Annotated in this window: 179 protein-coding genes and 5 pseudogenes (1 of these 184 cut by a window edge); 154 read left to right on the top strand and 30 right to left on the bottom strand. The window is 44.7% G+C overall.

The annotated features are described in order from the left end of the window. The first annotated feature begins 21 nt into the window (after positions 1-21). The 3 genes from RQP52_RS13935 to RQP52_RS13925 all read left to right on the top strand — a co-directional run bounded on the left by RQP52_RS13935 (position 22) and on the right by RQP52_RS13925 (position 3038). The gene (locus RQP52_RS13935) at positions 22-1308 is read left to right on the top strand and encodes an IS110 family RNA-guided transposase (protein WP_315952226.1); all 1287 of its coding nucleotides are present in this window, start codon (positions 22-24) and stop codon (positions 1306-1308) included. 448 nt (positions 1309-1756) lie between these two features. Further along, positions 1757-2293 carry an RNA polymerase sporulation sigma factor SigK gene (gene sigK, locus RQP52_RS13930; protein ID WP_315952224.1) on the top strand — a complete coding sequence of 179 codons (537 nt, stop codon included), beginning with the start codon at positions 1757-1759 and terminating at the stop codon, positions 2291-2293. A gap of 70 nt (positions 2294-2363) precedes the next feature. After that, entirely contained in the window at positions 2364-3038 is a 675-nt protein-coding gene (locus tag RQP52_RS13925) for an ABC transporter ATP-binding protein (RefSeq protein ID WP_315952223.1), read from the top strand. Between the two features lie 332 nt (positions 3039-3370). Here RQP52_RS13925 and RQP52_RS36480 read toward each other — a convergent pair whose 3' ends face one another. Beyond that, positions 3371-3598, bottom strand: a complete 228-nt coding sequence (locus tag RQP52_RS36480) for a tryptophan-rich sensory protein (protein WP_379174849.1) — start codon at positions 3596-3598, stop codon at positions 3371-3373. Positions 3599-3735: 137 nt separating this feature from the next. Here RQP52_RS36480 and RQP52_RS13920 point away from each other — a divergent pair, with 137 nt between their 5' ends. From RQP52_RS13920 to RQP52_RS13835, 17 genes are all read left to right on the top strand, one after another. Continuing rightward, positions 3736-5535: a sensor histidine kinase gene (locus RQP52_RS13920; RefSeq protein WP_315952221.1), complete on the top strand. Its 1800-nt coding sequence runs from the start codon at positions 3736-3738 to the stop codon at positions 5533-5535. 3 nt (positions 5536-5538) lie between these two features. Beyond that, entirely contained in the window at positions 5539-7128 is a 1590-nt protein-coding gene (locus RQP52_RS13915; protein WP_315952220.1) for a response regulator, read from the top strand. A 124-nt stretch (positions 7129-7252) separates the two neighbouring features. Continuing rightward, positions 7253-8587: an ABC transporter substrate-binding protein gene (locus RQP52_RS13910; protein WP_315952219.1), complete on the top strand. Its 1335-nt coding sequence runs from the start codon at positions 7253-7255 to the stop codon at positions 8585-8587. A gap of 81 nt (positions 8588-8668) precedes the next feature. Continuing rightward, positions 8669-9547 (top strand): carbohydrate ABC transporter permease, encoded by an 879-nt coding sequence (locus tag RQP52_RS13905; protein WP_315952217.1) that lies wholly within the window; start codon positions 8669-8671, stop codon positions 9545-9547. Between the two features lie 14 nt (positions 9548-9561). Further along, positions 9562-10404 (top strand): carbohydrate ABC transporter permease, encoded by an 843-nt coding sequence (locus tag RQP52_RS13900; protein ID WP_315952216.1) that lies wholly within the window; start codon positions 9562-9564, stop codon positions 10402-10404. Positions 10405-10823: 419 nt separating this feature from the next. Further along, positions 10824-11801, top strand: coding sequence for an ABC transporter permease (locus RQP52_RS13895; RefSeq protein ID WP_315952215.1), 978 nt, complete (start codon positions 10824-10826; stop codon positions 11799-11801). After that, positions 11801-12703 (top strand): carbohydrate ABC transporter permease, encoded by a 903-nt coding sequence (locus tag RQP52_RS13890; protein ID WP_315952214.1) that lies wholly within the window; start codon positions 11801-11803, stop codon positions 12701-12703. Before RQP52_RS13895 ends, RQP52_RS13890 begins: the two co-directional genes overlap by 1 nt. Before the next feature lie 33 nt (positions 12704-12736). Beyond that, on the top strand, positions 12737-14290 hold the full coding sequence (locus RQP52_RS13885; RefSeq protein WP_315952213.1) for a type 2 periplasmic-binding domain-containing protein: 1554 nt from the start codon (positions 12737-12739) through the stop codon (positions 14288-14290). Positions 14291-14375: 85 nt separating this feature from the next. Continuing rightward, on the top strand, positions 14376-16697 hold the full coding sequence (locus RQP52_RS13880) for an AraC family transcriptional regulator (RefSeq protein ID WP_315952212.1): 2322 nt from the start codon (positions 14376-14378) through the stop codon (positions 16695-16697). An 18-nt stretch (positions 16698-16715) separates the two neighbouring features. Next, the gene (locus RQP52_RS13875) at positions 16716-18416 is read left to right on the top strand and encodes a glycoside hydrolase family 2 protein (RefSeq protein WP_315952211.1); all 1701 of its coding nucleotides are present in this window, start codon (positions 16716-16718) and stop codon (positions 18414-18416) included. A gap of 93 nt (positions 18417-18509) precedes the next feature. After that, a complete protein-coding gene (locus RQP52_RS13870; RefSeq protein ID WP_315952210.1) occupies positions 18510-18674 on the top strand; it encodes a hypothetical protein in 165 nt (54 codons plus the stop codon). A 614-nt stretch (positions 18675-19288) separates the two neighbouring features. Further along, positions 19289-20299, top strand: coding sequence for an aromatic ring-hydroxylating dioxygenase subunit alpha (locus tag RQP52_RS13865; RefSeq protein ID WP_315952209.1), 1011 nt, complete (start codon positions 19289-19291; stop codon positions 20297-20299). 1289 nt (positions 20300-21588) lie between these two features. Beyond that, positions 21589-23403, top strand: coding sequence for a heparinase II/III domain-containing protein (locus tag RQP52_RS13855; protein WP_315952208.1), 1815 nt, complete (start codon positions 21589-21591; stop codon positions 23401-23403). 389 nt (positions 23404-23792) lie between these two features. Further along, positions 23793-24752, top strand: a complete 960-nt coding sequence (locus tag RQP52_RS13850; RefSeq protein WP_315952207.1) for an ABC transporter permease — start codon at positions 23793-23795, stop codon at positions 24750-24752. 39 nt (positions 24753-24791) lie between these two features. After that, complete coding sequence (locus RQP52_RS13845) at positions 24792-25667, top strand: carbohydrate ABC transporter permease (protein WP_315952206.1); 876 nt, start codon at positions 24792-24794, stop codon at positions 25665-25667. Positions 25668-25733: 66 nt separating this feature from the next. Continuing rightward, a complete protein-coding gene (locus RQP52_RS13840; RefSeq protein ID WP_315952205.1) occupies positions 25734-27359 on the top strand; it encodes an extracellular solute-binding protein in 1626 nt (541 codons plus the stop codon). A gap of 76 nt (positions 27360-27435) precedes the next feature. Beyond that, complete coding sequence (locus RQP52_RS13835; protein ID WP_315952204.1) at positions 27436-29661, top strand: AraC family transcriptional regulator; 2226 nt, start codon at positions 27436-27438, stop codon at positions 29659-29661. Between the two features lie 122 nt (positions 29662-29783). On the opposite strand, the gene RQP52_RS13830 is transcribed toward RQP52_RS13835, so the two are convergent. Continuing rightward, positions 29784-30605, bottom strand: a complete 822-nt coding sequence (locus RQP52_RS13830) for a sugar phosphate isomerase/epimerase family protein (protein ID WP_315952203.1) — start codon at positions 30603-30605, stop codon at positions 29784-29786. A 15-nt stretch (positions 30606-30620) separates the two neighbouring features. After that, positions 30621-31373, bottom strand: coding sequence for a phytanoyl-CoA dioxygenase family protein (locus RQP52_RS13825; RefSeq protein WP_315952202.1), 753 nt, complete (start codon positions 31371-31373; stop codon positions 30621-30623). Between the two features lie 132 nt (positions 31374-31505). Here RQP52_RS13825 and RQP52_RS13820 point away from each other — a divergent pair, with 132 nt between their 5' ends. After that, positions 31506-32408: a helix-turn-helix transcriptional regulator gene (locus RQP52_RS13820; protein WP_315952201.1), complete on the top strand. Its 903-nt coding sequence runs from the start codon at positions 31506-31508 to the stop codon at positions 32406-32408. On the opposite strand, the gene RQP52_RS13815 is transcribed toward RQP52_RS13820, so the two are convergent. Beyond that, positions 32350-33219 (bottom strand): helix-turn-helix transcriptional regulator, encoded by an 870-nt coding sequence (locus tag RQP52_RS13815; RefSeq protein WP_315952200.1) that lies wholly within the window; start codon positions 33217-33219, stop codon positions 32350-32352. The genes RQP52_RS13820 and RQP52_RS13815 overlap by 59 nt on opposite strands. A gap of 106 nt (positions 33220-33325) precedes the next feature. Between RQP52_RS13815 and RQP52_RS13810 the strand changes: the two genes are divergently transcribed. Then, the gene (locus tag RQP52_RS13810; RefSeq protein WP_315952199.1) at positions 33326-35473 is read left to right on the top strand and encodes an alpha-galactosidase; all 2148 of its coding nucleotides are present in this window, start codon (positions 33326-33328) and stop codon (positions 35471-35473) included. An 80-nt stretch (positions 35474-35553) separates the two neighbouring features. Here RQP52_RS13810 and RQP52_RS13805 read toward each other — a convergent pair whose 3' ends face one another. Next, positions 35554-37173: a response regulator transcription factor gene (locus RQP52_RS13805; protein WP_315952197.1), complete on the bottom strand. Its 1620-nt coding sequence runs from the start codon at positions 37171-37173 to the stop codon at positions 35554-35556. 12 nt (positions 37174-37185) lie between these two features. Further along, positions 37186-39048, bottom strand: coding sequence for a cache domain-containing sensor histidine kinase (locus tag RQP52_RS13800; protein WP_315952195.1), 1863 nt, complete (start codon positions 39046-39048; stop codon positions 37186-37188). A gap of 62 nt (positions 39049-39110) precedes the next feature. On the opposite strand from RQP52_RS13800, the gene RQP52_RS13795 reads away from it, so the two are divergent. From RQP52_RS13795 to RQP52_RS13695, 21 genes and pseudogenes are all read left to right on the top strand, one after another. Next, on the top strand, positions 39111-40547 hold the full coding sequence (locus RQP52_RS13795; protein WP_315952193.1) for an ABC transporter substrate-binding protein: 1437 nt from the start codon (positions 39111-39113) through the stop codon (positions 40545-40547). Positions 40548-40716: 169 nt separating this feature from the next. Next, on the top strand, positions 40717-41619 hold the full coding sequence (locus RQP52_RS13790; RefSeq protein ID WP_315952192.1) for an ABC transporter permease: 903 nt from the start codon (positions 40717-40719) through the stop codon (positions 41617-41619). 11 nt (positions 41620-41630) lie between these two features. After that, positions 41631-42572, top strand: coding sequence for a carbohydrate ABC transporter permease (locus RQP52_RS13785; protein ID WP_315952190.1), 942 nt, complete (start codon positions 41631-41633; stop codon positions 42570-42572). Between the two features lie 69 nt (positions 42573-42641). Further along, positions 42642-44183 (top strand): ABC transporter substrate-binding protein, encoded by a 1542-nt coding sequence (locus RQP52_RS13780; RefSeq protein WP_315952189.1) that lies wholly within the window; start codon positions 42642-42644, stop codon positions 44181-44183. 95 nt (positions 44184-44278) lie between these two features. Next, the gene (locus RQP52_RS13775) at positions 44279-46579 is read left to right on the top strand and encodes a glycosyl hydrolase family 95 catalytic domain-containing protein (protein ID WP_315952188.1); all 2301 of its coding nucleotides are present in this window, start codon (positions 44279-44281) and stop codon (positions 46577-46579) included. A gap of 7 nt (positions 46580-46586) precedes the next feature. Next, on the top strand, positions 46587-48446 hold the full coding sequence (locus RQP52_RS13770) for a heparinase II/III domain-containing protein (RefSeq protein ID WP_315952186.1): 1860 nt from the start codon (positions 46587-46589) through the stop codon (positions 48444-48446). 298 nt (positions 48447-48744) lie between these two features. Beyond that, positions 48745-53631, top strand: a complete 4887-nt coding sequence (locus RQP52_RS13765; protein WP_315952184.1) for a sugar-binding protein — start codon at positions 48745-48747, stop codon at positions 53629-53631. A 63-nt stretch (positions 53632-53694) separates the two neighbouring features. Next, positions 53695-55476 (top strand): S-layer homology domain-containing protein, encoded by a 1782-nt coding sequence (locus tag RQP52_RS13760; RefSeq protein WP_315952182.1) that lies wholly within the window; start codon positions 53695-53697, stop codon positions 55474-55476. Positions 55477-55777: 301 nt separating this feature from the next. Continuing rightward, entirely contained in the window at positions 55778-57091 is a 1314-nt protein-coding gene (locus RQP52_RS13755; protein WP_379173870.1) for a right-handed parallel beta-helix repeat-containing protein, read from the top strand. Positions 57092-57181: 90 nt separating this feature from the next. Then, the gene (locus RQP52_RS13750) at positions 57182-59041 is read left to right on the top strand and encodes a glycoside hydrolase (RefSeq protein ID WP_315952178.1); all 1860 of its coding nucleotides are present in this window, start codon (positions 57182-57184) and stop codon (positions 59039-59041) included. A gap of 45 nt (positions 59042-59086) precedes the next feature. Beyond that, positions 59087-59893 (top strand): substrate-binding domain-containing protein, encoded by an 807-nt coding sequence (locus RQP52_RS13745; RefSeq protein WP_315952177.1) that lies wholly within the window; start codon positions 59087-59089, stop codon positions 59891-59893. A gap of 126 nt (positions 59894-60019) precedes the next feature. Next, a pseudogene (locus RQP52_RS13740) lies at positions 60020-60463 on the top strand (Gfo/Idh/MocA family protein); the annotation flags it as partial. Then, a complete protein-coding gene (locus RQP52_RS13735) occupies positions 60400-60924 on the top strand; it encodes a Gfo/Idh/MocA family protein (protein ID WP_315952176.1) in 525 nt (174 codons plus the stop codon). The pseudogene RQP52_RS13740 and the gene RQP52_RS13735, both read left to right, overlap by 64 nt. Before the next feature lie 93 nt (positions 60925-61017). Continuing rightward, positions 61018-61761 carry a GntR family transcriptional regulator gene (locus RQP52_RS13730; protein WP_315952175.1) on the top strand — a complete coding sequence of 248 codons (744 nt, stop codon included), beginning with the start codon at positions 61018-61020 and terminating at the stop codon, positions 61759-61761. A gap of 196 nt (positions 61762-61957) precedes the next feature. Continuing rightward, entirely contained in the window at positions 61958-62941 is a 984-nt protein-coding gene (locus tag RQP52_RS13725; protein ID WP_315952173.1) for a phosphotriesterase family protein, read from the top strand. A 2-nt stretch (positions 62942-62943) separates the two neighbouring features. Further along, on the top strand, positions 62944-63720 hold the full coding sequence (locus tag RQP52_RS13720) for an SDR family NAD(P)-dependent oxidoreductase (RefSeq protein WP_315952171.1): 777 nt from the start codon (positions 62944-62946) through the stop codon (positions 63718-63720). Positions 63721-63745: 25 nt separating this feature from the next. Then, complete coding sequence (locus tag RQP52_RS13715) at positions 63746-64543, top strand: SIS domain-containing protein (RefSeq protein ID WP_315952169.1); 798 nt, start codon at positions 63746-63748, stop codon at positions 64541-64543. A 42-nt stretch (positions 64544-64585) separates the two neighbouring features. Beyond that, on the top strand, positions 64586-65839 hold the full coding sequence (locus RQP52_RS13710) for an FAD-dependent oxidoreductase (RefSeq protein WP_315952167.1): 1254 nt from the start codon (positions 64586-64588) through the stop codon (positions 65837-65839). Between the two features lie 37 nt (positions 65840-65876). Further along, on the top strand, positions 65877-68114 hold the full coding sequence (locus RQP52_RS13705; protein WP_315952166.1) for a hypothetical protein: 2238 nt from the start codon (positions 65877-65879) through the stop codon (positions 68112-68114). A 118-nt stretch (positions 68115-68232) separates the two neighbouring features. After that, entirely contained in the window at positions 68233-69612 is a 1380-nt protein-coding gene (locus RQP52_RS13700; protein WP_315952165.1) for an ADP-ribosylglycohydrolase family protein, read from the top strand. An 86-nt stretch (positions 69613-69698) separates the two neighbouring features. Next, positions 69699-70580: an AraC family transcriptional regulator gene (locus tag RQP52_RS13695; protein ID WP_315952164.1), complete on the top strand. Its 882-nt coding sequence runs from the start codon at positions 69699-69701 to the stop codon at positions 70578-70580. 45 nt (positions 70581-70625) lie between these two features. Here the strand turns inward: RQP52_RS13695 and RQP52_RS13690 are convergent, their stop codons facing one another. The 3 genes from RQP52_RS13690 to RQP52_RS13680 are packed head-to-tail and all read right to left on the bottom strand — an operon-like array spanning position 70626 to position 74024. Beyond that, complete coding sequence (locus tag RQP52_RS13690) at positions 70626-72158, bottom strand: type 2 periplasmic-binding domain-containing protein (protein WP_315952162.1); 1533 nt, start codon at positions 72156-72158, stop codon at positions 70626-70628. 45 nt (positions 72159-72203) lie between these two features. Then, positions 72204-73085 (bottom strand): carbohydrate ABC transporter permease, encoded by an 882-nt coding sequence (locus RQP52_RS13685; protein ID WP_315952161.1) that lies wholly within the window; start codon positions 73083-73085, stop codon positions 72204-72206. A gap of 15 nt (positions 73086-73100) precedes the next feature. Continuing rightward, positions 73101-74024, bottom strand: coding sequence for an ABC transporter permease (locus RQP52_RS13680; RefSeq protein ID WP_315952244.1), 924 nt, complete (start codon positions 74022-74024; stop codon positions 73101-73103). A 327-nt stretch (positions 74025-74351) separates the two neighbouring features. Between RQP52_RS13680 and RQP52_RS13675 the strand changes: the two genes are divergently transcribed. From RQP52_RS13675 to RQP52_RS13660, 4 genes are all read left to right on the top strand, one after another. Next, positions 74352-76640 carry a helix-turn-helix domain-containing protein gene (locus tag RQP52_RS13675; RefSeq protein WP_315952159.1) on the top strand — a complete coding sequence of 763 codons (2289 nt, stop codon included), beginning with the start codon at positions 74352-74354 and terminating at the stop codon, positions 76638-76640. After that, entirely contained in the window at positions 76637-77464 is an 828-nt protein-coding gene (locus RQP52_RS13670) for an AraC family transcriptional regulator (protein ID WP_315952157.1), read from the top strand. Before RQP52_RS13675 ends, RQP52_RS13670 begins: the two co-directional genes overlap by 4 nt. A gap of 121 nt (positions 77465-77585) precedes the next feature. Continuing rightward, the gene (locus RQP52_RS13665; RefSeq protein WP_315952156.1) at positions 77586-78671 is read left to right on the top strand and encodes an amidohydrolase family protein; all 1086 of its coding nucleotides are present in this window, start codon (positions 77586-77588) and stop codon (positions 78669-78671) included. A 3-nt stretch (positions 78672-78674) separates the two neighbouring features. Then, on the top strand, positions 78675-79037 hold the full coding sequence (locus tag RQP52_RS13660) for a Rieske (2Fe-2S) protein (RefSeq protein WP_315952155.1): 363 nt from the start codon (positions 78675-78677) through the stop codon (positions 79035-79037). A 268-nt stretch (positions 79038-79305) separates the two neighbouring features. Here RQP52_RS13660 and RQP52_RS36475 read toward each other — a convergent pair whose 3' ends face one another. After that, positions 79306-79578, bottom strand: coding sequence for a Rieske 2Fe-2S domain-containing protein (locus tag RQP52_RS36475; protein WP_379173859.1), 273 nt, complete (start codon positions 79576-79578; stop codon positions 79306-79308). A 49-nt stretch (positions 79579-79627) separates the two neighbouring features. Here RQP52_RS36475 and RQP52_RS13655 point away from each other — a divergent pair, with 49 nt between their 5' ends. Together RQP52_RS13655 and RQP52_RS13650 are read left to right on the top strand one after the other, a co-directional pair. Further along, complete coding sequence (locus RQP52_RS13655) at positions 79628-79933, top strand: AraC family ligand binding domain-containing protein (protein WP_315952154.1); 306 nt, start codon at positions 79628-79630, stop codon at positions 79931-79933. Positions 79934-79999: 66 nt separating this feature from the next. Continuing rightward, positions 80000-80395, top strand: coding sequence for a helix-turn-helix transcriptional regulator (locus tag RQP52_RS13650; RefSeq protein ID WP_315952152.1), 396 nt, complete (start codon positions 80000-80002; stop codon positions 80393-80395). A 15-nt stretch (positions 80396-80410) separates the two neighbouring features. Here RQP52_RS13650 and RQP52_RS13645 read toward each other — a convergent pair whose 3' ends face one another. Together RQP52_RS13645 and RQP52_RS13640 are read right to left on the bottom strand one after the other, a co-directional pair. Beyond that, positions 80411-81055 (bottom strand): Gfo/Idh/MocA family oxidoreductase, encoded by a 645-nt coding sequence (locus tag RQP52_RS13645; RefSeq protein ID WP_315952150.1) that lies wholly within the window; start codon positions 81053-81055, stop codon positions 80411-80413. 170 nt (positions 81056-81225) lie between these two features. Next, positions 81226-81972 carry an AraC family transcriptional regulator gene (locus RQP52_RS13640; protein WP_315952148.1) on the bottom strand — a complete coding sequence of 249 codons (747 nt, stop codon included), beginning with the start codon at positions 81970-81972 and terminating at the stop codon, positions 81226-81228. A 163-nt stretch (positions 81973-82135) separates the two neighbouring features. On the opposite strand from RQP52_RS13640, the gene RQP52_RS13635 reads away from it, so the two are divergent. Continuing rightward, positions 82136-83047: a nucleoside hydrolase gene (locus RQP52_RS13635; RefSeq protein ID WP_315952147.1), complete on the top strand. Its 912-nt coding sequence runs from the start codon at positions 82136-82138 to the stop codon at positions 83045-83047. 3 nt (positions 83048-83050) lie between these two features. On the opposite strand, the gene RQP52_RS13630 is transcribed toward RQP52_RS13635, so the two are convergent. Then, positions 83051-83974 (bottom strand): AraC family transcriptional regulator, encoded by a 924-nt coding sequence (locus RQP52_RS13630; protein WP_315952146.1) that lies wholly within the window; start codon positions 83972-83974, stop codon positions 83051-83053. 124 nt (positions 83975-84098) lie between these two features. Between RQP52_RS13630 and RQP52_RS13625 the strand changes: the two genes are divergently transcribed. From RQP52_RS13625 to RQP52_RS13570, 12 genes and pseudogenes are all read left to right on the top strand, one after another. Next, positions 84099-86042: a glycoside hydrolase 5 family protein gene (locus RQP52_RS13625; protein ID WP_315952144.1), complete on the top strand. Its 1944-nt coding sequence runs from the start codon at positions 84099-84101 to the stop codon at positions 86040-86042. Between the two features lie 152 nt (positions 86043-86194). Continuing rightward, complete coding sequence (locus tag RQP52_RS13620; RefSeq protein ID WP_315952142.1) at positions 86195-87022, top strand: ABC transporter permease subunit; 828 nt, start codon at positions 86195-86197, stop codon at positions 87020-87022. A gap of 228 nt (positions 87023-87250) precedes the next feature. Next, positions 87251-87772, top strand: a pseudogene (sigK, locus tag RQP52_RS13615) (RNA polymerase sporulation sigma factor SigK); the annotation flags it as partial. A 69-nt stretch (positions 87773-87841) separates the two neighbouring features. Then, the gene (locus RQP52_RS13610) at positions 87842-88516 is read left to right on the top strand and encodes an ABC transporter ATP-binding protein (protein ID WP_315952141.1); all 675 of its coding nucleotides are present in this window, start codon (positions 87842-87844) and stop codon (positions 88514-88516) included. A 169-nt stretch (positions 88517-88685) separates the two neighbouring features. Further along, complete coding sequence (locus RQP52_RS13605) at positions 88686-88955, top strand: ComEC/Rec2 family competence protein (protein ID WP_315952140.1); 270 nt, start codon at positions 88686-88688, stop codon at positions 88953-88955. A 129-nt stretch (positions 88956-89084) separates the two neighbouring features. Then, the gene (locus RQP52_RS13600; protein WP_315952138.1) at positions 89085-89900 is read left to right on the top strand and encodes a Cof-type HAD-IIB family hydrolase; all 816 of its coding nucleotides are present in this window, start codon (positions 89085-89087) and stop codon (positions 89898-89900) included. Positions 89901-89937: 37 nt separating this feature from the next. Next, positions 89938-90783, top strand: a complete 846-nt coding sequence (locus RQP52_RS13595) for a sugar phosphate isomerase/epimerase family protein (RefSeq protein WP_315952136.1) — start codon at positions 89938-89940, stop codon at positions 90781-90783. 384 nt (positions 90784-91167) lie between these two features. Then, positions 91168-92022, top strand: a complete 855-nt coding sequence (locus RQP52_RS13590) for a carbohydrate ABC transporter permease (RefSeq protein WP_379173883.1) — start codon at positions 91168-91170, stop codon at positions 92020-92022. Further along, on the top strand, positions 92019-92843 hold the full coding sequence (locus tag RQP52_RS13585) for a carbohydrate ABC transporter permease (RefSeq protein WP_315952133.1): 825 nt from the start codon (positions 92019-92021) through the stop codon (positions 92841-92843). Before RQP52_RS13590 ends, RQP52_RS13585 begins: the two co-directional genes overlap by 4 nt. Before the next feature lie 77 nt (positions 92844-92920). Beyond that, positions 92921-94291 (top strand): ABC transporter substrate-binding protein, encoded by a 1371-nt coding sequence (locus RQP52_RS13580; protein WP_315952131.1) that lies wholly within the window; start codon positions 92921-92923, stop codon positions 94289-94291. A gap of 44 nt (positions 94292-94335) precedes the next feature. Beyond that, positions 94336-95079 carry a glycerophosphodiester phosphodiesterase gene (locus tag RQP52_RS13575; RefSeq protein WP_315952129.1) on the top strand — a complete coding sequence of 248 codons (744 nt, stop codon included), beginning with the start codon at positions 94336-94338 and terminating at the stop codon, positions 95077-95079. A gap of 77 nt (positions 95080-95156) precedes the next feature. Continuing rightward, positions 95157-95837: an MgtC/SapB family protein gene (locus tag RQP52_RS13570; protein WP_315952127.1), complete on the top strand. Its 681-nt coding sequence runs from the start codon at positions 95157-95159 to the stop codon at positions 95835-95837. Positions 95838-96600: 763 nt separating this feature from the next. On the opposite strand, the pseudogene RQP52_RS13565 reads toward RQP52_RS13570, so the two are convergent. Beyond that, positions 96601-96855: pseudogene (locus tag RQP52_RS13565) on the bottom strand (SDR family oxidoreductase); the annotation flags it as partial. A 103-nt stretch (positions 96856-96958) separates the two neighbouring features. Next, positions 96959-97218: pseudogene (locus RQP52_RS13560) on the bottom strand (Atu4866 domain-containing protein). 215 nt (positions 97219-97433) lie between these two features. On the opposite strand from RQP52_RS13560, the gene RQP52_RS13555 reads away from it, so the two are divergent. The 3 genes from RQP52_RS13555 to RQP52_RS36470 all read left to right on the top strand — a co-directional run bounded on the left by RQP52_RS13555 (position 97434) and on the right by RQP52_RS36470 (position 98675). Beyond that, entirely contained in the window at positions 97434-97994 is a 561-nt protein-coding gene (locus RQP52_RS13555) for an AraC family transcriptional regulator (protein WP_315952125.1), read from the top strand. A 98-nt stretch (positions 97995-98092) separates the two neighbouring features. Continuing rightward, entirely contained in the window at positions 98093-98410 is a 318-nt protein-coding gene (locus tag RQP52_RS13550; RefSeq protein WP_315952124.1) for a helix-turn-helix domain-containing protein, read from the top strand. Positions 98411-98513: 103 nt separating this feature from the next. Further along, on the top strand, positions 98514-98675 hold the full coding sequence (locus RQP52_RS36470) for a DUF4362 domain-containing protein (protein WP_379173835.1): 162 nt from the start codon (positions 98514-98516) through the stop codon (positions 98673-98675). Positions 98676-99416: 741 nt separating this feature from the next. Here the strand turns inward: RQP52_RS36470 and RQP52_RS13540 are convergent. From RQP52_RS13540 to RQP52_RS13530, 3 genes are all read right to left on the bottom strand, one after another. Beyond that, a complete protein-coding gene (locus tag RQP52_RS13540; protein ID WP_157319068.1) occupies positions 99417-99635 on the bottom strand; it encodes a hypothetical protein in 219 nt (72 codons plus the stop codon). Between the two features lie 26 nt (positions 99636-99661). Further along, positions 99662-100174 (bottom strand): acyl-CoA thioesterase, encoded by a 513-nt coding sequence (locus tag RQP52_RS13535; RefSeq protein WP_315952119.1) that lies wholly within the window; start codon positions 100172-100174, stop codon positions 99662-99664. Positions 100175-100711: 537 nt separating this feature from the next. After that, positions 100712-101593: a MerR family transcriptional regulator gene (locus RQP52_RS13530; RefSeq protein ID WP_315952117.1), complete on the bottom strand. Its 882-nt coding sequence runs from the start codon at positions 101591-101593 to the stop codon at positions 100712-100714. 189 nt (positions 101594-101782) lie between these two features. Between RQP52_RS13530 and RQP52_RS13525 the strand changes: the two genes are divergently transcribed. Further along, entirely contained in the window at positions 101783-102691 is a 909-nt protein-coding gene (locus RQP52_RS13525; protein ID WP_315952115.1) for a methyl-accepting chemotaxis protein, read from the top strand. 196 nt (positions 102692-102887) lie between these two features. Next, a complete protein-coding gene (locus RQP52_RS13520; RefSeq protein ID WP_315952113.1) occupies positions 102888-103085 on the top strand; it encodes a hypothetical protein in 198 nt (65 codons plus the stop codon). Between the two features lie 348 nt (positions 103086-103433). On the opposite strand, the gene RQP52_RS13515 is transcribed toward RQP52_RS13520, so the two are convergent. The 3 genes from RQP52_RS13515 to RQP52_RS13505 all read right to left on the bottom strand — a co-directional run bounded on the left by RQP52_RS13515 (position 103434) and on the right by RQP52_RS13505 (position 105950). Further along, positions 103434-104453, bottom strand: coding sequence for an aromatic ring-hydroxylating dioxygenase subunit alpha (locus RQP52_RS13515; RefSeq protein ID WP_315952111.1), 1020 nt, complete (start codon positions 104451-104453; stop codon positions 103434-103436). Between the two features lie 226 nt (positions 104454-104679). Beyond that, positions 104680-105579 (bottom strand): MerR family transcriptional regulator, encoded by a 900-nt coding sequence (locus tag RQP52_RS13510; RefSeq protein ID WP_315952110.1) that lies wholly within the window; start codon positions 105577-105579, stop codon positions 104680-104682. A 218-nt stretch (positions 105580-105797) separates the two neighbouring features. Then, on the bottom strand, positions 105798-105950 hold the full coding sequence (locus tag RQP52_RS13505) for a hypothetical protein (RefSeq protein WP_315952109.1): 153 nt from the start codon (positions 105948-105950) through the stop codon (positions 105798-105800). A 456-nt stretch (positions 105951-106406) separates the two neighbouring features. On the opposite strand from RQP52_RS13505, the gene RQP52_RS13495 reads away from it, so the two are divergent. Genes RQP52_RS13495 through RQP52_RS13470 form a run of 6 tightly spaced genes read left to right on the top strand, consistent with a single transcriptional unit; the run spans position 106407 to position 113825 of the window. Continuing rightward, positions 106407-107687, top strand: a complete 1281-nt coding sequence (locus tag RQP52_RS13495) for a TIGR02328 family protein (RefSeq protein WP_379174459.1) — start codon at positions 106407-106409, stop codon at positions 107685-107687. A 23-nt stretch (positions 107688-107710) separates the two neighbouring features. Then, entirely contained in the window at positions 107711-109216 is a 1506-nt protein-coding gene (locus RQP52_RS13490) for a phytoene desaturase family protein (protein WP_315952108.1), read from the top strand. Then, complete coding sequence (locus RQP52_RS13485; RefSeq protein WP_315952106.1) at positions 109200-110597, top strand: aldehyde dehydrogenase family protein; 1398 nt, start codon at positions 109200-109202, stop codon at positions 110595-110597. Before RQP52_RS13490 ends, RQP52_RS13485 begins: the two co-directional genes overlap by 17 nt. Positions 110598-110630: 33 nt before the next feature. Continuing rightward, the gene (locus RQP52_RS13480; protein WP_315952104.1) at positions 110631-111116 is read left to right on the top strand and encodes a glycosyl-4,4'-diaponeurosporenoate acyltransferase CrtO family protein; all 486 of its coding nucleotides are present in this window, start codon (positions 110631-110633) and stop codon (positions 111114-111116) included. Positions 111117-111134: 18 nt separating this feature from the next. Then, positions 111135-112661 (top strand): phytoene desaturase family protein, encoded by a 1527-nt coding sequence (locus RQP52_RS13475; RefSeq protein ID WP_315952103.1) that lies wholly within the window; start codon positions 111135-111137, stop codon positions 112659-112661. A gap of 48 nt (positions 112662-112709) precedes the next feature. Beyond that, positions 112710-113825, top strand: coding sequence for a glycosyltransferase family 2 protein (locus tag RQP52_RS13470; protein ID WP_315952102.1), 1116 nt, complete (start codon positions 112710-112712; stop codon positions 113823-113825). Positions 113826-113980: 155 nt separating this feature from the next. On the opposite strand, the gene RQP52_RS13465 is transcribed toward RQP52_RS13470, so the two are convergent. Continuing rightward, positions 113981-114088 (bottom strand): tryptophan-rich sensory protein, encoded by a 108-nt coding sequence (locus RQP52_RS13465; RefSeq protein WP_315952101.1) that lies wholly within the window; start codon positions 114086-114088, stop codon positions 113981-113983. Between the two features lie 116 nt (positions 114089-114204). Between RQP52_RS13465 and RQP52_RS36465 the strand changes: the two genes are divergently transcribed. The 9 genes from RQP52_RS36465 (at position 114205) to RQP52_RS13425 (ending at position 123457) form a co-directional block, all read left to right on the top strand. Then, the gene (locus tag RQP52_RS36465) at positions 114205-114357 is read left to right on the top strand and encodes a DUF6756 family protein (RefSeq protein ID WP_379174460.1); all 153 of its coding nucleotides are present in this window, start codon (positions 114205-114207) and stop codon (positions 114355-114357) included. A 68-nt stretch (positions 114358-114425) separates the two neighbouring features. Continuing rightward, positions 114426-114728, top strand: coding sequence for a hypothetical protein (locus tag RQP52_RS13460; protein ID WP_315952099.1), 303 nt, complete (start codon positions 114426-114428; stop codon positions 114726-114728). Positions 114729-115160: 432 nt separating this feature from the next. After that, positions 115161-116078 carry a family 43 glycosylhydrolase gene (locus RQP52_RS13455; protein WP_315952097.1) on the top strand — a complete coding sequence of 306 codons (918 nt, stop codon included), beginning with the start codon at positions 115161-115163 and terminating at the stop codon, positions 116076-116078. 281 nt (positions 116079-116359) lie between these two features. Further along, positions 116360-117670 carry an extracellular solute-binding protein gene (locus RQP52_RS13450; RefSeq protein WP_315952095.1) on the top strand — a complete coding sequence of 437 codons (1311 nt, stop codon included), beginning with the start codon at positions 116360-116362 and terminating at the stop codon, positions 117668-117670. A gap of 60 nt (positions 117671-117730) precedes the next feature. Further along, positions 117731-118651: a carbohydrate ABC transporter permease gene (locus tag RQP52_RS13445; RefSeq protein WP_315952094.1), complete on the top strand. Its 921-nt coding sequence runs from the start codon at positions 117731-117733 to the stop codon at positions 118649-118651. A gap of 33 nt (positions 118652-118684) precedes the next feature. Beyond that, positions 118685-119506 carry a carbohydrate ABC transporter permease gene (locus RQP52_RS13440; RefSeq protein WP_315952092.1) on the top strand — a complete coding sequence of 274 codons (822 nt, stop codon included), beginning with the start codon at positions 118685-118687 and terminating at the stop codon, positions 119504-119506. A gap of 97 nt (positions 119507-119603) precedes the next feature. Beyond that, the gene (locus RQP52_RS13435; RefSeq protein WP_315952090.1) at positions 119604-121385 is read left to right on the top strand and encodes a cache domain-containing sensor histidine kinase; all 1782 of its coding nucleotides are present in this window, start codon (positions 119604-119606) and stop codon (positions 121383-121385) included. Beyond that, the gene (locus tag RQP52_RS13430; protein WP_315952088.1) at positions 121378-122163 is read left to right on the top strand and encodes a response regulator transcription factor; all 786 of its coding nucleotides are present in this window, start codon (positions 121378-121380) and stop codon (positions 122161-122163) included. The genes RQP52_RS13435 and RQP52_RS13430 overlap by 8 nt, the downstream gene beginning before the upstream one ends. Continuing rightward, entirely contained in the window at positions 122156-123457 is a 1302-nt protein-coding gene (locus tag RQP52_RS13425; protein WP_315952086.1) for an ABC transporter substrate-binding protein, read from the top strand. The genes RQP52_RS13430 and RQP52_RS13425 overlap by 8 nt, the downstream gene beginning before the upstream one ends. Before the next feature lie 220 nt (positions 123458-123677). Here RQP52_RS13425 and RQP52_RS13420 read toward each other — a convergent pair whose 3' ends face one another. Beyond that, positions 123678-124982: an amidohydrolase family protein gene (locus RQP52_RS13420; protein ID WP_315952084.1), complete on the bottom strand. Its 1305-nt coding sequence runs from the start codon at positions 124980-124982 to the stop codon at positions 123678-123680. Positions 124983-125139: 157 nt separating this feature from the next. On the opposite strand from RQP52_RS13420, the gene RQP52_RS13415 reads away from it, so the two are divergent. The 3 genes from RQP52_RS13415 to RQP52_RS13405 all read left to right on the top strand — a co-directional run bounded on the left by RQP52_RS13415 (position 125140) and on the right by RQP52_RS13405 (position 127346). Next, positions 125140-125568, top strand: a complete 429-nt coding sequence (locus RQP52_RS13415) for a MarR family winged helix-turn-helix transcriptional regulator (protein WP_315952082.1) — start codon at positions 125140-125142, stop codon at positions 125566-125568. A 331-nt stretch (positions 125569-125899) separates the two neighbouring features. Beyond that, positions 125900-126280 (top strand): cupin domain-containing protein, encoded by a 381-nt coding sequence (locus RQP52_RS13410; RefSeq protein ID WP_315952080.1) that lies wholly within the window; start codon positions 125900-125902, stop codon positions 126278-126280. Positions 126281-126293: 13 nt separating this feature from the next. After that, positions 126294-127346, top strand: coding sequence for a Gfo/Idh/MocA family protein (locus tag RQP52_RS13405; protein WP_315952078.1), 1053 nt, complete (start codon positions 126294-126296; stop codon positions 127344-127346). A gap of 12 nt (positions 127347-127358) precedes the next feature. On the opposite strand, the gene RQP52_RS13400 is transcribed toward RQP52_RS13405, so the two are convergent. Continuing rightward, positions 127359-128168, bottom strand: a complete 810-nt coding sequence (locus tag RQP52_RS13400) for a helix-turn-helix transcriptional regulator (RefSeq protein ID WP_315952077.1) — start codon at positions 128166-128168, stop codon at positions 127359-127361. Between the two features lie 303 nt (positions 128169-128471). Between RQP52_RS13400 and RQP52_RS13395 the strand changes: the two genes are divergently transcribed. The 37 genes from RQP52_RS13395 to RQP52_RS13220 all read left to right on the top strand — a co-directional run bounded on the left by RQP52_RS13395 (position 128472) and on the right by RQP52_RS13220 (position 183086). Then, on the top strand, positions 128472-130265 hold the full coding sequence (locus tag RQP52_RS13395) for a cache domain-containing sensor histidine kinase (RefSeq protein ID WP_315952076.1): 1794 nt from the start codon (positions 128472-128474) through the stop codon (positions 130263-130265). A 75-nt stretch (positions 130266-130340) separates the two neighbouring features. Continuing rightward, positions 130341-131948 carry a response regulator gene (locus RQP52_RS13390; protein ID WP_315952075.1) on the top strand — a complete coding sequence of 536 codons (1608 nt, stop codon included), beginning with the start codon at positions 130341-130343 and terminating at the stop codon, positions 131946-131948. Between the two features lie 201 nt (positions 131949-132149). Next, the gene (locus RQP52_RS13385) at positions 132150-133517 is read left to right on the top strand and encodes an ABC transporter substrate-binding protein (RefSeq protein ID WP_315952073.1); all 1368 of its coding nucleotides are present in this window, start codon (positions 132150-132152) and stop codon (positions 133515-133517) included. Positions 133518-133593: 76 nt separating this feature from the next. After that, the gene (locus RQP52_RS13380) at positions 133594-134478 is read left to right on the top strand and encodes a carbohydrate ABC transporter permease (protein WP_315952071.1); all 885 of its coding nucleotides are present in this window, start codon (positions 133594-133596) and stop codon (positions 134476-134478) included. Positions 134479-134569: 91 nt separating this feature from the next. After that, positions 134570-135307, top strand: a complete 738-nt coding sequence (locus tag RQP52_RS13375) for a carbohydrate ABC transporter permease (protein WP_315952070.1) — start codon at positions 134570-134572, stop codon at positions 135305-135307. A gap of 286 nt (positions 135308-135593) precedes the next feature. After that, positions 135594-141422: a sugar-binding protein gene (locus RQP52_RS13370; RefSeq protein WP_315952069.1), complete on the top strand. Its 5829-nt coding sequence runs from the start codon at positions 135594-135596 to the stop codon at positions 141420-141422. A 225-nt stretch (positions 141423-141647) separates the two neighbouring features. Then, positions 141648-142232, top strand: a complete 585-nt coding sequence (locus RQP52_RS13365) for a TetR/AcrR family transcriptional regulator (RefSeq protein WP_315952068.1) — start codon at positions 141648-141650, stop codon at positions 142230-142232. 20 nt (positions 142233-142252) lie between these two features. After that, complete coding sequence (locus tag RQP52_RS13360; RefSeq protein ID WP_315952067.1) at positions 142253-142858, top strand: VC0807 family protein; 606 nt, start codon at positions 142253-142255, stop codon at positions 142856-142858. 16 nt (positions 142859-142874) lie between these two features. Then, entirely contained in the window at positions 142875-143381 is a 507-nt protein-coding gene (locus RQP52_RS13355; protein WP_315952066.1) for a GNAT family N-acetyltransferase, read from the top strand. A 21-nt stretch (positions 143382-143402) separates the two neighbouring features. Further along, positions 143403-143777, top strand: a complete 375-nt coding sequence (locus RQP52_RS13350) for a hypothetical protein (protein WP_315952065.1) — start codon at positions 143403-143405, stop codon at positions 143775-143777. Positions 143778-144157: 380 nt separating this feature from the next. Next, a complete protein-coding gene (locus tag RQP52_RS13345; RefSeq protein ID WP_315952064.1) occupies positions 144158-145012 on the top strand; it encodes an ABC transporter permease subunit in 855 nt (284 codons plus the stop codon). After that, positions 145009-145977: a carbohydrate ABC transporter permease gene (locus RQP52_RS13340; protein WP_315952063.1), complete on the top strand. Its 969-nt coding sequence runs from the start codon at positions 145009-145011 to the stop codon at positions 145975-145977. The genes RQP52_RS13345 and RQP52_RS13340 overlap by 4 nt, the downstream gene beginning before the upstream one ends. Before the next feature lie 42 nt (positions 145978-146019). Next, complete coding sequence (locus tag RQP52_RS13335; protein WP_315952062.1) at positions 146020-147810, top strand: type 2 periplasmic-binding domain-containing protein; 1791 nt, start codon at positions 146020-146022, stop codon at positions 147808-147810. A gap of 83 nt (positions 147811-147893) precedes the next feature. Further along, a complete protein-coding gene (locus RQP52_RS13330; RefSeq protein ID WP_315952061.1) occupies positions 147894-150095 on the top strand; it encodes a glycoside hydrolase family protein in 2202 nt (733 codons plus the stop codon). Between the two features lie 88 nt (positions 150096-150183). Beyond that, on the top strand, positions 150184-150978 hold the full coding sequence (locus RQP52_RS13325; protein ID WP_315952060.1) for a helix-turn-helix transcriptional regulator: 795 nt from the start codon (positions 150184-150186) through the stop codon (positions 150976-150978). A gap of 168 nt (positions 150979-151146) precedes the next feature. Then, positions 151147-153450 (top strand): glycoside hydrolase family 95 protein, encoded by a 2304-nt coding sequence (locus RQP52_RS13320; protein ID WP_315952059.1) that lies wholly within the window; start codon positions 151147-151149, stop codon positions 153448-153450. 258 nt (positions 153451-153708) lie between these two features. Beyond that, the gene (locus RQP52_RS13315; protein ID WP_315952058.1) at positions 153709-155568 is read left to right on the top strand and encodes a cache domain-containing sensor histidine kinase; all 1860 of its coding nucleotides are present in this window, start codon (positions 153709-153711) and stop codon (positions 155566-155568) included. Then, the gene (locus RQP52_RS13310) at positions 155543-157171 is read left to right on the top strand and encodes a response regulator (protein WP_315952056.1); all 1629 of its coding nucleotides are present in this window, start codon (positions 155543-155545) and stop codon (positions 157169-157171) included. Before RQP52_RS13315 ends, RQP52_RS13310 begins: the two co-directional genes overlap by 26 nt. A gap of 152 nt (positions 157172-157323) precedes the next feature. Next, positions 157324-158640, top strand: a complete 1317-nt coding sequence (locus RQP52_RS13305; protein ID WP_315952054.1) for an ABC transporter substrate-binding protein — start codon at positions 157324-157326, stop codon at positions 158638-158640. 86 nt (positions 158641-158726) lie between these two features. Beyond that, positions 158727-159611, top strand: coding sequence for a carbohydrate ABC transporter permease (locus RQP52_RS13300; protein ID WP_315952052.1), 885 nt, complete (start codon positions 158727-158729; stop codon positions 159609-159611). Between the two features lie 8 nt (positions 159612-159619). Beyond that, complete coding sequence (locus RQP52_RS13295; protein WP_315952050.1) at positions 159620-160465, top strand: carbohydrate ABC transporter permease; 846 nt, start codon at positions 159620-159622, stop codon at positions 160463-160465. A gap of 37 nt (positions 160466-160502) precedes the next feature. Further along, a complete protein-coding gene (locus tag RQP52_RS13290) occupies positions 160503-162035 on the top strand; it encodes an alpha-N-arabinofuranosidase (RefSeq protein ID WP_315952048.1) in 1533 nt (510 codons plus the stop codon). An 18-nt stretch (positions 162036-162053) separates the two neighbouring features. Beyond that, positions 162054-162320 carry a DUF6171 family protein gene (locus RQP52_RS36460; RefSeq protein WP_379174566.1) on the top strand — a complete coding sequence of 89 codons (267 nt, stop codon included), beginning with the start codon at positions 162054-162056 and terminating at the stop codon, positions 162318-162320. A gap of 16 nt (positions 162321-162336) precedes the next feature. Continuing rightward, a complete protein-coding gene (locus RQP52_RS13285; protein WP_315952047.1) occupies positions 162337-163875 on the top strand; it encodes an alpha-N-arabinofuranosidase in 1539 nt (512 codons plus the stop codon). A 203-nt stretch (positions 163876-164078) separates the two neighbouring features. Next, the gene (locus RQP52_RS13280; RefSeq protein ID WP_315952045.1) at positions 164079-165758 is read left to right on the top strand and encodes a type 2 periplasmic-binding domain-containing protein; all 1680 of its coding nucleotides are present in this window, start codon (positions 164079-164081) and stop codon (positions 165756-165758) included. An 86-nt stretch (positions 165759-165844) separates the two neighbouring features. Next, positions 165845-166831 (top strand): ABC transporter permease, encoded by a 987-nt coding sequence (locus tag RQP52_RS13275; protein WP_315952043.1) that lies wholly within the window; start codon positions 165845-165847, stop codon positions 166829-166831. Positions 166832-166842: 11 nt separating this feature from the next. Further along, positions 166843-167754: a carbohydrate ABC transporter permease gene (locus tag RQP52_RS13270; RefSeq protein ID WP_315952041.1), complete on the top strand. Its 912-nt coding sequence runs from the start codon at positions 166843-166845 to the stop codon at positions 167752-167754. A gap of 125 nt (positions 167755-167879) precedes the next feature. Next, positions 167880-169415 carry a response regulator transcription factor gene (locus RQP52_RS13265; protein ID WP_315952039.1) on the top strand — a complete coding sequence of 512 codons (1536 nt, stop codon included), beginning with the start codon at positions 167880-167882 and terminating at the stop codon, positions 169413-169415. A gap of 17 nt (positions 169416-169432) precedes the next feature. Next, the gene (locus tag RQP52_RS13260; RefSeq protein ID WP_315952038.1) at positions 169433-171259 is read left to right on the top strand and encodes a sensor histidine kinase; all 1827 of its coding nucleotides are present in this window, start codon (positions 169433-169435) and stop codon (positions 171257-171259) included. Further along, the gene (locus RQP52_RS13255) at positions 171252-172766 is read left to right on the top strand and encodes a response regulator transcription factor (protein WP_315952036.1); all 1515 of its coding nucleotides are present in this window, start codon (positions 171252-171254) and stop codon (positions 172764-172766) included. The genes RQP52_RS13260 and RQP52_RS13255 overlap by 8 nt, the downstream gene beginning before the upstream one ends. A 172-nt stretch (positions 172767-172938) precedes the next feature. Further along, positions 172939-174660: an extracellular solute-binding protein gene (locus RQP52_RS13250; RefSeq protein WP_315952034.1), complete on the top strand. Its 1722-nt coding sequence runs from the start codon at positions 172939-172941 to the stop codon at positions 174658-174660. A 68-nt stretch (positions 174661-174728) separates the two neighbouring features. Beyond that, positions 174729-175631 (top strand): ABC transporter permease, encoded by a 903-nt coding sequence (locus tag RQP52_RS13245; RefSeq protein ID WP_079412691.1) that lies wholly within the window; start codon positions 174729-174731, stop codon positions 175629-175631. Between the two features lie 38 nt (positions 175632-175669). Next, positions 175670-176572 carry a carbohydrate ABC transporter permease gene (locus tag RQP52_RS13240; protein ID WP_379174574.1) on the top strand — a complete coding sequence of 301 codons (903 nt, stop codon included), beginning with the start codon at positions 175670-175672 and terminating at the stop codon, positions 176570-176572. Between the two features lie 83 nt (positions 176573-176655). Next, entirely contained in the window at positions 176656-178413 is a 1758-nt protein-coding gene (locus RQP52_RS13235; protein ID WP_315952030.1) for a sensor histidine kinase, read from the top strand. Then, positions 178406-180025: a response regulator transcription factor gene (locus RQP52_RS13230; RefSeq protein WP_315952028.1), complete on the top strand. Its 1620-nt coding sequence runs from the start codon at positions 178406-178408 to the stop codon at positions 180023-180025. Before RQP52_RS13235 ends, RQP52_RS13230 begins: the two co-directional genes overlap by 8 nt. Positions 180026-180068: 43 nt before the next feature. Beyond that, positions 180069-181598: a glycoside hydrolase family 43 protein gene (locus RQP52_RS13225; RefSeq protein WP_315952026.1), complete on the top strand. Its 1530-nt coding sequence runs from the start codon at positions 180069-180071 to the stop codon at positions 181596-181598. A 15-nt stretch (positions 181599-181613) separates the two neighbouring features. Beyond that, positions 181614-183086 carry a DUF5605 domain-containing protein gene (locus RQP52_RS13220; protein WP_315952025.1) on the top strand — a complete coding sequence of 491 codons (1473 nt, stop codon included), beginning with the start codon at positions 181614-181616 and terminating at the stop codon, positions 183084-183086. Between the two features lie 370 nt (positions 183087-183456). Here RQP52_RS13220 and RQP52_RS13215 read toward each other — a convergent pair whose 3' ends face one another. Next, entirely contained in the window at positions 183457-184551 is a 1095-nt protein-coding gene (locus RQP52_RS13215) for a DUF3626 domain-containing protein (RefSeq protein ID WP_315952024.1), read from the bottom strand. Between the two features lie 30 nt (positions 184552-184581). After that, positions 184582-185430: an AraC family transcriptional regulator gene (locus tag RQP52_RS13210; RefSeq protein ID WP_315952023.1), complete on the bottom strand. Its 849-nt coding sequence runs from the start codon at positions 185428-185430 to the stop codon at positions 184582-184584. Positions 185431-185800: 370 nt separating this feature from the next. Between RQP52_RS13210 and RQP52_RS13205 the strand changes: the two genes are divergently transcribed. The 7 genes from RQP52_RS13205 to RQP52_RS13175 all read left to right on the top strand — a co-directional run bounded on the left by RQP52_RS13205 (position 185801) and on the right by RQP52_RS13175 (position 193447). Beyond that, the gene (locus tag RQP52_RS13205) at positions 185801-186973 is read left to right on the top strand and encodes a Gfo/Idh/MocA family protein (RefSeq protein ID WP_315952240.1); all 1173 of its coding nucleotides are present in this window, start codon (positions 185801-185803) and stop codon (positions 186971-186973) included. 36 nt (positions 186974-187009) lie between these two features. Beyond that, positions 187010-188686 (top strand): type 2 periplasmic-binding domain-containing protein, encoded by a 1677-nt coding sequence (locus tag RQP52_RS13200; RefSeq protein WP_315952021.1) that lies wholly within the window; start codon positions 187010-187012, stop codon positions 188684-188686. 124 nt (positions 188687-188810) lie between these two features. Beyond that, positions 188811-189788: an ABC transporter permease gene (locus RQP52_RS13195; protein ID WP_315952019.1), complete on the top strand. Its 978-nt coding sequence runs from the start codon at positions 188811-188813 to the stop codon at positions 189786-189788. Positions 189789-189800: 12 nt separating this feature from the next. Beyond that, positions 189801-190682 carry a carbohydrate ABC transporter permease gene (locus tag RQP52_RS13190; protein WP_315952017.1) on the top strand — a complete coding sequence of 294 codons (882 nt, stop codon included), beginning with the start codon at positions 189801-189803 and terminating at the stop codon, positions 190680-190682. A gap of 38 nt (positions 190683-190720) precedes the next feature. After that, the gene (locus tag RQP52_RS13185) at positions 190721-191500 is read left to right on the top strand and encodes a phytanoyl-CoA dioxygenase family protein (protein WP_315952015.1); all 780 of its coding nucleotides are present in this window, start codon (positions 190721-190723) and stop codon (positions 191498-191500) included. Positions 191501-191561: 61 nt separating this feature from the next. Further along, on the top strand, positions 191562-192389 hold the full coding sequence (locus tag RQP52_RS13180) for a sugar phosphate isomerase/epimerase family protein (RefSeq protein WP_315952014.1): 828 nt from the start codon (positions 191562-191564) through the stop codon (positions 192387-192389). Then, entirely contained in the window at positions 192386-193447 is a 1062-nt protein-coding gene (locus RQP52_RS13175) for a Gfo/Idh/MocA family protein (protein WP_315952013.1), read from the top strand. The genes RQP52_RS13180 and RQP52_RS13175 overlap by 4 nt, the downstream gene beginning before the upstream one ends. Positions 193448-193523: 76 nt before the next feature. Here RQP52_RS13175 and RQP52_RS13170 read toward each other — a convergent pair whose 3' ends face one another. Both RQP52_RS13170 and RQP52_RS13165 read right to left on the bottom strand, forming a co-directional pair. Continuing rightward, positions 193524-194276: an esterase family protein gene (locus RQP52_RS13170; RefSeq protein WP_315952011.1), complete on the bottom strand. Its 753-nt coding sequence runs from the start codon at positions 194274-194276 to the stop codon at positions 193524-193526. Beyond that, positions 194273-195460: an ATP-grasp domain-containing protein gene (locus tag RQP52_RS13165; RefSeq protein ID WP_315952010.1), complete on the bottom strand. Its 1188-nt coding sequence runs from the start codon at positions 195458-195460 to the stop codon at positions 194273-194275. Before RQP52_RS13165 ends, RQP52_RS13170 begins: the two co-directional genes overlap by 4 nt. 206 nt (positions 195461-195666) lie before the next feature. Between RQP52_RS13165 and RQP52_RS13160 the strand changes: the two genes are divergently transcribed. The 3 genes from RQP52_RS13160 (at position 195667) to RQP52_RS13150 (ending at position 203499) form a co-directional block, all read left to right on the top strand. Next, positions 195667-200298 (top strand): S-layer homology domain-containing protein, encoded by a 4632-nt coding sequence (locus RQP52_RS13160; protein ID WP_315952008.1) that lies wholly within the window; start codon positions 195667-195669, stop codon positions 200296-200298. Between the two features lie 229 nt (positions 200299-200527). Further along, positions 200528-202336, top strand: a complete 1809-nt coding sequence (locus RQP52_RS13155; RefSeq protein ID WP_315952007.1) for a sensor histidine kinase — start codon at positions 200528-200530, stop codon at positions 202334-202336. Beyond that, the gene (locus RQP52_RS13150; RefSeq protein WP_315952006.1) at positions 202333-203499 is read left to right on the top strand and encodes a response regulator; all 1167 of its coding nucleotides are present in this window, start codon (positions 202333-202335) and stop codon (positions 203497-203499) included. The genes RQP52_RS13155 and RQP52_RS13150 overlap by 4 nt, the downstream gene beginning before the upstream one ends. Before the next feature lie 46 nt (positions 203500-203545). Here the strand turns inward: RQP52_RS13150 and RQP52_RS13145 are convergent, their stop codons facing one another. Beyond that, positions 203546-204442, bottom strand: a complete 897-nt coding sequence (locus RQP52_RS13145; protein WP_315952005.1) for an AraC family transcriptional regulator — start codon at positions 204440-204442, stop codon at positions 203546-203548. Positions 204443-204638: 196 nt separating this feature from the next. Here RQP52_RS13145 and RQP52_RS13140 point away from each other — a divergent pair, with 196 nt between their 5' ends. From RQP52_RS13140 to RQP52_RS13075, 14 genes are all read left to right on the top strand, one after another. After that, positions 204639-207341: a UxaA family hydrolase gene (locus tag RQP52_RS13140; protein WP_315952004.1), complete on the top strand. Its 2703-nt coding sequence runs from the start codon at positions 204639-204641 to the stop codon at positions 207339-207341. A 32-nt stretch (positions 207342-207373) separates the two neighbouring features. Further along, positions 207374-208339, top strand: a complete 966-nt coding sequence (locus RQP52_RS13135; RefSeq protein WP_315952003.1) for an aldo/keto reductase — start codon at positions 207374-207376, stop codon at positions 208337-208339. 41 nt (positions 208340-208380) lie between these two features. Then, positions 208381-209226: an amidohydrolase family protein gene (locus RQP52_RS13130; protein WP_315952002.1), complete on the top strand. Its 846-nt coding sequence runs from the start codon at positions 208381-208383 to the stop codon at positions 209224-209226. A gap of 12 nt (positions 209227-209238) precedes the next feature. Continuing rightward, positions 209239-210012, top strand: a complete 774-nt coding sequence (locus RQP52_RS13125; RefSeq protein WP_315952001.1) for an SDR family NAD(P)-dependent oxidoreductase — start codon at positions 209239-209241, stop codon at positions 210010-210012. A 30-nt stretch (positions 210013-210042) separates the two neighbouring features. Then, the gene (locus RQP52_RS13120) at positions 210043-210957 is read left to right on the top strand and encodes a fumarylacetoacetate hydrolase family protein (RefSeq protein ID WP_315952000.1); all 915 of its coding nucleotides are present in this window, start codon (positions 210043-210045) and stop codon (positions 210955-210957) included. Positions 210958-211054: 97 nt separating this feature from the next. Further along, positions 211055-211783, top strand: a complete 729-nt coding sequence (locus RQP52_RS13115; protein WP_315951999.1) for a (Fe-S)-binding protein — start codon at positions 211055-211057, stop codon at positions 211781-211783. Continuing rightward, complete coding sequence (locus RQP52_RS13110; protein ID WP_315951998.1) at positions 211780-213297, top strand: LutB/LldF family L-lactate oxidation iron-sulfur protein; 1518 nt, start codon at positions 211780-211782, stop codon at positions 213295-213297. The genes RQP52_RS13115 and RQP52_RS13110 overlap by 4 nt, the downstream gene beginning before the upstream one ends. Continuing rightward, entirely contained in the window at positions 213290-214015 is a 726-nt protein-coding gene (locus tag RQP52_RS13105; protein ID WP_315951997.1) for a LutC/YkgG family protein, read from the top strand. Before RQP52_RS13110 ends, RQP52_RS13105 begins: the two co-directional genes overlap by 8 nt. Positions 214016-214414: 399 nt before the next feature. Further along, positions 214415-214951 (top strand): ATP-grasp domain-containing protein, encoded by a 537-nt coding sequence (locus RQP52_RS13100; protein WP_315951996.1) that lies wholly within the window; start codon positions 214415-214417, stop codon positions 214949-214951. Between the two features lie 34 nt (positions 214952-214985). Next, positions 214986-216596 carry an RCC1 domain-containing protein gene (locus RQP52_RS13095; protein ID WP_315951994.1) on the top strand — a complete coding sequence of 537 codons (1611 nt, stop codon included), beginning with the start codon at positions 214986-214988 and terminating at the stop codon, positions 216594-216596. A gap of 478 nt (positions 216597-217074) precedes the next feature. Further along, positions 217075-217470 carry a GNAT family N-acetyltransferase gene (locus RQP52_RS13090; protein WP_315951993.1) on the top strand — a complete coding sequence of 132 codons (396 nt, stop codon included), beginning with the start codon at positions 217075-217077 and terminating at the stop codon, positions 217468-217470. A gap of 53 nt (positions 217471-217523) precedes the next feature. Next, positions 217524-217847, top strand: a complete 324-nt coding sequence (locus tag RQP52_RS13085) for a hypothetical protein (protein ID WP_315951991.1) — start codon at positions 217524-217526, stop codon at positions 217845-217847. Positions 217848-217915: 68 nt separating this feature from the next. Next, positions 217916-218464, top strand: a complete 549-nt coding sequence (locus RQP52_RS13080) for a GNAT family N-acetyltransferase (protein WP_315951989.1) — start codon at positions 217916-217918, stop codon at positions 218462-218464. A gap of 378 nt (positions 218465-218842) precedes the next feature. After that, entirely contained in the window at positions 218843-219118 is a 276-nt protein-coding gene (locus tag RQP52_RS13075) for a hypothetical protein (protein WP_315951988.1), read from the top strand. A 64-nt stretch (positions 219119-219182) separates the two neighbouring features. Here RQP52_RS13075 and RQP52_RS13070 read toward each other — a convergent pair whose 3' ends face one another. Then, a complete protein-coding gene (locus RQP52_RS13070) occupies positions 219183-220085 on the bottom strand; it encodes a helix-turn-helix transcriptional regulator (protein ID WP_315951987.1) in 903 nt (300 codons plus the stop codon). Positions 220086-220222: 137 nt separating this feature from the next. Here RQP52_RS13070 and RQP52_RS13065 point away from each other — a divergent pair, with 137 nt between their 5' ends. From RQP52_RS13065 to RQP52_RS13030, 8 genes and pseudogenes are all read left to right on the top strand, one after another. Continuing rightward, a complete protein-coding gene (locus RQP52_RS13065) occupies positions 220223-222115 on the top strand; it encodes a beta-L-arabinofuranosidase domain-containing protein (RefSeq protein WP_315951985.1) in 1893 nt (630 codons plus the stop codon). A gap of 152 nt (positions 222116-222267) precedes the next feature. Continuing rightward, positions 222268-224061 (top strand): cache domain-containing sensor histidine kinase, encoded by a 1794-nt coding sequence (locus RQP52_RS13060; protein WP_315951983.1) that lies wholly within the window; start codon positions 222268-222270, stop codon positions 224059-224061. Next, positions 224039-225640 carry a response regulator gene (locus RQP52_RS13055; RefSeq protein ID WP_315951982.1) on the top strand — a complete coding sequence of 534 codons (1602 nt, stop codon included), beginning with the start codon at positions 224039-224041 and terminating at the stop codon, positions 225638-225640. The genes RQP52_RS13060 and RQP52_RS13055 overlap by 23 nt, the downstream gene beginning before the upstream one ends. A 270-nt stretch (positions 225641-225910) precedes the next feature. Beyond that, positions 225911-227254, top strand: a complete 1344-nt coding sequence (locus RQP52_RS13050) for an ABC transporter substrate-binding protein (RefSeq protein ID WP_315951980.1) — start codon at positions 225911-225913, stop codon at positions 227252-227254. A 91-nt stretch (positions 227255-227345) separates the two neighbouring features. Then, a complete protein-coding gene (locus RQP52_RS13045) occupies positions 227346-228248 on the top strand; it encodes a carbohydrate ABC transporter permease (protein WP_315951978.1) in 903 nt (300 codons plus the stop codon). A gap of 1 nt (position 228249) precedes the next feature. Next, positions 228250-229080, top strand: coding sequence for a carbohydrate ABC transporter permease (locus RQP52_RS13040; RefSeq protein ID WP_315951977.1), 831 nt, complete (start codon positions 228250-228252; stop codon positions 229078-229080). A 33-nt stretch (positions 229081-229113) separates the two neighbouring features. Next, positions 229114-230268, top strand: a complete 1155-nt coding sequence (locus RQP52_RS13035) for a glycoside hydrolase family protein (RefSeq protein WP_315951976.1) — start codon at positions 229114-229116, stop codon at positions 230266-230268. Positions 230269-230287: 19 nt separating this feature from the next. Further along, positions 230288-230686 (top strand): annotated as a pseudogene (locus RQP52_RS13030) (glycoside hydrolase family 43 protein); it runs 1175 nt beyond the window's last position.

Genomic DNA, 230686 nt, shown 5'->3' with positions numbered 1-230686 from the left:
CATCAGGGAGGCGCTCTTACTATGAAGTTTAAGCAAATAGATACACAAAATCAACGGGTCGAACAAATTACCACCTCGCATCTTGTTGTAGGAATCGATATGGCGAAAGAAATACATGTCGCACAAGCTACAAACTTCCGCGGAATAGTGGTTTCGAAACGTCATCTTTCGTTTTCCAATAGTATTGAAGGGTTTGAAAAACTGAGCCGTTGGATGAGTGAATTACTGCAGAAACATCAGTTGAAAAAGCTCATTATTGGCATGGAACCGACCGGGCATTACTGGTTTAATCTAGCCAACTGGTTAGTAGATAAAGGTGTGCATGTGGTTATGGTTAATCCGGCCACCACGAAGAGAAATAAAGAAAACCGGGATAATAGCCCTTCAAAGAATGACCCAAAAGATGCGCTTACCATCGCAGATTCTGTAAGCCGAGGCTTCTATTACGAGTACACCCGTCAATCACTTGTGTTCCAACGCTTGCGGACCATGATGAGTGACCGAGAATTTTGGGTGACGAATAGTGTACGGCTGCAGAATCGAATCATTCGCTGGTTAGACATTCGTTTCCCGGAGTATACGTCTGTATTTAAAGATTGGACTTGTAAGCGCTCATTGGCGACTCTCAAGACCTTCCCTTGTCCACAAGATCTTGAGAAGTATACGGTAACAGATATCATTAGCGCTTGGCGTGTCCATATGCAGCGTGCTGGAGGGACTACGGGGATGGAGAAGGCCTCGCAACTGATCGCACAAGCTAAGCGAAGTGTTGGAGAACGAGTTGCTGTTGAAGAAGCAAGAGCAGATTTAAAACGACTCATTGAAGAACATGAGCGTGTGACCTCCATGCTAGAACAGATCGAGAAGGATATCGAAGTGCTGCTTTCGGAGATTCCAATGGCGCAGCAACTTCGCAGTATAAAAGGACTCGGTAAGATCTTCACCGCGTCCATATTAGCTGGTACAGGGGATTTAAGGCAATATGCACACGGACGCCAGGTTTTACGGAAGGCAGGTCTTAATTTGGCCCAAAGCACGTCCGGAAAGCGCAAGGGACAAATTGTTCTTTCAAAACAGGGAGATTCCGCCTTGCGAAAATATCTCTATCTTGCGTCGGTTCAACTCGTTTGGAATAATCCCGTTTTTCGCCATCTGCATGAACAAAATTTGCAGGAAAAGAAGATGAAAAAGCAGCAGTCGATCTTTAAGTTAATTGGGAAACTAGCGAGAATCTTAGTTGGTATTGTTCAACGGGGAGAAAAGTTCATACCAGAAAAAACTATTTTGAACTGGACTGAAGCAGCTTAAGTTCTGAAGATACATCACGTATATTGACTCGTTCACGGAATTTCACACAAAGAAAGCACGGAGAACCGAGTTCGTTCCTCTTAAGGGCTAAGACCCATCCGCTAAACGCGATCGGTCTCCACACCTTGGACAAGTATAACGAAGGATTGTAAGGGCAATGACCCGTTGAGTTATGGGAGGGTGAACGCCAAGGGATTTGTGGAGTATGTGTGCAGTAGAAACTAATTGGGGAATATTTCCTAATAGTCTTCTATTTCCGCATGCCTTGCCCGCCCCCTCAAAAGGTCTACCTGTTCTCTATCCTAAAATTCACTTGATTTAAGGTGATGAAATTCTGCGAACGAGTGAGTATATGTGAGATAAACCCTTAAAACCGAGGGACGAGGAACGATAGCTTAACATCGAAAGAACTGCCGGGTGCAGTTCTTTTTTCTGTTACCGGTCATTTGTGGGTTTTACGTTGCTTCGTGTTCACAACCTCAAAAAATTCGACAACACCGGAGAAGATCTAGAGGATTTGATCTCGATCGGAACGATCGGATTGATTAAGGCGATCGAGTCTTTCTCACCGAATAAGGGTACGAAGCTTGCAACTTTTGCGGCTCGGTGTATCGAAAACGAAATACTTATGCATCTTCGCTCATTGAAGAAAACACGCAAGGATGTGTCCTTGCACGATCCCATCGGAACGGACAAAGAGGGGAATGAAATTACTTTGATTGACATCCTCGGTACGGAAGCCGACGATGTCGTAGATAAAGTGCAGCTCAAGATAGAGAAGAGCAAGATTTACCGGAACTTAGAGATTTTGGATGACCGCGAAAAGGAAGTTGTTGTCGGGCGGTTCGGTTTGGAGCTAGGCGGGGAAGAGCGGACGCAGCGGGAAATTGCGAAGGAGCTGGGCATTAGCCGCAGCTATGTATCACGGATTGAGAAGCGGGCACTGATGAAGCTGTATCATGAGTTTTATAAGGCGAAGCGGTAAGAGTTACGTCGGCCAGTTGGAGAAGTCGCATACTTCATTTATTTGGTTTCAGATAATGGAGGCGAAGAGTATGACCTTAATCCAGATTGAGCATGTAAGCAAGAGCTATGTGATGGGCGGGGAAACGATTCGTGCGTTGGACGATGTTTCGTTAGATATCGATCACGGTGAGTTTGTGGCGATCATGGGCCCGTCGGGGTCGGGGAAGTCGACGCTGATGAACATTTTGGGCTGCTTGGATGTTGCGGATGATGGGAACTACGTGTTGGACGGAAAGGGGATTAATAGGCTCAAAGATGCGCAGTTAGCTGAAATAAGGAACCGGAAGATCGGCTTCGTTTTCCAGAACTTTAATCTGCTGCCACGGCTGAATGCGTATGAGAATGTGGAGCTTCCGCTTATTTACCGGGGCATGAGTAAGCGTGAAAGGGAGCCGCTTGTCATGCAGGCATTGGAAGCGGTGGACTTGGTGGATCGCCGGAAGCATTTACCTTCGGAATTATCCGGCGGGCAGCAACAACGTGTTGCGATTGCGCGGACATTGGCAGGAAATCCGGCGATAATACTGGCGGATGAACCGACAGGGGCACTAGATTCGAAGACAGGTGTAGATATTTTGGAGATTTTTAAGAGATTAAATGAGCAAGGCAGGACGATTGTGTTGATTACACATGATCTGGCGATTGCGCAGCAGGCGAAGCGGGTTGTGTATTTTCGAGATGGGCGATTGAGTGAGATTGGATAAATGAGGGCCGGGACTCCTTTGGGGTTACGGTTTTTGAATTATGGTCCTCTATTTGCTAACAGTATCAACAGGTAAAATGTTAATAACTTCAGCTAATTTGTGGATATCTTTGGATAAACCAGCAATCTAGAACAAATGAATGCTCTAGATTGCTGGTTTATAGGTGTGTCTTAATCAATTACTCTTATTATCTTCAAGGTTTGTCCAACGCTCAACTTTAGCTCGAGGAAGCCTTCGCCCAGAGGGGACGGTGCGGTTTTTATATAATAATCAGGCGTATAATTCGTTACCCTGAATAGTCCGGTTTTAATATACCTGGTTGGCATCCTTATTTAACTGGTAGATTGACCATGCCAAAATAAGGCAGCGAAGCAGGACCACAGTAAGTGAGGTATCAGCAGCCACGCAGCAAGTTTGGCATAAAGAAGCATGAAATATATCAGCAGAAACGAAGTGAATGCTACTACAACCGTATCAAGGAAGGCTAAACGCAAATTTTTTAGTTTAAACTCGATAAAGGTAAAGGCTTGATTATCGATATAGTTTATCAACAAAGTCACGAAATAGGTGCAAACGTGAGAAGGATAACCTATTAAACAAAAACAACAAGAAAAATTCAATCGTTTTCAAAGTTGGCCTCTATCCCTTACAATGAAACCGTCACAGAGGATTGTTAGTTGATCTTAAGGAGGTCATTATGCCTTTTCTAGAAAGCTTGATGTCTACCCACTGGTTTCGAAATCAGCGGATACGCTACAAAATAATAATCATTTATTTTCCGCTTATTTTCATTCCCTTATTTATCCTTGGCTTTGTCTCCAATCACGTTTACACTGGTGCAATCGTCAAGAAGACGGTTAAAAACGTGTCGGATAATTCTTCTCTGATCATTACCCGCATCATGGGGATGTTAACCAATGTGGAGAGCTGTGCCAATATGCTGACCATTAATTTGAATAAAGTGATTGTAGAGGATCCGCAGACGCAGGGGGTACAGGAAACAAGCTTGCAGATGTACACGCAAATTACAAATCAACTCAGCTTTGCACTGCTCGTTTTTCCCGATGTCCAGTCGGCGGCATTCATAGATACGAGTAATCGTGTTTTCGGCTCCCATCTATTGATGGAGCGCAATATGGAAGAGATTACGAGTAGCGAGATGTTGAAACAAATTGACGCTTCTAGTGGTAATAACATATGGTTTCCTATGCAGCAACGGAGCTATTTGACAAAAGCATCGGATGAAACGGTGGTCACTTTGGGCAAACGAATTGTAAATATTTATACAGGGCAGAAGCTCGGTCTACTTATCTTAAATGTAAAAGAAAGTTCCTTGTCTTCGATTTATCAGAAAATCGGATCCATCCAAGATGGAAGATATTTCATTACTGATGAAACAGGCCTCGTTGTTTCTTCGCAGAACTCGGAGGATGTGCTCCATGAAGTTGAGGACCCTGCTTTGAAGCAATGGATATCCTCAGGTACCCATAAGTCTGATCTAGCTTCTTTTCAAAACGGCAAAACGCTGGTTGTAAGCTCGGACGTACCCAGTTTTGGATGGAAGCTGATATCGATGGCACCGCTGGAATCTTTAACTGCGGATACGCGCAAAATTACATTACTCATTGTGTTAATCGGATTCATATGCTTGCTTTTTGCCTTACTGGGAGCGGGTATGCTTTCTCAATTCATCGCTAAGCCCATTATGGGATTAACGAAGCACATGAAAAAGGTGAATGAAGGGACGCTGGATCAAGAGTTCCAAGTGGATTCCGCTGATGAGATCGGGCTGTTGGCATCTGGATTTAACGCGATGATCAGACGCATACAAGAGCTCTTAACTAATGTTAATTACGAGCAAAAGAAGAAACGAGAGTATGAACTAGCACTCATCCAGGCGCAAATAAAGCCGCATTTTTTGTACAATACACTCGACGTAATTTATACGCTTTCTGAAATGGGACGAGCCCGAGATGTTCAGCGTACGACCAAAGCGCTTGCAGATTTTTATCGTGTAGCGCTAAGCAAGGGGTTAGAAACGATTTCGATAGAGGAAGAGATCCGTAATGTGAAGGACTATTTGTCTATCCAACGTATCCGCTATTCAGAAGTATTTACCTTTGAATTTGATATCCATAATGAGGTGGTAAGCGGTCTCATTCCAAAATTGACGATTCAGCCGTTGGTTGAGAATGCCATTTACCATGGTCTGAAGACGAAAGGCACGATAGGTCTTTTGAAAGTAACGGGAATCAATATGGACGGAAAAATAAAAATCGTCGTCAGCGACAACGGCGTAGGTATGCAGCCGGAACGGCTGGAAGCGTTATTGAGTAGACCGAAAGATCCTCAAGAAGCCATAGGCTACGGTCTCAGGAATGTAAATGATCGCATCCAATTGTATTTTGGCGATGATTATGGGCTTCAGATTACTAGTGAACCTGGGCATGGAACAGAAGTGACACTGTGGCTGCCTTTTCAAAGTGAGGAAGGATAAGAGATGCAAAAAATAGTGATTGTTGACGATGAGTCTATTTTCAGGGAATACCTGCGTACTGCTTTAGATTGGGAAGCTTACGGATTTGAAATTTGTGCAGAAGCAAAAAATGGGATTGAGGCCTTGGAGCAAGTTCAGACGCATCTTCCGGATATTGCGCTGGTGGATATTACGATGCCTTTCATGGACGGGTTGCAGTTAACAGAGGTATTAAAGGAAAGATTCCCACAAACAAGTGTCGTGCTGATTACGGGTCATAATGAATTTGATTATGCAAGAAAAGCACTCAAACTTGGCGTTGAAGATTACATCCTCAAACCGTTCTCGAAGGATGAATTAGTTCTGACCCTGCTCAAATTACAGAAGGAACACCTGCGGGTGCAAGAAGAAAAGTCAACATTAAAGGAAAATCAGCTCCTTATGAAAGAAAGCTTTCTGAATCATTTGCTGGGAAGCGACTATAATCTCTCGGATGAGGAGACGAGCGCGAAGCTGGGTCTTTTTGGCGAAAATTTCGATTCCGCATGCTTCGTAGTGGCTTGTATTGAAATTGATAACATGGATGCACGTTGGAATAAAGTGAGTGAGAGGCTCTTATGGAAATATGCGGTGACGAATATTTTGAATGAGGCGCTGGAGGAGACCGGCAATCATTTGATTTTTAATGGACCGGAGGGGCGCATTATTTGTCTAGTGGAGCATCAAGGTAAAGCAAGTCTAGAGACACCTGCGTTGGAAGGTTATGAGAAATTGTGTTTTCTGATCAAGAAACATCTGAAGTTTACGATTACGGTGGGGGTCGGGCGCAGTCAAGGCGGTTATCGAGGTATTCGAAAATCCTATTTGGAGGCGCTCGAAGCACTGCAAAACAAATTCGTACTCGGCAACGACCGTGTAATCGCTTATGGAGCAGCATCGCAGGGATTCGGGACGAAAGCGTTCTATCCGACGGAAGTCAGTGAAGAATTGCTCGTTCAAATGCGCATGAATAGCAATGAGAAAGTGGAATCTAAACTGGAAGAGGTGTTCCAAACCATTCGCGAGCAGCGGCTTTCTTTGGACTATACGTATGTCATCTCTATGGGGTTGGTTTCGGTTTGTTTATCTTATGTGACGGAGAATGGCCAACCGATTGAGGACTGCTTTGGTGAAGCCTTCTTCCCTTACAGTGAGATTAAACGGTTGGAATCTATCGATGCTACATCTGTATGGATCAAGGAATTATTCAGCCGGGCGCTTGAATATACAGGAAAACATAAGAAAACGAGATCATCCAAAATTGCTCAATCCGCCAAGGAGTATATTGAGCAGCGCTATCACGACCCGGAACTTCAGGTCGATCAAATCGCCCAGCACGTGTTCATGAATCCGAGTTATCTACGAGCCGTGTTTAAGAAAGAGATCGGGATGACAGTGACGGATTATGTCACTCATGTGCGGATGCACAAAGCGAAGGAGCAGCTCGGCAAAGGGAATATTCGGCTGGCGGATATTGCCGAGAATATCGGTTTTAGTGATCCGAGCTACTTTAGTAAAAGCTTCAAGAAGTTTTTTGGCTATTCGCCGAGTGAGTATGAAAATAATCGCTTTTAAGGGTTTTTCCCAATGTGCGGATTTTACAAGAAGCCCTCAGTTATTCCATTATCACAGACTGGGATTCCTTTTATACTGAGGTTGTAGAGATGAAACGCACAAGATGCCAGGGAGGGTTCTTCACATGAAAAAGATGGCAGTTACGCTCGTAAGTTTGCTCACAGCTACTAGCCTTGCGGCTTGCGGAACGACAGAAACCAAAACAGAAGGAAACGCATCAACGGCACCAACGCCAGCTGCGACTGCTGCACCTGCGAAGTCGGAGGCCAAGCCGGTTAAACTAAGAGTTTATGCGCAATATGCGGATGAAGATACGAAAACGCCTTATGATTACGCCGTTGCTGAGCTTAAGAAAGAAATGCCGAATGTAGAACTGGAGCTTGATATTCAAGCGCAGGATGATGGCCAAAAGCTGAAAACGTATGCTGCGACAGGCAATCTGCCGGATATTTTTCAAGCGGGCTTAGACATTATCGATACGTTCAAGAAATCCAATAACATTCTGGTATTGGATGATTATGTAACAAAATTTGGTTACAAAGAGAAAATGCAGCCAAGTGCCATGAATACACTCGTAACGGCCGACGGACATACTTACGCATTCCCATATGCGGGCAACGAAGTCGCTCTGTTGTTCTACAACAAAGACCTGTTCCAGCAAAACGGGGTGAAAGTACCGACAACCTACGATGAAATGATGACAGCAGTGAAATCTTTTAATGCAAAAGGGATTACGCCGCTATCCATTTTCGCGAAGGAGAAATGGCCATGTGTAGCACTTTACGATATGTTCGTTACTCGTGCTGAACCGGGTGGTGTGACGAAGCTGGATAAAGGTGAGGCGAAAGCGGACGATGCCGCTTACAAAACGGCTGCGGAGAAAATTATCGAGCTGGTGAAAGCCGGCATGCTGCCAAAAGGAGCAACAAACCTGAACTACGATCAGGCAGCAGCTCTCTTCCATGAAGGCAAGGCAGCCATGTTCGTTAACGGACAATGGGAGATTGAGGCCAGCACCAAGGCGCTTGGTGACAAAGCAGGCTACTTGTACATACCAGCAGCAGACGCTGCTGCGTTTGAAAAGGGCAAAACCGCCTTCAGCGGCAGCGGTGGTCCTGGCGGTTATGCTGTATCTGCCAACACGAAAGATAAAGAACTGGCAGCGAAAGTGGCTTCATTCCTGTCTTTAAAATATGCAGAATACAAATATACGAATCGTAGCAATCCAATCGTAGCAACTAAAGTTGATAAGCCGGTCGTAAAGCAATTCCCTCCGATGATGGAGCAGTTATCCAAGGATATTCCTAAAATAACAAGCACGACTGCTTTCTCCTGGGGATTATCTAATCCGAAGTTCAAAGCAGCGTTAGAAGATGCAACGCAAAACCTGATGACAGGAAATTATACGGCAGATCAATTCGTGAAAGATTTGAATAAAGCGGCAGTCACAGCGAAATAATTGAGGTTTGTGGAAAGGAGACTCACACTGGATTGTTCCAAAACCGGTGTGAGTTTTCTACTAAATAAGGGAAGTGATGAAATGCGCAAATTCATGGGAAATAAGACGGCGATTATGCTGTTCACGCTGCCTGCTCTCCTTTTGTATACAGTTATCGTGTTCTATCCGATCTTGCAAACCTTTTATCGCAGTACATTTGAATGGGACGGATTAAGCGAAGGCACTTTTATTTTTCTGGATAATTATATTCGGTTGCTTCAAGATTCTATATTTTACACTTCTTTGTATAACGGTCTTGTGTTTGCTGCAATCCTGGCCGTTGTCCAGATAGGAATTGGCACTGTGCTTGCTTTTGCCGTTGCGGAAGGGTTTCGAGGAAGTAAGTTCCTAAGAATCTCTTACTTCATTCCAGTCGTTCTCTCCATTACGGTTGTGTGCCAACTGTGGCTGGCGATGTACAACAGCGAGTACGGTTTGATTAACAAATTATTTGAAACACTGGGCATCTCCTACCGTCAGGATTGGCTGACTAATAGTAAAACAGCTATATTCGCAATCGCTTTTGTCAATGCATGGCAGTACATGGGCTACCAGTTTGCGTTGTTATTGGCAGCTGTTAAGTCCGTGCCGGAGCAATATTTGGAAGCTGCTCGCATCGACGGGGCATCTAAGATGAAGGCGCATCTCAAAATTACAATTCCCATGCTGGCTGAAACGTACAAGTTTTGTCTGGTCCTTGCAATTACTGGAGGACTCAACGCTTTTGCCAATATGTTCATTATGACAGGTGGAGGTCCGGGAAATTCTACGTACACCCTGACCTACTTGATGTACCGTTCGGCATTCCGTGTCGGCGAGTTCGGCTATGGAAGCGCTGCGGCTGCATTCCTGGTTATTGAATGTTTGATCGTCACTGTAGCGATTAACCGATTGATCGCACGCGAACGGATTACCTTTTAGAAGGAGGATGAGCAATGAACGGAAGACTTAGACTACGCAAGAACAATCCGCTGCTAGCCGTCTTCTTATGGATCTATGCAGGATTGTCCGTATATCCGCTGCTGTGGATGGTGTTTTACTCATTTAAAAATAACAATGAAATTTTCGTTACAAATCCTTTTGGTTTTCCTACTCATTTCCGATTTGAAAATTATGCGGATGCATGGTCGAGATTCAATGTTCCTGTCTACTTCAGCAATAGCTTGCTTGTAGCAGCAGCAACCGTTGTGGGAACGATTGCGCTTTCTGTCACGTTCTCGTATGCGGTTGCGAGGATGCAGTGGCGCTTGAAGGAAGCTGCTCGCATTTATATCATTATAGGGATGTTCATTCCCATTCAAGTGATTATGATTCCGTTGGCCATCTTAGTGCGTGAGTTTCATTTGGCCAATACGTACTGGGCTCTTATCGTTCCGTATATTGCTTTCAACATTTCATTTTCTAGTATGGTGTTTTATGGTTTTTTTCGGAGTATACCTGTGGAGCTGGAGGAGTCAGCCTGCATGGATGGGGCCAGCATATACCGGACCTTCTACACGATCATATTGCCAATTATTAAGCCTGCTATTGCGACGATGGTGATCTTCGTTTTCTTATCTGCTTGGAATGAATTTACAATGGCGCTCATTCTTATTACCAAAGAGTCATTGAAAACATTGCCGCTCGGTCTGCTCTTCTTCCAAGGACAGTTCACAACCAACTGGGGTGCGATGGGAGCAGCGATGACCATTGCAAGCTTGCCAACAGTACTGGTTTACGTGCTCTTTAGCGAACAAGTAGAGAAGGCGTTGACCGTTGGTTCTGCGGTAAAAGGGTAAACCGTCTGGAATAGCTACCACAAGTTTCAGTAAGGAATACAAGATGCATGTATTTAAGATGAATTGACAAATGGTCGTTGACGGAAAGATATTTTTATTTAAGGAGCCGCGTGGCAAATATGCTAATGCGACTCCTTATTTTGTGTACCTATTTTGAGAATCAGGAATGGGAGTACAGTTGCCTAATACTACAATGCTTTGCCTTTCATTTAACTACCTAAGTTAATGAAGGGTTTATTGTTGTTAATTCGCATATATTTTGATAGTTCCTAGCAGCTAGGGGCATCTCGTCAAGAATTTTCTAGTCCTAACAAGCTTTTCGCAAGAATTTGTTAATGTATTCAAGAATGTTGGAGGCTATAGTAGAGCTTGTGTTCGACTGAATAAAGACATCACCAAAGAGAAACGGAGGCAGAACGATGAAGCTTGTCAAAAACATGGACAGGAAACAAATTGCGGAGAACCGCAACGCTCAGTCGGGAGTGAGTTTGGCAGCGTCCTTCAGGAGAACGATCGCGAAAGATTTGTTTCTATATGCGCTTGTTGCTCCTGGACTGTTGTATTTTCTTATATTTAAATATGTCCCGATGTGGGGGGTAATGATTTCTTTTCAGAACTATTCCCCCTTCTTAGGCTTCTTTAAGAGTGAATGGGTTGGATTTGAACATTTCGCCAGGCTATTTTCTAATGCAGACTTTTATATGCTATTTCGTAATACAATGGCGATTAATGTACTTAGTCTCGTGTTCTTCTTTCCTCTTCCAATTATTGTAGCGCTATTGCTGAACGAGTTACAAACGGAGTGGTTTAAAAAAACGCTGCAATCCGTCGTCTACTTGCCACACTTTCTGTCATGGGTCGTCATCGTCGGGCTGAGCCTGTTACTGCTATCTAAGGAACACGGTGTACTCAACCAGTTGCTGGAGTTAGTAGGTTGGGGACCAATTGAATTCTTGACGGAGCCTAAATACTTCTGGGCACTGTTAACAGGCCAGACAATATGGAAGGAATTGGGCTGGGGGACCGTGATTTTCCTTGCTGCGATTGCGGGTGTAGACCCACAGCTATATGAGGCAGCAAAGATGGACGGTGCGGGTCGCATTCGTATGATGTGGAACGTTACGTTGCCCTCGATTCGAAATGTCATCATCATTCTATTAATACTGCGAATCGGCCATATGATGGACGTGGGCTTCGAGCAGGTGTTTCTGATGATGAACGGAGCTGTAGCGGATGTAGCAGAAGTATTTGATACTTATGTATTTCGCGTGGGTATTAAACAGGGTGATTTCAGTTACAGTACGGCAGTCGGTTTATTTAAATCAATTGTAGGCCTTGTGCTGGTCATTGGAGCTAATAAGCTTTCCAAAAAATTCGGAGAGGAAGGCGTGTATTAATGGCAGCCATAAACGTCAACAATCGGATTCGAATTCCGCTCTCCGACCGTATGTTTCGGGTGAGCAATATCGTGCTTTTGACCCTATTGGGACTCGTGTGTCTCTTTCCTTTCTATTATGTACTCGTTGTTTCATTCGCTACTCCGGCAGAATACAGACAAGGAGGATTGCTGCTCTGGCCTCATGAATGGACTTTGGTATCGTATCGATACATTCTGGCGACACCTTCATTCATCCGAGCGGCCGGAATCTCGTTGTTCCTAGCCGTTGTGGGTACGGCGGTAAGTCTCGTCGTCACGTCTACGCTCGCCTACGGCTTGTCACGCAAACGCTTAAAGGGAAGAAAGACGATGCTCCTGCTCATTCTGATTACAACTTTATTTAATCCGGGCATCATTCCGGGCTATTTGGTGGTCAAAGAGCTTGGGATGATCAACAGCTTATCCTCGCTTATTTTGCCGGTTCTTACCAGCGGTTGGTACGTCCTGCTCATGAAGGGTTTTTTCGATTCAATTCCTGCCAGCCTGGAAGAATCTGCGCGGATTGACGGGTGCAACGATGTGAGCGTCTGGTTTCGCATCATTTTGCCGCTTTCGCTCTCTTCGCTGGCCGCTTTCGGACTATTTTACGCTGTAGCGTACTGGAACACCTTCTTCTCAGCGGTATTGTTCATTAATGATGCGGAGAAATGGCCATTGCAAATTTTCTTGCAGAATCTGCTCATCGATTCGTCGACGGCACTCGGTGTTGATTCACTAGTTAATTTGGATATGCAGAATATTCCTGCGGAAACGAAGAAGATGGCAGCAATTGTACTATCTACATTACCGATTCTTATGGTATATCCGTTCCTTCAAAAGCATTTTGCCAAAGGTACCATGGTTGGTTCCGTGAAGGAATGATATGATAAAAAAACATCAAAGGGAGGATTTAGTATGAATCTCAAGAAGAGAACGGTGCTGACGTTGACGGTGATGGTGGCGACAGCATTGGCGCTTTCCGCCTGTTCGGGCGGAGGGAACAAGAGTAATGGAGCTGGTAGCGGTGCCCAGCAGGCTCCAGGAAAACCGGCTGAGACAAAACCGTTAGATGTAAGTGTTCTTTCAATTTATTACCAGAAGGAACCGCCAACTAAGGACAACGCTGTGCTGAAGGAAGTAGAGAAGCGGACAAATACCAATCTGAATATTACGTGGGTCGCTCCTAATAATTTCTCCGAAAAGGTCAATGTGACGCTGGCTTCGGGCGATCTTCCCGATCTGATGCTGGTGACAGACATCGCCAATGCCTCTTTCCGGACCATGGCGAAGCAAGGAGCATTTTGGGATTTGACCGAATTGATTAAAAGCTACCCGAATTTGATGAAGTTCCCGGATATTACCTTCTCCAATACGAAAATTGAGGGCAAGCTCTACGGCATACCTCGGGTGCGGCCAACGGAAGGTAACGCGCAGCCACTTATCCGTGCCGATTGGTTGACCAAGCTGAACCTGAAGATGCCGGAAACGACAGAGGATCTGTATAAGGTGATGAAGGCATTCAAAGAGAGCGCGCCGGACGGGCAAAAGGATACGATTGGACTATCGGGTTACGTCAATCAGAACGATATGGGGCAATTCGGTTTCATTGAGAACAGCTTCATTGGTAACAGTGGCAAGTACAAAGTCGTCGACGGCAAAATTACGGATATGACGTTTAGTTCTGAAATGAAGCAGTCGCTTGAATGGTTCCGACGTGCCTATAAAGAAGGGCTAATTCCGCAAGATTTCGCACTCCTAAAACACAATCAGGCGAAAGATCTCGTCTTCGCCGGCAAAGCTGGTATCTTTCCAGATAAACCAAATCAGGAACCTGCCATGGTGCAAGGTGTTGCGTCGGCTGTACCAAGTTCGAAGCCCGATTTTGCATGGATGCCATATCTGATTGGGCCAAGCGGTACGAAGTATGCGGCTAAGGGTAATGGTCATTTCGGCATGTTCGTAATCTCGAAGAAGGTGCCGGAAGACAAAGTGAAAAAGCTGCTGGCATTCCTGGATTACGGGGCTTCAGACGAAGGGTCGGATCTGGCAAACTATGGAATGAAGGACGTTCATTTCACCTTACAAGGTGACAACAGAGTGCTGACTGATGCAGCAAAGAATGATCCGAGCTTCCAGTTTATGCAAAATATTTTCATGAAATTTGATAAATATGCGAACGTAGCACTAGGAATGACCCCAGAACTGACAAAGAGGGACATGGCGTATATTGATGCTGCAGAGAAAGTTAGTATTCCAAGCCCACTAGATGGAGTGACCTCGCCAACTGCGCAGAAGTTAGGCAGCGACTATGACAAGAAGATTCAAGATATGAAGACGAAGGTTATCATGGAGAAGGTTACACTTGGAGATTGGGACCAGTTCGTAGCAGCGCTTAAAGCCGACGCAAATTACATGAAAATTCAAGAGGAGTATAACGCCGAGTATCAGAAGAAGGCCAGCTCCAAATAATGCTAGTCCCTCATGAGCTCTTACCAAGCCCATGAGGGCTTGCCTTCCGATCGGGTGTTATAATGGGTTTACGGGGTGATGTTGTGTGATCAACTGGAACACGAATTTCATAAGGAGGCTTGGTAGGTCCGGCAAGGGTGAATATTTCCGCAGAAGTTTAATCCTTGTATTGCTGATTACCAGTGTTCCTTCAGCCTTGATCGCGGTTAGCAATTACCTGATTGGGACCAGCCAGATCGAGAAGCAAGTCAATAAGCTGCATAAAGTAAAGATTGAGCAGTTCTCCCAGGCAATGAACGAACAAATTTCGCAGATGGAATTGGTGTTAAGCCGGTGGTCGACTAATCCAATGTTCGGTGATCGATTAGACCGAATTGAATTCATTGAACAGATTTCGCAAACACAGGATTTGATGCAAAATATGCTTGTTGTCGGTGGATCCAATTTGCTGATCAGTGACGCCCAACTATATTTATCTCGCCAAGACGCAATGATCGGGTCGGATGGAATTCACTATCTAAACGATGAACAGACCACTTCGTTCCAAGCTATCTTGCACAACGATGCTGGTTTGCTTTGGGCGTACGGGCTTCCGGATTTCGCCAGCAAGACATCTGTTTCACCAGTATCGCTGATCTTTAAGCTTCCATGGGCATCGGATTCGCCTTTTGGCGCATTTGTCGTTCATTTGAGCCGTAAGGAGCTGTTAACGATGCTCGAACATTACGTCGCGGATGGACAAGGTGCGGCTCTGCTTATTCGACCCGATGGGGACTGGGTGGCCAAGCCTGAAGACAACAATTTGGCCTTCCAAGAGCAGTTAAGAAGTGAGATCAGGCGGCATCAAGGGGATCGTGGGGAATTTTCGTTTCATTGGGAAAAGCAATCATTTGTTGTCACTTATGGTACAGTTTCTAAAACGGGATGGATATACGCCATCGCAAGTCCCGTCACAGAATTAACCGGTCCAGTCGTTCTGACATCCAAGCTTATACTTGGAACGAGTATGATCGGCATTCTCGTGTCGATTTTGCTTGGGTGGTTTGCTTCAAACCAATTGTATAGACCGATCGGTAATTTGGTTGCTTTATTCCGATCCGGGCGAGAGGATACTTCCGTTCCGATTAGGCGGGAAATGCAATTTATTGAAGACGAATGGATGAAGTTGTCCAGTGAGAGCGTGAGTATGCGGGATCGAATCCGGCAGTCGCTTCCTTTCCTGAGAGAAGGATTCTTTCTTCAGCTTGTCCAGGGACATTTGTATGCGTTGCGAGAGCAAGAGCTGCAAACTCGAATGGGAGAGCTCGGACTAGACGCCACGAATCGGAAGATATCCTTATTGTATGTTCAATTATCAGGCCTTAGCGAGTCGAAACGGTTCCGGGAACACGATCAACAGCTGGTTACATTCGCTGCAGCTAATATTGTCGGAGAGATCTCGGCTGCACGTGCCACTTCCTCACATATCATTAACTTTCAGGATCTATCTGTCGGTGTTCTTTTACTGTACCCAGGAGATGCCGATTCAGAAGATATTCGCAATGAGTTGTTCGTTTGGTCACATGAGATGGCGATAACTCTCAGTAACGTGCTCGGATTGCAGGCTACGGTTGTACTAGGCAAACTTACCCTTCAGGTAGGACAAATTCCTGAAATGCTGGAACAAGCACGGCAGACGGCTAAATTCCGGGATGTGCAGGAAAACAATCAGGTTATCGATATGGAAGAAGTGACGTTAAGCTCGCGACCAGCGGTTCCATTCCCTTTTAACGTCGAAAAAGAGCTCCTTCAGGTCATGCGACTTGGGATGGAGGAAGAGGCTTATGTCCTGCTTGACCGTTTTGTCGAGGAGGTGGAGGCAGCAGCAGAATGGGATTTAGCTGTACGTCAGTCCCTGTTGCAACTCGTATACGGGATGCGCCACATGTTTATTGAGACCGGTTTTCAGCAGCATCCTCTCCTGAGCGACAGCCATTTAATAGAAGAACTGTTTGCGGTGAATGAATCGGCACAGCTCAAGAAGATGGTCAAGGCAAGAATCATGGCGCCATATTTAGAACAATTCCAAGTTCTTCAGAGCGGTCGTATGCGGCAAATTATCGAACAGGTGATTCGCCTCATGGAGGAGCGCTACTGCGAGGATTTATCTTTGGACGAATGCGCACGGGCTGTTGCCTCGAATCCTTACACGCTCAGTAGATCGTTTAAACAGGTGACCGGTTATAATTTTGTCGATTATTTAACACGCTTGCGAATCGGGAAAGCGAAAGAGCTGTTGCTTACAACGGGATTGAAAGTAAATGAAATCGCGGAGCAAGTAGGTTACCAGCACTCCTATTTTAATAAAATATTTAAAGGGAGCGAAGGCATTACGCCGACGCAATTCCGCAATCAATACAAATCATAGAAAAAAAGGAGGGATCGCATGATAAGACTGTTTGAGACTCATTATGTCCGACAAGTGACTGAATTGGAAGGCCTGTGGGACTTCATTCCGTTGGCTCCAGGGCAGAATATTCCTGCCAGGGGCATGGAGGGATACCCTTACAGGCTTGTAGTGCCCGGCTGCTGGGAGCAGCATCCGGAGCTAGCCTCCTACCGGGGGCGTGGAGCCTATCGACGGATGATCCGGATTGACGAAATAACCTCATTGCGGTTCGAGTTTAAGGGTGTCAGCCACACAGCTAGAGTGTTCTTTGATGGTACTTTACTAACAGAACATTATAATGCGTACACAGCTTTTACGGCGAAAGTGCACGATGTCCAGCCGGGGCTGCATGAGCTGATCGTCGAGGTGGACAATTCGTTCAGTGCAGCTTCGTCCCTGCACATCCCCAATGATTATTATACGTATGGCGGATTGATTCGGCCTGTGGTTATGGAACATATAGGGGACAGCTGCATTGAAGCAATTAAGTTCATACCCCATTGGGACCAAGATGGCTGGAACGCGTGTATTACCGCTTCCGTTCACAACGAATCGGGACGGATGCAAACTGTAAGGTTAATAGGGCAACTAGCCTCTACCCATCTTGACTTTGGTACATTAGAGCTGCAAGCGGGAGTCGAGGGTGAGATGTTTTTGACGCAATCTTTCAGCTTTCCCGATGTACGCCCATGGTCAGCTGAGAATCCTCAACTGTACGAACTACGACTTGAGCTTCATGACGTGAATAGGGGATTGGCGATTGACGATTTGGTAGAGAGGGTTGGATTCCGTGTTGTAGAGACCATAAACGGAAATATTCTGTTAAACGGCGAGCCTATCCAATTGAAAGGATTTAATCGTCATGAAGATCATGCACTTGCCGGTCCCTCGCTTCCCTTGTCGCTGATGGTAACAGATTTGGAGTTAATGGTCGGAACCGGAGCCAATGCAGTCAGAACGAGCCACTACCCGAATGACGAGCGCTTTCTTGATCTTTGCGATGAGCGGGGTATATTCGTCTGGGAGGAGAATCATGCGCGGGGTCTCAGTCTGGAGCAAATGCGCAATCCAAATTTTATCCTCCAGTGCGAAACGGTAAACCGGGAAATGGTGGAGCAGCACATCAACCATCCATCGATTATTTTATGGGCGATTCTCAACGAATGTGCAAGCGATTCTGAGGAAGGACGGGAGCATTACCATCGCCAAATGCAGCAAATTCGCAAGCTGGATGCAAGCCGCCCACTGACTTTCGCCTCCCACCATAGGGAGAAGGAACTATGTTTCGATTTGGCGGATGTGATCTCCGTCAATTTGTATCCTCAGTGGTACACCGATGAAGATCCAGGAGAGTTAAGTGATCGAATTCGGGCTTATGCCGAAGAGAACGGGGGCAGAGGAAAGCCTATGATCATAAGCGAGTTCGGGGCGGACGGATACTATGGATTTCGCTCACCGATTCGGGTTAAGGGCTCTGAAGAACGCCAAGGAGACATCTTGGAGCTTAATTTAGCAGCGTATGCTTCCCGGTCTTATTTATCAGGCACCTTTATATGGCAGTTTTGCGACTGCCGGGTCACGGAAGGTACTGGTTGGCTCTTGACGCGAGCAATGACGAAAAACAGCAAAGGAATCGTAGATGAGTACAGACGGCCTAAGCTGGCGTATGATGTTGTAAAGAAATATTATGGATGTTAAAGTGAATTCCCGATAACGGTTGTACCTTTCAACTTATGAGGAGAGTGGTAATTTCACAGTTATGGTCCGGCTTATGAATCGGAACGAATGTTCATGCCAGGTGAGAGATTTACAGCCTCGGCTTATCTACTTATCAAATTTTACGCACAACCTCATACAGCTTACCGCACGATGCTCAATTTCACTTGGCGGATGCATGACCTTCCAACCCTGCCGCGTCTTAATGCCGATCGTATTTGGGAGCTCGGCATCGCTTAACTGGAGATTTGCGATTTTGTTCTAGCTGTGCAGTCGCCGAATGGGAAGATAGGTAAATCTTGGACAAATGACGGAAACCCTCATCATTCGGAAGGTACAGTTGTATGCTTTTTGATTCCGCCGCTCGTCAAGGCTTAAGCCAAGGCCGCATGGGAAAATGCGACAATAGGGATTTCGGACGGCTTGCTAATTATGGGCAAACAGCGACCAGCAGGCAGCCAGGATGAAGCATTTTTCCATATGCGCTGGGGGACGTTTCTAATGTTTCGCAATGGCTGGTAGCTTGGCCTACTGCCCTCCGTCTCGAAGTACTGCGTCGTGTCAAAAATAAAGTAGAATAGAAATTATCCAGAAATAGATTTAAAATAATATATGAAACAAAGGGATTTACATATTATGTAAGACTAATATGTAAATCCCTTTAACTTTTCGGGCTGAGGAGAGCCCTTTTGTTGAAGATTTATTGTTACGCTTACAAGAGTTAAATGATAGCTAAAGGGGCACGTTAGTTCAGCGATCCAGAGAACAGTGTGCTCCGACTTAGTCATGATCAAAGTGAGGTTTATTCTTACTGGGGCTACCTGTAAACAAAGTTTTGAAAGGAGAAGTTCTAGATGGACGACAAAAAGATGTACCATGAAGTCAATAAAAATCATGAAAAGGTTTTTCCTACTACTTGGTATGCAGTAGCGTGGTCAAAGGAGTTGGAGAAAAGTCCGATTAAACGTACATTACTTGGCAAGGATCTCGTTTTGTACCGTAACCTTGCTGGCAAAGTTAGTGCCGTTCATGCTTACTGTCCGCATCGCGGTGCTGACTTGTCGCTAGGCACATGCCGCGATGGACAATTGGTCTGTCCTTATCATGCATGGAGATTTGATACCGATGGAAGATGCATCGAAATCCCGGCTCACCCGAATCGTCCCATTCCTGCGTTTGCCCATACGTTTACCTACCCTGTCACAGAACGTGCAGGACTGCTGTGGGTGTATCCCAAAGCAAATGATAAATGCAATGCTGATGCAATACCCGAATTGCAAATTTTCCCCGAACTCGAAGATCCGCAATATATTGCTGCGCCGTATGGAGCCATTTGGAGAGCACATCTTACGCGCGTCATTGAAAGTGTCATTGATGTTGCACATGTCCCGATCGTACATCGTTTGACGATTGGAAAAAAATTAAAAGAAGAGATTCAAATCACCTTCGAGGCCGACGGAGACCATATACATGTGAAAAATGGCAACGGTTTGCTTCATTATCAATTTCCGCAGAATTGGATTTTGACAATCCCCAAACAGACACGCAACAAAATTTACAACTATGTCACCTTTACGCCTATCGATGAGAATATGACCGCGATTTTCGGTTTGGCAGGGCGAAACTTTGGAAAATCTGTTCTAGGCATGAACACGATTTTTTCTAGGTATAGCGCCAAGGTATTGGAAGAGGACCGTATAATTGTCGAGAGTCAGCATCCGAGACCTATTCCAGAGGCGTTACGTATGGAAGCTCATGTGCCTGCTGACGGACCTCAAGTGAGGTTCCGACAGCGATGGTACGATTTTCTCACTGGAGATGAACAGAAGATAAGACTTAATGATAGAATTCGTTCCGATTCATAACATTAATTAATTTTAATTCGTCCAACTGCTCCTAGACTTGTGCTCGATAGCTTTTCCCTAGTTCTGCGTTTTACTTTCGGGAACAGGATATTTACCGGTAAGGTGTGCCAGCTTCTCGACGTTTTCCCATAGATCGCTATCCGGTACGTTAATACAAGTTTCGGGGTATGCCGAAGATTTTCAAGCGTTTTACCCTCTACTCCAATCCCAAGCACAAGATATTGTCCAAGTGCCCAAGAGGAGGATATAGGACTAATATTGGTCGTGTTGTCTTCGTTTAAAATTGTGACTAAGAGAAATAACTAGGGTTACTTCCAGGGAGAACTTGAGAAGCATTCGGGGCTTAGTCATGCTTATATCAGCTTAAATTAACTATTCAGTAAAAACACACAAGCAATTGTCATTAAAACATCTTAGAGAATTTGGATTAGAAAATATAGAATCTAAGAAGTTCGTCTTTCAATTTTTAAATCTTTGTACGGAGAGCATTATTTACAACATCCAATGTATTTAATATTGGGTAAATTACGATTAAAATTTATTAATGAGAATATATCGACAGTAAATTAGTGGTTGTTCACTTTTGTGATCAACCACTTTTTATTTAGGTTTACTAGGAATTGTTAATACTGAACCACCAAATATATAAGGATATTTATGGAAATTTCTATACATAAGGTCTAAGAAGACTCTCCCGCAATGAAGTACATGTCATACGGATATGACGTATCTGCACCTGATAGGCTGCTTCGATTTAAACAACATATGACAATTTGAACAGATAGCAATCCAAACGAATATTGATGTGCTTACATTTACAAAAAAATTAGGGTAAACTCCTATTTCGGGTTTTTTCTCATTATGGAATTTATGTAAGGCGACGTGGGATCGGGACTGGTTGGGTGAGTATAAAATCAGCGATTTCTCTTGGCTGGATGGCACGATTCAAACCGTTGATCCCTACAAGTATTAAGGAGGAATCAGCGTAGTCATTGGTTAAGCAACAAATAAGGATGCATCCTAGGCTGTGTCCTTATTTGCTGTGCGCCACGCATGGCGATTAACTTGGCGGTGAAAAGCAAGGGGGGTCCATCGCGAGGTGGAGTCTGAAGGAAGCTAGAATCATGAACTTGTTTCCCTCAGATTTGATTAATAGAATCGTTATATTTTTTGATAGTTTTATTATAGAGTAAGTAATGAATCTTATGTACGCTTAGGATATGGTATCATTCATTCTTTCCGTCAGCTCATTGGGCCTTTTGAAATTTTGAAAATTACGAGGTGATGCTATGAACAGCCGGACCTTCTTACAAGCCTTGCTTGCGCATGAAACGGAGCATAAACAACTTTTTCATGAAGCGCATAGATTGAGTAATATTCAGTCGAAAGATAATACGGTATTCCAAACGTTGTATAACGAAATTCTGTCGAATGCGGACGGATATTTGAACAAGCCGATTGAGGCGCTGACTTTTACATTGTTTAACTTATTTCGGACACAGGGGACACGCGCAGAGTTTGAACTGGCGTATTTTGACCGCCGCCGGCGTCTGGCTGCTCTTGTCATCGCTGCGCTTCGAGATGAAAGCAACACGTATATTTCTGCACTGGAAGATACGATTTGGGCAATGTGCGATGAATTTACCTGGTGTTTGCCAGCGCATTTAAATATTCACGATGCTGCGCTGGAAGGAGAAGAAGACAAGCATATCGATTTGTTCGCTGCGGAGACAGCGCATGCGCTGAGCGAAACATGCCATCTGCTTGGGGACAGGTTGGGGTGCCAAGTGGTGAACCGGGTTCGTCAAGAAGTGCTGCGCAGAGTAATTACGCCTTACATGAGCGTAAAACGCGCTTTTTGGTGGGAGACATGTGATATCAACTGGGCGGCCGTGTGTGCGGGCAGTGTCGGGATGGCGGCTATTTATCTGCTAAAAGATTCCAAGGCACTGCTGCCGATCTTGACTCGTGTGATTGACGCAATGGACTGCTTCCTTGTGGGGTTTACGGACGAAGGTGCTTGCTTGGAAGGATTGGTCTACTGGAACTATGGTTTCGGCTATTATATGTATTTCTCAGAGTTGCTCAAACAGCGTACCGGCGGCAAATTAGATCTCTTGCAATCCTCAGAGAAGGTCCACAGGATCGCTCTGTTTCCGCAACGCTGCTTTCTGCATGGAAATCAGGTAGCCAATTTCTCGGACTGTTCCCGTGTCGGGGGCGTGCAGCCTGGTATTTTCAGCCGTTTAAGCGAACAATTTGCGGACATCCGGATTGCTTCACTCGACTATTTGGCACAGTCGATTGATAATTGTGGACGTTTGGCGGTAGCGCTTCGCAATGTTGCATGGCTGAATGAACCGCTGTTAAGGGAAAGAATCGGACTGCAGCAAGGGACAGACTTCCTGCCGGAAGCACAGTGGCTGATTGCGAGACATCAAGCAGGCGATCAGGAGGTTAGTTTTGCTGCGAAGGGCGGCCATAACGACGAGCCACATAACCATAATGATATTGGCAACTTCATATGGCTGGTGAATGGGGTCAGATGGATAGACGATTTGGGCGCAGGTCTATATACAAGAGCTTATTTCGGTACAGAACGGTATTCGATTCTGTGCAACAGTTCGTTAGGTCATAATGTTCCGATCGTAAATGGACAGTCTCAGCGAGAAGGGCGGGCTTACGCCGGACAGGTTCTTGAAATATCTTCTACCGAAACGGAAGATCGTTATAAGCTGAACATCGCCAAAGCGTACGAGGTTCCGGGGTTGCAGCGTCTAGAGCGAGAATTTGTGCTCGACAAGCAGAAAGGTAAGCTTACTCTGACGGATACCTTCGCATTTGTTGCGCCGGGTGCAGCAGTGACGGAACGATTTATCACACTAATAAAGCCTGAACTGGTGTGTGATGGGGAAATCCGCTTGGAAGCGGCGGGAAAAAGCCAATTGCTTCGTTACGAAGCCTCGAAGTTGATGGCCTCAATCACAACGGAGCGACATTTGGATCATGGTGGCTACGCCGAGAACGTATTCTTGATCGATTTGACAGCTTTCGAGGTAGGTGAAGGGACCAGCTTTACGGTTACGCTGGAGGAGGGAGGATAAAAAGCAAGCTAGTCCATGCAATCGAGCATGGACTAGCTTGCTTTCAAACGTGTGCTTTCAAACGCAAGCTTCCACTGCGAACCATTGCTTACTGGCGGCTACTGCCATGGGAGTGCTGTGTATATGCAAAGTGTCTTATTGATTGCCTAAGCAAATTGCCTTATAACCATGTACACTGATGCAAGCAGTTTGTATGGTTTTTTGCATTGCCAAGTAAGAAATGCCGATTATTGTTCATTTGGCGGAAATCCGCCATTTTTCTTTTGTATAAATAAAAAGTGAATAAAATCGTGACTTTTTCAGAAATAACGCATTGATGAAAAGGCTTACATCCTCTATATTGAGGGCAACACAAGAGATGAACATCTTGCAAGAAGGGACGAGACAGAATGACTACCACAACGATTGAAGCGAAAAAAACGCACAGCCCGGAGCATCTGAAAAGAAGGTTACTCATTAAAAAGTATCTCGATCACAAGTATTTCTTTATCATGCTGTGCCCCGTCTTCGCTTACTATGTCGTTTTTCATTACGCTCCAATTTATGGCGTTATTATCGCTTTCAAGGATTACAAAATTGCGAAAGGCATTTCCGGAAGTCCCTGGGTCGGACTTGACAATTTCAAGGAGTTGTTTACAGGGCTCTACTTTCTGCCCGTGCTGAAGAACACACTAATTATTAACTTTTACAAGTTGCTGTTTGGCTTCCCAGCGCCGATTTTGCTGGCGATTTTGATTAATGAAGTCCGTCTTCCTATATTTAAGAAAACAGTGCAAACCATTACGTACTTGCCCTACTTCCTCTCCTGGATTGTGTTGTCTGGAATCATTATCGAATTTCTATCGCCAAGCCGTGGGCCGATCAACATTATTCTTAGCATGCTAGGAATGAAACCGATCTTCTTTATGGCAAGCGTCGACTGGTTTCGATCGATTTTGGTCAGTACGGAAATTTGGAAGACAGTAGGCTTCAATGCAATTATCTATTTGGCAGCGATCGCCGGGATCAATCAGGAAATGTACGATGCCGCAGATGTGGACGGTGTTAGTAGAATTAAAAAAATATGGTACATAACATTACCTTCTCTAACGCCGGTTATTGTTATTCTTCTCATTCTGACATCCGGTCAAATCATTAACGACGATTTTGATCAAGTGTACAATATGTTGAACTCGAAAGTGAGCAGCGTCGGAGAGGTTATCGGGACTTACACCTATAGCGAAGGAATTCAAAAAATGAATTACAGCTACGCAGCAGCCGTAGGGCTATTTAAGAACGTAATTGCACTAATCGTCGTGTTAACCGCCAATTTCCTGGCCAAGCGTTTCAGTGACGAAACGATTTTCTAAATCAAGAACAATAGTTGAAGAACGGAGTGGAGCACGTATATGAACACCCGCCGACAAAGCAAACCCGACATCGTATTCTCCTATATGGTCTATCTGATTTTAGCTCTCTTCTCAATTGCCACCTTGCTGCCTTTTCTGCAAGTGCTAACACTGTCGATGAGCCCAATTGAAGTAGTCAACAGCTACGGCTTCCACTTTATCCCGACTGCTTTCGATTTGGCGGGTTATCGACAGGTGTTCCATAACGAGTTAATTTGGACGTCGTATGGGAACACAATTGTACGAACCGCACTAGCGATTGTACTGACTGTTTCCCTAACCTTCCTAGGAGCGTACCCTTTGTCCAAAAAAACATTGCCGAACCGCACCTTCTGGACTGGCTTCATTGTAATCACGATGTTTTTCTCCGGCGGCTTAATCCCGCTCTACATGCTGGTGAAAGGTCTCGGACTGATGAACAGTATCTGGTCGTTGATTCTGCCTGGTGCGATCAGCACGTTCCTACTGCTTGTTGTCAGAAATTTCGTGCATGAAATACCAGAGGCACTTGAAGAGTCCGCGAAGATGGATGGAGCGAACGACATTACGATTTTAATCAAAATTATTTTACCGCTTTCTATGCCGGTCTTGGCAACGGTCGCTCTGTACACAGGGGTCTATCACTGGAACGCCTGGTTTGATAGCATGCTGTACATCCAGTCGGAGAAGAAGCAAGTACTGCAGATGATTTTGCGCAAAATTGTGCTCGACGGAGATCTGGCATCCGCCGGTACGGAAACGGGAATGGTTGCTGTGAATACACAGTCCATGAAGCTGGCAACGCTGATCGTGTCCATTCTTCCCATTATTTGTGTCTATCCGTTTTTGCAAAAGTACTTCGTCAAAGGCACGTTAATTGGCTCTGTCAAAGGATAGTGCTCGTTGTTATTCCCCATTAGCGGGTTAACATATTCCAAGATAAATAATTAGGAGGGTTCTCACATGCAGAAAAAAACATTCTTCAAAGTATTAAGCGTTATCCTGTCCAGCACAGTCCTGGTCAGTATGCTCGCAGCTTGCATGAAAAGTGGAGAAACAGGTTCAGCCGGAGGGACGGCCTCTTCGGGCCCCAACGCCGCAGCACAAGGTCCGGTCACCATTGATTGGTTGGCGTACAACGCATTTGGCCAACCAGATGCAGATAATAGAATTCAGAAGATGGTCGAAGAACGGTTTAATGCCAAATTTAATGTATGGTACATAGATCCGAATAAGTGGGTAGATACGATGAACATTAAGCTGGCGGCTGGAGAAATGCCTGATGTTATGCTCATCAAGCCTGACTACAACATGGTTTCCAAATACGTAGCCAACGGCGTGCTTGCTCCGATCCCGGAAGACATGATTCGTAAATTTGCGCCAAACTACGCAAAAACGATTGATAAATACAATCTATGGAATGCGGTAAAAAGCGATGGTAAAATCTACGCGCTGCCGAACATCAACACGAACGGGGAGTACCCGACAGCGCTAATCTGGCGCCAAGACTGGCTGAAAAATGTAGGCATTACAAAAACGCCGGAGACGCTTCAGGAGTTTGAAGATGCACTGTTGAAATTCCGCAATAACGATCCGGATAAGAACGGTAAAAAGGATACGTACGGCCTGTCGGATTATGCCTTGCCAGCCATTCTGGGCGCCTTCGGCTATCCCGGAATATCCGATTTCAAGAATGCCGGCAAAGGCATCGTCAACCTCGATTACACTCAAAAGGATGGTAGAATTACCTTCGCCGCCATTCAACCGGAAATGAAGGATGCGCTTAAGCTGCTGGCCAAATGGTATAAGGAAGGGTTAATCGACCCTGAGTTCATCACTTCCGAAAACACAGGCGGCTATTGGGCCGATTCCAATGCGATGACGAATAATCGCATCGGTCTTACAGGTAAAGGGATGTTCTACCACTGGCGTGATAAAATGGACCCTGCTAACCCTGCCGATGTAGGAGGCGGCTCCTTCCAGAACTTAAAGAAATCGCAGTCTAACGCGGAAATTGTGTTCGGCAAGCCGCCTGTAGGCCCGAACGGCAAGTCAGGGACAATGCAATGGGGCGTGAATTCGACGCCTGTGGGTATTACAACAAAGGGCGCCAAGGATTCGCGCAAAATGGAAACCATTTTGAAAATGATCGAAACGACAAATACAGATTACAATTACTACAAAACAACATTCAGCGGTATGGAGGGCGAACAGTGGAAAGAAGAGAATGGAAACTATATCAGCTTGACACCAACGGCTACAACGGCAGAAAATACAAAAAAAGGAATTAGCGTTTTCCACGCGGTCGAAGTTCCTGATTTCAACAAAAAGATAAGCAAGTTCTTATTCCAGTTTGCCGATACTGTAAAAACGACAGGCTACGTTCCATTCCTTGCGCCGACAGTTGACTCCTTCACTAAAAATGCGGTGAATTTAACCAAACTGACAGATGAGTACTACCTCAAAATTATTACGGGTGAAGCCAGCCCAGATGTCTTTGACGAATTCGTTAAAAAATTTAAAGCTAACGGCGGGGATGAAATTGAAAAAGATGTGAATGCCACCTACAATAACATGATTGGCAAATAAATAACTGACGAGGGTAGAAGCGGCTCACGGGGGCCTGCTTCTATTCTACGTTTGAAGTCTGAAGGGAGAGGTTAACATGAAGCGCACTAAAATAAACAAAACAAATGGTCAGCAACATTTTTTCCAACGATTATTTTTGTTTAATCTCATGTTGGTCGTTCTCATTACTTTCATTCCTGTTGCCGTCTATTATCATTATTTTAGTAAAGCGCTGAATGAACAATTGGAGAATTTAAATCTCAAGACCGCTCTTCAATTCCAGAACTCAATTGATAATGAATTTCTGAAAGACAGGATGAAAGCGCTTCAGACTTACTTTCTGGATTCGACGGTTGATGATACTTTCACCAAACCAATGACGGATTCCATTCGCTACGATACGATAGCAATCCTGCGCATAGCCAACCAATTGGATACCTTGCGCAATAACTTGCAGAACGTTAGTTCAATTGATGTTTATTACAAAAATGACAACGTCCTTTTCTACAATTCACGTTTTTGCTTTATGAATGAAATGACTTGTAACATTGGCGCCAGACGGGATTGGCTGGATGAGTTTCAAACAACAGAGTCGCAAGTTCGCTGGATTCCACCCAGACAGGTTGACGCTTCAGATACAGGGCCTATTATTACTTATGTAAGAAGCATTCCATACTTTGCCCCTCCCGAGAAGCGGAAAGCGATCATTGCGTTCAATATGGAACAAAATACATTGAAAAAATCACTGCAGGCGCTAAAAAAGCCCGAGGATGGCCTCATCTTAATTGTAGACGAACAAGGGAATATCATCGCGCATAATCAGATTAAGGATCAAGTGGCTGAGCTGCAAGATGAACGCATGCCTTGGATCGCTCAAGTGCTCGGGGATCGGACTGAAGGTATGTTTAATACGGATATTGCGGGCAATTCGACCATGGTTTCCTATACGAAGTCACAGTATAATGACTGGCACTACGTTTCATTGGTTAATAGAGATTTATTTTACAAAAGATCAATTGATCTCAAAAATTGGCTGATCTCTGTCGTGCTGCTGATTTTATCTGTTAGCGTTCTAATCTCCTACATCCTAACAAAGCGTGCGCATAAACCGATTCGCCATGTGATTGGTGACTACTCGACTAAGCTTGTAGACTTGCACCTTAAGGCAGAAATCAATAAGCCGGTCATTCGGCATAATTATATTATGAGTTTGTTGCATGACGAAACGTTTACCCAAGCCTATTTGCTGACCAATGACTTAGTTAAAGCAGATATGCCCTGGAAGCAATTTTGTTCGTTTGTTATTCAAACGCCGAAGTTGGAGCAATTTGAAAATGAGTACGCAGCGTCGTTTCATTTAATTGCTTTACTGGAAGAAAATACGGATCCCGACTTTCAAATATGGGCGATCAAGGATTACAGTAAACAAATTCAGGGCATTCTCTTTTGGGATGATCACGCTAGCTTGTCTGGCATTCTCGAGCGAATTGTTGATCATATTGTGACTATTTATGACGACCAATATGTGCTTGCCTACGGAAAAACATATACGATCGGGGAAACGCCCATTTCTGTTTCTTACCAGGAAGCGCTTGTAGCGTTGAAATACGCGTACTTGTTACCGAAGGCGAGCAGATTGAGTTATGCACAACTCGATGTCGCTGCTAGACGAAGATCCGGAAGTTCGGAGAGGGTGTTAGGCGAGATCGAGGGTTGCATCCGCCTCTGCGATACGGAGAAGGCGTCTCAGCTATCCGAGACGCTGAAGAATGACTTGATTGAGATCCCCTGCACCGTTGAATACGCTCACAATTTGTACGCTGAGGTTATGATTACGCTGCGAAAATCGATGGAAGCCATGGGACTAAATTCCCTGCAATTATTCGGATATGACATTCGGGAAAAGTATAAAGATTTCGAGAACATAGAACTACTCTCCGCTTGGATGACGGGATTGATGGAAAAGGCGATCGCTGCCATCGAAGAGAGAAAGATGAGCTACGATCACAACGTTGAGTTCAAGATTAAAAATTATATTCATAAACATTTATACGACGACATCAGCTTGGAAGTTGTTGCTGAGGAATTGAACATTAAGGCCAACTACTTAGGCAAATTGTTTAAAAAAAGCACGGGCATCAATTTCATGGAGTATCTGACGGATTGTCGACTTGCGGAAGCAGAGAAGCTGCTCAAAGAAAATCAACTGACTGTGAATGAAATTGCTAATAAGCTGGGGTATAATTCCACGAATCATTTCATTCGTATTTTTAAAGAGAAATATGGAGATACACCCAAAAAATATCAATTGATGTTCAGGTAACGATATGATCCTTGGAGGCGGCACTCAGGATTTATTCCTGGTGCCGCCGTTTCTATATTCTCGAGCACTTTGCTGACTTGAATTCATCAGCGATCCCTGCTTAATTTACTTACTACATTGAGTTATTTCATTAAGCTCTCTTTGAACGTACTGAACATCCAGGCATTAATGTCCCAGGTATCCGCGACCGGCATGTTCGTATAAGGCTGTGTTTGGAGATAGGGAGAGGGACCAAATTCAGGTGTAAACGTGAACTGGGTGTGACCTGCATCACGGTGTTCCTGTGCAATCATGGTCCACCACTGCAAATGTTGTTTCACATAGGGTTCATAGTAGGGATCCCTTGGATCTGGTACCTGTGGCCCCTCCGGGTAGCCGACTCTCCCGTGAATATGAATGGCGCGGGAGATAGCTAGCTGCATATCTTCATCCGCTTCAAGCGGCATGCCTTCACAAGCGACCATCCAATGACTGAAATCCGCGTTAATGTGTAATTCAGGGAATTTCCGCAGCAAGGCAGCTGTTGTCCAAGGCACGAACATGGCTCTTCCTCGATGAGTTTCATGGGCTACAGGGATCTGAATAGCTTGCTCTACGGCAAGTGCTTCCTCGAAAAAAGCACATTGCTGGTCAAAAGCCATGGAATCCTTGGCGCTGTGAGAGACAATTATAACGGGATTCAGGTCACGAAGCCGAGCTATTTTTTCTCGAAAGGAGCCTACATGATCGGGTGCTTGCGTGCTGATTTGGCCAATAAATTGCAGGCCCAAGTTTTCCAGCTTTTTAGCGAACACAGCATCATCTTTGGGATTTTGAGGTGGAATAAATTCAATGCCGTCAAAGCCGGCTTCTGCGATTTTTTCCATGATTGCTTCTGTTTCTCTATTCATCTGCCATGCAATGGGGAGTAAATCCCAGAATGACCGGAAACCAAGCACATTCATCCGAATTGCCTCCAATTAGTGACTAGGTGTTGATACATTGACAAATGGATTTCCGGCAATATCTTTTCCACGCGCCAGCCAAATTTTGTGACCTGGATTTTTTTCTGGGAGCACCTTCGCTTCCGTGGAGAAATAACGCATTGTGTATCCGCAGCGGCGATATTCGCTTGTGTTGGCTGCAGCGCCATGCATGATACGAGAATCGTGGAGAGAGCATTCTCCAGGCTGGAGCTCAAAATAAACAGCTTTTGATCCATCAACATTTTTAATTTGTGTGCCAAAGGTATTGGAGGCGCCATCTACATTCTCATATTCGGAGAACCCGTTCTCATGTGTTCCTGGAATGACGCGCATACAGCCATTTTCTTTCCAGCTGCGATCGATAGCCAACCACACGGTCACAATGCTGTCGAATCGATCCAGGCGTCCATTCCAGTAGGCAGAATCTTCATGCCATGGCGTGGCGCGTCCTACGAGCGGATCCTTACAAATGAAATGAGACGACCATAGGCCGATATTCGGTCCGATGATGGGCTCAACGAGATCCAAGACATCATCACTTAACAAAAATTCAAGCAATCTTTCGTCACGGAAGTGCGGAGTGTCTAATTCATCGGATAGCTTGCTGCCCTTCAGCGCCAACTGTTCTTCGAAAATCGCGGTCAACTCAGCTTGCTTCTCAGCGCTAAATAATGGCTTTTTGTAAATCGAATAGCCTTGTTCCTTATAAAACTGTATTTCTTGTTCATTTAGCTTTAATTGTCCCATGTGCTTCATCCTCCATAAATGTATTGAGTTGATTTTTTCTTCTTTATAATATGATAAAATAAGGTCATCATCTTGTTTGGGAATGATCATTTTTGTGCTGTGTTGATATTCATGGAAAAGGGGAGATGTAGGGTGCGCGTTTACGCCAAAAATGTATTCCAGGATGAGCATGAGTTTCATTACATGGCTTATCGTTCGATTAAAGATACGACAGGACTGCATGACCATGACTTCTATGAAGTTTTTTTAACCTATGGAGGGGAAGTTTACCATCTAGTAAATAGTCAAAAAATCATACTCCCGAGCAACACGCTAGTGTTCATTCGGCCCCATGATTACCACGCCTATGAACGTATGGAGCAAGGAGATTGTCAGATTATGAATGTTGCTTTCCCAGCACAGACTATGGCAGCTTTACAAGTTTATTTAGGGAGTGGCCAACCGATCGAGCAGTTGTTAGACGCGCCATTACCACCCTGCACAACCCTAACTCTTTCCGAGACTCATCAATGGCTGGACCGTTTTCAGCAGCTTGCATGGTCTTCTTTTACGAATGAACGAAGTATTGAGGCCAACATCTTATTTAAAATGATGATTACAGAGGTGCTGCAAAAATTTGTCCCTCATTTGGATGCTGGGAAAGATGAGAATGTCCCTGCGTGGTTAGTACATTTGAAAAATCAAATGAGTAAAAAGGAGCATTTTACAGTAGGCTTGGCAGCGATGTATCAGCTTAGTGAAATGAGCGCGGAGCATATTAGCAGAAGCATTAAAAAACATTTTGGCTGCACGCCGACAGATTGGATTAATCATTTTCGTTTGCGTCATGGGGCTAACCTGCTGGTGTCAACGGATATGGAGATTATTGAGGTTGCGATGGAGTCCGGTTTCGAGAACCTAAGTCATTTCTATCATCTGTTTAAAAAGAAGTTTTATCTTTCGCCTGCGCGCTACAGGAAAGCCAATAAACGCGATGTCATTCCAGCAGCCTCAAATAATCCTCATGCTTACTCGCATTTTCCCGATATGAACTAGGCGACATGTCCATCATTTTATGAAACACCTTGCCGAAATAACTAACATCGTGATAGCCACAACGAGATGCGATTTCCTTAATGGAGAGATGAGGATTTTGCAGCAGCTCGGCGGCTTTTTCGATTCTTCGATTACGGAGATAATCCATGGTGCTGACATGATAATAAAGGGGGAACATTTTACATAAGTAGTACTTGTTAATTCCCGCAACTTCCGCTAAATCATCCAAGGAGATATCGGAGGCATAATGAGAATCAATATGACTTGCAACTTTGCGGTAAGAAGCCGGTATCTCATGCGGAGAGACGGCTTCTTTGCTTTGAAGAAATCGTTGAAGAGCCAGCAGCCATTCATAAATGCGCAGGGATAGATCAAAGCGGTCACCTACCTGCTTTTGGTTCACATCCTCATATAGTTTCCATAGCAATGTAATTGGTGCGGCTTCGGGAAGCAAGTGGATAACGTTGTTGTGTCCACCGAAAAGCTCTTTTCGCAGCCCTTCTCCTCGAATGCCCTCGAATCGAATCCAAATGAATTCCCATGGATCCGTGGTTTCAGGAGAATACCAGTAGGTGTGATCACTCGGGATTTGAACGAAGAATGCTTGATGTTTGCAGATCTCCATGTGTTCCTCGCCAATGCGCAGCATGCCTGTTCCTTTAAGTGTAAATTGAAAAATAAAGCCTGATCCATCGCGTTTCATGCCATTCCAGTGATAGTTGGGATCAAGCGTGATTTCATGGCCGATGGACACAAGTTTAAATAAGTGATGATCTTCGTTGGTATAACGGAATCCGAAAGTTTTTTTCACAATATTTTACCACTCCGATTCAAAATGTTCCTATTTTTCATTCATTTTAAAGGAGATATACTCATTTTGTTGGATAATATATTACCACATTGGAGTGTGTTTCTCTATGTTGAAATCGAAGTGGATACAGGATTGCTACATCCAGATTGAGGGTTCAAAATTAAAAGTTGGTAACGCTGCGATTGAACGCAGTTGGGCTTTCGAAGAAAGAGGGCCGATCAGCAAGTCGATCTATGATAAAAAGAATCAAGTGGAATGGTTGTCCCAGACGAACGAAACTACGATGTTTCAGTTTCCTTGGCTGTCACCATCGGCAAAGCTGACAAACGCTTCTGTTACCGCTTGCGTTGAGGATGACTACGGCATTTCCAAGCCGTACTTAAGGACGGATGTGGACTTGGCCTATGACCACATTGGCGAGCGTTTAAGTGTCCGTTTAACGCTTAAAGTGTATCCGGGATCCTCTTTTATTCGTCATGAGTATTCGGTCTTGGCAGGAAATGCGGAATCTGCGACCGAAATTGAAGCTAGTACGTCCTTTGTAGCTTGGATTCAACCAGACCGCCAGGGACTCTCTAGTAAAGAAGACGAGCTGCAATTGGATGACAATAATAAGGAACGCGGGAGAGTAGGAGGAGACTACTGTGACTTGCTCCCAATCCAGCATTTACATTGCCGATGGGCGTGTGTCGGCTTTCGTGATCAGACAGATACACATAATAATCTGATAAGCAAAGAAAGTGGCTTATTGTACGTCAATGAGCAGTTGAGTTTGCGCGGCAACTTGCTTACACTCCAATCGACGCTTGGCGCCGGCGGGCTTATGATTGTGAAGGAGGGGCCGACACCGCTTGGGGATTTACAGCCGGGGTGTACCGACTTTTATTTTCATGGGAAACGCCTTTCCGTTCAAGGTTCAGGCATCAAGCAAGCGGATCTCACTACAGGGGAGACCGTAACCTCATATGGAACAATGGTTGGCGTTTTTGATGGAGATACCTTTAGTGAGCATCGGCTGATGCATGACTACCATAGAAATCTTCGCTATTATAAACCTGAAAGAGATAGCTTTCTGATGAGTAATACATGGGGGGACCGTTCCAAAGATGGTGCTTTGCATGAAGGCTTCTTGCTGGTTGAACTGCAAGCAGCTTCCAACTTAGGTCTGACGCTGCTGCAAATTGATGATGGCTGGCAAAAAGGAGTTACCTGCAATTCCGTCAATGCCTCGCCCGGAGGCGGACTTTGGAGCCATTATTACAGTGGGGACGGACAGTTCTGGCATGTTCATCCGGAACGGTTTCCTAATGGCTTGTCTCCTATTGTGGAGGCAGCGGCCGCAAAGCGCATCCAGCTTGGCCTATGGTTTTCGCCGGATTCCTCTGATGATTATGTGAATTGGGAAAAGGATGTTAACACGTTGCTCGAACTGCATAAGGAGCATCACATCGTGGCCTTTAAACTTGACGGTATAGACATTCACTCCAAGCTTGGAGAAACGAGACTTCTCATGATGATGCGTCAAGTGGTCAAAGCTACGGGAGGTCAAGTGGTCTTCAATATCGATGCGACGGCTCAGACACGGTTAGGGTATATGGGACAGACACAATATGGGATTATTTTTCTGGAAAATCGCTATACGGATTGGGGTAATTATTATCCCCATTGGACACTGCGGAACTTGTGGACGTTGCTTCCGTATCTCCCCGCTGACAGATTGCAAATGGAGTTTTTAAATGTAGAGCGGAATCAAGACAAATATACAGATGATCCTTTGGCGCCATTTCATAGTGGACAGGTATACGCCTTAATGGTGGTCGCTTTTACAAATTCATTGGCCTGGATGGAGACAACGGGGTTAACCGCATCGCAATCGGATGTGTTAAGCAGAGCGATTGAAGCGGTTAAACCGCATCATCCTGCCATACTTGGGGGACATGTTTTACCGCTTGGCGAAGAGCCGTCGGGGGCTTCCTGGACGGGGCTGCAAAGTATAATGGATGTGCAAAACGGGTATCTGTTGATTATTCGGGAAAAGCATAAACAATCAGATTATGCCATGCAGCTTTGGGGTGTTGAACCCTCTTCAACGCTTTGCCTAACGGAGATTATTCGAATGGAAGAGAAGGATGTCGTGATTTCGAACCAAGGACAGAAGCAGGTTCAGTTGAAGCCAGATGCCCGCGGTCATTATCCTTTCATGCTTTCTGCACCTTTTTCATTTGTACTCTATCGGTATCAACAAGTAGAGTAAATTCCCATTCGCGTTAAGGACTTATAAGCCCGCTCTCAGCCGTTCTATTGAACAGAGCCTGGAGGCGGGCTATTTCTTGCTCAAAGGCTTTCTCGATATTTGCCGGGAAGCACACCTGTAATCTTTTTGAAAACCGTCGTAAAGTAAGTGGCATTTTCAAAACCAACCATTTCGGCAATGACGAAAATCTTTAAATCGGGCGATTTAAGAAGTTCTTTGGCTTTTTCAATACGAACCTTTGTTAAGAACTCAATAATTGTTTCGCCTGTTTCTTGCTTAAAAATTTGACACATATACGTGGGGCTCAAGAAGGCTTCCTCCGCCAACAATTGAATGGTGACATTGTTCATATAATGCTTGTCGATATACTGTTTGATACGTACTATGACGCGTTGACTTTTGCTATTATGTTTATTTTGCATATATAGCGCGATGTCTTCGATAATGTTGGTCATTAAGCCCCGCAGGCTGCCAATGTCTTTCGTATTCTGAATCATTTGAACGAGCTCAATGGTAGATTTACCCAAAATAGCTTCGTAGGATTCATCGGCTTCATGCAGGGGACGCGCCAGTTGAAAAATGAGTTCAGCTCCGCGGTAATACACTTGTTCAACCTGTGCGCTGTTCGGGAGGATAATGTCATCAAATAGCTTGTTCAGCAATCTTGCGACACCATCTGCATCGCCTAGTTTTACCTGTTGAATGAGCTGCTTTTCCAGCTCGTACAAGTGCATATGACGCTCGGTCTCCACTTTATTGTGTGCAATATCATGAATCGTTACGACCGATTCTTTCCCTGTAAAAAACGTGTGCTGAAGAGCTTCCTTGGCTTCTTGATAGGAATAGCTGAGCTGCAAGACGGAACTGACGGACGAACCGATGCCAATGGAAGCGGATACTTTAACGTATTGACGGATACACCGAATGATCTCTTCAGCAAGGTCCATATACTTTTGATCTGACAGTGATTTTTCGTTAAAAATGACGATAAGTTCATTATCCATTGTATTTGTAAAAGCAAATCCGGAGCGGGTGTTCGTTAGGATCTCCTCTACGACATTATGAATGGCAAAAAACAATAGCTGCTTATTTTCTTCGCTATAGTGCTGAATGGCATGCTCGAAATCATCGATTTTAAGCAGCCCGATGGCGGAGAACTCGCCTTGTTGGAGTGGGATTTGGTAGTAAGCGATCTTGTCATGGATATCATTCTCATTCGTGTAGTAGCGGGAAAGCAGTTGAATCAATAACTTCTCGCGCAGAGCGGGAATGCTGTCCTGCAGCTGCTTATGCACTTTCGTGTTCATGGCTTCACTGTCGCGTTCTCTGTTAATTTTACTAGCCACTTGCCCAAAGACCTCAGTGAGTTCATGAAGCTTAACAGGTTTTAGGACGTAAGCTTCCGCATGCATGCTAAGTGCTGTTTTGGCGTAATGAAAGTCCTGAATACCGCTGATAATGACAATTTTCGCTGTACTTCCAGCATCGCGCAGCTTTTGGGAAAGCTCAAGCCCATCCATGATCGGCATTCGAATGTCCGTACAGACGATATCCGGCTTCAGCCTCATGCAAAGTTCATAGGCTTCGCGCCCTTCTTCTGCAAGACCTACGACTTCAATACCAAATTCAGACCAGTCTATAATTGAGTTTAGACCATCCCGTATCAGTTCTTCATCATCCGCAATCACCATCGTGATCATACGTATTCCTCCTTAGGATAAATGATCTCGTTGATCCAGCAAAAGATCGTTCGACAATCCATCCGCTGTTTTTCTGGCAGGCATTCGAATAATTGCCGTTAATCCCTGCTCTTCGTTAGCTTCATACTGTAAGCCATATGGTTGGCCAAACCATTGTTGAATGCGGGTATTCACATTTCGTATCCCGAATGACGGGGTTTCGTCGCCTGAAGACGTGAGCAAATCTTGAATTTTATTGACGTCCGCATGATTGCCACTGCCGTTATCGGAAACGCGCAATGTCAAGATATCCGCCTCTAAGGCTGCGCGAATAATTAAATGCCCACGCCCCTTACTGGCATCGAAGCCATGAATGATGGCATTCTCAATTAGTGGTTGAAGAATCAATTTTACCGTAATCAATTGCAGGAGATGCGAGGGGGCGTCAATCTCAAAGGTTAATTTGTTACTCAGTCGAATTTGTTGAATGGTAAGGTAAGCTTGAACCTGGTTCACCTCGTCCTGAAGTTGAATCATGGATCGACCCTTATTAAGAGACAAACGGAAAAAATCCGATAACGACGTGACCATTAAACTAATTTCAGGCATCTTCTTCTTGAGTGCCATCCAGTTAATCGAATCTAATGTATTGTATAAAAAATGAGGATTAATTTGAGCCTGCAGCGCTTCTAGCTCCGCTTTTTTCTTTTTAACCTCGGTCACATAGAGCTGATCGACCAGCTCTTTCATTTGCCGGATCATTTTGTTAAAACGTTGGAATAAAAACAAAAACTCATCATTTCGCTTATAATCAATGGAGACATTGAACAATTCCGAATCCGTCGTATTAATTGCTCGAATAAATTTTCGAATCGGATTCGTAATATTGTTAGATAGGAACAGGGCAAGAATGAATGCCATAACCATGCTAAAAAGAATGACAACAATCATCACGTTTCTAAATGTGAGTAGTTTCCCATTTAAATCACGAAGTGGTGAAACGGTTACAAGTTTCCAGTCTAGTTGTGAAATTATCTTGCTCGCGACAAGTGTTTGTTCACCTTGCATGGAGGTAATTTGTGATTGGAATTCAGGCTCCAGTAAAGACTTGCTAGGTGAGAATAGTTCCGGGATAGAAAATGGCTGATTGACTTCATCCATGCGAGGACCAATCATGACCTCGCCAGCAGCATTCAGGATGTAAACTTCACTATGCTCGGAAGGCTTCAAGCTATCCAACATCTTTCCAAAATCGGCAATATTGACATCCGCTGTTATAAGCCCTGCATAAGGAACCGCGAAATTATCTAATTCATAAAGCTGCTTGGCGGTACGAATGGAGTACTGGGGAGGATTGCCCGCCTCATTAGTCCCTTGATACAGACCAAGCACTTTAAATCTGCTCTTGTACGACATCGCTTGGTACCATCCCAGATTTTGAACGGACTCGACACTGTATACATGGGGAATGGATGGAAAAAGATTGTAAATCGGACGATTCATAAGGAATAGATTTAAAGTGAATTTTGTTCGGCCTTGATTTGAGAAGCTATAGCTGTCGAGAAGTGTACTCAGTTGCGTCATCTCGTTGACAATGCCAATTTCGTCGCTGGAAGGATCACTGGACAGAATGCCTTGTAAAGTGTCGCTAGTGTAAATTTTTGTCGTGATATCATCAATTTGTTCCAAGGTTTCCTGGACATTCAGTTCCATCATCTGCATGCTCCGGTTAATTGAATCGGTCATATTTTGAGAAATGGTAGAGCTAGATTGATGATACAGAGAAATGGCAATAATGGACGACGGAATGAGTACGAGTGACAAAAAATAGATGAGCAGTCTGCTTTTAATACTGATATGATGAGAGAAAAGTTGCTTAAGAGAGCGTATCCACATCACGCAGTCACCTGTCTTCCTAGCGTTAGATTTATCCCCATTGTAAGGGAAGGAGTTTAGAAATGAAACAAAAAAAATGGCTTCTAGCTGGTGGTCTTCTTCTTGTAATGTGCTTGATTGCAGCTGGCACCCAGCAGATATGGAGCATGAAAATGCCTAAGAAGCAAGCCGTACAGCCTCTAAAAGAACCATCCAAAAAGCAGCTTACCTTTGCTTTTAACTCGTATGGTTCGGATACGGAAATGCGAAAAGTCATCGATGCGTATAACCATTCAAATTCGGACGATGCTTTAATTCAAATGCTGACCATTCCTCGTGAAAACTACACGAGAACCTTGAATATGCTCATGGCTTCAGGGGAAGGACCGGATGTCTTTGCTGTCCAGTCGGACTGGATCACTACGTACATGTATAAGAATTGGTTCAAAGATTTGTCGAGTGATATTCCCGAATCCATGAAGAAAAATTATTCCAAATGGGCACTCACATATGGCAGTTTCAATGGCAAACAATACGCTATTCCTTATGGACTCAGTACGGTTCGGCTTGCCTATAATAAAGAGCTGTTTCGCCTTGCAGGGCTGGATGAGAACCGACCGCCAAAGACGCTTAACGAGCTGAAAGAGACAGCTGCTCGGATTAGTCAGAAGCAACTTGGCAATCAGAAATACGGATTTGTATGGCCGCTTGGAGAAGACTGGTACGGGTTTATGCAGAGTATGGAAATCCCTATGACCTATAGCGGTGTTACCTTATTTGATTTCCGGACTGGCAAATTTGACACAACGGGGTATGTGCCATGGATGGAAACCATGCTGACCATGAAGATGAATGGCAGTCTGTTTCCCGGAGACCTCTCGATGAAGTACGATACAGCTTTAACCCAATTTGCCAAAGGTAATGTGGGCATGATGCTTGTTTCAAGCAGCGATGTCTATCGGCTTGAAAATGAACTCAAGCTCTCTGTGGATTGGGGCGTCGCTACGCCTCCGGCTTTAGATGAAGAGAAAGCAGGCGCAGGAGCGTTAATGTTAGTTCCGGAGCCTGTCATTGGGATTAACAGCGCAACCCCGCATAGCGAAGCAGCCCTTCACTTCTGGCAGTATATCCATTCGGATCGTGTCATTGGTGAACTCTATCAAAAGGACGTCGTCATTCCCGTCTCTTCGCGTATCCAACAAGACTATCCGAATACGAGGACATCTTCGAAGTTCACCAACTTCCTGCCTACAGATGTGGAATCATTCTATCCTTTACAGCCCATCCTCTTGGACAGTACGATAACCTCCAGCGTGGTGAATCAGGACCATTTTGGCTGGAATAATCGGCTTAAGGCATATCGGGACGTGGCTTCAGGAACATCCTCAGTCAATGACATGCTGCAAGCTGAAACACAGCGATTAAATACAATGCTTCAAAGCGCTGTTCAGATGGGCTCCGTATCCATGCAAAATTATATGGATAGCTCTTTTGACAAGCGTCACCCAATCGGCAAATAAAAGAACGAAGAGTGTCATAACGACATTCTTCGTTTTTTTGTGATTGACCTGAATATTTTAACATAAATCCTAAGATGCTTTATTTCCAAAACGGTGTAAAAAGGTAAAATAAACCTATACAGACAAGAGAATGGAGTGAAGGGTGAACATGCTTAAGCTTTCTGAACACATGAGAAATATCGTACGCTTCCGGGTTTTATTTTTGATGATGCTTCCTGCACTTGCCATCGTAATTTTCAATAATTATATTCCGATGTTCGGTGTGATTCTTGCATTCAAAAATTATAATTTCTCAGATGGCATTTGGCACAGCCCTTGGGTAGGCTGGGAAAACTTTAAATACCTCATACAAACCGATGTGGCATGGACAGCAACACGCAATACGATTGGTTTTAATGCCGTGTTTATCGTTTTAAACACGATTGGTGCTGTTGCAGTATCCATTGGCTTAAATGAAATTCGTGGTATGAAGTTAAAGAGGACATTTCAAAGCACAATCCTTTTTCCGTATTTTATATCGTATGTCGCCGTAAGCTACATCCTATATGCCATTCTTGGTCAATCTGGATTTTTGAATGCAACGGTCTTAAAATTTTTCGGAATGGAAGCCCTCTCATGGTATTCGGATGCGCATAAATGGTTCTTTATTCTCCCTATCGTTAACACGTGGAAGCACGTCGGTTACTTTGCGGTTGTTTACTTGGCAGCTATCGTATCTATTGATACCGAATATTATGAGGCGGCCTTAATTGATGGTGCCAGCAAGTTCAGACAAATGCTACATATTACGCTGCCTATGCTCGCTCCCGTTGTAATTGTTATGGTGCTACTGCAAATAAGCCGTATCTTTAATGCTGATTTCGGACTATTCTACCAGGCTCCATTGAATTCAGGTTCTCTGCTGCCTGCTACGGAAGTTATCGATACTTTCGTATATCGGAATTTTCTGTTGAACGGTAATGTGGGCATGTCAGCTGCGGCCGGTTTCTATCAAGCATCAGTGGGCTTTGTTCTAGTGTTGTTGACGAATCTCGTTGTCAGACGGGTCAGCAAAGAAAATGCGTTATTCTAGGGGGATTCAAGATGGAAGAAATTATTAAATCAAGTGCAGTCATAAAAAGAAGAACCAAAAGTTATCACGCCAACGCAATGTCAACGGTTAGTTATTCTATCCTATTGACTGTCCTTGGACTTGCGAGTTTACTATGTGTGCTGCCTTTGATTCTGGTCATATCGGTATCGTTTTCTGACGAGTCCCATATTTTAAGAGATGGGTATCAATTCATTCCTGAGGTTTTCTCCGTGGACGCTTACAGATTCCTCGTTGATGATCTGGATAAAATAACAACGGGCTATGGCATCTCGATTCTAGTGACCGTGGTCGGCACGTTCTTGAGCTTATTAGTCACGTCGTTATTTGCTTACCCAGTGTCACGCCCTGATTTTCCTTACAGAAATCAGTTATCATTTATTGTCTTTTTTACGATGCTCTTCGGTGGCGGACTCGTCCCTTGGTATTTGCTCTATACACAAGCTGGACTGAAAAATACGCTATTTGCGCTCATCATTCCTCATCTCGTTGTTCCATTTAATGTCATTATTATGCGTATTTTTTTCACCAATACCATTCCTCATGCGCTCATTGAATCAGCCAAGATCGATGGTGCAGGCGAACTGAGAATCTATGGCAAAATTATTTTGCCATTATCCTTACCAGTGCTTGCTACAGTCGGATTGTTTCAAATGTTATCGTATTGGAACGACTGGTATACGTCATTAATTTTTATAAACAACCCCCAATTGGTGAGTTTACAATATTTGTTGTATAAGGTCATTAGCGATCTTAACTATATCAACTCCGGTGCTGCCAGTATTCAGGCTGTTAATGCAATTCAAAAAACGCTTCCTTCTGAAACGGCAAAAATGGCGATGGCGGTCATTGGTATTGGTCCTATCATTCTGGTGTATCCTTTCTTGCAGAAGTATTTGGTTAAGGGACTTACTGTCGGTTCCGTTAAAGGGTAATGATAAATTGGCTATATCCAGACCATCTGGTTAAGCATATACTTGTAGATAATTTAGGAGGGTTTGCACATGATTAACATGAAAAAGCTGAATACGATTGCCCTAGCTGTTACGATACCGGCACTGCTTTTATCAGCTTGTTCAAAATCGGGAGCACCAGCAGTTTCACCAGGCTCTTCGTCATCAGTAGCTTCAGCAGCTGCTACCAAAAAATTGAATCCGCGTGAGATTTCGATTTATTTCGCAGGACCTACTGCGCAAAAAGATGTGGCGTTAGTTGAAGAAGAAATCAACAAGATTACGAGAGAAAAAATTAATGCGACAGTTAAGATCAATCACTTGGGCTGGGGAGACTATGCACAAAAGACGAATTTGATGATCGCTTCCGGTGAGCCGTTTGACCTCATGTTCACTTCCGGTAACGATCTTAGCATCAACGTGGCTAAAGGCGCTTACGTCGCTCTGAACGATCCAGCAAACAATTTATTGGAAAAGTACGGACAAGATATTCTGAAGTCGATGAATCCGAAGTTCTTAACGGGAACAACGATTAAAGGATTGAACTATGCACTCCCTACGGAAAAAGAAATGGCTTCCCAGCAAGGTTTGTTTTTGCGCAAAGACCTGGTAGAAAAGTATAAACTGGACCTGAAAACGATTAAAAGGCTGGAAGATCTTGAACCATTCCTGCAACAAGTCAAAGCAGGCGAGTCGGCGGATGTGATCCCGATCGTAGCTACATCTAACTTCTTAAACTTACTGCCTTATGAGTTTATTGGCGGATTCCAAAGCCCTGGTGTTATTTCCAAAACAGGTACGACACCAAAAGTTGTCAATATTTTTGAAACACCTGAAGCCAAGGACTTGTTCAAACTGATGTATAACTGGAACCAAAAAGGTTATTTCCAAAAGGATCCAGGCACGAACACAAATTTGAAAGCACAGAACGATGAAGGGCTCGTCGCAGCAAGATGGTCGCAGCTTAAACCGGGCGGAGACTTAGAAGCGAGCAATTTAAGTAAAAAGCCATTAATACAAGTTGAATTTACACAACCTTATGTGGCATCTGCTGATCTCAACAACTCGATGCTTGCTGTTTCGAGAACTTCCAAAGACCCTGAGAGAGCGGTTATGTTCCTTAATCTTCTGCACAGTGATCCGCGTATCGTCAATCTAATGGACTTTGGGATTGAAGGCAAGCACTACGTGAAGGTTGCTGGTAAAGATAATGTAATTAAGGTCCCAGATGGCTTTGCTGCCTCAAAAGACACAGGCTATTTCCCAGGGAACACTTGGCAAGTTGGTAACCAATTCTTGACTTACTTGTTCCAAAACGAAGATCCACAGAAATGGGAGAAGTTCAAAACGTTCAATGCAGCAGGCGTACCATCCCCAATTCTTGGCTTTACTTATAACAGCGAGAGCACAAAAAATGAAGAAGCTGCTCTTGCCAGCGTTGTCAAATCTTATATTGACGGCCTTAGCGGTGGTGTGGTTGATCCGGAGAAGTACTTGCCAGAGTTTAATGACAAGTTGAAAAAAGCCGGCATGGACAAAGTTATTGCAGAGAAGCAAAAACAAATTGATGAGTTTATAAAAAATAAAAAGTAAGGAATAGGCAGCGTCATTAGATTATTGAGAATAACCTTCATGGGCATACTCAATCATCCGGTGACGCTGTATAGACTTCAGAAGGTGGAATTTTGATGAGCCAAAAATTGTGGTATAAACAGCCAGCAAGTGATTGGAATGAGGCATTGCCTATAGGTAATGGACGGTTGGGAGGTATGGTGTTTGGCCAAATTCGAAATGAAAGAATTCAGCTGAATGAAGACTCGATTTGGTATGGGGGACCTCGTGACAGGAATAACCGAGATGCTTTGCCGCAGCTTGGGGAGATAAGAAGACTGATCAAAGAAGGAAGAGCTGGTGGAGCTCATCGACTAGCGGAGTTAGCTTTCTCCGGTACTCCTAACAGCCAGCGCCACTATGTGCCAGCTGGAGATTTGCTGTTATTTATAGATGAAGAGGAGAGCCGTGTTTCCAATTATCGAAGAGAGCTTGACCTTGAACGCTCGGTTGCAACCACAACATACGAACGGGATGGATATGCGTATCGCCGTGAAACTTTTGTGAGCTTTCCTGACAGTGTAATGGTTATACGACTTGAGACATCTTGTCCAGCGGGTATTTCTTTCCATGCCAGATTGGATAGAAAAGCAGGCAAATATGCAAATGTGGCAGGGATAATTGGCCATGATACAATTGTTATGCGTAATCAGTGCTACGGTTTGTCGGACACGGATTACGTCCTTATGCTAAGGGCAGTCGCAGATGGCGGTATCGTTCAGACAATTGGTGAGCATATTACTGTCCAAGGTGCTCGTAAGGTTACGCTTTTGTTGTCGGCAGCTACCACATTTAGATATGCGGATCCTGAGGATGCTTGTACAAATCTGATTAAGCAAGCAGCTATAAAGCCATACGACATGTTATTGGCAGATCACATAGCTGATTATAGAACTTTGTATAATCGTATGTCTTTGCAGATTGAAGGGATAGAGCCGGATGTCCGGGAGACGCTGTCCACACCAGAACGACTTAATCTGATTAAGCAGGGTCAGGTGGATCTAGGGTTAATTTCGCTATATGTTCAATTCGGTCGTTATCTGCTCATTGCCTCAAGTCGTCCCGGCTCATTGCCTGCAAACCTGCAAGGGATATGGAATGATGATATGCTGCCACCATGGGATAGTAAATATACAATTAATATTAATACGCAAATGAATTACTGGTTGGCAGAAACGTGCAACTTGTCGGAATGCCATGAGCCATTATTTGATTTAATTGAACGAATGAAGGAGCCTGGAAGACAAACAGCTGCTATTATGTATGGATGCCGTGGGTTTGTGGCTCATCACAATACCGATATATGGGCGGATACAGCGCCGCAGGACATGCATCTTCCCGCAACCTATTGGCCGTTTGGTGCAGCTTGGCTAAGTTTGCATTTCTGGGAGCATTACCAATTTACGCAAGATGAGAAATTTCTGAAGAGAGCTTATGACACAATGAAAGAAGCTGCGCTATTTTTCCTTGATTTTTTAATCCAAGATGAAAATGGCTGGCTGATCAGTTCACCATCTGTATCCCCAGAGAATAAGTATGTATTGCCAAATGGGGAAACAGGTATTCTATGTGCCTCACCAGCCATGGATAATCAAATCTTGACCGAGCTATTCACCGCTTGCATGGCCGCCACCGAACGATTGGAGATAGATGAGGAGTTTCGGGCTCAATTGGCGAATGCCCGAAGTAAGCTTCCACCAACACGAATTGGAAAATATGGACAGATACAAGAGTGGTCCGAGGATTATGAGGAAGTTCATCCAGGTCATCGGCATATTTCGCAATTGTTTGCGCTTCATCCTGGAACCGGAATAAGTGATAACCGTACACCAGAGTTGGCGCAAGGGGCAAGAATAACATTAGAGAGAAGATTGGCTCATGGCGGAGGTCATACGGGATGGAGTCGAGCGTGGATTATAAACTTTTACGCCCGGTTAAAGGATGGAAATCTGGCTGCTTTTCATATGCAAGAGCTTTTGACGCATTCGACCTTGCCGAATTTGTTGGACAATCACCCGCCCTTTCAAATTGATGGCAATTTTGGAGGCGCAGCGGGCATTGTGGAACTACTGCTGCAAAGCCATCATGGCATTATTGAGCTGTTGCCGGCTCTACCGTCCAGCTGGATGAAGGGCTCCGTTACGGGATTAAAAGCGCGAGGCGGTTATGAAATTGATATAAAATGGGAGCATGGGCAATTGCAAACAGCTGCGATTCGTGCAAGTCAAGGCGGTAGCTGCCGAATTCAAGCTCATTTGCCTATCTGCGCAAAGGATGAACAAAATCAGACAGTAGTGAGTATTGTTGAGCGAGATCAACGGACGATTCAACTCAATATGAAGCCGGGACAGGTAATTTGGCTTGCAGCAGAGGAGTAGATGTAGTGTGATTAGGGAAAAATTCCGTCATGTGTTGCAGGAGCAGCACATGATCAAACAGGAGCAGTTCCATCTTTTTCCGGTGGCAGCCGACAGGGGCTACTGGGATGATGTACCTGTGGAAGTGAGGCAGTCTCTGATTAGACAAGCAGAGAAATACATCAATTACGAGTGGCCTATCGTATCGGCATCCATGATTATGGCATTTACTCGTACGGGGTCTTTAGATCTCTGTGATGAAACGTACTTGAAGCGCAGAACGGCGCTTGGAACGTTGGCCGTTGCCGAATGCTTGGAAGGAGCGGGCAGATTCCTTGATGATATTATTAATGGGATTTGGGCCATCTGTGAGGAGACAAGTTGGATCGGCGTGATGCATAGTGAGGAGGCTTTACTGCCTCTGGGAAAGGGGCATTCTTTGGATCTGCGAGCAGCAGAGACAGGTTCATTGCTAGCATGGGTTTCCTATCTGCTTGGAAATGAGTTGAACAAGGTTACCCCTCATATCGTTCAACGCATCCAGGAGGAAGTGAAGAGGCGCATACTGGATGCGTATATGGGACGCGATGATTACTTTTGGATGGGCTTTGAGAAACGGCCTGTAAACAATTGGAATCCTTGGATTAACTCCTGTTTTTTGACGGCTTTACTTCTTGTGGAGGAAGATGCCAAATGCAGATGGGAAGGACTCACTAAATGTATTACGAGTCTAGACGCGTTCCTGGAAAGCTATCATTCCGATGGTGGCTGCGATGAAGGGACAACGTATTGGGACCGGGCAGGCGGGGCTCTGCTCGATTGTCTTGAATTGCTTAAGCACGCTACAGGCGGATTGGTCGATCTGTTTCAAGAACCGCTGGTTCAGAATATTGGCCGTTATATTTATCGAGCGCATATTCACGAGACCTATTTTATTAATTTTGCTGACGGTTCGGCCAAAATCACTAACTTTCAAGCGGTTCAAGCATTTAAGTACGGTCAGTTAATCCACGATCCGATGTTATGCGATCAAGCGGTTAATCAGTACCGCATAAGCTCGGTTAAATTCGTTCAGCATCCCTGGTATCCGATGCTCCGCAGTCTCTCGGAAATTAAATATTATCCCGCTTTGACTCAAGAGAAGGGCTCTCCACCTTACCTGAGGGATGTGTGGCTAGACGGCATTCAAGTTATGGCAGCGAGAGAACAAAGTAATTCTCCATCGGGCTTGTATCTTGCTGCCAAAGGCGGACACAATGCGGAAAGCCACAATCATAATGATATTGGGCAGTTTATTTTGTATGCCGATGGATATCCCGTTATCATAGATGCAGGAGTTAATTCGTATAATAAGCAAACCTTTAGCGATCAACGCTATGAAATATGGACAATGCGTTCGACTTATCATAATGTTCCGACGGTGAATGGGTACGAGCAGTTGCCTGGCAGAGATTATCAAGCAGGATGGGTAGATTATCAAGCAGATGACAACTATGCTCGGTTTAAGCTTGATCTGGCACTTGCGTATCCGTCAGAAGCGGGAATAAGGGAGTGGATTCGAGAGATCACGCTGAGTCGTTCTTCGTCTGCCTATGTCAAGCTGCAGGATACGTATGATTTGACTTCAAGCAGGAGCGCGTTGCAATGGCAATTCATGACGTGCTGTGAAGTGCAGGAGCCGCAGCCACGGGAACTTTTTTTCCAATCCAATGAAGGTCCTTCTGTTCGCTTGATCTATCCGGAGCATCTAACAATGACCAAAGAGCGGATTGAGATGAATGATAAGTGGATGTCGAAAGTCTGGGGCGAGAGGATTTACCGAATAACCTTCAGCTGTCAAGCAATGGCATACCAGGGTTCCATTAACTTTGTTTTTGAACAGATGTGAGGGTGTAGAATAGTGTGTTTAACCGACCGGATGGGAGGGTTACCTCGATCCGGTCGATTTTTTTATGACCATCTTAATATAGTGATAGGAATCTAAATATCCTTCATTTCCAAAAAAACACAATCAGGTAGAATATGAATGAAAGAATAACTAAATTTGGATTTGTGAATTCCAAGCGGTTTGCTCAATTCAATGGAGGTGCATCATGTAAAAATATTTATTGCATGCATCAGGTTTGCCGAGATTTTGTTGGTTAAAATGATAACGGTTTCAATAGTTTACGAGGAGGAAGTAAAGAATGAAGAAAATGAAAAAAATTGCTTCATGCATCACTGCACTCACACTTCTATTTTCAATCGCAAGTGTAAGTTTTCCGCAATTTGGCGGTAGGGCTGATGCGGCTGAAACAGTTAAAATGAATCATACCTTTGAAACCACGGATCCTAACTTTGGTGCGTTTGCCGTCGGTGCAGATATTGCGCCTGTTCCTAGCATGTTTGCTGTAGAAACTGCTTTTACAAAAAAAATTGTAAGTGAGTCAGATGGTAATAGGGCTCTGGAAGTAACCGTGCCGGCGGATGCACAGGGTAAAACGCGGTTTTACTATGCAGCAAACGCAAGCGGACAAGCAACTGGAAACCGTTTTAGCTTTGAAGGTTCTTTAACATTCAGCAATCAAGCCAAAGAATTTGATCTGAAGGTTATACCTGGGGACTGGGGGCAAAATCTTCCCATTGCTAAGTTTCTGCCTAGTGGAGATGTACAAGTAAAGTCAGGTACTGTCGCTCAAGGTACTTACGTCAAGCGAGGCACTTGGGAAGCGAATAAAACCTATGTCATTAAGTTGGATCTCTACAACGATATTAATAAATACGATCTGTTTATCACAGATAAAACGACTAACGTAACAACGATGCTTGCCAGTGGTGAGCCTTTAATGGCCTATAGTGGACATGACTTTTTAACAACTGGCGTCGTTTATTATAATATCGAGGCTGTTGGTACAACTGCTGCAACGAGCACAAGCGTCCGATACGATAATATTAAACTCTCATACTCTAATGATGTTCGAGATGCCTATGTTCCTGCAGCAGGAACTACACTATTAAGAACAACGACCTTCGAAACAAACGACACAGATACTTCAATAGCAGGTACGGCTACCGGATCTGTCATTCTAACCAATATTCTGGATGCCAAATCACCATCTGTCATGAAAATTGTAGAGGAGAGCGGCAGCAGGTGGGTGGATGTGACAACGACGCAGGATGAACCGGGAGATATCGGTTTTCCGATCTTTCAATCCTGGGCAGCAGATTCAATTTACAAAAGCTATACGCTGGAAGCCGATTTTATGCTTAAGGATACAAATGCCGATTATTACCTAAGGTTGATTGATGGGTCATGGGGGGTAAAGAGCAACACCTTGCTTTTCTCGAAAAATGGCAATATTTATGCACGCTCATCAGGGACGGGAAATGGCGCATTTGCCGCCAGAACGACATGGGAAGTCAATAAAGCATTCTCCCTCAAGTTGGTCGTACATGCAGATACATTAAGCTATGATCTTTACCATGTAAAGGATGGCAAAACAACACGTCTAGTTAATAATGAGCCGATTCAAAACTCCAATTTGTTTAAAACAAATGGCTTGGCTGCTATGATGCTTAATGTCGACGCAGGCACGCATAGCAAAGCAACAATTTTAGTCGATAATATTAAGGTATCAGCATCTAACGTTGCTGGTGCAAATCCAATCATACATGCAGCGCCGGGAACTTTGCTTGATGCGGCACCTGTAATCGGAACGCCAATCAACTATTATGTGAGTCCGTCAGGAAGCGATTCCAATGATGGAAAGTCTGCGAGTACCCCATTCCAGACCATTCAAAAGGCGGCTAATCTTACCGCACCTGGCGATACGGTGAATATCATGGATGGTCTGTATGTGTATAGCGGTGGTAACCGAATGGTGACCATTACGAAATCAGGAGCATTCAACACAGCAACAAATCAGCCTGCGTATATTACATACAAAGCAGCGCCTGGCGCTCATCCTGTTTTATACTCCGATAATGCTTGGGATGTCATCCTCATTCAGGCCAGCTATATCATCATTGACGGAATTGAGGTGAAAGGGAACAACCAGAATCTTACGCTTGCAGACGGTGAGGCTGCATACAATTATTGGTATGAGCAAACACAAGCTGGTCTGCCAGTTAACTATGGAGACCCTAGATTTACGAAAGCCAACACAAACGGGATTAATATTAACAGCGGAACTAACTTAGCCAATGGCTTGCCGGCGTTTCATCATATTACCGTGAGAAATAGCATTATCCACGATTTACCTGCCGGGGGAATAGGCTCAGCCAATGTGGATTATATCACAATTGAGGATAATTTAGTCTACAACAATGCTTGGTATACGATGTATGCTTGCAGCGGGATTAGTGTCCTAGGCGGCGTGGATGTCGATACAGAGACAGGTTATAAGAGTATTATTCGCAATAATATCGTTCATCATAACCAAACGAATGTCAAATGGAATCAAACCAAAGGGTATTCGGATGGAAACGGCATTATTATTGATTACAATAAAAACACTGGAAAAACGTTCCCTGCTTATAAAGGAAAAACGTTGGTGCAAAATAATATCTCCTACAGCAACGGGGGCTCGGGTATTCATTCCTTTAACTCCGCTAACGTAGATATTATGAACAATACGCTGTACAACAATAACCAAAATCCGTACTTAACGTATGCCCAATTGTTCGCTAGTACCTCTGACAAAGTAAATATTTTTAATAATATCGTATATTCAAGAGATCTACGCCAAGGTGAAATCAATTACGCAATCAATAATGCGAATGGCAGTGAATTGGTCATCTATGCAAACAACATTTATTATGGCGGAGGTACGCCCAAAGAAATGGGTACCAACGATGTTGTAGCTGACCCTAAATTTGTATCCCTTGATCCAACAAATGTGAACTTCCTTCGTCTTAAGTCTGATTCACCGGCGATTGATCGTGGAACCAAGACGCTTGCGCCTTCCATTGATATTGTGCATGCGGCTCGTCCGCAGGGAGCGAAGTACGACATTGGCGCTTACGAAACCAGTTATACAAGTGCTAATCCGATTGTAAATGATGTAATTGATATCGATGCAATTAGACAAACCATGGTGTTCATGCCCGAGAACGGTGTAGCACGTTACGGTACGCCTACGATTGACGGTTCCATGGACCCAATATGGAATACTGCTCCGGTTCTTAATGTTAACAAATATATCGATAACGCAACGGCTCCAGTGACTTCAGGTGCCACGGGCAAAGTTCGAGTACTATGGGATACAGATAATTTGTATGTCTTGTCAGATGTAACGGATCCCTTACTAAGCAAAAAGAATGCAAATGCATGGGAACAAGATTCTGTGGAAATATTCCTTGACGAGAATAACGCGAAAACAACCTCTCATCAGCCGGATGACAGACAGTACAGAATCAATTATGACAATGAAAAGACCGTGGGAAGCCAAGGGAACGGATCGGAATTTACCAGTGCAACTTCAAAAACAGCAAATGGATATATCGTCGAAGTGAAAATTCCGTTTAAGACCATTAAAGGTTCTGATGGGAAAGTTATCGGTTTGGACTCTCAGGTTAACGATGACAATGGTATAGGGGCTAGAACAAGTACAGCGATTTGGAGTGATATTAAGGGAAATGGTTATTCCAACACATCAAGATGGGGGAATGTAACACTGCTGGGTCAGGTGGCAGACACCACACCTCCAACGGTACCAGGAAATGTCCAGGTGACGGATAAAACGCACCAATCTGCTAATCTGAGCTGGACAGCTTCAACGGATGAAACTTCTTCTGTAACTTATGAAGTCTATAGCGGTACGAATAAAATAGCTTCTGGTTTGACAGGTACTACGTATGTTGCTAGCAATTTGCAACCAAGTACCGCTTACAGCTTTACCATTCGCGCACGAGATGCTGCGGGCAATCTCTCGGGAGCTAGTGCTTCAGCTGCCGTTACGACGAATGCAGCGCCGGTTTTTGTTCAATCCATCTCGGTCTATGGAAACGATATTAGCACCAACGGTGGAACATCACAATTCCAGGCCGTTATTGTTCCTTCTGCGGCTACACAGGCTACGGTACGTTGGAGTGTGTATGAGCCTGATGGTGTGACGCTAACCAACAAAGCAACAATAAATACCACTGGCTTGTTAAAGGCGGTGAAGAACGGTAGTGTTCGTGTTATTGCTACTTCGACAGATGGTACACAAATATCAGGCAGTACGTTGGTAGCAATTAATGGTCAAACTCTGGGTAATCTACAAGGTTTATCCATAACCATGTCAGGTGTTGGTTCTGTTTATCGAGGAGCGTCTTTCTCTACGAATGTCGGATTGACTTCCCCGACAAATACGATTTCCACCGCTGTTTATGGTGTGGATGTAACAGTCAGTTATGATTCAGCCCATATTGAATTTGTCGATACTACGTCATTGAAGAGTGGATTTTCTTTTTTTCATGCAGACATCACTGTTCCTGGGATAGTTCGAATCTATGGCGTGGCTACGCAACCAAGCGGTGCAATTACAGTACCTGGTGATCTGTTTAAGTTAAACTGGAAGGCTAAAGCTCCTGTACAGAGCCAAGCTACGGTGATTGCTGTGACAGCAGCAAAGACCTCAAACGCGCAAAGTGAACTTAGCCAACTTGCTCAAGATCAGTTATCCTCGCAAAATGTTATTATTTTCGTGGCTAACACAAGTACGCTTCAACAGTTAATAACGCTTGCTCAGTCAACCTTGACGCAAGCCGTTGAGGGCACTCAATCTGGTCAATATCCAATGGGCTCCAAAGCGCAGTTGCAAGATCAGATTATGACTGCTACTGCGGTGCTGAACACTCTCGCAGCTACGCAAGAATTAGTTGATCAAGCAGCTAATCAACTGAATTTAGCAATTAATCAGTTTAAAGATGGGCGAATCACGACTTCCGTTTATGACTTAGGTTACTTGGTTCAAATGGCTCAACAATATGGTAAAGCTAAATCCCAATTATCTCTCAGTGATTGGAATCTCGTAATTAAATATGATGTAAATAATGATAATGTCATTGACATTTTCGATCTAATCGTTACAGCTAACCTAATTCAATAATGGCACGTATAGGGGGAAGGGGAAACCTTCCTCCTAATCACGATCACAAGGTGGATAATGACGATGAAAAACTATGTTAAGCTGGCTGCCTATCTGATGCTCATGGTTTCCCTCACGATGAGCTTGCTGTCAACTAAAAGCTATGCAGCAACAGCCCAACCTTCGTTTACGGTCTCATTTTCAAGCGAGCGGGTAGAGGAAGGGCAAACGGTTACCATGACAATAAGAGGAGCGCAGGTTACTAACCTTTACGGCATGGAAATTGTGTTTACGTACGATGCACGGCGATTACAATTTGTTGAGAAATCAGGCACACAAGGTGTACCTGATATTATTCCGAATCGTGAACTTTTCCCAGCCGGTGCAAATTTAGAGGTTGCACCACAGGTGCAAGGAGATAGGATTCTCTATGCCATTACTAAAACAGGACAATTGCCGCCTAGTCAGGGTGATGTGAATCTCCTTTCCTTAAATTTTACAGCACTTGCGCCTGGGAACGCAGACGTCACGCTTGTTTCCGTTAAATTAGGGGCTTCCGGGAGCACACCTTCTATTTGGACAGAGGGCGCAACTTCAACCCTCGGGATCTCAAGTAAGTCGGCAGGGGGAAGCCCAGGCCCAGGTGCAGGTCCAGTTTTACCCTCAAGTACTGGGACAGGTACTACCGATAATAATACGAACATCCTCCAACTGACACCAACTCTTAGCCAGGAGACAGCTAAAGCAACACTTACGGCTAAGCAGCTAAAAGGGCTTGAAAGCCTTACAGGATCTAATACCTCATTCCATAAGACAGTGAGCATCCATGCTGTTAATGGCGCAACAGGATATGCTTTGTCCATTCCTTCCGCATTCTTTCAGAATACTAGTGGAACAAAGCAGTTGGATATTCAAACTCCGCTTGGCACGTTAACGATAGTTAATGATATGCTGCAAAATAGCGATCTTGCAAAATCGAACAATGTTGTTCTATCCATTCGTCTTGCAGATACTTCAACTTTCAGCAGCGAACTAAAGAATAGCATTGGCAATCATCCTGTCATTGATTTAAATATTGAAGTTGATGATCAAAAGTTGGCTTGGCATAACGATAAGTCTCCGGTTACCGTAAGTGTGGCTTACCAGCCATCGGCAGAGGAATTGCTGCACCCGGAACATGTTAATGTCTGGTACATCGACGACAATGGCAACGTGCAAAGAGTGCCGTCTGGCAGATACGATGCCGCAACTGGGCGGGTAACTTTTCAGACGACTCATTTTAGCAAGTATGCGATCGTGTATGAGATTAAAAGCTTTGCTGATATTACGGACATCGCATGGGCGCGTAAAGCGATTGAAGTTCTAGCTTCCAAAGGTATTATTAATGGCGCTACGGATACAACGTTTGGGCCGAGTAACCATATTACACGCGCAGATTTTATTTCACTTCTGGTTCGAACCCTTGGCCTGAAGGCAGATTACGCAGATGGGGCATCCTTTGATGATGTTAAAACCAGTGATTATTTCTTCAACTCGGTAAGCATAGCCCGAAAACTAGGAATAACGAACGGGGTTGATGGCAATCAGTTTATGCCCAATGCTCCAATCTCCAGACAGGACTTAATGGTGATGACTGTTAGAACATTACAACTAAGCAATAAGCTCGTATTTACAAGTGAGGCATCGGGGCTTGGCGCATTTACAGATAATGCGAACGTTGCGAATTATGCGAAAGAAAGCGTAGCCGCATTGGTTAAGCAAGGAATTATATCCGGAGATGGAACGCGTCTTCGGCCGACTGACAGTATGACACGTGCAGAGGCTGCTAAACTGCTATATGAGTTGTACACTAAGTATATCAATTAATTATGTGGAAGCAGCGCTACCAGATGATGAGTATTGCCGTGAGAGGCATATTCAACATTTGGCGGCGCTTTTTTTGATTAATCTTAATATAGCAATAGGAATCCCAATATTCTTTATTTCCCAAAAAATGCAATCAGGTAGAATATAAATGTAAGCATATTATGGATTTAACAGAACGTACAACTCATTTCAAGGAGGGGATTTTGGATTGCACTGATAACGGTTTCATTGGAATACAAGGAGGATAATGGACCCAGTAATCGCTTGTCCTTATAAGTAATTGGAGGAGGATGTAATGGTGATGATGAGAAAGTATGACCTCGCTTTGTTCAAATGGCTTTTGATTGCAATCGGTGTGTGGGCTTTATGGATGTGTATCCCGACTGGCGCCCATGCGGCAACACCTGTGACTTATTATGTGAGTGTTAACGGCAATGATGGAAATACAGGACTTGGACCTGAACCTGCGAATGCGCTTCGGTACATTCAAACGGCTGCCAACAAGACGAATCCGGGAGACACGGTTTATGTCATGAATGGTACGTATTGGGATAACGGCAATCCGATCTTAACAATTACTCGTTCAGGGACAGCTAATGCTTATATCACTTATAAGGCTTACCCAGGCCATACCCCGATTTTGCGTGTTAGCCAAGGCGCATGGCACCATATTTTAGTTAAGGGGGCTTCGTACATTAACATTGAAGGCTTCGAGATTTACGGCTGGAGCCAAAATTTATCCAATACAGAAGCGCAGTCCTACGAAAATACCAATACGCTTGGCAACATCGGCAAATTCAATACGAATGGTATCAGCGTTGTCAAGAATACGGATGTAAGTCCTACTGTATATGCGACGCATATCAATGTTCGCAACAACAAAGTGCATGATACACCAGGGCAAGGTATCGGAGCCGAGGAAGCAGACTATATTAACTTCTCGAACAATACCGTTTATAACAATTGTTGGTTTACAGCATGGGCGCAGAGCGGTATTAACATCTTTCATTCGCGAAATACGGACAGTGGTACGGGGTACAAAAATTTTGTGTCCGGCAATTTGGTGTATGGCAATCAGACGAATTATAGATGGCAAGGTCATGGTGTGTATTCCGATGGAAATGGCATTATTATCGATGATAATAAAAACGATCAGATTGGCGGAACACCATATACGGGGAAGACGATTGTGGATAATAATATTTCCTATTCTAATGGGGGAGCAGGTATTAATATCTTCAGCTCGCAAAATGTGTATGTGAATAATAATACGACCTACGCCAATTCACAGAGCCCTAATCTGAATTATGGAGAGATCATTGGGAATTACTCCAACAATGTCTATGTCATCAACAATATCATGTACGCAGGTGGAGAGACGGTTAGTAAAGCGAACGATGCCAGCGGGGTTCCGATCCCATCGGTATATTTTAACAGTAATATTTTTTACAACGGGACGATTCTCAAAACAGGCACAGGAAATTTAACAACAGACCCGCTATTCAGCAACCTGTCACTTCGCGACTTTCATTTAAAAAGCACTTCGTCGGCTATTAACAGCGGTGATAATTCGTTTACAGCTACGCTGGATTTTGTGGTGTTAGTCGCCCTGTAGCAGGAACCGTAGACCGTGGTGCTTATGAATATCATTAAGAAGCGGAGTTGCCAATACATAGAATAATGGATAAGGAAGAGGGAGAAACACATGCTTAACACTTGGATACTGGAAGACCATCAGCTTGAATTAAAGTTGGATACGCTTGAGAAGCGAATAACAGTTACCGATAAACGTGTAAATAAAGGCTGGGAACAGCTGCCGTTTGAACGTGGCTGGCAGATTTATCAGGTGTCGCAGAGCGGTAATACGCTAAAAGTAGAGCTGCAAGGCGCGTTCGCCATGTCGGTGACCATTGCCCTAACAGAACAATCGGAAGTGACTTTCACACTATCGGCTGATCCGCATGCGCCCTTTGAGAAAATCAGCTTTCCGCCTGCTTTTGAGGCGCCGAATCCCGAACATTACGTACTCCAGACCGATAGTCAGGGCCTGCTGCTTCCCGTAACGGATACCGTTTATCCACTGGAGGAGCAGCCTATCTTTTTCTGCGGAGGGGGTGCGGCGATGGCATGGATTGGCGTTACGGATACGGCACTTGAAACTGGCTATATGGCCATTATTGAAACGCCATTTGACGCAGCCATTGACCTCAAGCGCGAGCGAGGTCTTATCACCTTTGCACCGACTTGGCTCAGCTCAATGGGAGCATTCGGTTATGAACGCAAAATCCGCTATATTTTCTTCCATCAAGGCGGTTATGTGGCCCAGTGTAAACGATATCGAGCTTATGCATGGCCGAAAAATAATGTGATTTCTTTAAAAGAAAATCAGGAACGTTTTCCTGCCATTGCAAAAATTCTTGGAGCTGTACATATTTATGCTTGGGATAAAGCACGTGAGGTCATCTTCGCTCAAAAATTAAAAGAAGCCGGAATTGATAAAGCGATGTTTCTGTGGGACGCCAATCACTTACCGTATCCGGAAGAGGATTACGACAGCCGTCTGAAAGAGCTGGGCTATGCGACAGGCGCTTATGAGCTCTTCACTGATATTCACCCAGAAGGTCATGCAGGTAATACGGAAATCGAGCGGATTCCTCTCAAAAGGAATGTATATCCAGGGTTATTTGAGCAGATCACATCCAGGAAACCAGATGGCTCTACGTATTCAAATCAATACGGCACATATGTGTGTCCTGTAGCTGTACGCCCGGAAATGGTGAAGCGGGTAGAGAAAGAGCTGCAAATCTACCCGCATGAGACGTATTTTGTGGACGTTTACCAAGCAAACGGACTTTATGAATGTCATCATGAGGATCATCCGTTAACCCGTCAGCAGTACGCGGAAGCCATTGTACAGAATTATGAGTATTTGGAAGATAACTACGGCACCTTTATTGGTGCAGAATTTGGGGCGGACTTCGCAGGTTCCCATAGCGTGTATGTGCATGGGATGATGACGCTGCAGCGTACATGGTTTAACTCCGATATTCATAAAAAGGGGTCCATTTATCACTATGGAGATTGGAAAAATAATGAAAGGCCTTCAGTGATGCTGGGTACTAGAACTGCAACGGATACTTATTTGGCTTACTCCATCAACGAGTACACAAGAGTCCCGCTGTATGAACTTGTCTATCACGATGCGATTGTGACTTCCTGGCGCTGGGAAGACGCTAATCATCATAGCCCTGAAATTTGGTGGAAAAAGGATTTATTCAACATTCTGTATGGCTCCGCACCGCTATGGTCGATCGATCAAGAGCGGTGGGATAGCTTTGAAGCTACCTTTGTGGAGAGTTATCAACGGATTTGTCCGTGGCTGCAGCAGATCTGTTATGACGAGTTAGTCTCTCATCGCTTTGTGAGCGAGGATCGGCACGTGCAGGAAACACTGTTCTCATCCGGGAAGCGGGCAATTGTCAATTTTGGTGATAAGCCGTATCTTTACGAAGAAGAATTGATTGATCCACGTGGATTTATTGTGAAAAATGCTTCTGACAATTAATTACTTATCACTCAGGCGGACCTCTAATGAAAGTTACAATTAAAGATGTCGCGCGTGACGCGGGCCGAACACGTACAAGAAGCAGCCTGGGAACGAGGATATACACTACTTCTCTGCTCAGCAGGTTACGAACTTGAAAAAAATTTGGAATGTTTTAAGACACTCGTAGAACGTAAAGTTGACGGCATCATTTCCGGAAGCGTAGTTAAGGATGCTGAAGCTCTTCGCAAGCTGTATCAGACGCATCTGAATCGTCTTCCGCTCGTTTCTTTGGATTACACGCTGCCGGAGGCGCATTATAACATCTCAGCGGATCACTTTCAGGCTTCTGTTCAAGCTGTCACGTACTTGATTCGACTTGGACACGTGCGAATTGCTTATGTGGGTTCCCATAGGTCCGACAGGGAAGCAGGGTACCGCTTCGCGCTGGAATCAAACGGCCTAACCGTAGATGAAGCCCTGATTATCCGCGGGGAAGGCACATTTGCCTTTGGCAGTAAGGCTGCAGCCGGCCTGTTGAACAGGGAGTTGCCGCCGACGGCGTTGTTCTGCTGGAACGATATGATGGCCTTAGGTGCTATGCAAAGTTTGCAGCAAGCCGGGCTCGCCATTCCTGCTGACATATCGGTCATCGGATACGATGATATCCCTATGGCTTCCTTGGTGAATCCAGCGCTCACCTCCGTACGCCAGCCTCTAAAAGAAATTGGCCGTGCTGCTGTGCAAGCTTTGATTACAGAAATCGAAGGTCAAGACCAAGCCTCGACGAACCGTACGTCTATTCTTGCGACGGAGTTCATCATTCGAGGAAGTACCGGAGTGAACCCGGGCAGAACAGGCAACCCTTCTTAAACGGGTGCAGGCTAACCCCTGCACTTCTCTTTTAATTAATTGTCATAACGTTATTACAAATTATTATTTTGGAGGAATGTCGTATGGAAAGTTGCCGAACCGTTATCATGACAAAGTTCACAATTTGCTGCGGAGTTTGGCTGCGAAGGTTATACCCATATGTCCGATTTGTTAGCTCGGAAGGACATTCACATCGTGTCGGTCTGCACCCCCAGCGGGCTGCATAGCGCGCAAGTCATCGCCTGTGCGCAAGCTGGCAAGCATGTGATTACGGAAAAACCGATGGCGATTACCTGGAACGATGCACAGGCGATGATTGCCGCTTGCCGGCGGGCGAACGTTAAGCTTACCGTGATTTCACAGCATCGGTTGAGTCCAGATGTCATTGTGTTGAAGCAACTGATAGCGGAAGGCCGCTTGGGACAATTGTTGGCAGGCAACGCCTCAATTAATTGGTACCGTACTCAAATTACTACGACAGCGGCTCTTGGCGTGGAACAAAGGAGTTGGATGGTGGTGGAGCCCTGCTTAATCAGGGCATACATACGGTTGATCTGCTTCAGTATTTGATGGGCAGTGTGACATCCGTGCACGCCCATACCAGGACTATCGGCCACGAGCACATCGATGTGGAGGATATTGCTACAGCGGTGCTGACATATGCAGACGGCGGCATCGGCACGTTGTTTGCCACGACCTGCGCTTATCCGGGACTTCAAACGCGCATCGAAATTTTTGGACAGCAGGGAAGCGCGATTCTGGAAAACAATGAACTTGTTTATGTTGCGTCACGCGATGGAGAGAGCGACTGGTCCCACCTCGCTGAACAAAGAGTGGTCAATTGGAATAAAAAGACGGCCAATCCGGAGGATGCTGTAGGCACTGCACATCGTTTGCAACTGCAGGATCTGATCGACGCGATTGACCAGGATCGGGAGCCGATTGTCAACGGCGAAGAGGGAGCGAAGCCGCTTCAGATTATTTTATCCGCCTATGCATCGGCATCAAAAGGGCTGCCCATTTACTTGTGAAAGACTTGTTATCCGACTAGCGTAACCTTTGCTGGTTATCCCAACTATGTTATTATGTACGTACAATCGTAATAAGATAGCGTGAGGTGCACCATGCAGCGTATTGATCGTGATTTGCCATTACCTTTATACTACCAAGTTTATCAACAGCTCGAGGCGGAGTTGACGGATGGTTCCAGACAACCAGGCGATTATTATTCGACAGAAATGGAGCTGCAAGAAAGGTTTCAAGTGAGCCGGGCAACCATTCGCAATGCGTTGACAATGCTTGAGAACAGCGGACTTATTAACCGGATTACGGGGAAAGGCATTTTTCTCGCACCGCTTAAAGTGAAAGTTGATTTGCCTAATCTGTTAAGCTTCAGTGAAGAGATGAAGCGGCGAGGGATGACCCCCGGCACGCGGCTCGTGGAAGTGGAGATCGTTTCCCCGCCCAAGAACATCACTGCTGCCCTTATGCTTAAGGAAACGGATGAGGCTTTGCTGATTAGTCGAATTCGTACGGGGGATCAGCATCCGATTGTGTTCTCGCAATCCTACCTCCCGCTTTCTTTAGGCTTGAACAAAGAGTTAGATTACACAGGTTCCCTGTATGAGTTAATTCAGGCACATACGGGAAGAGAGGTCACGGAAGCGGTTCATGTGATTGAGGGAGCACTTGTAGAGAGAGAATCAGCCGATCTGTTGGGGGTTGATTCCGGCTTCCCAGGACTCAGGTTTCGCCGAATTGCTTATGACCATGGAGCGCAGCCTTTGGTCTACGAAGAAGGTGTGATAAGAGCTGATTTATATTCTTATGAGATTCGATTAAGTAGAACGCCGAACAAGGGCGAATAACGCACGAGAACGACCATATTCCGAGAAGTTCGATTCGGTAGTATGGTCTTTTTCAACTTTGTACGAACAATCGTAATAAGTAATAGACATACCTTGGTGAATATTTTATAATGAAAGTGAAAATTAGTTTGTACGTACAATCGTACTAGAGTAATACAATTAATCACGAGTTAGCAAAAGTTTTGGGAGGTGCGGTATGAAAATACGAAAAGTCCGAACGGTTCTCGGCGATATTCCCCTAGATCAGCTAGGCATTGTGTATGCGCACGAGCATCTGATTATTCAAGGCGGCTTAGGTGTGATGAAAAATAAGGACCTACAGCTGAACCGCATCGAGGCTGCCGTGTTGGAGGTTCAGGATTGTATGCAGTATGGAGCACGTACATTTGTGGATTACATGCCGCTGGACAGTGGCAGGAACCCGGCTGCGCTGGTAGATATTGCAAGGCAGACTGGCGCGCATATCATTGCGGTAACCGGGTTTCATAAACCGATGTACTACGATGATCTGCATTGGATCTACCACTACCCGGTTGATCAGATTGCCGAGCTGCTCATCGCGGAATGCACGATCGGGATGGACCGGCACAGCTATAACGGACCAATTGTTGATCGTTTACCTGCAAAAGCGGGGGTTCTCAAAGGAGCTTCGGGTTATAACGTCATCGCACCAGTATCCAAGAAACTGCTGGAGGCAGCGGCCATCGCGCATCTGGCAACCGGCGTGCCAATTGCTACGCATACCGAGCACGGGACCTGCGGGCTGGAGCAAATCCAGCTGTTAGAAAAATACGGCGTAAATCCAAGAAATGTGATTATCTGTCACATGGACCGTAATCCGGATTTGTATGTGCACAAAGAATTGGCGGCAACAGGCTGTTATCTGGAATACGACAATGCCAGCCGAATCAAGTATCACCCTGATTCCCATGGCAGCGAACTCATTCGCGGAATGATCGAGGCAGGATATGAACGGCAACTGCTGCTAGGTACCGATTTTGCCCTTCGTTCTTATTGGAAATCTTACGGAGGGGGACCTGGGATGGCGCATCTGTTAGCTTCTTTTGTTCCACGTCTGCAGGCGGAAGGTGTAACTGAAGCGCAGTTGCAATTGCTGCTTAGACACAATCCTGCCGAGGCTTATGCGATTAGAAATATGCATCTGGAGAGGGAGATGTAAACATGCGTTTCAGAAATCAGCATGTGCTTGTTGTCGGCGGTACCGGCGGCATTGGGCTTGAAACGGTCCGGCGTTTCCTAAGTGAGGGAGCGCAGGTGGCAGTCATAGGCGTGGAATCTGAAGATCAGTTATCCGATGAACAAAAGCATGTTTTATCCAGCCCTGATGTAATTCACGTGCAAGCCGATGCAGCAAGTACTCAGCAAATGAATCACGCAGCAGCGAAGTTAGAGGGCATCCAGAAACGGCTTGATGTTTTGGTGCATGTCGCAGGCATAAGTGCAAGGCGATTTGGCGACGGCCCTTTGGACCAGTGTTCGGAAGAAGGCTGGGATCGGGCGATGAGTGTGAATGTAAAAAGTGTCTACAATAGCAATCGCATTGCGCTAAAGCGAATGCTGGAGCAGCGAGAAGGAGGCGTGATCGTCAATATTTCATCCGTGCTTGGCATGGTGGGCGTCCGAGATCATTTCACCACGCATGCCTATGCAGCCAGTCGGGGGGCTGTCATCTCACTAACGAAATCCGCTGCGGTCTACTATGCCAAAAATAACATTCGGATGAACGTCGTGTGTCCCGGGTTGCTAGATACCCCGATGTCGCAGCGCGCCATCAGTGATCCGGTTATCTGCGAAGCGTTAACAGAGTTTCAGCCGCTGGCTCCGCATGTTGGCTATCCGAACGATGTAGCCTCAGCCATCTTGTTCTTGGCAAGCCAAGAGGCAAAATTTATGACCGGTATCGCGTTACCTGTAGATGGCGGTTGGAGTGCTCAATAATCGAAATACAAAGGAGATTAAACAAATGACAACAACAAACATAAATGTGGAAGCTTACTCCATATTAAATACCCATTATTTAGATGGCGTGAAGAAAGTCATTGAGCGCGTGGAACAGACTCAGATGGACGTTATTGATCGCGCCGCCGACATTTGTTTTAACAGTATTTACAAGGATGGGTTGGTCCATCTCTTCGGCAGCGGACACTCACGAATGGCTGTCGAAGAAATGTATCCGCGTTACGGCAGCTTTCCTGGTTTTCATCCCATGGTAGAGCTATCGTTGACCAATCATCATGCGGTTGTAGGCAGCAATGGGCAGCGTCAGGCGATGTTTCTGGAAAATGTGGAGGGCTTTGGTCGCGTAATTGCAGATAATTTTCATTATGGCGCCCATGACAGCATGATGTTATTCTCACACAGCGGGGCGGGAAGTGTCGTCATTGACATTGCGTTGTCGATGAAAGAACATGGCATCCCTGTTATTGCGGTGACGTCTGTTGGGCATAGCCAGCAAAGCCGTTCTAAGCACAGCTCGGGTTACCGCTTGTTCGAGCTGGCGGATATTGTCATCGACAATGGTGCTGTACCCGGAGACGCTATGGTCAAAATTGAGGGCTTGCACACACCGGTTGGACCGGGCTCCACGATTGGCAATACCTTGATTGTTAACCTCATCAAATGCAAAGTTGCTCAAAAGTTGACAGCGGCAGGGAAACCGCCGAAGGTAATTACAAGTGCAATCTTCGTAGGCGAAGATGCGTCTAAAGAGCTATTCAACGCATCTTACGAGGAATACTGGCGTACGACCAGATCCATTTAATCTATAGAGAAGGGAACCCCAATAACAATGGATTGCAAAACAGTGGATATAGTGGTGCTTGGCGGTGGCGCAGCTGGCGTATGTGCGGCGATTAGTGCGGCACGTGGTGGACGAAAGGTGCTTCTCGTGGAATCCCAAGGCTGCTTGGGAGGCTCCCGAACGGCGACAGGGGTGGATACGTTTTACGGTTTCTATACGCCGAAGCGGCAAGAACGAATTGTCGGAGGTATACCTTGGGAGATAGCCGGGCAGCTAACGCATGCGAATGCGGCATTTGAGCGGACAAATACGTATGGTGCAGGTACGGGGATTACGTACGATGTCGAGATGTTAAAAGTTGTCTATGAGCAAGCTGTTCTGGCTTCCGGCGCTGAGCTGTTGTACCATACGTATGCCAGTGAGGTGCACGTGTCAGAAGGCCTTATAACAGGTGTTCTCCTTGCGAATAAGCAGGGTTTAACCGAGGTTTCTGCGAATGTCTATATTGACGCTACAGGGGATGGGGATATCGCAGCCAGATCGGGTGCCCCTTTCGAGAAAAGTGACACGAATGAGCTGCAGTCGCTATCTACGATATTTTTCATGGCAAATGTCGACACGGCTGCTGCTAAGCTTGTTTCTCACCAGAAGCTTGCCGCCAAGATGAAAGAAGCGAATCGTTCTGGGCAGTTCGTGCTTCCTCGGGAGGAGGGATCTTGGCACATCACGCCAAATCCTGGCGTTATTCAAGCGAATATGGTACGGGTCAGTGGCGTCGATGCTACAGATCCATATGCTTTAACGCTTGCAGAGGTGGAAGGACGTAGTCAAACCAGAGAGTATGTACGTTTTTTAAAAGAATGTGTATCAGGCTTTGAACAAGCATTCCTGGTAGGAACCAGTCATCATATTGGCGTTCGGGAGACCCGACGCATTATCGGCGAATACAGGCTGACGGAAGAAGATGTGGTGGAAGGTCGAAAATTCGGGGACGGAATTGCTTGCTGCGGCGCACCGGTTGAGGATCATGGCTCAGGAAAAGACACCCGTTGGGTGTACGTGAGTGACGATGGCTACTACCATATTCCATATCGGGCACTAGTTCCTCAGAAAGTGAACAATCTGCTCGTAGCTGGACGATGTTTGTCGGCCACACATGGGGCTCAAGCGTCAGCTAGGAACTCCGCCCAATGTATGGCGATGGGGCAAGCTGCAGGAGTAGCAGCAGTTGTAAGCTTGGAACAGAACGTCCAGGTGCGATCCGTCTCCACAGGGTTATTACGGGAGCGCCTTCGTTCACAGGACGTTATTCTTTAAGCAAAGTTCTACATGATACTGAGAGGTTGTGTGTGCATTGCACCGAGTCGGTCATTGGGGTTGGGATCAGCATCAACTTCCCGTGTATCATTACACCGGGGGATATCCGGTTGCTGCCAAGGATAAAGCAGGACAGGATGCAAAGCTTCCTGAGGATCCTTGCTTTTTATTAGGGAATTATAGAGCTACACTATTCGTTCATGCCAGTGGCGGTTATCAGTTTATTACAGGTGAACGCGGATGGGCCAGAATGAATCATGGTGGCAAAAATAAAGGCTGGAACCAGAGCATCGTTGGTATAGCAAGTGACGATGGCGAAGCATTATATTCCCTTGTTGGCGAAAACGCCTGCAAGGAGCTGGTGACGGCGCAAACGTTTGGCATCGGGTATGCTAGCCTGCAATATCAGTTGCAAGATCTGCAACTGAGCAAAGTGATTTCCATGCAACCCTCCATGGAGCTGCATAAGGGCAACCCGTCTTTTTTAGTTCAAGTGACGTTGACGAACAAGGGGAAGCTCCCTTTAACCGTCGGCTATAAGGAAGAGATGCTTGCTCATTACATGATGATGAACGATCAGAATGCGGCTGAAACGACGGGAGAATCGTTGTATCGAAATCAAGTCCGTGTGGATTCGGAAAGAAATGTGGTAAAAGCCGATATTTTCTACGAACCGACCCAATTGCAAGTACTGCCAGACGATATCCAGGAAGTCTACACCCATGATATCGCTCCACCGTCTTTGTTTCTAAAAGTGGTCCCAGTTTCCACCGGAGGAATTTGCACAGTATCAACTCGCTGTCAGGATCGGGGAGACATGTTAAGTGCGGAATGTTCAGTTGAACTGGCACCCGGTGAACACAAGACATTGCAATTCGTAATCGGTCTTACTTTTGAACAGGATGCCCATGCGATGGAAGATCAGTTTCAGGACATGCTGGAACAAGCTCAACCGCACGGAGATTTCCTGGGTGCTTATACCGAGTTATGGCGGAAGAAGCTTCCTGACCTTGCGGACGAGCCGGATGCGGAGCTGCGCTGCGAAATGTTGTGGAATGCCTATACCTTGGAAGCGATGGCCACATATAGCCAATATTTTAATGAAACGTATATTCCACAAGGATCCGTCTATGCCTATCATCTCGGGGAAAATGCTTCCAATCGCGACCATTTGCAGCATTGTCTGCCGCTCATTTATACGCATCCGCAGCTTGCCAAATCCTGTATCCGCTATGCGATGAAGCACACATCCCGAGATGGTGAGATTAAGCGACAGAACATTGGATTCGGCTATAGTGACCCCGGCGTATATATGGAAAGCGATGCACAGTTGTACATGTTCCAAGCTGTAAGTGAATATTTGCGAGTGACGAAGGATGTTTCCTTTTTGAACGAAAGCGTAGCGTATTACCCAGTTGAGATTGGGCGGACAGATACGGTACTCACGTTCCTGATGAAGCATTGGATCTACCTAAGAGACGTGGTAGGCAGGGGACGAAATGGATTAATCCGCATGCTGAATTCGGATTGGAGCGACAGCTTTTTTCATCCTTACTCGCCGAATATTTATAAGCATTTTGCCCAATCTCACTTAAATACCGCGATGGCTCTCGCCGTGTTCCCATCTTTCATAAGAGAATTAAAGCAAACCAATGAGCATGTCGGCGATCCTTCACGGTTGGCACACTTTATTCAAAGCTTAAGTGATTATCATGATAGCGTGAGAACATCCTTTATGAATGAAATGGAAGGCAGAATATTCTCACCGCGATGTTACTTAGGTGAGCATGGTGAGCCGGAACTGCAATTTGGAGTGCATACACTTTGTATAGAGCCGCAGCCTTATTTGCTTCAAGATGAGGACTTTCCGGTTGAACGAAAGCGACGGTTATATGAGGAAATTCAAGCGAGGGTATTAGGCGGGGAAAAATATGGCGCTAGGACGCGGGAGTTCCCGCTGTGGGGCAATGGTGACGGTGAAGATGGAGCCGTTTGGTTCGCTCATCAAGGACCTTTGATTGTGGGAATTGCCACATTCGACAGGGAAGAAGCGATTAGGCTGCTGCGCAAATTAATGTTTCATAGGTTCGCTGATCACTACCCTGACTATTGGGTCGGACACTGGACCTTTGCGGACAGCGTAAACTCGTCGCTTTCTACGCGTGAAGGGTTATACTCCTTCTGGATACAGGATGCGTTTCATCCTTTTTGTGCGCATGTGCATGCATGGCAGCTATATGTATATTACAGGGTGTATAGAGGGACGCCGGCTTAGACTTGCTTCTCGCTGATTACGCAAAAAATGAGAATGAATTGCAAAATTTAGGAGGTCAGGGAAGGCTCGATTCTGTAGACTTGAAACATGTTAAAAAACATGTTGTGGAGGATATCAAATGGCGGGTTGGGTTGGTCTACAGGAATTGATGAGAGCAGAAGTCATTCAACGCAGAGATGAAGCTTGCGATGTGAATGGTTTTCTGGAGCGAATTGAAGCAGCAAGTGAGAATGAAGCCGACTTGCTGTCGATTTATGGCCAGTTATGTGCTCTGGAACCGCAGCAACCGAATATGGATGAACCTAATGAATTGAAAGAAATCAGAGCGCTTCGTCCAGAGGGGCCGCGTAAGCTAGAACTTGATCTGTCATCTGAAGCATGGCAAGACAAGTTCTACGGTGCATGGCTCGGCAGATCTATAGGCTGCGCGTTGGGTAAACCGCTGGAATGGCCGAACTTTATGGCAGGCTCACATGGCCGACCGGGATGGGAAAACGTGTATCTTTGGTTTGAAGGAGCGAATGCATGGCCAATTCAGAACTATACACCAGGAAATTCCTCAGCGGAGAAAGAATATGGAATAAAATTAGCAACCTGGGGGTCGGAAAGTACAAAAGAACGAATTGCTTACATGCAAACGGATGATGATATTCGATATACCGTTCTTGGACTTATGATGCTTGAGAGAAAAGGACTGGATTGGGATTCCTGGGATATCGGCAAGCTATGGCACGAGGTGCTATCTTATAACCAGGTATGTACAGCCGAAACACAATCCTACTTGAATTTTGCTCAAGTTACGCATCATTATGGTGAAGTTAAAAAACCGCAGGATTGGGATCATAAGAAGCACTGGGTACGCACTTATTTGAATCCATATCGCGAATTCATAGGCGCACAAATTCGGGCAGACGGGTTTGCCTATGGAGCAGCAGGCCAGCCTGAGCTTGCCGCAGAGTTGGCTTGGCGAGATGCCTCCTTCTCCCATATTCGAAACGGCATTTACGGTGAAATGTTTGTTGCTGCAATGATTGCTGCCGCTTTCGTGGAGTCGAATCCCCTGAAACTGGTAGAGATTGGACTTAGTGAAATTCCGCAAAACTGCCGCTTAGCACGGGATGTTAGAAAAGCCGTGGATATTGCCCAGGATACAACAGATCAACTCGCTTTAGTCCAACAACTATGGGATGCTTTCCAGCACTATGACCCTGTTCATACCAATAATAATGCCGCTTTGGTCGCAGCTTCGCTGGTTTTCGCCAAAGGTGACTTTACGACGGCCATCGCTACATCCGTTCTATGCGGGTGGGATACAGATTGTAACGGAGCGACAGTAGGCTCGATTATGGGCGCTTCACTTGGGGCTAAGCAGCTCCCTGCGCATTGGGTAAAGCCTCTTAACGATACGTTATACTCAGCTGTTATCGGCTTTCACCCCATTGCCATTTCAGAGTGTGCTCGGAGAAGCTATGAAGTGTTCCTGAAATTAAAAAATTAAAAGTACATTTTATTTGGTAAGCCCGGAGAAGCAAGCTAGATGCTCCTTCCGGGTGTTTTCTGTTACAATTAGAGGTGTGAATGTACATGTTTCAAAGAAAGGAAACACAGATGATTCTGCCTATCCTGTACGAAGATAAAGAGCTCCCCCTGCATGCTTTTAAATGGACTCCTAGTAAGGACCTTGAACCTCAGCATCACCACAACAGTTTTGAGATGGGGCTGTGTCTTTCTGGTCGTGGACATTTTTATTTTGCTGAAACGGTATACCCGGTTGAACCTGGAGATATTTTTATTGTAAATATCCTTGAAAATCATATCGCCAAGTCGGATCTCGATCATCCGTGTGAGTTTATTTTCTTTAACTTTGATGCGGAACTATTAGCTAAGGAAGAGCCTGAGTTGATGGTACCTTTCCGCTATTTTCCCTTTCATTTTCGCAATCGCTTGCAAGGGAGCAGAGAGGTTATGGAGAGTCTGCGTTTGATGATTGAACAGATGTATGAGGAACAGAGTCGCAAAGCTCCCGGTCATAAAACAGCGCTAAAAAGCTTGTTATTATCAATTTGTGTAGCATTGTTGCGAATGTCCAAGGAAGATATCAGCAATGTATCTTGGTCAAATGGCGTACATAATTACGTGTATATACGGCCAGTTTTGGAATATATGGAGCAGCATTACCAAACGGATGTGGACTTAGCGCTGCTCTCTCGCTTATTTCATATTTCCCAGTCCCATCTGTCGCGATTAATTCTAGAAGCTACGGGCCGGAAGTTTAAAAGCCATATGATTACACTTCGCATTCAGCACGCAAAACGATTGTTGGCCGTGACAACACGTCATGTAACCGATGTTTGCTTTGATTGCGGATTCCAGAGCATGGCGACATTCTATCGCAATTTTAAGGAATATGTGGGCATGTCTCCGGAAGAATATCGTCGTCAAGTGATCATCATCGTTCCAAAATAAAAGGCAAGATACCCTGTCAGGTATCTTGCCTTTGCATTTCATAGCTTATTTGTTTTTATACGCGTCGGTCATTTCTTGAATAATTTTCTGAACCGTTGGGTCAGCTTTGGTTTTTGCAACATATTCATCCCAAGCCGCTAACGTCTCTTTGCCCATAATGACTTTAATCTTCATGTCTTGCATTTTCTTGTTCAAGTCCGGTCCGTTCGTGAGGTTGGTTTGCGAGATGAGACCGTTAGCCACGTTCGGTTTGCTGAATGTAGCGCGGTCATCAATAATTTTCTTGCTGCGGTCATAAAACTCTTTTGGAATGCCGTTATAGTAGGCGCGTTGATATTTATCATATTTTTGAATGATCTGCTGCAGGTTATTCGTCGTATCCGGCACATTATCAGTTTTCGCTTGATCTGTCGCTGCTTTAAAGCCGTCTTTCACCGTGTAATGCTTGTCTGGCAGCCCATAAAGCGCTAAATCGGCGACATCGTCCTGATAAGCTCGATCCATGAAGGCCAGAATTTGTTTCATTTTTGCTTCGGATACCGTCTTAGGAATCACATACATACCAAAGTTTCCGGAATCCTGTCCGGCAAATTTATTGCCTTCTGGCGTTGTTAAATACGTAAGTGGATAGGAATCGGCTTTCGGATCGATTTTACGCATCGCATCGGTGTAGAGCCATTGGGGATTGAGTGCAGAACCTAGTACACCAGCTTTGCCTCCCATATACTGCTCGCGCGCTTGCGAGTTTTTGATGACAGCGAAATCTGGCGTGAGCACTTTTTCATCATACGCTTTTTTCAGCCATTCCAGCGCTTTGCGTTCTGTCGGCTCTAGATAGACAGGGGTAATTTTACCATCAACTAGCTTCCAGTAGCCATTATTGTTGTTGAACACATCTTCAACCCATCCGTATAAGCCCATAGCGTCCGCTTCGACTTGACCAGTCAGACCAACGGTATCGGCCTTGCCATTCCCATCAGGATCTTTTTCTGTAAAAGCTTTTAACACCGCGTACATGTCGTCCATGTTCTCCGGTACTTTCATGCCTAGTTTATCCAGCCAGTCTTTCCGAACGTGGACGCCCCAAGAACCTTCTAATGGGCGAGGACGCGGAACGCCGTAATTTTTACCTTTGATTTTGGCGTTGTCCCACACGGTGTTCGGAAGCGAACTCAATGTTTTGTAATCTTTTATATAAGGCGTGATATCCCAGAAGGCACCGGAAGTCGCCATTTGAACGACTTGGGAATCAAAAACATTCATCACCAGATTCAAATCCGACATGTCGCCTGAGGCTAACATGATCTTGGTTTTCTCGGCGTACGTATTGACGGGTACCCATGTAACATTTAATGTTGTATTCGTTTTCTTTTCAATTTCCTGAAGGATGGGATTGCTCGGATCTACAGCCTGTGCACCTTGTTGATTGCTGAAAATTGAAATTTTTACCGGTCCTGAGCTCGTTGCCACAGGCTGAGAGCTTGCCTCTTCTCTATCGGAACTACAGGCAGTTAAAGTGAGGGCAGCGGTCAATGTTACCAGTGCGCAAATGGAGATGAGTTTGAATTTTTTTTGCATAGATAGAACCTCCCTAAGTTATTGTACCTGAATATTTGTACTTCATCATCCTTTAATAGACCCCACCATCACTCCTTTTGCGAAATGTTTTTGAAGAAGCGGATACACCAGCAGGATAGGTAGTGTGGCAATGACGACAGCCGCCATTTTCAAGGTATCGGTTGGGATTTGGATATCCCCGGCTAATTGATTCGCAATTTCCCCCGAGGAGGAGGAGGAGGAGTCGATGAGCAGCGTTTGCAGGACAATTTGCAAAGGACGAAGATCTGGCTTTGTGATGTAGAGCACCGCCGAGAAGAACGTGTTCCAGTAGGCAACGGCATAGAATAATCCGAAAGCTGCCAGCGATGGAAGAGAGAGAGGCAGAATGATCCGGAACCATGTACCTAGATCGCTTGCTCCATCGATTTTAGCCGCCTCTTCAAGCTCATCGGGGATACTATCAAAAAAGCCCTTCATGAGAATGACATACCATCCGCTGGTAAGAACGGGAAGAATCAATGCCCAGATGGTGTTGATCATATGCAAATCTCGAACAACCAAATAAGGTGGAATAATGCCTGGATTAAACAGCGTTGTCAGGAGAATTAGGATGAGTAACACACGACGTCCTTGTAACCGTTTGCGTGAGAGGGCATAGGCACCAGCCGATGTCACAATTAAACTGAGTGCTGTGCCGACCACGGCTAAAAATGTGCTCACACCGGCAGCTTGTATAAAGACATTATTGGAGAGCAAATAGCGGTAGGAATCAAGTGTCCATTTTTCCGGCAGGAGTACGATCGATTTCTGTAAATACTCAATAGGTGACGTGAAAGAGACCGCTGTTACATAATAGAAGGGAAATAACATCGTCAGTGCGATCACGATTAAAACGGCGAGGATACTTCCTTCAAACCATTTGTCCGCAAGTGTTCGTTGGTTCATGCTGAGTACTCCTTTCTAGTAAATGCCATCTTCGCCAAACTTCTTGGCTAGGCGATTGGTAAGGACGACAAGGATGACACCGATGATCGACTTAAACAAACCGACAGCTGTGCTGTAGCTGAATTGAGCTTGCTGAATACCGCTGCGATATACATACGTATCGAATACATCGGCAACATCGGAGACAGCGCCGTTCATCATGAGATAGACTTGTTCGAACCCGACATCCATCATGTGACCGATACGCAGGATGAGTAAAATGATAATGACGTTGCGAATAGCCGGCAAAGTGACGTGCCAGATTTGACGAAGTCTGCCTGCGCCATCCATACGTGCTGCTTCAAATAACTGCGTATCGACAGAAGCTATGGCGGCAAGGAAAATGACCGTTCCCCAACCGACCTCTTTCCAGATGGATTGAAGCGTCAGCAGTCCCCAGAACATCCCTTGCGAGGTAAGAAAGTCGATCTTCTCATACCCTAACGCATCAAGAAGCTTATTAATGAAGCCGCTCGAAGTGGAGAGCATGAGATAGGTAATGCCGACAATAATGACCCAAGACAGAAAATGCGGCAAGTAAATGATGGATTGAATGATACGCTTGAGCCATTCCCTGCGCACTTCATTTAACATAAGCGATAGGAGAATTGGCATAGGGAAGAAGAATATTAAATTCAGCAAATTAATTGCAAGCGTATTACGGAGGAGCAGGAAGAAGCTTTCATTGCCAAAGAATCGACGGAAATGCTCCAGCCCCACCCACGGACTATCCCAAAACCCGACGTAAGGGGTATAGTTTTTAAAGGCGATGAGTATACCCCACATGGGTACATATTTAAAAATGAGGAAAAATAATAGCATCGGAGAGGCTATTAAATAGAGCATGCGATCGCGCTTCAGCCCTTGCCATGTGCGGCGCCATTGGGAAGCAGCGGCCATCGTGGCGGAGGTGCGCTTACTGGACGGAGTAATCAACGCTGTTGTTTTGGACTTCATAGGACTCACCTTTCTGTGGAGTGGATGTGTTGTTCATGGCTCCACTATAGGATGACGATTGATTTCCGACAACTAGACAGTTATTCTTGGGCATTTCCTAGCGTTTCATTCTTATTCTTGGGAATTTCCTGCGATTAGACTTTCATTCTTGGCATGTTTTTTGGCGATTCTGCCCTTTGCAGGTTGCATGATTTCTTATATGATGGAGCTACATTGTGGCGGATGTGTAATCTACCTGTGTTCGGGCAGATGAGGGGAGTAAGGGTGCGTATGCGCAAACTGGTTTATCGACGGAAAGAGCTGATCATCGTCATGCTAAGCGCTTGCTTACCGGCAGCGATTATCGGCATTATCTTGTATGTACTTGGCACACAGCAGATTGAAAAAGAAGCACAGAAAGCACATCAAAACCAAGTCGCCTATGGCATTGAACGGATCAATGAAAATTTAAATCATTTGGAATCCATTATGGCGCAATGGTCGTTTAATTTGAATTTGGGCAGCAGTTTTGCGGATTTGGACGTCTACCAGGATTTCAGGGGTACTCGCTCCATCTTTCAGTCGTTAACTTGGATCAAATCGTCGGATCCTTTAATTGGCGATGTGACTCTCTATTTGGATAAACAGCATATGCTGATTAAAGAGAACTCGGGCATCAACGTCATTCAATCGTCGGATGACCTGCAGTTGTACCATACGCTTGCTTCCTACCAACGGGATGTCTATTGGTCCAATCAATTAAAGAGTAATAATGGCATGGCGCCTTTTTCGCTAATTGTACGGATACCTGGGGGACTCGTTGAAACAGAAGCTGCGCTCATTATTGAAATCAATGCGAAGAAGCTGAATGCGCTCATTTCAGAATTGGATGCGGAAGGGACGGGTTCTACCGTTTTCCTCCAGCAGGATGGTAATATCATTTCTTTAGGGCAAAGCAGCATAGAGCGACCTACCGATTTAGATAAAATATTAATGAAATCGATTGCAGGCAGTAAAACGGAAGTAACTTCCTCCATCCAAACCTGGAACGGAGAGGCTTATTCCTTATCTGTTGGTCAGATGAAGCGAATAGGGAATCTCTGGACGATTGCTTCTGCGACACCGCTCGATCAAATGACGGAGCCTGTCCAGCGATTATCACGCGTGATCATGATAACGGGATGTCTGGGTATCCTGCTTGCGCTGCTGCTGTCGTGGTATTCTTACCGCCGGATGTACAATCCGGTTCATCGATTCTTTCAACAATTGTTTCCTGGACGTTCATCAGGGGGACATAATGAGTTTGAATATATTGCTGACGAATGGAAGCATTTATCACGCGAAAGTCAGATTCTTCAAGAGCGTATTGATCAACATTTGCCATCACTCCGTGAAAATTTTATGCTGCAGTTGCTCCAAGGAAAGTTATCTTTTCTTAGCGAAGGGGAGATGACCGATCGCGTCGAACAGCTAGGCTGGGAGGTCAATGGTCGCGAGCACGCAATCTTGGCGCTGCAAATCCATGGTATTTACCGATCTGAGGGGAAATTTTCACCTGGGGATGAGCAATTAGTGACCTTTGCTGCCATGAATATTGTGAAGGAAATTACGAAAAACAAAGGAATCGACGGACTTATCGTTAATTTCCATGACCTCACATTAGGTGTGCTTGTGCGACTTCGCAATGACATGGCAGAGGAAAACCAACAATCAAGCTTATTTCACTTGGCGGAAGAATTGGCACATACCTTGAACAGCCTGTTGAAAGTGGAAGTCACGGTGTGTGTTGGCGCCCGAACGAATGAACTTCGTAAGCTGTCACTTTGCTTTGATGATGCCCGGAATGCGCTTGCTTATCGGAAGCATGGTGAGACGCAGCAAATTTTGGATGTGGAGGATATGATTCCAGGCGGGCATGATGCCATTGTCTACCCGTTTGAAGAGGAAGCGGCAATCTTGAAAGCGCTGCGTTCAGGGCATGAGGATGAGCTTATGGCGTTGTTGGATCATTTTTTCACCTTATTAAAAGCAGAGGCGAGTACGGAGCTGGATGTCAGGCAGGCCCTCATGCAGCTGTGCGGGAATTTGCAGAACACCATTCTGCTGTCAGGGTATAACCCATTGCAGCTAAATGACGGGGTGGATATGTGGGAACAGCTTGCAGCTATCCGAGAGCCTGAAGCAGTTGTCAGATGGATAAAGCAGTATATCGTAGCCCCATATATTCACAGGCTGCATCTTACACAGGATATGCAGCTAAAACGACTTGTAGAAAACGTGCTGACAACGATTCATAGCAGCTATGCCAAAGACATATCACTCGAGTATTGTGCAGATCTGCATGGTACCTATTCCAAGAAGTTGAGCTTGGGTTTTAAGCAAGTCACAGGACAAACGTTTATTGACTATTTAACGCAATATAGATTGACGCGAGCCAAACAATTGCTTCTGGATACAGACGAAAAAATCAATGATATTGCGATGCAAGTCGGCTACCAGCCACCTTATTTTAACCGCCTCTTTAAAAAGATTGAGGGCATGACACCGGGGCAATTCAGAGATAAGGCAGGACAAGTATGAATTATGAATTTTTGACAAGCTTTACACCTCGGATTTTAGACGTTGTTGAACGAAATAAATGCTTCTGGGATGAATTTCATTATGAACTCCTCAGGGAACGAACCAAATTGCATACATTTTCTTATGTGGTAGAAGGGGAAGGATGGCTTGAGTTGGATGGGGAACGACATCAGCTTCATAAGGGGTGTTTGTTTCAAATTCGGCCTAACACGCATATGCGAATTACGACGCAGTCTGACAATACCGTATGCTTTATATCCTTTCATTTTAAATACTGGTCAAGCCGTTGGGAGAATGGGGAGATGCTGCTAACGGAAGGCGCGGAGATTGTGCCGGTGAGCGGTCAGGTAGTCCATATCGGGCAGACGGACATTGAAGAAACGTTTCGAGATGCTTTTCAGCTATGGCAGTCAAAAGTGGATGGTTATGAATGGCTGGTCAAGCTGGCGTTCATGAACGTGATTCAAAGAGTAAATGAATTAACAGCTATGGCGAACAGCGAGAATCCAACAACGGCCGCTGTACAGAAAGCGTCTGATTATATTAAAAATCATTACCAGCAAAGCATTTCCAGGGAAATGATCGCTCAGCATGTATCGTTATCACCAGGCTATTTATCACTGGCTTTTAAGCAGGTTACCGGACTGGGCTTAACGGAGTATCTGGTGCGAATGCGGCTCGACCGGGCGAAATATTTGCTCAAAAGCAGCAGGCTGCCGATTCGCGAAATTTCGGATGCGTGCGGCTTTGCCGATTCTTTTTATTTTACGCGTGTATTTAAAAAAGAAACCGGTATGAACCCTCGCGATTATCGCAATTCTTAATGTGAAATGACCTGACAAAAATCCAGATTTAAATGCGTATTCTTCATGTACCTTCGAGGTATAGACCTTTATAGTGGTATTTATAAGCGGTTACAACCTTGATATGAAGGAGCGTTTGAAGATGAGTAGACCTAACATTATTGATGCTGACGTGCATAATGCGATTGCACATTCCAAAGATCTGCTGCCCTTTTTACCTAAAGTATGGCATGACTACTGGCTATCGGCGGGGCCCGCATACGGTGGAGGCTGGCATTCACCGATTGGGGTGATGCGCAAGGATACCATTCCGATAGGCGGCGGCATTCCGGGCAGTGATCCGCAGCATATGCTGAAGCACCATTTTGAGAAATATGGGATTGACTACGGTATTTTGACGGGCTCAGGCATTCTCGGTGTTTCCTTAAATCCCAATCCCGATTATGGCAATGTTGTTGCGAGTGCTTACAATGATTGGCTCGTAGAGACTTGGTTAAAGGCAAGCCCCGTTTACAAAGGCTCCATTCTCGTCAATCATGCGGACCCGCTCGCTGCCGCCAAGGAAATTGATCGTATGGCGAAGCATAAGGATATGATTCAGGTAATTATGTGCAGCGGCTCACGCATGCTGTTCGGACAGCGCTTCTTTCATCCGATCTATGAAGCGGCAGAGCGCAACGGTTTACCGGTTGCTGTGCATCCCGGAACGGAAGGACGAGGGATTGCAGGCGCACCGACACCGTCGGGCTATCCGACGTCATATTTGGAATGGCATAACATACTGCCAACGAATTATATGGCGCATGTGAACAGTCTCGTCTGCGAAGGGGTGTTCGAGAAATATCCGAAACTGAAATTTGTTGCCATTGAAGGCGGAATTGCTTGGCTGCCGCATCTCATGTGGCGAATGGACAAAAATTATAAGGGCCTGCGGGACCTTGTGCCATGGCTCAAGCGGCTTCCTTCGGAATATATTCGCGAACATATCCGGCTGACGACACAACCGATCGAAGAGCCAGCGAATCCGGTGCACTTGAACCAGATTTTTGACATGATTGGCGGAGATAACATGATTATGTTCTCTTCAGATTACCCGCATTGGGATTTTGATAATCCGTCCATGGTGCTTCAGCCGATCCGGAAGGATTTGAGGCAGCGCATTCTCGCTGATAACGCGATTGAGCTGTATGGACTGCAGACATTTCCAGTGTTGAAACAGGAGGTGTAGGTCATGAACAAAGTGAAATCGCGAATAAAAGCTGTAACTGTGGAGGAACTGGGCGTAATTGGCCGCAAAATTGTGACGCTAAAAGGGATAGAAATCGGTATATTCTTTGTGAATGGCAGCTATTATGCCTGGCGAAACCTATGCCCGCACGCTGCTGCCCCTGTCTGTGAGGGCGTTGTTTGCGGGACTCGGCTCCCCTCACTTGTCTATCAGTACGAGTACGGCCGGGATCAGGAGATCTTGCGTTGCCCATGGCACGGCTGGGAATTCGGACTTACAGATGGCAAGCATTTGGTGGAAGGCGGGGTCAAGCTTCGCGGGTATGAGGTTGAAGTTGAGGGAAATGACATTTATGTGCTGATGTAGAATGATAGGATTTCTTCCCAATAATTCCTTGCAGCAATGTAAAAGGACTTGAGCGGCAGTTCACGCTTCAAGTCCTTTCTGTTACGTCTTATTGGGTAAAAAGGTTAACTTCATTAATGGTCCACCAAGCACTCTTGGCTGTGTTAATTTTGAATGTAACGTAGCGACCTGTCCGAGTTGTTTTCCCCGACGATACGGGTCATTCCTTTATACTCGGACAACCGCCACTGTCCATCTATCGCAACTCCTTTACAGTCATATAGCGTCCTCAGTTGATTTTCATGTAAACTTTACCTGTTAGCACTTGTACGGGATATGTCTTCAATTGCACACATGCCGGACTTTTTTTCGTTTCGCCGGTCATATAGTCGCATTTGCCATTATGCTTTGGGCACTCGATCAGATTGCCCATGTCAAGCCCATCAGCAAGATGTATCTTTTCATGTGTGCAAAATCCATCTGTTGCGTAGTAGCCATTGTCCTGCGAACGATAAAGAATGATACGTATTTTCCACCTTATATTAAACGGAAGTTCGGTCAAACGCCAAGCGGAGCTCGCTTATAGATACTTTACTGAAAGGAACAACCCTATGAACCGAATTCGCTTACATACAGGCTGCCTTCCATTCATTCGCGATATGGGGAAGACACTGACCAATGAGGGTTGGATTCATCCAGACAGAAACGCTGATTTTAATGTGTTTATTTTCGTCATCAAAGGTCAGATGCAGGTCGTGGAGGAAGGGAAGGAATATTTGCTTACAGAGGGGACTGGCTTTTTTCTCAAAAGTGGACTACATCATTGGGGAGGTCCAGGCACATTGGCAGATACCTCAACGATTTGGGTTCACTTCTATGATCGAGTCGGGGAGTCGCTCCCCAGAAGGCTGACCTAAATGAAAAAGCTTCGGCAATACCAGCTCGTATTGATAATCACTTGGTGTGAATAATTAACTTTAAGTATGAAGACGATGGACATTTTCCTCGATATTTATCGACTATTATTGGAACGTCCCAAATTGTCTAGCAAGTCGGATGCTGTCGTGCAGAAGCTTGCGGATTATCTGGAAGAGCATTGGGAAAATAAACTGGACCCGGAACAGATTGTCTCGGAATTCAAGCTTAATTACCGCTACATGAGCACATTGTTTACAACTAAAATGGGAATTAGTTTATTCAACTATCATGAACGGCTTCGCATTCATAAATCAGCTGAGCTTCTAAGAACAACGACGTTCAACGTTTCAGAAGTGAGCGATCGCCTTCATTTTACGAATCCGTATTATTTCTCCCGTGTGTTTCGCAAAGTGATGGGGGAGTCGCCAACGGAATACATTCGCAATATTTATCGCACATGACCGTACGTTTGTAAGCTACTCAAAGCTAGGAATAATGACTTCCTTACCGCCTTGCATCGCAGATTCATGCGCACAGATGCCAGCTGCTGTCCAATTGGCAGCTGTCACGGCATCGATAGCCGGTTTCCGTTCTTCGACGATGCTGCGTAAGAACTCATGAACTAGGTGCGGATGCGAGCCATGATGACCATTGCCTTGCAGTACGGATTGGTGTGGATTGTTCGGATCCAGAATAGCTTGGTTCGTAATATGATAAGCTAGCTCTTCCGGAAGCAGGTCTGGACGGGAAGGTGCTTTCACCAAGGTAACATCGGATTTGCGGCCGCGCTCTCCTTGTTGGACTGCGGTTTTAAAGACAGTCAGGGGGCCATCTTCCATATGCCATTCAACGGAAGCTTCTTCACCATAAATATTAAAGCTCTCCATGTAAGGGACAAGATGAACGGCATCATATTCATCAGATTTCAGAATGTCATCTAGATTCGTATAACGTCTTTCAAACCCGTATTTATCTCCATATTGATTCAATAGCTCTTCATTCGTATCGCAAATGGCTACATGCTCTACATCCGGGTGGGCATGATAGATCGGTGCGAAAGCCCCTCCAAATCGAAGCCCAACTAAGGCGATTCTTACTTTTTTAGTGGTTGAGTTACTCATGTGTGTCGCTTCCTTCCGTCAGGTTATCGTCGTCTACGTCTTTAATAGTAGACCTTATGAACATCCCTGTGAATGAAGTGAGCGACAGATAAGTTGTATTCTGTTCAGGTTGTATCATCTTTCAGAAGATGGCGCAGGGGTTACTGTGTAGGACGGTAATCAGTAGCGCCTTATTCTTGCACACGAAACTGACGCGGTGTAAGGCCTGTCGCCTGCTTAAAAAGTGAACAGAACTGCGCATCTGTTGAGAAACCACACGCATTGGCCACATCGGTGATGGGCAGTTTGGTTTGGAGCAAGAGCCGTTTGGCAGCCGATATCCGCTTTGACATTAGGTAATGGATAGGTGATAGTCCATACTTTTCTTTATACAAGTGACGGAATCGATCATAGCTGTAACCCACCAGCTGAGCTAACGTATCTACACGAATTTGTTGACTATAATTCTCGTCGATGTAGTTTTTGGCATAAATGATCTTATCCGCGTTAGGCTCTGAGGCTACCAAATCATCCAATCGAAGCAATTCAATGATTAATTCACTTACAAGATGATTCAGTTTCGACATATAAAAGGAGCGTTTATGCTTCATTTCGAACCCCATTGCCTGTAAGTAGGCTAAGATGGGGTTATTTTCATAGTCAGCATACAGGCCTTCTTGCAGCGTATAGGGTGAGGTATCCTTTTGAAATCCAATGAAAAAAACGTCGCTATCCGTCTCATGCCTCTCGTCATGGATGGTGTGCGGTTGAATCAGTGTAAACGTGTTTGCTTGATAGGGATAGATGACATCCCCAATGCGTGTCGTTCCGCTGCCGCTCAAGTAGTATACCAATTCATAGCATTGGTGTTGATGAGGCGCAATATGAATATGCTGATCTCGTTTCGTATGAAAAAGAAATTCTAATTGTCCATTCATCGGTGGAGCTCCTTTGCTATTAAATTAGCCGAATCCTATAAAAAGTGAGCCGAAGCATGATAAAAGTATATCATGAAGGGCAGTAGACTAGGAGTATATCCGGAATGGATATGTAGAAATAGAAGCCAGATCATACTATTCTTTACGACCAAGGAGATGTCCTATGAATTATCCTAAGATATTAGAAGAACACCGTATTCAGCGATTGCAGCCCAAATCGGGAACATTGCGAATCGTGATGGATACTGACACGTTTAATGAAATTGATGATCAGTTTGCTGTTGTCTATGCCTTACAATCGCCGGAGCGATTGCAAGTGGAAGCCTTTTATGCGGCTCCTTTTTTTAATGATTTGTCTACAAGTCCGAAAGATGGCATGGAGAAGAGTTACCGCGAGCTGCACAAAATTTTAGATTTGATGAATCGTACGGAAATTCCAGTCTATCCAGGCTCAGAGCGCTATTTACCGGGTCCTGAAACACCGGTTGAGAGTGAGGCAGCTCGCAATCTGATAGAGCGGGCATTAGCTTCCTCGCCGGAAGATCCTTTGTATGTCGTTGCAATTGGCGCCATCACCAATGTGGCCTCAGCCATTCTCATGAATCCAAGCATTATAAACAACATCGTCGTTGTCTGGCTTGGCGGGCATGCCCTCCATTGGCAGGATACGCGTGAATTCAATTTGGAGCAGGATATTCATGCGGCCCGCGTCATTTTAGACAGCGGCGTTCCTTTGGTGCTGATTCCCTGTCATGGAGCCGCCTCCAACCTGAAGACAACACTGGCAGAAATTGAAGCCTATGTGAAGGATTCCGGCGTTGTTGGTAAGTATTTATATGAAACTTATCGTAATTGTCATCCTGACCATTTTGCCTACTCACGCATTATTTGGGACATATCTACGATTGCCTATCTCGTCAATGACCAGCATACCCCCAGCGTGCTTATATCAAGCCCGGTTCTTTCAGACGATGCGAGGTGGAGCGTAGACAACTACCGTCACTTCATCCGTTATGTAACCCATGTAGAACGAGACCCGATTTTTCGGGATTTGTTCCTGAAAATTAAGCCGTGATGCTCATGCTTTGCCCTGCATAAGGAGCTGCTCTTTTCGATACCGCTTAGGTGAAATGCCCTTGAGGCGTTTGAATTGTTTAATGAAATAGCTGGAATGGTTAAAGCCCGTTTCAAGCGTAATTTGCGTGATACTTTTTAGAGGGTCGAGCAGCAATTGCTCGGCTCTTCTTATTTTAATAAACATGACATATTGCGTGAAGGACGTGTGCATGACACTTTTGAAAAAACGCGCGAATTGACTATAGCTCATCATACATTGCATAGCCGCTTCTTCCGCAGATATCGTTTGGTGCACATTGTCATTAATGGATGCTAGAAGCTGACGGAATGCGGACATGTTCAGCGTCTCCTCACCTAACACTTTAAGCTGATCAGGCGACAGAAGCGCCCGTTGATCGCGAAGCAGCCAGAGAATGAGCTTGAAAATAGATGCGGAGACAGCCAACTCGAAGCCAAATTCTTTCATTTTGTACTCACGATACATGTCTTCGACAAGGTCATGAAGGGCAGGCTTGTCTTGGACTTCTGGCACAATCCACTTGTTTAGACCTGCGAGCGGAGTGATATAGGGCAAATAATATTGCAATTCGAAAGCAAGCTGAGGCATCGGCCTCAGTAATTCTGGATCGAAGCCAATGACATAATGCCTGGAAGCTTGGTATGGCGCGATAGAAACATTATGCACTTCACAAGGATGAATTAAAATGAAAGTGCCTTCTGCGGCTTCAAACCGATCGCTTCCTACCGTAATTGTGGCATTCCCAGAAGCGATATAAATAATTTCCATATGAAAATGCCAATGGGATCCAATCTGGTAGCCCTCATCGACGGTCGTTTGCACACCAACATAGAAGAGGCGATCAATATCCGATTGGCCGCTTTGGTTTTTATTTTGCTCAAAATAGGGAGGGGGGATCTGGCTCATGTCATTGTCTCCTTGGCACGGGAAAGTAGAATCGTTATATTTTTCGATAGTTTTATTATAGTGTATGTGCATCTTTTTTTGTACGCTTGAGATACGTTATATTCCATTTCAGGAGGCATACTAGATGAATAACTTGTTAAATCTGCCAAGCACATTTTTCGTAGGCTGTAATTACTGGGCATCTCACGCTGGAACAGCGATGTGGTCCAATTGGCAACCCGAACAGATTGATCTCGATTTGAAAAGATTGTCAGAGGCAGGAATCGAAGTCATTCGCGTATTCCCGTTATGGCCTGATTTTCAGCCGATTGAAAATATGTATTCAAGCGAAGGTGAGCATTTTGGCTACCGCTTTGGAGAAGAAAGATTGCCTACCACAGAAGCTGGTAAAGCAGGGATGTCGGTAGAAATGATGGCTCGATTCCAAGCGTTCACAGAAATCGCGGCTACATATAACATAAAACTCATCGTTGGACTAATCACAGGCTGGATGAGCGGACGGTTGTTTGTACCGCCAGCCTTAAGAGGGAAAGCGATTCTGACAGATCCGGATGCCATTCGATGGCAAGTTCGATTTGTACAATATTTTGTGAAACAGATGAAACATAACGATGCGATTATTGCTTGGGATCTCGGGAACGAATGCAATGTCATGGGTAAAGTGGCGTCTCAACAAGAAGCTTACGTATGGACAGCTTCGATCGCAAATGCGATAAAGGCGAAGGATACTACACGTCCTTTGATTTCGGGCATGCATAGTCTGTTTCCGACAGGCAATTGGACCATGCAGGATCAAGGTGAGCTAACGGATATTCTCACAACGCATCCGTATCCATTTTGGACGAAATATATGGATTTCGATCCGTTAACATCGATTCGTCCGACAATTCACGCGACAATGGAAAGCTTGTTATACGCACAAATTGGTGAAAAACCTTGTTTCGCAGAAGAGATGGGCACAATGGGGCCGATGGTGTGCAGCGAGGAAGTCGCTGGAGCTTTCGCGCGTACAAGCATGCTTACGCAATGGTCGCATGGTCTTCCTGGCTTATTGTGGTGGTGTGCCAATGACCAAACGAAGCTGAATCATGCCCCTTACGATTGGGTGGCATGCGAAGGTGAGTTGGGTCTCATGACGGAGGAAGGGCGAGTGAAGCCGGCACTCCAAGAGATGGGACGACTCAAGAAGGTAATCCAAGAGCTGCCGTTTGGGGAACTGCCTGCCCGTACGGTTGAAGCCGTATGCATCCTGAACAGCACACAGGATCACTGGGCAACGGCGATCGGAGCTTTCTTGCTCGGGAAGCAGTCCGGTTTTGATCTCGAATTTCGCTTTGAAGATCAGCCGCTGCCTGATGCGAATTTCTATATGCTTCCGTGTGTGACTGGTGTATATGGCGTCGCGAAGCAGCGCTGGGAGCAGCTCTTGGATAAAGTACGCGAGGGAGCAACGCTGTATCTGTCTTCGAATGACGGCTATATGCTGAATTTTGCCGAGCTTACAGGGTTGACGGTGCAGAATCGCAGCCGAAGGGCGAGCGATGCTATCGTGTTCTTACAAACGGAAGCAGGAGAAATACCGTTGACGCTGCCAAGTGCATTTAAACTGGATTTCCGAAACGATCGGGCAGAAGTATTGGCCGCTGAAGCAGATGGCAATCCGGTGTTGACCAAGGCATCCTACGGTAAAGGTACCGTGTATTTCTGTGCCCTGCCCGTAGAGCTGGCGATGTCGCAGCAGGCTGGTGTTAGCTACAAACCGGAACAATTCCCTTATTGGAAAATGTATGAATTTATTTCTGAAGAGGCGCGAAGTGCGCGTGTTGTCCAAGTAAAGGATCCTCAGATTGGACTCACCGAGCATATCGTAGACGCTCATTCACAGATAGCCGTAGTGATAAACTACTCGCCGGAGGGTAGAGAGGTTCCATTGATTTTGCAAGAGGGCTGGCAGGTTGAAGCGAGCTTGTATGGAAACGGACCTACTGTCCGTGAAGGGGGGACGTTGGTGAATGTTGCAGCAAATGATGCGGTGATCCTAACGTTGCGTAAAATTCAAGCGTCATAATTTAGAGCTGAGGCTGCGGTGATGCTGTATCGTGTTTATACAAAGTAGCAGCCGTTTGTTTGTGGTATTATTTAACGTAAACTACCTACGTTAAAGACGGAGAGGCCGGAACGATGATGAGCACGTACCTCATTTATTAATATCGTGATTTTATGGAGAAGGAATTTCCATTTAAGTTGGATTTCCGAACAGAAATTAGTTTGAATCTGGACTTTCACGCCCATGAACATGTTCAAATTTGCTATCTAATGCGCGGAACCTGCTGGTCGGGCGATTCGGGTTGGAGCTTGGCGGGGAAGAGCGGACGCAGCTTGATTGGTTTTATCAACGGGATAATCGTCGCTAAGTTTAAGGTTCCGCCGTTCATTGCAACACTAGGTACGATGGTAGCTGTATATGGTGCGAACTCCTTGTATTTTGATATGAAACCGAACCAATCCCAACCGATTGGCGGATTGAGATCGGACTTCAGCCAGATTGGCACAGGTGCAATTGGTTCCAGTTCGACTTACTCCATTCCTTACATCGTTATTATTGCCATCGTCGTGGCGGTTATCGTTTGGATTGTTTTTAACAAAACAAAGCTTGGGAAATACATGTATGCTATTGGCGGCAACATTCACGCTGCAGTTGTTTCGGGGATCAACGTAAACCGTTACTTGATCTACATCTACTCCATCGCAGGTGCGCTTTATGGATTGGCTGGGGTGCTGGAAGCAGCAAGAACCGGCGGTGCAACGAACAACTACGGAAATATGTACGAGCTTGATGCCATTGCAGCTTGCGTAGTCGGCGGCGTATCGACTTCCGGCGGTATCGGAACGGTTCCCGGCGTACTTGCAGGGGTATTGATTTTCAGCGTTATCAACTACGGCCTGACGTTTATCGGTATTAGTCCATATTGGCAGTTGATCATTAAAGGTGTCATTATTGTTGCTGCCGTAGCTTTTGATATGCGTAAATATATGAGTTCTAAATAATGGATAACAGGCTGTCTTGAAAGAGGGACAGCCTGTTCCTATATTAGACTTGTGAGTGAAGCATTAGGCGCTCTAAATTAAGAGAAGCTAGCAGCACATTATGCTTTCTCTAAGAAAGTTAGTTTAATGAAATAGCTACAGTCTACCTGCTGCTAGGGGAGAAACAAGGTTGCCGTTTTTATATTGGTGATCAGTCTAACATTGTACTATGCGATGAAGTTTACATAGCTTCGTGTCCACAATGTCAAAAAATTCGATAACACCGGAGAAGATCTAGAGGATTTGATCTCGATCGGAACGATCGGCTTGATTAAGGCGATCGAGTCTTTCTCCCCGAACAAAGGGACAAAGCTGGCGACTTTCGCAGCACGTTGTATTGAAAACGAAATACTTATGCATCTTCGCTCATTGAAGAAAACACGCAAGGATGTGTCCTTGCATGATCCCATCGGAACGGACAAAGAGGGGAATGAAATTACTTTGATCGACATCCTCGGTACAGAAGCCGATGATGTCGTAGATAAAGTGCAGCTCAAAATAGAGAAGAGCAAGATTTATCGGAACTTAGAGATTTTGGATGATCGCGAAAAGGAAGTTGTTGTCGGGCGATTCGGGTTGGAGCTTGGCGGGGAAGAGCGGACGCAGCGGGAGATAGCGAAGGAGCTGGGTATTAGCCGCAGCTATGTGTCACGGATTGAGAAGCGGGCGCTTATGAAGCTGTATCATGAGTTTTATAAGGCAAAGCGGTAAGGCCAGTCGAGCTTGTCTAATGAATCGCATACTTCATTTATTTGGCTTCAGATAATGGAGGCGAAGAGGATGACCTTAATCCAGATTGAGCATGTAAGCAAGAGCTATGTGATGGGCGGGGAAACGATTCGTGCGTTGGACGATGTCTCGTTAGATATCGATCAAGGTGAGTTCGTGGCGATCATGGGACCGTCGGGGTCAGGGAAGTCAACGCTGATGAATATTTTGGGCTGCTTGGATATTGCGGATGATGGGGACTATGTGCTGGACGGAAAGGCGATTAATAGGCTCAAAGATGCGCAGTTAGCTGAAATAAGGAACCGGAAGATCGGCTTCGTTTTCCAGAACTTTAATCTGCTGCCACGGCTGAATGCGTATGAGAATGTGGAGCTTCCGCTTATTTACCGGGGCATGAGTAAGCGTGAAAGGGAGCCGCTTGTCATGCAGGCATTGGAAGCCGTTGACTTGGTGGATCGCCGGAAGCATTTGCCTTCGGAATTGTCCGGCGGGCAGCAGCAACGTGTTGCGATTGCTCGGACATTGGCGGGAGATCCGGCGATAATACTGGCGGATGAACCGACGGGGGCACTGGATTCGAATACAGGAGTAGAGATTTTAAATATATTCAAGAGATTAAATGAGCAGGGCAGGACGATTGTGTTGATTACGCATGATCGGCAGATTGCCCAGCAGGCGAAGCGGGTTGTGTATTTTCGGGATGGGAAGTTGAGTGAGGTTGGATAGATGAGGACCGGGACTCCGTTGGAGTTCTGGTTTTTTATTTTGTTAATATGGCCTTGGGATTAAACTAACGGGAGGATAATGGAAATATCTGTAGAAAAAGTTATTTGGGCCATCCAATACTCATGTATGTATGGAAGAGGTTTTTTATATGCAAAGACCCTCAGTGCATATGCAGAAAAAGCTATGCATGGATGTTGACGGATTATCGAACGACGACAGCAGTGTTTGGCTTCTGGAAGTTGCCGAAGGTGAATATCTGGTTCTGTTTGGAGGTGATGCGCCTCTCCCAAATTTGGAACGCATTGCGAAACACAAACTCATTCGTCCACACGGCTTCAAGATGGGGCATCATGGTATGATGGACGCTTGGAACGAGCAGATACTGCAGCTGTTTTCGCCGGAGTGGCTCATCATTACGAACCAATCACGAAGAATATGAAGTTTTTGGAGAGGATTGGATACAGCTATCGCAATGCTCAGACAGCAGGTTATTCGTAACAGGATCAGAAGCGAGCACGTATTATCTTGTATCCCTCTTACCGTTGATGCCAGAAAGGATAGAGCTTTTATGACACCGACAGTACGACCATATCGCATGGTAGTGACCGATATTGATGGGACACTAGTTGATTTAGAGCAAATGATCAGCGAACGCAATATGGCTATGATCCATACTTTTCAGCAGCAGGGCGGTATCGTCACCTTGGCAACAGGCCGTATGGAAGACGCAGTGCAGCATTTTGCAGAGGAACTAGACATTCGTCATCCCGTTATTCTCTATAACGGAGGGAAGATCGTAGATTTAATAACAGGAGAATGCTTATTTGAAGCGAAGCTGACGGTTGAAGTCGTTAGACAAGCGATCCAACTGCAGCAAAATGTTACGCTGGATATGATTTTTTATTCCGAACGAAAGTTATGGGTGAAGGAGATTACTCCTATAATTTCTACCTATATGAAGAAGGACCGTGTGCAGTGTCTGGAGTGGGATTCGCCGGATTTCTTGTTAAAGGGCAATGTGAATAAAATTTTAATAATACGTGAAGAGCAGGATTTTACGGCTGTGTTGGATGTCTTCCTGCCGGTAACGGGAATTGAATGCGAGCTGGTGCATTCTGAGTCAACGTATTTGGAAATTTTGCCGCAAGCGGTATCTAAGGGGCATGCCCTCAAGCTGCTTGTTGCACAGATGGGTATCGAGATGCAGGACGTGATTGCAATCGGCGATAATTTAAACGATTTGGAAATGATTCGCGAAGCGGGGCTAGGCGTTGCTGTAGATAACGCTCATCCCAAACTGAAAGTGGAGGCACAATATATTGCCAAATCACACTTGAATCATGCGGTTGCGGAAGTGATTGAGAAGTATTGTTTACAGAAATAATAATTTCTTTCATTAAAAGAAGTGGAGGATGCAGCACATGATTGTCGGATTGGGAGAATGGGGTTTACAGTATCTTTCGATTGAGGAGCATTGCCGGATCGCTAAGGAGATGGGCTTTCGTTATCTCGAGCTTGGAATCGGAGGTGATTATCCAGGTAGAATCCAAAGGAATATAAGTTTACGGCAAATCGGTGATCTTATTACCACTATGCAAGATTATGGTATAAAGGCGCCTTTCTTCGCGCTGGATAGCGACTTTACTTTGGAGGATCCGGAAGCGTTGCGAAAAATGAAATTGCAGGTGACACACGACATCCAACTAGCCGTCCGTTTTGGCGCCACGCACATCCGTTTGTTTGCCGGGTTTGAGCTTGCTTCCAACATGACGGAAGAACGATGGATTCGAATGATGCAAGCATTCGCCGAAATGAACGAACTTTGCTGTGCACATGGCATGGTCATTTCTATTGAAACACATGGACGAATTACGAAAAAGAACGATGGATTCATACAAGAGCATACGACAACAACAGAGTGGAATTGTTTACAGCGGCTGTTGCGGGAACTGCCTCCGGATGTTGGCTTCAATTTCGATCCTGGCAACTTGAAAACAGTCGCGGAGGGACGTCCTTTGACAGATTACGCGCAGCTGTTAGGTAACAGAATTAACTACTGTCATATCAAGGACTGGAGACAAGTCGACGACTATTGGGTAGCCTGTGCGCCGGGAGATGACGATCTGGATTATAATGCCCTGTTAAAGGAAGTTACCTTCCAGGGCGTTTATCTAATTGAATACGAACAAACGAACGACGTTGTAGAAGGTATCGGCAGAAGTTTGACATATTTACGTTCCGTACGTCCGAATTTGCGAATGGAATGAGAGATAGCGACAGTCGATATCGGCATTCTTTGAAAATTACACGAATTGTAACGATAGGGATATTATGGTTGACAGTAATCTTTGATAACGTGTATTATGAGTATAAGTTAATAATTGTGATGGAGACAGGGAGATTCACATAGATTGCATGCCAATGGGCATGGCAATTTATGTGTTTTTTTTCGCATCTTTCACCCGTTTCCTCCGAATGGGCGAGACGGAAAATAACGATATATCAAAGCGTTATAGGGATACGAGTGACCTTAGCGTGTAAATGTAATTTTTTGAAAGAGAGGGGTATGCAGCTTGTTAGTTAATGAAAGCGCTTTAAAAGGTGAGGCAACTGAGAGTGCACCAGCAAGGAAAAAGAAGTGGGAGGAGAACATATTAGCTTATTTATTTCTCGCACCTTCCTTAGTTTTGTTTACAATGTTTCTTTTTTATCCAATGGTTAAATCTGTTTACCTGAGTATGACGCTCACGGATCCTCGCGGTAGGGTTGTTGAATTTGTCGGGCTTGATAATTTCATCGATTTACTTGCATCAGGACAGTTTTATTCCAATTTAAAAGTGACATTGTTGTTTATCTTGTTTACGGTACCAACATCAATCGTATGGTCCCTGTTTCTGGCAGCGATCACTCACAACAAACTGCGGGGCATGAAAGTATTCCAGTTCATATTTTCTCTGCCAATCGTCATTTCAGTAGGTACAGGGTCGATTATCTGGTTCTTGCTGTTCCATCCAACCGCAGGCATGCTGAATTACTTTCTAAGCATTGCACACATCAATCCGGTTCCTTGGTTAACAAGCCCTTCGTGGGCACTGTTTTCTATATCGCTGCTGACAATATGGATGAATATGGGGTTTCTGTTCATTGTGCTGTCAAGCGGTCTTCAAGGAGTTCCGGAAGAAATTTATGAAAGCGCTAAAATAGACGGTTCAAACCCGATGCGGACATTTATACAAATCGTTCTGCCGCTTCTGTCACCAACGATTTTTTTCGCTCTTATCGTGTCCGTGATCGGCGCTTTCCAGGCCTTTGGACAAATTCATATTTTGACAAAGGGTGGTCCTATGAATTCGACCAATGTGATCGTGTATTCCATTTATCAGGACGCTTTTGTTAATTTTCGTTTCGGTATCGGCAGCGCGCAGGCTTTGGTTCTCTTTGCGATTATTATGATCTTGACTGTGGTGCAGTTTAAAGTTTTAGAAAAGAAGGTGCATTATCAATGATTGCGAAAAGGATCACACCCACCCTGAATTACATATTGCTAGTTGTGCTGGCCCTTGTCGTTCTGTATCCACTGTTATTTACGGTATCCTCATCGTTTATGACAGAGAAGGAAGTTTCTAACTTTCCACCGCCATTATTTCCTTCTCAGTTATATCTTGAAAACTTTAAGAACGCTATTTCGGGCTTTCCAATCGTGCGCTTTATCCTGAACAGCTTTATTGTATCTTCGGGGATTACGGTAAGTCAGGTTATCACGTCTAGTTTGGCTGCTTACGCTTTTTCATTTCTGAATTTCAAAGGAAAAAAAGTATTGTTCGCCATATTTCTGTCGACCATGATGATTCCATGGGAAGTTACCATTATTCCTAACTATCTGACCATCAAAAATTGGGGATGGATGGATAGCTACCAGGGGCTGATCGTTCCGTTTATGGCTGGGGCCTTTGGGGTATTCCTGCTTCGCCAGTTTTTCCTTCAGCTTCCTAATGAGCTATTTGATGCAGCAAAAATTGACGGATGCGGGCATCTCCGAAATTTCTTCTCTATCGTACTTCCGCTATCTCGTCCTGCACTTTCTACTTTAGCGGTTTATGTTTTCCTTACACACTGGAATCATTATTTATGGCCACTGTTAATTACAAATAGGGCGTCAATGCGAACTGTACAAATTGGGGTTTCTATGCTGCAGCATGCAGAAGTCATGTCGTGGAATTTGATTTTGGCTGGAGTTACGATCGTTCTGCTACCTTCTTTCCTTTTATTGGCGTTAGGTGTGAAACAATTAGTACGTGGAATTACCGCAGGTGCTGTAAAAGGTTAAACGAGCAATGATCCACCTGTTATCAAACAGGTTTATCATAGATATTTATCCACTTTAAGCGAGGAGAGATAGAAACAATGGAAAAAAAAGGGCTTACGGGTTTAGTTTTAGCGGTAACGATGCTTTTACTTGCGGCATGCAGCGTAAATATGGGGGAAGGTTCAGAAAGCAAGAAACCAGAGGCAACGAAATCTGGAGCAGCTGAAGCTAGCGGTCCGAAGAAAGTCGTTTTCTGGCATGCGATGGGAGGAGCAAATACGAAAGTTGTTGATCAACTGGTCGCCGATTACAACGCATCTCAGAATAAAATCAAGGTAGAAGCGGTGTATCAAGGAAATTACGACGACTTGCTTAGCAAGCTAAAGGCGTCGATGGGTACAAGCGAAGGACCTTCGGTTGTCCAGATGTATGAGATAGGAAGTCGCTTCATGATTGATTCCAAAGCAATTACTCCGATGCAAAGCTTCATTGATGCGGATAAGTGGGATTTGTCACAGCTGGAGCCCAACATCACTGGTTACTATACGTTAGGTGGCAAACTTTACTCGATGCCGTTCAACACGTCGAATCCGGTTCTTTATTATAACAAAGATTTATTTAAAGCTGCTGGCCTTGATCCTGCGAAACCGCCAAAAACTTTCGAGGAATTAAAAGTTGCTGCAGATGCCATTTCCAAATCTGGTAAAGCCACTGGGGCAAACTTTGCTATTTATGGCTGGTTCATGGAGCAGTTCTTTGCCAATCAGGGCGCCGAATACGTAAACAATGGAAATGGTCGGACATCTAATGCAACCCAATCTCTGGTGAATACGGAGCCAGGTGTGAAGGTACTGACATGGTGGAAAGATCTGATCGACACCAAAGCGGCTAACAATCTAGGACGCAAAACGGACGATTCCAAAAAAGCATTTTCAGCAGGTCAAGTAGGTATGATTCTGGAATCCACAGCGGCACTTAAGGGACTTGTTGACAGCGCCAGCGGCAAATTCGAAGTCGGGACCAGCTTCTTGCCGAAACCGACAGATGCGAAAGATGGCGGTGTTATCGTCGGTGGAGCCAGCTTATGGATCATGAATAACCGCCCGGATGATGAACAAAAATCCACGTGGGATTTTATCAAATTTTTGACTACACCTAAAGAACAGGCTTACTGGCACGTCAATACGGGATACTTCCCAATTACCAAAAAAGCCTATGACGAAGACATTGTAAAGGAAAATCTTAAAAAGTTTCCTCAGTTCCAGACAGCGATTGATCAACTACACCAAACGAAGTTGAACACGGCAACGCAGGGTGCGGTAATGGGGGTATTCCCTGAAGCAAGACAAATTGTAGAAGGGGCGATCGAAGAAGTACTCAACAACAAGAAGTCGCCGAAGGAAGCATTGGATGCAGCGGAAAAAGAAATCACATCGAAGATACAAACGTACAACAAAACAGTCAAGTAAATATTAGGAAAGGCTTGAGTCCACAAGCTGGAAAGGAAAAAGGAATGCTTATTAATAAACCAATGATTATTGCACACCGTGGGGCCAAAGGAATGGCTCCAGAAAATACGCTCACTGCCTTCCGGTTAGGGTTAACACAGGGATGCGAAGGAATTGAGCTTGACATTCATTTGACCGCCGACGAGGAAATCGTCGTGTGCCATGATATGACGTTAGACCGGACTACAAATGGGAAAGGCCTAATCGTAGAGAAAAGCTTATCGGAAATCAAAACCTTTGATGCTGGTCATTGGTTTGACGAGGAGTTCAAAGGGGAGACTGTGCCTACTTTGGACGAAGTCTTTGATCTAGTACCCGATAACATTATGATTAACGTGGAAGTTAAGTACGCATATGAAGGCAGAATAGAGCGTAAGTTAGTTGAATTTCTGCGCAGACGTAACCGTTTGAGTAATGTAATCGTTTCATCTTTCGACCATAAGTGTGTCAGAAGGATTAAACAAATGGAATCTGAAGCTAAGATTGGTCTTTTGTATCAAACCGCATTGCTTGATCCTACTGCATACGCACGTAGCTTTGATGTGGAGGTATACTCGCTTCATCCTTACTTTCAAATGTTGGATTCGGAGGATGTGCTGAAGGCGACAGAGAGTGGGCTTTATGTCTACCCTTATACGGCCAACGAAGTAAAAGATCTGTTGAAGTTAACTGATTTTGGGGTTACGGGCATCATTACGGATTTCCCTGGCAAGCTGAAAGCTTTGTTGCAAGACAGGGAATCTCTGTAACAACATAACATACTATGAGTAAAGCCCCGGTTCACGGGGTTTTACTCTTCATTTATTTGGAGAAATGAGGATCAGATATGAGCCTACTTGTATTGGAGAAGCTTAGCATGGCGCTATTATTAGGCTTGCTGATCGGGATAGACCGCCAACTCAAACATAAGCCATTAGGTATGAAAACGAGTATGGTGTTTTCAGTAGCGAGCTGCTTGATCACTATTGTATCTATAGGAGCTGTTCAAAAATACTCCATTCCCGGATTTACGAATATGGATCCTATGAGATTAGCAGCTCAAATCGTCAGCGGAGTGGGTTTTATAGGGGCGGGCGTTATTTTAAGACGTAGTAATGAGATTATTTCGGGACTAACGACAGCGGCTTTGGTATGGGCAGCATCCGCTCTTGGCATCGCAACTGGAGCAGGATTTTTTCTAGAGGCGACGATAGCCGTCATTCTCATTATTTTGGCTATCAATCTATTTCCGATATTTATCAAGCTGCTAGGCCCAAGAAAGTTAAGGGAAAAGGATTTGGCTGTCAATATTGTATTCAGTCCTGATGGGAATATGTCCACACTTATTGATGAGATCTGCGCGGAATACATGAAGGTGAAGCATATCAAAATCAAAGACTTGAACGAGAACCAACAAATACAATTAGTTATTTCAACTGCAGACAAACATCGTACGACGACGGTTTATAGCAAAATCAAGAATATCAAATATGTGCTCGCTGCCGAAGTTGAAACGATAAGCAATTAGGAGCTCAACACTATTTAGGTAGTATCCCACTTGTTAGCAATCAAGTAGCATATTACTAGAATGATAGACGACGGATAACGATAGCTCAATATACTCCTAGGAACTGCAGCCGGCAAAAGGCATCGTTTTCTCATTTTTTTCTTTTTTGAATTTGGGTCGGTCTATGTCATTATATAATCACTAGTTGTATCTGGCTACCTTAACATTAGTGGGGACAAATCCTATATTTAAGCAATTACATGTGAATAATGTGCAGGTTAAACATATGAGTAAACAGAAGTCGATATTTAAATTGCTCGTAAAACTGGCACGAATCTTAGTTAGCTTGGTGCATTCCAAAGAGTCATTCACTCCTGAAAAAACAGTTATTCCGTATACTCACGCTGCCTAACATCTTCGAACTAATGTAAATTGATTCATTCGCAGGACTTCAAAAAAGAAAGCACGGAGGACCGAGTTCGTTCTTCCTAAGGGCACAGCCCCATCCGCTAAACGCTATCGGTCTCCACACCTTAAATAGGTGTAACGAAGGAATGTAAGGGCGTCGACCCGTAGAGCCTTGGGATGGTCAATCTCCAGGGGATTGTGGAGTATGCGTGCAGTAGATTACTGGAATGGCAAAATATTCCAATGTTTCTTCTATTCCCGCATCCCTTAGAAAGGTTCATTACGGTCTCAACAACCTAGTACTCTTAAGATTACTATATTTCAAGGTGATGAAATCCTGCGAATGAATGAGTTTACGTGAGATAAACCCTTAATCGGACGCTGGGAGAGCGTTTCGACGGTATGTGCTCATCAGCTCCTTGGCCTCAGCATCTGTAATACTTTTCGCGAGCTCGGATTCCGTCACGCCCGGTGAAATGAGCGTTACTTGTATATCTCTGCCCGTCTCTTGCCGTAAGCCCTCAGTGATCGCACGCACGGCATACTTGGTTGCACAATATACCGCTGCTGTGGGAGAGACTCCATAGGCACCGATGGAATCGACATTGATTATTTGGCCGAAGCTTTGCTCCCCGTAATAACAACTACTTTCCCTTTAACTCCTGACACTGGGCATCTCTCCTTATTGTTCAACTTTCTTAAACTGCGACGTGTTAAAAGAATATAAAGCTGCTTCAGCGCTGCTCCTTCCGATAGAGCACCATGCCCGCGTGGTAGAGCACCGAGTCACGAAAATCGCCGTCGGCTGTGAAGCCGGTATCATCCACATATTCAATATGATCCCCTCAATGGTATAACGTCTCTGATAAGCGCTCTTGCGATTGCCTCGTGCTTCGTCATACCGCCAGTTTGGCAGTAGCTCATGTCGGATGTATCCATCCTTTGTCACCCACATGCCAACATAGCGATGCGGTTTGGGAATGCTGTTGCTCATGTCAACCTCTCCTCTCGTGCATGAATCTTAAGATTACGATCAACTGAAGGAGATGGACCTAGTAGCCTCACATCAAGCAGACCGCTTGTTACAAGATAATTATGGCTCCAATCGCGGAAGAGGCGGTAGCTGGATATTACGTTGGTCTTACCTAATCCTCCAGCATATTCTATTGTTGAGATAAGCACGGAGAGAATGTGAGGTATTACATACATATGGATGAAATGTCCTTTAAGCAGCGTCAGGAATTGATACAGTTGATCGATCGGTTCGCAGGGCATGACGGAACGCACGAGACGCTGATTCCCGCCTTGCGTTTGATTCGCGCGTCGCATTTATTTGAGCCGGTGTATTCCGTTTATGAGCCCTCCCTTTGCATCGTTGCACAGGGTGCGAAGATTTTTATGCTGGGGAAAGAGAGCTTCCAGTACGACCCGGACAGCTATTTAACAGCTTCCGTGCATTTGCCTATTACAGGACAAGTTATCGAGGCTTCTAGGGAATCGCCGTATCTAAGCCTTCAGCTGCAATTCGATATGACCCAGATTCTCGAGGTCATTCAAGCCTCCGGGCATATAGGATATAGCAAACGCGAATCCGGTGGGGGCTTGGTGGTCAGCCGAATGAATGATACACTCTACGATGCTGTGCTGCGTCTTGTGAAAATGCTGGAGACGCCACAAGATATTCCTGTAATGGCATCTTATGTCATCCGTGAACTTATATACCGAGTTCTTCATAGTGAACAAAATGCAGCGCTAAAGCAGTTTGCTTAATCGGCAGCCATGCACAGCGGATTGCGAAGGTCATTGAGCGCCTAAGCCGCGACTTTGCTTTGCCGCTGCGCATAGAGGAATTAGCTGAGGAGGCTCGGATGAGCGCCTCTACTTTATATGACTACTTCAAGGAAGTAACAGGAATGAGTCCGATCCAATACCAGAAACAGATTAGGCTGCAGGCGGCGCGCCGGTTGCTCTTAACCGAAACAGCCGAGGCGGCCGAGGCGGCATTTCAGGTCGGCTACGAAAGCCCCTCCCATTTTAGCCGCGAGTACGCATCCGTCGCTTGCGCGATACCCTGTTTGAGATCCGACAGTTTTAAGATATTAGCTTCTCTGGAATATACTCAGTCAAGAATTACGCTATGGGGATACGGTTGCTTCACGGCAACTCCTTTATTCTTAATTATGTAACGAGTATCATAGTGGACATTTAAGCAATATTATATGAGTTGAAATCCGCTCACCATGATAGTAGAAAATTGGATGCTTTTATTAACAAAAAAGGTAATTCCGAGTGGTTCATTATAGCATCGAGGGTAATACTATTTTTAACGACTTAAAATATAACGATTATAAGGTTGAAATTCGATATGACACAACAAAAGACAAATTCGGTGCGCCAGTAGTAAGGACATACACATGTGAGAAATTAAATTATCCGGCGACACAAACATAGGTGCATAAATCGCGGTGATAATGGGATCGTCTCCAAAATCCTCCATTTGGCAGGGAGCATTACCATCTAGATCCCCGGTTGGATTGAGCTCGATGTCCACGGCACCGCCAACTTGATTGCGATATTCCTTCTTCACGGGCAACACGTACCGGCCTCCTCTCGTTGAGACGATGCTTTCCTGCAAATAACTGTGGTATTTGGACAATGCAATGTCGAGTTTCTTACGAATGCGGTCGTCGAGTATGTTTATTTTTTGCGGACACGCGACAAAGTTTCAAATGAATGCCTCCTTTTTAGGTACAAAAAAAGCGGACTGGAAACCACAATCGTTTCCAGTCCGCTTAGGGAGAAACTAATGACAGCATCACATGCAACCTGCCGGTTCACTCGCGTACGCCAAGCAAAACATGTTTCACTATGAAATTGCTAGCTAAGAACGACTTCAGACATTAAAATTTCTCCTTTATATTCCTCTACTGCAAGTATACCCTTATCATATGCGAGTCCAGTCTGGATATCGTGCGAGAAAATAGCATAAATCCAACTTTCGATGAGATAAAACTTTATTGAGGTCTTTCGTAGTTGAGCAACCGCGTTCAGATGTAGGTTTATTCGCCAACTGCAGCCGCCGAATTTGATCTTTTATATTGATTCCAGATTTACTACAGCTCAAAGATACAGAATTACAACGCTATGAAGTCAAGTTATGGTTCCTGAATAGTGCCGTTATTATCGGAGAACTCAGGATTTAATAAGCTCTTTTTTCCAAAACTCAATTACAGTATGGTCGGATAATTGCATGGAGGCCCATGAGTTTTTACCTTTAAAGCCTAGATTCTCCATGATTTCCACGATGTGATCCACTTTCGAATTATCTACTCTCAGTTCCATGGATAATGCATTTTTTAAGATGTAGGAGTATTCATTCATTTCATCAACAGTTGTTTGAAAACTAGTCATTTATTCTTCCCCTTTCCTAGATATGTTCATTCCCACGGATACTTTGTGACCAAATAGTGAGCGAAATTTTTACTTGCTTCTCTTCTGGTTTTACGCATTTCCGCGCGGTGGCTTGCAGTCTCGTATAGCTTTCGTTCCTCTTCGGTTTCTGGCAGGATTCTGGGTACAGGGATTGGACTGTTGCATTCATCAAGTCCAACGAAGGTTAAAAACGAAGTTGCAGCTATATCCCTTTTTCCAGTGCGCAAATCTTCCGTAATAACTTTGACGAAAACTTCTATGGATGTTTTGCCCGTCCAAGTGACGAAGGATTCCAAGGATACATAATCCGTCGGACGGATCGGTTTCAGAAAATCGACGGAGTCCGTAGAAGCCGTCACTGCAGTCACCCGACATAATTTGGAAGCCGTAATAGATGCGATATCGTCGATCAGGGACATGAGCTTACCGCCGAACATCGTGTTGTGGTTATTGACATCCAGCGGAAACACTCTTGAAGTTTTGAAGCATCTAGTCTCTCTAACATATTTCTGTTCCAACATTGTTCCTCCCCATCCATTTTTATTATAGAATGCCCTCAGGAGGAATATTTAACATATACAATCACCAAGGCGTCGGTCAAAAAGAGGATATGGAGGAAGGTAAACTCGTGACAGTCGTTATTACTGCACGGCCGGATACACCGCAATTAGCTGCAATTGTTACGGAGTAACCTAAGTTCCTCTAGTCTACGAACGGCATACTTCACAAAGGGGGAAGTCACACGAGAACCATCAACTTTAACGTGATTAAGCCGAGCTCTGTTTATTTTCAGCAGGATGATTCTGTCACTTCCTGTGGGCCAATATGCAGCAGCATATTTCTATGCATATTATAAATTAAATTGATCTTAGCAATAGGGGCGCACCAACTTTTAAACCAACTTCACCGCAGGACCTCGCTTGAAAGATAATGTACAACTTGGAATCAGCCATCGGCAAGCCGTATGTTGAAAGAACTCACGTACTGATTTCGAACATGATTGCAAACCGAAACATATACCTAGCTTGCTACTTATTCTCACGCTGAGCCGCCGATTATGTTTGATCGCTTTGCCAGTTCTCCCATTCTTCAAGATCCAAATAACGAACATTAGTCTTCTCTTGACGCAATTCGCTGCAGCTGAAAGCAGCCCCCCCAAGAAGAAACCGTAGTCCGGGATAGCTTCGTCTGGTAGCATCGATCCATGCCATAAGCTTCTGCACATGTCGACGGTCCGTCACAGATGCGGCAACAAACCCCACCGGATGGCTTCGAAGAATGCCATCCAGATCCTGCAATGGTGTATCAGGTCCTAAATACAAAACCTCAGCCCCGCGCTTTCGCAAAAAGAGACTGAACCACATCAGTCCAAGATGGTGGCGCTCTCCTTCGGGACAAAAAGCGAGTACGACAGGCAAAGTCGGATTTACGGGGAAAACCCGGAAAAGTGCAGACAACCTTCGCATAATCGTTTCTGAAGTGAAATGCTCCTGAGCCACACTGATAGTTCCTGCCTCCCAATCTGCTCCAATCCGGTACATGATGGGAGCAATAATCCGCTGGAATGCTTCCTCAAGGTCGTATAAAGCAAATGCAAGATCTATTGTTTCGTCCGCTTGAGCGGAATGGAATTGAATTAAATCGAGATACAGCTTCTCGACAAGGCCGTCATAGGCGCGGATTGACTCGGGCCGATCTGTGGGCAGTTCCTCAGAGACAGAATCGCTCTGCAGAAGCCTCGCTGCCGCGCTAATTTTCAGTCCGTTTTCCTCTATTTGTCGCTTCAAGAATCGAAGCCTTGACAGATCTTCTTCACTTAGGATACGGTGCCCGCCATCACTGCGGCTCGGAGATATAACCCCGTAACGGTTCTCCCAGGCCCGAATGGTTACCACAGGGATACCCAGCAATTCGGACGCTTTCTTCATACTATACATGATTTCTTTTCCTCCTCCACTTAATTATACACAATCGATACAAAATGACGATGGTTTGAATGGTTACACTCGTTTAATTTAATAGATCAGGAATGATCTTGTTATTTTTGTATAGTTTATGTACAATTATAATTAGAAAATCTATACAAAACAATAAACATCCCCCATTAACTAATAGAGGTGACTTCCTTGATCGATGTACATGAAGATAAGAAGCTTCAAACTGTGCTGGCTGCTATTGAAAGCTCTTTAGCCATGATTGAATTCGACACAGATGGCAAGGTACTCTGGGTCAACGAACACTTTGCCCAATCCATGGGCTATCAGCCATCGGAAATGAAGGGAATGCGACATGCCTCTTTCTGTACGCCGGCATTTCGAAGCAGCCCGGAGTATCTCAAACTGTGGGAAAGCTTGCGATGTGGGAAAACCTTTCAGGATAAAATTCAAAGGGTCCGCAAAGACGGTCGTCTTATCTGGCTTGAAGCGACCTATATGCCAATTATCGGGGATAAGGGCATCCCTGTTAGTGTACTCAAGATTGCAACGAACATTGATGCACGCGAGCAACTGGCTACCCGACTGACAGGAAACCTGCTGCGGATGTCCGACGAGCTGCTGAGTCGGGCCCAAGAAGGCAAGGAAAGCAGCAAGCAGATCAAGGAATCCGTTGACAGCGTAGCAGCCATTTCCGAGGAGAATATGGTAATTTTGCTGCAGCTGGAGCGTCAATCCGATTCAATTCGCGGAATCGTAAGGCTGATTAAGGACATATCCTCCCAAACGAATCTCCTTGCCTTGAACGCGGCAATTGAAGCGGCTCACGCGAAGGAGTACGGCCGCGGATTTGCAGTAGTCGCAGGCGAAATTCGCAAACTGGCCGCCCAGGTTGAACAGGCTACCCGCGAAGCGAACGCATATGTCGAAGGCATCGAGACTCGCGTCCGAGAGATTGGAGAAAGCACGAAACGCTCTCGAACAGCTGCGGAAGAAAGTCGAAGACGGATTCAGCAAGCCGTTGAAGCTTTTGAGGGTATCGGGGAAGCCGCACATGATCTTGACGGGCAAGCGAAAGAGATGAAGTTGATTTTGACTTAAAAGGACAGGCCGATAATCAGATGTGGAAGACCAATGAGCTGCCTTGGCTATGGACTGGGTGAACTACTAATAGAATTCAAAGCCGAAGGGGTGCGCAACAACGTGATGCTTCCCCCTGTAGCAAACCTGATACGAATCAGAAACGCCTTGTATCAGGCAGGTGAATGCTCGCTGACGATCAAGGAGTTTGGGGCTCGTGAGCTTCTGGATTTTTGCAACGATCACTTCTGCGAAAACAAGAGGGAGGCTGTACGCACTGGATCGGCTATGCAGGTTGAAAGCGGTTGAAGAAGCAGCGTCCCTCCGTAACAAGACATTTCTTAATTTTATACCGACATCCATCTATTCGCCGGAATTTGGCTTAAGGTCCAAGGTCGAACTAGCCAACCGTTAAGGTGGGACCCTGCGCTCTTTGTCTTTGAAGTCATCGAAACCAAGAAAACGGAGGATGTGGCGCATTTGAAGCGTAATCTGGCGTTTTACAAGAAGAAAAGTTTTCAATAACGCGCTTGACGACGTCTGCCAAGGCTATAGTACTGTGGAAGAGCTTGCGCTTGCCGAGCTCGGTCCGCATTACATGAAACTGGAACGAACATACGTCAATGGAAACAAACCCGCTGGGAATTCAGAGGCCCTTGAAAAGTCCCTTAGATCTAAAAAAAGGTAAGCCCCTCAAAAAAAACTGAGGAGGCTGTACCTTTTTCTTGTATATTAAATGCCAAGAAATAATGTCTTAGCAATTTTAATGATATTCTGCATCATAACGAAGTCCATCAAGTTTAATCTTCTGTTCATCTCCAGTGAGAAAATCGTACCACCGCTGCCGAAACCTCACTTGAGGGCCGTCAGCAGGTACATGCGCTTCCATACGTAACGCCTCTGGAATTGGTCTTGGATGCTGACTCTCGACAATCGTACGGTCCTCTTCCAGTACCTTGGCGCTGTATCTGGAAAAAATCGTATTCATGCCTGGGACAGATTTTGCAAAGTTTCGCCCTGCCAAACCGAAAATTGCGGTCTTATTTTCATCAATGGGAGTGAAGGTGACGTAGTTGAAAATTTTGTTTCTCGTCTGATTGGGGAGTGTTAAAATCCATTGCTGCGGAAATTGATAATGAAGCAAACCGTTACCATTTTTCACGTGGATATGCTCCCCGTCGGCCTCGAAGGTGATTTGAATCTCTTCCTTTGATTTTTTTCCAATGGACGCACGATGTACGATCGGTACATGTGCAACATCGATAACACTTTCAATGACTCGCGTAAGATGCGCTCGCCATATAGCTGCGTATGGGGCAGCGGTATACTTCGAATCATCGAGTTCGGGGAAAATAAGCAGGTCGGGTATTTCTGCAGCAGCATTGCCTGTATCATTTGCTTTCGGATACACCCACACCAGTCCAGCGCGTTCTGTGACAGGATAGGTAAACGTATGGGCAAACGCGGGAATGGGACGATTGGGGTGAGCTGGGATATCGATGCATCTTCCGTCGGTATCGAACCTCCATGCATGATATGGACAGACCAATTGTCCATCGCGGCATGACCCGAGCGACAAATCAGCACCGCGATGCGGACAATAAGCGTGCATGGCAATAACGTTACGGGCACGGTCACGATACAAAACGAGATCTTTCCCAAGCAATCTACGTTTAATTGGGATTTTGTCCAGATCCTTTGACCACGCTACTGCATACCAAGCAACAGGAAACACCTTTTGGTCAATTTCTCGCACTTCGTGGTACACCCTTTTGTTGACCACTTAGAACCCCTCACTTCGGTTTTAGTTTAGTATTTCGTTTCAAACAACCCCAACAGGTCTAACTACATCAGATATAAATAAAATTTAAAAGTCTCAAAAAATCAGATTGCCATCCGCCAGTAAAACTATTTGGTTATGCGCCGCAAATGTGGTAAATAACTTTTATTCGATAGCAGTTAAATAATCCGTACGTGGAGCAACGCGCTAAGAGGTATCAATAAGCTCGTTAGATATTCGAATTATTTACTATTGACGCGAACCATTTCTCCCAGTCTTCATAATTTCCAGTTATAACATACGGCGATAAGGATGGAGGAAATAAGTCTAACTTACGCCCACTTAGTACGAATTTGATCTTTGGGAATCGTTCTTTGCAGATTGTTATCCAGTCGTCCAGTTCTGCAGTAAGGGTAGAACTACTTAAAGAAACAGCAACAATAGATATATTTTTCTTTTCTATGATATCCATAAGTCCCGAATAAGGTGTATTGGGACCTAGATAGATTACCTCTAGGCCTCTTTTGCGCAAAAATAAAGAAAATAACATCAGACCTATATGATGTAGTTCTCCTTCAGGGCAGAAAGCGATCACTCTAGGATTGTTATATCGAATAGGCAATATCCTAAAGAATTGTTGAAATCTTGCAAGTATAAGTTCTGATGCGAAATGTTCCTGGGCAACTTTTACTACCCCAGACTCCCATTGTTCGCCTATCCGGCAAAGCACGGGAGTTAAAATGTTATGAAACACAGTTTCAAAGGGAAACAATGAAAAGGCAAAATCAATAAGCGTATTCGCCTTTTCTCCATCTAGGTCTACTAGACTTTGATAAAGTTTATCAATGAGGTCATCATGATAAGTAAATTTGTTTATAGAGGCATTTTTCCCTCTATTCGCAATTGAGCTCTCTCTTTGTTTTAATATACTAACAGCTTCGCTAATTTTAATGTGCTTGTTGTTCATCTCATCTTTAAGCCATTTTAATATCTCGATATCTGCTTCGTTGTAATTTCGATGCCCCCCGTCTGTTCGAGTAGGCGATATAATATGATAGCGATTTTCCCAGGCCCTTATGGTAACTACAGAAATACCTACTATTTCAGATACCTTTTTAATACTGTACATCTCGTTTTTGCCCTCCACTCACTCATCACAGCTACAAAAATTATTAAGTGGAACTATTGATTCTAAATATGAAATCCAGCCTTCAGATAACGTATCTGAAGGTACTGCCAGTAAAAGCAACAGTTTTTGTGACGATTACCAAAGCGCAAATCAGCAGAAGGCTTAATCGCAAATGATAGGATAAGCACGGCAGTATAGATAATGGATGCTCCAAGGAATCATGGAATAATAATAGCGCTAGAAGGAACGGAATTGCAAATACGAATCGGGCTTAGGCTAACTCCTTGAAAGACAATGTTCGTAACAACTTGAGGCGTGCAGCCGTACCGCAGCTCCATAGCAACGCCGCGACGGTGGCCATTAGTTGCCATGACGGAATGTTTCGTTGAAAGTCACGAAGCGAGCCCAGAACTGCCCCGAGAGATGAGCAAGAGCATAAGCTGCTCTTGCTTTTGCAGTCGCGCGAATAATTGATCCTTGATAGTTCACCTAAAATTATTGTTGGACGTTTCTGTGGTTCTCTCATCGATTTTCGATATGATTTGTATATGCTTTGTATAGGTTTATTATATCAATTGCGCTTGAATTTTGTAAATAATTCAATGATATTATTCGTTTAGGTGGTTTTTGGTCTGGTTTTAGGCGAAATCAATGGAATATAGACAGATCTGACATGAATATGTATAATTATTGTATAGTTTTTTTGATCCTTCAGGAGGTATGCGGAAGATGACAATAGATCCTGTAGGCTTTGAAAAAGAAATGCTCAATCCCAACACCCCGAAGCTTAGGTTAACCGACCGCCTACTGCTGGTTAGGAGATATCGATGAGATTATGGCATGAATCCCTTATTTCTTTTTTACCGAGACAACAATTGCTTGGGCAGCATCGAGAATGTTGCGCTTTACGTGGAAATGGGTGGGGGAAGCCCCATTCAACGGTGAATTATGTTTTTGCTTACGAGCCTGAGCGACTTTTTTCTTACCATGTTATCGTGATGGTTGAAATGAAGAAACGCGGATTCTGCGTAGATAAAAATTGGGAGAATCCCCTGTATCGCGGCAAGCAATGCGAGCCTTATACCTCTAACCACTTTAAGCTATTTTGGCAATGGGACAGTCCTATTTATCCTGAACATAACAGGGCTTATTTAGTTGATTGTTTGGAAAATCTTCTTACTAAAGGGATTCATATTAAAATGGATCAAATTACCACTCGGTATTTGAAGGATCAAGAGGTGGTCAATATGGACTCAGCTCGGTTGCAAGCCGATTTTGCGTATTGTGAAACGATTATTAAGAAACATTCCAAAAGTTTTTACTACGCATTTTCGCAACTTCCCAAAGAAAAAGCAAATGCAGTATATGCCATTTATGCTTTTTGTAGAACTGCAGATGACTGTGCAGATTCAAACCAACCGTTTGTTGAAAAGCTCGAATCTCTTCAGCGATTAAAGAAAGATCTAGATTTATTCAGGACACATGCAGAATTGGATCATCCACTATGGCGTGCGCTCAGACAAGTTTTTACGGATTATAACATGGACATCCAACCTTTTTACGATCAACTGACAGGGCAATGGATGGATATGAATTTTACCATTCCCCAAAACATGCATGAGCTTGAAAGCTACAGTTACTATGTTGCTGGTTCGGTAGGCTTGATGCTGCTGCCGGTCCTTGCATCAAGATCAGCGGAGGAGCTGCGTCCATCAGCCATAGACCTGGGAACCGCCATGCAAATAACGAACATTCTGCGAGACATCGGTGAAGATCTTCATACCAAGGAACGGATCTATTTGCCCGAAGAAGAAATGGAGCGATCCGGGTATACCCAAAAGGATTTGCGGCATGGTCTCATAAATGAGAATTTTGTTCGCCTGTGGGAGAGACTCGCTGAACGCGCTGAATCCTTATATAACCTTTCCTACAGCAGCATAGATCTTTACGACGATGACAGCAAGATGCCTCTCTTACTGTCTGTTGGCATGTACAGAGGCATATTGGACGCTGTCCGAAGTAATAATTATGACTGTTTCTCAAAGCGCAACTTTGTAACCAAGGAAAATATGATTAAAATCAGTGCTGCTGTTTACAATTGCTCTTAAATTGCTGAAAGGTGTTGTGTAAGTTGTCGATAAATAAAAGCGTACTTATAATCGGAGGCGGGCTTGGAGGCTTATCGGCTGCCATATCTCTTCAGCAAAGCGGCTATAGTGTTTCTTTATACGAACAGAACCATCATATTGGAGGTCGATTGAATCGGCTCGAGCAAGATGGCTTCGGGTTTGATCTCGGTCCATCCATTCTAACGATGCCGCATGTCTTTCAAAAATTATTTGCTGCCAGCGGTAAAAATATGGATGATTACGTCCCTACTATGAAACTGAAGCATCAGTGGAGATCTTTTTTTCCGAGTGGCAATATGATTGATCTGCATGACGATATGGGAGTAATGAAAGCGAAGAATCCATCACTGAATGAGCAGGATATGACCGAATACAAGAATCTACTCGAATATTCCAAAAAACTTTATACGATGACAGAGCTTGGATACTTTAATCATGGTGCTGATAATACGAAAGATATCGCACGATATAATGGCGTGTTCAATGCACTGAAGAACTTTGATTTGTTTTCAACGGTACATAAGTCCATTGCGAAGCGAATAAGCGATCGGGATCTGCGGGTTATGCTTTCCTATTTCACCAAGTATGTAGGGTCTTCACCTTATGATGCGCCGGCTGTATTAAATATGATGATCTATATGCAGCATCAACAAGGCGTATGGTATGTTCCTGGTGGAATGCACATGCTTGCCCGTGGTTTAGTGCAGTTGGCGAAAGAAATAGGCGTGTCGATTCATACTGGAAAACGGATTGTTCAGCTCCATAAGAAAGAAGGCAGTATTACAGGGGCAGTGCTGGAAGATGGAATGGAATTGTCGGCTGATCACTATATTTCCAATATGGAAGTCATTCCGTTCTATGAGCAACTGTTACAGGAAGAAAAGCGTTTTATCCAAAAGTTGAAAACGAAATACGAACCTGCAAGTTCTGGGCTTGTCCTACACCTGGGGGTGAAGAAAGCGTATCCCCAGCTTGCCCATCACAATTTTTTCTTCGCAGAAAATATGAAACAGCAAATGGACAAAATATTTCACCGGCATGAATTGCCGGATGACCCGGTCATTTATCTGGTGAATGTCAATAAAACGGATCCTACTCAAGCGCCCGAAGGGCATGAGAATTTAAAAGTATTGCCCCATATTCCCTACATTCAGGATAAGCCGTTTACACCACAAGATTACGAGCGTTTTGAAGAACGGGTATTAATAAAATTGGAGAGAATGGGACTTGAAGGTTTGCGCGATAACATTGTGACAAGGGACGTATGGACACCTGAAGACATTAAACGTGCCTATGGTACCGACCGTGGCGCCATTTACGGAACGCTCTCGGATCGAAAAAAAAATAAAGGCTTCAAGCATCCAAAACAAAGCACGCGCTATGACAATCTTTACTTTGTCGGTGGGACGGTAAACCCGGGCAGCGGAATGCCTATGGTTACATTAAGCGGTCAGCAAGTACGGGATATCATCGTGCGAAGGGATGCGGACAATGGCTCAACAGGATAGTACTGGTCTGCAGTCATTATTGGAAAAGCAGCAAGACGATATGATTTCAAATGCAGTTCCTACCGTGAGAGAACGAAAGAAAACGCTTTTGAAATTGAAACGGTTGCTTGTAGATCAGGAAGCAGCACTTATTGAAGCCTTAGTGACCGATATGAGAAGGCCAGCATTTGAAGCTTTCTCATTCGAAATAGCACTTTTGTTGAATGAGATTGACTACGTATGTCGGTCATTAACAAAGTGGATGCGCTCAGAGCGTTCCATTCATAGTAAATTTGGATACATCGAGACTATTCGCAAAAAGCGGAGCCCTTTCGGAAGTGTTCTTATCATCAGTCCATGGAATTATCCGCTTCAGCTTGCCTTAATGCCAGCCATCAGCGCGATTGCAGCTGGAAACCGCTGCGTCATTAAGCCATCGGAGTACGCGCCGGCTACAAGTAAACTGCTACAAAGGGTGATTAGTCAAACCTTTTCGCCCGAAGTTCTGACGGTTGTTCCCGGGGATGTGCAGACTGCAAAACAGTTAATTTCACGGCCGTTTAATCTCATTTTTTTTACGGGAAGTCAAGAGACGGGAAAGGCAGTATCCCAGCAGGCGGCCAAACAGCTTATACCTGTCATAACGGAGCTAGGAGGCAAAAATCCTTGTATATTGGATGAAACAGGGTACTCCCCTGAGGCGATTCGCGAAATCGTGTGGGGAAAATTTCTTAATGCAGGACAGACGTGTATTGCACCGGATACGCTCTTTGTACACGAATCGATATACGCAAAAACACTTTCGGAAATTGCAGCAGTACTTTTGTCGTTTTACGGGGATCATGCTAAGGAGAGTAAAGACTATGGAAGAATTTGTAATCGTGCACATTTTGAAAAACTGCTCCATGTCCTCACACAGGGCAAAATAAGGTTCGGGGGCGATTATAATGCGGAGGAATTATTCATAGCCCCAACCGTATTAACAGATATTCCAAGTGAGAGTCCCATTTGGCATGATGAAATTTTCGGTCCGATTCTCCCTGTCATTCCCTATGCAAACCTGGAATCCTTATTACATCAACAGGTGATCCAGCGTGATGCATTGGTCGCGTATATATTTAGTAAGCATAAGCCATGCATCAAGCTATTGGAAAATCACATGCGATCGACAACCATCAGCATCAATCAAGTCATCCAGCACGGTGCAAATCCGCATGTTGCATTTGGCGGTGTAGGGCGAAGCGGACATGGCAGTTATCACGGCAAGGCAGGTTTTCAAGCGTTCAGCTACGAGAAGACAGCATACAACGTATACCGCTACTTGACTGTACCAGGTAAATTTCCGCCATATTCGGATCAGAACCTGCACATTGTGAAGAAATTCAGAAAATGGCTTTTATAAGAGAGAAGATGGACTGTATGGAGGAGGATTGCTGTGCCACCATTATCGTTACCTGTCATATGGACTGTAATGATTGACATTTTCGCCTGGGCTTTTTTTCATATATTCGTGTCGGTTTTGTGCTTAAAACTGCCCTTGTCTTTCTTTTTGAAAGAAAGTGCATGGTTTCGAACGTTCGTCTGGGAGAAATCGGGGAAGGTATGGCAACGGATATTTCGCGTAAAAAGCTGGAAAGGGCGTCTTGTCGACGGGACTGTGATATTAAAAAAAGGATATGAAAAAAAGAAATTGCACGGCACTAGCATAGATGACTTGAAAGTGTTCGCCGCAGAAACCAGACGGGCAGAAATGACTCACTGGCTTTCAATTGTGCCTGCTCCCTTATTTTTTATATGGAATCCCATATGGGCAGGTTGGATCATGATTCTCTACGCGGTAATGTTCAACTTGCCATTTATTATCGTACAGCGTTATAACCGCGGACGCATTGATGCGATCACATTATCAACAAGTCGATAGGAAGGGGGAATATTTCAAATGGACAAGAAAGTGATTGTGATCGGTGCAGGTGTCGCCGGGCTTGCTACTGCAATAAGATTGCAGCACGCCGGTTACCGGGTTGAAATCTATGAGAAAGAATCCTTACCGGGCGGGAAAATGAATCGAATTGAAACAGGTGGCTACAAGTTTGATTTAGGACCAACAATCGTCATGATGCCGGAATTGTACAGGGAGATTTTTGAACTTTGCGGCCGTAATCCTGATGATTATATTCCCATGGAGAGATTGGACCCAATGTATCGGGTTTACTACAGTGATACCCCCGATGAGACGTTCGATATTTCCTCTGATCTGGTGCAACTGGCGAAGACGATAGAAAAAATCAGCGAGGAGGACATGGAGGGTTTCTTTCTTTATTTAAACGAGATTTATAAACGCTTTATGCTTGCAAAGAAGAGCATTATCCAAAGACCCTTTCGTAAATCCCGTGATTTTTACAACCTGCCCATGTTGAAAAAAGCACTTCAATTGAAGACGTTGGACACAGCAGATCATTTTATGAGCAAATATTTGAAAAATGAACGACTAAAACAGCTGATCAGCTTTCAGACCTTGTACATTGGCATTTCACCTTTTAAAAGTCCTTCGTTTTACACCATGATTCCCATGCTTCAATTTCTATATGGCGTATGGTTTATTAAAGGTGGCATGTACACGATGGCTCAGTCTATGGAGAAGCTCTTTAAAGAACTGGGGGGCACTATTCTCTACAACAAAAACGTGCAGGAAATAAGCATTCAAAATAAAAAAGCGACTGGCATTATCGTAGACGGTGAGAAGGTTTCCGCGGATTATGTCGTATGTAATGCAGACTTTCCCTACGCGATAAAAAAACTGGTGAAAGACCATGCCGCTAAAGGTAAATACACAGACAAAAAGATTGATAACATGAAATACTCCTGTTCTTGTTTTCTTTTATATCTAGGTATGGACAGAAAATATGACGAGATAGAGCACGTACATAATTTTATTTTTAATAAAGATCTCAAAAAAAATCTGCATGACATTTTTGCCGGAAATAAACTGACCGAAGCTTCCTTCTATGTCTATATCGCTTCGAAAATGGATGCTTCGCTTACGCCCGATGGAAAAGATGGCTTATACATATTGATGCCGGTGTCCAATCTAGTCACGGCCAAGTATACATGGAATGAGGACACGATTCGTGACTACCGATCCTACATTTTAAATACGTTAAGAAAGATAAGCGGGTTTGAAAATATTGATCAAGAAATTGTTACGGAAACCTATATTACACCGCTTGATTTCGAATCGAAGTTCAATGCCTATCATGGTGCCACTTTCGGTTTAATGCCCGTCCTGTCTCAAAGCAACCATATGCGTCCGCAAAGCAAAGCAAAAGATTGTGAGCATCTGTACTTTACGGGCAGCAGCACTCATCCGGGCGCAGGAGTTCCGATTGTGTTGTTGTCAGCTAAAATTACAGCGCAGGAACTGATTCATGATGACCAAGGGATTATATACGACTATTCTGGGAAGTAATGCATGCACGAGCAAAATCCTGCGCTAACCTCTTGAGGAGGAAATTCCATGACAGGCTCTGAAGGGCTTAATCTTATTATTGGTTCCTTGGCTGTTCTAGTTGGCGTTATGATGTTCTGGTCTTTGCCGCTTCTTCAAACAAGGAAGAAAGTAAATCAGTTGCCATATTTATCAATCATTATTCCAGCCAGAAATGAATCGGGTCGAATTTCTCCTCTGCTACAATCGTTACAAAACCAATCGTTTCAGTCATTTGAAGTTCTAGTCGTTGATGATCATTCAACAGATCATACTGCTACGATTGCAGAGAGTTTCGGTGCAAAAGTTCTACAAAACAAGGCAGTCGACTCAGGCTCAGGTAAATCCATGGCTTGTTGGCATGGTGCGCTCCACGCTAAAGGGAGATGGCTCCTTTTCTTAGATGCAGATACATCGCTAATGAATGCAGAAAGCCTGATTTGTTTGCTCAGTTTCTACCAACAAAAAGGTGCTAAAGGGATTTTATCTCTACAGCCTTATCATACCGTGCATCGATTATATGAAAATCTTTCGGCGATTTTTAACATAATTGTTATTGTTGGAATGAATGTATATTCTTTCTGGGGGCCCAGGTTCAAAACTGCAGGTTCATTTGGTCCGTGCCTACTATGCAATAAAGAGGAATATTTATTTACGGGGGGGCACCAAAAAATTCTGGGTGCCGTATTGGATGATCTGGCACTCGGGCAGGCCTTTATGGATAAAAACCTACCTGTTCATTGTATGGGCGGAAAAGGCATCGTTTCTTTTCGCATGTACCCTGAGGGAATTAAAAGCCTTGTAGAGGGGTGGTGTAAAAGTTTTGCTGTTGGATCAAAATCAACGCATCCGTTCGTAATGTTGATGACCATTATTTGGATTTCCGGTAGTTTTATGACTACAGGAGCACTGATTTCGTCCATCTCGGCAAATAGCTTAACAGCGATGATCTTAAGCAGCACCTTGTATTTGACATATGTCTTGCAAACGATACAGTTTGCCCGCCGATGTGGCAATTTCAGTCGGTATATATTTTTGTTTCATCCGATTTTGTTTTTATTTTTCAGCGCAACATTCGTTTATTCTTTATTTCAGACATATATTCTACGTACTGTTAAATGGAAGGGGCGTAATATAGATGTGTAATGGGATGTATCCAGTCCTGTAAGGAGTACTTCAAAACATAGTAGTAATACCTATCATCAGCCCCGGCCCTTAAAAGGATGGTAAATATCTGGCTAAACTTAGTCTAGAGCTCATGCAATCGTGCATGAGCCTTTTTTCATACTGTACGAGCGTGGCTATGAATTGAGCTTATAGATGGTCCAAGCTAAATAAGTTGCAAAGCAAGACCAAAGTAAATATGGAAACAGCAGCCACGCAGCTAGTGTAGAATAAGGAGCAGACATGTAGTTAGAGCTACAATTAAGCAGTCGAGAAAGGCTAAACGAAGATTTTTTAATTTGAATTGAATAAAAGTAAAAGATTGATTAGCAACATAGTTAATAGTGTTATTCCTGAACTTATGCATCTGAGGGATCATTACTTAGTTTCCAAAAAATACGATTGGCTATTATGCGTTAATCATCATGATATTGTGTTCGGATCAGGGTTAGAGGTAGTGAATAATATGAAAAAATTTGAGCAAAAGAACTCTGAAGAAATTATTAGAAGTTAATTGTTTATGTATTTAGGAAACTTGGACATTCGCTGAAACGATAGTTCAGTCTTTAGAGGTGTAGGTGCATGCAGAGAGCAGATTGGATTCCATTACGTAACATAAGCGATAATGAAAAGATTTGGGCTGGGACAAAAGTAAGAATTTACAATGTTGGTTTGAATGTTTCAAATAAGAATCACGACTATTACGAATATTTAGTGTCATTCATCTTTGATAACGACGAACATCTTCAGCTAACGAACCTCACACAAGGCAAGGCAGGAAATATTCTTTGTGTTGTTAAGAAACATACACCAAGCCATTATTCATTAGGAAAAACTCTTAAAGCTATGATTGGACTTGAAAATACATTTGTCTTTTTCGAGTAAAGTTGGCTGAACTAACGGGACACGTTAGCACAATAACATCAGGCTGCTAGCTTATTTGGGAACCTATTAATTAATTTTAATCCTGCAGTTGGTTTATGGTGCCGACGGATATCTCTTTTCGGGATGGTTTGTCCTATATCGTGACACAGTGCACGGTAGCGCTTTTTGCCAGCTTTACAACGCGGTTGCTATTTGGTAATATCGCCAATTTAGGAGCTACTCTTCCAAGATTTTCGGCAGGGCAGTCCTTTTTGTGTGAATGATATTGAGGAAGTTCTTGCTTTGGGTGAAAGACTTCGTCAAAGCGGGCTGCTGTTAATTGACGAAATTACATTTCCAAAGCGGGACGCGGGAAAAACTATTTGATAGAATTTTCGGATAAATGCTATACTGTACCAATGTATAATTTATCCAGAAAAAGGAGAATGAAAAATGATGTACTATGCTGATCATTCCAGGGGAAAGCCATACGCTAAAGATCCGGCTGTTGTAAAATTTAAAGGAAAGTATTGGATGTATTATTCCATTCCTTCCTATGAAGACGGGCGTCAACCGGACGGCTGGGGCATAGGTATTGCTGTAAGCGATGATCTGGAGCAATGGGAACGCGTTGGTGAAATGACAGCGCAGCATCCTTATGAAATCAACGGAATATGTGCTCCCGGGGCTATTGTATTGAACGGAAGCATTCATTTGTTCTATCAAACCTACGGGAACTTCCCAAAGGATGCGATTTGTCACGCCGTTTCGGAAGACGGGCTGCATTTTGAGAGAAATAAGTCGAACCCCGTGTTTTCGCCAACAGGTGAGTGGAATAACGGTAGAGCTATCGATGCCGATGTTATTATTCACCAGGATAAGCTGTTCCTTTATTTTGCGACGCGCGATCCCAAGGGTGAAATTCAAATGCAGGGTGTGGCAACAGCGCCACTTGATTCTGACTTTGGAGCAGGCGCATGGACTCAAGCTTGTGACCAATCAATCCTTAAGCCCGAGCTTCCTTGGGAGGGGCAATGTATCGAAGCGGCCGCGACGTGTAAGCGGAATGGCAAAGTATTTATGTTTTATGCGGGTGCCTATAATAATTGGCCGCAGCAAATAGGATGTGCGGTAAGCGAAGACGGAGTGCATTTTCAAAGGCTGTTTTCAGAGCCTCTTTTGCCGAATGGCGAACCGGGCAGCTGGAATTCTAGTGAGTCAGGTCATCCATATCTATTCGAAGATGAAGATCAGCGCACTTATTTGTTCTTTCAAGGCAACAACGATAACGGGGAAACTTGGTATTTGTCCTATGTCGAGATTGGATGGGAAGCTGATGGTAACATTCCGGTAATTATCCCTCCACTCTAATTTGTTGAAATGAATGAATACCTGATAGATTTGTCGAATGGTCATAACAAAAAAGCCGTCAAACCCACTGTAGCAGTGATTTTGAAGGCTTTTTCGTTATATGAAATGAATTTCTCCAGAAGCATTCCCCCGGCATCACTCCTTTATTCATTTCTGTTAAAACCTACATACCCAATCAAATTGGCATTTTAGCCTATCAAAGTACCTTTTTTATGCGCAGGGACCGGTGATATTATGAAAGCGTAAACAAACAATATAAACATATCGAGAGGGGTTCCCCAATGAAGAAATGGATTGCTATGTTTTGCGTATGCGCGCTGTTTGTTATTTCAGCTTGCAGTGGCACTAAAACTGCGGCACCGGCAGCACCTGACTCCAAACCAACCCAACCTGCTCCTGCTGCGGCCGGGGAGAAAAAGAAACTGTCGTTATGGTATATAGAAACGGGGAAGCGGAAGGAACTGATTGAGGCAACGATTCAACAGTTTATGAAGGATCATCCCGACGTGGAAGTGGAAGCGGTTCAAATTCCTAATGACCCTTACAAAACGAAGTTAACCGTTGCTATGGGCGGCGGAAATCCTCCTGATATTTTCCATTCTTGGGGCGGCGGTTGGCTGAAACAATTTGTAAGCGCTAACCAAGTGCTGGATTTAACCGGTAAAATCAGCACCGATACCTTTATCCCTGCCGGGATCAGCTCCGCTACTTTTGATAATAAAGTATACGGCGCACCGGTGGCTTTGTCCTTAGTTCCTGTTTATTACAACAAGGAAATTTTCGCTAAATACAATTTGCAGCCGCCTCAAACTTACGACGAGCTGATGACGATTGTAGAAAAGCTTAAAAAGGAGAATATCATTCCTTTTGCGCTTGCAAATAAAACGAAATGGCCTGCTGCTTTGTTGTTCATGTATTATGCAAACCGTCTTGGGGGTTCGGAAATTTTTAACGAAGCCTTTGAAAGAAAAGGACGCACATTTGATGATGAATCCTATATAAAAGCTGGAGATATGATCCAGGAGCTGGTCAAAGCCGGCGGCTTCAATCCAGGGTTTAATGGTATTCAATACGATGCGGGAAATTCACGTCAGTTGATGTATACGGGCAAAGCTGCAATGGAAGTGCAAACCTCCTCGTATATTAACAACGTCCGTACCGAAGCGCCTGACTTTGAGAAAAAATTAGGCATGTTCCCGTTCCCGACAATCAACGGTGGCAAAGGGAAAATTACTGACGTAGTCGGAGGGGTATCACCTGTACTTTCCGTATCTTCCAAAACGAAATATCCTAACGAATCAATTGAGCTGATTAAAGCTTTAACATCCAAGGAGCTGGGACAAAAATTAGCTGATCAAGCTGGCACAATCTCGGCACAGAAAGGTATTACTTACACGGATGCCTTTGCCAAACAATTAAACGACATGTTGAGCAGCGCGACTTCCTTGCAAACGTTCTATGATCAAACGTTGCCATCGGAATTAGCTGAGCTGCATAAAGATACAACGCAAAATATATTTGGCCAGTCCATGACTCCGGCCGAGGCAGCTAAACAAATGGAAGCTAAAGCAAAAGAAGTATTAAAGAAATAAAGTCATTCAAGGGGAGGGATGCCTCCCCTTCTACTATTACACCAAGGAGAGGGGCTTCCCATGAACAGCAATGCCTCGCCACAAAACATACGCCGGCAAAATAAGATACAAAACAGCCTATTTTTATTATGGTTTATCGGTCCGGCGCTGCTCGTTTACTTGATTTATGTGATTTATCCCATCTTTGCTACTTTTTATTACAGCATGTTTAAGTGGAGCGGGATTCAGACTGAAAAAACGTTCATTGCGTTGCAAAATTACGTAACTCTATTGTCGGATAACGTTTTTTGGATGACGGTTTCTAATAATTTACTGCTGGTTATCGCTTCCGTTGTTACACAAATTCCTCTCGGACTCGTTATGGCGCTAATTTTGTTTGCTCCGCTAAAGGGAATGCGGTTGTTCCGAACCGTGTATTTCCTGCCTTTGCTCATGTCAACCGTAGCAGTAGGGATTTTGTGGTCGCTGATCTACGATCCGATGTTCGGCGTTATTAATAAAACGTTGGAGGCTATAGGGCTCGGCTCGTGGCAGAACGGTTGGCTTGGAGATACGAAAACCGCTTTTATCGCAGTTATCATTACTATTTGTTGGCAGTACACTCCGTTTTATATGATTTTGTTCCGAGCGGCCATTTCCGGAATCCCGACGGACATCTACGAGTCGGCTGGAATTGACGGCTGCAGCGGCTTTAAAAAGTTTTGGCATATTACGCTGCCGTTAATTAAACCAACGATTATTACTTCCTCGGTTTTATCAGTAATCGGCTCGTTAAAATATTTTGATTTAATCTTCGTCATGACGGAGGGCGGTCCCTCCAGCAGTACAGAGCTAATGGCCACATATATGTATAAGCAGGCCTTTTCGCAATTCAATATGGGATACGCGAGCTCGATCTCATTTACTATGTTTGTTATCGCATTTGTGGTTGCATTGATCATTTTGGCAGCGGACAGGTCCCGCGCGAAGGCAAACCAATAGGAATATGACATAGATAAAGAAAGGGTGATCACCATGCCTTCCATAATAAAGCATACAGGGCTTTATTTGATCGCGGCCATTCTGCTGGTTTTTACAGGCTATCCATTTATATATATGATTGCAACTTCTGTAAAAACACAAGAGCTGTTTTTTCAAAATCCAACTTCTCTCTGGAGCAACTTTGTGTTTGAAAACTATGCGCTCGTGTTTAAGCTCGGAATCGATCAATATTTTATCAATAGTATATTGATCTCGGTCGCTAGCGTGTTTGCCGTTATTTTATTATCGGCTATGGTCAGCTTTCCCTTGTCCCGCATAAGATTCAAGTTGAACCGGCCTATCTACTATGTATTTCTTGCAGGCATGATGATTCCGGTGCATACCACATTGATCCCGGTTTATCTTCTTACAAAGGAAATAGGATTGTATGATTCGTTGTGGGCGCTATTGGGGCCGTATATTTCATTTAGCCTTCCGGTTTCCATCATTATTTTGACACAATTCATCCAGGAAATTCCGCGCGAACTGGATGAAGCGGCTATCATGGACGGAACCTCGCAGCCGGCATTATTTTGGAAAATCATATTGCCACTGCTTGCTCCGGCGCTTGCGACGATAGGGATCTATAATTTTATTCATATATGGAATGAATTTGTTTTTGGCTTGGTGCTTATCACAACACCTGAAAAAATGACACTGCCGCTCGGATTACGTGCGTTTTACGGTGAGTTTTCCGTTAACATTCCTGGAATCATGGCTACATTGACACTGGGAACCTTACCGCTGCTAATCGCTTATTTTCTTTCCCAGGAAAAAGTGGTCAGAGGTTTATCAGCCGGCGCTGTAAAAGGATAAGTTTCCGACAGGTAAATATAAGTTGTTTGCAAACCATTCCTATGATGTATACTATGGGGTATGGTTCTTTTTGTTAGGAATAAAGGATGTGTTTAGCATGAACAGGATTATAGGCGCCTTGCAATTGAACCGGACAAGAGTGCAAATCTTACTTGGCTTCCTGCTGGTTATGATGGTTGTCCTGTCCATTGCAGGCGGATTGGTTTACCGTTCAATATCCGAGCTGTTGGTCCGCAATACCGAATCCTACGTAGGAGAAACAACCAAGCAGGCCAGTGCCCGCTTGGATGCGGTGCTTGCACAGGTTGACACGCTTAGCTTGCTGCTGATGACGGATGCCCGGATCCAACAGTTATTGTACAAAGTTAAACAAGGAGAAACCGTAACGGTTGACCAAAAGCTGTCCGTTCGGCCTATTTTGATTAATTTGATGACCTTTTCCGATCTCATTCAAGGCATTGAGCTGTACGCGGGCGATGAGCCGTTCTATCCGTTGGAAAACCAAAATTTATTGGAACGCATCGGCCAGGAGGCTGCTATTTTCGCCAATTTGAAAGAGGGGCAGCTTGTATGGGCGGACACAAAGCAAAAGGAGAACGGTCACCTTCTCGCTGTGCGGCAAATCCGGTTGGAGGATGACTATCTGGCTGGAGGAGGATACATTGTCTTCCGAATCAGCGATTCACTTCTTGACTTTTTTAACACGGAGTTCTCTTCAATCAAGGGAAGCACGATGCATTTGTACGACCAGCATCAACAACTTGTCGCATCCAGCTCTCCCTCGCTGCTGACATCGGTCGATCCATCCTTATTGCTTAGCCCGGCTCCGCAGGGAACTCATTCCATCATTAATATACACGGGACGGATTATCTTAAGATTATTCGGCAGTCAACGGAAACCCACTGGTCCATTCTCATGCTTGTCCCTGTAAGAGCGATTACAGAAGGGCTGCTCGTACTCAAGCAGGCTTTACTTTGGTCGTTAATTGTCGGCGTTGTTTTCTGTCTTCTGCTTTTGTGGATACTTTCCAGCTTTATTACAAAGCCGATCCGCAGGCTCAGAAATAAAATGCGCATTCCGTTCCTCGGGCTGCCGCATCTGAATGAAGAGGTCTATTTTAATTTTGAAATGAATGAGTTGAATATTTCTTATAACAATCTTGTCCGGGAATTGCATCAGCTGGTGCAAACGGTTTACGAAAAGGAACGCCTCAAAAACCAAGCGGAAATCAAAATGCTGCAAGCGCAAATTCACCCGCATTTTTTGTTCAACACGCTCGAATCGTTATATTGGACATTGATAGATAAACAAGAGGAAGAAGGCGCCCAGACGGTTATTGCCTTATCCAAGCTGTTCCGGTATACGATAAATGCTGCAGACAAAGATGATTGGGTGAGCTTAACAGACGAAATAGAGCATTGCCAGCGTTATATGGAAATTATGAAATACCGCCTCGGCCACCGCTTAAACTGGCAGTTCCATATCGAACCGCTGACCCAAGAAGTAAAGGTTCCCAAGCTGTTGATTCAACCGTTAATAGAAAATGCGATACAGCATGGGATTGAACCGAAGATTGGAAATTCATCGCTGCTTGTCTTGATACGGTCCGTCGAAAAGGATGGGGAAACCTTGCTAGGTATACAAGTTAAAGATGATGGCGTAGGAATGGAACGGCAAGCTCTTGAAGCACTAATAAACCGATTGGAACCATCCGGCCGGCCGGATACTTCTTCCAAATCAGGCATTGGCCTCTTAAACGTACAGCAGCGTATTAAGCTTTATTACCGCAATCATTATGGAGTTTACATTCAAAGCAGCCCGGAGCAAGGGACTGTTGTGGATCTATATCTTCCTTACGGAGTTGAACGCGATGTCTGAACTTCCTTGTATTCTTATAGCCGAAGACGAGCTGCCTACCCGAAACGGCATTATGAAAGCGCTACAAACTTGGTCGGAAGGAAAAATCAATTTGCAAGTGGCGGAAAACGGGATGGAAGCCTTCCAATACCGAAAAACAAATCCAGTGGATTTACTGATCACGGATATCCGGATGCCCGGTTTAAACGGGATACAGCTTCTCGAAAGACTGAAGAAGGAAGGCTTGCAGACAAAATCCATTCTGCTTACGGGCTATGCGGAGTTTGAATATGCCAGAAAAGCGCTGACTCTTGGCGCGGTGAACTATATTCTGAAGCCGGTCGAATTCCAAAATTTAATTTCGGCCGTAGAGGAAGCCTTTGAAGAGAACAAGCTGTGGAAACGGGGCAACCATGATTCCTCCTTCACTGTACCGCAGGTGCTTAACGATTCAATCCGTAAGTCTTTAGTCTATATTTCTGCCGAGCTGTGGAATCCGTCTCTTGGGATCAAGGATGTGGCCGAGCATATTCATTTGAACCCCAGTTATGTTTCGGTGTTGTTTAAAGAGGAAACCGGCTATACGTTCAGTGATTACTTGACCCGGCTGCGGCTCTTCAAAGCTAAGGAATTACTGCTTGGAACCGATATGAAAATATACGAAGTAGCCGAACGTACGGGGTTCAGCTCTTCTAAATATTTCGTGAAGGTTTTCCGTGAGGCGGAGCTTTTGACTCCCAAGGAGTTCCGCAATGAACATAAAAAAATGATGAATAAGAGCGGGTTCGGCCATGAATAGAACGCATAAGCTAAACCTGTTGATTGCAGCCGTGCTGTTAGTCACTTTATTATTTACTATATACAGCAGGAGGGATGCTCCTAACGTTTCCCAGTCTCCACCGGCAGCGCCTTCTGTTTCTTCGGCCCCGGTAAAAATTACGTTCTGGAACGTCGAGACCAATGACCTTCGACAAGCTTTATTAAATCAAAGCATCCAAGCCTTTAACCAGACTCATAAGGCTGTTCAGATCGTGCCTTATTTTTATGAAGTGGAAACTTATAAAGCCAAGCTTAAACTGTCCATGATTTCTGGAAAAATGCCGGATTTGTTTTATTATTGGACAGGTGAGTCGTTTAAGTATATGGTTGATTCCCAGATTATAGCGGATTTAACCGAGAAAATGCAGGAAAGACCCGCTTTTATGAAGCAGTTTTATCCGGAAGCGCTGCAATATGCTACTTATTATGACCGGTTGTATGGGCTGCCACACACAACCAGTCATGTCGTGTTCTGGTACAACAAACGAATATTCGCTCAATATGGCATTATGCCTCCGCAAACATGGGATGAATTAATGTCGACTGCGCAGCAGTTATTGAACAACGGAATTCCGCCGTTTACCGTCTCCGGCAAGGAAAGATGGCCACTTCTCAATTGGTTCGCCTATTTGTCCAACCGTATGGGAGGCTCGACTCCTTTTCAGCATGCAATAAAGAAAACAGGTGACTTTACCGATCCCGCCTTTTTAGAAGGGGCTCAATTATTCCGCGGTTTGATTACGGCAAAAATGTTCGTGCCTGGCTTTTTAGGCTTGGACGGGCCGAAGGCCGAGGATATTCTTTTAAAAGGTGAAGCGGCCATGTATTTGCAAGGCGATTGGGTTGCGGAAAAAATGCTCAGTAATCCGGACATCGGCTATTTCCGCTTTCCGACGGTTCACGGCAAAGGCGATCCTCAAGTCTACTACGGAGGCTATTCCTCAGGCTGGGCCATTTCCGCTAACAGCAATCGGGATGCGGCCTTTGAGGTGCTTTCATCGATGTTGGGCATGGAAGAGAGAAAGAAGGTTGTTGAGGCGAGCGGGCTGCTCTCTACAGCAAAAGATATGCCTCTTGATAGAAATATTATGAACCCACTCGTATACGATTTTGTTACCTTTATTGAAAAAGATCCCGTCGATTTTTTCGGTTATTATGACCAAGAAATCGATCCTCACAGATCTCAGCTGTTATTGAATGCTGTAGTAACGATGGCCAGCGCGCCTACGATGTCTCAGGAGGAGATCGAGGATTTATTGAAACAGATCCGGTAATCTGTATTGCATTTAAACCCAATATGTCGAAAATGAATATTTGTTATTTGGACAAGTAACTAAAGGAGAACTATTGTTGAATACCACAGTGGCTGCTAATAAGAGAGCAAGGGGTTTGGGCTGTAGGAATTGAAAATACTTTCATCTCCTAAGGTTGTTGTAGAGCAGGGCATTCCTCGAAGTAGAGTGCCCTGCCACAAAAAAATAAAAACAATTAACTTTATTTTTGTACGCCTTTAAACCATATAGCTTTAATAGACAGGGTATCCGAGATATTGGTAGTTGGGTCGCCATTGACCAGTACTAGGTCAGCGCGCGCACCCTCGGCAATACGGCCACGATCATAAAGACCGAACCGGCGGGCCGGTTTCGAAGTAGCCGATTGAAGTGCTTCTATTGGAGTGAACCCGGCTGTAACCAGTAATTGCAATTCATGATGTACGCTGGCTCCATGAGCAAGGCCGCCAAGGTTCGGAACGGGGACGGGGGCGACATCCGTCCCAACCAGAATATCCACACCAGCCCTGTGAAGATCCATTACATTTTTAAAGCTATTTTCTATATTGCCTTGCGGGAAAGTATTAAAGCTTGAGTTCAAAATATCAATCCATTCCAGACTTAATTTGGAATGAACACGTGGGTCATTCGCCAATTGCGATGCTGGGTTCCCAAGAATGGATGAGTTCAAAACCAAACACGGTGTAACAAATACGCCGGAATCGACGATGGATTGCACCAGCTCCGGCGTGTAATCGGGCCTATCGATAAACAGGTGGCCCAATCCGTCTACGCCAAGATTGATGGCGGCTTGGGAAGAATGAGCAGTCAAGACGTGGGCGATGACGATTTTATCGAACTTATGGGCTTCTTCCACCGCTGCTTTTAGAATTTCGTCGCTTAAAACAGGCAGTCCAGGAGCGCCCATGACTGTTCCTTCTTCAATCATAATTTTTACATAGTCGGCTCCATTCTCCACTTGGGTATGCACATGTTTAATCGCTTCTTCCACCGTTGTTACTTGCGGCACTTCTTCGTGATCGTGGGCGTAAGCGGCTAGCATAGCTTCCCGGTCTTCCTTCGATAACTTCTCCAATTCCTTTAATACGAATTCTGGAATCTCATCACCATCTGGCAGCAATTCATCCGGGTGACCTCCAGGAGCGGTGATTGCCGTACCTGCAGAACGGACATCGGCGATGTCATCCATATTTTTCAATTGGATCGCACGTCCTCTTTCTGTAAAGTCACCGTTCATTTCGAGTTCTGTCGTCACCCCGAAACTTAATGCATCCCGTAATCCACCGATGGAAGTATGAACATGCGCATCAATTAAGCCGGGCAATAATGTTGCATCCTCAGCATCGATAATTGTTGCATTCGCCGGAATGTCGCCACCTACTGCAACAATGGTTTCCCCTTTGATGACAATACTCCTTGATTCTATTACTTTTTCTCCATCGAAAATACGCACATTCGTAATAGCAGTAATTTTTTCAGCAAAAGAGCTTTGGACTACATTGTTCATATTGTTATTCCTCCTCGGATACGCCTTAAACACTTCGAAGTATAACTGTTAGGAAACTAACTGTCAATGAACTAATATTTATTTGACATACAACCTTGGTGTTTGTATAGTTTACTTACTAACAGTTAGTTTTCTAATAATATGAGGGGGTACGCTCATGAAGCCTCACAAGAATACGCCTTATCTGGATTTGTTTCAGGTTATTGGGCTTAAGTTAAAGAAAAAGGCGGACGAGAGCATAAAAGAGTTAGGGCTAAACGCTCAACAAGGAAAAATAATTGGCTATATTTATGAGAACCAAGATACTGAATTAATTCAGAGGGATCTTGCTGAGCGGTTTCATCTACGCGGGGCTAGCATCACAGGTATGCTTCAAGGTCTTGAGCAAAGAGGATTCATCGAGCGGAAAATCCCAGTCAATAATGAACGACAAAAAAATATTTATGTTTTGCCAAAGGCCGTTGAATTGATTGAAGACTTTAATGAGTCCTTTCAGAAAGTGGAGGACGAAATCGTTCAAGTCCTTTCCGAGGATGAGAAGCAAATCTTAAAGGAATTGTTGATCAAAATTAATGACCGCTTATAATTGCGCTTGGAATCTCACCCGTGGTTTGAGGTGCTTAATTCAACGAAGAACGATAGTTGAATACCACAGGGGCTGCTATGAAGCAGCTCTTTGTCTTTTCATAATTAAATCGGGTAGATTTACATACTCAAGATAGAGATGAGCAAGATTTATCGGAACTTAGAGGACCGGGACTCCGTTGGGGTTCCGGTTTTTGGTTTTATCAAAATAGGTTCACATCGATTTTTAACAAATGATCATCGCCTTTTTACATTTACAATCCAGTTAGTCAAACCTATCATTAATTTAGCTAAAATGTTCATACAACTCATGATTGGAGAGGAGTTACTTTATGAAAAAAACGGATTTTATTGAAAACAAATCACAACCGTATGAGACTCGTCAAAATTGCCATGGTGGCAAAGGTCCATTTCAACTAAAGGATCTTATTCAAACGGTGTCAACAAGTGAGAAGCTGTACATCAAATTCATTCATGATGATATCATCCCGCCAGGTTCTACCTTCGGCTATCACCAGCATAACAGTGATGTTCCTATGGAAGAGTGGTATTACTGCATTTCTGGCCATGGAATTATGGAGCTTGATGGAAACCAACACGAGATGTCCCCCGGCGACATAAGCGTCTGCCGTGCAAACGGAAGTCACGGTCTTATCAATAACGGTCCCGAGGATTTAAGAATTATTGTGATATATGCTTCAGCAATAAAATAAGGGAGGGATAAGCTTGAGCAAAAGAAAACTTAGAGTAGGTGTTGTCGGATTAACAGTAGGTGCAAGTCATGTTAAAGACTACGCCAGTAGCGAATCTGTCCAAGAAATTGTGTTGTGCGACGTAAATGAAACAAGACTGAAAGAGATAGGCGATAAATATAACATTTCAAAAAGATATACGGATTTCGATAAGATGCTAAAAGAGGAAAACTTGGATGCGATTAGCCTCGCAGTTCCTAACTTTTTGCATATGAAGCTTTCCATTCAGGCGATGGAAGCAGGGGTGCATGTGTTGTGTGAAAAGCCTATGGCAAGAAATGCAGATGAGGGGAGAGACATGCTTGCTGCCTCGATAAAGCACAACAAGAAGTTGATGATTAATTTCAATCAACGTTTTCTACAAGAATGTCATACGTTAAAATCCGTGATTGACGAAGGCAAGCTAGGCGATATCTATTATGTCCGAACGCTATGGCAGCGCAGAAGAGGAGTGCCATGGTGGTATCCGCTTTCATCTGGAAAAGAAATATTCGGCGGTGGAGCTCTTATTGATCTTGGCGTGCATGTGCTTGACCGTGCTATGTGGTTTTGCGGGTATCCAGATCCGGAATGGGTACTTGGAAATACGTTTTGCAAGGTCTCCAAAGAAGAGGCTGCGCGCAAAGGCATTCAGAATTTCGAGCTTGATGACATGGGAGTAGCTATGTTTCGCATGATGGGCGGGTTGATGATTGAGTTGGAAGCATCTTGGGCCAGCAATCGAGAGAACGAGGTGATTACAACACGGATTTATGGCTCCAAGGGCGGTGCAGTCCTGCATAGAGTAGTTGGAGATGGGAACGATTCCTGCAATAAAGTATTTTTAGAAATTGGCGGAGAAGTTCATGACATTCCATTAGAAAATATGAAGACTACTAAGATGCCGAACGTTCGGCAAGCGTTTTTAAATGCCATTATTAATGATGAAGAGGTACCTTGCACGCCTCAACAGGGACTTAAGATCACTCAAATGTTAGATATGGTTTACTCGAGTGCAGCAAATGGCACACCGGTCAAATGGGAATGATGGAAGAAGCCTTCAATTGCGAAATCTGCTAGGAGACATTCCGGTTTTAGATTGAAAAAAACGGGAAAAATTATAGATGTCAGAAAAGCCGCAACTGCCCGCTATGTCCGTGATACTGAGCGTAGACATGCGCAACAGAGTTTTGGCAGTTTCCAGCCTGCAGCGCTGCAGATAAGCGTAAGGCGTAACGCCGCGTTCCTGTTTGAAAATACGAATAAAATGATCTGTCGTAAGGGAAAAGTTCTGGGCAAGTTCGCTCATATCATACTGGAGCTCTGGGTGTCGTTGAAAACCTCGGCATAGCTCATCAATTTTTAATGTATAAACTCCGGCAGGAGTTGGCGTTATGTGTTGATATTCCGTAATGAGTGCTTCTAGCCATATTCTCATTTGCGGCAGGCTATTTCTTTCTTCGGCTAAACGAAAGCGATTAAAAATTTCTAGTACAAAATGATATTGATCAAAATGGCGATGCTCAAGCAAGTCACACAAGATGTCCGGATTACGCAATGTAAAATCTATATAACGCACATCAAGGCTGGCATATTCATTTTGATAGGCGTTGACCTCTTTTTTGTAATTTATAAAAAAAACATCACCAATGCTTAATTTATAAGCGTTCTTGCCCAGCATGATTTGACCTTCTCCACCCCAAATACTCCACAAGGTAAACCCTGGATGACAACCGACGGGAACATGCCATTTCCATTCTGAAACGCAGTGCTTCCCGTAATGCATGGACAGGATCTCCAAATAATCACCTCGTTTGTTAGGTATCGATTTTTCATAAATAATTGTTTCATTTATAAACCGAATCGTCAAGTTGTTTATTATTCTAATTGTTTTATTTCCAGTGCACAGGACTGTATGTATGACATTGGATCACATGCATAAACCAATCAATGGTTAATTCACAATGGTTGGTTTTTTTTGTTCTTTTATATATGAAATTTAGAATTCTAGTCTTGAAACGTATTAAACCTATGCTATTCTTAATAAAGAACCTCCACATAGATATCTTATTTTTAAGGCTCTCTCTTCACATACTTCAGAGCAATCTTCTTACAAAATGGTTGTTTCCAAAATAATTCTTGTCGATTTGAAAAGAAAGGAAGTAATCGCGTTATGAAGGGGTTCTCGAAGTATATAGCCGGGATTTCCATTAAAAACAAAATATTCATAGCGAATATATTAATCATTGTCGTATTTATTTCCACTCAGTCATACTTTGCCAACACGATTTCACAGAATGCCCTTATTGAGAAAGAGATCAATAATTCCTCCCGTGAACTTGTGCTCATCAAAAACAACCTTCAAACCTTGGTGTCTACAATTGAAGACTATTCAAAAATTCTAGCCAGCGACTATCGATTGCAGAACGTGCTTTATAACGATTTTTTATTAAATAATGAGTTGAATGCGAGCAAGCTGGTTGAAGGTTTAAATAACCTTTCGATGAAGAAAACCCTTTCAGAGACGATCAGCAATATTGTGGAGCCTAACACAAAAATCAAGGCGGTAAGCATTCTCACCTCGAATCATCACTGGGTGGATGTCGGATTTGCCGATAACGCATATGCTTCCCGCATATTCGGTGACGGTTATGGAGCAGATGATCGTTTCTATTTACCGACTTGGACAGGCTTGACCAAATTCGGATTCTTGTATGAAGGTGAACACAACGTATTCGCGGTTTCCAAAACGGTTATTCATAAAGATACCGGTAAAATGGTAGGCAGAGTTTTTTTGTATGTGAAAGAAACGACGATTGCTTCAATTTATGAAGGTGAAAATAAGGGTGGGGAATTTTATATCGTCGATTCCGCTGGCCAAATTATTTCCTCACAGAATAAAGCCATGTTATACCGGAATTTCAAGGAAGCCGTCTCCATAAGCATTCCGGAGAATGGTGAAGACACAGCATTTACCCAGGGCAGCGGAAGCAAAGAAATGTTGATATTCACCCAGCGCTTCGAACCGTTGAAATGGACAATTGTAAGCGTTATCCCTATGGATGATATTTCTTCAGATCGGAAACAAATCAATCAATTGATGATTGGGATCGGCGGAGCATGCCTGCTACTAGCGTTAATTGTGTCCTTTTTATTGTCGGGATCGATCACGCGACCCATTTTTCAGCTTGCAAAGACAATGAGAGAAATTCGGACAGGAAAGATGCAAGTCAGAAGCACCTACCAATCAAAAGATGAGATCGGATATTTAAGCGAGGGTTTCAATAACTTAATGAATCGCATTGAGGCGCTTATGGCCGAAAACGTCGAGAAACAAAGGACAAAGGCTGAGATCGAATTTAAATTGCTGCAATCGCAAGTGAAGCCTCATTTTTTGTACAACACGGTTGAAACCATCATTTCGCTCATTAAGCTGGGCTTAGGGAAGCAAGCCATACAGGCGGCCCAATACATGGCGAATTTCTATAAGATCTCGTTAAGTAAAGGTAACGATATCATATCGATAGGTGAAGAGATGCGTTTAACGGAAAGTTATTTGGAAATTCAGCAGCTGCGTTATGTGGAATATATGGAGTATACGATGGAAATTGACGATGAAATTCTGCCGTATTCAATACCGAAATTGACCTTGCAGCCAATCGTCGAGAATGCCATCTATCATGGATTGAAGCTTAAAAAGGAAAAAGGGATCATACGCATTACAGGAAGGCGTTGCGGCAACAATGTGGAAATTGAAATCTACGATAACGGGGTTGGTATGCACCAGAATCAAACCAAGGCGATAATGACAGGATTCAGCGTTTTTGATGAAGCCGGCGGATTTGGGATTAGAAGCGTATCTAATCGGATCCGAATGCTGTACGGGGAAAGATACGGACTGCAAGTTGAAAGCGAATACGGTGTTTATACGAAAATTATAATCATACTGCCTCTTCTTCATCATTAGCTCCTGCTTGCATCCATGAGGCTGGCATTTCTATTATCCGCAAGATAAGGATCGATTAGAATAGGAGGAACGACCATGTACAAGGTGCTTATCGTCGATGATGAATATTACTTCAGGCAAGCCTTGAAGATTTCGTTGCCATGGAGCGAGCTGGGCTTTCAAATCGCGGGGGAAGCCAAAAACGGGGCGGAAGCGCTGGAGTTGATGACCGAGGTAGAGCCTGATGTCGTGTTGGTCGATATGAATATGCCGATTATGGATGGATTGGAGTTTATACATAAAGCCAAGGAGCATGACCAGAAAACAAAATTTCTGGTGTTGTCAGGTCACAGCGAATTCGTGTATGCCAGACAGGCCGTGCAATTAGGCGTTTTTAATTACGTGTTGAAACCTATTAACGAAGAAGAACTCCAAAGCTCCTTACTTGATATAAAGGAATTGATACGGACGGAGCGTCTTGGCAAGCTTGAGTTGGACGATTTAAGAAAGCAGGCGAGCGAAGGCTTGTCTGTCATGAAGGAGCAAGTGCTGAACGGTTGGCTGCAGGGCAACGGTATCTCTAGATCCAGTTCCGAGTGGGATCCATTAAATGATTTGGGAATAAAGTTGGAAGGATTGCATTATCGGGTAATTGTCGTCGATCTGGATTCAAGTGATGAGAGGAATCTTGAGGAGGATATGCGGATACGCAAAGCCAAGCTGCAAGAAATCGCTCAAAATGAGATGCAGAGCTCCTTTCAGTGTGTCGGCTGTCATGATCATGATGCTCGCCTGGTTCTGATCATAGGATCCCCTGACGGCATCTTCATCAAGCTGGAAACGATTTGCGAACAGATTCGATTGAGCGTAGAAAAGGATTTGGGCTGTACGGTAACGATCGGATTAGGGAATGGCTGCGAAACGTTTGAGTCGATTTCGGTATCGTATAAGGAAGCGTTAATCGCCTTGAAGCAACGGTTTGTGTGGGGGGGCAACAAGGTGTTCGCACACGCCTTGATTGCGGAAACCGGGATAAAGGTCGGATTGTTCTCGGTGGAAAAAAGAAGCGCTTTGCTGATGTTCATGCGAATCGGGAACATGTCCGAAACGGAAGAATGGCTCTCGCGTTTTTTTCATGATATTCGGGTCCAGAAAGCTTCTATGGAAATGCTGCTTCTCGCCGGAATCGAAATCGTATCCACATGTCTGGAATTTTTGGCCGAAGCGTCGCAAAGCTCTGAAGATGTCTTCCGAAATATGACACATCCCGATTTGATACAACACGTTCAGCGGATGAAAACCTTCAACGAGTTGGAGGACTGGATACGTGCTTTCATTCTAAAGGCCATGGATCATGTGCATAGTCGCAAAACCAATAGAGCCGTCAAAGTTATAGAGGAGGTCAAATCGTATATTTCGAAGCATTACGGCAACGAAGAATTGCGAATTGAAGATATCGCAAAGAACGTTCATATGAATTACAATCATCTTTGCTTCGTGTTCAAAAAAGAAACGACCTTTACGATCAATGACTACCTGACCGAAATACGGATTATTAAAGCAAAAGAACTTTTTGATCAGGGAGAGAAGGTTATCCAAAATGTAGCGAACCGGGTGGGATATGCGGACGCCAACTATTTTAGCAAATGCTTCAAAAAACAGATGGGAATCACGCCTAGCAAATATGTGAATCAAATCAGTTAGCCTATACTTCCATGAAGACGTTAGGGGGAAAGTGAAAACTTTGCCTATAACGTCTATTTTTTACCGTTAATTTTACTACTGGTCCGAGAATAATCTCTGTACTAAAATTGGCAATATTCGTAAAATTAACTCGAGGTTGATACCGCTTTCAAGATCTGAAGTCAATCTATTATCCGCTTTTACAAATAGGGGAGGTAAACAATGAAAACGAAGTCAAAGACAGCAGCTATGTTCCTTATGGCAAGTACTCTTCTGGTTGCAACGGCATGCAGCAGTCGGGAAGAAACGAAGTCCAACCAGCCGTCCGGCAATCCGTCGCCCTCGGCAACAAGCAAGGAGGATAACAAGAGTACTACGAAGACGGATAGCAAAAAAACCAAAATGAGAGTCATAACGATTACGACGGACGAAAATCGCAACAAAATTATGGAACAATTTATCAAACCGAATATTGCTTCAGCACTTCCCAATCTTGAAGTCGAGTTTGAGCCCGGCGGCGGCGGCGAGGATATGGCCAACAAATTGAAGACGTTAAATGCATCTGGGGATATGCCGGACGTATTCTGGAATGATGCGGGCTACTTTACGCCGTTGAAGAGCACCGGCAGCATTCTGGATTTAACACCTTATATTACGAAAGACGGTTTCTTAGGCAAATACGCGGTGCCGGATGCGTTAAAGCATGTAGATAACGGGATTTACAGCTTGTCTTCCGGAGCGGACACGTATTTCACCCCTGTCATCTTCTATCATAAAGATATGTTCGAGAAAGCCGGGGTTAAAGTGCCAACTACATTTGATGAGTTGATTCAAATCTCAAAGACGCTCAAGAGTAAAGGCATGGTACCGGCTGTAACTCCTGGCAAGGACGGGTGGGGACCGAAGCTCTTTATGCTGCAGCAAATGATTCAAACCGGAGATCCGCAGGCGATGGCAGACCTTGTCAGCAACAAAACGGACTTCAACAATCCATCCGTTAAGGAAGGAGCGGCTCGCATCGAAAAGCTGGTCAAGGAAGGCGTATTCCCAGACGGAATAGCTAATTTGGATTACGGCCCAGCGATGGAAATGTTTACGTCCAAAAAGGCGGCCATGTTATGGATGTTTACTTGGGAGCTGCCCAACCTAGCAAAAGACGAAACAGTTGACTTCTTTCCATTTCCAAGCGCCAGTGATAAGTATAGCCCTACAAAGAACGTACAGTTCTGGGGTTCTCCGGTTAACGGTTATGCGGTCAACGGCAAAACCAAGAACCCGGAAGAGGCCGTCAAGCTTGCCGAATTTCTAGCCATGGCGGATGCGTTATACTTTGAATCTACCGGTGCTCCTATATCTTTGAAGACTGGAAACAAGGCAATGGATAGGAGCCCGCTTATGCAGAAGTTCGTTGACTGGTACAATCCGATTCCTAATAAAATCGCATCCTGGGCTCTTAATTCGCTAGATGCGAAGACGTCTGCTGAAATATCTACGCAAGGAGCGAATTTATTAACGGGCGAGTACTCAGCAGATAATTTTAATGTGGCTATGAACAAGATCTGGAGCGAAAATACGTGGTTTGCCAAATAAAAAATAATTGAATAGCTAAATCCCCTTGTGATAGATCCAAGGGGGTTTAGACACAAATTCAATGGTGGAGAGAGCGATGAACAAGTACTTTAGCACCAAAGTGTCTATCTTTGTGTTTGCTTTTCCGGCATTGCTGCTGTTTACCTTATTCTGCGTATACCCTTTGCTGCCGGAGATCTGGATGAGCTTGCATAAGCATGACGGGTTTAGAAATTTGGGTTTTGTTGGTTTGAATAATTACAAAGAAGTGATATTATCCCCATCCTTTTGGACCGCTCATAAAAATACGTATCTTATTGTAGCCATCTCATTGTTACTGGGACTCCCCTTATCCATGATGCTTTCGCTTTTTATGGATGCTCAGACACCGAAGTTTCGTCGATTCTTCAAGACGGTGGCGATGTTCCCGGCGATCTTGTCGGTCACTGTTGTTTCACAGATTTGGCTGGCGTTTTACGAACCCAATTGGGGCTTATTTAACACGATTCTCAACTCATTAGGGTTGAGCTCTTGGACACATTCGTGGTTGACGGAAAAGAAAACGGTCATGCCCAGCATCGGTTTGACATTCCTGTGGCAATATATTGGACTGAACGCGATGCTGTTTTATACAGGAATCAAGACCATACCCAAGAGTTACTATGAAGCGGCATTGATCGACGGAGCTAATTTTGTTCAAGTTTGTTTACGAATTACGATCCCCTTGCTGCAGAATGTAATCAAATACGTGCTTATCCTGTCTACATTAGGCTCAATGGCATTTTATTCGCATGTACGAGTCATGACGGCAGGTGGCCCGGGAGATCAGTCCAGAACGGTCATCTACCAGATGTATTACACGGCATTTGATACTTCCGAATTTGGCAAAGGTACTGCGATCGCCGTTATCTTTATTCTGGAATGCCTTTTGATCTCCTTTTTCATTCAAAAGTTCGTTGCCAGAGAAAAACTGGAGTTTTAAGCTGGAGGGGAGCTTTCTGAAATTATTAAGTCGAGTGTTTTGGGTAGCTATAGGATGCACATTTCTGTTTCCTTTGTATTGGATGGTAACGATGTCGTTGAAGTCCAAAAGCGAAGCTTACAAAAATCCTTTTGGGTTACCGTCTTCCTGGGACTGGCTGAACTTTAGCGAAGCGTTGTCCAAATATCATTTTTATACGTATCTCGAGAACAGCGTGATTTATACCGCAGGCACAATCGTCATTACGTTGATAACTGGCAGCATGCTTGCTTATTGCCTCAGCCGCATGCAATGGAGATTCAATTCCGCGATGCTGTTGTATGTATCTATGGGTTTAATTGTCCCAATCGAAGTCGTCGTTATTCCTTTATTCCAGCTGGTTAAATGGATGCATATCAAAAATAGTTATTTGGGTCTTATCTTGCCATATTCCGGCTTCGCCATTGCTTCCTGCGTACTGATGCTGTATGCCTTTCTCCGGTCTTTGCCTAATGAGCTGGAAGAAGCGGCATGCATCGATGGAGCGAATGTCTATCAAACGTATATTAAGATCATATTTCCAATCGTAATGCCGGCGCTCGTGACGCAATGCGTTCTTATATTCATTCGAATCTGGAACGAATTTCCGCTTGCTTTTATTATTGCTTCCAAAGATCAATTCCGGCCGCTTACGGTAGGACTGCTTGGATTCTTTGTCAATGTGGGAGTTGCGGATTGGGGGCTCATCGGCGCGAGTATGCTGCTGTCCAGCTTGCCTATGATCATCGTTTATTTAATAGGCAACGAAAAGATCGAAAATGCATTGACTGCAGGCGCAATTTTGAAGTGAGGAATGTGAAGCAGGGGAAGGGACGCCAGATAAGGTGTCCCTTCTCCATGTCTGCAAGCTAACGCAGCGCGCTATATCTTTTCAAAATTGTCCCGAGAATTTTCCTTACGGTCCAATAATAGTCTCTGGGAATATTCGTACAGACTGATATCATAAAAGTATCAATTGACAGCGCTTCCATTGGTAGTTATAGAACAGCTCAGTCGGAATCTGCACAGAGAATTCGGCACTAATACCGCTTAAGCGGTAATGTGTATAGCACTTTACTTATATCCAAGGAGGTTTTATGAAAGTGAGAAAAAGATCACTCATTTGGATTCTGACTTTGGTAACGGTATTTTTCACGCTACCATTTTCAGGATCGGTATTCGCAGCTGACAGTGCTTCAATTGCAACTGCGGCTGGCAGTACGCCAAGTGCAACTATCTATGTTGCTACAAATGGCAATGATACCACTGGTGACGGAACGCAAGGAAAGCCGTACAAAACGCTTGCCAAGGCAAAATCCGTAGTAAGGACTCTGCCTAAGACCGGCGGGGATATCGTCGTTCAAATTGCAGATGGATTTTATTCGCTTGATGAGACCTTGGTTTTTAACAAGGATGATTCGGGAAGTGCAAGCAGCACGATTCGTTATGAGGCGGCGCCGGGTGCGAAGCCGGTAATTAGCGCGGGTGAAATGTTGGGAAAAGGCGTATGGACAGAAGCTGTTGGCCTTACTCAGACTGGCGGTTTGACGGCGTATAAAACGACCCTGAACCGGAGCGATAAGTTGCGGGCGATTTATGTCAACGATAAGAGAGCCAACATGACGCTGAGCTCGCAAATCGTTTCGGCCAATAGAACCGTCACTGGCACCCCCACAGCCAGCTTTACCACTGCCAATAACTCTTGGGCGTGGCAGAACGGCAGCAACATCCGGGCAGGTATCGTATTCGATGCCAGTGTAGGTCTGACGACGGCAACGAAAAACCCCCAAAACATCGAAGCCGAAAGCACGGGCGGCTCCACCGCTAGATGGGCGAGGCCTTTTATCACCTTCGCGTCGATCGAACAAGCGCCGGCAGCCAGCAACAAGCCCGGCGGTGTCATGCTCCGGTTCCAGATGCCGTATGGGGCGATTTCACAGTCTTTGAGCAATAACACACAATACAATCCAGGTAACAATCAAGTCATCCGCAACGCTTTCGAGTTCTTTAACAAACGCGGAGATTTCTATTTCGACCAGGCGGAAAGTACGCTTTATTACATCCCGCTTGAAGGCGAGGATATCAATACCGCCGAAGTGGTCATTCCAAAGCTGGAGACGGTTCTCGACATCAGAGGGATCCCTGTAGGAGATCGGTTGAACCCTGTTGCGGGCTCGGATGATGGACGTGTCAAAAACATAACCTTCAACGGGCTGAAGTTTGCCCATACCGATTACAAACTGACTGAACTGACGGGCACATATACACTTAGCGACGGATCCGGTCCGGTAACGACCAGTTCCCACGGCTATGCGTCCGTTCAGGGCTCTATCGTGAACAAAGTTTACTTCCCCAGCAGCATAAACTGGCATGAGACTTTCTACCGAGGGTATGACATACCGCCGGCAGCGGTAATGATCAACGCAGCAAGGAACATCAAAGTGCTCAACGGCGAGATCGGGCTTACCGGATTTAATGGCATCCATGTAGAAAACGATGCCAAGGATATCGAAATCTCGGGCAACTATATCGTAGATACGCTCGCTTCCGGCATTGTAATCGGACATCCGCAGCATATCTATGAAAACGATGTGGCGATTACGCATGAATCCAGTGCTTCGGTCTCTGGCACGCCAATAAGGAACTGGGCCGGCGTTGATAAGGAAAAATTTACGGCGGGTACGGAAGCCGTGCCGGAGAATATTTATATTACAAATAACTTTTTGTACAGAACCTGCTACGGATTCCCGGGCGCTAACGCACTGGCTTCTTTCTACACAACTAATATGCAGGTACTGCACAACTACATTTATGACACCACTTACGGCGCCATGAGCATCGGCTGGGGTTGGGACGAGTATGATGGGTTCGGCTTTACCGCTCAAGGTACCAACAAGACCGGCGGCCCTTACCATGGTACGAATGAAACGAGCATCGCAAGGTCTCCAGCAATATCTACGACCTCCAGGAATAACAAAATAAACTATAACCGGATAGAGCAAATTTGCACGGTAGTTAACGACTCCGGAGCCATTTACTCATTGGGACGGCAGGGAGATCCGGGTAATTTGCCAGGCGGAGGGACATGGGACACCATCAACACCGTCTCCCCTTTGACAAACGATCCCGTCACGAACAAAAATAGTAACTGGAATTCTGACAACTGGACGAATTTCACCGAGATGAACTACAACTTCCTTAACCCGAATCCAACTGACAAACCCACGGACTCCAACAACTGGATGAACGGGTTCCATCCCGACGAAGGCAGCACGTTCATCAAGATGATAGGCAACGTTGTGCAGGCAAAGCTCTCTTATGCCGTGGGGCAGAGCCGTCTTATTGAGTTTAACAACTGGAAGCGCAAAAGCGATATGATTATGGTCCAAGGTTACGTAGACGGGGATAACAACCAGAATGGCGCCCCCAGGACTACTTATGACAATTACAAAAGCACAAGCCGCATTTGGCCACTTAAGGGTAACGAAATCGTTTTGAATTCAGGCCTTACCAACGAATACACGAAGATGATCCCAAGGAGCCTCATTGCCGATACCGAGTTTGAGCTGGCTTCCAACGTCATCATGGGTAAAGGTGAAAAGCTGAACCGCAGGGGTCTGCTAAAAGCTCAAGACACAGTTTGGCTCGCGCCTGCGAACACAACTGTTTTTAATGAAGGCAATACGATGACAAAAGCTGCCGGCGACGTAAAGTCAATCAACGCTCCGTCTGCCGCAGGAGAATACAAACTATATATCAAATATGGAGACGGCAGAGAAACGGCCACTTCCAAGTATACGGTATACGTCGATGCGAGCGGTTCAGCAACCAATGTGGAAAATGGGAAAAGCTACGAAGTTTCAGCGGTACGGCCGCTTAAACTGACTTTGAGTAATGATTACACCTTTACGCTTAACGGCAAGCCTGTGGCGAATGGGTACGAAATCGGCACCGAAGGAAGCTGGACCTTGGTAAGCAGCACTTCGACGCCTGCAATAACCATCAACTTTACCACCACAGTATCGGTGGCGAATAGGCTGCTCCCGGCTGACGTGTCAGTAGCCCCCGGCGGGAAAGTCAGGTTTGCGTACGATTTGGACGACGCCACAAAACAGATATGGATTTCCTCATCAAGCGACGGGAATTTTGTTGAAAGCGACAAAGAAACAATGGCCTCCGGCAACATGATAGAAATAACCGCGCCAAAATTGCCCGGTCCATACATTATTTATGTACGGTCGAAAGAAGGCGATGTTCTCAGCCTGTCGCACGCTCGTGTAGTGGTGCGCGATATGACGCCTGTCGATATTCCTAGAACTGGTCTTGACTTATGGCTCAAGGCTGATGAGGGCGTGGAACAAGATAGCAGTGGCAACGTGACTGGATGGACAAATATGGGAAGCATCCCGGCGAAGCTTGTCCCAGCGAACGTCCCCGGTAGCGGTGGCGATAATCTTGGAGCACCAACCGGCAACCCCACGCTAAAGAACGATGGATACGACTATGTAGATTTCGCAGCGATGTCAAGGCCGCTAAAAGCTGCAGGTTTTAAAAATTATAACGGCAGTACGCAGATGACGATATACGCGCTGGTTAAACCAACAACCACAGCCAACAACTCCAGTGACCAAAATGGTCTTGTTTATTTCGGAATGAACGAGGCTTACCAAACTTGGGCGGCTAACAGCGGTTGGAGCGGTATTAATTTGGGTGTAGGAACAAACAGAGTTAACATCCGCTTTGGTAACACGGATGGCAGCGTATCGGGCGGCGGGCAACAAATTACAACAACAGCCACTAACGGTTTGGCCAGCGTTCGGGCGCAGCTAAACGGAACCAATAGAGCCGTTTTTGTTAATAACAATGTCATCGGCACTGGAACCAACGCTAAAGCGCTTTTAGGGAACAGTTCGGATCTGGGCGTAGGTTACACGATGGCAGCTGCAACCCCCTACCGCTTCCTGGGCGGAGTCTCGCAGATTCTCATCTACAACAGGGTGCTGACAGCTGACGAAATTACGAAAGTAGAAACATATTTTAACGATGTCAAAGCGGGCCGTGGTGGACCTGCGAATCCAATTGTCTCAGCGGTCGACAAAACCTTGCTGACTGCCTTGATTGAGGCCGCCAATAACAAGGACTCTAACATCTATACAAGCAATTCATGGAACACTTTTGCAAGCGCATTAAATGACGCCAAAACTGCCGCCTCAAATGGCGAGATCGGGCAGGCAGTAGTGGACAATGCCTATTATGCGCTGCGTGACGCGATCAAAGCACTTCAATTGGTACCTAGCGGAGTTGGGACCGCCGTATACGGAACGCCTGTTCTTGGCGGGACCGAGCTCGACCCGCTCTGGAATACGACCGCCACGCTGCCGATTCTTAAGCATCTGACAATGGCGAACGGTCCGACGGACGGCTCAGGTAAAGTGCTATGGGACAATAATAACCTGTATGTACTGGTGCGTGTAAAAGACCCTGTGCTGAACAGCAGCAGCAGCAACGCGCATGAGAAAGACTCAGTCGAGATCTTTGTGGATGAGACCAACAGTAAACAAACCACCTACGGCACAGGTATGGGACAATATCGAGTTAACTATCTGAATGAGAAAAGCTTCAATCCAGGCAGTATCAGTGCGGGTTTTGAGTCTTTTGCCAAAGTCGTGGATGGCGGCTATTATATTGAGACTAAAATCCCTTTTAAGGCAAGTGTTCCTGCAGCTAATCGTGTCATTGGATTTGATTTACAGATCAATGATGCGAAAGCAACAGGTGGCCGTCAGGACATTATCATGTGGAACGACGTGACCGGGCAGTCCTATAATAACGGTTCACAATGGGGTGTGGTTACTCTTCTGGGCGAGCAGAAGCTGACGGTGGCCGGAGCGGACGGAGCGACCTCCATCACGACGAAAGACGGCACGCTGCAAATGTTGGCGGGAGTGCCTGTCATATGGTCGGTAACCGCAGAAGACGGTTCGGAGACGAATGCGGCGATCATCAGTGAGACGGGATTGCTGTCTGCTAAAAAGAACGGTGTCGTGAGAGTAACGGCGCAAGCCATCGGTTCCAGTCTGAAAGGCAGCACGCTGATCTCGATCAGCGGTCAAGAAGGCGCAGTGCTATCAGGACCAACAACCGTTGATGGCGGTAAAACCTTTGATGTTGATTTCAGTTTGGCTGGTTCTGGGAAAGATGTCATTGCGCTAGATACTACGTTTAATTATGATTCGGATAAGCTGGAGTTTGTATCCATGGACTCGCTCCAGGATAATAATTTCAAACTGGTTGGCGAAGTTAAATCGGATGGCAAGATTAGAACTATCGCGGCTAATATTGGAAATACGGATATGGCGAATGGATTGATTAGGCTTAAGTTTAAAGCTATTGCAAAGGATAATTCACAGATTGCTTCAGTTCGCGTCACTCAGTTAACGGTCGCTAATGGCGTGGGCCAAGAAGCAGAATGGGCTGGTGCAACTTACGCAGTCCAAGTGAATAAGTTGGATAAATCGGGCTTACTGCGTCTGATTGCGGAAGCGCAAAGTGCGCACGATGCGGCAACTGAAGGCGCATATCCTGGCCAATATCCATCAGGCTCGAAAGCAACCCTGCAGGCAGCAATCAATGCCGCTCAAGTAGTGGCGTCGACTGAGGGAGTAAGCCAGGCTGAAATTGAAGGGGCGATCCTGAGCCTGAATGCGGCACTGCAAAGCTTTAATAATTCAATAATTAAAGCTATCGATGGAGATTTCAATAACGATAATAAAGTAAGTATTGGTGATCTTGCCATTATTGCTTCTGCTTATGGTAAAAAGAAAGAAGATTCAGATTGGAATCAGTACAAAGCGTTGGATTTGAGTGGCGACGGCACAATTGACATCGTTGATATCTCGATTCTGGCTCGTGAAATTTTGAATTAATAACATGTAAACAAAGAAATGGTGGCCTTAGTTGAAGTTAACTTTGGGCCGCCATTTCTTTGTTTTGTGCTTCTTATTTGATGGGGAAATGGGGAGATTCTGGAAACGCTCAGCCTGTAGGGTGGATAAAAAATCCCAAAATTTTCTTTACAAACCGGCGGTCGGTATTGTATGATGATTTTATAACAGACCGACGGTCGGTACTACAGATAAGGAGAGAACAACGTGTCAACATCAGCAAACGCGAGTTTTCAGATCATTATGGACGTAACAGAGGAATTGATTCAAGAGAAGGGATGTAGGCAAACGACGCTGCAGGATATTATAACGCGCACTGGCTTGTCAAAAGGAGCGATTTACCACTATGTAACGGGAAAGGATGAGCTGTTCGGACTCCTGTTAAAATCCCGTGTTATGCGAATCAACGCGAGCTTCACGGAGGTGGCGAACAGCCCGCAATCCTCCGGGCTCGCTAATCCGCTACAGCTTATCGCGGAAAATATGCTCCGCTCTACGAGTCACAGCAATGTGACGAACCAAATCTTCATCTACCTTCTCAGTCAGATGGATAACGCGAAGGTTGCCAAGATCGTACAGGAGGTGTTCGCCTTTACGCTGCAAACTAGTATGAGTTGGATTGAAGTGGGGCAGGCTCACGGCTTTATTCCGCAACAAGTGGATGGAGCGAAAGTTGCTGAACGATTAGTTACTTTTTTATACGGAATGAGGGTTCAAAATACGATCAATCAAGAAATGAGCCGCATGACGGTGGAAGAACTGGTCGCCTTCATGACGCGCTCATTGAGCTAATTCGAAAGGGTGAGTATAGTATGTCGAAACGGAATTACGTTATTTTTACATTGCTTGTTAACGGTATTTTGCCATGGATTTTGTATGTCTGGCTATCTGAGTATATGAGCAGCCTTGCTGCTTTAACTATAGCAACGCTCGTTCCGTTGCTTGACAATCTGGTTCACCTAATAAAGCACCGCAAGTTGGATGCGTTCGGCACATTGATGCTCTTTACGTTTCTATTGACAATCGTGCTTGTTTTGCTGGGAGGCAGTGAAAAAATACTGCTCGTCCGAGAATCTCTGATTACGGCTTCTGTCGGTTTGATATTTCTGGGATCGTTGTTTTTCCGGCGTCCTATTATGTATTATTTGGCTCTGCGATTTATCTCAACTCCTCATTTTGCGGAAAATTGGAACTATGCGTATTTCCGTTTTGTGATGAAACTGATGACCTTCGTTTGGGGCATTATGTTGACGATGGAAGCTGCGGTGCGCGTGGTCATGGTTTACCGGCTTCCGACTGCGAGCTACTTGGCGCTTTCAAACCTCGTGCTTTACGGTTTCATAGGTGCGGCTGTGCTGTGGACGGTCATCTACCGTCGTCATTCAGCGGCAAAACTACATCAGCTTAAGCAAAGCTGAGTTTGGAGGATGTAGAATGGAAGTCGTGCAATTGACCGCGAAGGACGGCAAAAACCTGTTAGCGCTGTACAGAACGGTAGCAACTGATTTGAAGAGGCAAAACATTCGCCAGTGGGATTGGCTGTATCCAAACGGGTTCGTCATACGTGGTGATTTGAAAAGAGGTACGGCTTTCGGCATTCGCGTAGGCTCTCGGATCATTGGAGCCATTGTAGTGGACGACCGCCAGAGCAAACAGTATGAGGGCTTGCCTTGGGTGGATCAAGCGGTTGGTCACGTCCGCTGCATTCATCGCTTGGCGGTCGACCCTACCTGTCAAGGACAGGGAATGGGCGGAAAGCTGTTACGCTTTGCCGAGGAGCAGGCGCGCTTATCTGGCGGCACAAGTATAAGGCTTGACGTGTTTTCCGGAAACCCAGGTGCCGCAAAACTGTATGTTCGAAGGGGTTACCGGCAGGTTGGCCATATCCGTTTTCCGCTGCGGAAAGAGGGGTACACTTGTTTTGAGAAGCTACTCGGATAAATTTATAAAGGAGAGAATGATATGGCAAAAGGTTCGTTGATGGTTGGTTGGGGAGAAATCATCCCGGGGCGTGAAAAGGCAGCACAGGCCACGCTCAATAAGGCAATGCAATACTGTATACGACTGCAACAAGAAGGTAAGATTGACCGCTTTGAGGTAGTAGTTCTTGAACCTCATGGTAGTAGTCTCAACGGCTTCGTCCTGATCACAGGGGATAAGGAGACAGTGGCGCAACTACGAACAGAAGATGAGTTTGTCTCTGTTATAATTGGAGTGCAGTTGGTACATCGAAATGTAAGAGTGGTTGGTGCCTATACGGGTGCTGAATTACCATCGTTGTTCGCGATGTGGGATGAACAGGAAGATAAAATACTCATTGAACAAAATACTATCTAATATCAGTGCTTTTTGATCCCCGTCAATCGAGGATTTTTTTTGTGCGACGGGCAGTCGAATTCCCATTTTGAGCTATATGAGAATAGATCAATAATCAATGAGAATAGGTCATTGTTTTGAAAAAATTGATATTTTATAATTGCTTTAACGAAACGGAATGAAAACGCTGTCAACAGAAGAGGCATCTTTCAATTCAACGATTGACCTATTGCGTTATAGTAGAGGAATCCCACTTCGGCATTCCATATATTTTCTAGATATCGTAATGTGTCAATAAACATTTTGAATATAACATTAAAAGGGAGTGTTACATGGTGCAAATACAAAGGAACAGCATGACAAGCAGTTCAATAAGGAAATTTCTCTACATACTCCCTTTTATGATTTTACTCGGTATCTTTGCCTATTACCCGCTATATGGTTGGGTTTATGCATTCTTTGACTACACGCCGCCGATTCCGCTATCCCAATCGCCGTTTGTGGGTTTGAAGTGGTTTCATACCTTGGTCGAAAACCAAGTAAAGATCGATCAAACCCTTCAAATACTCAAAAACACGTTTGGGATGAGTGGCTTGAATCTGCTATTCTCCTGGCTTCCAATGATTTTTGCAATATTCCTGACTGAGATCAAGTCCGTACGATTTCGGAGGTTTATACAGACGGTAACAACCTTGCCGAACTTTATCAGCTGGGTATTGGTGTATTCACTGGCATTTTCAATGTTCTCTAGTGAAGGTATAATCAACGGCCTTTTGAAACAAATTGGACTTATCGATTCTCCGATTTTACTTCTTCAAAATTCCGACCATGTATGGATTATGATGTGGATATGGACAACTTGGAAAACATTGGGTTGGTCAGCCATATTGTACATAGCGGCAATTATGGGGATAGATGATTCTCTATATGAAGCGGCCTATGTAGACGGCGCGACAAGGATGAGGGTAATCTGGCATGTCGTATTGCCGAGTATGGTGCCGACCTATTTCGTTTTGCTGATGCTGCAAATTGCGAGTTTTCTAAATAATGGCTTGGAGCAATATTTTGTATTTCAAAATGCATTTAATAAGGATTCCATACAGGTTTTAGACTTATATGTTTACAACCTTGCCATGGGCGGCGGAAGCTATTCGGTATCCGTTGCGATCAGTGTGCTTAAGAGCTTGATCAGTGTTGTGCTTCTCTTTTCTGTGAACGGACTATCCAAAAGACTAAGGGGAGAGAGTATTGTATGAGTCATACAGCAGCAGGGCTGGCGGCGAATGATAAAGTGCCCGGAAGCCATCTCACCAAAAAAATGAAAGTCCAAGTCAGCGCAACAGACAAGATGATTACTGTTTTAATTTATGTGTTGTTTTCCCTGTATGCGCTTATATGTGTATATCCATTTTACTCCATCATTATTAATACCATAAGCGCAAACGATATCAGTGCCAAAGGTGATGTTATCTTTTACCCGATAAATATCCAATTCCATAACTACGTGGATGCGTTTAAAATACCGGGATTGTGGGATGCAGCCGTTGTATCTGTAGGAAGGACCGTCATTGGAACCACTTTGACGGTAGGGGCTTCCGCCTTTCTGGGATTCATGTTTACCCAGGAGGATATGTGGAGGAGAAAATTATGGTATCGCTATACGGTTTTAACCATGTTTTTTAATGCCGGCGTTATTCCTTGGTATTTGACTATGAGGTCTTTGCATCTGACTAACAATTTTTTGGCCTACATTCTGCCGTCGGTCGTAGCTCCGTTTTTCATCATTCTTGTAAAGACTTTCGTGGAATCAACGCCGAAGGAATTGCAGCATGCGGCAAGTATCGACGGTGCCGGGACCATGACCGTTTTCTTCAAAATCATGCTGCCTATTTGTAAGCCTATATTGGCTACAGTTGCTATATTCGCAGCGGTGGATCAGTGGAATTCCTTCCAGGACACGTTGTTGTTAGTCACGGAGAGCAAACTCTATAGCTTACAGTTTATTCTATATAACTATATTAATCAGGCAAGCTCCATATCCAGCATGGTAAATTTGCAAAATGCCGGCTCGACAGCGATATCAAGTTTGGCAACGAAGCAAACCACGACTTCAATTCGAATGACGGTGACGATTATTGTTGTTGCGCCCATTTTGTTGGTTTATCCGATTTTTCAAAGGTTTTTTGTAAAGGGGATTATGATCGGTGCAGTGAAAGGGTAATTTGCATCGGATTAATAAATTGAAAAATTATGGGGGTTGAGTATGAATAAACCTAGTAAAGCAATAAAAAAATCGGCGTTGTTATCGTTTGCTAGCCTCTTCTTGGTTTCGGTCGCATTGACCGGATGTGGAGACGAAGCTAACAATAAGGCAGCATCAACGGACCCAAGTAAGTCACCGAACTCCGGTACTGAAGCTACATCCAAGGCACTAGATCACAGTAAACCGCTGACCATCACCGTTTTTGACAATGCAGCAAATTATCAAGGAGAGCAGAAAGGCTGGTATGGAAAGCTTATTAAGGATAAGTTCAATATTACGCTGAACATTCTTGCTCCGCAGATTGCCGGAGATCAGCTATACAAGACAAGATCGGCAGCAGGAAATTTGGGCGATCTCTTGATCGTCAATAACAATCAGCTGGAAGAATTAATTCCAGCCGGTCTGATTATGGACCTCACGGATAAGATCAAGAATACGCCAAACCTGTCCAAATATGTGGATAATCATTTCAAACCTTTTAACGCCGCATTCCAAAAAGTCAATCCTAGTGGCAAGATTTATGCTTTGCCGACCTTTGAGGCGGACACTTCACCAACAACATACTCGGAACAAATCCCTTACTCAAGCCCAATAATGCCTTGGGATTATTATAAGGGGGTCGGGGCTCCCAAGCTGAACAATCTGGATGATCTTTTGAATGTACTGAAGCAAATGCATGAGAAATATCCCAAGACTCCGGACGGTAAACCGATCGCTCCAATCACCTTGTGGAAGGATTGGGACAGTAGAGGCACGATGGAAAATGCACGCTGGTTGAGCAATTGGTATGGTTATGAGCAGCCGGAAGGAACCACGACCATGCAGTTAAATGCAAAAGGCGACATCGTTCCTCTCATCGATGACAACAGTATGTACAAGAAAATTCTGCAATTCTATTTTAAAGCAAATCAGATGGGTTTGGTTGACCCTGACTCACCGACGCAGGATTGGAACAAAGTATCGGAAAAGCTGACCAACAAGCAGGTATTTCTTTTGTGGTACTCATGGGAAACAGGGTTCTACAATACGATTGAAAGAGGCAAAAAGGGTGATGGGAATGTTGCTATTCCGATCGCTGACACGCACATCATTCAGTCAAGCGATGCCTATTACGGCAATGGAAGAGCGTTTGCTATCGGTTCCAAAGCCAATGATCCCGATCGGATCATGGAATTCATGGATTGGCTGGCTTCTCCTGAAGGCTTGCGCTACTATGTGAATGGATTTGAAGGCTTCAACTACGAAAAGACGGCAGATGGGAAATTTAAGCTGACCGAAGTAGGTCAAACCGCATTCCAGAAAAATACACCTGTTCCGGATCAGTACGGAGGCGGCGGATACCAGGACGGACAAAGCAAGCTCAACACGATGATTATAAGCGATTTTGCCAAAGATCCAATGACAGGGGAGTTCTATAACAGCAATTACTGGGCTGCAACAATCGAAGCGAATAAGACAGCGCTAACGACAGATTGGCAAAACACTTATAAAGCAGAAAACGCAACAGACTACTACCTGAAAAATAAGATGATCGATATCGTTCCCAATATCAATACAAGTCTAGGCAGTGATTCATCAGAGATTAAAAACAAACGCAGCCAGATTTCTGACTATGTAAAGAACACATCTTGGAAAATGGTATTCGCAAAGAATCAAGCAGAGTTCGACAAGCTTTGGGAAATGATGAAAAAAGATGTGATAGGCCTCGGTTGGAATGATGTCTTTGCTTCGGATACGGAAAAAGCGCAAAAGATTATTAAAATGCGTGCCGATGCACTAGCTAAAAAGTAAAAAAAATATAATTTTAATGGATGAGGGATATGTATGATCGTATATATCTCTTATTCATTTTCTAATTCTAAGGAGGAAGTTTCATGAAGCTGGAATCCGGCAACTATATCTTGGTCTCCAAAGAAGGTGGCATTGAGGTTCAGAAAAATGGCAAACGGCTCTATTTCAACAAGCGGCCGATGTTCGTGACAGTAAAAACTGCCTTTGCCGTCAATGAGTTTTACGACCAAGCATATGCCGAAATCACCGCTGTTGGTGATAAAATCGTGGCTGAAGGTACGATAATTGTACCGACAGGCTCAGAATTTTTCTTCTCTGACGTTTATGAAGCGGTAAACACAGGGTTCAAGGTAAGCAGGAACGTCAAGGTGTTGAAAGCGGGAGACGACCTTGGCTTTTCTACCAAGATCTCTTTGACGATTGCGGAATCGGATGACGTCCATGACTATCACTGCTTCGCACCCGGTGTTTGGTATAAGCAGAACGAATTCGCACCCGATTACGCAACGGGCAAAGACCTGGACAATGAATATTTCTGGCGGATGGAAACCAATTACGCTTTGCCGTTGTTCGCGATGCAACACATCGCTTCAGGAGAAGCTGCGGCTCTCTCTCGCTGGGCTGCGGACGTAACCATGCAGTCTTCAGACATCGTTAGGTCCGAGAATAACACGGACCCGAAGTGTACCATCGGAGCCATTGGCATGAGCAAGCCGGAGGACAAGACGTTGAACTATTTGTATTACGGCTTTGGCGTACGCAAGACGTTAGAGATAGAGATTGACGGCCTGTCGATCGATTATGTGTATCCGGGCTGCGATGGCCAGATGCCAAGAAAAAGTCATTATGAGGGTCTGGACTACAGTCAGAAAACGAAAAGGTTCCAACGCATTAACCATCCCGTTGAGGTTGGATTTGAGCAAAATTACGCCGTCGGCATTCAATTCGGGCATTACGGCAGCTTCCAGTCGATGATGAGAGAAATCTGGCGGGATACCTATTCCAGGTTGCGAGACAAGTTATTCGAGGTGGATAATAAACTCCATTTTCATAATTGCATGAATATTCTGACTAAATATACACGTCAATACGGGGATTCGTACGGTTTGCCTTTTTCCTGCCAATTGCCCAACATGGATATCTCTAGTGTTTCGTTCCAGTTCGGCTTCGTTGGGCAGCAGCCCGGGATCGGATATCAGTTGCTTCGTTACGGTGATAAAGAAGGCGTGCCCGAGGCGTTTGAGAAAGGCGTGAATGTGATCGACTTCTGGGTGAGGACGGCTATGACGGATTCGGGCCTGCCGCAAATGTGCTATAATCCGAACATCAGCGGATTCGAGCCGTATCCCCACTACATCCGGATGCTGGCTGACGGGATTGAGCCGATCTTGGATGCCTTTCTATACATGCGCGGAAAAGGAGACTTGCGACCGTCTTGGATGGAATTCTGCAAAAGAACGGCCGATTGGCTCGTGGAAGTTCAGAACGAAGATGGCAGCTATTACCGAGCCTACAATACCGACAGTTCCATCCGTATGGACTCGAAGGCAAACACGCCCAGCGTGATTCGTTTCCTGATCCAATTCTATCTTGTTTCCGGAGACGAGAGATATAAGGCCGCAGCGATCCATGCCGGAGAATGGTCCTTTGATTGTAATTACCGCAATATGGAGTATCGGGGAGGAACCTGCGACAACTCTGACATTCAGGATAAAGAGGCTGGCATTTATGCTTTATTCGGATTCCTTGCCCTATATGATCTGACCGGCGAGGATAAGTGGCTGGAAGGAGCGGTCGGCGCTGCTGATTATACCGAGACGTGGACCTATGCTTGGTCATTCCCGGTACGCACGCTCTGGCCGAAACATCCGTTCAATCACTATTCGATTAGCGGTCAGAGCATCATCACGATCGGAGGGGGGGCCGACGTGTATATGGCAGCCTGCTCATATACCTATTATCGGTTGTATGTCATTACAGGAGATGAACATTATCTCGACTTCGCCGAGTTCATTCATAAGAACACCAGACAGTCGAGCGACGTGGACGGCAGTGTCGGATACGTCATGCCCGGCCTAGGTCATGAAAGCGGCAACTTTACGACCCAAACCTTGCAAAGCCACTACCATTGGCTGCCCTGGTGTACTTATGTGGAAGTCGATCCCTCATCGAGGCTGTATGACACCTTCGGAGGCTACGAAATCGCGGATGCGCAAAAGCTAAGTAAAGAGGAGAGAGTGAAGAAAAACCGCATCTATGAAATCTTTGTAAGGGGCGTTCAATGATACTTTGCTTCGTTGACTGTTTTCAATCCGTCATATATGCTAATAAATAATTGATGCAATGTTATTTTTTGGATACTGGAGGATCGTGATGACCAACATTTTTTATGTTGAATATGATGCCACGCACGCAAGCAATTTTGTGTTCGATATCCCAGAAGGCCATAACTGTTGGTTGCTCGTCGTGACCCATACACCTGCCCTGTTTTGGGTTAATGGAGAGTTGAAGGAGTACCCAGCACATAGTGGTGTTTTATACCATCCTCATCAAAAAATTTATTACCGGGCATGTGCGGAACAATATAAGAACGACTGGATTCGTTTTGAATCCAAAGAATCCTATGTAATGGAAACTTCGCTTCCATTCGGAGTGCCCTTTTCGTTAAATGACCCTGAATACATTCATAAAATTTTCCAACTCCTTGTCAGCGAACACTCTTTTCAAAAAAATTATAAAGAATCATCCATTGACTGCTTACTGAGAACCCTGTTTAACAAGCTGCTGGAATCTTATTTTCAAGAAGTCATTACGCCTCATTACTACAATTTGTTAACGCTTCGGACTGCTATTTACAGTAATCCTAGCCAGGATTGGGCGGTTCCGAGAATGGCCGACTCGATCCAAATCAGTCCTGGGTACTTGCAGAGCATTTACAAGAAGACTTTCGGGATATCTTGCATGGATGACGTGATTACAAGTCGCATCCGCCAAGCCAAGGAATATTTGTTGCACGGCTCACTATCCATCGCAGAGGTCGCTTTACGCTGTGGGTACAACAATGTGGAGCACTTTTGTCGTCAATTCAAGCAGATTACGGGCTCTACACCAAGAAAGTATCACAAGCAGATGGAAGGCGCGTCTGTTGAGAGGGTCGCTAAAATTTAGCTTATACAACTAAACAGAAGAGGAAGCAATGGTTAACTAACAGTAAAGAAGATGTACTTGTAAAGGGGGAACGGTAACCGGTAGGGGCAACTATGCCTCTACCGGATTTTGCTTACCTATGATAGATTATGAGATACGAGGGTTGGGTCTGAGAAGGAGGGGAAGCTGTTGACAGATCTTAAGCTGTTATTTAAGAGTCCAGCAACGAAATGGAATGAGGCACTGCCGATCGGTAATGGCAGGCTGGGAGCGATGGTGTATGGACAGACGCAACAGGAACGATTGCAATTAAACGAGGATTCCGTCTGGTATGGGGGATCACGTGACCGTAATAATCCGGATGCAAAGGCAAATCTTCCGGAAATTCGCCGTCTCATATTTGAAGGCAAGTTGAAGGAAGCCGAGAAGCTCGCTGTCATGGCGTTGTCCGGTTTGCCGGAATCGCAGCGACATTATTTGCCTCTGGGACATCTTTTACTTGACTTCTCTCTTCCAGATGGCGAACCGGATCATTACGAGCGTACGCTAGATTTGGAAAGCGGCACTGTTACGGTCACTTTCAGTCAGGGCGGTGTTTCGTATAAGCGCGAGATTTTTGCTAGTTACGTTGATCAGGCAATCATCCTGAGGCTTACAGCAAACCGGTCTGGTGAAATCGGTTTCACTTCACGTCTGGAGCGTGGACGTTGGCGCTACGCTGACCATGCCGGACGAGAGGGGAACAACGCGATCTGGATGAGCGGTAATTGTGGCGGTGAGGGAGGCAGCCAGTACGGTGCAGTGCTGAGAGCATCAGCCGATGGCGGCACGGTGAAAGCGATTGGCGAGCACCTGGTCGTGGAGAAAGCAAATAGCGTGACACTTGTTCTGTCCGCTGCAACGACATTCCGGTTCCTTGATCCTTTGGTGGAAGCGAGGGAGAAAGCGGAGAGTGCCGCCAATCGGGGTTATCAAGCGCTGTATCGGAGACACCTAGACGACTATTGCGAATTATTTGGAAGAGTTTCGTTGTCGCTGGTTACGGAAGACGTGGAAATCGGGCGCATGAGTCTATCAGATCGCATGGACAAGCTTAGCGGTGGAAAGTCCGATCCGGCTCTTTTGGCGCTATATTTTCATTTCGGCCGTTATCTGCTCATCTCCTCCAGCCGGCCTGACTCGCTGCCCGCCAATTTGCAGGGCATCTGGAACGAGCATTTCCTACCGCCGTGGGACAGCAAATACACGATCAACATCAATGCGCAGATGAATTACTGGCCGGCGGAATCGTGTGCGCTTTCTGAATGTCACGAACCGCTCTTTGAGTTGCTGGAACGGATGCGCGAACCTGGCCGCCATACGGCGTCCGTCATGTACGGCTGCAGGGGGTTCACTGCTCATCATAATACCGACATCTGGGCGGATACGGCTCCACAGGATACCTGGCTGCCCTCCACTTATTGGCCGATGGGCGCCGCATGGCTCTCGCTGCATCTATGGGAGCATTACCAATTTACAATGGATGTGGAATTTCTCGGTAGGGCGTACCACACCATGCGGGAAGCTGCGTTGTTCTTGATTGATTACGTCGTGGAAACGCCAGGCGGAGAGCTGGTTACCTGCCCATCTGTGTCACCAGAGAATACTTATATTCTTCCAAATGGAGAATCTGGCGTATTATGTGCTGGACCATCAATGGACACTCAGATCATTCGTGAGCTGTTCGCAGCAGTGCTAGAGACAGAACGAATACTCGGCACTGAGAAAAGTGTGACACTAGGACCTGAGCTACAACGAGTACTGATGAAGCTTCCCCAGCCGAAAATTGGACGCTACGGCCAACTTCAGGAATGGTATGAAGATTACGAAGAGGCGGAACCGGGTCATCGCCATATCTCTCATTTATTTGCCTTGCATCCCGGGAGCCAGATCACGCCCGATGGCACGCCCGAACTGGCGGCAGCTGCACTGCGTACGCTGGAGCGGCGGTTGGCAAACGGCGGAGGCCATACCGGATGGAGTCGAGCGTGGATCATTAATTTCTGGGCTAGGCTTAGAAAAGGCGAGGAAGCGATGAACAATCTTAATGCGCTTTTGACACACTCGACGCTGCCAAACTTTTTTGACAATCATCCCCCCTTCCAGATCGATGGCAATTTTGGCGGTGCGGCTGCGATCGCTGAAATGCTTCTTCAAAGTCATGCAGGGGAGATCCATCTTTTACCTGCGTTACCTGAAGCCTGGCGTTCAGGGAAAGTGACAGGTCTTCGCGCCAGAGGCGGCTTCACAGTCGACATCGAGTGGGCGGAAGGAATTCTAAAAGCCGCTCGGGTAGTTTCTGATAAAGGCGCTACCCTATGCAAGGTGCGTAGCAGTATCCAAGTAACGATAACGGCTAACGGAGCACCGATCGATGTTTTGCAAAAGGATGGGGTCGTTGTCTTCGAAACCGTTGTTGGAGGCGTATATAACATCGAGGTGTCCATACCGTGAATTTCTTGGGCCATCTTGGTTCACGGGTTGAGCAGACGGTAACAAAAAACATGGGAGATAGTTAGATAGTCCGGCTTAAAGCCGGATTTTACAATAATATGTAAGCGTTTTCAATATAAACAAACAATTATTGCTGTGAATCGGATTTGGAGGGCTGGATTAAAGCCTTAAGATGTCCGTTTTTGTGCCCCGCGGTATCTATATATCTATATCCAAGCATAAAAATACAATGAAATAAGTCTACATAAGGGGGAGAATATGGGGAAAAGCTTAAACCGTTTCATTCGTAAAATGAATATTCAGAACAGACTGGTGATCTCTTTCGCGATACTTTCCTTGATCCCGCTATTAGTTACAGGTTATTTTGCTTACTACACTTCAAGTAAAGCTATAAAAACGAAAATAAGTACCTCTTCCATCCAGTTAATGAATCAGGTCAGTGAAAATATTCAAAATGAACTCACGAAGCTTGAAAATGACAGTGTAGATATCGCATTCTCCGATATCATCCAAAATACGTTGATTGATTTCCATACGATGGATGAGTGGAAGAGGAATGACGCGGAGTTAAAAATGCAAAGTATGCTCGCAAAAAGGTTTTCATTCAATCACAGTGTTTCGGATGTTCTTGTATATACAATGCTGCAAGAAAAAATTATCGCATATGGAGACGTTAGCTTCAAATTTAATCTTACCTCGGATTTTTTGAATGGTATTTTTGTACAAACGGCAACCAATAACGGTGTTCCCCTATGGACAATTGAAAGCAGTGAAGACGAAGTAAGAGAGTCGAGCTATCGGACTACCAATTACGGCAGTGTGGGCATATTGTTGACTCGAAGCTTTAAATCTTTTGATGGCATTCCGGTTGGATATATGATTATGAGGATTGACGAGAAGCATATCTTAAAGAAATTTAAAGATATAAATCTTGGACAAGGGTCAGATATCTTCATAATCAATGGCAAGGGAACCGTCATTTCGAGCCAAAACCCGGAAATGAAAGCAGCCAAGCCTTATCTGGATCAATCGTTGGTTGAGGAGCTCAAAAAGAACAAAGAAGATGATTCATATTCATTCACCAGCACCGTTTCAGGAAACCGAAATCTGATTGCTTATAACTATATACCTAGTGCCGACTGGTACGTGATAAGTATCATTCCGTTTACGTATTTAAATGATGAATCCATAAAGACAAGTATCTATATTATATTTTTGGGAATTTTCTGCTTTTTGCTTGCACTGATTCTATCCTACTACGTTTCCAAGAGTATTTCGAAGCCTTTAAAGCACCTATTAAACTCGATGAATAACGTGAAAATCGGCAATTTAGTTACACGTATCGAAGACAACAGCAGCGATGAGCTAGGGAAGGTTGCGACAAATTTTAATCATATGGTGGCTGAAATTAAATATCTGATCGACGAGGTGACCAAAAAAGAAAAATTGAAAAGGGTTGCAGAGCTGAAAACACTGCAAGCCCAGATTAATCCGCATTTTCTCTCCAATTCACTGAACACTGTCAGGTGGATGGCCAATATTCAGAAGGCCGAGAGCATTTCGAGCATCATCACTTCCCTGATTCAGCTGCTTCACGGATGTATGGGAAAAGGAAGCGTACTGATCAGCCTACAGGAAGAAATGGAATATGTAAAAGACTACCTAAATATAATGGCCTTCCGGGATTATGATAAGTTTAAGGTACATTATGAAATGGAAGAAAGCATTATGAACTTTCATGTCCCCAAATTTATTCTCCAACCGATCGTGGAAAACTGTTTGCTTCACGGGCTTGAGCCGAAGGAAGGCCAAGGACTGATTATCATTAAAGGCTACAGAATCGGAGAAGATTTGAAAATTATCATCACCGATACGGGCATCGGCATAAATAACAACACGTTAAATGATCTCATGGGGGAATCATCATCCAACAAAAAACATGGACTGAGTGGGATTGGCATCCGAAATGTGGATGAAAGAATCAAGTTGTACTTCGGAGAAAAATATGGAATTGCCATTCAAAGCTTACCCAATCTGTATACAACCGTAGAAATTACTTTGCCTGCTGTGGGAGAGGAGGATCTAGGAAAATATGCTGAAGGTACTTATAGTCGATGATCATGCGGTTTCACGAACGGATTTGAAAACGATGCTCGATTGGGAGAATTGCGGGTTTTATATTTCCGGTGAAGCGTATAACGGCATTCATGCCATGCAGCTTATGGAAGAGGATGTTCCAGATATCGTTATTACCGATATTAACATGCCAGGAATGAATGGGCTCGGATTGATACAGCAGCTAGAAAGTGAGTATCCACAGGTTAGAATTGTCGTCTTAAGCGCTTATGACGATTTTGATTATGTCCGTCAGAGCATGAAGAGGGGAGCAATGGATTATGTACTGAAGCATAGATTGAATGCCTCCGTATTGCTCGATATTTTAAAAACGGCAGAAAGTTCAATTCTTGCTTATCGAAATGAACGTGACAAACAAAATGAGATCTACTACGAGCTAATGATCGGCAAGGATCGTTCGCGCCAAGAATTTATTAGCAAGCTCCTAGAGGGCAGTCTATCGGGACGGGAGGAAATAGTAAGAGAAATCAAAGCGTTAGACATGACTATGGACACGGAAAACTTAATAGTGACAGCTGTGGAAATCGACGATTTTCGTTTCATTGAAGAGAGATTTACCATAAAAGAAGTCGATGTGTTCATTCAAACCTTTCTCGATATTTCCAAAGAGATTCTTAACGATTGGGAAAAATCGGTTATTATCCATACAAGCAGAGGAAAGTTTGCGATGATATTTTCACTGGGACATAACCATAGCTGGATGTATATACACAATCAGGTGTATACATTCCTCAACCGAATCAGATCGGAGATCAAAAAATATTTGAATATTACGGCTAGCTTTGGTGTAAGCAAGGTATGTCCTGATATAAAGCAGCTTCATCATGCATATTCCGAAGCCGTATTAATCTTGGAGGACAAGTTTCACAAGGGAAAGAATGGGATCTTTATTGAAAGCACAACCAACAAGCAGGAAGAAGGATTTTTCTGTCTGGACATTAAAGATGAGAAAGCGATTTACGCTGCCTTGAAAAATCAGGATTTCGAAACGGTGAAGAGTTTAATTGATGCCGCTTTCAACAAAATTTCGAGCTTACGGCTTAGCAGTAAATCAACCCAGATTATCTGCGCGGAATTGATTAATATTGTCAATAAAACGTCTAAAGACGCCGGCATTGAGATGTCGAAGTTGTATACGGCAGGGGACATTCCTTACAATCTGATGCAGAAATATGAGGTTCTTCAGGATATTAAATCCTGGATTTTGGATCTATATCTTAAGCTTATTGAAATCCTGAACCGGATGAAATACAGAGATTCACTTAGCGGCATTACCCATAAGGCTATGGAATACATCCAGAATAATTACAAGAACGATGTTTCGCTCCAGGATGTGGCCGAATTCGCTGGTGTAAGCAGCTCATATATCAGCAGGGTTTTTAAGGAAGAGTGTCAGATGGGAATAACCGAATATTTAAATCATGTGCGTGTTGAACATGCTAAGCAATATATGGAGTACGGTGAATTAAAGCTGAAAGATATTGTGAATGATGTAGGATTTAACAATTATAACTACTTCTTTAAGGTGTTTAAAGAAATGACGGGCATGACTCCCCTGGAATATGAGCAGACTTGCCGGAAATAAACAAGTGAATAGGCGTTTTTAATACATAACAAAATGTTGTAGTGGAGTGCAAAATATTGGAGTTCGACCATGCTACCCAATTTGTATAATAACTAACAGGTGCCCAGTTAGTAGCTGCCACCAAGAAATGATTATGAAGGGGGCAAGAGTGTATGAAAAAAGCATTATTTACAGCGGTTGCCTCAGTGTTCCTGTTGACTTCCATTTTATCGGGCTGCAGCAGCGATGAAGCGGGGCCATCAAAAGGAGACACACCAAATGCCAAAAGCGCCGTTAAATTATCGCTGTGGACATTCCAGGACCTGCATAAGAAGTATTACGAAAAAACCGCTGAGCTCTGGAATAAAAACAACCCGGATCAGCCCATTGAATTGTCTATTGATACGTATCCCAACGCAGAAATGCACAATAAACTATTAATCGCGTTACAATCCGGCGTGGGCGCGCCTGATATTGCTGACATTAACATTAACTTCTTTCAAAACTTCCTTAAAGGCGATATTCAGCTTGTGGAATTAAACAAAGTGATCGAGCCTGAGAAGGATAAATTCATCCAGTCGAGATTCGATATTTACAGTAAAGGCGGAAAATATTACGGCATTGATTTTCATGTAGGCGCAACGGTTGTTTACTACAATAAGGATCTTATGGATAAAGCCGGCGTGAACGTGGATAACATTAAAACTTGGGATGATTACACCGAGGCAGGAAAAAAAGTTGTTGCTGCGACTGGAAAGGTGATGACCGCTTTTGAGGTTACCGGACAAAGGCCTTTCTGGCCAATGATCGTTCAAAGAGGCTCCGATTATTTAGATAAAGACGGCAATGTTACGCTGGATAACGATATAAATATTAAGACCCTTCAGGCCATGAAGGATATGATTTACAAGGATAAAATTGCGGTTCCTATGCCTGGAGGCAATACCGGGGCTGAAGAATTTTTCACTTACATGAACAAGGGAGAAGCAGCTTCACTTATCATGCCCATGTGGTACATGAGCAGATTCTTGGAGTATATGCCTGATTTAAAAGGGAAAATATTGGTGCGGCCGATGCCGGTATGGGAAAAGGGTGACGTAAGATCCGCAGGAATGGGTGGAACAGGTACAGCCGTTACCAAGCAAAGTAAGAACCAAGATATCGCTATGAAATTCCTCGCATATGGGAAGTTAAGCAAAGAGTCGAATATAAGAATTTGGCAGGAGCTGAAATTCGATCCGATCAGATGGGATGTTTGGAGTGATCCGGAGCTGCAGAAGCCTGATCCTTATTTCAACAATGAGAAAATCTTCAATGTGCTTCTAGACATGAAAGAGGAAATTAAATCGCCGAATATGAGTGAGCTAAGCTCAGCTTCCCAAGATTTGGTCAATTCCAATGTTATGTTCAAGTCGTTAAAGGATCAGTCACAAACGCCAGAACAGGCATTAAAGGCTGCTGCTGACGAGCTTCGTAAGCAGAAGAAATAGCAAATGGGCAAAATGTAGGAATGACGGCTGCAGAAACGGAGATATGAAAACGGTTTCGGTAGCCGTCAAGCAGGGAGGTATACGATTTGAATCATAGGTTATTTTATTCAGAAAAGTGGGCTCCTTACTTTTTTGTGTCGCCATTTGTTTTAGCATTTCTCATCTTTTTTTTGTACCCTACGGCATCCACAATCAATATGAGCTTTCATGAGGTACTTGGGCTTAACAGCAGTAAATTTATAGGTCTTGACAACTACAGGAGAATGTTTGATGAGCATTTTTTCAATGCGCTGCAAACCAATACGATCTACACCATTCTGTCTCTGTTGTTGTTAATACCGATTCCAATCCTATTCGCCGTTTTTTTGAATTCAAAATTGGCCAAAGGCAAATCCATATTTAAGTCGGTTATTTTCATTCCGGCTTTAACGTCTGTGATCGTAGCCGGTGTTTCTTTCAGGCTTATGTTCGGAGAAGCGGATACGGCTTTGATCAATTCCTTTATCACTAAACTCGGCATGTCTCCACAGAATTGGATTCTGAATTATGGTACAGGCATGATGCTGATGGTCATTCTCAATACGTGGAGAGTTGCAGGGATTAATATGATTTATTACCTTGCCGGTCTACAAAGTATCCCCGAGGAATTATATGAATCAGCTGAAATGGACGGGGCCAATGTTTTTCGTAAGTTTTATTGGATTACTCTGCCGCTCTTAAAGCCAATTATTATCTACACGTTAACGATAGGCATTTTTGAAGGATACAGAATGTTTGGAGAAAGCTATGTATTCTGGAATGAAGGAATGCCGGGGGATATCGGACTTACTATCGTGAGGTTAATTTACCAGCAGGCATTTCAGCGAAATGATATGGGTATGGGATCGGCCATCGGCATTACCCTCCTCCTGATCGTACTCACCGTTAATCTGGTGCAACTGAAATTGTTCGGGCTCTTCAATAAGGAGTGAACGGATCAATGAATACTAAGCTAAGAAGAAAGCTGTTAACGGCATTCATCATCGTTTTCTTTCTCATCGTATGCTTCATCGTCCTGTTTCCACTGTACTACATGTTTATGGCTTCTTTTAAGAGCTCCAAAGAGTTATTCCGAAATGGCATGGATTTCAGAATAATCCCGAGTCTTATGAGTCTCGACAACTACAAGCTTTTGTTTTCAGGTAAAGGCAGTATTTATTTGTACTGGTATAGAAACAGCCTTGGGATAACAGCTCTTCATACCATAGTTTCACTGTTTCTATCTTCGTTAGTTGGCTATGGACTAGGAGCATATAACTTTAAAGGGAAAAATATTGTTTTTATGCTGGTACTGTTTGTCATGATGGTACCACTTGAAATACTCATGCTTCCTCTCTATAAACTTATTGTGAAAATGGGCATCATTAACACGTATTACGGAGTTATTTTACCTTTTGTCGTATCACCCATGGCGATCTTCTTCTTTAGGCAGTACATAACAGGTGTTTCCAAAGATTATATGGACGCAGGAAGAATCGACGGATGTTCAGAGTTTGGCATATTTATCAGAATTATGGCGCCCTTGATGAAGCCGGCTTTCGGTGCAATGGGGATCCTACTGGCGATGCAGAACTGGAACAGTTTTATATGGCCGTTGATTGTGCTGCGTACAAATAAGATGTTTACGATTCCTATAGGTCTAGCTTCGCTGATGTCACCTTATGGCAACAATTACGACATGCTGATCGCTGGAGCCGTGCTTGCTATTATTCCTGTTATTCTTTTGTTCCTGGTCAATCAGAGGGCTTTTATTTCAGGCTTGTCCAGTGGTGGCGTTAAAGGTTAGAACAAAATAAATTTTTCTACTCAGGAGGCAGATAAGTATGAAAAGCAGTATTAAGATTAATCCAAAAGCGGCGGTCCACAAAATTGACAGAAACATTTACGGACATTTTGCCGAGCATCTGGGCCGTTGTATTTATGAGGGGATTTGGGTCGGCGAAGATTCCGACATCCCCAACACACGAGGTATCCGAAATGATGTCGTTCAGGCGTTAAAAGATATGAAAATTCCAATCCTGCGCTGGCCAGGCGGGTGTTTCGCGGATGAATATCACTGGAAGGACGGCATCGGTTCTAAGGAATCCAGAGCGCGAATGATTAACACGCATTGGGGTGGTGTGGTTGAGAATAACCATTTCGGAACCCACGAATTTTTCGATTTGTGCGAAATGCTGGAGACCGAGCCTTACATTTGCGGGAATGTTGGAAGCGGAACGGTCTATGAGATGCAGCAGTGGGTCGAATATATGACCTTCGACGGGGAATCGCCGATGGCCGATCTGCGGAAAGCGAACGGCAGGGAATTGCCATGGAATTTGACTTATTTCGGCATAGGCAACGAAAACTGGGGCTGCGGTGGCCGGATGAGAGCGGAATTTTACGCAGATCTTTACAGACAATACAGCACATATGTTAGAGATTATGGGGATAATGCCATTTATAAAATTGCTGCCGGTCCCAGAGGCGACAATTACCACTGGACGGAAGTGATGATGCGGGAAGCTGGTCATTTCATGGACGGACTGGCGCTCCATTACTACACGAGGCTAAAAGATCACAGCATCGTTATCGAAAATCCTGACGGTAACCGAATTTACTTAAAAGATCCGAATGCGGTTAGAGGCCAGGCCGTCGACTTCGAGGAAAGTGAATGGTTCGGCATCATGAAGGCGGCGTATTTCACAGAAGAGCTTGTGGCGAAACACGCAGCGATCATGGATAAATATGATCCCGAGAAGAAGGTTGCGCTTATTATTGACGAGTGGGGCACATGGTTTGATGTTGAGCCAGGTACCAATCCAGGCTTCCTCTTTCAGCAAAATACAATGAGAGATGCGGTTTCCGCAGCGATCAGCTTGAATATCTTTAATAATCATGCTGACCGTGTAAGAATGGCGAATATTGCACAGACCATTAATGTACTCCAGGCTGTGATTCTAACAGAAGGGGACAAAATGATCCTGACCCCTACGTATCATGTCTTCGAAATGTTTAATGTCCATCAGGATGCCATCCTGCAGCCTCTTGAGATTCAGTGCGGTACATACAAGTGCAATGGGGAAGAGGTGCCTCAGCTTAGCGCATCCGCTTCCGTAGATGCTGCGGGTAAGCTGAATATTACCATTTGCAATACAGATCCCCACAAGGCTGCTCCCCTTGATTGCAATATTGGAGGATTGAGCGGTAAACAAGTAACGGGAAGAATTTTAGTTTCGTCTACGATGAGCAGCCATAATTCTTTTGAAAATCCTACTCAAGTTAAGCCCGAGCCATTTACAAATGTAGAGCTGAATCAAGAAGGATTCCATACGGATATCCCACCGATGTCTGTTGTAGTCCTTACGATCCATTAAATCGGAGGGAGCTATCCGATGGCTAATAAACAGGGTCCCTGCAAGGACTGCTCGGAGACGATAGATGTCGCACCGGAAAAGATAGAGGCCATGCTGCAATTGCTGATTCATTCAAGGCACATTGAGCTTGTAGATGAGGAAACATGGCAAAGTCGACTAGCTCAATGTAAGGGCTGCATTGGTTATATACACGGAGGAACGTGTAAATATTGCGGTTGTCTTGTTCAAATACGGACTAAAATAAAGGATAGGGCATGCCCCTATCCTTTATTTCCTAAATGGTAAAAGCGGGAGAAAAATGATGACTACAATCGACATTTGGCTGAATGAAGAGATAGGGCGCATTAATCCAAATATTTATGGACACTTTATTGAGCACTTGGGCGGAGTCGTATACGACGGCATATGGGTTGGTGAGGACTCCGAAATTCCTAATATAAAGGGATTTAGACAGGAGCTTATTGAGAAATTAAAAGCAATTAACCCATCTGTTATCCGCTGGCCGGGTGGCTGTTTTGCGGAGACGTACAACTGGAGAGATGGCATCGGTCCAAGAGAGAAGCGTCCCACAACCGTTAATTGGTGGTATATGAACGATGGGAAGCTGGAATCTAACCAGGTTGGTACCCATGAGTTTATTGATTTTTGCAAGCTAGTAAATGCAGAGCCATACTTTGCAGTGAATGCTACGACAACAACTGTTTTAGAAGCTAGAAATTGGATTGAATACTGTAATATGATGCAAGCTACGACCACACTTGCGCAGGAGCGGGAGGAGAACGGAAGCCCAGAGCCTTTTAACGTTAAATATTGGGGGCTTGGCAACGAAAATTGGGGTGGCGGCGGCTGCATGACACCTGAGGATTACTGCCATATTTACAGAAAGTACGGCATCATCAGCAAAAGTGTAGGGCAGGATCTTCAGTTCATCGCATGCGGACCCTATGAAGATATTCCCGAATGGACAGCTAAATTTTTTGACAAGTATAAAGAGATGTACACGGTGGGCCGAGTTGCTCCCATGTTCGGATACTCACTTCATTACTATGTGACGAATACGGGAAGAATGGGTACGGAGCTGACGTATAGTGATGCGCAGTGGTATGAATTGATGCGGGTCGGACTGGACATGGAACCGTTTATCCAATCCCAGTTTGAGATGATTCGCGCTGCAATGCCCGGAACTTCGATTGGACTCGTCGTCGATGAGTGGGGTGTGTGGCATCAGCAGAATGGCAGGCATCCGTTGCCGGGCAAGTACTTATTTGAGCAGATGAGCACAATGAGAGAGGCGGTTCTGGCCGCGCTTTCTTTAAATATTTTCAACAATCATTGTGATAAAGTTGTTATGGCTAATGTGGCCCAGCTTGTCAACTGTATCCATTCCCTATTTCTTGCCAAGGGTAACGCCTGTGTGGCAACTACAAGCTACTATGTGTTCGATATGTTTAAAATCCACCAACATGCAATAAGCCTTAAAACGGAAATCAAATGTAAAAATATATCCTATTCTATAGAAGGAAACCCGTATGATATTCCAAGCCTCTCCTGCTCAGCGTCGCTCAAGGACGGTAAACTAGCCGTTACGCTTGCGAACTTATCCGTGGATGATGACCAAGAGATCATGTTGAAACTGAACGGTGGCCAATATACCAGCAATGGGAGAATGGTCGTATTATCTTCTAACAATCATATGGATGGCAATTCTTTTGAGGAACCATATAAAGTTACACCTGTGGAACAAACCATTTCAGCAGGAGGATTCGAACTTACGGTTACAATGCCTAAAGCTTCTGTAGTTTTATTAACGTTGGATGTATCTATAGATTCGCAGAGATGAATAAAAATACTAAGGCAGCCGGCTTGATCGGCTGTCTTTTCTCATTTAAAGGGCAGCATAAGCAAACCTAGATTAAAAAGTACCTTTAATTTATAGGGGGAAGACCTTTATTTTATGAATTGTAAGCGCATTCCAAGTCGATATAATTAGATATATCAATATGTAAGCGTTTAAAGGGAGATATGAAAGGGAGGAAAAAGAAAATGGCATTACTAATGAAGCGTACTACACTTCGGATGATCGTTCCTGTTTTGACTTTCAGTGTCATCTTATCAGGATGCAATGACGCAGGCAGCGGTTCAACGGTTTCTGGCACGGCTCCAACTACCACAGGAAGCGCGGTAGCTACGCAGGGTACGGAAGCTATTAAACCGATGACGATTTCCATGTTCATTGCCAACTCCTACCAGCAGCCTACGGCTGACAATCGCATTTATAAGATGATTAAGGATAAAACAGGCGTCAGTTTGAAAATGGAATTTCTGGTCGGCGACCTCACGCAGAAACTAGGTGTTATGATTGCCGGTGGAGACTATCCGGATGTGATTACGGGCGATGACAAGCTGATCGCTGCAGGCGCGTTCGTGCCTCTGGAAGACTTGATCGAGAAGTATGCACCGAACCTGAAGAAGCATTATGCGGATGTTTGGAACCAAATTAAGGATCCGGCAAGCGGACATATCTACGCACTTCCGGGTTACAATGCATTCACTGGAACATTTACTGAAACGACTTACGAGGGCCCCGGCTTCTGGTTACAAAAAGACATTCTGAAGGAGCAGGGATGGCCGACTCCGAAGACACTGGAGGATTACTTCGCTATTATTGAAAAGGCCAAACAGCAGCACCCGGACAGGATTGGTTTCGAGACGCTGAACTTTGACTGGAGAACCTTCCCTTTGCAGAATCCGCCAGAGCACTTGGCAGGCCATCCGAACGATGGCGGGGTAATCGTAGAAAACGGCAAGGCATCCATTTTTGCTGATAAGGATATAGCTAAGAACTATTACAAGAAGCTGAACGAGATAAACAGTAAAGGACTGTTGGACAAGGAAGCACTTGTGCAGAATTATGATCAGTATTTGGCCAAGATCGCTAGCGGTCGTGTTATCGGTATGTTTGACCAGCATTGGAACTTTAGTGATGGCGAAAAGTCGTTGATTTCTCAGGGTAACTTTGGCAGCACCTACGTAGGTTTCCCATTGCTCTATCCAGGTGCGACGGAATACTACCGGGATCGTCCCGCTTTAACCATCAACCGCGGTTATGGTATTTCAGTTAAGGCCAAAGATCCGATCGCAATCATAAAATTTCTTGATAGTTTGATGACGGAAGATTGGCAGAAAACATTACAATGGGGCGTTCAAGGTCAGGACTATCAAGTAAAGGACGGGAAATATTACCGCACTCCTGAACAGCGTGATCAGCAAAATGATAATACCTGGAAGCTAGCCAATAAAGCAGAAGCGTTCTTCTTTAATTTACCCAAAATGCAGGGTACTTACATGGATGGGAACGCGACAGACCCGAACACGCAACCGCAGGAGTTCTATGATAGCTTGAAGCCAGTGGATCAGGAAGTGTTGAAGGCGTACAATCATAAGACTTGGGCCGAGTTCTTCAAAACACCGGTTGATAACCCCGTTTATTATCCAGCATGGTCCATCGACTTAATCGACGGTTCCCCGGCGAAAGTGGCCCAAACTAAGATGAACGATCTGGCAGTAAAGTATTTGCCGAAAGCCGTTTTGGCGAGCGAAGCGGATTTCGAAAAAGTCTGGGAAGAATACACCGATCAGCTTTCCAAAGCGAACGTCAAAGCCTACGAAGATCGTATCAACGATCAGATTCAATGGAGGATCAAGAATTGGAGCAGTAAATAATTCATATTCACTTACCGAGGAGCGGAGAAGACGAGCAGGTCTTCTCCGTTTATAGACGACAATTTTCGGTTTGGGAGGGATTTATAATGGCAGAAGCTATACTGAAACAAGATGCGAAAGCAGTTGTCAAGAAAAAGAAATGGATCGATCCGGAAATTGGCGTAGCATTCAGTTGGAAAACGATAAAAAGCCAAAAGCAATTGATCTTTATGTCCGTACCGATTCTGATCTATTTGGTTATTTTCAATTATGTCCCTATTTGGGGCTGGTTAATGGCCTTTCAAAATTATCGCCCGGCCTTGCCATTTTTCAAACAGAAATGGGTGGGCTTTGATCAGTTTAAATTTCTGATGGGTGATGATGTCTTCCTTCAGGTACTCCGTAATACATTAGGCATGAGCTTGATCAATTTGGTACTAGGATTTGTAACAGCGATCGTGCTGGCGCTTCTTCTTAATGAAATCAAAACAAAGATATTCAAAAGCTCGGTACAGACGATTTCGTACTTACCCCACTTCTTGTCATGGGTTATTGCGGCTGGTATTGTGGCTTCCACACTGTCCGTAGAGGATGGGATCGTCAATGTCGTATTAATGAAGCTTCATATCATCAAGGAGCCAGTCATGTGGCTAAGCATCGGGCATTATTTCTGGGGCATTGTCGGTGCCGCAAACGTGTGGAAGGAAGTGGGTTGGAACACGATCATCTACTTGGCTGCGATTACTTCCATAGATCCTTCACTTTATGAAGCTGCCTCCATGGATGGAGCCAACCGGTACCAGAAAATGCGCTATGTTACGTTGCCAGGCATTAAAGCGACGTTCATTATTCTGTTAATTATGAATGTTGGCCATATCTTGGATGCGGGCTTTGAAGTGCAATACTTGTTGGGGAATGGTCTGGTTGTGGACTGGTCACAAACGATTGATATTTTCGTGTTGAAATATGGAATAGCACTTGGCAACTACTCCCTGGCGACAGCGGCGGGCATATTTAAGACGATCGTCAGCATTGTAATGGTTTTAAGTGCGAATTATATTGCGAAACGCCTTGGCGAAGAGCGGTTGTTATAAGGGGGTTGAATATGAAAACGGCTACTTTCCAGAATAATCGCTTGGAAGCGATCCTATTCAACATACTAAATGGATTTTTTATGCTCTTCTTGGTCATCGTTACCCTGTATCCTTTTCTTCATACGCTGACGGTATCTTTTAACGAAGGCAACGATACGCTGAGGGGGGGACTTTACTTATGGCCGAGGATTTGGAGCTTGCAAAATTATCGAGCCATTTTTATCTCAGGAACGATCTATCATGCTGCCTGGATTTCGGTGGCTCGAACCGTAACGCTTACTGTATTAGGCGTTTTTCTGACTTCGATGCTAGCTTATACGTTGGCTCAGCCTCACTATTTGTTTCGTAAAATCATTGGCGTATTATTCGTGCTGACCATGTATTTTAATGCTGGTTTAATCCCGAATTATTTCCTGATCAAGCAACTGGGATTGCTGAACAACTTCTGGGTGTACATTCTGCCTGGGATGGTCAGTGCGTTTAACCTAATAGTTATCCGAACTTATATCAAGTCTCTCCCAGGTAGTTTAGTTGAATCGGCGAAGATCGACGGTGCAGGAGATTTTACAATTTTTCTGCGGATCATCTTTCCACTCTGCACGCCAGTCTTGGCAACCATTGCGTTATTTATCGCGGTTGGCTCATGGAACTCCTGGTTCGACACGTTCTTGTACGCTTCTTCCGATATTAAATTAAGTACGCTGCAGTACGAGATGATGAAGCTTCTGGGTTCTACAATGAGCAGCAACAGTGATCCGGCGCTCTTAAATGGTGTCAACACGGGCCAATCCAAAGGTATGGTTACACCTGCCTCCGTTCGGGCTGCCATCACAATTGTAACTGCTGTGCCGATTTTGTTAGTTTACCCTTTCCTGCAGCGCTTCTTTGTAGTAGGTCTAAATCTGGGAAGCGTAAAAGAATAAGGGATCGCGCATTTATTGTGAAAAGCCGTTTTAGTCCGAGGACTAAAACGGCTTTTCCGTTGCTGGATCTATGGGCGGGACCGTATAATAGGTTCATATCAAAAGGGAAATCAGGTGAAACGTGAATGTTGAAGGTTCTGATTGCCGATGATGAGCCGATCATGCTTGAAGGGTTACGATTGCTGGTTGATTGGCATAAGCTTGGATTTGAAATCTATGCAGAGGCGCTAGATGGGGAGGATGCTCTACAGCTAGTAGAGGAAAACTGCCCTCATCTGATCATAACGGATATTCGGATGCCGGTCATTGATGGCTTGGAATTAATTGAAAAGGTTTATATGCGTTTTCCAGATACAAAATTTATCGTGCTAAGCGGCTACGCTGATTTTCAATATGCACAGCAGGCTATGAAATTCGGTGTTTCCAATTATTTGACGAAGCCCTTGGACGAATCGGAATTAGAGCGTGCAGTTCATGAGGTTGCGGAGGACATTCATGCGGAGGAAACGCGACGTGCTCTGCAGCGCTCTATCATTGATTGTAGTCGTGCTGAAACGGTTTCACGGCTTTTGATGGGAGACGTCAGAAAGGAATGGGTGGACAAGGCGCGGAGCCTGCTGAAACTACACGAGCAATCTAGAATTCGCTGTATCTATCTTGTTTGTAGCAATTTGGAGGATAGAGAACAAGAGCAGATCAGTCTGTTTCAGCGTCTACGGGTAGCCGGAGAGTCGGAGGCCTTGACGGAAGTAAGTGTTTATCCGTTCGTGCTAGGTACTAACAGGTATGGTTTTATTCTTGCCATGGACTCCAAGGAATCTGTATTAACAATCCCGTTTATAGATCGTTTCGTATCACATATCCAAAAAGAATGCGGGGAGAACTTTTCTTTTGCAATCAGCAGTGAGGTTAAAGGGGTTTTATCATTAAGCAGAGCCTATCAGGAAGTGCTTACAGCAGAAGTGTGCAAATATCCCTCCAATCTTCCCAAGGTCTACTATTATCACGACAAAATGTCAGAGGAATCTTCATCGATCCTTGAAGTAACCAAAGCATCACTGATCCATGCCATCAACTACGGCAACGTAGATGCCGTTCATACTCTTATGATTGAATTATTTATAACTTTATCTTCTTCGGAAGCATGGGCGGCGGCAAACTTGTCTACGCTGAAGCTGGAGATTCTTCAAGAACTGGCCCAACAGGGAGCAGATATCGAAAATTGGACCCGAAGATGGTTTGCATCGCCTCTTCCGAAAAATTTGGGAGAACTGAAAAGCAGATTGTTGAAAGAGTTTCTTGAAGCAGCAGAATGGAACGTAAGGGAGAAAGGTGCTCGTATCGATGATCTTGTTTCTGCTGCTGAGGCTTACGTTAAACAGCATTACCAAGGAAAGCTGCAGCTTCAACACGTGGCTGAATATCTCCATGTGAATGCGGCTCACTTGGGTCAACGCTTTAAAAAGCAGCGTGGCCTCGCATTCAATGAGTACGTGCACACCGTTCGCATAACGGAGGCCAAAAAGCTCCTGCTCCGTACCGAGATGAAAATAACCGAAATCGCCCAAATGGTGGGGTATTCAGATCCTGAGCAGTTTGGTGCGAAGTTCAAAGCTTTGACCGGCGTAATCCCTTCATCGTACAAAAAAGCCGAGAAATAACCTATAGGAGATCGACAATGAACCGGAAATGGAAGCTTTTCAGCCATATCGTCAATGACATACCGCTAAAATATAAGTTTCTATTTATCTATCTTTTGTGCGTCTTACTCCCAATTATGAGCATCAATATCCTGTTCTATATGCAAAATAGCCGGGATACGCAAAGTCGAGAGAGGGAAAATCTGCAGATTTCTTTGGATCGGGCAGCTTATGAGCTCACCCAGATCGTGAACGAAAGCGTAGCGATCGGTAACACCGTAGCGGCAGATCGTACTTTTAACGGAAAGTTGGAAGCCTCCTATTCCGACTTGTCAATCTACTATGAGACTTATGACAGCTACTTGCGTGACAAGCTGCGTCCGTATACGGATCAGTATCCGTACATCTCCTGGCTAGGGGTGTTTACCACGAACCCGACAATTGGAAGCGGAGGAAGCTATTTTGTATTGAAGGATAGCGACAAACAGAGCGAATGGTACCGGAAACTGACCGATACGAAAGAGAAGGTGGTCGTCGCCTCTTACTTGGATATGAACCCGATGAACCCACAGCAAAAGAGGGTGTATGTGAGCATTATTCGCAAGCTGGAGAATTTTCCGGATTTGATGACTTACACAAAATATCTACGAGTGGATTTGCAGCTGGACAAGGTGCAGGAGCTTTTTAACAAGGAGCAGAACTATCTACAATTCAAACTTGTTGATGCTAACAATAGAGTTGTTCTTGATTCAAACCTCTCTTACATTGCGAAGGAAAACCTTCTGCCCCCTTTAGCCAAAGAATACTTAGACTCGGCGAATAACGAGGCAAATGGCAATTTCATCAGCAGCTTGGGAACTGCCAGCTATCTTAGTGGGTGGAAATTAATTGGGATTCCAGAACGAGCGCGATTTCAACAAAAGCAGAATGCAGTAATAAAATTCGGCATTGTACTCACCTTGTGTAGCACAGTAATTCCGACGGTCCTAATTTTTACTATTCTTCAATCCTACAATCTGAGAGTCAGACGGCTCTCCAAACATATGCAATGGGTTAAAAATGAGCGTTTCGAGCCTATTAACATGTATGAAGGCAAGGATGAGATTGGAGGATTATTGCGCAGCTTTAATCTGATGACGGTGAAAATCCGCAATCTGATTAACGATGTCTACAAGCTGGAGATCCAGAAGAAGGACTTGGAATTGGAAAGAGTACGGGCGGAGTTGAATTTTCTGCAGAGCCAGGTAGATCCGCATTTCCTGTTTAATACACTCAACGCTATTCTGGTGGTATGCAAGAAGCATCGATATGAGCATGTTACGGATATTATTCGTAGCCTTTCGCAAATTCTGCGAAGGCTGCTCAGCTGGAAGGATGATCTGGTGACGATTGAAGAGGAAATTAGCTTTATTAAGATGTATCTACAGATTGAGAAATTCAGATTTCAGGATCGATTTACCTATGAGATAGATATCGATCCGAAGATACTTTTCTGCCGGATTCCCAAAATGAGCATTCAAACTCTGGTAGAGAATGCTTGCAAACACGGGCTTCAATCGGTGAAGGGGGACCGGAGGATTCACATTTCAGCAGGGTTGGATGACCGTTATCTGATAATCAGGGTCAAAGATAACGGGATTGGTATGGATGCTGCCAAGCTGAACAGCATTCTCCAGAACTTGCATGTGGAAGAAGAGGCAGGAAAAAGCATCGGCCTGAGAAACGTGTATAAGCGGTTGAATCTTTTTTACAATGATCGTTCCTTGTTTTTGATTGACAGCAAAGCGTATGAACAGACGTCCGTTACCATTCAAATCCCTATTGGTCTAATCTTGTCACAGGAGGAGGCAGCTGAACATGTGTAAAGTATTGTTTGTCGATGATGAGCCGATTGCACTTGAAGGAATTCGGATGTTAGCCGATTGGGAAGGGCTAGGGTTTGAGGTATGTGGCATGTGCTCCGACGGGGAAGAAGCGCTGCGACTGATTATAAATTGTCGACCTTCACTTGTCATTACGGATATTCGGATGTCTGTGATAGACGGACTGGAACTGATTCGTCAGACTCAGCTGTTGTCGGAGACGTATAGGCCGATTTTCATCATCATGAGTGGCTACGGCGACTTCAAATATGCACAGTCAGCACTGCGATACGGAGTACGTCATTATCTGCTCAAACCTATTATGGATGATGAATGGGAGATCACCCTAGGGGAGGTGATGGAGGAACTTGCATCCCGACAACAGGTGATTAATCGACAGGAAATGACAAGTGGTCAATTGTTTTCAATGATGATTGCTCCCATTCTCCGGGGGGAGTTGGAAGGGCTGGACGAAAGTATATCTAAGCAGATCGGAGAGTTGGATCAGGAAGCCAAAGGATGGAGATGTATCTTAATAGAGGGGATGAACGAAGAGGAATTGGCATCTTGTAGTTCCTATATTGTTCCTCCAAAAGCAATGTTAGTTGATCTTATGCCTGGCCAGATTTGCCTCGTGGTGGACTGTGCTGAGGATGTTCGGGAACTGGCTGGGAAAGTTTATAACGGACTTAGACAGCATGGCGTGGCGATATGCGTATCGATTGGCCCCCCCGTTCGGTTTCTCCGAGATTTGAATGTATCCTATTCGGGCGCGCTGGAGGCATCCGTCCACCATTTTTTTTATGATAGTGAGGGACTTGTTGATTATGAGACTGCCGATAGGTTGGAGTTTAGTTATAATCTTGGGATGATGGCGACATTGGAGGAACTGCTTGGTGCTGCGGAACGACTACAGGAGCAGGAGGCAGCCAGTATTTTAAAACAAGTATTCGCTTTGTTCCAAAACGACAAGATCGCTCCGGAGATGGTGCGCATGCTCTGTGTACATGTGGTCCTGAAGAGTATGGATGTGCTGCGGGAGTTGGAAGTGGCATCCATGGATATGTGGCCGATGTTCCGCAATCTGCTGCAAACCGGTCCTAAATCGCTGACGACTTTGGAGCAATCTGTGTGGAGTTATCTGGCCGAATATATGCGAAGGTTGAGAGAACGTAGGGAATCCAGCTCGGGCCATCCACTGTATGGAATTGAACGCTACATTCAGGAAAATTATAAGTCCCCCTTAACAATAAAAGAAATCGGAAAACGCTTTTATATGAATCCCGTATATCTGGGCCATGCGTTCGTAAAGAAGTATGGTGTTGGTATTATTGAATATATCCATGATCTTCGAATCAATGAGGCTAAGAACATGCTGACGGAATCTGCTGCCACGATTCGCTCCATTGCAGAGGGAGTCGGTTACGTGCATTATCATCATTTTCTAAGAGAGTTTGAGAAGCGGGTGCAAGAAAAGCCGGTGGAGTACAGGGAAAAGAATGCTGAGTAGTACCCGTTAATTTTATAGGGCTTTGTACACAATGATTGCGCTTACAATACAACAAGATCTGGTAAGTAAAGTAAAGAGTTGTACATTGTTTAGTTGTTATACCAACCCTATAATGAAAACATAACACGTCACTGCAGTGATAGCTTTAAATACTCAATATAGGGGGATGTACATGAAGCTAAAACACCACAAAATGAAAGCGTTGTCTGTATCCTTACTTGCTGTAACAACGCTCATTTCGGCTTGCACCAGCCAGAACAATTCAACGAGTACTGAACAGAAGGAAGCAGTGAGCACAGCCGGAACTACCGATGTGAAAAGTGCAAATATAGAACCGCTTGGCAAGTATGATCCACCAATTGAGGTGTCGTTTGTAAGGAACCTTAGCGATGTAGTTGAGAATAACGTACTCGGTGTGCTAAAAGGCGAAACGTTTGAAGACAACCGATGGACACGTCTATATAAGGAACAGCTCGGAATCAATATTAAAAACAATTGGGTCGTAAAAGGGAGCGATACTTCTGATCAGTATTTACAGAAACTGAATGTAACGCTGGCTTCTGGCGATCTGCCTGATATTATTCCAGTGAACGCAACTCAGTTAAAGCAATTAGCAGATTCTGGTCAAATCGAAGATATGACAGCTTTATATGAGAAATATGCGGCTCCCCTAACCAAAGAGATCTTATCGCAAGAGGGAAAAAGCCCATTCGATGCGGCTACGATTGATGGCAAGCTGATGGCGATCCCGCAGGTCGACTCCTCGCTTGAACGCGCTATGTTTATTTGGATTCGTACGGATTGGCTGAACAAATTAGGCTTACAGCCGCCAAAGACGATGGCTGATGTTCAAACCATTTCAAAAGCATTTGCTGAGAAGGACCCGGATGGCAATGGAAAAAAAGATACATTTGGCCTCGGTTTAAACAAAGCCTTGTGGGGAGGAGCTATAGGCTTAGAGGGGTTCATGGCTGGGTATAAGGCTTATCCGAATTTGTGGATTACCGATGCATCCGGAAAACTGATGTTTGGCGGTATTCAGCCGGAAGTTAAGAAAGCGCTTCAAGCCCTTCAAGTTATGTTTAAGAATGGAGAAATCGATCAGGAATTCGGGATTAAAGACGGTGGCAAGGTATCTGAGCAAATAGCTGCGGGCAAGATCGGAATGGAGTATGGCGAACAGTGGAACTCCATCTGGCCGCTTCAATTGAACCGTAACAATGACCCGAATGCACAATGGCGGGCATTCCCGATCGTTTCGGAATCCGGCGATACACCTAAAGTTCCTTTGAGGTTCAGTACAAGCAAGTTTTTTGCAGTGAAAAAGGGTTTCAAGCATCCTGAGGCGGTTATCAAGCTGTTCAATATGCATCTGGAGAAAAACTTTGGCAAAACAGCGGAGTTTGACAAATACTATGCACCGCCGGAAGCAGAAAGCGTATGGCAGCTGTCGCCGGTAACTCCGAGCCCGGTCAAGAAAAATGTAGAGGCATTCAGAGCGATCGATGCGGCACGTAAAGCGAACGACTTCTCGACCCTGAAGGGAGAAGCTAAAACGATTCAAGGCAAGATAGAGGCTTTCAATTCGGGTTCAAAAGAAGGGTTTGCCTTGTGGGGTTGGGAACGCATTTATGGTCCGGAAGGCTCTGAAGGTGTCGTTGACCAGTACGATAAAAATAGTCAATTCCTGATGGATAAATTCGTAGGTGCACCTACGCCAACGATGGTTGAGCGGAAATCGACTTTAGAAAAATTGATGAATGAGACTTACACTAAAATTATTATGGGCGGCTCTGTAGATGAATTCGATAAGTTTGTGAAAGACTGGACTAAGCTAGGCGGCGAGCAAATTACAAAAGAAGTCAATGAATGGTATGCAGCAACGAAGAAGTAGATGCGGGCAGAGGACGGGTTAACCATCCTTCCTCTGCTTTTTATGCATTAAATAATGGAGGTTATTTTATGGGTATCGGGAAAATGTGGAGAGAGCTTCCGCTGCATCTAATGATGTTACCGGGATTAGTACTCATTGTGCTATTCTCATATGTCCCAATGGCGGGAATTATCATTGCATTTCAAAAATTTATCCCTGCAAAGGGATTATTTGGTGACCAGCGATGGGTCGGGTTGGATAATTTCAGATATGTCATGAACCTGCCCAGCTTTAATCAGGTCCTGTGGAATACCCTCTTTATTTCAAGTCTTAAGCTTATTCTAGGCTTAATCGTGCCGATTATTTTCGCCATTCTTCTTAACGAATTGAAGAATGAGGTCATTAAAAGAAGCGTGCAAACGACCATCTATTTACCCTATTTCCTCTCTTGGGTTGTTCTAGGAGGAATACTAATCGATATTCTATCGCCATCTACTGGTATTGTTAACCAATTATTAGGTGCTTTCGGTTTGAATAAGATATTTTTCCTTGGAGACAATCATTGGTTTCCGTTTACACTCATTTCATCGGATATATGGAAAAATTTTGGTTATGGGACTATCGTGTATTTGGCGGCTATCACGGGCATTGACCCTGGCTTATACGAATCTGCCACGATTGACGGCGCAAACCGCTGGCATAAGATATGGCATATCACGATTCCAGGCATGCGAATGGTCATTGTCTTGTTGTCAGTACTCAGTTTAGGACAGCTTTTGAACGCAGGCTTCGATCAAGTGTTCAATTTATATAGCCCTCAGGTGTATGAAAGCGGCGATATTCTGGATACTTTTGTATATCGGATCGGATTATTGGATGCTCAATACGGTGTAGCAACGGCCGTCGGACTATTCAAGTCGCTAGTTTCACTTATTTTAATTTCAAGTTCTTACTTTGTGGCATATCGGTTTGCAAAATATAGAATCTTCTAGGAGGAGGGAAAACCGTGGTACAACCAACACCCAGTTCTGTGTCTGATACTTATCTCCGGGTACCCAAAAGTCGAATCCGATTCGAGTGGTTTTCCGTTCTGAATGTATCTTTTCTTATCATCGTATCGTTAATTTGTGTTCTCCCGTTAATTCATATCATTGCTATCTCGTTTAGTTCAAGTACGGCAGCCGCAGCAGGTCATGTAAAACTGTGGCCGGTTGACTTTACATTAGCCTCTTACAAGTTTACGGCTAGTCGGCAAGCATTTTGGCAATCCATGCTTGTATCCTTGGAGCGCATCGCGATCGGGACGCCGTTAAATTTGATTTTAACCATCCTCGTCGCATTTCCTTTATCCAAGGAAACGAAGGCGTTTCGCATGCGAATGGTTTATGCTTGGATTTTCTTTATTACGATGCTCTTTCATGGTGGTTTGATCCCTTGGTATTCGACACTTAAACAATACAATATGCTGGATACAATTTGGGCGCTCGTGCTGCCCGGTGCGGTTCCCGTATTCAGCGTGGTTCTGCTGCTTAATTTCTTTCGAGAGGTGCCGAAGGAGCTGGAGGAGGCAGCGGTCATGGACGGTGCAAGCTATTGGACGACACTCTGGAAAATCTATGTGCCGATATCCATGCCTGCTCTTGCAACGCTTGCCTTATTTTCCATGGTTGAACATTGGAACAGTTGGTTTGATGGCCTCCTGCTTATGGGAGACCCGAGCCATTATCCGCTCCAGAGCTACATTCAAACGATCGTCATTCAACAAAATTTAACGAATATATCACGTGATGAAGCCTTGAATATGGCTCTCATTTCTGATCGGACGCTGAAAGCTTCACAGATCTTCTTGGGCTCCCTTCCCATTATCTTGGCGTATCCTTTCCTGCAGAAGTATTTTGTTAAAGGGATTGTCCTTGGCAGCGTTAAGGGGTAGTGCATAGATGGCTTCCTAACAAATGCTTAGGAAACTTACAAGCTTCAGGCTATAATGGAAGAAAAAAGTTGGGGGCTTGTACCTTGATCAACCGTCAGCCATTTACTTTACGGAACACGATTTTCCTTCGGCTGCTCAGCACTTTTTTGCTTATCATGCTGCCGATTTTATTATTTGGTGTCTACCTGTATAACTGGATCGTCCAGACGGCAAGCGAAGACATCTCCAAAACGGCGGTGTCCCAACTAACCTTCTATATCAACGATCTTGAGAAAGAGATAGAACGGATGAAGCTGCTGCAGTTTGGCGTTATCGAGGACGAAGATCTCAACGAACTGACGCTGACTTGGGACACGATGGATGTGTTTAAACGCACTGAAAAAATTAACTCACTGCGAAAACGGCTTTATGCCATTCAAAACAGCAGTCCTTATATTAAAAATGTAAGTGCTCATATTTATCCGATATCCAAAACGATTTCATCCGCCAATGGCCCAAGCGAATTTGATACCGAACGGTACAATGGCTTGCGCTCAGCTTTGAGCAGTCGAAATAACCAGATCATGGAGTGGAATGGCGGATTATTTTTAAGTGCTGCCAAGCAGGGAGTAACCAATGGGAATCAACCGTTGTTCATTATTGAAATTGAACTGGATCAGGAGAGACTGCAGGAGGCGTTAGGCCAGTTTAACACCTATCCCGGAAGTGGAACATTGATGACCAAGGAGAATACCAGTGTTATTCTCACGAGTGGATCTTTAGAGCACTTATGGCAGGATATACCGGCCACCATTGCACAGATCAAACAAAATCCAGTTCACAGTACAGGAACCTTTACAATCTCGGGAAGCCGATATTATACGGCAATTGCAAGCTCTGATTATTTAAATATGTCTATTTACCGGTTTATTCCAGAGCAAATAATTAAGAAGCCGCTAGACAAGTTTTATCTGTGGGCCTGGTTATTTATTTTTGTTGCTGTTGTCATCATTGGAATTTATGCATTCTCCACCTACAAATTTATTCACAAACCGTTGTTAACGTTAGTTAAGAGCTTTCGGCGTATGGAAAATGGGGATCTGGATGTGAATATCCAGCACGAGTCTAAGGATGAGCTCGGTTACTTGTATGGCCGATTTAACCAAATGGTCACCAATCTTGGCTCTTTAATCGATCAGGTGTATAAGCAGAAAATTATGACACAACGGGCGGAGCTGAAGCAGCTTCAATCGCAGATTAATCCACATTTTCTATACAACAGTTTCTTTATCCTGAGGACGATGGCGAAAATTGGAGACGTTGAAAGGATCGGACAGTTCGTCACACAGCTTGGTGAATATTTCCAATTTGTTACCAGAAATGCATCTGACGAAGTGCTGCTGAAACAAGAGATTCACCATGCCAGAATGTACACGGAGATTCAGGAATTACGCTTCTCTCGGCGTATTCGGGTACAATTTGACGCTCTCCCGCGGGGAATTGAACAGGTGTCCGTACCACGTTTAATTGTGCAGCCGATTATCGAGAATGCATTTGAACACAGTTTGGAACAAATGAAACGCAGTGGAAATATTATGATTCGTTTCGAATTGGAAGAGACTGAGATACGAATCATTGTGGAGGATAATGGTGATAGCTTGACGGATGAGACATTGGAACGTCTCTCGGACACGCTGGATAACGGTGATGAACATGCGGAGACGACGGGTTTGGTGAATATTCACCGCCGTGTCAAAATGACGTTCGGTGAAGCATACGGTCTACGAATAAGCCGAAGCGAGCTGGGGGGATTGAAAGGTATCATTTCTATTCCTTATCAAGGTGGTGCTGCTCATGATTAGAATGCTGATCGTTGATGATGAGGAAATCATTACAGACGGACTGTTTGACGTATTTAGCCAACTGAATCTCAATCTTGATTTGTATAAAGCCTATTCCGGTGAAGAAGCGCTGGATTGGATGAATACCACAAGAGTGGACATCGTGATGTCCGATATTCGTATGCCCGGGATGGATGGTCTCGAGCTAATGAGAAACATACGCAGTAATTGGCCGCATTGCAAAATTATTTTTTTAACCGGGTACAATGACTTTGATTATGTCTACCAAGCGATTCAATCACCTGGAGTTAGTTATCTTCTTAAGAGTGAAGAATACGATAAGATTATCAAGGCCGTAACAGATGCGATTCATGAACTGGAAAACAGTTTAAAGTTCCACGATCTAGTCAACCAATCGAGAGAAAAGCTTACTACACTCGAAACCCTTGCTCAAGGGAATTATTTCCGTTATTTGCTTCAAGGAACAAGAACAACGGAGGAGTTAGTCGTTGATTTCCGTAATCTGGGCATTGCTCTTGATCCAACTTTGCCCATCCTTGTGGCGTTGGCTAACCTGCAAAGAACGAACACACATCATACCTTTGCGGAAAGTCAGAATGCAGCACTTGCTGTCAAATTTTTGGCAGAGACATTTTTGGAAGAACGCACAAACAGTCTTGGAATCTTAGATCAATACGGCGACCTCGTCTGGCTTGTTCAACCCAAGCTTGCCCAAGTTAGGGATTCGGAAGAAGCCTATTCCCGCACGGTCAAATTTCTAGAGGGACAATTTGAGCTTATGCAGCAAGCTTGTCATGATTCTTTGGGAATTGCTTTTGCTATAACGCTTTGCGCCGATACCTGCGAATGGAAGCAGCTTTCTGAGATATACGATCGAATGAGAAGTGAGCAGTACTGGCGAGCGGGAGACGGTGCCCAGATGGTTCAAACAGTCACCTTGGAAACCATTGGAACCGCGGCTAACTCAAGAACGCTGAGAGAAAAGGCGGAGTCCTTGGCGATTCATCTAGAAGGTGGAAATAGAGAGGGATATCTCCATCTGTTCAACGAACTAATGAAAACAGCCTTTGATGAACGAGGAAGTGGCGGACCTTTCGCCCTGGAATTGTATTACACGATTGCTCTCAATTTATTATCCTATATTAACCGTTGGGAGCTGCACGATAAGGTTGGAACAACCGGGCTTATGCAAAGAGATAGGCATTCATCTTGGCAAGATAGCTATGAGTTTTTGAAACAGACCGCAGAGTCCTTGTTCAATCTTCGATTGAGTGTAGAACGCAATAGAGCAGCAGCGGTGATAGAGAAGATCCGGTTGTACATTGAGGAGCATCTGGGTGAAGACTTGTCTCTCGTACGTTTAGCTAGCGTGATACACTTCAATCCGTCCTATTTATCGCGGCTTTTTAAGCAGGAAAGTGGCGTCAATCTATCTGAATATATTGATGAAGTTAGAATGGAGAAAGCCAAAAATTTGCTCAAGAAGGATGAACTTAAAATTGCTGAAGTGGGTGTTCAGGTAGGGTATGAAACCCCACACTCTTTTACTCGATTTTTCAAAAAATCAACCAGTATGACTCCAGCGGAGTATCGTGAGATTGTAAGGAAATAAGCGTATTGGGATTAGCAATTTTTAAGTATTAGGAGAGTTAGCGATGGAGAATGTGACGATAACGAACCCGATTATCTGGGCGGATGTTCCGGACCCTTGCGTTATTAGAGTAGGAACGGCCTACTATATGGTAAGCACAAGCATGCATGCAATGCCTGGATGCCCGATTATGAAGTCTGAGAATTTGATGGATTGGAAGATCGTGAACTACGTTTACGATACCTTAGAGGATAATGACGCCAACAATTTGCTGGATGGGAAAGGCATTTACGGTAAAGGGTCATGGGCGGCAAGTTTACGGCATCATAATGGCACGTTCTATGTGTGTTTCTCAAGTAATGATATGAACCAGTTCTACATCTATCGGACAGCAGATATCGAGAACGGGAAGTGGGAGCGATCTGTCATTGCAGGAATACATCATGATCCAAGTCTGCTGTTTGACGATGGCAGGGTTTATGTCATTCACGGCAACGGTAGTATTCGCATTACGGAACTGACATCTGATGTGATGACAGTAAAATCTGGAGGTATCGATCAGCGGCTCTTCGAGACGGAACGTGACGGCATCATGCTGCGATGCGAGGGGTGCCATGCGTATAAGCTGAACGGTTATTATTATTTGTTTTTCATTGAATGGCCCAATACCGGAAATCGACGTCGTAGGCAGCTTTGTTACCGATCCAGGGAGTTGCTCGGTGTTTATGAGCATAAAGTGATTCTTGATGACGACATGGGATATCGCAATCATGGTATCGCTCAAGGAGGCATCGTGGATACACCGCAGGATGAGTGGTATGCCTTATTCTTTCAAGATCATGATGCTGTGGGGAGAATTCCCATTGTGCTTCAAGTTACTTGGGTGGAGGACTGGCCGGTCATTGGGATGGAAGGTAAAGTGCAAGTTTCATTCCAGGCGCAATTCCCGAGCACGGCACCTACGGCGCCTACCCAATTGGTCATTAGCGATGAGTTCGACTATAACGAAAATAAATTGCTGCTTAATTGGCAATGGAATCATAATCCGGATAACCGCCTATGGTCTGTGATCGCGCGTCCAGGCTGGTTGCGATTAGAGACGGGGAATATTACCGACAGTATCCTATTAGCACGCAATACATTGACGCAGCGGACAGAGGGTCCTGTATGCATCGGCATTACGGCAATGGATGTTTCCCATATGAAGCCGGGTGATCATGCAGGAATGGTTGCACTTCAAAATCATTTCGGAACAGTCGGTATTCAAATCGCAGCGAACGGCGAGCGATATGTTGCGATGTGTGTTAATGGAGGCGACGGTAGTGAAGAAGCGGTCGAGCGGATTCTATACGAGGATAGTTTGATTTACTTGAAGATTCATTTCAATTTTGAAAATAGTACGGATCTTGCAAGCTTTTACTACTCAGCTGATGGTGAAGAATGGAAGAAAATCGGATCTTCGTTGAAGATGAAGTATACCTTGGATCATTTTATGGGCTATCGGATCGGGTTATTTAATTATGCGACCAAGCAGGTTGGCGGGCATGCTGATTTTGATTTCTTTCGATTTGATAAGGTGGAAAGTACTATTTAGAGGAGAGGCAGACCTATGACCTTCGCTCAAATCAGGCCAACAAACGAACAAGTTGAACAATGGGATATCTTTGAGCTAGTGTTTTTTGCTTCATATGACGGAAATCCTTTTATTGAAGTATCTCTATCCGCCGAGTTTTACTCAGGTAACCATTCAGTGAATGTGATGGGATTCTATGATGGCGAAGGCATATTTCGTATTCGATTCATGCCGACAACCTTGGGAAATTGGAGTTATCGTACATCTAGTAATGTAGTAGCACTCGATGGACAGGTTGGTGGCTTTGTCTGTGTAGAATCATCTCCAGATAATCATGGTCCAGTTCGAGTAAGTGATACATTCCACTTTGCCTACGCAGACGGCCTCCGATATCTACCGGTAGGTACAACCTGCTACGCCTGGACACATCAGCCCGCTAATCTTGAAGAACAAACCCTATCGACGTTGAAGGCTTCCCCATTCAATAAGCTGAGAATGTGCGTATTCCCGAAATCTTATCAGTTTAATGTAAACGAGCCCATGTACTATCCTTTCGAAGGCTCACTGGAGGAAGGTTGGGACTATAGCCGATTTAATCCGGTGTTTTTCCAGCATCTTGAGCAGAGGATCGCTGATCTTGGTAAGCTCGGTATAGAGGCGGATCTCATTTTATTCCATCCGTATGATCGATGGGGTTTCTCACAGATGCCGTTGGAAGTCGATGAAAGATATCTTCGATATCTCACAGCACGTCTTGCCGCATACCGGAATGTATGGTGGTCACTAGCCAATGAGTTTGATTTAATGAATTCTAAAAAAGAGGAAAACTGGGAGTACTATGCCGAAATCGTGACATCAAGCGATCCGGTCGGTCATCTCATTTCCAATCATAATTGTCTCCGATTCTACGATTACAGCAAACCTTGGGTAACTCATTGTAGTATACAACGAATCGACATGTATAAAACGGCAGAAGAAACGACTGAATGGCGTAACAAGTGGCATAAGCCGATTATCGTAGACGAATGTGCTTATGAAGGGGACATCGAACACGGTTGGGGAAACATCACAGGGGAAGAACTAACCCGTCGATTCTGGGAAGGTGCTGTTCGTGGCGGTTATGTTGGGCATGGAGAGACCTATTATAATGAGAAGCAAGTTCTATGGTGGTCAAAGGGAGGCGAACTTGCAGGTATAAGTCCTGAGAGAATCGCTTTCCTTCGCCGAATCATTGAACAAAGTCCAGGTGGCATATTGAATCCACTGCCTTCTTCCTGGGATTTGCCTTGTGCAGGCGTGAAGGATGAATACTACTTGTACTACTTTGGTTTTAATCAGCCGCGTTACCGGCATTTCAAACACGAGTCCGGTGTCTCCTATTGTGTAGAAGTAATTGATACATGGAATATGACGATAACCAAGTTGCCAGGCATTTTCGAAGGGGCGTTCCGTGTTGAACTTCCTGGGCGTCAATATATGGCGGTTAGATTAGTCGCATCGATAAATTGATCTTGACAAAGGCTGAATGAGAAGTGGGTTGTGTATTTCCGGGATGGGCGATTGAGTGAGGTTGGATAGGGTTGAAAACATCTATTCACGTTGCTTTATTAGGTATAGCCTATAATAAAAATTGCCTCCCTTTTTTTAATATATAGATCTTAGACCCATAGCCCGTTGCTATGGGGCATTTGTGTGCCATCAGTATTAAAACAATTCCAGTGATGGAGAGAGGTAATCTTATAAACAGGAATGAAACAAACGGCAAATACGGTATCTGGGGTCATGATCTTCGAGATCTAGATTTAGGTTCAGTCAATGTCGATAAGAAAAATAATGGAGAAATTTATTTATATCTTAACATCGAATCTTAAAGAAAAAATTATAGCTTAAAGTTTCGAAGTGGCTTTCCATATCTCACTAGAACATGCCACATAAGTTTTAACTCTTGAAGTACTTCTTTATAGGTTCCGCGATCGCTCCAAGAAGCGGGATTGCGCCTCAAGTCCATTACAGCCGATCCAATCATGCTCACATCGATAAAATCATTTCGTGCAATGCGTTTGGCTAAGGAAGGCATCGAGGGACCTCTAAAATCTGAGGGAACTTCATTTGCCAAAAGCACAAAGCCCATATGCCAATAGAGATCAATTGAATACTTGAGGCATATTTGTTCCAGGGTCCGCCCCGTAGGAGTTCCTTTAAATGAAGGATCTGCAACGAGCACTTCCACGTCTTCCTTAAGTGAAATATTCCCATGCACCTGGGCCTCAATATAATGGTTAAGATTGCGGCTAGGCTCTTTGATTCCTGGGTCAGAGAGTGGCCTTTCCAGATTAACCAGCACATGATTGATTAATTTCTGTGGTGTCAGATTTTTTTCCCCGATAGCAAAATCTCTTAAGAATGCCTCCTTCATGAGAGCGGCCATAATGATATCAAACTCCTCATACGTACCCTTTTCCTTCGGATCTTGATGAGAATCTAAATAAGTGAATGTACAACGATATGCGACCTCCGGAGATAGAAGGAAATAGCAAGATCCAAAACGTGGTGCCGGACCATCTGGATGTAACATCAAATCCAGTGCTCCATACTTGGGACGCTGGCTATGGGTTGAGTCCATTCGTTGATAGGCTCCTCCAAAAATCTTCTTCTCCCAGAGGTCGCGTTCACCGCCAGGATAAGCTGACACGCTACCATTAGATAATAATGTTTCAAACTGGCTCTTATAAATTCCTTGCTCAAGCAGTGCCTCGGCAACGCTTTTCATTGTCGGATCAGGTCTATCTGGATGAAAATGCAGGGCAATTTTTGCGTGCGCCTTTAGTTTGGCGACAGCTTCTTCAAATGGTTTAGACGCGATATTAGACATTTGAATAATTTCCTTAATTGCCCGCTCAGCTTCATCTTTGTGGTTTCTCGCGTATTTTGTAATATGCTCTAAAGCCAATAATTGTGAACTTGATAATTTCATGGATATAGTAGTCGCTCCTTTTCGAACCGATTAGTCAATATCCATATTACCTAAATTACCCTTATATTTTCCGGGAGAGATACCAACGGTACGTTTAAACATTTTCAAAAAATTGGAATAATCATTAAATCCACACAGTTCGCAGGTATCTGTGACGCTATAACCTTCCGAGAGAATCTGTTTAGCTTTGGATATCCGTTTGAAAAGAATATATTCATGGATGTTACTACCGATATGTTTCTTGAAAACTCTCCCCATATAAAATCGATCCACATAAAACTTAGTAGAAAGAGATTCAAGTGTGAGATCCTTTTCCAAATTCATATCAATGTAGTCTAATAAAGAAGTTAATAATTCCGGCATAGAAGAGAGGTTTTCCGAACGATTAACGTCTTTGAAGATAATATTGATCAAGACTAACAATTCAATGAGATAATTCAGCTTTAAAATCTTATAGCCGACATGGGGTTTAAGATTCTCAATTTGATTAAAAAGACGCAGAAATTCATTAATTTGGCTGGGTTGAAGCGTAATCTTATTTTGTTGGCCTTTAGGTTTGTTTAGAAAACAGCTTAGAAGGTCGAGACTTGGAGAATTAAATTTGCGAACGATATGTGGTGTAAACTGTAACGTTATTCGTTCGTATACGTTATCGTTTTTGAAGGAAGGTTTATGAATTTCTTGATTATTTGTAATCATGACATCGCCATATTGAATTGGATACATGTTCTTTTCAACGAAATAGTTCACATCACCTGAGATTAAAAAGTAAATCTCAAACTCTTCGTGCAAATGAAAGTTAACATTACATTTATTAGGATTATAGATTCTACGTTCATAACGGATGCATTCGTCTATACTTTCATAAGCTAAGTTCATCCATCTTACCTCACTTTAAATACCTGAAGGTTCAGGTGAATAGTAGTGTTACTGATGCTGGATAGCATCCAGCGACAGTCGGTGAATAATGACCGCAATCAATCTGATATTCTATAAACTCCGCTGCTCCCCAACCTTTCCTATACTTCCATATTAAAGAAGTTTACACAAAACTATTTTACAGACTCCCGTCAAGGGAATCAAGTAGCCATTCCTGCACAAAAAACGATATTTTAATCACAAAAAACTATGACTTATTGCGAGTATTATTTTAGAATAGCAAAAGAAAACGCTTTATTCTTCGTTTTTCCTACTTTGGTCAGGCTTAAACTACACTTTAATATACGGGGAGGGGTATTGGTTGAGTCCAATGAGAAAAGTGAAATTAGGTGTAATTGGTTTAGGCGGAATGGGAAGCAGCCATCTCAAGTATTTGACACAGATGGAGACAGTTGAAGTCGTAGGAGTTTGTGATGTTGTACATGAAAAGGCTGATAAAACAGCGGCTCTCTACCATACCAAGGCCTATTACAGCCATACGGAGCTTTTTGACAAATCGGGTATAGAGGCTGTGTTAATAGCCGTTCCCCATTACGATCATACGCCCATATCGATTGATGCCTTCTATAAGGGAATCCATGTTCTTTGTGAGAAACCTATTGCGGTGCATGTCAATGATGCTCAAAAAACGATAGACGCTTATGAAAGCGCTAAGGAACACTATCCCAATTTGATGTTTGGCATTATGTTTCAAGAAAGAACCTACCCTCATCATAAAAAAATAAAAGACATTCTTGATGGCGGCGAGCTGGGCCAATTAATCAGAGCGACCTGGATTAATACCAAATGGTTCCGATCTCAACTTTACTATGATAGCGGCGAATGGCGTGCAACGTGGGCTGGGGAGGGCGGAGGAATTTTGACCAACCAATGTCCGCATAATCTGGATCTCTACCAATGGCTATTCGGTCTCCCGTCACGGATCAACGGTTTTGCGCATATTGGCAAATATCATGATATTGAAGTCGAAGACGAAGTAACGGCCTACTTTGAGCACGAGAACGGGATGGTTGGCCATTTTATCGTGACTACCGCTGAAACACCTGGATCCAACCGCATGGAGATCGTGGGAGAGTACGGGAAATTGGTTTTTGAGGATAATCAAATTGTTTTGTATCGAACCCGTGAGTCGATGCTTCGTTTTATCAAAGAATCGCAAAGCAGGATGGGCAATGTTGAAAATTGGTACACGGAAATTCCTGTGAACGTGAATGTACCTACAGGGCATCGAGTTGTGACAGAGAAATTTATCGAGGCTATACAAAATGGCGGCGGGGAGCTTATCGCACATGGCCCTGAGGGGATCAACGGACTGACAATTGCGAACGCAATTATGCTTTCTTCGTTTAACGATCAAACCATTAAGCTGCCTATGGATACAGATGAATATGAGAAGAAGCTTAAGGAACTGATCGGAAGCTCCAAATACAAGAAGACAGTGAGACAGGATGTTTTTATGGATATTAGTTATTCCCAGGGTTAGGTCTTATCAATACAAAATGTCTAGGGGGAACTACCAATGAAGGGTAAACTCGGCATGGTTTCAGCTTTATCTCTTTCTGTTGTATTATTCGCAAGTGTATTAACGGGGTGCACCTCTAATGGTACGAAGCAAACAAGTACGTCAGAAAAAAATGAAGCAAGTTTATCTTCAATCCCGCTGCCTATCGTGAATAAGCCCATCACTTTAAAAATGTTTGTGCCCATGGATGCCAAAGTAGCGGCAACCATGAAAAACTATAATGAAATCGCTGTGTTTAAAGAACTGGAAAAAAGGACAGGGATTCATATCGAGTTCATTCATCCTGCATCTATGGATGGGGCGGCGATCAAAGAACAGTTCAACCTTATGGTCGCGTCAGGCGATTTACCTGATCTGATTTATTATAACTGGATAGGCGATTATAACGGCGGGCCCAATAAAGCGATCAAGGATGGCGTCATTTTACCGTTGAATGATTTGGTAGATAAGTATTCACCTAACCTTAAAGCGTTTATGAACTCCGATCCTAAAGCGAATAAACAACTGCGGACAGACGACGGTACGATCTATGTTTATCCAGAGGCCCAATCGCCGAATCAGTATGCGAAAGTAAACCCGAATCCGAATCCTGCATTCCAGACTTTTGGATGGCAGATCCGCCAGGACTGGTTGGAAAAACTGAATTTAAAGTCGCCTGAAACGATTGACGATTGGTATGAAGTACTAAAAGCGTTCAAAACGAAAAATCCTAGCGGCAGCGGTAAAAATGACGAAATTCCTTTGGCGCCTAAAGGAGCGGGGGACCTGCAGAACTGGGTCAGAGCATGGGGGATCAACTACGGGTTTTATCATGACGGCGATAAAGTCAAATATGGACCTTACACACCGGAGTATAAGGAAGCGCTAACAACCTTAGCAAAGTGGTATAAAGAAGGCTTGATCGACCCTGATTTTGGGATTACGGATGCCAAACAATTCGATACCAAAGTTATGGGTAACCGTGCAGGCTCATGGACGGGATCCACATCAGGAACATTCGGAAGATTTGTTCAATTGATGAAAGCGAAAGATCCGTCGGTAAAATTATCAGGAACGGTTCCACCTTATGTTACAGGCACGAAGTCCTACAATTTCAATGTTGATGAAATCAAGGTTGCCAGTGGCGGCGGTGTCGCGATATCCGCAAAAAGTAAATATGCGAAGGAAGCTGCGATGTGGTTGGACTATGGCTACAGTCCTGAAGGATCGCTGCTCAATACCTTCGGTATTGAAGGCGAGAGCTACAAGATGGTGAATGGTTCGCCTCAATTGCTTCCAGAGATTACGAATAATCCAAAAGGCTTGTCGATTGATGAGGCGTTATCTAAATATTCCCGAGGATCTGGCGGACTGGCCTTTGTCATGACACCTGAGATTTGGCAGCAGCGCATGGCTTTACCTGAACAGCAGCAAATTATTGGCTTATGGAAAGCAGGCTCCTACGACAGAACCATGCCGCCAGGGGTAACGCCAACCATTGAAGAATCAACCAAGATGGCATCCATTACTTCTGCGGTTAATACGTATAGGGATGAGATATTCTCTAAAATGATCATGGGACAAGTACCTCTTAGTGAGTTTGATAATTATATGAGCAAATTAAAAGCTATGGGAATCGAAGATGCGATCAAAATTCAGCAAGCGGCATATGACAGATACATGGCAAGGCAATAAGCCTTAACGTTGACCAGAATAGGATTGGCAAGCAGCAGGAGCGCCAGCACTTGATCGCCTCCTAAAGGTAAGATCAATGCTGGATGCCTGCTGCGCAAATTTCTTCGCTCAAAGGGGACGAACGATGGAGAATTTGACGGTTGGTGAGGCGGCGCATGCCAGAAGTATCTATCCGACGACGAAGCAAAGCGGCTTTGTCCATAGACTTCGAAGAGACTTATATAAAAACAGAATCATTTATTTCATGGCCATACCCGTGGTCGCTTACTATATTATTTTTCAATATATTCCTATGTATGGAGCCTCGATTGCTTTTAAAGATTTCTCTCCAATGAAGGGGATTTGGGGCAGCACTTGGGTGGGAATGCAGCATTTTACCGATTTTTTCAACGATGTTTATTTCGGCAGAATTCTTACGAATACCCTTTTAATTAGTGTATATAACATTATTTTTGGTTTTCCGGCACCCATCATTTTGGCCTTACTATTAAACGAAGTACGAAGAAATGATGTTTTTAAAAGGTTTGTGCAATCGGTGACGTATTTGCCGCATTTTATTTCAGTGCTGGTTTTATGCGGTTTAATTGTAGATTTTACGGCAAGAAACGGGATTATTAATGATTTACTCGCCTTCATGGGAATGGAAAGAATAACGATGCTGCTTGAACCTGGATTATTCCGAACCATCTATGTGAGCTCTAATATTTGGCAGGAAGTGGGTTGGGGCTCGATTATCTATTTGGCTGCTTTAGCCGGCATCGATCAGGACTTGTATGAAGCAGCGACGATTGACGGGGCGGGACGTTTCAAGCAAATGCTGCATGTTACACTGCCGGGAATTATGCCCACCATTATCATCTTGTTTATTTTAAGAATGGGAAGCATGATGAACGTCGGATTCGATAAAATCTTCCTGCTATACAATCCGGTTACTTACGAAACTTCGGATGTGATTTCAACTTATGTCTACCGCAAAGGGATTCTGGAAGCAAACTACAGCTTCAGCGCAGCCGTTGGATTATTTAACTCAGTGATCAATTTTGCGCTTTTGGTAGCTACCAACAAAATCAGTAAAAAAGTCAATGAAACCAGTCTTTGGTAGGGAGGGATGACGATGAATCTAAAGCGAAGCAAAGCCGAAGCTATTTTCGGTTTTTTTAATATATGCTTCTTGCTGTTTCTAGCTTTAATTACACTTTATCCATTTCTATATGTTACTATGGCGTCCTTAAGCAACCCCTCTAGTTTAGCAAGTCATTCCGGTTTGCTGCTCTGGCCTTTGGGTTTTAATGTAGACGGCTACATCAGTGTTTTTAAAAATCCCAATATCATCACGGGTTACACCAATACGTTAATTTATGTTGTAGTGGGAACAAGTATCAACGTAGTGATTACCTCGATCGGAGCCTATGTATTATCGAGAAAAGGTGTCATGCTGCGGGATTCCATCATGATGATGATTGTGTTTACGATGTTTTTTAGCGGAGGTTTGATTCCAAACTATTTGCTTGTAAAAAGTCTCGGCATGTTTGACACAATGTGGGCACTCATTCTACCGGGAGCGATCAGCACCTATAATTTGATTATCATGAGAACCTCGTTTGCGGCGATTCCGGATAGTTTGGAAGAATCCGCTCGTATTGACGGAGCCAATGATCTAACGATCTTGTTTCGAATCGTGATGCCTTTATCGCAAGCCGTAATCGCCGTTATGATTTTGTTTTACGCTGTGGCCCATTGGAATTCGTGGTTCAGCGCCATGATTTATTTGCGAGATCGAGATGCTTATCCTTTACAGCTCTTCTTGCGTGAGATTCTGATAAACAGCAGTACCGACAGCATGATTACCGGTTCCGGTGGGAGCGATAAAGAAGCGGTTAGCGAAATTATTAAATATTGTACGATCATTATCGCCACATTACCTATCATTGCCGTGTATCCATTCTTGCAAAAATATTTTACCAAAGGGGTTTTGGTAGGCGCTGTGAAGGGTTGAGCAAATAGGCCAAATTATAGTTGAAACGAGGGATTGGCATGATCTCTGAGGATCAAGTGAAGTTTTATCATGAGAATGGTTACTTACTAGTGAAAGGTGTGTATGACGCAGAGGAAGTTAAAACATTCCGTGAATCGGTAGAAACATTCCTAAAGAGGGCGGCTGCATCGAAATTTGACCGGAGCCATGCTTGGGCTGGAGACTACCTGCCGCCGGAAGAACTAAAGAAGCTGGTGCTTAAGGGCTTCCATGATGTTCAATATCATGACGCCCAGTTCATGCGCATGATCACGCAAAGGAATTTGATCACGATTTTCACCCAATTGATTGGCGAGAATGTTCAACTGCATCATACCAAGATGATGGTCAAACCTCCGGAGAAGGGAGCAGCCTTTCCCATGCATCAGGATTATCCGTATTTCCCGCACAGCAAGCACAGTATGATGCTCGCCAGCATTCATTTGGATCATACGAATGAGGAAAACGGCTGTTTGCATGTCATTCCGGGATCTCATAAACAGGGGCCTTTACCTCATGTGGGAAGCTACTATTTGAATCATAAAGAATATCCTATTGAGAGCGGAATTCCTTGTATCGCTGAATCCGGGGATGTCTTATTTTTTAACTATTTAACGATTCATGGCTCACCGATCAACCGCAGTGACCGGACGCGTAGAAATATACTTGTCCAGGTTCGTGATCCCGAGGATCAGCCGACAAATGATAAGCATGTAAGCTGGGGACAGGGGTTGATGCTTCACGGCATCAATCCAAGATTTAGAAACTATAAGTATGAAGGAACATTACTGGAAGTTTGATAGCTGACAATATGATGGGAAAATGAGTCTAAAATATGTTAACAAATTGGAGTGAACCTATATGAAACTATCTTTTACCACGTTAGGGTGCCCGGAGTGGCCCTTAGATAAAATTATTGCCAACGCGACCGAATATGGATTTGACGCAATTGATTTTAGAGGCTTGACCGGTGAAATGAATATTTACAAGCTTCCGGAGTTTTCCGAGCAGGTTGACCAAACACTTCGTAAAATCACGGATGCCGGTTTGCATGTATCTTGCTTTTCCAGCTCCGTCCATTTATTCTCAGCTGAAAACTTTGAAAAGAATATGCAGGAGATCACCGAATTCTCAAAGCTTTGCCGTATTTTCGGAACACGCTACATTCGTGTGTTTGGGGGTAAAATTAGCGATGGTGTTAGCCGGGAAACGGCTGTTGAGAAGGTTGCTCAGCATGTAAGCGAAATGGCAAAAGTCGCAAAGGCGCACGGTGTTAAGCTTTTAATTGAAACACATGATGATTGGATTTCATGCGTGAATATGAAAAAGGTGTTGGAGCAGGTGGATACGGAAACCGTCGGGGTACTGTGGGATGTGCATCATCCTTACCGCATGGTGGGAGAGCAACCGGAGGAAACCTGGAAGACACTGGGGCAATGGATCGAGTACACACATGTGAAAGATTCACGTGCCGGAGAAAACGGAGGAGGAGATTTCCGATACTGTTTAACCGGAGAAGGAGATATACCGCTGAAAGGCATCTACAAGTTATTAAACCGTGAAGGTTATCAAGGCTATTTCACCTTAGAATGGGAGAAAAAATGGCATCCTGAATTGGAAAACCCGGAGATTGCGTTTCCCCAGTATGTGCAATATATGCGCAAATTAATATCGGAGGTAACGATATGAAAAAGATTAGAGTTGCCATCATAGGACAAGGGCGCAGCGGTCGTGATATACATGCCAATTCTTTAAGTCAGATGAAGGAGCAATATGAAATTGTTGCAGTAGCTGACATGCTGGAAGAGCGGCTGGAAAGAGCCAAAAAAGAGCTGAATTGTGATGTGTACCGTGATTACAAAGATCTGTTTAAGCGAAATGATCTAGATTTAATCATAAATGCATCGCCCAGCCATTTTCATTTCACGATTTCTAAAGAAATTATGGAAAGCGGATTTCATGTATTGTCTGAGAAACCGCTTGCCAGAACGGCACATGAGGTTGATATTTTGATTGATACGGCCAAGAAAACAGGGAAATTGCTTGCTATTTTTCAGCAGTCCAGGTACGCACCCGCTTATCGCCAAGTGCAAGAAATTATTAAATCCGGCGTGATTGGACGAGTGGTTCAGGTGAGTATTGCTTACAACAATTTTGCAAGAAGATGGGATTGGCAGACTTTAAAAGCTAATGATGGAGGCAATCTCTTAAATACGGGTCCACATCCGGTAGATCAAGCCCTCCAATTTTTTGGTAGCGAGGAAATGCCCCATATCACTTCTATAATGGATCGTGCGAATACGGCTGGAGACGCCGAGGACTACGTAAAGGTCATCCTGCATGGCCATGGGCGTCCTGTCATTGATATAGAAATTTCTTCCTGCTGCGCATATCCAAGTTTCACTTATAATGTCCAAGGGACTAGAGGCGGAATCAAAGGGAGCACAACCCATCTGGACTGGAAATATTTTAAACAGGAGGAAGCGGGAGAACTGAAATTAGTGACAACGCCTATGGTCAACGAAAAAAATGAGCCGGCGTACTGCCGGGAACAACTAAAGTGGTACGAAGAGAGCTGGGACATCCCCGCCGAACAGGGGAAAGATGTATTCCCTTCGATGGCTCAAAACTTCTATAACATGATTTATAATACGATTGTACATGGGAAAGAACTCGAAATTACACCATCACAAGTGCGCCAACAAATTGCCGTTATGGAAGAATGTCATAGACAAAATTCGCTATAATTGGAAAATATAATGAGGAACTATATTACAACGACAACAGGCTGCCAGCAAATTGGCAGCCTGTTTAACTACTGGGTTAACTTAGGCACCAATTCATGTAGTAAAGGATTTGTTTCCTCCACCAATACCAATCATGATTGACATCGTACCCCCAAAATTCCACGCTTGCTGGGACGTGTTTCTCCTGCAGCACTTCCAAGAGCTTCTGCGTCTCCGATCGCATTAAATCTTCATAAGCGCCTTGGCCTGTACAAATGATGATTTGGCTGTTCCTATATTGATTCAGATAGGAATCGTCCTCCAAGTTTTTTAAATAATGAAGTGGGGAGTGGTAATAAGCTGAAGGAGGGACCTCTTCTCCAAAAAATCGATTGGTCGAATACAAACCGCTTAAAGCAATTAAACTGTCAAAATATTGTGGATGCCGGAAAAACATGTTGGCACTATGATAAGCCCCCAGCGAACATCCTGTCGCCAGGATCTTCAGAGTTTGTCCTCCGTTGCTCTCCTTGCTTTGATGCAGAATAGAAGGTATGAGTTCGTTTTTCACATAGGCATCATATTGGTCATAGCGTTTCATTTTCTCATCGGTCGACGAGTGCTTGGCATAAAATGTCTCTTCATCAATGCTGTCGCATGTCCAGACTTGAATTTGCCCCTGTTCAATGTAACTTTCCAACGTGCCGATCATACCAGAATCTTCATACTGATAAAACCGTCCGCAGGAGGTGGGAAAAACAAGAACGGGCTTCCCTTGATGTCCGTAGGTTTTGTATTCCATGTCCCTTTGCAAGCTGTCACTATATGCCTTGTGATAGGTTACTTTCATGCATACACCTCGACTTTGTTTTCTACGGCATGGATAAAAGCTTCAATTCGTTTCACTTCATCAAAGTTCTTTGAGCGAAATTGATACGCATAATTTCCCCTTGACTGGCTTTGTACATCCTCAATGCTGAAGTGATTGACAATTTCATGGTGATAACGCTGCATGATCTCTTCGTGCCCATGGGCGTAGGGGAGGTGGTTTTTGTGGCTGGCAAACCCGGTATAATACTTCCCGACAAAAGGTCCTTCTACCTGATTGTTAACAACCATATTCGCCCATAGTTCGTAGATATCGATATCGTAAGTATAATTGATCGCATCCGTCATCCACGAACCGGGCGGCCTCATATTGACTTCAAGCGCAATAATATTTCCATCCACATTGGATTTGAAAAACTCAAGATGAAAAAAACGTTCTTTGATCCCATAGGTTTGGATGATCTTTCTACCGGCCTCCTCAATTTCCTCGCTTACTTCCTTTAAACAATAATAGCTAAAATGATTTCCAGCATTTACAGATTCCATGATGCTATGTGGAAATTCGTGGCTTGCAGCAAATAGGATTTTACCATCTTTGTTGACAAGACCATCGTAAGTTTGCAGTACGCCGTCTATATGCTCTTGCATGATAAATTCGACATCTGACGGTTTGGTATGCAAGAAATGCTCAAGCTCCGACTCGTTCGCGATTTTGTAAGTCATGTTCGCTCCCACGCCTATATTCGGTTTTACAACGACGGGATAGCCGATTTTGGCAATGAATTTCTTTGCCTTCGCACGATCGAATTTCGTTATGGAACGTATGGACTCGACACCGCTTTTTTTGAAAAACTTTTCCATCTTCGATTTTTGTTTCAAATTAGAAATGAAATCGAGCTTCGTCCCGAAAATGTTGAAATCCGTTCGAATGTGCGCATCAAGCTCTAGCCAATGTTCGTTAAGAGATTCGAAACGATCAATTTTTCCATATTTATGGGTATAGTAACCGACCGCGCGCAGAACCTCATCATAATCTTCCAGACGATCTACTTTGATGTACTCAGTTAGCGAATATTGCAGCTTCTCGTCAAGTAGGTAATAATCCACATCGCTAATGCCAAGTACATTCACTCCGCATTTTTTCAATTGAAAGCAAAATTCCGTGCAGTAATTTGGATAATTTGGCGAAAAGAAAATAAAGTTCATTTATTTGTCCCTCCTGACTCCTATTATCTAAAATTTTATCCTGACATTTCCATGTTTTCAAGAAAATCAATTGTAAAGATCAGTGCTTCATTGAAGTGATGACAGCGAAATCGTATGATTCTTTCATTATTCTTTCATTAGCTTTCATTACAATGAATTATAGCGAACGTCTAGTTGCAGAAACCGTTATATTAAAGGAGCAAACCATGAAAAAATTAGTCTTATCCCTATTCATTGTATTATTTGTGTTTGGGACTTCATTTTCGCAGATTCGACCTGTGTATGCAGCTGAGAGCGATTTTACTTTTACAGTCGGTTCCAATGGTGCGACGGTTACAGACTACAAGGGCACGGATCTGAACGTGGTTATTCCCGCTGCGTATGCGGGTACGACGGTAACCGAGATCGGGAGATCAGCATTTGATACGTATGGTACGGGCAAACCCAAAATTACGAGCGTCGTGATTCCGAGCAGCGTGAAGGTCATTCAAACGTATGGATTCCGTTATACTAGCCTCACTTCCATAGACCTTCCCGACAGCTTGTTAACAATCGGCGCCAGCGCATTCGAAAACAATCCATTAACTTCCGTCGTATTTCCAGATAGTGTGACGATGATTGGCAACTACTCTTTTTATATGAATAATTTGACATCGATTAAATTATCGGAAAATTTGAAGACGATTAACGGTGGAGCTTTCGACACTAATCACATTACGAAACTAGTCATCCCAGCAGGCGTAACGAAAGTCGACAGCAGCTCATTTTATAACAACAACTTGACAAGCATAACGGTATTAGGCGATGCAACAACTTTTGGGACAGGCGTATTTGCAGGCAATCCAGGCAATCTGAAAATATTCGGAATTGCGAATTCCCCCGTATCTGCTTATGCGTCAAGCAACGGACATACGTTTGTGGACGGAACTGCGTTGTTTCAAGCGGTCGCTAGCGCCAAGTCGTTGTTGAAAAGTCATCTGGCGGGCACCGGAGTAGGACAAGTACCTGCCAATACCTACAACATCTTGTCTGCAGCCAATGACACAGCTAAGCTTTTTATCGACGGAATCGGGAATGCGACCACCGCCTCCGACCTGGCAAACGCCGCAATACCTCTGACTTCTTCAATTGCGGCATTCAATGCGGAAATTATCCAAGCCGGCAATCCCGCAGCGTTGGCGGCGGCGATCACGGCGGCGCAGCAGGCGATGACAAATCATCCGCAAGGGGTAAACGTGGGACAAACTTCGGCGGCAGACCGCAGCGCTTTGCAAAACGCGATCACTGCAGCCCAGCAAATTTTCAATCAAGCCGCCCAATATCTTCAAGATGAATTAGATGTGGCTGTGGCACATTTGGAAATGGCGATAGATACATTCGAAGACGTGATTATCTCAGCCGGCAATCCTACAGCGCTGAGCGCGGCGATCACGTCGGCGCAGCAGGCGTTGACGGATCATCCGCAAGGGGTGAACGTGGGGCAGGCGTCAGCGGGAGCGCGCAGCTCACTGCAGACTGCATTCAATGCGGCACAGCAGATACTCGATAACGCGGGCAATTACACGCAGGATCAACTGGATACAGCTGTTAACCAGTTAAACTTAGCAGTTCAAGTGTTTAATGCCGCCGTTATACAAGCGGGCATTCCGACAGCGCTGAGCGCGGCGATTACAGCTTCGCAGCAGGCGTTGACGAATCATCCAGAAGGTACGGATGTGGGGCAGACTTCTGCAGTAGCGCGCACCGCACTGCAGACTGCATCTAATGCAGCGCAGCAGATACTTGATAACGCGGGCAATTACACGCAGGATCAATTGGATACGGCCGTTAACCAGTTAAACTCAGCGGTTCAAGTGTTTAATGCCGCCATAATACAAGCGGGCATTCCGACGGCGCTGAGCGCGGCGATCACGGCGGCGCAGCAGGCGTTGACGAATCATCCAGAAGGTACGGATGTGGGGCAGACTTCGGCAGTAGCGCGCACCGCACTGCAGACTGCATCTAATGCAGCGCAGCAGATACTTGATAACGCGGGCAATTACACGCAAAATCAACTGGATACGGCCGTTAACCAGTTAAACTCAGCAGTTCAAGTGTTTAATGCCGCCGTTATACAAGCGGGCATTCCGACAGCACTGGGCGCGGCGATTATGGCGGTACAGCAGGCGTTGACGGATCATCAAGAAGGTACGGATGTAGGGCAGACTTCTGCAGTAGCACGCACCGCACTGCAGACTGCATCTAATGCAGCGCAGCAAATACTTGATAACGCGGGCAATTACACGCAGGATCAACTGGATACGGCCGTTAACCAGTTAAACTCAGCAGTTCAAGTGTTTAATGCCGCCGTTATACAAGCGGGAATTCCGACAGCGCTGGGCGCAGCGATTACGGCGGCGCAGCAGGCGTTGACGGATCATCCTGAGGGGATGAACGTGGGGCAGGCGTCAGCGGCAACGCGCACCGCACTACAGACAGCGTCCAATGCGGCGCAGCAGATACTCAATAACGCGAGCAATTACACGCAGGATCAATTGGATACCGCCGTAAACCAGTTAAACTTAGCAGTTCAAGCCTTTAATGCCGCCGTTATACAAGCGGGCATTCCGACAGCACTGGGCGCGGCGATCACGGCGGCGCAGCAGGCGTTGACAGATCATCCAGAAGGTACGGATGTAGGGCAGACTTCGGCAGGAGACCGAGCTACCCTGCAAACCGCGATAGATGTAGCGCAGGCTATTGCTGACGATGCGGAGAATCAATCTCAGACTCGATTGGATGAAGCCACTATCAGTTTGCACGACGCAATGGCGGTATTTGAAGCCTCTTGGGTGGGGGTGGTGCTAACCGCATCGGCCAATGATTTGTATGGAGAAAGCGAGACGCTTCGCTTTACGTTATTTTACGGATACGAAGTAACCGTGATCGGGACACCCGCCGTTCCGATCATGATTGGAGACGATTCCGTCACTCAGACGGTATATCAGACGGTATATGCCCCGTATACAGGAGAGCGCGGTACAGCATTGACAAAACTCACATTTGAATACGAAATTCCGGCTGGTCTCGCGGATGTTGACGGAATTCAAGTTGCTGCCTCATTGGAGCTCCCGAACGGTGCAAGCATCGTTCGCACCTCCAGCGGACTTGCGGCTTCGCTGAATTACGTAGCACCAGACGCGAGCGGAATACGTATCGTGGCGATACCGCCCGATGTTGCCCTGACGGCTGCATCGAACGGATCGGCAAGTAAAGCGATCAGCGTGACCGCAAGCGTGTACGGCGTAGCTGCGGGAAATGCGCTGTCGGAACTCCGTTGGCTGCCTGGAAGCCTTAGCGAGGCTGATTTTGTTCGTGGAACGAAAGGAACCGATATTTTGGCCGTATCTCAATTCACGATTACAGCCAACGGCGACTATACCGTATATGCTTTAGATGAAGCAGGCAATGAAACAGTGAAAACCATCACTGTTATTGGGATCTCACTCCCGTCTTCATCGGATAATGGCGATGGACAGATTACATTGGGGACGACTGTGACAAATGTGACGACTGTAAAAATAAATATAAACGGCGGGATTACCGCTCTTGTCGATCCTTCCGACATCAAAAGAATCACACGTTCAGACGGCATGGTGGTCGAACAGGTCATCCTCCCCGAACGGACAAGGGAGAGGGTACTGGAACTCCTGAAAGATGCGAAGAAACCGTTAGTCAGCATTAATATTGGCAATCGGGAGCAAGCGGTACAAACACAGTTTCCGGCTGACTGGATCGCGGATATGGCCCAAGCTTATCCCAATGCAATTATCGAGGTGAGGCTGAACAATTCCAGCTATCAGCTGCGGATAAGCGCGATCGATCTGATCGGTTTGGCAGAGCGTCTCGACACGGAAGTATCGGATATGAACGTGAACATCCTACAGGTGCAGGTCGGTGAGAATGTTCGCCAAGAGATTAATCGGATTGGCGTTTCCCAAGGTTTTGCTGTTATCGCCGACGTTATTGACTACAAGGTGACGGCGGAAGCAAACGGGCAAACATTGGAGGTACACGACTATGGCGGAACGTACTCGATTCGGACCCTTAAGTTGGACCGAGAGAACATGAACCGTAACTTGGTTGCCGTTCAGTATATCTCGGCAAGCGGCACCGTCGTTTTCGTTCCCGCACAGATGGAAACCGGTTCAGATGGCACAAACGAAGCAATTTTGAATGTGCCGCATAACAGCATGTACACGGTTGTAGATGTGCAAGCACGAACGTTCGCTGACTTAAACGATCACTGGGCGAAAGCGGATGTGGAGCATCTGGCGTCCAAGTTGCTGGTGAACGGTGTGGCGGCCGACCGTTTCGCGCCAGAGGGAACCATTACACGAGCGGAATTCTCAGCTTTGCTCGTTCGCGGGCTAGGGCTATCCGTAAAGGAGAGCGGGGGCAGTGCCCGTTTTGCGGATGTCCCTGCATCTGCATGGTATGCATCTACAGTAAATGCGGCAGTGGCTAGCGGCCTGGTTAACGGCATCGGTGCGGGCCTTTTTGCTCCCAATGCCCCAATTACCCGCGAAGAAATGGCCGTTGTGATCGCCAACGCTTTAACCTTGGCCAGCCATGGAACTGGTAGCGGAGGACAAGGGCAAAAGGGCATCCCCCTAGACGCTTTCACGGATCGAGAATCCATTTCTTCATGGGCGCAAGAGGCGGCAGTCCGGGCTTCGGAAAACGGCATTATGAATGGGATGGAAGACGGACGTTTTGCCCCGACGGAGTATGCAACGAGGGCGCAGGCAGCAGTTATACTGAAAAGGTTCCTGCAATACGTCCATTTTATCAAATAAAACGAGCAAAGAAATCAGTCCAAGGTAGGGAAAAAGAAGAATATGGTTATATGAAAAGTCGCATGTGATGCGGCTTTTTTTATTTTATCTCCGCAAGTTCTTGAGCCTACTAGTTGACGAAATGTTAAGGGGGAAGGGTAGATACTCGATGAATAAGCATGTATATTGAAAAGGAGGTTTACTTAGGACTGACCGGCATGGCAGTTCCATAGTGAGGAGAGACGCTGCAGTGAACACAGTTCAATGGTTGTCCTTACTGCTTTTTCTGGCAGCGGGATTCATGATATACGTTGCGTTTTTGTCCTATCAGCAACGGCATTTACCAGTCGCTAGAACGATGATTCTGATTATGATAGGAGCGGCTTGGTACGCAAGTGGTTATGCTTTCGAGTTGTTAAGCCGCAACTTATACGAAGTTAAGCTTTCGCTTCAAATCGAATATGTGGGCATTCCATTCGTCACGACGCTTTGGCTCTTCCAGGTCATCCAATTCTCTGGGACGGCTTCGCATTACCGAAAACGCCTTGCGCTGGCCCTATTCGTTATCCCTGTAGGGGTCTTTTTTTTCCATTTGACCAATGAGTGGCATCACCTTTTTTATGAGCAATATATCTTCAATGAGTCTACTTCATTTCCGTTGTATATAACAGTTAAAGGGCCTTGGTACAAAGCGCACACGCTGTATAATTACTTCGTGTTATTGTGTGGATTTTTTCTGTTTATCCCGATGTATTGGCGGTCTTCAAGAATCGTTCGTAAGCAAATTATCGTGCTGACCATGGGGGCTGCAGTGCCCTTGTTGTTCAATATAACCTTGTGGTTTGGCATGGTGGTCGATTTGACGCCTTTCGGGTTCGCAGTGTCAGGGATCGTCTATGCCTGGGGAATTCTGAGATTCAATCTGCTCCGATTTACACCGCTTGCGCTGACTCAAGTGTTCGACACCATCCGGGATGGTGTTATCCTGCTCGATTACAAGGACCAAATTGTCAGTTACAACAAAGCGGCCGAAGGCGTCTTACCCGAACTCTTATTGACGAAACATTACCCCGCCTATGTCGGGGAGGTTCTCTCCGCAAATCCTGAATTGGTTCATCCCATTCTTGACTCTCATCACGGAAACGAACGGTTCTCGTTCTACAAATCCCATGCTGATGGCAATAAAAATAAATATTATCAATGCAGTGTATCGTTCATCTATGATTCAGGCACACCCATTGGGAAAATGATCCTGTTTAATGATATCACGGAACTGAAAGAAAACGAGGCAAGGCTGCGTGAGAGTGCGAACCAGCTTTTGGAGTTAAACTCGTTTAAGGACAAGATGTTTACTGTTGTGGCACACGACGTTCGTGATCCGATCGCACACTTGGTCAGTATTACCGAACTGCTGGGTGAAGAACTTGCTGCGGATAACAATGAGCATGCCGAATTGTTCGGAGTACTCCAAGGACAAGTTCAGAACACGTTCTATCTTGTCGAGAATTTGCTTGACTGGTATCGCAACCAGAAAGGGAATGTCGTGTTTCGACCGCTAGGCTGGAATTTGCAGCAAGTCGTTCGTCAAGCCCTGTTACTAGCAGAGTCGAAGGCAGGAATGAAGCGTATTGTGCTGAGAGAGCAAATTGACGAGAAGTTTACAGTTAGCGCAGATAAAGAGATGCTGGATCTCATTCTGCGGAACCTGTTATCGAATGCGATAAAGTTTACGGAAATCGGTGGATGGATTGAAATTGGAGCTGATTTGGACCAGGATAGGATTGTTGTGACCATACGCGATAATGGAGAAGGAATGGACGAAGAGACCGTGGACATGCTGCGCCGTGACGATACATTTATCAAAGTGCCGGATCCTGAACAAGGTACAGGGCATGCCAGATTTGGGCTTATGTTAACTCGTGAATTTATAGCGATTCATGGAGGAAATCTGTGGTTTGACAGCGTGCCGGGAGTGGGAACGACGGTTTTCTTCACTTTACACCGATCAAGAGGCGGGATGGATGTCATTGACCGTTGGAAGGAAGGCGAAGAGGCTTGAAAGTTATTTTGGTAGACGATGACGCGACAATGCATTTAATATTGAGCAAAATGCTGCAAAAGCTGCCTGAGGTTCATGTTGTTGGCGCCTTCACGGATACGAAATCTGCAGCCTTCTTTTTACAAGAGAATACAGATATTGGCCTCGCATTCGTTGATATCTCCATGAAAGGTGAGAATGGGATGGAATTCGCCGCAAGGTTAGGAAACGCCGGCCTTCCGATTCAAATTGTGTTCGTCACCTCTCACAAGGATTTCGCCCTAGAAGCTTATGAACTTTCGGTGATCGACTATCTGGTCAAACCGGTTTCCCAAGAGAGGCTGCAGCGAACCGTACATCGTGCGCTTCAGAACTGGCGGGCTTTCCATCCGCCAAGGACCCAGGTACCACCTCCGCAGTATAGAGGAAGGGGTGTTATTACAGCGCTCGGAGACGTTGTTGTAAGCAATGAAACGGGCCGAGTGAAGTGGATCTCGCGAAAATGCGCAGAGCTATTTGCCTATCTCCTGCTTTACCGAGGTAGACGTATTCCACGTTCTAAGTTGGTTACAGATATTTTTGGCGGCATGGAGCAAGCAGGTGCGGAGAGCTATTTGAATACAACCGTGTACCAACTGCGCAAGTCACTGGAACCGCTTGGTATGCGCGAGGTTATACGTTCAGAGAACGATGGCTATGCGCTAGAGTGGAAGGACGCTAATATAGATTATGTAGAGTTTGAATCGCAAGCGAAAGAACTGCAAACGATCGATGCCAGCCAAGTGGAAAATGCCCTAAGGGTTGAACGGCTTTATACGGGTGATTTGTTCGGCGATAAAGCATATGTATGGGCTATTCACGAAACAGAACGTTATCGTCAAATGTACACTTCATTCGTCAAACGCCTTGTCGCCGCACTTATGTCGTCGGGAGATACAGGCTCCGCTTCAAAGTTACTGCTTAAGCTTAAAGAGTACAATCCGTTAGATGAGTCGGTCATCCACCATTTGATGATGATACGCGAAATGACGGGGGACAAAAAGGGATTGACCGCGCTGTATACAGATTACGTTCGGCTGCTTCATCAGGAGCTAGGTATTCGCCCCTCTGAAGAGTTGACCGATCTATACAGTTCGTTAGTTCGTGCATTCACCGATAAAAATACAAAGACCGCGAAGCCTTGATGCAACGCGGTTTTTGTATTTTATGGGGAATAGTGAACTTTTTAAGTCAGTTGTCTAATTGGAAGCTAATTTCATTCATTACTTTTCTTCGATATACGCCTGGGGTAACACCAGTAAACTTCTTAAATAACTTATGAAAATAAGGTAAGCTCTCATACCCGCAATTGTGGGCGATCGTATCAATACCTAAGTCGGTAGTTAAAAGCAGCTCCTTTGCAGTTGAAATTCGCTTGGCATTCACATAGTCGGTGATGTTCATCCCGGTTAGTTGTTTAAACACCCTAGATAAATGAGCGGCTGAGACGGAAGTGTGCTTAGCCAAATACGACAGCCCAGCGATTTGTTCAGTGTGAAACTGATCTAAGTGTTGAAGGATGTTTAGTAACCAGGGGGGGCCGATATCGGACGCCGCCAGTTGAGGATGGGATTCTTTTAATATCAACCGATTAATGCTGATGAGAAGGCTATTTAAATGTAATTGAACTGCGTATCGAAAACCAGCTTCATGTTGTTCCAATTCTTCATGCATTTGTTTGAGTTTATCTTCGAGATGAGGGCGCATGGCTGCTGGGACTACAAGCTTATAGCTCTTATATTTTCGGGCTCGCTCAAAAACTTGCCTATTCGTAAACGAATCACCGGCTGAATAATGTCCGATCAGTTGCGAATCAAAATAGACAGCAGTGGCAGTGATTGGAAATTCAGAATCTGGCAATGCCTGATGAACGGTATTTCCAGGAATGATGAAGAGGTCTCCTTCATTCATCTCATAGAGCATTTGGTTTAAGAAAAACGTACCTTTTCCACTATAAATATAAACCAATTCAAAGCGATCATGAAGATGCTCTGGCAGTTCACGATTTGGTGTCTTTTTGTCCTTAAATACAATGTCCAATGGTAAGAGGTGGTCGTTAATAAAGTTCTTTATAAGTGGTTTTTGCATGTTCCGAACCTCCCCAGATCAGCTCACTTCGTGATTTCTCTTATTTATAGAATATCAAAATAGAGTATGTTTTTGCAAAGGTAAAGAATTAACAAATGCCATATTCTTGATACAATATTAGTGAGCAACACTAACCTTGAAGAAACTCAATTTATTCTATAAGTTCGGAAAATCTCATTAAAGGAGCCAGTCATCGATGGACGTCATTTACCAATTTGAAGAAGTAGCGAGACTTCCCTTGCCCGGGGATAACTGCGCCGTTGCGATTCACCAATTGAACTCCGGTACTGTCATTCAGTATGAAGGCCAATCCCTCGTCTTGGATTATACGGTTATGGAAGGCCATCGATTCGCGGTGAAAGCGATTGCTCCTGGCGAAGATCTGCTTTCGTGGCATTTGCCTTTCGGTGTTGCGATTAAGCCGATTCAGCCCGGTCACTATGTGATCAACAAAACGGTACGGGAAGCGCTTAGTGTGCGCCAGTTAACATTCGCGGTGCCGGCGGAGCCCAATTTTGCTGATCAAGTTTCTCCCTATATCCTTGACGAGGAGAACTTCCAACCGGCTCAGGCATCGCCAGCTTATGAGGATACGCGTACGTTCATGGGGTATCGCCGCCATGCAGATCGCGGGGTTGGCACCAGGAACTACGTCGTACTGCTCGGTACCACCTCGCACACGGGGAGCTACGTGAATGAGCTTGCTTCTCGTCTGCAAGGCGAATGGAACAAGGATTCGAATATAGATGGTATCGTTCCTGTCGCTCACACGGAAGGCGGCACAGAGAAGGCGAATAATGTAGACTTGCTGCTGCGGACGCTTGCAGGTTTCATGGTCAACCCGAACGTCGGAGCGGTATTGGTTGTCGATTATGGCAATGAATCGGTTACGAACAAGATGGTTGAGGCTTATGCACGTGAGCATAGCTATCCAATCGATGAAGTGCTGCATAAATTCGTGTCGCTCACAGGCAGCTTCGAAGAGGAGTTGGTTAAAGGTGAAGCGATTGTACGGGATTGGCTGGAGGCGGTTAGCTCGATGCAGCGGACGCCTGAATCCATCAGCCACTTGCGAATCGGCTTGCAGTGCGGCGGTTCGGACGCATTTTCCGGAGTATCCGCGAATCCGCTGCTTGGCTGGGTTTCGGAACAATTGGTGCGCTACGGCGGTGCGGCTAGTCTAGCCGAAACGGATGAGTTGATTGGCGCGGAGCCTTATGTCCTGTCGAAAGTGCGCAACGTGGAAACCGCTCGCAAATTTCTGGAGCTTGTGAACCGATTTAAGGAGCGTACGTCCTGGCATGGCACTAGTGCGGAAGGAAACCCGTCAGGCGGCAACATGTACCGTGGATTGTACAATATTTATCTCAAATCTATAGGCGCTGCCATGAAGAAAGACCCGACAACACGGATCGACTATGCAACGGAGTACGGGGAGCTCATGAAGGATGGCGGTTACTATTTCATGGATAGCCCTGGAAATGACCTGGAGAGCATCGCTGGACAAATAGCCGCAGGCTGCAACATGATCTTTTTTACAACAGGAAATGGTTCAATCACCAACTTCCCGTATGTACCTACGGTCAAGGTGGTCACGACAACTCGCCGCTTCCAATTGCTGTCGAACGATATGGATGTGAACGCGGGGCAGTATCTGGAAGGCAAGTCGATGGATGAGCTGGGCCAAGAGGTATTCGAGTTGGCGATCCAAATTGCCTCCGGTCAGCGAAGCGTCGGCGAGAAGGCAGGCCATGCCCAAGTACAAATTTGGCGCAACTGGCAGCAGAACGATGTGAGTCAGCTGGAGACGCTGCTTCACACTCCTGTACCGACAGGAGATCCGATCGCCATTAAAGATGGTGCTGTAACGACGGCTAATTCAATCCAATTCTCCTTTACTCGGCAACGCAATCGGCAGTCCAGTGATCATATCGGCTTGATCGTGCCGACCAGTCTTTGTGCCGGACAGGTAGCGGGTATGATCACACGGCGCTTGAACGAGCAAGGAGCAGGGAAGCCTGAGGTCTCGCGCTTTGTCACCTTGGCGCACACGGAAGGCTGCGGCACCTCGGGGGGGCCGGCTGAATCCCTGTTTTCCCGTACGATGATCGGCTATATTACGCATCCGATGGTGGAGCATTGCTTGCTGCTGGAACATGGCTGCGAGAAAACGCATAACGACTACATGCGCCATCAGATGGATGTGATGGGTGTCGATGCGAGCCGACTTGGTTATGCCAGCATCCAGCTCGACGGGGGAATTGCCAAGGTGAGCGAAAAGGTCGAGTCCTGGTTCGCCGATCAATTGGCTGCTGCCGAACCTGCGGAGAAGGTGACGGTCGGTCTGGAAGGGCTGCGCATCGGGATTGTAAGCGCTGGTGCCATTAACAAAGAGGCCATCGAACAGTTGGGGCTGCTAACCAAGATGATTGTCGGGGCCGGAGGCTTGGTCGTCGTTCCCGAGAACAGCGGATTGCTTACCGAGGACGGATTCAGTCAGCCTTTATTTGGCTCGTCTCCAGTTCGGCCGTCCATTGCCTATGGGGAACACGTCCGCCGACACGGCTTCCACGTGATGGAGACGCCAACAACGCATGGCGTGGAGACGATTACAGGACTCGCCGCCACAGGTGTGGAGTTAATCATCGCGCTGATCGGTGATCGTCCGATTCAGGCGCATCCTTTCGTCCCCATGCTGCAAGTGACTTGGGAACAGGCCGATCTGCCTAACCATAAGCAAGATGTCGATTTGGTACTCGAGGGCAACCCGAGCTGCTGGGTGAATCAACTTCTTGAGCGCAGCAAAGAAATTCTGGAGCATACTTATGTACCGCGTCTCTATCAGCAAGGTAATATCGATTTTCAAATGACACGAGGCTTTTTGGGTGTGTCGTTATAATACAGACAATATCAGAAAGCGAGGAATACGCCATGACGAACGCATTATTATCCAAAAGACCGCTTGGCAGTACGGGCTTACTCATATCTCCGCTATGTTTTGGAGCCGCTCCGCTTGGAGATATGCCGGAAACCTTTCAATACAGCACGTCGGAGGAACAAGCATTAATGACGTTGCGCACAGCCTTCGAAAGCCCAATCAACTTTCTGGATACGGCTGCGGCTTACGGCGAAGGCGAGAGCGAACGGCGAATCGGTAAGGCCATTCATGCGAATGGTGGTCTTCCCGCAGGTTACGTGTTGGCCACCAAAGCCGACCGGGACCTTAAGACCGGCGACTTTAGCGGCGAACAGATTAAACGTTCCATTGAAGGAAGCCTCGAACGACTAGGACTTGATCGTCTGCAATACGTTTACATCCACGATCCTGAACATACCACCTTCGAGAATGTGATGGGACCCGGCGGACCGTTAGAAGTACTGCAAAAGTTTCAAGAGCAGGGGGTCATCGATCACATCGGGATATCCGGTGGACCGATCGATATGCTCATTCGTTATGTCGAAACGGGAGCGTTTAGTAGCGTTGAAACCCACAATCGATATACGCTGCTCAACCGGGCTGCCGAACCTTTGCTTGATGTTGCGAGTCGTATGGGCGTTGCGGTTATTAACGCTGCTCCTTATGGCAGCGGCATACTCGCTAAAGGTCCGGAAGCATACGCACGTTATGCCTATAGCGAGGCCCCGCCACTCTTATTAGAAAGAGCGCGTAATTTCGCCAAGGTTTGCTTGGAATACGATGTTCCGCTTGCCGCAGCCGCCCTTCAATTTTCACTTCGCGACCCGCGAATCGCAAGTACGGTCGTCGGCATGAGTAAACCGGAACGGATAGCCCAAACGTTGGAACTCGCGAATTACCCGATTGCCTCTGAGCTATGGCCGGCGCTTGATGCCTTTGGCTATGATATGGAAGATCCCGAAGAGAATCGTTTTGCTTAGAGTACCGAGTGAGATAAGTTCAAACAAAGGAGCTTCCGCCCATGATCATAGACGCCCATCAGCATTTCTGGAATTTGGAGAAGGTTGCCTACCCTTGGTTGGATCCGTCTTACGGATCGATATGCCGCAGCATTGAAGCGGATGAGTTGGAACCACTGATTCGCAAGGCGGGTATTAACAAAACGGTCATCGTGCAAGCTATGAACTCTTATGAGGATACCGAATATATGTTAAAGGTAGCCGCCGAAAGAGAATGGGTAGGCGCGGTTGTTGGCTGGGTACCTTTGAACATTCCGAAAGTGGCGGATAAAAAGCTGCAGGCATATGCCGCCAATCCTTACTTCAAAGGGGTTCGCCATCTGATTCACGAAGAGAAGGATCCAGATTGGGTCATCCGTGATTCGGTGATGGAGGGACTCCAGATTCTCTCTTCTTTCGGCTTGACCTTCGATATCGTGGGGGTGTTCCCGAATCATTTGAAACATATCCCTTATTTGGCTGAGCAAATACCGGATCTTAGAATGGTCATAGACCACTTCGCCAAACCACCGATCAAGGAAAAGCAAATGGGAGCATGGGCGGACCAATTTGCTGCTGCGGCTCAGTACCCGAACGTGTATGCCAAGGTATCTGGCTTGAATACGGCAGCGGATTGGCATACGTGGAACTCAGAAGATTTGAGACCCTATATCGACTATGCGTTAACGCATTTTGGGGCGGATCGCCTTATGTTTGGAAGCGATTGGCCAGTAGCCAACTTGGCGGGGGACTTTGAGAAAGTCTGGGAGCAAACCAATCAGGCAATTGCCGATTATTCGGAAGATGAAAGAGCTGCCATATTAGGCGGAACAGCTGCAAAATTTTATGGCATTCAAGCTGAATCATAGAGGAGTGGACGTATGCGATTACAAGATAAGATAGCTTTAATCACGGGAGCTGGGTCAGGTATCGGGAAAAGCACGGCTTTGCTTTTTGCACAAGAAGGCGCGACGGTTATCGTGAACGACTTGGATGAAATCAAGGGCAAAGAAACCGTGAGCGAAATTAAGGACAAGGGTGGCGAAGCGCTATTTCTCCACGCGGATGTAACAAATTCTGAGCACGTCAAGACGATGGTGGAAGCGGCTATTGCTGAATTTGGACGCATCGACGTTCTGTTTAACAATGCCGGAATCAGTGGCGTCGGAGCTGTGCATGAAATTGAGCCGGAAGCTTGGGACCGGATTATGAGCATTAACGTAAAAGGCGTGTTCCTGCCTTCGAAATATGTGTTGCCCTACATGATGGAGCGTAAAGCAGGCTCAATTATCAACATGTCCTCGTGCGTAGCGGAAATTGGACTTGCGCGCAGAGTTTCTTATGCTGCAACGAAGGGAGCCGTACTTGCTTTAACCAAATCGATGCAGGTTGATTATGCAGCCTACAACATCCGGGTGAATGCGCTTCTGCCGGGTACGATCTTTACACCGTTCGTAGAGAACTATTTGAAGACTTCCTATGACGATCCTACAGCTGCCATCGAATCCTTAAAACAACGCCAGCTCAGCGGTGAACTGGGCAAGTCAGAGGATGTTGCTAAGGCGGCATTGTTCTTGGCATCTGATGATTCCAAGTTTATGATGGGTTCTCCGCTCTACATTGACGGTGGTGTTGTTTTCGGCAAGAACGCCTAACAATAGCTAGATGGAGGAGAATATTTACGAATGAAACTACTGACATTTAACGACAACGGCCAATTTAAGCTTGGTATTAAAACGGAAAAGGGCATTTTGGATGTCGCCGCAGCCATCGAAGGAATGGCTTCGGACCAAATGAGCAGCTTGTCAACCACGCTACATGCTGTCATAGAAGGCGGAACGGCGGCGGTTGCGCAGCTGCAGCGTCTTGTGAACCTCGTGATGGAAGCAGGCTCAGAGGGAGAAGCATATTTGCTGGATGAGACTCACATTCAATATGGACCCTGTGTGACGAACCCAAGCAAAATCATTTGTGTAGGGCTTAACTATCGCAAGCATGCTGAAGAAACCAATGCGCCGATTCCGGAGTATCCGATTCTTTTTAATAAATTTTCGAACACGTTAACTGGACATGGTGCTGAAGTTCCACTGCCGGAGAAAGTGTCGTCGCAAGTTGATTACGAAGCAGAGCTTGTGATTGTGATGGGTAAAAAAGCTAAATATGTGGAGAAGGAGCATGCATTAGATCAAGTATTCGGCTATTGCAATGTGAATGACTTGTCCGCGCGAGATTTGCAAATGAGAACGCAGCAATGGCTGCTTGGTAAATCATGCGATGGCTTCAGCCCGTTAGGACCATTCCTTGTTACCGCAGATGAAGTAGGAGATCCGAACAATCTGGATATTCGCTGTATCGTCAACGGTGAGGTTAGACAGCATTCCCATACATCCGATATGATTTTTTATTGCAACGAGATTGTCAGCTACATCTCTCAACACATGACCTTGCTTCCAGGTGACATTATCCTAACAGGAACGCCTGCCGGCGTTGTGTTAGGTTATCCGAAGGAGAAGCAGTTCTATTTAAAACCGGGAGATGTTGTAACCATAGAGATTGAAAAATTGGGTTCGTTAACCAATACGATGGTTGCTGAGAAATAGTAGAATAAATAGTAAGAACCTCGATCGTTGAGGTTCTTTTACTTTACATATCTGACAATCTGATAGAGATATAGTTCATAAAGATGAGAGGTGCACCATGAAAGTATCATTATTTATTACTTGTCTTAGCGATGCCATTTATCCCCGAGTAGGAGAAGCGATGGTGCGGCTTTTAGCCAACTATGGGGTTCAGTTGGAGTTTCCAAACGTTCAAACTTGCTGCGGTCAACCGGCTTATAACAGCGGGTATTGGGATGAAGCACGCATAACAGCCAAAACCATTCTCAAAGCATTTGAAGATAGCGATTTTGTTATCTCTCCTTCGGGTTCATGCACCTACATGATTCATCACTATCCGAATCTCTTTCAAGATGATCCTGTTAATTTGGAGAAAGCGATAGAGCTTCAGAGAAAAACTTATGAGTTTACTCAGTTCCTTGTGCAGGTGTTGGGGGTTACTGATCTGGGGGCGGTGTTTCCTCATAAAGTCACCTATCATCCATCCTGCCACGGAAGCAGGCTTCTTGGTGTCAAAGATGAGCCGTTGGAATTACTGAAAAACGTCCAAGGTTTACAATTTGTTCCGCTTCCTTTTGCTGAAGATTGCTGCGGGTTCGGCGGGACTTTTGCTGTAAAGATGGCCGACATTTCAGGAGCTATGGTCTCAGAGAAAGTGAATCATGTGAGAGAAACGGAAGCGGAAGTTCTCGTCGGTCTCGATATGGCATGCTTAATGAATATCGCTGGCAACCTGCGCTTTCGAAATGAACCCGTTAAAGTGATGCACTTGGCAGAGCTGCTGCATGAAGGAGTGAATCGGGCTTGAGTACGACTAATTCTGCTGCTTCGAGCGTTAAAGAACGTGCGGATCTGGCGCTTAACGATGAGTTTTTGCGCAATGCTGTGCGCTTCACGACTGAGCGTCTGCGCGGAGGTAAGAAGAAAGCTGCTGAAGAACATGGCAATTGGGATGAGTGGAGAGAAAGAGGTCGACAAATCCGGCTGCACACGATTGCTCATCTGGATTATTATTTAAATTTGTTTGCGGATAACGCTCGTGCTAATGGAGTTCATGTCCATTTCGCTGATACATCGGCTGATGCGGTGAAAATTGCTCTGGCGATTGCGGAACGTAAATCTGCAAAGTCGGTTGTAAAATCAAAGTCAATGGTAACCGAAGAGCTTCATCTAAATCACGCGCTTGAATCTATCGGGATAGAAGCTATCGAGTCGGATTTAGGTGAGTATATCATTCAACTCGCGGGAGAAACGCCTTCCCATATTATCATTCCGGCCATTCATAAGAACAGATACCAAATTGCGGATTTGCTCTCCAAAGAAGCGGGAGAGACGCTGCCTCCGGATACTTCGATTCTAGCAGGTTTTGTTCGTAAGAAGCTGAGGGAGAAGTTTCTTGAAACCGAAATCGGGATGACAGGCTGCAACTTCGCGATTGCCGAGACCGGGTCCATGGTGCTGTTCGAGAATGAAGGTAACGCCCGGATGGTAACGACAGTTCCTAAGACGCAAATTACGCTAATGGGTATGGAGCGTATTATTCCTTCCTGGACTGATTTGGAAGTCATGGCAACGCTTCTACCGCGTTCGGCGACAGGTCAGAAGCTGACGGTGTACATGTCAGGGATTACAGGTCCGCGAAGAGAACATGATGCCGATGGTCCTGAGGAAATGCACATCATTATCGTCGATAACGGACGTTCTTTGCAGCTGGGAGATCCCGAATTTCAAGAGTTGCTGAACTGTATCCGCTGCGGCGCTTGCTTGAACGCTTGTCCGGTGTACCGTCATATCGGGGGCCATGCATACGGGGGCACGTACAGCGGCCCGATCGGCGCCGTATTGACTCCTGCTTTAAAGAAAAACGTGGCCGAGTGGGACGATATTGCGAATGCCTCCAGCTTATGCGGGGCCTGCTACGAAGCGTGCCCTGTCAAAATCCCTCTGCACGATATGCTTGTTTCTTTACGGCGGCGTAAAGTGGAGAGCGGTCATGGCAATAAGCTTGAAGCGGTTGGTATGAAAGGCTTCTCGGCGGTTATGGGCAATTCGGGCCGTTTCAAAGGTGTGCTGAAGCTCGGTAAGATCGGCCAAAAACTTGTCGTCCGTAATGGAGAGATCCGTACGAAGCTGGGTCCGCTTAAAGGCTGGAATTCGTATCGGGTAACGCCTAGTCTGCCTGAAAAATCGTTCCGCGAGGGGTGGGGGACATTGGAGGCGGAACTGCGCCAAGGGCTGAAGGAGTTGGATCCGGAAGTGCGCCAACGAATGGAAGCCATTGTCAAGGAAAGAAAAACCGGAGGAGGGCATGAACATGGCTGATACGCATCAGGAATGGTTAGATCAGCTTGAAGCGGAGTCACGTGCGAAACAGAAATCATTTATAAATGGCGTCGCTAGCAAGCTTGGTAGAGCACGGGTGACTGAGAAACCGGCTCAGCCTTACCGAGGGGCACCTGATTTCTGGCAAGCCTTCGAGTGGCCTCTTGAAGAGAGAATTGAGAAATTTACGGAAAATTTCCAAGCTGCTGGCGGACATGTCGCTCGTTTATCTTCCATGGAAGATGTTAAACAATTCATAGTGAATAAAGCAAAGGAAATGAGCGCTAAATATATCATCCGGCAAAACCAATCGGAGCTTGATGCTCTTGATTTGGAAGAAGTGCTAAAAGGCACTAACGTATCGGTTTGGAACCGTGAGCCGGAGACTCACTGGAAAGCCCGCGCCGCTGAAGCGGATTTTGGTATTGTGATGGCGGACTACGCTACAGCGTATACAGGCTCCATGACAGTCCTGTCATCTCGGGACAAAGGAAGATCGGTTAGTTTGCTCCCTACAGTATTGATGGCTATTATTCCGGTGGAAAGACTGAAAACACGTTTAGGAGAAACATTGGTTCACTTCGATCGTGCGGGAAATGAGAGCCTGCCTGCGGGTATTCATTTCATCTCTGGACCAAGTCGTTCGGCTGATATCGAGAATGACCTGACCATTGGGGTTCACGGACCCGGTATTGTGTACGCTTTGATTGTGGGGTAAATAAAGCAGCGGCAATCTGGGACTCTGGACTCTTATTCCAAAGGTGAAGCGGGTTGTGTATTTTTGGGATGGGCGAATGATTGAGGTTGGATAGGCTGAGGGCCGGGACTCCGTTGGGGTTCCGGTTTTTGATTTTTTATTATGGCTATGGGATTAAACTAACTGGGAGGATAGTCTTATCTGATTCACGAATATGTAAAACATTTAGGGAAGTATGCAAATGTAACGTTAGTTGAAAATTCTGCAAGTGCAAGATTAAATCCAATATGGGGGTCGAGTCTGTATGCTTCTGATTTTTTTAACAATCCTGATGCATATAAGAATGGTCACTGGTTTCCCAATTCCTATGAAAAGATTAAAGACTATACTCCTTATAGCAATTGGATTCATATTGAAAACATGAAGAATGATTTTGATCAAATCTATAGGAATCTGTCTGAGTTTGGGAGCAAGCCAATTATCATAAAGGACTATGTGAAATCTAGGAAACACGAATGGAACGAATCTTTTTTCATACCGAATGCTTCGGATAGAAATCATGCAACCACTGTCATCAAGAATTTCATTAATCGACAAGGTGAACACCTTAATGAAGGCATAGTACTTAGAGAGTTCGTGAATCTTGAAAAAATATCTATCCATTCCAAGAGTCGGATGCCACTCTCAAAGGAATATAGATTGTTTTATTACCAAAAACAATTTCTTTTTCAATTCGATTATTGGGAAGATATTCATTACGATGATGAGAAACCTGATTTAACGATTTTCAATCATCTTGCTCAGAATATGGAAAGTAACTTTTTTACGATGGACATCGGAAAAACAGATTCTGGAGAATGGATAATAATTGAAATTGGGGATGGGCAAGTATCTGGCTTGCCAATTGATTCAGATATTCTGGGATTTTATACATCGATTAAAGAGCTTAAGGGTTGATTCAAGTAGGGCAGAAATCATAGGAGGAAGAATTGTGGTTCAGGTTAATAAAATAACAGCAAAATTATTTACTGTTTCTTTTTCCGTTATTATTTTTGCAAGTTGCTTTCTAACAGATATAACCTATGCAGAAACAGATAAAGGCGATATACGCCAGATATCCTCGGGTGATTGTTATAATCTAGCATTACTTAAGGATGGAACGGTTTGGGCTTGGGGGGATAATACATATGGACAGTTAGCAGATGGAACAACCGGTAACGGTCAATTTTCAATAAACTATCGAGCGAAACCACAGAGGATTTCAGAATTAACAGATGTCACTTCTATCTCCGCAGGGACCAACTTTGCAATTGTTGTAAAAAAAGATGGAACCGTTTGGTCATGGGGACATGGTCACACAGGACAATTGGGCAATCAAGAGAACATGGAATTATCTCCAATAGACCTGCAAGCAAGGTGGTTAAAATATGATGAAACCAAACCGGTACAGGTGAAAAATGTAAACGATGTTGTCGCTGTTTCTGCAGGAGCATCTCATGTTCTCGCCTTAAAAAAGGATGGAACGGTCTGGGCATGGGGAAGTAATATGGTTGGACAGATTGGAAGTGGGGATTCTCGTACAATCCATTCGACCGCAGCTCAGGTGAGTGGTCTAAGTGATGTCATTCAAGTTGCAGCAGGTATAAATCACAGCCTAGCACTTAAAAAAGATGGAACGGTGTGGGCATGGGGGCTGAATGAAGATGGTTCCCTTGGGACAGGTGGAAGAGATAAAGGAAGTTATCTTCCTGTACAAGTTAAAATAACGAGCAAGGTTAAAGAAATTATGACTCTTGGAAGAGGTTCAAGTGCTGCTATAACCGAGGAGGGATCTGTCTTTCAATGGGGGCCAGATATATTTAAATTGAATGGTCAGAATCAATCTTTTATTCATTCTATTCCGGAGCTAGTACCCACTCTCTCTGACGTAAAGACGATACTGCTTTCCTCTCAGATGAATTACGCGGATCATTCTATAATCATTTTGAAGGAAGATGGATCCATTTGGGGGCTTGGAAAGAATAATCTAGGTCAAATCGGCAATGGCACTTACAAGGATGTGTCGGAATTAACGCTTAATTCTAAAATCAATTCCATAATTCAAATTAGTGGAAACCGTTATTATTATGACGGCACACAAACGGTAGCATTAGATAATAATAGTAACGCTTGGGCTTGGGGGTTCAATCAGGTGGGGCAAGTAGGCCCAGGAGGATGGAGTTTTGATGAACCCATTAAAGTGGGCATACCCTCAATTATTAAAGTAAGGTTGAATGGGGAAATATTATCTTTTCAACAATATCCAGACATAATTAATGGAACCACTATGGTACCGCTTCGAAAAATATTTGAGTCGCTCGGAGCAACCATTCAATGGGAGAGCACTACACAGACTATTTCAGCAACAAGAGGAAATGTAACGGTGAGGCTTTCGGTCGATTCAGAAACGGCATTTATCAACGATGAAAAAGTGCTCCTAGATCAAGCTCCATTAATTAAAAATGACTCTACACTTGTTCCATTGCGTTTTATCACTGAATCTTTCGGCGGACAAGTTATATGGGATGAGAATAACAAGCTTATTGATTTAAAGATACCTTGATTCGTGGCAAGGGTGCATGGGTTAGATTTAGTTAAAGTCGACAGTCTACACTTTTGAGAGATTACTCTTAGGAGCATTGGAGGTTTCTGATATCTTTTTAACTAGTAGAATTAAGTCGATTGTATTAAACCACAAATTAAATTTTCTTGTATTATGTGTATCTTTGTTGGTTGCATTATACTTGTTCTTTTTTATTGTGCCATATGCTGATAAAAAATGGTTTTTGGTTTAGCCTGCAAAAGGAGGCGCAATATTATGGTTAATGATCCCGACATTAATTTTCTTAATAATTGGGCTGCCGATAAGCCTCTATAAAGGCATGAAGAAGGACAGTGAAAATAAAGGTTAATGGTTGTTGGTTCAAAATGGAGCAGATTGCCTCGGACCGGCAACTGTTCCTTTTTTGTTGAAATAACGGGCAGCATTGCGCCAACAATTGCTTCTTAACAACAATGAATTGCAAAGGAGAGATGGTCAATTGAATCAAGAGATAGTCATTAATTTATCGTTAGAGCACCATGAAGTGCCAACTTTAAGAGAGCTAGTGGGTTGGGATGGTAGGCATTCTGATTATCCCATTTTATTTGAACGCTGCAATTTCTGGGCCGGACTTAGGGATGAGAAGAATGAACTAATAGCATTTGGTTATATTGCTGGAATGGGATTGCAGCACGGATATATGGAAGATATTATTGTGCATCCTCAACATCAGAGAAAAGGGATAGGTCAAGCTTTAGTAAAGAAATTACTTCAAGAGGCGGAACGTTTTGGGTTAGAGATTGTAACATTGACTTACGATTCTAAACATACTACGTTTTACTCAGATTGTGGGTTTGTTCCTTGTCCCGGCGGAGTCTGGAGGAGAAAGGACTAAACGCAGATAACTCCTAAATAAACAATCAGAATAAAGAAACGAGGATTAAATTGATGAATACTGAAGAAGATCAGTTTCTAACTTACATAGGTGATTTTAGGATACATGATAGTAAAATCGAGTGTATTTACTGGGAGGACAATATCCTCTCGGTAACTTTAAAAGGTTATGAAGGAGGTGCAATATTAATAAAGTTCACTGGAGTGCAAACCGTTAATTCCAACAGACCACTCGGAATGATGCTTTATGCAATCAGTGAGATGAGTAAGAGCGGGCCTTATCGTAAGTTTCTCTTTGCAAACTGGCGTGACGATGACGATGCTTCTCTTGAAATCATTTCTGAAGACGTAGAGGTTCTGTATTCAAATAATGGGTAACGCTAACGGGAGGAAAATGGGATAATTACAAATAAGATAATAAAAAAGCTATTGAGGAGGGAGATGAAATGAACAAAGTGATCGAAATCAATGAATTAGCGTTGTCTGATATGGATCTAGCTTACCAGGTATTCAGGCGATCTATTCCCAACGCCTTTGAGCAGGAAGGATTGGTAGCGCTCACAGAAGTGATCGCGCGAGAGATCGAAGGCAAGAGACGTATGCTGCACGATGCTTTGTATACAGTGGGCGAAGCGGTCCGATTTCTTGTTGCCCGTATGGACGATAATATTGTCGGCGTCATTTCATTTGGGCCCTGCAATGATGATATTATCAAATGCACCGACGGTCGACTAAAGAATGTTGGTGAACTGGGCAGCTTGTATGTGTTGCCAGAATATCAGGGGCGGGGAATCGGCTCCGCTCTAATTAGAGCGATGGCTAACAAATTGGCTGAACAAGGAATTGATAGTTTTTGTCTGGATAGTGGTTACCGGCATGCTCAAGCTAAATGGCTAAATAAATTCGGTCAGCCTTACACTACTGTGCAAGATTACTGGGGGCCGGGTTCTGGGCACATGGTCTGGTTCTGTAAAGTTGCCAATTATGTGGGCTAGTTTGTAAGTCCAGCATTTTTCGGAGGATGCACATATATCCCGAATCGCTGTACCCATACTCTCCAAAAAATCTATGAAATGAAAAACATACCCTTATTGGTCACATCCGGTTACACACGCTGAACAACCAAGGAATTGTGGGAGGACTGGAAATATTTCACGCTCATCTGAATGTTCAGCGAATGATACTTACTAAAACAGCGGCAGTCAAAGGACATTATTTTCTCGTCCAAGGCTACCGCTCTTTCTATCTTTGGTCCAACTCATCAACCTTAACTAGGAGTTGTATTTGTTAAAATATCCCTTTACAAATGGGCCTTTTCAGATATACTAAGGAATGGTAATTATATATAAAGATGGTTAAGGGGGAGTTTTAAAATGTCGATGGAAACAACAAGCTTTGGGCTAGATCAAAGAGAAAAGGTTATGACGGTGAAAAATTGGCTAATTACTAGCTTAATTTTGATGATCCCAATCGTCAATATCGTCATGTTATTTATTTGGGCATTTGGTGACAGTGCAAACAAAAATAAATCTAATTACGCCAAAGCGAGCTTATTGATGGCTCTTATTTTTATTGTATTATATGCTATTATTGCAATTGCCTTCTTTTCTATATTCGCAGATATACTGAGCAAAAACACTACTTTTTAAAGAATACCAGTACTTGATGGCCTTACGAGAAATCGTAGGGCCATTTATTTTAATATGATGCAGTTTAACGGTTTAGCAGTATCTTCATACTCTTATTCTTGTAGAAATTACTCATATACGAAGAAGGAGATTCCCCTATTACTTTTTTAAAGACACGGCTGAAATAGTAAGGATTCCTGTAGCCTAATCGCTCACTAATCTCAGATACATTGAGAGAAGTGTTTCGCATCCAGTCAATCGCTTTGTTAATTCTTAATTTCGTATGAGCTTCAATAATGCTTAGTCCTGTTTGAGTTTTAAAGGTTGCTGATACGTAACTATAGTTTAAATTCAGATGGCTGCTTAGTTGGGTAGAGTCAAAGTCCTCGTCGATATGCTGTTTAAGAAAAGCCATCACTCGCCCAGCGACAGCTTCGCCTTTGCCTGAATTTTTTGTAGATTGGCTATGTTCCTTTGTTGCTTTGTGAAGTTCCAGAAACATCTGATACACTTGAATGCTTAGTTGGACCATACCATGTTCCTTGGGTTTTCCAAAATCCTCCACTAACAGATGTAATCTGTTTTCTAAGGTTCGATGAAAAGGCGAAGTTCCATGCTTTGGCAGAGGGAATCGGTAGGCATAGTGATCAGGATAAAAGAAGTCGATTTCGGGTAGAGGGGATTGATCTTTATAGGAAGAGTAGTCATCTACAGGTGAATTGAAGTGAATCCAATACCAAGATGTTCCTGGCAAAGTTTCAGGGCGCCCCCAATGATGAAGTCCTTTTTTCAAAAACAAGTGTTCCTTCTCATGAATGATATACTCCACTGTTTCCTCAACGACCTGCATGCTCCCCTTGGTCACAAATACGAATATATCAAAGTCTAATAGGCGATCGTGATGCGTATACACCTCGTCAACTTGATTCCATCCAATATCCCTGATCATGGGAAACCGATCACCAGTTAAATAAACGAACGGATCCATCTTGCATGCCCCCTTACATTGCTTGTACTTAGAATATACCCAAAGAAAGTATATGTAAAATAATGTTTTATGCATTCTTCTCAATACCTATTGGGGTTTAAAATATTCTTAAGATACAAAAAAATGGAGGTATCCCATTGCATATAACTAAAATGATGGATTATCAGGTAGGACGAGTTAAACTGTCGGCGGGTCCGCTTGCGGCTCGTTTTGAGCTAAATAAAAAGTATGTCATAAGCTTAACGAATGAAAATCTACTTCGTAATTTCTATCTGGAGGCAGGTTTGTGGAGTTACAGTGGAAATGGGGGGACCACAAGCGCGACTACGACGAGCATGGACGGACCCGAACATTGGCATTGGGGCTGGGAATCACCGACTTGTGAGTTGAGGGGACATATGATGGGGCATTGGCTGTCTGCAGCAGCCCGCATTTATGCGCAAACCGAAGATTTGCTGGTTAGAGCTAAAGCGGATCACATCGTCCAAGAATTGGCGCGTTGTCAGGAGGCGAATGGGGGAGAATGGCTTGCTGCGTTCCCAGAGTCTTACATGAATAGAATAGCCAAAGGAAAGTATGTCTGGGCACCGCATTATACGATTCATAAACTTTTGATGGGGCTATACGACATGTATGCAATTGTTCAAAATAAACAAGCGCTCGATTTAATGCGTGGTTTAGCTTCTTGGTTTTACCGCTGGACGGGGCTGTTTAGCCGAGAACAAATGGATGACCTCCTTGATTTAGAAACAGGTGGCATGTTGGAGGTCTGGGCAGACCTATATGGTATAACACAGGATGAAACACATCTCGCATTAATCCATCGGTACGATCGCCGCCGTTTTTTTGACGCCTTGTTATCAGGACAAGAGGTATTGACGAATAAGCATGCCAATACGCAGATTCCTGAAATTTTGGGAGCTGCTAGGGCGTGGGAAGTAACGGGAGAAGAACGTTTTCGGGAGGTTGTGGAGGCGTTCTGGGCATGCGCGGTTACGAATAGAGGATATTATTGTACGGGGGCTGGAGATGACGGTGAATTATGGGTGCCTCCCGGTCAGATGGCGGAAAGGATGGGAGTTGGACAGGAACATTGTGTGAATTACAACATGATGAGACTTGCCCATGTGCTGCTCAGATGGACAGGAGAACCACAATATGCGGACTACTGGGAGAGAAGATTCTATAACGGAGTTCTTGCTCACCAGCATGGAGAAACAGGCATGATTTCGTATTTTCTAGGTGTCGGCGCGGGGAGTCATAAGAAGTGGGGCACCCCTACACAGCATTTTTGGTGCTGCCACGGTACGCTTGTTCAAGCGAATGCCTCTTATGTGCAGCAGATTTTCATGGAGGATAAGGATGGAGTGGCTGTGTGCCAGTGGCTGCCAGCCGAAGTTAATCTAAGTCTAAACGATAGTCCAATTACCATTCATCTTAAGCAGGACGGGCAATATGGTGTCTATCCTTTGAATAACTGGAATGTAACGGGAATGACGGCCATAACCAAAATTGATATGCCACCAATCCCTGTACATCGCCCTGATCGATTTACGTATAGTTTGACGATTACTTGTGACAAGGATGTTGAATTTACATTAAAACTTAGAGTCCCAAGATGGGTAAGCAATGAGCCCATTATTTACGTGAATGGCGTCCAACTTACAAATCCAGTAAGGCCTCAATCGTTCATTGGAATTCGTAAAACATGGAGTAATGGGGATACCATACAAATTGAGTTTCCTAAATCATTAACAACCGAGCCACTTCCTGGCGCAGAAAATATGGTAGCTTTTATGGATGGCCCGATTGTTTTGGCAGGGTTAATTGAACGTGAACATCGATTATATGGTAACTCTGCGTTGCCAGAGACTATGCTCGTAGCAGATCGGGAAAGAAATCACAGCTGGTGGAATGTGGGCTATTATCGAACGAAAGGACAGGACGTGGGTATACGTTTTATCCCTCTATATGAAATTAAGGATGAGACATATTCCGTTTATTTTCCTGTTGATCAGGTCCCCAAATAAGTGCGGCTTCTTGACAACGACATCCATAAGGATGGCGTTGTTTCTTATATCTTAAAAAAGTGCACTTCCACATGCAATATCATCGCTCGTTTCGTGTGTGAATTCTGTTAAAATGGACTTATTCTATAACGAAAGCATGAGGCGGCTCACAGATGGCATCGAACCCTTTTCGGATGCACAAAAGCATTTTTGCCAAATTTACACTCTCTTTCATTTCGGTAGGTCTTATCCCGCTGCTCATTCTTAGTTATATTTCTCTGCAGACGTTCAGCGGCTTCATGGAGCGTTATGCGACGAATAACTATGAGCAAATGTTACTGTTTGCCAGCCGAAATGTGGACGATATGTTCGTCAAATACAACAATATTTCAAAACTCATGTACTCCTACGGAGTTGGCGGTCTCTATGGTCAGTTGGGACAAGCAGTTGCAGCGCAAAGCAAGGAAAAAGATATCCGATTGACGATGACTATTAACGATTTCTTGCAAACGGTGTTATATACAGAACGTAATCTGCAAAGTGTCTTTTTTGTTCTGCCAAACGGGACTTTTGAAAGCCTATCTAAGAACAATGTTGCTCTGGATTACCAATATGCATATCCAAAGGTCGAATGGAAAGAGCAGACGAAGCTCAACCGTAACGGACTCAGCTTTTTTCCGACCCACAAGCAGGATTATTTTCTTGGGGCCACGGATCCAGTGATGACGTTTGGACGCAACCTTACGGATGTACTGGGCTCGTCCAAGGTAGAAGGTGATATTGTTGGTACCTTTTACATGGACGTAGGGCTTGATGCGTTTACTGAAATTTTTAAACAAATGGTCCTGAATAAACAAGATACCGTCTACGTGGTAGATGATCAGGGAATTATCCTTTACAGTAATCAACCTGAACGAATCGGTACTGTTTTCCATGCGAATACGTCGGACGATTTCTTGCATCTACAACAGGCTACAGCAGAGAATAATATTAAAATTATCGGTGAGTTTTATAAAAAAGAAATGTTCCTCAAGGTCGAACAGCTCTTACGGACGATTACGATCGTCATTGGTCTTTGTATCGTTTCGTTAATTGTGGTTGCGGTTTGGTTCTCGAATCGCTTCTCCAATCCAATTCGCAGCATTACCCGGGAAATGTCGAAGGTGGAGTCCGGTAATTTCGATACCAAGGTGACGGTGAAGACAGCAGATGAGTTGGGGCTTCTTTCCCACGGCTTTAACAAAATGGTGGGACGGCTGAAGGAATACATTGACGTCGTGTATGTTGCGCAGATTAAACAGAAGCAAGCGGAGCTGAATGCATTAAAAAGCCAGATCAGGCCGCATTATTTGTACAATACCTTGGAAGTGATTCGGATGAGCGCTGTTGCGGAAGATGCGAATGAGGTGGGTGATATGATTTTGTCATTATCCCATCAACTCAAGTATGTACTCGATTACGGGGAAGAAACCGTTACAATCAAGTCTGAGAAGACCAATGTGGAGCAATACTTTCAATTGATGGTTATCAGGTACGGCGAGCATAGGTTAGGTTTAGATTTCCGGTTCGATGCGGATTTAATGGACTGTGCGATTCCGAAGCTATCCCTGCAGCCGATCGTCGAAAATGCCATTTATCATGGTATTATGCCAAAGTCAGGGAAAGGCACCATTCGTATTTCAATTGAAAAGCTGCCGGATAATCTGCTTAGTGTGACGGTGGATGACGATGGTGTAGGGATGAGCGAAGATACACTTGAACGAGTTCGATTAAAGTTGGCTAAGGGCAGCTCGCTAGATATAGGGAGCAGTATAGGGCTCATTAATGTCCATGAACGCATCGTGGGGCTGTATGGGCACGGTTTTGGCATTGAGATCAACAGCAGCCAACATATTGGTACTACTGTCCGTCTAGTCATTCCGTTAACGAAAGAGGTGAGTGTCCATGTTGAACGCCATTCTAGCTGATGATGAACCGATCATTATCAAAGGGTTGAAAAAGCTTATTCCATGGGGAGAGCTAGGCATTACGATCGTCGGTGAAGCCCTGACTGGAAAAAGTCTTATGGAGCAAATTGAAGACAAATTGCCTGATCTTGTCATCACCGATATTAGCATGCCAGATGGTTCGGGCATCGATGTGATGAAGGAAGTACAACGGCGGCAGTTGCATACGAAAATTATTTTCGTCAGTGCGTATCAGGAGTTTTCTTATGCCAAGGATGCATTAGCCTTCGGAGCGGTTGATTATTTGGTGAAGCCGATTGAGAAAAGCCTGCTGCTCGAGGCAGTAAGCAAAGCAATGACGCAGCTGAAGGAAGCGAATGAGGATCTATCCTCCAAGGGGAAGCTGGCGGTTTATGAGCAAAAAGATAAGAAGACACAACTCGAGGAGCTGTTTGATCGGCTTACCCAAGGGGATATTCGGTGGGAGGAAGCGCAGCGCAAGCTTCAGAGCTTGAACACGCAGTTTACGGCTTCATGTTTCAGCGTGCTGTATGTGGAGCTTGCTCATGTACAGCTACAGGATGGCAGATGGGGCGAGCATGAGAAGCGTCTATTAGTATTTGCAGTATCCAATCTGGCAGATGAGTTGATCCAACAGTATGGCAGCGGCCTCGTTATTCGAAAAGGCGAAAATTTATGCGTTATCGTGAACCACTTGGGCATAGAGGATAATTTGCAGCATCTCGCGAGCGAAATGCGGGATAAGATTTCCTATTATCTTAAAATTAATGTGACGATATGTATCGGTAAGCCGGCCCACAGTCTGCAAGAACTAAGGCAATCCTATATGTCGGCTGTCGAGACGATGAACTATAGCTATTTTGAAAAGGAAGGAACGATTCTGTCCTGGTACCAAAATGAACGGCGTGACGGCTCAGATCATCTCTTGGCAGATGCCAAGTTGGCTGTGATGAAAGCGGTCATTGCCAAGGACAAGCAACAGGTGCAGGAGCTGTTGGGGAACTTATTTGATCATGCTGCAAGCAACGCTAATGGTCGCAAAGAATCGGCCGTATTAATCGTATATACCATGCTGACGGACTTAATGGAGGAGATGTCGGCTGTCGGGATTGACCTTCAGGTGTCGCCGGAGCAGCGGAAAGATTGGCAGCAGCGCATGCATCAATTTTACCGTTTTCGCGATCTCACCGATTTCATATCTGATCGCATAATGGACATACTGGAACAAGTAAACACTGCAGGCGGCAGCCGCGAAGCGCAGCAGATGAAGATGATTAAGGAATACATTGAGGAGCACTATAGCGAGAATATCACGCTGGAAAGCATGGCTTCCCAAGTGTTTATGAATCCATATTATTTTAGCAGCTTCTTTAAGAAGCACACGAATGAGAATTTTAAGCAGTACGTCACAAACATTCGGATGAAAAATGCCGTCCGCTTACTTTTGCAAACGGATCTGCTCGTTTATGAAATTGCAGAGCGGGTGGGCTATCATAATCCAAGGCAATTCAGCGATATGTTCAAGAAAAGTTATGGCAAGCTTCCGCAAGAATATAAGAGTCAAATCAAAGGTAACTAGTCAGGAATTCTAATTGTAGGGGAGAACAGCTTCTGCTTGGCTTCTTTTTGAAGCGTTGGCGGAAGCTGTTTTTCATATTCGATGATCTCCCTAGCCTTCGTTCACACCTTCTTAAATTCATGCATATCAAGCTTAAAAAACTTCATTCTAAACGATTTTGTCGTATGTTAGTCTTAAATCAGCAACAGAACAGCACCTGATGAGTCGAGAAATCAAATAGCTTGAGATGTTCACAAGAAGCTAGATATTAAAGGGAGGTTACTTTCTACCATGGTTAAAACTTTTTCTAAAATACTCGTCGGATCGACAGCTTTAGCACTCATTTTGGCAGGCTGCGGTAACAACAGTGATTCCGCAACTTCAACGTCAAGCGCCGCTCCGGCTGGCACAGCTGCAGCGACAGCGGCTCCGAAGAAAGACGTAACATTCAGCGTCATTTATGCAACTGGCGATCCAGCGACCAAACAAGCTGTGGTTGATTCCATTGCTGCTTACACGAAAGCAAATCCGAACGTTAAAATCAAAGATTTGAGTGAAACGACGACAGCGGCTTATCTCGACTTTTTGAAAACGAAAGATGCGGTTGGCGAATTCCCTGATCTTGTCGAAATGCGTGATACCCAATTGTTCGCGGACGCTGGCAAGTTGGCTGAACTTCCTAAAGATCTACAAGGTTTGTTTGAAAGCGTACCGCAAGTAAACGGCAAAGTATACAATGCGCCAATCTCGCTGCCTGCACCCCAAGGGATTATTTATAGCAAGAAAGCTTACGCGGATGCAGGGATTACGGAAGAGCCTAAAACGTATGCAGATTTCCTCGCGGCTCAAGAAAAACTGAAAGCAAAAGGGATTTCCCCCATCGTTGTTGGCGGTAAAGATATTTTCCACTGGGGCTTCTGGGTCAATAAATTCTTGATTGACGAAGTGTACATCAATGATGCGGATTGGAACGCTAAGCGTTCTGAAGGTAAAGTGAGCTTTACGGATCCAGGTCCAGCGAAAGCGATGCAACTGATGACGGATCTGTTCACGAAAGGTTATGTAGATAAAGGGTACATGAGTACGGCGGATAATCAGACGGCTTCCATGCTCGTAACAGGCAAAGCAGCAAGCTTGTTCTCCGGTCCTTGGATGTTCCCAACGATCGCACAAGCGGATCCGAAATTTGATTTCGGATGGTACCCGGTACCGGATCAAAAAGGTGCAGTAAACGTAGTTGGCCTTGCTCAACCCGCAGGTTGGTCTCTGTCAGCTAATGCAGCGAAAGATGCAGATAAAACAGCTGCGATCTCGGATTTCATCAAATTCTTCTTCAGCAAAGAGCAATACCCGAAATACCTGAAAGTGGCAAGTGCCATTCCATCAACGAAAGAAAAAATGACCTATGATGCTTCACCTCAATTGCAAGAAGTGCTAACGATGATGGCGGATCCGAACGTGAAAAAATCACTTCAAATAAACAACTTCTGGGGAGCTAACCAAATCCCGCCGCAATTCCGTAACTGGTTCTACAAATCTGTTCAAGATTGGTTAGTTAAAGGTGATTTCAGTGCTGATTACTTGAAAAAAGCAGATGCTGAATGGGACACGGAAGTGAAGGCAATGAAAAAATAACAAACAAAAAGGCTGCAAACGGAGAACCTCTGCGTCACTTGCGGAGGTTTTCCTGCTACTGCCTTCAACATTCAATAGGAGGCATAAGAGAATGAACACCATACAGCCTGTAAAGAGAAAAAGAAAATGGCTAACCTTTTCTGTCGTGTTTATTATTCCTGCTCTAATCCTCTACACCTTATTCGTCATGGTACCGACAGCGAGCAGTATCTACCTTAGCTTTACTTCCTGGGATGGCGTTAGTCCTGATATTCGTTTCATTGGTTTCGATAACTTCGTAGAGATGTGGCACAGTGAGCGTGTTCATAACGCGCTGAAAAATACATTAATATTGTCGGTCGTCTTAGTTGTTATAGAAAATGCCGTTGCCTTGCTGCTGGCGATGCTGGTCGATCAGGTGAAATGGTTCCGTAACTTGTTTCGCAGTATTTTTTACTTTCCAACGCTTCTCAGCGGGATTGTTATGGGATTTGTCTGGACGATTATTTTGAATTACAACTTTGGTGTCGTTACGCAATTACTCGATAAACTGCATCTTTCCTTCTTAAAGGTTGATTGGCTTGGAAATCCGGATTACGCATTGATTGCTATCATTTTCGCAACGGTATGGAAAGGCGCCGGCTATTATATGATTATTTATTTGGCTGGGTTGCAGGGTATTCCACCAGAGCTATCGGAAGCGGCTAGTATAGACGGTGCGAACCGCTGGCAGCAATTCCGGCACATCACATTTCCGCTGCTGGCAGGTGCCTTTACGGTGTGCATGATGTTATCGATGATTGCGTCCCTCAAAATATTTGATCAGATCGCCGTCATGACGGACGGAGGGCCTGGTTTTGCAACAGAAACACTGACTTACATTATTTATAAAGTCGGATTTGGCGAATTACGTCAAGGATTCGGAACTGCATTATCCCTTGTTCTCTTTATTCTGATTCTTATCGTATCACTCATTCAAATTAAGCTGCTTCGCAGCAGGGAGGTGCAGTTATAAGATGAGAAGACAGAAAAGTATACTGGAGATTCTCCTCTTTGTCCTGACGCTGGTCCTTGCCATTATCTTCTTCTTCCCGATCTATTTCAGCTTGATTTCCGCCTTTAAAAGCAATGGAGCCATTCTGCGGGATGCAATCTCATTTCCAACCAGCTGGTACGTGGACAGCTTCGTGTATCTGTGGACCAAAACCGATTTCCCTAGAGCGATGGTCAACTCTATCATTTTAACAGTAAGCTCAATTGTTGCGATGATTGCGGTCATCCCCATGGCGGCGTACGCCATTGAACGGACGAATAAAAGATGGACGAATATGGTTTATGTTTACTTTCTTGCGGGTATGATGATTCCATTTCAAGTCTATATGATTCCACTGTTCAAAGAGATGAAAATGATAGGTTTCTACGGCACATTGAGCGCACCGATTCTCATCTACATTTCCGGCTCCGTCGGGTTCGGTGTGCTGCTTTATACAAGTTTTCTAAAAGGGGTACCACGTGAAATTGAGGAAGCGGCTGAGATCGACGGTTGTTCCAAATACGGCATTTTCTGGAGGATCGTATTTCCACTGCTTGGGCCGTGTACAGCGAGCTTGGTTGTGCTGAACGGTCTCGGCATTTGGAACGACTTCCTGATGCCTAGTTTGGTGCTGCCTTCGGATAAGCCCAAAACGATGATCGTCGAAATTTTCGGCTTCGTCGGCGAATTTGCTTCTCAGTGGGACATGGTTTTCGCAGGCACTGCGATTTCAATTATCCCTGTCCTGATCGCATTCATCGCGCTACAGAAGTACTTTGTCAAAGGGATTGCCGCAGGTGCAACGAAAGGTTAATCACTAAACAATGGGGAAAGTAGGCAAAAACGTATGTTAAAAGAGCAGGATCAAAGCTGGTTGAATGAAGTCATTGATCGGATTTCGACGAAAATGGACTGGGTTAGCGAAAAGTCCAAGCATAAAATTCCGTATACGACGATTAACGGAACACATGATAATCGTATCGTGGATAATCCTACAGGTACGGAGACAGATGAAATTAATTGGTGGACGAATGGCTTCTGGGGCGGCATGATGTGGCTTATGCATCACGAAACCGGCCAAGAGAAATATAAAGAAATCGCGCAAATTTCAGAAAAAGAATTAGATCGTTGTTTTGAGGAATTTTATGGACTGCATCATGATGTTGGATTTATGTGGCTGCCGACGAGTGTGGCCAATTATAAAGTGACGAAGAATCCGGAATCTCGCAAGAGAGCGCTGCATGCCGCTGTCCTGCTTGCAGGTCGTTTTAATTTGGCAGGAGGCTTTATTCGCGCATGGAACGACTTAGAAGGCTCCGATACAAGAGGATGGGCAATTATTGATTGCATGTTTAATATTCCGCTGCTGTACTGGGCTTCGGAAGAAACCGGTGATCCGCGGTTCAAGCAAATCGCGATGAAGCATGCCGATACGGCGATGACGGCGTTTGTTCGGGCAGATGGATCTGTGAACCACATCGTAGAATTTGATCCGTTTGAAGGTGGTGTGATCAGATCGTACGGAGGACAAGGGTATGAAGAAGGCTCTTCCTGGACGAGAGGGCAGACCTGGGCTTTGTATGGGTATATGATGAGTTATATGCATACGCAAAAGGAAGACTATTTGCAAACCGCGAAACGGATTGCCAATTATTTTATCGCGAACATTCCTGAGGTTGGCGTGATTCCGGTTGATTTCCGACAGCCGAAGGAACCGAAGCTGGAAGATGATACAGCTGCAGCCATTGCGGCGTGTGGTCTGATTGAAATTGCGAAAGTCGTAGGCGAGCATGAAAAGGATCTGTACCTCGGCGCTGCGTTGAAGTTGCTCAAAACGCTGGATAGTAGCCGAATTGATTGGTCAACGGGTAGCGATAGCCTCATTCAATTCGGTTCAGCTGCCTATCATTTGGCGAATCATCATCACGCAATTATTTACGGCGATTACTATTTCATGGAAGCGATTTTCAAGCTTAAAGGGAACGATTTGTATTTGTGGTAGTGAAAAGGAGCATGACAATATGATTCAAAATCCAATTCTGCGAGGCTTTAACCCGGATGCATCGATCATTCGGGTTGAAGATGATTATTATATCGCAACCTCTACCTTCGAATGGTTCCCTGGCGTGCTGATTCATCATTCCAAGGACTTGATGAACTGGAGGCCGTTGACACGTCCACTAGATCGCGTGAGTCAACTTGATTTGCGCGGAGTGCCAAGCTCAGGCGGCATTTGGGCGCCTTCCTTAAGCTACGACAAGGGTACTTACTATCTTTGCTTTACGAATGTGGTTGGCCGAAAAGGTGTATATAAAGATCTGCACAACTATATCGTGACGGCGTCTTGATTGAAGGACCTTGGTCGGAACCGATCTATTTGAATTCCAGCGGTTTCGATCACTTCTTGTTCCACGACACGG

The organism is Paenibacillus violae, assembly GCF_032461945.1.
Lineage (GTDB): Bacteria > Bacillota > Bacilli > Paenibacillales > NBRC-103111 > Paenibacillus_E > Paenibacillus_E violae.
This window is presented reverse-complemented; position numbering and strand designations above follow the sequence as displayed.

What these genes read in the sequence shown, in the direction of transcription:
- RQP52_RS13935 (WP_315952226.1), top strand. Translation starts at nt 22, where the DNA reads ATGAAGTTTAAGCAAATAGATACACAAAATCAACGGGTCGAACAAATT.
- RQP52_RS13925 (WP_315952223.1), top strand. Translation starts at nt 2,364, where the DNA reads ATGACCTTAATCCAGATTGAGCATGTAAGCAAGAGCTATGTGATGGGC.
- RQP52_RS13920 (WP_315952221.1), top strand. Translation starts at nt 3,736, where the DNA reads ATGCCTTTTCTAGAAAGCTTGATGTCTACCCACTGGTTTCGAAATCAG.
- RQP52_RS13915 (WP_315952220.1), top strand. Translation starts at nt 5,539, where the DNA reads ATGCAAAAAATAGTGATTGTTGACGATGAGTCTATTTTCAGGGAATAC.
- RQP52_RS13910 (WP_315952219.1), top strand. Translation starts at nt 7,253, where the DNA reads ATGAAAAAGATGGCAGTTACGCTCGTAAGTTTGCTCACAGCTACTAGC.
- RQP52_RS13905 (WP_315952217.1), top strand. Translation starts at nt 8,669, where the DNA reads ATGCGCAAATTCATGGGAAATAAGACGGCGATTATGCTGTTCACGCTG.
- RQP52_RS13900 (WP_315952216.1), top strand. Translation starts at nt 9,562, where the DNA reads ATGAACGGAAGACTTAGACTACGCAAGAACAATCCGCTGCTAGCCGTC.
- RQP52_RS13895 (WP_315952215.1), top strand. Translation starts at nt 10,824, where the DNA reads ATGAAGCTTGTCAAAAACATGGACAGGAAACAAATTGCGGAGAACCGC.
- RQP52_RS13890 (WP_315952214.1), top strand. Translation starts at nt 11,801, where the DNA reads ATGGCAGCCATAAACGTCAACAATCGGATTCGAATTCCGCTCTCCGAC.
- RQP52_RS13885 (WP_315952213.1), top strand. Translation starts at nt 12,737, where the DNA reads ATGAATCTCAAGAAGAGAACGGTGCTGACGTTGACGGTGATGGTGGCG.
- RQP52_RS13875 (WP_315952211.1), top strand. Translation starts at nt 16,716, where the DNA reads ATGATAAGACTGTTTGAGACTCATTATGTCCGACAAGTGACTGAATTG.
- RQP52_RS13870 (WP_315952210.1), top strand. Translation starts at nt 18,510, where the DNA reads ATGCCAGGTGAGAGATTTACAGCCTCGGCTTATCTACTTATCAAATTT.
- RQP52_RS13865 (WP_315952209.1), top strand. Translation starts at nt 19,289, where the DNA reads ATGGACGACAAAAAGATGTACCATGAAGTCAATAAAAATCATGAAAAG.
- RQP52_RS13855 (WP_315952208.1), top strand. Translation starts at nt 21,589, where the DNA reads ATGAACAGCCGGACCTTCTTACAAGCCTTGCTTGCGCATGAAACGGAG.
- RQP52_RS13850 (WP_315952207.1), top strand. Translation starts at nt 23,793, where the DNA reads ATGACTACCACAACGATTGAAGCGAAAAAAACGCACAGCCCGGAGCAT.
- RQP52_RS13845 (WP_315952206.1), top strand. Translation starts at nt 24,792, where the DNA reads ATGAACACCCGCCGACAAAGCAAACCCGACATCGTATTCTCCTATATG.
- RQP52_RS13840 (WP_315952205.1), top strand. Translation starts at nt 25,734, where the DNA reads ATGCAGAAAAAAACATTCTTCAAAGTATTAAGCGTTATCCTGTCCAGC.
- RQP52_RS13835 (WP_315952204.1), top strand. Translation starts at nt 27,436, where the DNA reads ATGAAGCGCACTAAAATAAACAAAACAAATGGTCAGCAACATTTTTTC.
- RQP52_RS13830 (WP_315952203.1), bottom strand. Translation starts at nt 30,605, where the DNA reads ATGAATGTGCTTGGTTTCCGGTCATTCTGGGATTTACTCCCCATTGCA.
- RQP52_RS13825 (WP_315952202.1), bottom strand. Translation starts at nt 31,373, where the DNA reads ATGGGACAATTAAAGCTAAATGAACAAGAAATACAGTTTTATAAGGAA.
- RQP52_RS13810 (WP_315952199.1), top strand. Translation starts at nt 33,326, where the DNA reads ATGTTGAAATCGAAGTGGATACAGGATTGCTACATCCAGATTGAGGGT.
- RQP52_RS13805 (WP_315952197.1), bottom strand. Translation starts at nt 37,173, where the DNA reads ATGATCACGATGGTGATTGCGGATGATGAAGAACTGATACGGGATGGT.
- RQP52_RS13800 (WP_315952195.1), bottom strand. Translation starts at nt 39,048, where the DNA reads ATGTGGATACGCTCTCTTAAGCAACTTTTCTCTCATCATATCAGTATT.
- RQP52_RS13795 (WP_315952193.1), top strand. Translation starts at nt 39,111, where the DNA reads ATGAAACAAAAAAAATGGCTTCTAGCTGGTGGTCTTCTTCTTGTAATG.
- RQP52_RS13790 (WP_315952192.1), top strand. Translation starts at nt 40,717, where the DNA reads ATGAGAAATATCGTACGCTTCCGGGTTTTATTTTTGATGATGCTTCCT.
- RQP52_RS13785 (WP_315952190.1), top strand. Translation starts at nt 41,631, where the DNA reads ATGGAAGAAATTATTAAATCAAGTGCAGTCATAAAAAGAAGAACCAAA.
- RQP52_RS13780 (WP_315952189.1), top strand. Translation starts at nt 42,642, where the DNA reads ATGATTAACATGAAAAAGCTGAATACGATTGCCCTAGCTGTTACGATA.
- RQP52_RS13775 (WP_315952188.1), top strand. Translation starts at nt 44,279, where the DNA reads ATGAGCCAAAAATTGTGGTATAAACAGCCAGCAAGTGATTGGAATGAG.
- RQP52_RS13765 (WP_315952184.1), top strand. Translation starts at nt 48,745, where the DNA reads ATGAAGAAAATGAAAAAAATTGCTTCATGCATCACTGCACTCACACTT.
- RQP52_RS13760 (WP_315952182.1), top strand. Translation starts at nt 53,695, where the DNA reads ATGAAAAACTATGTTAAGCTGGCTGCCTATCTGATGCTCATGGTTTCC.
- RQP52_RS13755 (WP_379173870.1), top strand. Translation starts at nt 55,778, where the DNA reads ATGATGAGAAAGTATGACCTCGCTTTGTTCAAATGGCTTTTGATTGCA.
- RQP52_RS13750 (WP_315952178.1), top strand. Translation starts at nt 57,182, where the DNA reads ATGCTTAACACTTGGATACTGGAAGACCATCAGCTTGAATTAAAGTTG.
- RQP52_RS13745 (WP_315952177.1), top strand. Translation starts at nt 59,087, where the DNA reads ATGTCGCGCGTGACGCGGGCCGAACACGTACAAGAAGCAGCCTGGGAA.
- RQP52_RS13730 (WP_315952175.1), top strand. Translation starts at nt 61,018, where the DNA reads ATGCAGCGTATTGATCGTGATTTGCCATTACCTTTATACTACCAAGTT.
- RQP52_RS13725 (WP_315952173.1), top strand. Translation starts at nt 61,958, where the DNA reads ATGAAAATACGAAAAGTCCGAACGGTTCTCGGCGATATTCCCCTAGAT.
- RQP52_RS13720 (WP_315952171.1), top strand. Translation starts at nt 62,944, where the DNA reads ATGCGTTTCAGAAATCAGCATGTGCTTGTTGTCGGCGGTACCGGCGGC.
- RQP52_RS13715 (WP_315952169.1), top strand. Translation starts at nt 63,746, where the DNA reads ATGACAACAACAAACATAAATGTGGAAGCTTACTCCATATTAAATACC.
- RQP52_RS13700 (WP_315952165.1), top strand. Translation starts at nt 68,233, where the DNA reads ATGGCGGGTTGGGTTGGTCTACAGGAATTGATGAGAGCAGAAGTCATT.
- RQP52_RS13695 (WP_315952164.1), top strand. Translation starts at nt 69,699, where the DNA reads ATGTTTCAAAGAAAGGAAACACAGATGATTCTGCCTATCCTGTACGAA.
- RQP52_RS13690 (WP_315952162.1), bottom strand. Translation starts at nt 72,158, where the DNA reads ATGCAAAAAAAATTCAAACTCATCTCCATTTGCGCACTGGTAACATTG.
- RQP52_RS13685 (WP_315952161.1), bottom strand. Translation starts at nt 73,085, where the DNA reads ATGAACCAACGAACACTTGCGGACAAATGGTTTGAAGGAAGTATCCTC.
- RQP52_RS13680 (WP_315952244.1), bottom strand. Translation starts at nt 74,024, where the DNA reads ATGGCCGCTGCTTCCCAATGGCGCCGCACATGGCAAGGGCTGAAGCGC.
- RQP52_RS13675 (WP_315952159.1), top strand. Translation starts at nt 74,352, where the DNA reads ATGCGCAAACTGGTTTATCGACGGAAAGAGCTGATCATCGTCATGCTA.
- RQP52_RS13670 (WP_315952157.1), top strand. Translation starts at nt 76,637, where the DNA reads ATGAATTATGAATTTTTGACAAGCTTTACACCTCGGATTTTAGACGTT.
- RQP52_RS13665 (WP_315952156.1), top strand. Translation starts at nt 77,586, where the DNA reads ATGAGTAGACCTAACATTATTGATGCTGACGTGCATAATGCGATTGCA.
- RQP52_RS13660 (WP_315952155.1), top strand. Translation starts at nt 78,675, where the DNA reads ATGAACAAAGTGAAATCGCGAATAAAAGCTGTAACTGTGGAGGAACTG.
- RQP52_RS13655 (WP_315952154.1), top strand. Translation starts at nt 79,628, where the DNA reads ATGAACCGAATTCGCTTACATACAGGCTGCCTTCCATTCATTCGCGAT.
- RQP52_RS13650 (WP_315952152.1), top strand. Translation starts at nt 80,000, where the DNA reads ATGAAGACGATGGACATTTTCCTCGATATTTATCGACTATTATTGGAA.
- RQP52_RS13645 (WP_315952150.1), bottom strand. Translation starts at nt 81,055, where the DNA reads ATGAGTAACTCAACCACTAAAAAAGTAAGAATCGCCTTAGTTGGGCTT.
- RQP52_RS13640 (WP_315952148.1), bottom strand. Translation starts at nt 81,972, where the DNA reads ATGAATGGACAATTAGAATTTCTTTTTCATACGAAACGAGATCAGCAT.
- RQP52_RS13635 (WP_315952147.1), top strand. Translation starts at nt 82,136, where the DNA reads ATGAATTATCCTAAGATATTAGAAGAACACCGTATTCAGCGATTGCAG.
- RQP52_RS13630 (WP_315952146.1), bottom strand. Translation starts at nt 83,974, where the DNA reads ATGAGCCAGATCCCCCCTCCCTATTTTGAGCAAAATAAAAACCAAAGC.
- RQP52_RS13625 (WP_315952144.1), top strand. Translation starts at nt 84,099, where the DNA reads ATGAATAACTTGTTAAATCTGCCAAGCACATTTTTCGTAGGCTGTAAT.
- RQP52_RS13620 (WP_315952142.1), top strand. Translation starts at nt 86,195, where the DNA reads ATGGAGAAGGAATTTCCATTTAAGTTGGATTTCCGAACAGAAATTAGT.
- RQP52_RS13610 (WP_315952141.1), top strand. Translation starts at nt 87,842, where the DNA reads ATGACCTTAATCCAGATTGAGCATGTAAGCAAGAGCTATGTGATGGGC.
- RQP52_RS13605 (WP_315952140.1), top strand. Translation starts at nt 88,686, where the DNA reads ATGCAGAAAAAGCTATGCATGGATGTTGACGGATTATCGAACGACGAC.
- RQP52_RS13600 (WP_315952138.1), top strand. Translation starts at nt 89,085, where the DNA reads ATGACACCGACAGTACGACCATATCGCATGGTAGTGACCGATATTGAT.
- RQP52_RS13595 (WP_315952136.1), top strand. Translation starts at nt 89,938, where the DNA reads ATGATTGTCGGATTGGGAGAATGGGGTTTACAGTATCTTTCGATTGAG.
- RQP52_RS13585 (WP_315952133.1), top strand. Translation starts at nt 92,019, where the DNA reads ATGATTGCGAAAAGGATCACACCCACCCTGAATTACATATTGCTAGTT.
- RQP52_RS13580 (WP_315952131.1), top strand. Translation starts at nt 92,921, where the DNA reads ATGGAAAAAAAAGGGCTTACGGGTTTAGTTTTAGCGGTAACGATGCTT.
- RQP52_RS13575 (WP_315952129.1), top strand. Translation starts at nt 94,336, where the DNA reads ATGCTTATTAATAAACCAATGATTATTGCACACCGTGGGGCCAAAGGA.
- RQP52_RS13570 (WP_315952127.1), top strand. Translation starts at nt 95,157, where the DNA reads ATGAGCCTACTTGTATTGGAGAAGCTTAGCATGGCGCTATTATTAGGC.
- RQP52_RS13555 (WP_315952125.1), top strand. Translation starts at nt 97,434, where the DNA reads ATGGATGAAATGTCCTTTAAGCAGCGTCAGGAATTGATACAGTTGATC.
- RQP52_RS13550 (WP_315952124.1), top strand. Translation starts at nt 98,093, where the DNA reads ATGAGCGCCTCTACTTTATATGACTACTTCAAGGAAGTAACAGGAATG.
- RQP52_RS13540 (WP_157319068.1), bottom strand. Translation starts at nt 99,635, where the DNA reads ATGACTAGTTTTCAAACAACTGTTGATGAAATGAATGAATACTCCTAC.
- RQP52_RS13530 (WP_315952117.1), bottom strand. Translation starts at nt 101,593, where the DNA reads ATGTATAGTATGAAGAAAGCGTCCGAATTGCTGGGTATCCCTGTGGTA.
- RQP52_RS13510 (WP_315952110.1), bottom strand. Translation starts at nt 105,579, where the DNA reads ATGTACAGTATTAAAAAGGTATCTGAAATAGTAGGTATTTCTGTAGTT.
- RQP52_RS13505 (WP_315952109.1), bottom strand. Translation starts at nt 105,950, where the DNA reads ATGGCAACTAATGGCCACCGTCGCGGCGTTGCTATGGAGCTGCGGTAC.
- RQP52_RS13495 (WP_379174459.1), top strand. Translation starts at nt 106,407, where the DNA reads ATGAGATTATGGCATGAATCCCTTATTTCTTTTTTACCGAGACAACAA.
- RQP52_RS13485 (WP_315952106.1), top strand. Translation starts at nt 109,200, where the DNA reads ATGGCTCAACAGGATAGTACTGGTCTGCAGTCATTATTGGAAAAGCAG.
- RQP52_RS13475 (WP_315952103.1), top strand. Translation starts at nt 111,135, where the DNA reads ATGGACAAGAAAGTGATTGTGATCGGTGCAGGTGTCGCCGGGCTTGCT.
- RQP52_RS13470 (WP_315952102.1), top strand. Translation starts at nt 112,710, where the DNA reads ATGACAGGCTCTGAAGGGCTTAATCTTATTATTGGTTCCTTGGCTGTT.
- RQP52_RS13465 (WP_315952101.1), bottom strand. Translation starts at nt 114,088, where the DNA reads ATGTCTGCTCCTTATTCTACACTAGCTGCGTGGCTGCTGTTTCCATAT.
- RQP52_RS36465 (WP_379174460.1), top strand. Translation starts at nt 114,205, where the DNA reads ATGCATCTGAGGGATCATTACTTAGTTTCCAAAAAATACGATTGGCTA.
- RQP52_RS13460 (WP_315952099.1), top strand. Translation starts at nt 114,426, where the DNA reads ATGCAGAGAGCAGATTGGATTCCATTACGTAACATAAGCGATAATGAA.
- RQP52_RS13455 (WP_315952097.1), top strand. Translation starts at nt 115,161, where the DNA reads ATGATGTACTATGCTGATCATTCCAGGGGAAAGCCATACGCTAAAGAT.
- RQP52_RS13450 (WP_315952095.1), top strand. Translation starts at nt 116,360, where the DNA reads ATGAAGAAATGGATTGCTATGTTTTGCGTATGCGCGCTGTTTGTTATT.
- RQP52_RS13445 (WP_315952094.1), top strand. Translation starts at nt 117,731, where the DNA reads ATGAACAGCAATGCCTCGCCACAAAACATACGCCGGCAAAATAAGATA.
- RQP52_RS13440 (WP_315952092.1), top strand. Translation starts at nt 118,685, where the DNA reads ATGCCTTCCATAATAAAGCATACAGGGCTTTATTTGATCGCGGCCATT.
- RQP52_RS13435 (WP_315952090.1), top strand. Translation starts at nt 119,604, where the DNA reads ATGAACAGGATTATAGGCGCCTTGCAATTGAACCGGACAAGAGTGCAA.
- RQP52_RS13430 (WP_315952088.1), top strand. Translation starts at nt 121,378, where the DNA reads ATGTCTGAACTTCCTTGTATTCTTATAGCCGAAGACGAGCTGCCTACC.
- RQP52_RS13425 (WP_315952086.1), top strand. Translation starts at nt 122,156, where the DNA reads ATGAATAGAACGCATAAGCTAAACCTGTTGATTGCAGCCGTGCTGTTA.
- RQP52_RS13420 (WP_315952084.1), bottom strand. Translation starts at nt 124,982, where the DNA reads ATGAACAATGTAGTCCAAAGCTCTTTTGCTGAAAAAATTACTGCTATT.
- RQP52_RS13415 (WP_315952082.1), top strand. Translation starts at nt 125,140, where the DNA reads ATGAAGCCTCACAAGAATACGCCTTATCTGGATTTGTTTCAGGTTATT.
- RQP52_RS13410 (WP_315952080.1), top strand. Translation starts at nt 125,900, where the DNA reads ATGAAAAAAACGGATTTTATTGAAAACAAATCACAACCGTATGAGACT.
- RQP52_RS13395 (WP_315952076.1), top strand. Translation starts at nt 128,472, where the DNA reads ATGAAGGGGTTCTCGAAGTATATAGCCGGGATTTCCATTAAAAACAAA.
- RQP52_RS13390 (WP_315952075.1), top strand. Translation starts at nt 130,341, where the DNA reads ATGTACAAGGTGCTTATCGTCGATGATGAATATTACTTCAGGCAAGCC.
- RQP52_RS13385 (WP_315952073.1), top strand. Translation starts at nt 132,150, where the DNA reads ATGAAAACGAAGTCAAAGACAGCAGCTATGTTCCTTATGGCAAGTACT.
- RQP52_RS13380 (WP_315952071.1), top strand. Translation starts at nt 133,594, where the DNA reads ATGAACAAGTACTTTAGCACCAAAGTGTCTATCTTTGTGTTTGCTTTT.
- RQP52_RS13375 (WP_315952070.1), top strand. Translation starts at nt 134,570, where the DNA reads ATGTCGTTGAAGTCCAAAAGCGAAGCTTACAAAAATCCTTTTGGGTTA.
- RQP52_RS13370 (WP_315952069.1), top strand. Translation starts at nt 135,594, where the DNA reads ATGAAAGTGAGAAAAAGATCACTCATTTGGATTCTGACTTTGGTAACG.
- RQP52_RS13360 (WP_315952067.1), top strand. Translation starts at nt 142,253, where the DNA reads ATGTCGAAACGGAATTACGTTATTTTTACATTGCTTGTTAACGGTATT.
- RQP52_RS13355 (WP_315952066.1), top strand. Translation starts at nt 142,875, where the DNA reads ATGGAAGTCGTGCAATTGACCGCGAAGGACGGCAAAAACCTGTTAGCG.
- RQP52_RS13350 (WP_315952065.1), top strand. Translation starts at nt 143,403, where the DNA reads ATGGCAAAAGGTTCGTTGATGGTTGGTTGGGGAGAAATCATCCCGGGG.
- RQP52_RS13345 (WP_315952064.1), top strand. Translation starts at nt 144,158, where the DNA reads ATGATTTTACTCGGTATCTTTGCCTATTACCCGCTATATGGTTGGGTT.
- RQP52_RS13340 (WP_315952063.1), top strand. Translation starts at nt 145,009, where the DNA reads ATGAGTCATACAGCAGCAGGGCTGGCGGCGAATGATAAAGTGCCCGGA.
- RQP52_RS13335 (WP_315952062.1), top strand. Translation starts at nt 146,020, where the DNA reads ATGAATAAACCTAGTAAAGCAATAAAAAAATCGGCGTTGTTATCGTTT.
- RQP52_RS13330 (WP_315952061.1), top strand. Translation starts at nt 147,894, where the DNA reads ATGAAGCTGGAATCCGGCAACTATATCTTGGTCTCCAAAGAAGGTGGC.
- RQP52_RS13325 (WP_315952060.1), top strand. Translation starts at nt 150,184, where the DNA reads ATGACCAACATTTTTTATGTTGAATATGATGCCACGCACGCAAGCAAT.
- RQP52_RS13315 (WP_315952058.1), top strand. Translation starts at nt 153,709, where the DNA reads ATGGGGAAAAGCTTAAACCGTTTCATTCGTAAAATGAATATTCAGAAC.
- RQP52_RS13310 (WP_315952056.1), top strand. Translation starts at nt 155,543, where the DNA reads ATGCTGAAGGTACTTATAGTCGATGATCATGCGGTTTCACGAACGGAT.
- RQP52_RS13305 (WP_315952054.1), top strand. Translation starts at nt 157,324, where the DNA reads ATGAAAAAAGCATTATTTACAGCGGTTGCCTCAGTGTTCCTGTTGACT.
- RQP52_RS13295 (WP_315952050.1), top strand. Translation starts at nt 159,620, where the DNA reads ATGAATACTAAGCTAAGAAGAAAGCTGTTAACGGCATTCATCATCGTT.
- RQP52_RS13290 (WP_315952048.1), top strand. Translation starts at nt 160,503, where the DNA reads ATGAAAAGCAGTATTAAGATTAATCCAAAAGCGGCGGTCCACAAAATT.
- RQP52_RS36460 (WP_379174566.1), top strand. Translation starts at nt 162,054, where the DNA reads ATGGCTAATAAACAGGGTCCCTGCAAGGACTGCTCGGAGACGATAGAT.
- RQP52_RS13285 (WP_315952047.1), top strand. Translation starts at nt 162,337, where the DNA reads ATGACTACAATCGACATTTGGCTGAATGAAGAGATAGGGCGCATTAAT.
- RQP52_RS13280 (WP_315952045.1), top strand. Translation starts at nt 164,079, where the DNA reads ATGGCATTACTAATGAAGCGTACTACACTTCGGATGATCGTTCCTGTT.
- RQP52_RS13275 (WP_315952043.1), top strand. Translation starts at nt 165,845, where the DNA reads ATGGCAGAAGCTATACTGAAACAAGATGCGAAAGCAGTTGTCAAGAAA.
- RQP52_RS13270 (WP_315952041.1), top strand. Translation starts at nt 166,843, where the DNA reads ATGAAAACGGCTACTTTCCAGAATAATCGCTTGGAAGCGATCCTATTC.
- RQP52_RS13265 (WP_315952039.1), top strand. Translation starts at nt 167,880, where the DNA reads ATGTTGAAGGTTCTGATTGCCGATGATGAGCCGATCATGCTTGAAGGG.
- RQP52_RS13260 (WP_315952038.1), top strand. Translation starts at nt 169,433, where the DNA reads ATGAACCGGAAATGGAAGCTTTTCAGCCATATCGTCAATGACATACCG.
- RQP52_RS13255 (WP_315952036.1), top strand. Translation starts at nt 171,252, where the DNA reads ATGTGTAAAGTATTGTTTGTCGATGATGAGCCGATTGCACTTGAAGGA.
- RQP52_RS13250 (WP_315952034.1), top strand. Translation starts at nt 172,939, where the DNA reads ATGAAGCTAAAACACCACAAAATGAAAGCGTTGTCTGTATCCTTACTT.
- RQP52_RS13245 (WP_079412691.1), top strand. Translation starts at nt 174,729, where the DNA reads ATGGGTATCGGGAAAATGTGGAGAGAGCTTCCGCTGCATCTAATGATG.
- RQP52_RS13230 (WP_315952028.1), top strand. Translation starts at nt 178,406, where the DNA reads ATGATTAGAATGCTGATCGTTGATGATGAGGAAATCATTACAGACGGA.
- RQP52_RS13225 (WP_315952026.1), top strand. Translation starts at nt 180,069, where the DNA reads ATGGAGAATGTGACGATAACGAACCCGATTATCTGGGCGGATGTTCCG.
- RQP52_RS13220 (WP_315952025.1), top strand. Translation starts at nt 181,614, where the DNA reads ATGACCTTCGCTCAAATCAGGCCAACAAACGAACAAGTTGAACAATGG.
- RQP52_RS13215 (WP_315952024.1), bottom strand. Translation starts at nt 184,551, where the DNA reads ATGAAATTATCAAGTTCACAATTATTGGCTTTAGAGCATATTACAAAA.
- RQP52_RS13210 (WP_315952023.1), bottom strand. Translation starts at nt 185,430, where the DNA reads ATGAACTTAGCTTATGAAAGTATAGACGAATGCATCCGTTATGAACGT.
- RQP52_RS13205 (WP_315952240.1), top strand. Translation starts at nt 185,801, where the DNA reads ATGAGAAAAGTGAAATTAGGTGTAATTGGTTTAGGCGGAATGGGAAGC.
- RQP52_RS13200 (WP_315952021.1), top strand. Translation starts at nt 187,010, where the DNA reads ATGAAGGGTAAACTCGGCATGGTTTCAGCTTTATCTCTTTCTGTTGTA.
- RQP52_RS13195 (WP_315952019.1), top strand. Translation starts at nt 188,811, where the DNA reads ATGGAGAATTTGACGGTTGGTGAGGCGGCGCATGCCAGAAGTATCTAT.
- RQP52_RS13190 (WP_315952017.1), top strand. Translation starts at nt 189,801, where the DNA reads ATGAATCTAAAGCGAAGCAAAGCCGAAGCTATTTTCGGTTTTTTTAAT.
- RQP52_RS13185 (WP_315952015.1), top strand. Translation starts at nt 190,721, where the DNA reads ATGATCTCTGAGGATCAAGTGAAGTTTTATCATGAGAATGGTTACTTA.
- RQP52_RS13180 (WP_315952014.1), top strand. Translation starts at nt 191,562, where the DNA reads ATGAAACTATCTTTTACCACGTTAGGGTGCCCGGAGTGGCCCTTAGAT.
- RQP52_RS13175 (WP_315952013.1), top strand. Translation starts at nt 192,386, where the DNA reads ATGAAAAAGATTAGAGTTGCCATCATAGGACAAGGGCGCAGCGGTCGT.
- RQP52_RS13170 (WP_315952011.1), bottom strand. Translation starts at nt 194,276, where the DNA reads ATGAAAGTAACCTATCACAAGGCATATAGTGACAGCTTGCAAAGGGAC.
- RQP52_RS13165 (WP_315952010.1), bottom strand. Translation starts at nt 195,460, where the DNA reads ATGAACTTTATTTTCTTTTCGCCAAATTATCCAAATTACTGCACGGAA.
- RQP52_RS13160 (WP_315952008.1), top strand. Translation starts at nt 195,667, where the DNA reads ATGAAAAAATTAGTCTTATCCCTATTCATTGTATTATTTGTGTTTGGG.
- RQP52_RS13145 (WP_315952005.1), bottom strand. Translation starts at nt 204,442, where the DNA reads ATGCAAAAACCACTTATAAAGAACTTTATTAACGACCACCTCTTACCA.
- RQP52_RS13140 (WP_315952004.1), top strand. Translation starts at nt 204,639, where the DNA reads ATGGACGTCATTTACCAATTTGAAGAAGTAGCGAGACTTCCCTTGCCC.
- RQP52_RS13135 (WP_315952003.1), top strand. Translation starts at nt 207,374, where the DNA reads ATGACGAACGCATTATTATCCAAAAGACCGCTTGGCAGTACGGGCTTA.
- RQP52_RS13130 (WP_315952002.1), top strand. Translation starts at nt 208,381, where the DNA reads ATGATCATAGACGCCCATCAGCATTTCTGGAATTTGGAGAAGGTTGCC.
- RQP52_RS13125 (WP_315952001.1), top strand. Translation starts at nt 209,239, where the DNA reads ATGCGATTACAAGATAAGATAGCTTTAATCACGGGAGCTGGGTCAGGT.
- RQP52_RS13120 (WP_315952000.1), top strand. Translation starts at nt 210,043, where the DNA reads ATGAAACTACTGACATTTAACGACAACGGCCAATTTAAGCTTGGTATT.
- RQP52_RS13115 (WP_315951999.1), top strand. Translation starts at nt 211,055, where the DNA reads ATGAAAGTATCATTATTTATTACTTGTCTTAGCGATGCCATTTATCCC.
- RQP52_RS13105 (WP_315951997.1), top strand. Translation starts at nt 213,290, where the DNA reads ATGGCTGATACGCATCAGGAATGGTTAGATCAGCTTGAAGCGGAGTCA.
- RQP52_RS13100 (WP_315951996.1), top strand. Translation starts at nt 214,415, where the DNA reads ATGAAGAATGATTTTGATCAAATCTATAGGAATCTGTCTGAGTTTGGG.
- RQP52_RS13085 (WP_315951991.1), top strand. Translation starts at nt 217,524, where the DNA reads ATGAATACTGAAGAAGATCAGTTTCTAACTTACATAGGTGATTTTAGG.
- RQP52_RS13080 (WP_315951989.1), top strand. Translation starts at nt 217,916, where the DNA reads ATGAACAAAGTGATCGAAATCAATGAATTAGCGTTGTCTGATATGGAT.
- RQP52_RS13075 (WP_315951988.1), top strand. Translation starts at nt 218,843, where the DNA reads ATGTCGATGGAAACAACAAGCTTTGGGCTAGATCAAAGAGAAAAGGTT.
- RQP52_RS13070 (WP_315951987.1), bottom strand. Translation starts at nt 220,085, where the DNA reads ATGGATCCGTTCGTTTATTTAACTGGTGATCGGTTTCCCATGATCAGG.
- RQP52_RS13060 (WP_315951983.1), top strand. Translation starts at nt 222,268, where the DNA reads ATGGCATCGAACCCTTTTCGGATGCACAAAAGCATTTTTGCCAAATTT.
- RQP52_RS13055 (WP_315951982.1), top strand. Translation starts at nt 224,039, where the DNA reads ATGTTGAACGCCATTCTAGCTGATGATGAACCGATCATTATCAAAGGG.
- RQP52_RS13050 (WP_315951980.1), top strand. Translation starts at nt 225,911, where the DNA reads ATGGTTAAAACTTTTTCTAAAATACTCGTCGGATCGACAGCTTTAGCA.
- RQP52_RS13045 (WP_315951978.1), top strand. Translation starts at nt 227,346, where the DNA reads ATGAACACCATACAGCCTGTAAAGAGAAAAAGAAAATGGCTAACCTTT.
- RQP52_RS13040 (WP_315951977.1), top strand. Translation starts at nt 228,250, where the DNA reads ATGAGAAGACAGAAAAGTATACTGGAGATTCTCCTCTTTGTCCTGACG.
- RQP52_RS13035 (WP_315951976.1), top strand. Translation starts at nt 229,114, where the DNA reads ATGTTAAAAGAGCAGGATCAAAGCTGGTTGAATGAAGTCATTGATCGG.